Origin of the sequence: Halococcus salsus (assembly GCF_009900715.1) — an archaeon.
Lineage (GTDB): Archaea > Halobacteriota > Halobacteria > Halobacteriales > Halococcaceae > Halococcus > Halococcus salsus.
Genome location: NZ_JAAAJC010000001.1, coordinates 583,888 through 803,235 on the forward strand (window position 1 = coordinate 583,888; position 219,348 = coordinate 803,235).

Sequence of the window (219,348 nt, forward strand, 5' to 3'; positions counted from 1 at the left end):
CACGAACACGCCGACCGGGGCGACCTCCATCACCGTCTCGTAGCGTTCGAGCTCGTGTTCGCGCTCCCTGTGCTCGGTGACGTCGGTCAGGACCGACTGGACGGCGGGCTCGCCCTCGTAGGTGATGGGCGTGCTCGCCACTACCGCGTGTCGCGTCTCGCCGTCGAACCCGACGAAGCGCTGTTCGATGGGCTCTCGGGGTTCGCTCTCACGACTCCCCGCCCAGCGCTCCCGGAGCGTGGCCTCGTCCTCGGGGTGGACTAGGTCGAGCGTCGACAGGCCGTGAACCGCCTCGGGGCCGTCCGCGCCGATGAACGACGCGGCCGCCTCGTTGGCGTAGACGATGCTGTCGTCGAGGGAGGTGATGACGACGCCGGCGGGCGAGGACTCGACGAGGTGCTGGTAGCGCTCCTCGGAGCGTTCGAGCTGTCGCTCCGCATGGCGTGCCTCGATCGCGTTCTCGATCCGGTTCGCGAGCACCTCGTACTGCTCGGTGCCGGTCTCCTTCTGGAGGTAGTCGGTGACGCCGAGTGAGATGGCTTCACTCGCGACCTCTTCGCTCCCCTTGCCGGTGAACAGGATGAACGGGGTTCCGGGATCGCGCTCGGCGACCGCCTCGAACAGCGCGAGCCCGTCCATTCCGGGCATATTGTAGTCGCTGACGATACAGTCGACGTCCAGATCCTCCAACAGGTCGAGCGCCGCGTCCGGGTCCGTCGCGGTCGTGACCGTCACGTCGTCGCTCGCCCGTTCGACGAACGCCGCTGCCGTCTCGACCATCCCCGGGTCGTCGTCCACGAGGAGGACCGTTGCCATCTCTCTCATAACTGAATCCCTGCGGTCGTCCCTTCGGACGATCGGCGGGGTAATATAAATGCCCCCACTCGACGGTCGAAACTCCCGTTCGGGCGAGGTCGTGCCCGATCCGGCTCGTCTCATGATCCCGCCGAGGGCCGACGAGGACGCGCTCTCGCTGGAGGCAACTGACGAGACGAAGACGGCACCGACCGGACGACAACGGATGGCTTAGGAAGCGCGAGTCGGAACGGTGAACAGAGTAAATGAGAGTCACGCGGATCCTTCGGTCCTCGCCCGTCGTCGTCGTGATATTCGCGAGCACGCTCGTCGCGGTGATGGGCGTCTCCCTCATCAGCCCCGTACTCCCGGCCGTACAGGAGGCGTGGGGTATCTCGGAGGGCCAGGCCAGCCTGCTGCTGTCGGCGTTCACGCTCCCGGGGATCTTCCTCACCGTTCCGATCGGGGTCGTCGCCGACCGGATCGGTCGGAAACCCGTCCTGATCCCGGCGCTCGCCGTCTTCGGCCTCTGTGGTGGGGCGATCGTCCTCGTCCCCGATTTCACGCTGGTTCTCGTGCTTCGGGGCATCCAGGGCGCGGCCAGCAGCGCGATCATGATGGTCACGATCACGCTCCTGGGCGACCTCTTCACCGGCGAGGAGCGGCGTGTCCTGATCGGGACCAACGCCGCGATCCTCGCGATCGGTGCCGCCGGCTACCCGCTTCTCGGCGGTGCGCTCGCGACGATCGCCTGGTCGGTTCCGTTCGCCTGCTTCCTCCTCGCGCTCGTCATCATCATTCCCGGGATCACGGTGCTTCAGGAGCCGGACCGAAGCGAGAGCGACGCCGAACCGAGCGTGTACGCCTTCCTCACGGGGCCGACCCCGCTACGACCGTTCGCGGTCCTCTACACGGCGATATTCGGGATCTTCGTCGTTCTCTACGGGGCACAGCTCACGTTGCTACCCTTCCTGCTCGATAACAGCTACCAGCTCTCGTCGGCCGGTATCGGTCTCCTCCTCGGGCTGCCGGCGCTCGCGATGGGAGCCACCGCGACACAGAGCGGTCGGATCCTCCGCACGTTCACGAGCTTTCAATCGATCGCGCTCGGCTTCGTGAGCTACGGGGTCGGGCTCGCCGTCGTCGCCCGCGCCCAGTCGCTCTCCACCGTCGCTGGCGCGCTCCTCCTGTTCGGGTTCGGGCAGGGGCTCGCGGAGCCGATCACGGACACCGCGCTGAACGAGTTGGCCCCGGACGACTTCCGTGGCAGCATCATGAGCGTGCGAACGAGCGTGCTCCGACTCGGGACGACGGTCGGGCCACCGCTGAGCGTCGCCGCCACCGGCGTCGTGGGCTACCGAGGAACGCTGTTCCTCTCCGGTATCGCTGCGTTCCTCATCGGTGCGGTTTGGTTCACGGTCAGAACGATCCCCCGAAGCGACGAGCACTGACCGTCGGCTGTCGAGGTGGGTCCCGCGTTCGACGGCGGTTGGTAACTGGGTGGGCTACGGTATCGCTTCGATCAGTACTGGTCGTCGAACTGCTCCGCCATCTCCACGTCCTGCTCGGTGACACCGCCCTCCTCGTGGCTCGTCAGCTGCACTTCCACCTCGTCGAATCGGATCGTCATCTCCGGGTGGTGGACCTCCTCGTCGGCGAGCTCGGCGACGTCGTTCGCGAAGGCGACGCCGTCGAGGTACTCCTCGAACTCGTAGGTCCGAACGATCGCCTCGCCGTCCCGGCTCCATCCGTCGGGCGCACGGTCGTCGATCTCGTCGTCCGAGAGGGTCTCGGCCATGTCACCACAACCGGGGACCAGGTGAATAAGGGTTTGCCAGGCTCGTTCAAGCAACACCGTCCCACGGACGTCGTCGAAGCCATCGGTCCACCCGAACGAAGCGACCTCTCGAGGAGCGCCCGACAAACGGTCTCTAGCCGACTACTGCGCGTCGGTTGTTCCCCAGGACGTCGTACGAAGATACTCCTCTGGCTATCCTCGCTACGTCGTGTCCATGAAACCCGATGGGTGCTCCGTTGGTACGTCGGGGGTGAGGGCCATCCAGTGAGCACTATCAAACACCTGAGCAACACTGCGGGGAGTATAGGGGACCGCATCGTCTCTTCGCCGACGGAGTACGTTCCGACCGTAATCTATACCCACTTCGGGACGCCATCCGTCCCCTACCGACGCCATCAGACGCGAACCACCGCCCGAAATACGGCCTGTGATAGAACACCAACCCTATGACGACCCCATATCACCCCGACGACCTCGCCGACAGGGACGATTTCGAAGCCCACCTCCAACACCTCGTCGCCGTGGCGCGCGACAACGACATCCCGATCGAGGGTGCGTATCACGTCCGTTCGTCCGAGCCCGAGGAACCGGACTATCAAGTCGAGATCAGCGAGATAGCCCCGGGGAACACGTAGAACGAGCTCCTCGGTCGATCGGTAACTCGTGCGAGGCGCGTCGAGACGGCGACGGGCTCACTCCTCGGAGGTGGTCTCGCGAACCAGCGTATCGATCTCGCTGCGCATTCGCTCGGAGTACTCCCGGTCCGAGATGCCACGCTGGTTCGCCAACTCCACCAGCGAGGTCTCCCGTGGCACTTTGAAGTACCCCTCGCGGACCGCGGTGTGCAGGAGGTCTCGGTGGGTGCTCGACGCTTCCGATTCCCCTTCGTCGCTTGAGGCCATTGGTCTTCTCACGTCGAAGTTGGTCGGAAGCGCCAAAGGTATTGCGATAATCACAGTTTGAATGCCGGAATATTCGCACAAACGAAGTTTTTTGCTGTGATTATCGCAGCGTCAAAATGATCCCGACGAACCGCTCGGCTCGGCGTCGGTCTCGTCGTCGTACTCGAAGTGGCTCCACGGGCGCGTGTAGTGGTTCGCGATTATCTCCGAGGTCACGAGCTCGATGCCGGTGGTGGCGAGGTCGTTGGTGATCGTGGTGAGGTCGTGGGTGTCGACGGCGACGGCCTCGACGTAGAGGTTCTGTGCGCTGGTGAGCATCTCGCGAACGTCGACGACGCCCCTGGTCGAAAGCGCCTCCCGCGCGAGTCGTTCGCGTCGGTCGGCCGGCGCGGTGCAGATGAACAGGACGTGGAGCGGGAACGCCGCTCGCTCGTAATCGACTTTCGGGTAGTACGATTCGATGACTCCCGTGTCCTCGAGCGCGTCGAGCCGGTTGCGTACCGTACTCGACGAGACCTCGACCTCGGCGGCGATCTCCGCGATCGTGGTGTTGCGGGCGTCGCGCTGGAGCGCGAACAGGATCCCGCGGTCCACGTCGTCAAGCGTCTCCGAATCCATGGAATGAGTAGGCTCCTTCCGCAAATAAATAGTGCCGGCGACCACCGAGGTCCGGCGCGACCGACGGTGCAACGTTGTCCGTGAACGCGACACTCGTCGTGAACACGGCAGAGCGGAGCCCGCCGACGGAATCGGTGGTGCTCTCACGGAGCCCAACGTCCCCGGTGTCCCGAGCGAGGACGACCGCGACCGACCTCCACTATAAAAAGGCGGGGTTCACTGCACACGAAACTTGAAACGGGGCTTGGGATAAGTCACGGATCGTCATGGCGTCGTCAGACGAACCCACCGAGGTGCCGACGGACTACGAGATCGCCCAGCAGGTCGAGACGCGGCCCATCACCGAGGTCGTCGAGCCGGTCGGGCTCACGGCGGAGGACCTCGAGCTCTACGGCGACGAGACCGCGAAGCTCACCTTCGACGCCATCGAGCGGCTCCGGACCTCGGACCGCGAGGACGGCGACGTGATCCTCGTGACCGGGATGACGCCGACGCCGATGGGCGAGGGAAAGACCGTCATGACCGTCGGCCTGACGCAGGCGTTCAACCACCTCGGCGAGAACGCGCTCGCGGCGGTCCGCGAACCCTCGCTCGGCCCGGTCTTCGGTGTCAAGGGCGGGGCAGCGGGCGGCGGCTACTCGCAGGTGCTCCCGATGGAGGACATCAACCTCCACTTCACCGGCGACCTCCACGCGCTCACCTCGGCGCACAACCTGGTCGCCACGATGCTCGACAACCACATCAAACAGGGCAACGACCTCGACATCGACGTCAACCGGGTCCAGTGGCCCCGGGCGGTCGACATGAACGACCGCGCGCTTCGCGAGACGGTCATCGGGCTCGGCGGCGAGGGGACGGGCATCCCCCGCGAGGACCGCTTCATCCTGACGGCCGCCTCCGAGATGATGGCCGTACTGTGTCTCGCCGACGACCTCACCGACCTCAAGGAACGCGTCGGGCGTATCATCGTCGCGTACGACGAGGACGGCGATCCCGTCACCGCCGACGACATCGAGGCCACGGGTGCGGTCACGATCCTCCTGAAGGACGCCCTCAAACCGAACGTCGTCCAGACCATCGAGGGGACGCCGGCGTTCGTCCACGGCGGCCCGTTCGCCAACATCGCCCACGGAACCAACTCGTTGATCGCCGACGAGGCGGCTCGAAAGCTCTCGGACTACCTCATCACCGAGGCGGGGTTCGGTTCGGACCTGGGGGCCGAGAAGTTCATGAACGTCGTCTGTCGGCTCGGGGGGATGGAGCCCGCGGCGGTCACGCTCGTCGCCTCCGTCCGCGCGCTGAAGTACCACGGCAAGGACATGTGGCCGGCCGACCTCGACGCGCTCGACGAGGCGGACGTCGAGGCGGTGCGTGGGGGGTTCGAGAACCTCGACGCCCACGTCCGCAACCTCCAGGGGTTCGGCGTTCCGGTCGTCGTGGCGCTGAATCGGTTCCCCGGCGACACGTCGGAAGAAGTCGAGGCGGTGCTCGAGCACTGCCGGGAGGACTTAGGGATCGAGGCGGCCGAGTCGACGGTGTTCGAGGAGGGCGGCGCGGGTGGTGCGGACCTCGCCGAGAAGCTCATGACCGCCATCGAGACCGACGAGGGGACGTTCGAGTTCCTCTACGACGAGACGGCCCCGATCGAGGCGAAGATCGAGACGATCGCCACCGAGATCTACGGTGCGGACTCGGTCTCGATCGGGAGCGACGCCCGCAACGACATTGAACGCATGAACGATCTCGGTTTCGGGGACCTCCCGGTCGTGATGTCGAAGACCTTCCACTCGCTCAGCGACGACGCCTCGAAGAAGGGTGCGCCGACGGGCTGGGACCTCGAAATTCAGGAGGTCTACCCGTCCGCCGGGGCGGGCTTCCTGGTCGCGCTCACCAGCGACGTGCTCACGCTACCGGGGCTGCCCGCCGACCCCGCCGCCGCCAACATGGACATCGACGACGACGGAACCGTCTCGGGGCTGTTCTGACGGGACCGGCCTCGGAGCCTGTTCTGTGACTGCTCAGTCTGACTCCTCGTCCACCTGTCGGTCGTGGACGACCGTCACCGGGGAGACCGACCGGCGCATGACCGTCTCGGAGACGCTCCCGCGCAGGATCCGCGCCAGTCCGGACCGGCCGTGACTCCCCATGACGATGTGGTCGATCCCGTTTCGCTCGGAGTAGCTCACGATCGAGCGCGCCGGGTCACCGAACTCGATGACCGTGCCGAGGGTGAGGCCACGTGCGTCGGCCTTTCCCTGTGCCTGTGAGAACCGTTCCCTGATGCGCGCTTTCGTCGGCTCGTACCACTCCTCGCTGTACCCCGGCATCCCCGCCCTGCCGACCGGGGAGTGATAGCCGGTCTCCTCCGGTCTGGTGTCGAACGGGTCGATGACCGTGAGCAGCGTGATAGTGACGTCAGGCAGTGTGAGTGCGTGGACGAGCGCGGCCTCGGCTTGTGGGGACCCGTCCATCGGGACGAGGACCTTTTCGGTGGTGGACATGTGACATCAGTGACTCCGTCGTGCGCCCGTGACCGACTCCTCGGGAGTCGTCACGGGTCGACCACTCCGTACGGTTCGTTCACGTCCCACATGCTTAACGACTGAGCAGGAGTACGCAGGCAGCCTCGGTGGAAAACGACCTAGGCGGGGACGACCCGGACGGGGGTTCAGCGCTGTCTCCTGGGGTCGGACCCCGAGCGGTCCGTGTAGGGGGTTTCCCAGGATTCGAGCGCGGTCGAAAGCTCAAGGTTTATGCGCGGGTATCGCGTGCGTTCGCCTCGAAACTACCCGGCCCCGGCGACCGACGGCGTGGGTCGGGATGGTGGTGGCGGCTCGTTTCTGTTCGGCTCTCGAATCAAACCCAGACGATACCATGAACCTGATAGAAAACACGCCGTTGGAGGGGTTCTTCGACGAGTACGGCCTCGGGTTCGTGATGGTCGCGAGCTACTTCGGGTCGGGGTCGGTCTTCATCGCGAGTTCGGCCGGGGTCCAGTACGGCTACGCGCTGCTCTGGGCGGTGGTTGCGGCGGTCGTGCTCGGGTTCATCGCCCAGTACATCAGCGCACGGTGTGGGATCTTCGGGAAGCCGCTGATGACGTTCGTCCACGACCGGCTCGGAGCCCCGACCGCCACCGCCATCGCGGTCGTGCTCTCGCTTGGCTGTGTCGCGGGGGGGCTCGAACTCACGGCCGCCGTCGGGAAGGGCATCTCGGTGCTCCTCGGTGGCGCGGGCTACTCCGTCGGCTGGATGCCGCTCGCGGTGCTGTGTGCCGTCGTCGCCGTCGTGGTCGGGATCCTCGGCTACGACGCGGTCGAGAAGGTGATGGTCGCGCTGATGTTCGGGCTCCTGATCGCCTACGTGGTCGTCGCCGGCGGGAGCTCGCCGTCCGTCGCCGGAATGGTGGGCGGAATGGTTCCCCGGATCCCCGAACTCGGCGCGCTCGCACTCATCGCCGGGATCCTCGGGACCACCGCGCTCTGGCCCAACTTCTTCCTCGAATCCATCCTGGTTCGGGAGAAGGGCTGGACCGACGAGGCGGCGCTGCCGGCGATGCGCCGCGACCTCGGGATGGGCTACGCCATCGGTGGGGTCGTTACGGTCGCGATCGTCGTCGCGACGGCGGCCGTGCTTCGACCCGCCGGGATCACCGAGATCACGACCTACATCACGCCCGGACGCGCGCTCGCCGACATCCTGGGCGAGTGGGCGCTCGTCCTGTTCCTCGTCGGCTCGATCGTCGCGGCGTTCAACAGCATCGTCCCCATCATGTGGACGCCCGCCTACATCATTCCGCAGGCCACCGGGCGCGAGATCGACGACACCGACCGGGTCTTCCGGGCGATCTACGCGGTCGGGACCGCCGTCACCGGTCTCTCGCCGCTCGTCTCGATACTCTTCGGGTTGAGCGTCGTCGACATGATCCTCCTCTTTCCCGCCGTCAACGCGGTCGTCGGGCTCCCGATCACGACGGTCTGCCTCCTCTGGGCGGCGAACAGCTCGACGTTGCTTGACGAGTACGTCAACGGCTGGATACTGAACACCGTCGGAGCGATACTCGTCGTTCTCTCGGTCGTGCTCGCGGTCTCCTCGGCCCAAAGCGTCGTCGGTGCCATCACCGGCGGTGGCCTGTAACTTCCCGGAAATCGTCCGTTGGGAGGGAGCCGCCAAAGCGACCAAGCACCCCCTCGAAGCCACCATGCCAGAGCAAGGCACACACGTATTCCGATACGCCGCCTCACTCGGTCATGGGGCCACAGTACCAGGGATGTCCGTTCTGTGACCGTGTCTTCGAGATCGGGTCGACCGACGTCCGACCGATGAAGCGGCACATCCGTCTCGCACACGCCGACCCGGAGACCGATCACACCCGGGACGACCGGCTCCCCTCGAAGCGGCCGTCGTTCGGCCGCGTCTGAGTAGCGGCCGGACGAGGCGGAGCCTCGATGGGGTAGTGCTCGTTCTTCGCCGTGACAGACGGCTGGTGAGAGGAATCCACGGACGGCACACGCCGGGCACAGGGCTATGCCGTCGAGCGGGTAACCGAGTGGCGATGGCGACGCCGGCCGACCGCTGTGGCTACGAACAGCCCGTGATAACACGGGAGAACGTCGGTGCGGTGTGTTGCTGGCGGCCGGTGTGGACGGGCCGCGAGCATTGTATCTGGCACGCCGACGAGGACGAGAAACCCCGCGCGGCGTTCGAAGCCCACCCCGCCGAGCACGGTGAGCGACTCGACGGGGCCGTCCTCCGCGGGGCCTTCCTCACCGGTGCCGACTGGTTCGTCGGCGGGACGCTCATCGGTGCCGACCTCTCGGGAGCGATCCTCAGAAACACGGATTTCACCGGGACGGACGTCCGCCGAGCGAACTTCCGGAACGCCGACGCACGCGGCGCGGTCTTCGACGGGGCGAACGTCGAGGACGCCGAGTTCGTCCACACGGAGGTGCAGGGGGCGAGCTTCGAGGACGCGCTGTTCGACCGGGCGGTCTTCCGGGAGGCCCACGTCGACCGGAACACCCGCTTCGGCGACCGGGTCGCCTACGACGACGGGCTCGAAGCGGTCGAGGGGGAGGCGCTGGTGGTGACCGCGGAGGCGGGGATCTGGACGTACAAGGAACTCCAGCGGCTCTTCGGCGAGAACGCGCTCCCCGAGGTCGAACGGCGGTACTACCTCCGCGAGAAGGACCTCAGACGCCGCGTCGCCTGGCTGAGCGGCCACTACGGCCGAGCGGTGCGTCTGGAGGCGGCCCGCTGGGTGACACACTACGGAACCAGCCCCTCACGGGTGGTCGTCACTTCCCTCGTCCTCATCGTGGCCTGCGCGCTCCTCTATCCCTTCACCGACGGGATCCGGGAACCGGCCACCGGGACGGTGATCGCCTACGGTCCGGCCGACCCGATCGGCATGACCCTCGGGGAGCTGTTCGCGACGCTGTTCACGAGCCTCTACTTCAGCGTGATCACGTTCGGAACGCTCGGTTACGGGGACATCCAGCCGGTCGGTACCGCGGCCCGCGCGCTCGCGAGCGTGGAGTCACTGCTCGGTGCACTGCTGCTCGCGCTGCTCGTCTACGTGCTCACGCGCACGCTCTGAGTGCCGGCTCGTGCTGTGGTGTGTCGAGACCCAGTTCGTCGAGATCGCGTTCGCTCACCGGCGCTCCCGTCGGGGGTCGCGAGTCACACAGCTATTTGAACGCCCGCCGTCGAATCGAGAGCCATGCGTCTACAGGACTACTGGGGTATCGGGCCGAAGACAGCCACCCAGCTCACCGACCAGCTCGGGGTCGAACGGGCGGTTCGAGCGATCGAGTCGGTCGACATCGCCACCCTCACCGACGCCGGTCTTCCGCGCGGTCGGGCGACCCGCATCCTCCGTCACGCACACGGCGAACAGGGGATGGCGATCCTCGCCACCTCGGACACACGGACCGTCTACAAGGACCTCCTCGAACGGGCCGAAGCGTACGCCGTGACCGCGGCCGCCAGCGACCGCATTCGCGTTCTCACGCCGCTGACCTCCCGCGAGGCCATGACCGAGCGCCTCGACGACGTCACCCTCGCGGCCGAGACGTGGCGCGAGCACGACGAGCCAACCCGCGAGGCGATCCTCGACGTCTTCGAGCGCTTCGACGGGATGGGCGGCGGCGACCGTGCCGCGGTCGAGACCGTCCTCGACCTCCAGGAGCTCGGCGTCGACGGCGGGACGTTCGCCTCGGTCGGGTCGATCGACGCCGAGACGCTCGACGACGCTCGCGAAGCGCTCGGTGCCCTCGACACCACGGGCGGCGACCCCACCGTCCGTGAGGGTGTCGACGACGACCTCGACAGGTCGCGCCGCTATCTCGAAGCGGCCGAGGAGCTCGAATCACGTGGTATCGACGTCGTCGAGGCGATCCAGTCCGAGGGGGTCCGGTCGAGCGAGGCCTTCCGCGAGGCGTTCGTCAGCTACGTCGCCGACGAGACGCCGATCCCGGCGACGCGGGTCAGGGAGGCGACCCCCACCGAAGCGGCCGACGCGACGGACTTCATCACGCAGGGGCTCCGGGAACTCCTCGCGAGCTTCCGGACGGCGGTCGAGACCCGCGAGCGGGAGGTACGGAGCGAACTGGAGGGCAGGCTCGAACGCAGCCGGTCGGCGATCGAGGCGGCCGCCACCGCGGTGAACGAGACCGCCTTCCAGGTCTCGCTCGCCCGCTTCGTCCACGCCTACGACCTCACACGACCCACGTTCGTGGAGTCGGGCTGCGTCGCGGTCGAGGACGCCCGCAACCTGTCGCTGGTGGCGTCGATGGGCGATGCCGCCCAGCCCGTCACGTACGCGGTCGGCGACCACGGCTGTGCGCCCGCGGTCCCGGACGAGGACGTGGCGGTGCTGACCGGGGCGAACAGCGGTGGCAAGACCACGCTGCTCGAAACCCTGTGTCAGGTCGTGGTGCTCGCGCACATAGGACTGCCCGTCCCCGCCGCGGCGGCGGAAGTGAGCCGGGTCGACGCGGTCGTCTTCCACCGTCGGCACGCGAGCTTCAACGCGGGGGTGCTCGAATCGACGCTCAAGACGGTCGTGCCCCCGCTCACCGAGCGCACACGAACACTGATGCTCGTCGACGAGTTCGAGGCGATCACCGAACCGGGTAGCGCCGCCGACCTCCTGTACGGGCTGGTCCGGCTCGCGGTCGACGCGGGCGCGGTCGGCGTCTACGTGACCCACCTCGCCGACGACCTCGAACCGCTGCCCGACCGGGCGCGGATCGACGGGATCTCCGCCCGCGGGTTGCGCGAGGACCTCACGCTGGACGTCGACTACCAGCCACAGTTCGGCACCGTGGGTCGGTCGACGCCGGAGTTCATCGTCTCGCGACTGGTCGCGAACGCGACCGACCGAAGCGAGCGCGCGGGGTTCGAGGCCCTCGCGGCCGCCGTCGGCGAGGAAGCCGTCCAGCGGACGTTGATCGACGCGGACTGGTCGTCCTGAGTGCGCCCCGAACCGGCCCCCTCAGGCGACGTTACGTTCGTCCCGCAAGCCGTCGTCCGTCTCGAAGCGTCGGGAGCGAAGCGGGTCGATGTCCACGAGCGAAGCCTTGCCGTCGCAGGCGATCTCGGCGACGATCCGGCCCGTCGCGGGGGCGTGCTGGAACCCGTGGCCCGAGAAACCGGCGGCGACGACGAAGCCTGGGACCACCTCCTCGACGACCGGGTGGTGGTCGGGGGTCACGGCGTACAGCCCCGCCCAGCCACGTTTCACCCGGGTTCGGTCGCCGAAGTAGTCGGTCCACTCGCTCGCCCGTTCGAGCGCGCGCAGCGTCCAGTCGAGCCCAGGCTCCTCGTCGTAGTCGTCGGGGTTCTGGACGGGGTCCGCCCCGCCGAAGTGGCCACCGACGAGCGCGTCTCCCGCCCGTTCCGGGCGAAAGTAGAGTCCGGTGTCGAGGTCGATCACCAGCGGCGCGTCCTCCGGCACGGGGAGTTCGGGTTCCACCACGAGCACCCGTCTCCGTCTCGGCACGATCGGGAGGTCGACGTCAACCATCGCGGCGAGCCGACCGGCCCACGCACCGGCGGCGTCGACGACCGCATCGGCGGGGATCCGTTCGTCGGGCGTCTCGACGGCACGGACCGCACCGTTCCCGTCGAGCAGTACGTCCGTGACCGGCGTCCGCGTCCGGAGCTCGACGTTTCGCCTGTCGAGAGCCTGCACGTATCCCTGTGTCGCGAGGTTCGGGTCGGCGAACCCGTCGAGCGGCGAGTACGCGGCGGCGACGAACGGTTCATCGTGGATCCCCGCCGCGAGGTCCGTTGCTTGGGCCGGGTCCAGATACCGGCTCTCCCCACCGCGCTCGTTCTGTAACGAGACGTCCTCACGCAGGTTGGCCGCCGTGGACGCCTCCCGTGCGAGGAGGAGGTAGCCGGTTCGGCGGTGGCCGATGTCCACCCCGAAGGTCCCCTCGAAGTCGGCCCAGACGTCGAGGCTCGCGAGCGAGAGGTCCACGTTCACGCGGGTCGAGAACTGTGTGCGGATGCCGCCCGCCGCGCGCTGGGTGCTCTCGCCACCGAGACGGCCCTGCTCACAGAGCGTCACCCGGACCCCGCGTTCGGCCAGGGAGTACGCACACGAGAGACCGACGATGCCGCCACCGACGACGACTACGTGCATCCGACCATCCCGTCTCGATTTCGTGGAGAGTCGGCGTTTCGAGCCGCTCGGTCCCGCCGGATCACTCCGAGATCAGCTCCAGCCGCTCGATCTCCGATTCGGACCAGTCGTAGAACGACTTGTCCGTCTCACGGAGCGTCTCGACACAGTCGTTGTATCGGCTTCGCGCCTCCGGAGCGAACTCGTCGTCGGGATGGTCGTGTATCCACTCCCGGAGCTCCGCGAGCGCACGCGGCGAGTACGTATCGATCCGACCCTGTGCGTTCAGGAGCTCCAGCTTCCGGTCCTCGTCGCGAAGGGAGCGAACGAGCGCCCACACCGCGGTCCCCCAGAGCACGACGACCGACGCGATCATGACGACCCACGCGCTCAGTGCGAGCGCCACGTCAGTCCGCCTCCATCGCCGTCTCGCCGGTCGTCCCCCGACGTAGCAGCCCCATCACGAGAACGGACCCGAGGAGGATGCCCCCCATGAGGACGATCCCACCGACCGTCTGGACCAGCGAACTCCCGATGTTCGTCACGAGGTAGTAGACCATGATGAACACCATCACGACTGGGATTACGTACTTGATGACCGGGCCCCACCACTTGCCGATATAGACGTCGGCGTTGTGGTTCAAGGCGATCACCCGGATCCGCTCCGGGCCGATCTTCCAGCCGACCGTGAGGACGAGCACCAGCGTGGCGATCGGCAGTCCCCAGTTTCCGAACATGAAGTCCATCGTGCCGAGGAACTCGCTCGAGTACGCGCTCGGGAGACCGACGAGCCAGATGACGACGGAGACGGCGAGAACCGACCCACGGCGGCTCAGCCGCGTCTCCTCCGAGACGGTCGTGACGGCGACCTCGGTGATCGCGATCCCCGTCGAGAGGGCGGCGAACAGAAAGCCCACGAAGAACAGGATCGCCCACATCGCGCCACCGGCCATCCGCGGGAAGACGCTCGCGAGCGAGACGAACGTGAGCTGCGAGCCGGCCGAGGGGTTGATGCCGAACGCGAATATCACCGGGAACGTCGCAAAGACCGCGAGCAACCCGATGCTCGTGTTGCCGATGGCGGTGAAGATCCCGCCGCCGAGCGGGACGTCGTCGTTCTCGGAGAGGTAGCTCCCGAGCGTGAGCGCGATCCCCCACCCCAGCCCCGTCGAGAACAGCGCCTGTCCGAGCGCGGCGATCCACGTCGATCCCCGGGTGAGGTAGTCCCAGTCCGGCGTGAAAACGAACTCGAGACCGCCCATCGCCCCCGGCAACGTCAGCGCCTTGATGGAGATCGCCACCAGCGCGAGCACAAGAAACGGCATCGTCCACTTGACGACGCGTTCGATCCCGCGGCGGATACCGAACAGCAACACGACGGCGGTGAGCGCGACCGCGAGCGTCTCGGTGCCAATCGTCATCACCGGCGACCCGGAGAACGCGTCCCAGAACGCACCGGAGTCGAACCCAGGCTCCGAGAACCGAAGGAGGAGCGCGTTGGCGGCGTAGTAGATCGTCCAGCCGATGGTCGAGGCGTAGTAGGACATGAGCGCGACGATGACCACCACGATACCCAGCCCGAGTCCCTCGGCACGGCCGCTACCGTAGACCGACTTGAACGCCCCGATGACGCCACGGTTGGTGTACGAACCGAGCACCGTCTCCGCCATCAGTCCCGGCACGGCGATCAGAAAAAGCAGGAGGATGTACGCGACCAGGAACGCGCCGCCGCCGTTTTGTCCGGTCGTGTAGGGCATCCGCCAGATGTTGCCGGCCCCGACCATCGCCCCGAGCATCGCCATCAGGAAGCCGAACCGGCTCCCCCACTCCTCGCGAACGGTCCGCGCCTCAGCGCCGCTTGGCATCGTGTATCACAGACGAGGCAACACTGATAGATATAAATACGTTGCCCTGGGCAAGAATCGCGCTGGCTTCGCGATCCCGATTACCCCGCTGGGACCCCCGTCGGTCCTGCCGAAACGGCACGTCGGACCGACGGGTGGCCGACCAGCGTTCGAGTCGTCGAGGGACGAGCGGGGCGTCTGGTTCGGATACTTACGAAGCGAACGTGGATCCGGGTGGTCCGGCCGTCGGACGAGTTCGTCGACCCGTTTACTCCATCCGGTCCGGTTCGTCGGTGGGGTCCGTTCCGTCGGTGGGTTCCGTCGCACCGGCGGATTCCGTCCCGTCGGCGGGTTCCGGTTCGTCGGTCGCCGACTGGGCGGTCCCGGTGACCTCCGCGAACGCGACGTTGTCGCGGGCGTTCTGGATCTCGACCTCGACCTCGTCGCCAGGACGGGCCCCGGGGACGATGACGACGTATCCCCGCTCGACCTTCGCGATGCCGTCGCCCTGGTCACCGACCGACTCGATCGTCAGCGTGCGCGTCTCGCCGCTCTCGACCGGTGGCGACCGGGCGTCGTCGTTCGTGCGACCGGCACCCGACTCGGACCGGACCCGGCTCCCCTCGTCGGTCGACCCCGTCGGGAGAACCGCGACGCGGTAGGTCTCCTCGGGGACGATCGAGCCGTTCTCGACTTCGTTTTGCGGTATCTCGATCCGATACGTGTCGCCGTCCGCCTCGATAGACCCACTAAAGAGACACTCCAACCGGTCCGAAATCTCGACCATAGGTAGCTCGGTGCTCGTTCTGCAAGGCTATTGAACCTTCTCATTCGACCGGTCTCCCCGCTGGCAAGCTCTACCGATCGAGGATCGGGTCCTCGAGCGCGCTCACTTCGGCCATGATGTCGGCGATGTTCGCCTCGCTGACGTCGTTCTCGCGGAGCGCCCGTTCGAGGTAGGTACCGACCGCCTCGAAGTCCGCCTCGCTGATGTCCAGGTGGCGGTGTGCGTCCCGCATCTCGCCACCGGTGTACGTGACGGGACCGCCGGCCACCGCACTGATGAACTGGACTTGGTGGGCACGCAGCTCGGCCATGTCCATTCCCTCGAAGAACCCGACGAGTCGGTCGTCGGCCAGCACCCGGTCGTAGAAGTCCTCGACGACCGCCTCGACCGCCGCTTTCCCACCGATCTCCTCGTAGACTGAATCGGTCATCAACGGGGACCCTAACGGCCCGTCCCGGGTATCGGTTCGCCCGAACGCGATCGGGTCTTTTTCCGTCGGGACCGTGACCGTGGTGCTCGACCTACGACGCCGTGAGGAGCTGGTCGAGGAGTTTCTCCTGGGCGATCGCCAAGTGTTCGCTGAAGGTCGCCACCGAGATGTCGAGCGAGTCGGCGACGTCCGCGGCCGTCGTCCGCTTCGGGTGGTCGAAGTACCCCATCTCGTGGGCCGCTCGCAGCACCTCGTACTGGCGGTCGGTGAACGCGGCCCGGTTTATCGGCACGAACGCGTCGCCCCCGTCGGGTAGCGCCTGCGTGAGACGCCGTACACGAACGTTTCGGGCGCACGAACGGACGTCCTCGACGACCGAGCGGACCGTCGGGAGACCGGGCGCGAGGAACGACAGCGTGAGCGTCCCGGCGTCCGCACGGATCTCCCGCGCGGGGCAGCCGTGGTCGGAGAGCGTCCCGCACGGGCAGTCCCCGTCCTCGTTCCGGAAGCGATAGATCGACTTCTCCTCGTCGCCGGCTATTCGTTCCGCGCGTTCGTCCGCCGGCGAGGACTCGGTGGTCCGGAGCGTCAGCTCACCGATCCGGCCATCGCCGGTGCCGGTGGACCGCCCGTCGGTCGTGATCGATTCGACCTCGAAATCGGTGCTCAGCAGGGCTGCGGGACAGCGGTCGATCCCCATCACCGAGATCTCGACGTGGACGGCGGACTCCATATTGGACGGTCGTGGATCGAGCTATAAGCGTTCCACGAACGGCTCGCACGATTGAGGTGGATTGGGACTCTCGCTCGACGTCGAACGCCACGAGACACCCACATCATCGACCACACGTATCGCCAACAAACATACAACGGGACGGGCGGTAGCCCGCGCTGTGGACCGAACGAACCCAGACCCCGATGGCGATTCCGGCTGCACCGAGGCGAAGCGAGCCTCGCAGCAGCGAAAGTCGGTTCTCATCTGCCCCGGGTGTGGGCGCGAAGCGCTCGCGACGGGTGACTGGGACCGGGAGCCCACGGACCAGGAGGATCGGGTCGACCTCGTCTGTCCCGACTGCCGGACGCACCTCGCGACCCGGGGCAGCGATCCGGAGACGGAACACGGACGGGGAACCCCCGCTCCGATGCTGCCGGGCACGACGTTTCCGCAGCTGGCCGTCTCGACCGGCTTGCACGTCACCGCGGTGCAGCTCGACCTCTGGACACGGTTCTGGACGCCGTCCACCGCTCGGCACGGCAGGGGTCGTTCGTAGGCCGACCGTGTCGCGGCGTCGTGCGGGTCGGATGCGCGTTCGATGGTCGATCGAATAGGTCTCGACCGACTCGTCACGTCGTCGGAGCTATCGCGCGGTGACGAGCACCGTCACGTAGCGAAAAACCTCGTTCGGTTTCCGGAACTCTCAGTGCGCGTGGTCACTCCCGACGACGGGACGTCCGTCGAGAGCCGTCTTCGCTATACTGGAGAGTACGTTCTCGACGATACGGGGTTTCTCGCCAAGTAGAAAGGGGACCCGTCGCGTGGCATCACCTGCAACTTCCCCGTCCGACTCGATACACGTCGTCGGCAAATAGCTACTGGCCGTTCTTCGGCCACACGAACGATTTCCCCGCGGATAGCGATCGCTGCTCCGCTTTCCGTATTTTTCCTCCCAACCGAGGAACGGAGTGGCGCGTGAGACGGTCCCACCGCGTTGCCGTGCAGACCATCGGACCCTCCCCCGTAATCGCTGCTGTCCACCGAACGAAGCCAACGGAGCGCCCTCGAAAGGGCTCGGAGCAGCTCTCGAGTCGATCCGGGTCGAGGGTTCCGTTTCGTCGAACCGTGGTCGGGTTTTTCTCGCTCCTCTCGGGGGTGAGAACTCACACAAGGCTTATATCGATCTGGACTAAACGTTCATTCAGGCCAGAAGAGGGCCGTTGCGTGGCATCACTCCGTGACCTCCCTCCCGCTGGTCCACCCTCCCACTTTCGACGAAGACGAATCCCGATAGCCTTCCTCATATCCTTGGATGTTCCGACCCAGTGGGTGTCGTCGCGGGAGGACGTCCGCAAGTAGGGCCGGGAAACGGGATCCGTTGCGTGGCATCGCCCGTCTCACCCGTCGCCCAATCCACCGCTCGGCCTCATGCAGAAGGGCTACCTATACGCGCTTCCGCTGCCGAAGTGGTTATGAATCCGCTCCATCGTGTGTCGAGCAAACTCTATTGGCGGTCGGGCGACGGACTGCGGCGGCTCTCCCAGCGCGGTGTGAAGCCGTTTCTAGAACTGGTGGTTCACGAGGAGGCTACGGCGTGGTCGCTCTTCGAGATGCCGATCAGCCGGCGGCTGTGGCTCTGGCGGCACGGGTTCATCAGCCAAGCCGACGTGCTGTACGACGTCGACGAGCGGACCTACCACCGCTACCTCTCGAGCTATCAACGCGAACTCACCCGGCCGATCAACGGCCAGTGGCGGACCTCCCTCCAGAACAAACTGCTCTTTCACCGGCTCCTCCAACCGTTCGACGCCCACCGCTCGACGGTCCACGGTCACCTCCATCGCGGACAGTTCACCGCCGTGGACGCTCTGGACGACGGTTCGAGCGACGAGGCGAAGAACGCGAACGACCGCACCACCGACTCGGTATCGCGGGTCAAGGAGTACCTGACCTCGGAGAACCGACTCGTCCTGAAACCGATCTACGGGGTGAGCGGCAACCGCGTCCTCATCTGTTCGCTGACCGACGGGGACTACTTCGTCAACGGAGCGGAACGGTCCGAGCGGGAGTTCGAGGAACTGGTGGCCTCGCTCGACGGCTATCTCGTTTGTGAGTTCGTCGAACAGGCCGACTACGCGGACGACCTCTTCCCGGACGCCTCGAACACGATCCGCGTGCTCACGATGTGGGACCCCGACACCGACGAACCGTTCATCGCCGACGCGGTCCACCGGATCGGGACGGAGCGGTCCGCCCCCCGCGACAACTGGTCGCGCGGGGGGCTCTCGGCGGCGATCGACCGCTCGACGGGACGACTGGGGGAGGGGGTTCAGTACCCATACGATGGCTCCCTCGAGTGGCACTCGACCCACCCGGAGACGGGGAACGCGATAGCCGGGCAGGAGGTCCCCGGCTGGGAGGCGGTGAAGGAGAAGATGACGGCGCTGGCGGGACGGTTCCCCCAGATCCCCTACGTGGGGTGGGACATCGTCGTGACCGACCCCGGCGAGTTCACCGTGATCGAGGGCAACACGTGCAGCGGGGTCCGCGTGTTTCAGGTTCATCGTCCGCTGCTCGACGACCCGCGGGTACGGCGTTTCTACGAGCACCACGACGTCATTTGAGCCTCACCGGAGGAGCCGTCTGAGCAGGTCGTAGACACCGCTGAGTACTAGTACCGTCGCGACCAGCACGAGCAGGTTCAGGGGTGAACCGGTCCCGATGGGTGTCACCGTCACCGAAAGCGGGTAGACCGCGACGAGGTAGACCCCGAGCGCGACCACCGCCAGGATCACCCCTTCGACGAGCGCCCGGACCCGATCGCTCGCGAACACCCGGCCGAGGGTCGACGACCGCGTTTGAATCGCGTTCGTTCGCCGCTCGGGCGGGATGGTCACGCCGCGACGACCTCCCGACCGGGACCGAACCGTCTCGGGGTGGAGTCGACCCACAGCACGGTGTCGACCCCGATGCGCGGGAGGGGGCGCGAACGAGCGGGGGACATACCGCTCTCTTCCGTGGCCTGCCCAACAGTCTTTACGGTTCCGGTGACGACCCGCCGTGCCGTTCCTACCGGAGTGCTTTTTCCGACACCGTTGGTAGCGAACCCATGGAGAAAGCAGTCGTTCAACAGCGGCTCGCCGACAGCGGGGTCGTCGCGGTCCTCCGTTCGATCCCCGAGGACGTCATCGTCGAGGTAGCGAACGCGATCCACGAGGGCGGGGTGACGGCGCTCGAAGTCACGGCGGACGCCGACCGCCCCGCCGAGATGATCGCCGCCATCGACGAGGACCTCGAGGGGACGGACGCGATCGTCGGGGCTGGCACCGTCATGGACGCCGAAACCGCCAACGAGGTCATCGACGCGGGCGCGGAGTTCGTGCTCGCACCCAACTTCGAACCAGAAGTGGTCGCGGCCTGCAACGAAGCCGACGTCGTTTGCGTTCCGGGGATCATGACGCCGACGGAGGCCGTCGACGCGATGAACGCCGGCGCGGACGTCCTGAAGGTGTTCCCGGCGGCGACGGTCGGGCCGGGTCACATCAGCGCGCTCCGGGGCCCGCTGGGCGACATCCCGCTGATGCCCACGGGCGGGGTCTCGGCGGAGAACGCTGGCGCGTTCTTCGAGGCCGGTGCCATGTCGGTGGGTGCCGGGTCGGCGCTCGTCAACTACGAGGCCATCGAGAACGGCGACATGGACGGCGTTCGAGAGCAGGCAGCGGAGTTCGTCCGTGCCGTCGAGACCGCCCGGTCGGGCTGAGCTCGGCACCGACGAAACCCATCGAGGCGGCCGGAGAACCCGGTCTCAGTCCCAGTCGAGGTTCGCGATCGCGTCGTCGATGTCGAACGCCTCGGTGGTCTCGCTTCCCGCCTCGGTTCGGTCGACACCCTCCTGTTCTTCGTCGATCTTGACCTCCGGTCCTTCCTCCTCGGTGAACTCCGAGTGGACGCCCCAGGGCATTCTATCGCCTCCTGACGGGTCGCTCGGGTTTCCGATCCGATGCGGCACCACGGTAGACCGTTCCGTTCGTAACTCTCATCGTTCGGGCGGTTCACTACGCCCGTGGAACGATTATACCTGTCGGGAGGACCGATCGTGATGGGCCACCACCCGAAAGACGGCTGTAGACTCGGACCACACCGCCCTCCCGTCGTCGTGACCGGCTCTCACGTCCGCCGAAACGGCGGCTACTCCACCGCCATCTCGACGGTGCCCTCGACGTACCGGTTGACCGATTTGTTCCCGTCCGGGAGCGTCGACGACGACCGCTCGACGGACCGTTCGACGATCGTCCCGCCGGCACCGACCGCGACGTCGTGGGTCTTCCCGCGGGCGACGCCCTTGAGTTTGGCTTTGACCGGCGTCCGCAGCCGGTTCCACTGGCCGGCGGAGCGGCGCTCGTAGACCTTGCCGCCGCTTCCCGCGGCGAGCCCCTTCGCCCCGTCGCGGTCGAGGGCCCGGATCGCCTGCCGACCGTCGTCGATGACGTGTGGCGTCCACCGGAAGCCGTCGTAGCGGTAGACGATCCCGTTGCCGGCGGCGACGTTCACGTCCTTCGGCCCGACGCTGGCGATGTCGAAGAACCCCTCGCCCGCGAAGTCGATCCCGATGCGCTTCCAGTTCGTGCCGCCGTCGGTGGTTTCGGCGACGAACTGACTGGTCGAGCAGACGTGTCCCGCCGTCCGACCGTGGAAGTCGATGGCCGGGATCGTCGACCCGCCACCGGGTTTGGTGACCTTCTCGTACTTGATCGCGCCGTTCTTCCGGCGAGTACCGACGAGGAGCTCGCCCGAGCCGTTGACGAAGAAGAGCCGTTCGTCGGTGTCGGCTTTCCCGACCACCGAACAGCCCTCCCAGGTGCTGGTCTTGCCCTTCGGCGCGGAGTAGTTCGTGAGGGTCTCCGTGACGACGTTGTACTCGCCGATGACGCCCGACCCGCCGACGAACCAGATCGCCTTGCCGTCGCTGGTCACGTCGATGGCTCGCAACGGCCGGCTTCGCGCCTGCGGGCCGTAGTCGACGACCGTCTGCCAGCCGCTCTTCCGGCGCGCGAGCACGTCACCACCCGCCCCGACCGCGAACGGTCCCTCGACGGTATCGACCACCCCGTACAACGTCTTCGTCGTCGGCGAGTCGACCCTCGTCCAGAGGGTATCCGACGACCGCTTCGATGCGACCCCGACCGTCGGGACGCCGACCGCGGCGACCGCCGCCGCGCCGCCCGTTTGCAGGAAGTTCCGTCGTGTCAGTGACATCCGTTTTTCACCACACCTCCGGTTCGGAGCCACCACCCTTTAGTTGACAACAAACTGCCATAAAATATCGTATTCGAACGAACCGTTTCGCCTGGGTATCAGTCGGTCCCACGATAGGCCAGCACCGCGGCCCAGAGCGCCCCACCGGCGAGCACCATCGACGTCCCCGAGAGGAACTGTATCGTGGTGAGTTTCCAGAGGACCGAGTCGTGACCGCCTCCACTCTCGGATCGCTGGGTATCGGTGGTGTGAGCGGTGTGTGCGGTGGTCGTCGTTTCACCCGATCCGGGAGAGCGTGTCTCGGAGGTCGTATCCACCGTCGAACACGGCGTTGTTCCGGTTGCGGTCGCCGGGGCTCCGGCCGCGGTCGCCGAGGCGGTCGTGTCGGTACCCGTGGTGAGGTTCGCGGTCGTGGTGTGCTGGCAGCCGTGTGCCGCCGCGGGGGCGACGAGCCCCATCGTGAGTACCGCGAGACACAGCGCGCCCAGTCCGAGTCGTCGAACGAGTGGTCTGAAACCCATACCGTCGACCACCGCTCGCTCGCCATATATTCGGGACACGCTCCGGATCGACTGAGTGATTTTCTACTGTGTTCGACGGACGGATGTCGTTCGACGGATGAGACTGCACGACCGCGAGAACCACGACCGGTCGGGTCGAGCGGGACGTATGTACGTCCGTCCCGCGACCGCCGCCGACCGCGCCGCGCTCCCCGCCCTCCACACCGCCAGCGTCCGCGCGTTCGGGCCCGAGTACTACGACGCCGACGCGGCTCGACGGTGGGCGAAACCCGGAGGCCGGTCACCCGCGGACTACGAACCCGACACCGACGACGAGCACGTCGTCGTCGCGGTTCGCGACGGAGCGGTCGCGGGTTTCGGCCATCTCGTCCCCGCCGTGGGCGAGGTCCACGCGGTCTACGTCCATCCCGATCACGCGCGCCACGGCGTCGGGAGCGCGCTGCTCGCCGAACTCGAAGGCTACGCGCGGGGCCGCGGTCTCGACCGCCTCTCGCTCCAGTCGTCGCTCAACGCGGTCGGGTTCTACGAGCGTGCCGGTTACGAGCGCGTCGGCGAGGGCGAGAGCCCCGGCGGGCTGGCCGTCGTCGGGATGGAGAAACCCCTCTGATCAGGCCCGTGGGTCGCGGTCGGGACCCGGATACTCGCCGCCGACGGCGGTCGGATGGAGGGTTTCGGGGTCGAAGAGCTGGGCGAATCCCCTAGGGTGTTTGACGCTCACGTCGACGTACGGGCGGAGTTCGGCCCCGGTTCTCGCGGTCCGGAGCCCGTCGTCGAACGTGAGGAGGTGGGCCGCGTCGCCCGCCGCGGCCGACGCGAGCGCCGGGTGGTCGCCCGCCGACTGTTCGACGCGAACCCGCAGCTCGTCGATCCGCTCGCGCCACGCGTCGGCGAGGCCGTCGTCCGCGAGAGTCGCGACGACGGCCGCCGCGTCCGCGAGGAGGGCGTCGCTCGCGACCAGCGAGACCCACGAGTGGGCGCGCACGAGGTCGAGCGCCTCGCGGGCCGCGCCGCCGCAGAGCAGGTCCGCCGCGAGCACGTCGGCGTCGGCCACGACTCGCGCGGGATCGGGTCGGTCAGTCATCGCGACGCGTCGCGAGCGCCTCGCTGACTGCCTCGGGCGTCACGTCGTACTCGGCTGCGCGCTCGAACAGCGCTTTCCAGCTCATACCCCCGACCGTGGCCGCCGAAACAAACGGATTGCGTTCGACTCAGACCGTCGCGATCGACCCACCGCCGCGACCGTCCAGCGGTCGGCGCACGAGCCGCGACCGCGGGAACGAGTAGCGCCGGTCGCTGCCGGGATAGGTCACCTCGACCACCGGTTCGCCGGGGTCGTAGGCGCGGTTCGTCGGATGTGCCGCAACGGTCGTGTCGAGGTTCCGGATCTCGACCTCGTCCGCTCGACGGTCGACCACGCCCGCGACGACGAGGTAGTCGCCGGTCTCGCGGTCGCGGACGCGCTCGCCGGGGCGGTACGTACAGAACTCACACAGCGGCAGTCGGATGGTCTCGGGAACGAACGTCGTCCGACCGCACGCGAGACAGTCGGTGGCGCGCGAGCCGGGTGGTGGGACCCGCCCCTGCGTGACCTCGATGGCGACCCGCCGAAGGTGTTTACAGCGCGCGCCGCGGCGGACGTGGTCGGGGCACGAACACCGGCCGTGGGGGAGGTCGACGACGTGGTTCGCGTCGGCCTCGGTCTCGACGACGTACTGACCGCCGCCGAGCGGTGACACCGCCATGCGTTCGGTCCACGCTCGGGCGGCGCGGGCGGGGAGGGCCCCGAGGTCGGGGGCGAGCGATTCGATTCGTGACGCGGGTGTGTTTCTGGTGTGCGTCATGGGTTTTCTCAGGCAGCAACGTCTCTCGGACGTGTTCTGCCGTCAGTGGAAAGAGGGGCTGGAACGGCCTAAACCCGTCGGCGGGGTTCGAAGCGCTTTTCTCAGGGCCGACGGAATCACCGGTCATGGAACGGGAGACGCTGGTCGAGGCCGTGGTTTCCATCGTCGCCGTGGCGATGTTCCTCGTCGTGATCGTCGTCGTCGGCGTTCTCTTCGAGGGGGCGAACCACCAGCTCGTCGGCCTCGGCCCGTTCGCGCTGATCGGCAGCGTCGCCTTCTTCATCGTGGCGATGTCGATCGCGGGCTACTTCCTCGCCGGCCAGTAGCAGCTTCAGGCCTCGGCTTCGCCCTCGTCGTCGGTTTCTCCGTTCGCCTCACGCCAGTCGGTGAGCTCCTCCTCGTCGGCGTCGTCGAGCGCCTTCTCGTAGTAGGCCAGCGGGTGCGAGATGGTCTCACACCGCTCGTCCTTGTTGATACAGTCGCCGTAGGACTGCATCGTGGCACACGACGGGGGTGAGTACTCCGTGGGTCCGGTCTCGCCACGGATGTGGTCGGTCTGGTACCGTGTGATGTCCTCCGCGAAACCCGGGTTCACGGTGTAGAGGTCGACGATCTCGTCGGTGGTCATCCCGATCGAGGCGAGGAAGGCGGTGATCGCGAAGCGCGAGTGGTGAGCGAGGTGGTCGCCCTTCTGGACCCCGTCGAGTAGCGCCTTCATGCACGGCGGGAAGCGCTCGGGCACCACGGTGTCGATGTCGCGGGTGAGGTCGAGGTCGGCGAGCGTCTCGCGGAGGTCGGCCACGGGGCCGTCGAGCGCGTCGCCGACGGCGGTCGGAACGGAGAGGGGGAGCCCGTCGGCGACGCGGCGCTCGACCGCCTTCCGGAGGAGGTCGTCGCGTTCGGCGGTCGAGACCGGCACCATCCCGTCGGCGAGCGCGCGGTTGACCAGCCGCCAGCCCTCGCCACGCATGTCGGCCGCGAGCGGGAGGTACGCGCCGACCTCGACGAGGTGGTCGTCGAGGTCGGTCTCGGCGGGGTGGATGTGGCGCGCGAGGTCGAACTCCACGAGGAGGTCGTCGGCCGTGAGCGGCTGTTCGCGTGCGCTCTTGAGCTTCGAGCCCTCGGCGGCGGTGAAGCGCTCGTGGGCGGCGCTGGCCTCGCTCCGTGCGTAGCGCCGTGTCAGGATGTGTTCGTCGACGAGCGAGACCAGGACGCGGGCCAGCGGGTACGAGAGGAGTTCGGTGCGGACGTCGCGATGGGGCTCGCCGATGTCGCCCTCGGTGAGCGCGCGCTCGACGCGCTCGGTCGCGCGCGCGACCACCCGCTCCTCGTCGGCGAGCGCACGGAGGTCGGGGTCGAGCTCCGCGACGGCCTCGCGTGCTCCGTCGAGGAACGGGTAGGTGGCGTGGCGGCGCTCCATTCGCGGGTCGTACTCCAGCGAGGCGAATAAGTGCGATGGTCGGACGAGACCGGAAGACACAGGTAGCGAATGGGAATACCCGCTATCGAATGCGGATCGCATCCCACGCGTGGCGCTACGCCACGCCGGCGCTCGTCCTCGCGCCGGTCGCGTGGCCCCTCTCGCCCCTCGCGGCGCTGGCGGCACTGGCGGCCGGCGCGCTCGCGCTCGTCTTCCACCGCGACCCCGAGCGCGTGGTCCCTGACTCCGGGGTCGTCGCCCCTGCCGACGGCCGCGTCTCGGTGGTTCGACGCGAGGGCGACCGCCTGCGCGTCGGGGTCTACATGAACGTGCTGGACGTCCACGTCAACCGCGCGCCGCTCGCGGGTCGCGTCGAGTCGGTGACCCACTCGCCGGGCGCGAACCGGCCGGCGTTCTCGAAGGACTCGGACCGAAACGAGAAGGTGCGGATCGACTGCGGGGCGTTCACGGTGGTGCAGATCGCGGGCGCGTTCGCCCGCCGGATCCACCCCGACGTGGCGGCGGGCGACGAGATCGCTCGGGGCCAGCGGATCGGGCACATCAGTTTCGGGAGCCGCGTCGACGTGATCCTGCCTCCACACGTCGAGGTCGAGGACCTCGCGGTCGAGAAGGGCGAGACGGTGCGTGCCGGTGAAACGGTGTTCGTCGAAGACGGAGCTCTCGACCCCTGACGGCTGACTATTCGCTTCCGACTCAGGGGGTCGGTTCGACGGTCGGGCCACTCCCGAGGAGGTTCTCGGGGTCGTACTCCGCCGCCATCGACGCGAGGCGGTCGTAGTTGTCGCCGTAGATCATCCGGGCGCGTTCGCCCTCCGCGACGAAGCCGGGGAAGCCGGCGTAGAAGCCCTCGATGGTTGCCGAACTCGCCCAGAGGTGGTCCCAGATCTCGCGGGCCCACGACTCGCACGCCTCGTCGTTCTCGGGGTCGTCCCAGCCCCCTTCGACGCTCAGGAGGAACTCGGCGTTCCGGTGGGGGTAGGCGGTCGCGTCGGGGGCGACCTCGCTGACCGCCCCGCCGAGGTGCCAGATCCCGAGTTCGCACTCGTTCGTGGGTGCCGCGAGCAGCGCGTCGACCATGGCGTCGAGGTCGTCGTCGGCGAGTTCCGTGGCGTACGCCGAGTGCCACGAGTAGCGTCGCGCGTCCGGGAACAGCAGGCGTGCGACCTCGTGGACGCCCGCGAGCGGCTGTGGGCCGCTCATGTCCATCAGCGGCTCGCCGAAGTCCTGGAAGGACGCCATGACCTGCTCGCCCTCCTCGACCGGGCCGGCGTAGACGCCATAGACCATCACCACGGGCGCGCCGATGGCCTCCGGCGGCACCATCGGGATCGGCGGGATCCGCATCAGCACGACCAGCGTGGTCAGTTCGGCGGGTGCCTCGGCGGCGTGGGTCCGGTAGGCCCGGAGGACGTCGCCCGCGCGCTCGATCGGGAAGATGAGCTGAGCGATCGCCACTTCGGGACCGACCTCGTGGAGCTCGAGTTCGAAGCTCGTGACAACGCCCACGGTCGCGCCGCCACCGCGGACCGCCCAGAACAGGTCGGGGTTCTCGTCCGCGCTCGCGGTCAGTACCGCTCCATCGGTGGTCACGAGTTCGACCGACCGGAGGTTGTCGATCCCGAGGCCGAACTTCCGGCGAAGCCAGCCGATACCGCCCGCGAGCGTCGAACCCGCGATACCGGTCTGCGCCGCCGACCCGACGACCGGCGAGAGGCCGTGCTCCTGGGCGGGGCCGAGTACGTCGGCGACGCGCGCGCCGGGACCGACCCGCGCGGTACGGCGCTCCGGGTCGATCGTGACGTCGGTCATCCCGCTCATGTCGACCACGAGCCCGTCGTCGACGAGCGCCGACCCGGTGACGTGGTGGCCGCCGCCGAGCACCGACAGCGGGAGGTCGTGGTCACGGGCGGCCGCTATCGCCGTCGCCACATCGTCGGTCGAGGTGACACGAACGAAGACAGCGGGATGGCGGTCGACCGCCCCGTTCCAGAGTTGACGGGCCTTCTCGTAGCCCGCGTCGTCGGCCGTGATGACGTCGCCCGAGACGGCCGCTCGGAGGTCGGTTACGATCGATTCGTCGAGGATAGTCGCTGTCGTGCTCATTGTCGTTCACCCCATTCGAGGTCACAACCCTAGTGGTCACGAACGAGCATAAAGATGTAGCTCAGAAGATACTTCTTCTACGACTAATCGGTTCGTAGCGAAAACGGGCGTTACTCGGGGCTCCGGCCGAACGTGTCGAGCCGGGCGGCGAGCGCCTGGGCGACCCCGGAGAGCCGCGCGCCGCCCCAGACCGCGACCACCGCCGCGCCGACGGTGTCGAAGACGAGGTCGAGCATGGTGTCCTCGAGGCCGTACTGGGTGAGGATGCTCCCCGAGCCGAACGCTCCCGAGAGCCCACTGACGGCGAACTCGATCACCTCCCAGAGCACGCCGAAGGCGAGCACGAACAGGAAGATGAAGACCACCATGAATCCCTGCGGGAAGTGAACGTCGTCGCTGTGGACGTCGAGCGCCCGCACGGTGGCGTAGCCCGCCGCGGCGACCACCGACGCCGAGAGCGCGTGGGTGAGGTGGTCGTACCACCAGAAGGACTGATAGGGCGAGAGCGCGGTCCCCGGCAACCCCACCGAGCCGAAGGCGTGGAGGAACACCGCGCTCGTTATCCAGAGCGTGAGCCCCGCGTCCATCGGCAGCCCGAGGTCCCGCTGGAGGAGGCTGGGAAGCCGCGTCACCCCGATCGCGAGGAGGGTGTTGACGATCACCTTCGTGTTGCCTTCGAGGAGCCCCACCAGAAACATCCCGGCCAGACCGACCTCCATCGCGCGGGTGACCTGGCGCTGACGGCGTGTCGAGACCCCGAAGCGGTCACGAAGCCTCATCGTTTCGCCCCCGGAAACCGACTCGTGTGGACCCGCCGGCGGACGTACCCCTCGAAGACTATCCCGGCCCCGACGCCCGCGATGGTCGAGGCCACGAACTCCCACATCAACGCGGTTTCGGTCGTGAGAAAGCCCGTGCCCAAGTAGAGGTCGGCGAGCCAGCGAGTGAGCGCCCACACGCCCGCGGTCGCCATCGTGGTGAGGACGACGAACACCACCGCGAAGCGGTAGCTCATCTCGATCGCGGTGAACAGGTGGAGTTCGACCGCGATGATCAGCGCGAGCGCCGCGACCGAGACGTAGGTCGCGACGTTGCCGACGATCCCGGGGACGACCGCCCACGCGAGCGTCGGGAAGGCGGCGACGGCCAGGATCTCCCACGGTACCATCGCCCGACGGTTCCGAAAGGAGATGGGCGGGAGCACCGCGACCGCGACGATGCCCGCCGCGAACACCGCGCCGAGCACCTTCCCGCGGACCGTCGCTCCCGCTGCAACCGCGACGACGGCGACCACCACCGCCCACGCGAGCCACGCGTTCGCTCGTTCGCTCTCGATGACCCGACCGAGGTCCGCCCGCGACATGGTCGGGGTTCATCGCCCGGGGATAAAGCGTCTCCCATCGGTCACGTCACGAGGTAGCCGACGGCGTAGGCGATCGAGGCCAGCGTCACCGCCGCCAGCCCGGTCACGACGGCGGCGAGCCGCCCGTCGTCGTTCCGACCGAGCCTCGTCGGCTCCCGGTTCGAGATCGCGGGCAGGCGGCTCGCGAGCGGTGCGGGGCCGACGACGCCGACTGCGAGCACGCTGAACACGAACGTGTGAGCGGAGTCGATCGTCGGGGCGGGAACGGCGAGCACCGCGGCGGCGTACGCGAAGCCGAGCGCCGCCCGGCCGTGGACGGCCCGCCGCACCGAGCGCCGCGTGAGCCAGCAGTAGACCGAGACCGCGAGCCAGAGCGTTGCGACTTCGACCCAGAACGCGCCCAGCAGATTCAGGGTCGGGTCGGCGGTGAACCCGACCCGGTGGGCCACGAGCGTGACGTCGAACGGGTAGAGCATCGCCGGCGGCTCGCCGGTGAGGAGGTCACCGAAGGGGTGGCTGAGGAGCCCGACGAGCGCGGCGACGGTCAGCGCCCGCGGCGCGAGCCCGCCGTAGCGCATCGTGGCCTCGGTGACCACGAGCCCTGCGAGCGCGAACACACCCATCACGAACCCGCCGAGCGCCCCGCTCACCAGGGTCGCCACCGCGACCAGCCCGGCGAGAACGGTCACGGAGACGGCGTGCTCGCTGCGTGCTCGGTCGGCCGACAACCCGCCCGCGCGGCTCCAGCACCAGACCGCGAACGCCGCCACGCATCCCACGACCAGCGAGTGGGTGACGGCGCGGTGGACGAGCGTGCTCGCCGACCAGAAGCCCTCGGCCGCTCCCATCAGCCCGCCCGAACTCCCGAGGATCCCTACCGGTGCGTAGAGGATGTCGACGTCGGGTACCGTGGCGAACACACCGGCCGCCGCACCGAGGGCGAGCGCCCGGTCTCGTGAACAGCCGAACAGCCGCGCGCCGCCCGCGACGAGGGCGAACGCGAGGGCCGCGTGACCGACGAACATAGTTCTCCGGACGGGGTTCGGGGAGATAAATCACGCGTGCGATACGTTCGACCGGCTCACGCGTGAGCCGAGGCTCTCGACGAACCGGATCGTGGGCGGGCGACCCTCGTCAGGCGGCGAGGCTCGGGCCGAACGAGGGGTGGAGTACCTCGTAGTCCCCACCGTTGTCGACCCCGATCACCGCCCAGTCGTAGTCGGGGGTCGCATCGAGGAGGCGTTCACGGAGGGCGGCGGCGCTCTCCTTCCACGCGACGAAACACCGGAGGTTGCCGGAGTCCGGTAGCGCCGTCGAGTCGTCGGCGGCGGTCACGTGGACGACGCGCCACTTGCGTTCGGCCCGTAGGCCGTCGTCGTCCTCCGAGACGGTGTAGCCGAGGTCGGCGAAGATCGATCTGGCCTCCTCGGACGGGGTCGTGGTAACAGTCCCCATGAGCCAGCACTACGATAGCGGTCGTGATAAGTGTTCGCGTGGGGTGGGATTTGGGCGGTCACTCGTGGGCGGCGTCCCACTCGTCGGGTTTCTTGATGTTGGCACAGCCGTTGCACTTGATCCGCCCCATCGCGTCCATCGCGTTGTCGAAACTGGCGCAGTTGCTACAGAAGTAGCCCCACCGGCTCTCGCCGGCTTCGTCGGCGTACGCGGCGAAGAACGGTCCCTTCGACCCCCGCTCGGCCTCCGTGCGGTCGACGTAGAGGGTCCGCCCGCCGGCGGTCGTCGTCGCGTCCATGTCCCGATCCGGGCCCCGACGTTCAAGTGACTGCTGGGTTCGCTCGTTCGCGGGATAGAAAGATTGAGGCCACCAGCCCCACTGGGTTCGGGGAATGAGTCTGGTCGTCGTGCCGGTTCGGTATCCGTTGAGCGAACACTCCCGCCGAACGCTCCGGACCGCGATCGACGTCGCCGAGGAGCGCGACGCCAACCTCAGCGTGCTCCACATCGACCTCTATCAGGCGAGCCAACGGGTCACCCAGGCCGAGCTGAAGCGCGCGGTCGAACGCGAGTTCGGTCGGCTCCCGAACGCACGCTACGCGGTTCGGACGGGGTTCCTCGTCGAGGAGACCATCCTCGACGAAGTCGCCACCGAAGGGGCCGACGTCGTGGTGATCGGCCGAAAGCAGACCAGCCGGTGGCGGCGGATGATACGGCGGGTCACCGACGAACCCGACGTCGCTCGATTCCTCCGGAACCAGCTCGACTGCGACGTCGTCACCGCCCCGCGAAAGGAGTGATCGGTCGTGGACGCATCGGCCGTGGACGAGCTACTGTAGCCCGCCGGGACCACCGGGGTCGCCAGGGCTACGTCCCCCATCGCGGAACCGCGGCTCGTCGTCCTCGTCGAACACCACGTGGGTGTGCGGGTAGGGGAACTCCACGCCCGCCCCGCCGAACGCCTCCCAGACGTTCTCCTGCACCCCCGAGCGCACTGTCAGGAGTTTGTACGGCTCCTTCACCCAGTAGCGGAGGGTCAACAACACGCCGTTGTCGGCGAACTCGTTGATGTAGCACGTCGGCGCGGCGGGATAGCGTGCGCTCCCGATCCGGATGTCCGGGCCGCCGCGGATCACGCTGTCGACGTCGCGGGCCGAGCGCTCGATCAGGTCGCGCGCCACGTCGAGGTCGCCCTCGTAGGTCACGAGGATGTCGAGCGAGAGCCTGGTCCGTGGGTCCTCGGCCGAGTAGTTGATCACGTCGCGCTCGCGGATCGTGCCGTTCGGGATCACGAGGAAGGTGTTGTCGAGCGTGAAGATCTTGGTGTACTGGAAGGTGATGTCCTCGACGAACCCCCTCGTCCCCCCGTCGGTGTCGACGATCTCGATCATGTCGCCGATCTCGTAGGACTGGTCGGTGAGGACGAACAGCCCGCTGACGAACCCACCGAGGATCGGCGAGATCACGACCGCGACCGCGGCCGTGAGCACCGTCACCGAGAGGAAGATGTTGTCGAGCCCCACGCCGAGGAAGCCCGCCGCGATCAGGAGCGCGAAGAACATCACGACGGCGCGTATCGTCCGTAGGACCGCTCGACTCACGCTCGGTCGACGGAACCGACGGGCGACACGGCGACCGAGGAGTTCGACGAGCCGCTTCGAGCCGTACCACGCGAGGACGAGCACGACGACCGCGAGCACCAACTGGATAGTCCACGGGGGAACCCAGCCCGGCAGCAACTCCTGGACGAAGTCGACGGTCTGCTCGGAACCCTGCTGGAGGCTGCTCGAGTTGTTCTCCTCGGTGGCGTTCGTGACCGCCGTCGGGAGGCCCGTCTGCAGCACCGCTGACAGTACCCAGCTCATCACGACTCCCGCCTCCATACCCTCGGCAACCTGTCGTAGCGAAAAAAGGTTGCGAACCCACCTTTCGGGCCCCACCTTTTGCTGCGCTCGCCTTCGGCTCGCTGGCAAAATGTGGATCAAAAGCGCTGCGCGCTCCCGTTGGTCGCCCTCGCGCCCGCTCACTCACTTCGTTCGTTCGCGGTAGGACCACTGACACCTCCGCAACCGCACGGCACCGCAGAAGCCCTCGCACTCCCTTCGGTCGTGCTCGCCCTTCATCCTCCAGGCCCGCACCGCTCCCGCAACGGCACCGTGCCATCGCACCGCGGCCCGTTCGCTTCGCGCCAAGAACCATCTATCACTGCCCACCGTGACGAGTGCTGACGTGCTACGCTCCGGCAAAACGGTCGCGGAAAGTCGGGTTTTTGCGTCTCCAACGGCGACCGAGAGCCAGTGACAGAAACGGGAGGAGGATCCCTGAAACTCTTCAAAAACAGGGAATTCGTTGCATTGGCAAGCACCGCGTTCGCGCGGAGCCAGGCCTACTCCACCATCCTGATCGCGCTCGCGCTCTATGCGGACCTCTTCCAGACCTCGGGCACCGTCGAGGGGCTGTTCGGGACGGCGTTCGCGCTGATCCAGCTCATCGTCGTCCTCCCGCTCGGGCGGCTGGTCGACACCCACAACGCCAAACACTTCCTGCTGGCCGGGCTCGGGGTCAACGTCCTCGCGTTCGTCGGGTTCGCGCTCGTCGGCAACGCGACCGACGTGATCCTCGTCCGGATCCTCCAGGGAGCGGGTGCGAGCCTCCTCTGGATCACCGGCTCGGCGGTGGTCGGCGAACTCAGCCCCGACGCCGAGCGCGGCCGGTGGCTCGGGACCTACAACCAGGTCGCGGCGTTCTCGAGCCTCGCGGGCGACGTCGTCGGTGGCTTGCTCCTGTTCACCTACGGCTTCACGCTCACCTACGCGGTGCTCTCGGTGGTCACGATCCTCGCGACCCTCACCGTCTTCGCCTACCTCCGGGACAATCCCGGTGGGAAAACCGACCCCGAGGAAGCCACCGGGACCGAAACCCTCCGGACCCTCCTCGACCGGACCGCGGTCCGCGCGCTCGTGGTCTTTCGCCTGGGATTCGGCTTCGGGAAGATGGCCGTCATCACTTTTCTGCCGATCTACGCCCACACCGAGTTCGGGATGAACCCGCTGTTCGTCGCGGCGATCCTCGCCGGCGGCAAACTCACCAAGACCCTCTTTCAGGGTGTCGTCGGCGGCTACACCGACCGCGTCGGGCACAAACACCACTTCGTCGTGGCGGGCGCGCTGGTCTACGCGGTCGGCACCGCGATGATCCCCTTCGCGGGGAGCGCGGCCAGCGTCCTCCCCGGCCTCTCGTTCGCGGTGTTCGGTGAATCGGTCCGGCTCGCGCCGGCCTTCTTCGTGCTGTTCGCCGCCTACGCCGTGATCGGCGTGGCCGACAGCCTCCGGCTCCCGGCGAGCATGGCGCTGTTCGTCGAGGAGGGCGAGCACTTCGGTGCGGTCGCCGCAAGCCTCTCGCTCCGCTCGGTCGCCTGGAAGGTCGGCGAGGTGATCGGCCCGTTCACCGTCGGCGTGCTCTGGGACGCCACCTCGGTGTTCGTCGCCTTCTTCGTCGCCGCCGGCCTCATCGTCGTCGCCACCGGCGTCTTCGTCGCGCTCTACAGCGTCGACCCGACACCCGCGCGGAGTCCAGTGCCCAGCGACTGAGACGGTCCCCACCCGGGGCACGGCTGGTCGACGACTTACCTACCGGCTCCCGTCGACACCGCCGTTCACGTCGATACCCGTACGTTTAAAACGGCTGACTGACCAAATAGTCAACGTGACTCCCGAACTCATGAAACCGTTCCTTGAGACCGACCGGCCGCCCGAACGTGGGGTGGTCGGATGAGATTGTTCGATACCGACCGACGAGTGCTCACCCTCGCGTTCGCGCGGATGGCGGACTCGATCGGGAACTCGTTTCTGATCATCGTTCTGCCGCTCTACATCGGGAGCGGCGTCGTCACCGGTCAGACGTTCGGCCTGGGCGTCGCGCTGGTCACGGGGATCATCCTCTCGGCGTTCGGCTTCTTCAGCACCGCCCTCCAGCCGATCGCGGGCTACCTCTCCGACCGCACCGGCAGCCGCCGGATCTTCATCGTCATCGGGCTGTTGATCCTCACGGTCGCGAACTTCGTCTACTCGCTCGCCGACAGCTACGCGCTGATGCTCGTGATCCGCGGGCTCCAGGGTATCGGTGTCGCGATCACGATCCCGTCGACGGTCGCGCTGGTCAACGAGGTCACCACGGACGACTCGCGCGGCGGCGACATGGGCATTTTCAACACCTTCCGGTTCGTGGGCTTCGCCGCCGGACCGATCCTCGCCGGAAGCGTCGTCAACGGCGGCCCCTACCGGGTCGTCGGCCTCGCGATGACGGGCTTCGAGGCCGCCTTCTACATCGCGGCCCTCGGCTCGCTGATCGGCGCGGTGCTCATCATGCTGTTCGTCGAGGACCCACATCCCGACGAACAGGACGCGGAGGCGGGCAGTGACCTCGGATTCGCGGTCTTCGACCACGACCACGACACCCTGATCGACCCCGTCTTCGCGCTCGGGCTCGCGCTCCTCACCGTGGCGATCGGCATCGCGCTGATCGAACCGCTCCAGACGGACATCAACAACCACCTCGACCAGGGCGCACAGCTGTTCAGCATCGAGTTCTCCGCGTTCATCGTAGCGCAGGTGTTCCTCCAGACGCCGATCGGCACCGCGAGCGACCGCTACGGCCGCCGACCGTTCATCCTCGGCGGACTGATCGTGCTCGTGCCGGCGATGCTCGCCCAGGGCCTCGTGACGACCCCGATCGGGATGATCGCCACGCGACTCGTCCAGGGCGCGGCGGCCGCGACCGCCTTCGCGCCCGGCTTCGCGCTCGCCGGTGACATCGCCCAGGGCGGGAACTCCGGGACGACCTTCTCGGTGCTGACGATGGCCTTCACGCTCGGGACCGCCATCGGCCCGCTGCTCGCGGGCTACCTCATCAGCTTCGGCTACGTCGTCCCGTTCGCCTTCGGAGCCGTCCTCTCGGCGCTCGGCGCGCTCCTCGTCTACTCACAGGTCGAGGAGACCCACGCGACCACCGCCGGAACCCCGGGCGGCGGGCAACCGACGAGCCAGGACTGAGCCCGGTCAGAACAGGTCTTCTGCGACGAGCCGGTCGACCGCTTCCCGAAGCCGTTCCTCGCTGTTCGCGTACGAGAACCGCGCGTAGCCCGGCGTCCCGAACGCGCTGCCGGGCACCGTGGCGACGTGGGCGTCGTCGATCGCGGCCTCGCACCACGCGGAGTCGTCTTCGTCTACTGGCACCATCATGTAGAACGCCCCTTCGGGGGCCGACACCTCGACCCCGTGGTCGGCGAGCAGATCCACGAGGAGGTCGCGGCGCTCCTCGAAGGCCTCGGCCATCTCCACAACTGCATCGTCGGTGTTCGTGATGGCCTCGACCCCGGCGCGCTGGGTGAAGTTCGCGGCCGAGGAGACCGAGTGCGACTGGACCTTGCTCGCCTGGGAGATCAGGTTCTCGGGCGCGGCGAGGTAGCCGAGCCGCCAGCCGGTCATCGAGTAGGCCTTCGAGAAACCGTTGATCGTCACTGTACGGCTCGCCATCCCATCGAGGCTTCCGAGGCTCACCGGGTCGACACCGTAGGTGATCTCCTTGTAGATCTCGTCGGAGATCACGGTGATGTCGTGTTCGACCGCGAGGTCGCGGACGCCGCGGAGCGCCTCGTCCGAGAACACTGCGCCCGAGGGGTTCGACGGCGAGTTCACGACGAGCAGCTCCGTTTCGTCCGAGACCGTCTCGGCGAGTTCGGGGAGCGCGGGTTCGAGCTGGAAGTCGTGGGCCGCGAGGTCGACCCGCGAGAGCGACCCGCCGGCGAGCTTCACCATCGCCTCGTAGGAGACCCACGCGGGGTCGAGCAGGCAGACCTCGTCCTCGTCGTCGATGAGGCTCTGGAAGGTCTCGAAGAGCGCCTGCTTGCCACCCGGCGTGACGATGACGTCGTCGGCCGTGTAGTCGAGCCCATCACCCTGGAGCTTCTCGGCGATCGCCTCGCGGAGTTCGGGCACGCCGTTCGTGGGTGCGTAGCCCGTGTAGCCCGCGTCCATCGCGTCCTTTCCGGCCTCGACGACGTTTTCGGGGGTGGGGAAGTCGGGCTCGCCGACGCTGAGGTCGACCACGTCGACCCCGTCGGCTTCGAGTTCGCTCGCGGCGTCGCTGATCGCGAGGGTGGCGCTCGGCTCGACGCGCTCGACCCGGTCGGCGAAGTTCATGCTCATGCCAGGGCCTCCAGTTGGTCGAGCGCGCTGTCGACGGCTTCGGCACCCTTGCCGGTCCGCTCGCGCGCCTCCGCCATGCTCATGTCGGGCCCCAGGATCCCGAGCGAGACGGGGGTGTCGCGGTCGAGACTCACGTCCATCAGTGCTTGCGCGGCCGTTCGGACGATCACGTCGTCGTGGTCGGTGTCGCCCGAGACCACCGGTCCGAGCACACAGACGGCCTCGATGGCGTCCTTCCGGGCGAGGCGGTCGGCGGCGAGCGGGGTATCGTACGCACCCGGTACCGGTATCGTCTCTTCGATCTCGGCCCCGCGGTCGTCGGCGGCCCCGCGTGCGCTCCGTTCCATCTCCGCGGCGAGTTCGTCGTAGAACTGCGCGATAACCAATCCCAAACTGGGCATACTCGCCGGGTCGCGAGCGCCCCTCAAAGACCTACCGCTCCAGTCCCACGCGGCGTGAAGTTGCTGAGACCGGGACACGAGATCGTTTCAAACCGAAACAAGCAGAACGATTGCCTGTTATTTACTTGTATGCCAACCGTTCGGACGAACGGGATTCGGACGTACTACGAGGACTCTGGTGACGGCCCGCCGGTCGTGTTTCTCCACGGTGCGATGAGCGACCATCGAATCTGGGCTGAACGGATGCAACCGCTCGCTACCGACTATCGGATCGTTGTCTACGACCTCAGAGGCCACGGCCGCACCGGCGGCTCCGAACGTAACTCTTACTCGATCGATCTGTATGCCGAGGACCTTCACGCGCTCGTCGAAGCTCTGAATCTCGATCGACCGGCGGTCTGTGGTCTCTCGCTGGGCGGGATGATCGCACAGGCGTATGCGGCCAACTATCCGAACGAGATCAGTGCGTTGTGTACGTTCGGGACACGCACGCCGACCATTCTGTCGCGCGGGGAGTGGGTCGAGCGCCGAGGGATCCCGAAACTCGCGGATGCGCTCTCCCCTTTCCTCGACCCGGATCGCCTCTGGAACGTACTGGATATGTACTACGAACGGCGATACGGAGAGGAGGCGATCGGCGACCTCGAAGCGGCGGAACGACTCCAGCGAAGCCACGCTGCGGAATTCCCCGAAGTACATGAAGAGGAGTTGGCGAAGATCGACGACGTGCTCGCGTCGTATCCGTCGGTCTCCCTCGACCACTCGTCGATCACCGTTCCGTCGTTGCTCATGTACGGGGAACGAGAGACGGAGAGCGCTATCCGTCACGCCGGATACATGGCAACCGAGATTCCCGACGCCGAGACCCGTGGGATACCGAACGCCGGCCACAACTCACACGTCGACAATCCAGAGTTCATCATCGAGTCACTTCGTGAGTTCTTCGCGACGGCTGTCGAGTGACGGCCGGCGACCCCAAACGAAACACTCCTATTCCATCCCCGAGGTCCAACGGGCATGGCATCGACCGACGGCACCGCCTCCCGTCAGCGTGCCGGCCGCGGCCGTCGGGTCGTCTTCGCCGTCGTCGCCATCGCCCTCCTCGGGCTCCTCGCCCGACTCGCCTTCCTCGGCGACCGCACCGCCCACTGGGACGAGGCTCGCGTCGCCTACTGGACGCTCCACTACCTCGATACTGGGTTGTTCGAGTACCAGCCTATCATCCACGGGCCGTTCCTCCAGCAGGTCAATCGAGCCGTGTTCGCGGTGCTCGGCCCGAACGACTTCACGATGCGGCTGGTCGTCGCGCTCCTCGGCGCTGGCCTCCCGCTCGTCGCGCTCTGCTTTCGCGAGCGCCTCTCGGGTGTCGAAACCGTCGCGCTCGCCGGCTTCCTCGCGTTCGACCCGCTCGTGCTCTACTACTCGCGGTTCATGCGGAGCGACCTCCCGCTCGCGGCCTTCGCGCTCCTCGCGCTCGGCTGCTTCGTCCGCGCGCTCGACACCCGAAAACCGCGCTCCCTCCACGCCGGCGTGCTCGCGTTCGCGCTCGCAGTCACCACGAAGGAATACGTCCTCGTCTACGTCGTGACGTGGCTCGGCGCGCTCGTACTCCTCGCCGACCATCGACTGTTCGGTTGCGGTCTCCCGACCGACTGGCGGGGGCGGCTCCGCGTGCGCATCCGATCGGCCCGACCGGCGCTCCGACGCTGGCTCCCCCACCTCCTCGCGAGCTTCGTGGCGTTCCTCGTCGTCGTGGTCTACTTCTACGCCCCGCGGACCGGCCCGAACGGCGGTCCGGGGTTCGACGACCTCTTCGCCGATCCGACGGTGCTGCCGGCGGTGGTCGGCGAGGCGACCATCGGGTCGTGGCAGGCCTTCGTCTCGCTCTGGGTCGGCGGCGGCCACCAAGACCACGCCTACCTCCCGTTCCTCGGGAGCGCCGCCGAGACCCTCTTCGTCGGTTCGGGCGCGCTGGCGGTGCTCTCGGTGGTCGGCTTCCTCGTCGACCGCTACGCGGACGACGGCCCGCGCGACCTCGTCGCCTTCTGTTTCTACTGGGGGTTTGTCAGCGTGCTCGGCTATCCCATCATCGCCGACATCGCCGCGCCCTGGACGGTCCTCCACGCCGTGGTCCCGCTCGCGGTGCCGGCGGCGGTCGGGGTGGGCGCGCTCTACCGCCGGGGTTACACGGCGCTCGCCAGCGAGAACCGCCCCGCCGTCGCCGCGGTCGCAGTCATGGGATTGCTCGTCGTGGGTCAGGTCGGGTTCGTCGCCACCACGGACGTCTACCTCGACGACCAGTCCGACGCCAACCCCCTCGTGCAGTACGCCCAGCCCGCGAGCGACCTCCATCCCGCACTCCACGAGATGGAGTCGGTGAGCGCCGCGAATTCGGGGACCGACCTCCTGCTCTACGGCGACTTCCTCGTGGCCAACACCACTGGCACCCGCGAGCCCGGCTGTTCGGAGTGGTTCGACGTCCTCCCGCTGCCGTGGTACTTCGAGGCCGAGGACGTACGCGTCGCGTGCGCCCGGAACGACTCGGCGTTCGAGTCGGCGATGAACCGGAGCCATCCGCCGGTCGTGGTGAGCCTCAGTTCGGATGCCGACTCGCTCGAACCCCGGCTCGCCGGCTACGAGGCCTATCCCGAGGTCATCCGGACGCAGGACACCAGCCGGACCAACATCACGGTCTTCGTCGAGGGGGCCGCAGCGAACGCGAGCGATACGCCTTAATCCCGTGCGTCGAAACCCGGAGCCATGAAACTCAGCACCCCCGGTCCGGTGGTCGGCGTCGTCGGCGGCGGGCAGCTCGGTCGGATGCTCGGCGAGGCCGCCGGCCCGCTCGGCGTCGAACTGGTCGCGAGCGACCCGACGCCCGACCCGCCCGCGAGCCCCGTGGTGAGCGAGACCGTCGAGGGGGACTTCGACGACGCCGAGACCATCGACGAACTCGCCGAACGCGCCGACGTCCTGACCTACGAGATCGAACTCGCCGACCCCGACAAACTCGAACGTGCGAGCGAGAAACACGGCGTTCCCGTCCATCCCGCCCCCGAAACCCTCCGGACGATCCAGGACAAACTCGTCCAGAAGCGTCGCCTCGGTGAGGCTGGGATCCCGGTCCCCGAGTTCCGCGCGGTCGAGAGCGCCGACGACCTCCGCGAGGCCCTCGACGACCTCGGCTACCCGGGGATGCTCAAGGCCCGCGAGGGAGGCTACGACGGCCGTGGGAACGTCCCCGTCGACTCGCCCGACGACGTCGACGAGGCGTTCGAAGCGATCGACGGCCCGGCGATGATAGAGGAACACGTTCCGTTCGACCGGGAACTCTCGGTGATCGGGGTTCGGGGTGCCGACGAGCACCGGGTGTTCACCCCGGGTGAGAACGTTCACGAAGAAGAGATCCTGCGTGAGACGGTGATCCCGGCACGGGTCTCCGACGAGGTTCGTGAACGCGCGAAAGCCGTCGCACGCGACGTCCTCGACTTTTTGGATGGACGTGGCGTGTTCGGCATCGAACTCTTCGAGACAAACGGGGAGATCTCGGTCAACGAGATCGCGCCCCGGCCCCACAACTCCGGGCACTGGACCATCGAGGGCGCGCGGACCTCCCAGTTCGAACAGCACATTCGGGCCGTGCTCGGCTGGCCGCTCGGCGCGACCGACACCCGCGAGACGACGGTCATGAAGAACTTCTTGGGGGACGTCGACGAGCCGAAACCCGCCGAACTCGACGGGATCGAGGCCATCCTCGAAGACGCCGCCGCGAACGTCCACTGGTACGGCAAACGCGAGGCGCGCCCGCTCCGGAAGATGGGCCACGTCACGCTGACCGACGGCGAGCGCTCGCCCGACGACCTGCTCGCGCACGCTCGCGACCTCGTGGACGCGACGACGTTTCACTGAGTCGGGCGAGGGTTAATCCCGCACCGCGGCGAGTGGGCCGTATGACCTCACGGGACGTGAACCTCGACGAGATCGAACGTCGGCGCGACCGCCTCGTCGAGCGGTTCGGCGACGCACCCGTGGTCGAGCGTCACGACACGCCGGCACCCGACGTCTTCGAGGAGTGGATCGAGCTCTCCGAGACCGGGTATCTTGGCAGTGCGTACGCCCTCGTCAGGCGACCGCCCGAGAAGCTTCCCTCGCTCACGGAGTCGATGGCGGTGGATGGGGAGGAGCGCGAGCGCGTGCTGTTGATACTCGGTCGTGGCGGCTCGAAATGGGGCGTTCCGGGTGGCGGCCAGGAGGACGAGGAGACGATGGCGGAGACCGTACTGCGGGAAGTCGAAGAAGAGGTCGGTATCGACATCGCCCTCACCGGGATCGGCCATATGCGTCACGAGATCGCCACCTGTGAGGGCTACGACGAGCGCCTCCACGTCCTCCGGGTGTTCTTTCGGGCCGACTACGTTGACGGGTCGATCACGATCCAGCCCGGCGAGCTGAACGGGGCGGTGTGGTTCGCCGACCCGCCGGAACCGGAACGGCTGTCGTCCTCGACGCAACGACTGCTCGACGGCTGGCGAACGGCGTAGCGCACCGCCGACCGTCGCGCGACCGCAACGGCGAAGACCCGCCGACCGCATCCCCTCGCATGGCCGACGACATCGACGCGCTGATCGAGGAGCTGTACGAGGAAGCCGACGAGAACCGACCCGAGGCAGAGACGCCCGACGTGGGGATAATCATGGGCTCCGATTCCGACCTCGACACGATGGCCGGGGCGTACGAAGCGCTCTTCGACCTCGGATTCTCCGAGGTGACTGTGGACGGAACTCCCGAAAACCGATTCACCTTCGAGAGTTACGTCGTCTCCGCCCATCGAACTCCTGAACTGATGTACGCCTACGCCGAGACCGCCGCCGACCGTGGGCTCTCGGTCATCATCGCGGGCGCGGGCGGGAAGTCCGCCGATCTCCCGAACATGACCGCCTCGATCGCGTTCCCGGTGTCCGTGATCGGGGTGCCAGTGCAAGAGAAGTCCGTGGATTCGGTGATCGGGATGCCGACCGGCGCGCCCATCGTCGCGGTCGACGCCGGAAAGTCCTACAACGCGGGTCTCTCGGCGGTCCAGGTCCTCGCGAGCGAACACGACGAGCTCGCGGAGCGGCTCGTCGAGTACCACGACGACCTCGTGAGCGGGGTCGCGGACGTCTCGCGGGCGCTCCACGACCGGGGGATCGAGGGCTTCCGCGAGCGCGACGGATAGCCGGTCGAACGTGGGATGCGACCGGGTTTCGGGCCGACGTCGGTGGGAAAGAATCAATCCTTATATGAGTGGGTTCCCAAGCCCGAACACGAGACAGACCACATGAATCAATGGATAGCCGTCGGGGCGCTGGCGCTGGTCGCGATCGTCATCCCGCTGTCGTTCATCGTGATATCGAGCCTGTTGCGACCCAGCGTTCCCGAACAAGGAAAGACCGCGGTCTACGAGTCGGGCGAGGTCCCGACCGGCGACACCCGGATCCGGTTCAACATCCAGTACTACATGGTCGCGTTGCTGTTCCTCGTCTTCGACATCGAGACGGTCCTGATCTTCCCCTGGACCGTCATCTACCGCGACGCGGTCGCGGAGTTCGGGCTGGCCTCGACGCTCGGCCCGATGCTGGTGTTCATCGCGGTGCTCGTGCTCGGGCTCGCGTGGGCGTGGCGCAACGGCGCGGTCGAGTGGGTCCGTAACGAGCAGCCGAACACCCAACGGACACGACAATGAGTAGCGACAACCAGACCACGACGCCGGACGTACAGACGACCCAGGAGGCGCGGATGGGTGGCGGCACCGACAACCGATTCAACTCCAAACTCCGCGAGACGTTCGGTGCCTCGCCGTTCATCCTCACGAAGTTCGACTCGTTCATGAACTGGGTGCGTGGCTCCTCGATGTTCATGCTCCAGTTCGGTATCGCCTGCTGTTCGATCGAGATGATGCACACCTACGCGGTGAAACACGACCTCGACCGGTTCGGCTCGGGGGTCCCGCGGGCCTCGCCGCGCCAGGCCGACGTCATCATCGTTCCGGGGACCATCGTCTCGAAGTTCGCCCCGCGGATGAAGCGGGTCTACGACCAGATGCCCGAACCCAAGTTCGTGGTTTCGATGGGCTCGTGTACGATCTCGGGTGGCCCGTTCCAGCAGGGCTACAACGTCGTCAAGGGCGCAGAACAGGTCGTTCCCGTCGACATCCACGTCCCCGGCTGCCCGCCGCGCCCGGAGGCGCTGGTCTACGGTGTCGCCAAGCTCCAGGAACGCATCACGAACGGCGAGTCCGCGCCGGTGACGGTGAAGCCCTACGAGCTCGAACGGTTCGGCGACCTCGAACGCGACGAGCTCATCCAGAAGCTCGCCGACGACATCGACGAGGACACCCTCGTCATGCGGTACAACTGGACTGATTCGCCATGAGTTTGGAACGACCCGAACGGTCGAGCCACGTCGGCGCGACCGAGGACGGCCTCGACTACGACGCGCTCGCGGAGCTCCTCGGCGACACGGTCGTGAGTCGCGAGAGCCACCTGAACGCGGAGGCGTTCGTGATCCGGCCCGACGAGGTCCAGAACGCGCTGTTCGCGCTTCGCGACGAGGCGGGCTTCGATCACCTCTCGAACGTCACGGCTCAGGAGTACGCCGACCGCTACGAGAGCATCTACCACCTGAAGAAGTTCGCCGACCCCACCCAGGAGGTCTCGGTGGTGGTACCCGCGGCGAAGGACGACCCCGTGAGTCAGACCGCAGTGCCGGTCTACGCGGGCGCGGACTGGCACGAGCGCGAGGCCTACGACCTCGTCGGGATCCGCTACGAGGGCCACCCCGACCTCCGACGGATCCTGCTGCCCGAGACCTGGCAGGGGCACCCATTGGGGCTCGACTACGACCAGGACGAACCCCAGGTCGTCACCCTCGAATCCCACGCCAACCCGCTCGAAGAGGACCACCGCGAGGACGGTGCGGACACGATGTTCCTCAACATCGGGCCCCACCACCCCGCGACCCACGGCGTACTCCACGTCGAGACGGTGCTCTCGGGCGAGCAGGTCGCCCACATCGAGCCGGACATCGGCTACCTCCACCGCTGTGAGGAGCAGATGTGCCAGACGAAAACCTACCGCCACCAGATCATGCCCTACCCCGACCGGTGGGACTACGTCTCCGCCGGGCTCCTCAACGAGTGGGCCTACGCGCGAACCGCCGAGGACCTCGCCGGACTGGAGGTCCCGGAGTACGCCCAGGTCATCCGGACGATGGGTGCGGAGCTCTGTCGGACCGCGGCCCACCTCCTCGCGCTCGCGACGTTCGCGCTCGACGTCTACGGCGAGTTCACCGCGACGTTCATGTACGCCTTCCGCGACCGCGAGATCGTCGAGGGGATCCTCGAAGACCTCACGGGGCAGCGCCTGATGTTCAACTACTTCCGGCTCGGCGGGGTCGCGTGGGACCTCCCGGAGCCCCGCGAGGAGTTCTTCGAGAAGATCCGGGACTTCCTCGACGGGATGCCCGCGAAGCTCGACGAGTACCACGACCTCATCACCTCGAACGAGCTGTTCCAGCTCCGGTGTGTCGACACCGGGGTGCTCGACACCGAGACCGCGAAACAGTACGGCGCGACGGGGCCGGTGGGCCGCGCCTCGGGTGTTGACTACGACGTCCGGCGCGACGATCCATACGGGTACTACCCCGAACTCGACTGGGACGTCATCACCGCGACCGAGGGCGACAACTACGCCCGCGTGCTCTGCCGGATGCAGGAGGTCGAACAGTCGGCGCGGATCATCGGACAGTGTGTCAACCTCCTCGAGGACTGGCCCGAGGACGACCGCGAGGTTCAGTCGAACGTGCCGCGAACCCTCCGGCCCGACGAGGACACCGAGATCTACCGTGCGGTCGAGGGCGCGAAGGGCGAACTCGGGATCTACATTCGGGCCGACGGTACCGACAAACCCGCCCGGTTCAAGATCCGAAGCCCGTGCTTTTCGAACCTCCAGACCCTGCCCGCGATGGCCGAGGGCGGGTACGTCCCCGACCTGATCGCGGCGCTGGCGAGCATCGACATCGTGCTCGGCGAGGTCGATAGATGAGGTCCGGCGTCCTCCTCCAGCAGAGCAACGCGACCAACGCCACGAACGCGACGAACGCCTCCGCGGGCGCGAGCGGCGGCACGACGTTTCCCGAGCTCCTGAGTCAGACTCTGGGATTCGGTCCCAACCCCGACCCGGGTCTCCAGTTCCTCTTCGGGCTGGTGGGCGCGGCGCTGATCTCGGTGCTCTTCCTCTCGGTCGTCGCGGTCGCGGGGATCTGGGGCAAACGAAAGATCACGGCGGCGTTCACCGACCGTATCGCGGTCAACCGGATCGGGCCGTTCGGCCTCCTGATCGTGGTCGCCGACGCGGTCCGACTCCTCTCGAAGGAGGTCATCATCCCCGACGGTGCCGACCGGCCGGGCTTCGACATCGGGCCGATGCTCGTGCCGTTCTCGGCGATCCTCGGCTTCGCGGTGATCCCGCTCGGCACCAACCTCCAACTCGCCGACCCCGAGACGGGCTTCGTCTTCGTCTTCGCGGCCTCGTCGCTCGCCTCGCTCGGTCTCCTGCTCTCGGGCTACTCCTCGAACAACAAGTACTCGCTTCTCGGCGGGCTCCGCGCGCTCGCCCAGAACCTCGCCTACGAGATCCCGCTCGTGGTGACGGCGGCCTCGGTGGTGCTGTTCGCCGGCACCCTCCAGATGAGCGAGGTCGTCGCCGTCCAGGCCGAACCGCTGTTCACGGTCGCCGGGGTCTCGATCCCGTCGTGGTTCGCGTTCGTGAACCCGTTCGCGTTCGTGCTGTTCATGATCTCGAACCTCGCCGAAGTCGGCCGGAACCCCTTCGACACGCCCGAAGCGCCGGGCGAGCTCGTCGCGGGGTTCATGACGGAGTACTCGGGCGCGTACTTCGTCCTGCTCTATCTCGGGGAGTTCCTCCACATCTTCCTCGGCGGGGCCATCGTGGCCACGCTGTTCCTCGGTGGACCCGCCGGGCCGGTGCTGCCGGGGATCGTCTGGATGCTCATCAAGATCCTCGCGGTCTACCTGTTCACCCAGTGGATGCGCTCGGCCATCCCCCGGATCCGGATCGACCAGCTGATCCAGATCGGCTGGAAGGGCCTGCTCGTGATGAGTTTCGCCAACCTCGTGCTCACGGCCGTTATCGTGGGACTGATCGCGTAACTACAACCAATGATAGGAATCCTCAAATCGATGGCGACGACGATGAAACACGCGCTCGACGGCGAGACCTTCACCGTCGAATACCCGGACGTCCCGCCCGAGGTCAGCCCACGATTCCGCGGGATCCACAAGTTCAGCCAGGAGCGCTGTATCTGGTGTCGCCAGTGCGAGAAGGTCTGTCCGAACGACACGATCCAGATCGTCCAGGACGACCAGCGAAACGGCGAGCAGTACAACCTCCACATCGGTCAGTGCATCTACTGCCGCCTCTGTGAGGAGGTCTGCCCCGTCGACGCGATCATCCTGACCCAGAACTTCGAGTTCACCGGGGACACCAAGGACGACCTCGCGCTCAACAAGGAACAGTTGAAGAACGTACCGTGGTACAAGGATATCGACCCGCTCGAATCACGCGAACCCGATCGTGGCGTCTGGATCGGTGACGGCGAAGGCGAAGTCGATTACCAGTAATCATACGTCGCGCGGTGCGAGGTCGACCGAAGCGAGGGCGGTCTTTTTCATCCACGTTTTTGCCGTGAGTGGTTTCGAAGCGAGCAAACGCGAGCGAGAAATCCCGAACGGGAAAAAGGTGGGGTCACGAGGACATCGACCCGCTCGAATCACGCGAACCCGATCGTGGCGTCTGGATCGGTGACGGTGAAGGCGAAGTCGATTACCAGTAACTCGTTCGACGAATCCGATCCGGGACCGGCTAAATTTCCGTCCGGAGAACCTCTCAACCCAACGGAGATAGAGTTATATACATCCCGTATGAGTCTGGACACAGATACCGATGAGTGGATCCGAAACGGACGACCCGACGGAGGACACCGAGTCGGCGACGGAGGAGGAACTCGCGGAGTTCGTCAAGCAGTCGTCGACCCGAACGGCGGTGCTCACCCAGCTCGTCAGCGGCCCGGCCACGCCCGGCGAGATCGCCGAGGACCGCTCGGTGACCATCGACGGGAACACGGCGAGCACGAGCAGCACGAGCAGCACGAGCGCCGAATCGGCGGCCGAACAGCTCCAGGAGAAGGGACTGGTCGAACTCCTCGAAACGGACGAGCTCCGGGTGTTCAGCCTCACGGCGCTCGGCGAGAGCGTGCTGTTCTCGCTCAACCAGCAGGACGAGGTCTGAAGAGGCTCAGTTCTCGGGGCCGGTCTCGTAGTCGCCGCCGTACCGGATGAAGAAGTACGCGAGCCCCAGCGTCGAGAGCATGAGGCTCATCGCGGCGATCCCGAGGTTCTTCGCGCTGTTCGGGACCGTCAGCCCGGGGCCGCCACCGCCGCTCGACCCGCCACCCTCCTGGACGATGACGGTGCCGACCATGCCGACCTCCTCGTGGGGTGCACAGTGATAGGGGAACTCGCCGGCTTCGGGGAAGGTGTGGCTGAAGGTGATGTCGTCGCCGTCCTCGGGGTCACCGGAGTCGAAGGCCCCGTCGTCGGCGACGACGTTGTGCGCGCCACCCTGACCGGTCCACTCCCAGGTCACGGTGGTTCCGGGTGCGATGGTGAGCTCCTCGGGGTCGAACGAGAGTCCCGAACCCGAACCCACTGCCACCGTCTCCCCGCCGCCCGAGCTGTTCCCCTCCTGTGCCGCGGCCGTGCCGGTCGCGCCGGCGACGGCCGCCGTCCCTCCGGCGGCCCGGAGGAACCCGCGTCGGCTCACCGGCGCATCGGCGTCGGTCGCATCCATACCCCGGATCCGTGTCGATCCATACTGAACATTACGGTGTCATCGGCCGGTCCGTCGACCGTTCGGGTCGTCCCGCGAGCGCGTTCGATGGGGAGGGACGTATTCCATGCATTCGCAAGCCACGAAGCCACCATCCAGGAAGACAACGAACCTATAACCGATGCGACTGAATGGGGACGTAGGGAGACGAACGGGAGTGGCCAAACTACATGGGTAACGACGACCGCGAAACCGACGGGGGTATCGTGTCGTCGGTCGGCGACCTCGTCGTGGTGTCGAACCGCCAGCCGTACACCCACAGCTACGAGGCGACCGACGACGGACGCGAGATAACGGTGAGCCGGCCCGCCGGCGGGCTGACCGCGGGGCTCGACCCGGTGATGCAGGAGACCGACGGGACCTGGATCGCCTGGGGCGACGGGGAAGCCGACGCCGACGTCACCGACGAGAACGACGAAGTCCGAATGCCGCCGGAGAGCGAGGCCTACACGCTCAGACGCCTCTGGCTCACCGACGAGGAGGTCGAGGGCTACTACTACGGCTACTCGAACCGCGTGCTCTGGCCGCTGTGCCACGGCGGCACGATGAAGGCCGAGTACGTCGAGCGCTACTGGCAGCGCTACCAGCAGGTCAACCGGACGTTCGCCGACGCCACCATCGAGGCCGCGAGCGAGGATTCGCTGGTCTGGTTTCAGGACTATCACTTCACGCTCGCGCCCCGACAGGTCCGCGAGGCGGTCCCCGACTCCACGTTCCTGATGCACTTCTGGCACATAACGTGGCCCGGTTGGGACACCTTCCGGTCGTGTCCGAACCAGGAGGCGCTGCTCACCGGGCTGCTCGGCAACGACCTGCTCGGGTTCCACGTCGAGCGTTACTGCAAGAACTTCCTCGACTGCGTGGACGAGGCCCTGGAGGACGCGTTCATCGACTACGACGGCAACCGCGTCAACTACGACGGCCACACGACCACGGTTCGCGCGTTCCCGATGGGCATCGACGCCGACTCGATCCGCGAACACAGCGAGTCGGCCGACGAGGCGTTCTGGAACGAGTTCAAGACCGACCACGGTATCGAGCCCGACACCAGGGTCGTCGTGGGCGTCGACCGGCTGGACTACACCAAGGGCATCGTCGAGCGCCTCGACGCGTTCGAACGGCTGCTCGAAACCCGACCCGAGTGGCGCGGGGAGGTGTGTTACGTCCAGAAGGCCAACGAGAGCCGGTCGCTGATCCCCGACTATCAGGACCTCCAGACCGAGGTGCAGGAGTCGATCGAGCGGGTCAACGACCGGTTCGGGACCGACGACTGGCAGCCCGTGGTCTACATCAACGAGTTCATCGCCCAGGACGAGCTCTGTGGGCTCTATCGCTACGCCGACGTGATGCTCGTGAGCGCGGTGCGCGACGGCATGAACCTCGTCTCGAAGGAGTACGTCGCCGCACAGGTCGACGACGACGGCGTGCTCGTGCTCTCGGACCAGGCGGGTGCCTACGAGGAACTCGGCGAGTGGGCGCTGACGATCAACCCCTACGACACCGACGCGTTCGCCGAGACGATCGAGACCGCGCTGACGATGGACCCCGACGACCGCGAGGACCGCATGGCGGCGCTTCGCGAGCAGGTCGAGTCCCAGGACCTCTTCGCGTGGATGGACGACATCTTCGCGACGGCGAACGAACTCAGGGAGAAGAAGATCGCCAGTGACGGGTGAGCGCTCCGACGGGTCGGGTTCCGACCCGACTCCGAGCGGCGACGTCGACCCCGACCTCCGATCGGCGATGGCCACACGACTCCGCGACGCCGACGGCCTCCTCTTCTGTACCGACTTCGACGGCACGCTCGCGGGTATCGAGACCGACCCCGACGCACCGGCGATCGGTACCGCGAACCGCGAGGCGCTCGAAACCCTTCGCGACCACCCCGGGGTCCACGTCGCGGTGATCAGCGGGCGCGAACTCGCCGACCTCCGCGAGCGCGTCGGGATCGCGGGCGTCGACTACGCCGGCAACCACGGCCTCGAACTCTACCAGGGCGAGGAGGCCTCGGTCCATCCCGAGGCCGCCGAACGCGAACGCGAGCTCGAACGCATCGTCGACATGGTCGAGGACGACCTCGCGGGCACCGACTGCTTCGTCGAGAACAAGACCGTGAGCGCGACGATCCACTATCGGAGCGACCCCGAGCGCGAGGCCGAGGTCCACGACGCGGTCGAGAGCGCCGTCGAGCAGGTCGCGCCCGACGGGTTCGAGGTCTCGACCGGCAAGGAGATAATCGAACTCACGCCCGCCGTGGCGTGGGACAAGGGGAAGGTGGTCTCGCAGCTGATGGAGGACTACCCCGACTCGCTCGCGGTCTACATCGGCGACGACACGACCGACGAGGCCGCCTTCCGGGCGCTCTCGGACGAGGACATCAGCGTCCACGTCGGCGACGACGAGACCGCGGCGGCCTACCGGCTCGCCGACCCCGAGGGGGTCACCGCGTTCATCGAGTGGGTGGTCGAAGAAGGCCTCGACGAACTCGACGGTCACGCCGACTGACCGACCAGGGGTCGACCGCGCCGGGCGCAGGCTTATGCCCTCGGCGACTCAAATAATGGATATGGGACTCATCAGCCACCTCACCTCGAAACGGTCCGGACAGCTCAGCGCGCTCTCGATGCTCGTCGAGGCAGCCATCGCCCTCTACCGGGGCAAGAAGGACGTCGCGGCGCTCTACCTCGGCGCGGCCGTGCTCGCGTACCGGTCAAGCGTTATCGGCGCTGTCGCCGAGATACTGATCCGTGCCTATCAGCGGCTTCGATAAACGGGAAAACGCGCGGCTTCGCGGTCGGTCGACTTACGCGCCGGCTTCGTCGAGCGCGGACTCGATCTCCTCGCGCTGGGTCACGCCGATGAACCGTTCGACGACACCGTCGTCGTTCTCGACGACGAGGGTGGGGATCGAGCGAACCTGGTACTCGTTGGCGGTCTCCTGGTCCTCGTCGACGTCGATCTTCTCGAACTCCACGCTCCCGTCCCGGTCGGCCTCGATCTCCTCGAGGATCGGGTCCTGAGTCTTGCAGGGGCCGCACCAGTCGGCGTAGAAATCCTTCAGTGTGACGCTCATTGTTCACCTCTGGTTACGTCACCACCACTGATAAGCGTTGTTCACCGGCCACCGGCCGACGAAAGGCTTAGGACTCTCCCGGCTCCAGCGGAGGTATGAGCAGCGGCCAGAACTCCGGCGGGCTGATGTCGAGCGCGGGACTCGTGCGGTACTTCGACGCCGAGGACCAGAACGCGATCCGGATCAGTCCGGAGTCGGTCGTGGCCTTCGGGGTCGCGTTCGGGTTGTTCGTGATGGCGCTGACGGTCATGCTGTAACCGGACGTTCTTTTTCGTCCATCGCCTCCGTCCGCTATGAGCCTCACCGCCGGCGTGATAGCCGTTCAGGGTGATTTCCGCGAACACGCGAGCGCCATCGAGCACGCGGCCCGCGCCCACGACGAGCGCGCGGAGCCGATCGAGGTCCGCACCTCGGGGACGGTTCCCGACTGCGACCTCCTCCTCCTCCCGGGTGGGGAGTCGACGGCGATCTCGGCTCACCTCCAGCGCGAGGGTCTCGCCGCGGAGATACGCGAGCACGTCGCGGCTGGCAAACCCCTGCTCGCGACGTGTGCCGGTCTCATCGTGGCGTGTACCGACGCCGGCGACGACCGCGTGGACTGTCTGGACCTCGTCGACGCGACGGTCGCGCGGAACGCCTTCGGCCGCCAGCGCGACAGCTTCGAGACCCGACTCGACGTCGAGGGCCTCGACGAGCCGTTCCCCGCCGTGTTCATCCGTGCGCCGCAGGTCGCGAGCGTGGGCGAGTGCGAGGTGCTCGCGACGTTCGACGGCCATCCGGTCGCGGTGCGTGACGGTCCCGTCATCGGCACCGCGGTCCACCCCGAACTCACCGACGACGCGCGGATCCACGGGCTGGCGTTCTTCGAGTCCCCCGAGTGACCTCGCCGGTGACAGCCTTTTGCGCATCGGCGTCGTCGGTGGGGTATGAACGCCCACATCGACGCGGTGCGGGTCGCAGGGACGCCGTCCGGGCCGGTGCCGGTGGTGTTGTTGGCCCCCGACGGCGAACCCGACCTCCTGCCGATATTCATCGGGTTCGACGAGGCCGCCGCGATCGCCCGCGGGCTCGACGCGGTCGACATCGGCCGGCCGCTGACCCACGACCTCCTGCTCGACGTGGTCGAGGAGCTCGGCGGCCGGGTCGACAAGGTGGTGGTCGATTCGCTCGAAAGTCAGGGCGAGGGCGGTACCTACACCGCGGACCTCCATCTCGACACACCGCGGGGCACCACGGTGGTCGACGCCCGGCCGAGCGACTCGCTCGCGCTCGCGGCCCGGACGGGGGCCGACATCGAGATCGACCCCGGCGTGTACGACGAGGGCCGTCGCGAGCGCGCGACGTTCGACGACCTCGACGACATCCGGGAGGTCGCGGACCTGTGAGCGACGGCTCCGCCCGGCAGACCGACCCGGTGCTCGACGACCTCGTGGCGGTCATCGAGGACCGGAAAGAGACCCTCCCCGAGGGGTCCTACACCGCCTCGCTGTTCACCCACGAGAAGGGCGAGAACAGGGTGCTCGAAAAGCTGGGCGAGGAGGCCACGGAGGTGATCCTCGCGGCGAAGGACGACGACCACGAGGAGCTGGTCGCCGAGAGCGCGGACCTGGTCTATCATCTCCTCGTGACGCTCTCGATGAACGACGTGAGCCTCGACGAACTCAGGGCCGAACTCGAAACCCGGCGGTAGGCGAAGTAGAACTGTTATCGCGGGACGAAGCGGTGGCGGACGACCTCGCTGTCGTCGTCCCATTCGAACTCGTCGTGGACGGCGTCGAGGCGCTCGCGGTAGGCGTCGAGGTCCGCCGAACCCTCCGCCCGCGCGTCCTCGTCGGTGAGGTCGCCGAGTTTTCGGGCTTCGACGTCGAGCACCTCGAACATCTCGCCGCCGACCTCGAAGGTGTCGCCCTCCTCGGCGTACTGGTGGCCGCGGTGGAGCTGGGTGACGGTGCCGTCGGCGACGAGGCGTTCGAGGTGTTCGTTCGGGAGGAGGTCGCCGGGCTGTATCTGGGCCATTTCCCTACCTACGCGTCCGAAAAGCAAAAGAGAGCGGATTCCCGTCGGGTTCGAGACTCATTCAGAGCGCCCCGCCGACCGCGCCCGCGAGCGCGCTTTCGACGCCCGAGATCACCGCGATCAGCACGCCGACGGTGACGATCCCGAGGCCGAGCACCCCACCGATCGGCCCGATGGCGAACCCGAGCGCGCCGACCGCGATCCCGAGCACGACCGCGAGGACGATGCCGCCGATCGACCCGCCGAGCAGGCCGTGCCACGCGCCGTTGAGGAAGCCACCGCCGGCGACGTAGCCCGCGACGAACCCGGAGACGAGGCCCGCGAGGAACGGCCCGATACCGATCGGTGCGCCGATAATGCCGAGGACGACGTGGAGAACGAACCCGATCCCGACCGCCCGCCAGTTGGTCATAGCCGTGAGTAGTCGGCGGGATGGTATATTCATATCGACTGCGGGTCTCCGGGGCGAGGGCTCGCGTGCACCGACGAACGCGCTTTTACGTATCCCTGCTGTACGGGCCGCATGATTTTCGAAGACCTCCCCACCACGCCGACCGCGGAGGAACTCATCGACCGGGCGTTCTCGCGGGCGGCGCGGGCCGGACGGGCGCAGTCGGGCACTGACGGCCAGCAGTCGATGCTCCAGACCGCGGCGAACGTCCTCTCGGACAACCTCGAACACGTCGTGACGAGCTGGCCGGACTTCGACACCGTCGACCCGTTCTACTACGAACTCGCCGACGCGCTCGTCGAGGTCGACGAGCTCAGAAAGAGCCTCTCGGAGGTCCGCTGGGCCAGCCAGAAGACCGCCGAACTCAAGAGCGAGTACCAGGGTCGGCTCCGCGGCGACGTCGAGACGGCGCGCAAACTCAGAAAGCAGGCGTTCGCGCGGCTCGCGGACGTGGTCGAGGAGGTCGAACCCGACCTTGAACGGCTCGGAGCAGCCCGCGACGAGCTCCGAACCCTCCCCGACATCCGCCCCGACGAACCGACGATCGTGGTCGCGGGCTTCCCGAACGTCGGGAAGTCCACCTTCGTCAACCACGTCACGAACGCCCGCGGCGAGGTCGCCTCCTACCCGTTCACGACAACCCGGATCGGCGTCGGCCACCTCTCGCGCGAGCGCATCCGATACCAGCTGGTCGACACCCCCGGACTGCTCGACCGCGACGACGGCACCCGCAACGAGGTCGAACTCCAGGCCGAGAGCGCGCTGGCCCACGTCGCCGACTGCGTGCTGGTGTTCGTCGACGCGAGCGAGGCCTGTGGCTTCCCGCTTCCCCAGCAGCTCGCGCTCCGCGACCGCGTCGAGGACCGCTTCTCGGTGCCCGTGCTCACCGTCTGTACGAAGGCCGACCGCTCGGACGACCTCGACGCCGACCATTATCTGAGCGTCGAGCAAGACGAGGGGATCGAGGAACTGGTCGACGCGGCGGTCGAGGCGGTCGGCTACGAACCCGAACTCCCCTACTGACCGCGGGACTTTCCTTCTCGAAGCCGAACCCGAGGTATGCACTTCGACCAGCGCACCCAGCGCGCGCTCCGCGAGGCCGGGCTCTCGACCGACGAGATCCGCGAGGCCTCGAAGCGCGTCGTCGAGGCCACCGAGGACGATGCCGAGCGATTGGAAACCTTCTTCGCCGACCTCGAAACGGTCTACTCGGACATGGATCAGGCCCACAGCGCCGAGGCGTTCCCCGAACACGAGGTCGAGTACCTCGATCTCTTCACCCACGCCAACGACATCCGGGGCTACCTCCGGTTCTCGACGTGGGGCGTTCCGGTCGAGGGCGGGCGCGTGCTCTCGGAGGACCTGGTCGAGCTCTCGCTCGGCGACACGGTCAACAGTCGAATTCAGTTCGCCGCCTCGCGCGAGGCATTGCAGTGAGTCGGGCCGACGGCGGACGCGACGCGGACCGCCAGTGGGTCCGGATCGAGGAGGAAGTCCCGAGATGGGGACTGGTGAGTCGGCCGTTGACCACCGTCCGGGAACGCGAGTTGGTCGTCGATTCCGAAGGCGACGACGAGGGTTCGGGGACGGCGGACGACCCACTCGCGACGATCCAGGCGGCGTTCAACCGCCTCCCGGTCTTCGTCCAGCACGACGTCACGATCCGCGTTCGGCCGGGAACCTACACGGACGAGGCTCCGGCGATTCACACCGGGCCGCTCGTTCAGAAGGCCCAGTCCACGCTCCGTCTCGTGGGCGACCCGGACGACCCCGAACGCGTCGCGGTCGGGTCGGGGATAAACTCGACCTTCTGGGGAAAACAGTCCCACTACTCGATCCAGGGGCTCGCCTTCGACGGCCTCTCGCAGTTCGCCGGGCCGGTCGACCTCCGGGACTGCGTTTTCCACGGCAACGGCGACGCCGCGATCTCGGGGAAGAACGGCCACGTCTTCGCCAAACGGTGTCGGCTCGGCTCGCCCGACGACCGCTACGCCATTTGGAGCACGCTGATGGAAACATATGGGTTGGTGAACTGTCACCTCGCCGCGAACGAGGCCGCGATACGTGCCAACGGCCCCGGAACCCATCGGCTCTCGGGGAGCTGTTCGGTCGACGCGCCGACCGCGTTCGACGCCGACTCGGGGTCGCTCATCGTCCACGGTGAGAACCTCTACGTCGGCGGGCGACGCTACACACCGGGTTGAGGTGGGTCGGTCGTTACCGGCCGTAGTCCGCGTCGCCCGTGCCGCCGGTGAGCGCGCTGGCGAGCGCGCCCTCGACCACCACGTCGTCGCCGAGCGAGGTGAGTCGGATCTCGGGGACGTTGGTCATCACGAGCTCGTCGAGGCGCTCGCGCATCGGGTCGACGACCTCGGCCTCGTTGTTGAGCGCGACCGCGCCGCCGACCGAGACCACGAGCGGCGCGTAGGCGTGGACGATGTCCGCCATCCCCAGCGCGTTCCAGTCCGCGAGCCGGTCGATGACGTGACTCGCGAACGCGTCGTCGTCGTTCTCGAAGACGTCCACCGCGGTGAACCCCTCGTCCTCGATCGGGAGGGCGGTCTCGGGCCGGCCCTCGTCGTCCCAGAGCAGGCGGGCGTACTCGGGGATGTTGCTGCCCGCGCAGTAGGCCTCCCAGTGGCCCTCCTTCCCGCAGCCGCAGTCCATTCGACCGGTTGGATCGACGGTCATGTGACCCGCCTCGCCGGCGTTGCCGTCCCAGCCGCCGAGGATGTTCCCGTCGACCGCGACGCCCGCACCGATCCCCGAGGAGATCGTGAGGTAGACCATGTCGTCGGGGTTGCGCTCGGCGTGGTAGCGCTCGCCGATGACGCCCGCGGCGACGTCCTTGTGGAGGTAGACCTCGTCGGTGTCGAGGAGGTTCGAGACGGGGCCGCGGAGCGGGACTTCCCCCACGGGAATGTTGGTGGGCTCGACGAGTCCCTCGGTGAGGTCTAGGCGGCCCGCGGCGGCGATACCGACCGCCTCGACGGCCGTGGGGTCGACCCCCGCCGCCGCCGTCGCTTCACGGAGGCTTTCGAGGATCGCTTCGGTGACCGCGAGCCCGTTGGGGCCGCGCGGGGCTTCGCGTCTGTCGGACCCGTCGATGTTCCCGTCCGCATCGGCGACGACCACCCGGAGGTTCGTCCCGCCGAGGTCGACGCCGGCGTAGTTCGCCATAGCTCGATCGTGGCGGCCGGCGACTTAGTTCATCACGGTTCGTCGGCGGGGGTGGCATGTGTTTCGCGTTCGACGGGACGGCCGCGTTCGGGTCACGTATAGCGCTCGGGTGCCGAATGGGGACATGATCGAGCCAGACCTCTCGGGGCGGACGGCGCTGGTGACCGGCAGCGCGAAGGGCGTCGGGCGCGAACTGTTGTTGTCACTGGCCGAACGCGGCGCGTCGGTCGCGGTCCACTACAACACCAGCCCGGACGCGGCCGAGGAGGTGGCGAGCGCGGCGCGCGAGCACGACGTCGAGGCGGTAACGGTGCAGGGCGACGTCACCGACCCCAGCGCCGTCGGCGAGCTGTTCTCGGCGGTCGAGGCCGACCTCGGGAGTGTCGAGATCCTCGTCAACAACGTGGGGGCGTTCGCGCCGACGCACTGGGAGGAGATCGACTTCGAGACCTGGAACCTCGTGCTCGAAACCAACCTCAACGGGACGTACCTCTGCTCGAAACGCGCCCTCCCTGGGATGCGCGAGAACGACTGGGGCCGGATCGTAAACGTGGGCTACGCGAGCGCCGACAGACTCCTCGTCGCGCCGAAGAACTTCCCGTACTTCGTCGCCAAGGCAGGTGTCATAATGTTCACCCGGATGCTCGCCGCCGACACTCAGGACACCGAGATCACCGTGAACGCCATCTCGCCGTACGTGGTCGAGAACTCGGACGTGTTCCCCGAGGACCTGCCGCGGGGCCGCGCGGCATCGTTCGAGGATATGTCCCAGGCGATGTTGGTCTTCCTCGAAGAGGGCAGCGACTACCTGAGCGGGCAGAACCTCGCGGTCGACGGTGGCTGGCGACCCGAACGGATCTGAGCGGGGCGGCGGCCGCCGCTGGCGGTTGCGGCGCGGTCGCGGTGCGGTCGCCGCGGCCCGCGGTGGCGGTTGCGGTTCCTGGTGTCTCGGCGAGCGGGAGCGAGCCGAGGCTCAGGAGAGCGGTGCTCTCCTGGTGGATGAAGGGCGAGCGCCGAAGGCGCGAGGGCTTCGGCGGTGCTGTGCGGTTTGCGGTTGCGGAGGCGGAGTGTGTAGTGGTCGTACCGCGAACGAGCGCGGAGCGCGAGTGAGCGGCCCTTTTTAGTCCACCGGAAGACGCTTCGCGTCTTCCGAGCCGTTCGTTCGCCTTCGGCTCACGAAGACAGGTTTTTGCGAGGAGCGGTAGCCGACCGTAGGGAGGCTACCCGACGAGGAAAAAAGTGGAAGTCTGGGTTTTTAGAACGCGTCGCCTTCGACCGAGATGTCGGCGTGGAGCTCCTCCTTGAGGGCGGAGTGGACGTGGCAGATCTCCTCGCCGGTCTCGACGAGCGTGTCCTCGTCGCCGCTGATGTCGGCCTCGACGCGCATGTCGAACCGGATCGCGGTGAGGTCGTCGTCGTCATCGAGGTCGGCCTCGGCGTCGATCTCGACCTTTCCGAGGTCGTCGTAGTCGTTCTGCTGGGCACCGACGCGGAAGGCCGGAATGTAGCACGAGGCGTAGTCGGCCACGAGCGTCTGGTTCGGCTCCGGGCCCTCCTCTTCGGTCGCGTCGATGGTGAGTTCGAACTCGCCGAGGCGGCTGGTGGTCGAGAACCCTTCTTCGGACGTACTGTTGACGGTGATGTCTGCCATTGCGCTCGCGGGTTGGACTGCCGGCGACGTAAGCCTGTCCCACTCGTCTGCGTGGCGGCCGCGGTCCCACGGTGGACCCGGTCGAGGGTCGGAACGGTCGAGCGCGGGTCAGTCGAGGGTGAACGAGCCGTCGTCGTCGAGGACGTGGACCTCGCTGTCGGCGGCGCGTTCGTCGACCGCGTCGGCGAACTCCTGGGGGTCGGCTTCGAGCGGCGGCATCGTGTCGTAGTGCATCGGGAAGACGTGCGGCGCGTCGAGCCAGTCGGCGGCGATCGAGGCCTGCCAGATCCCCATCGTGAAGTGGTCGCCCATCGGGAGCGCGACCGCGTCGGGCTGGAGGAACGGCGCGATGACGTCGCGCATCTCGGGCATCAAGCCCGTGTCGCCGGCGTGATAGAACGAGGTGCCGGTGCCGTCGGGACCGGGCTGCTCGTCGCTCACGAGGACGCCGGTCGGCATCCCGAGTTCGTACTCGTAGCCCATGTCGATGCCGCTGGTGTGGTCGGCGCGGTGCATCGTGACGTAGGCGTCGTCGCACTCGACGGTCCCGCCGATGTTCATCCCGATCGTCTCGGCGACCCCGAATTCCGCCTCGACGTAGGCCGCGAGCTCGGGGGTGGCGACCACGGTCGCGTCGGCGAACTCGCCGACGTCGGCGATGTGGTCGGCGTGGCCGTGGGTGAGTACGACGTAGTCGGGCTCTTCGATGTCCGCCGGCTCCTTCGAGGTGTGCGGGTTGTCGAAGAACGGGTCGATCAGGAGGCTGGTGTCGCCGACCTCAACGTACCACGTCGAGTGGCCGTGCCAGGTGAGTTCCATTGCAGTCCCCGATACTCGCGCGGCACACTTAGTTGTGCGGCGGGTGTGTGAACAATTCACGCGGTGGATTCCGGCGACCCGTCAGGGGTCGTCCCGGCGGTTCCCGTCGGGACTGGCCTTGCGGCGCTCCGCTTCGAGCCCGCGGATCTGCCGGAGGTAGTAGAGCACACCGACGAGGGCGACGACTACGAGCACCGCCAGCCCGCCCGCGAAGATGTAGAGGTCGCGCTGGAGATAGTACCGGACGGCCACGCTATCGCTCTCGACGTTCTCCCAGTGGATACGGACGTGGCCCGAGGCGGTGCGCTCGGTCTCGTAGTCGCCCGGGTCGACCCGCGCGAGCGGTTCGTAGTCGACCCGCATTCCCTTCGGGATCGTGACCTCGTAGCTCCCGGGGACGAACGTCTCGGTCACGAACTGCTTGCCCTGGGTCGAGGACTTGAACGCGACCCGGCCGTCGCGCGCCGGGAGGTCGATCACCGTTCGCTCCTGTTCGTTGGTCGCGTTGAGTTTCGGCGAGGCCGCCGTCACCACGCTGCCGTTGGGGTACTGAAACTTGAGCGCCGAGATGGCGAGCGGTCGGTCGCGCTGGAGGCTGTCGCGACGCTGGACCACGAATTCCGAGCGGTTATCGACGCGGTAGACCGCCTCGTAGCTCCCGCCGGTGATGTTGATCGAGGCGTTGACGTCCGTGTCCCAGTCGTAGCTCTCGTTCTGGGTGAGCGCGTCCTGATTCGCGGGGCTCGGCCCGAACGCGGACGTACAGCCGGCGAGCGCGACGAACGCGAGGAACAGGACGAATCCGAGCGCTCGCGTTCGGTTCATTCGACGACACAGAGGAGTTCGGCGGGGAGATAGCCCCCGATGCTCGCGAGCAATCCCGGTGGGTCGGTGCCCTCGGCACAGATGATGCTCTGTTCGAGCAGCCCGAGCCGCTCGACGGTGATGATGTCCTGGGCGTGGCCCGCCCGGTTCACCGTCGCGCGGGTTTCCCCACGTGTCGCGCTGTTGACGTTGACCCGACCGGCCCCCCGCGACCACTCGTAGAGCCGGTCGCGCTCGGCGTCGGCCAATCGGTTGGGGTCGCCGTAGACGAACTGCATCGGGAGATGCTGGACCAGCCCGTAGCGCGTCCGGACCTGGTCGGGCGTCCCGGGGCCCAGGCCGAGTTGGTCGCTCGGAATTCGAATCTCCTCGCCCGCGTCGAGCACCAGTCCCTCGTCGTCCCAGCGTTCGAGGGTGCCGGTGTAGACCTCGCCCGCCTCGAACTCGGGGGTGATCGCGCCCCACTCCTCGCGGAGGACGTTCCGGGCGATGGTCTCGTCCTCGCCCGACACCGTGACGCTCGGGAAGTCGTCGTGGCGGAGCCCGACCTCGTACTCGACCGCGAGGTCGCCGACGGCGTTCTCGACCAGCGACCGGAGGCCGTCCAGCGCCCGCTCGCGGGCGTCGCCCTCGACGTAACACTTGGTGGCGAGAACGACCATCAGGCGGGGACGTTGAGTTCGGACCGGAGCCGATCGATGCGGGTGTCCATCCCCTCGATGAGCTGGTCGTTGTCGAGCGATTCGAGTTCGGAGCCACACTGGGGGCACTCGAAGCCGAACTCCATGGCCTCCTCGAACTCGAAGCGGATCGAGTCGGTCTGACAGAGGAAGAACTCGTGGGTCCGCTCGTACTCCCGGCGCTCTTCGAGCGCGTCGAGCAGCCGCTCCATCTCGTCCCGGAGGTTCTCGGGGATCGAGTCGTACTCGAACGTCCAGAGGTAGGTCAGCCAGCCCGAGTCCTCGTCGCGGAGCCGGCGGTAGCTCGCGAGGTCGTTCTCGTAGAGGATGAACAGCGCGCGCCGGACGTCGTTGAGTTCGAGGTCGAGATCCTCGGCGAGCTCCTCGTCGGTGACTTCGCCGTCGGGCGGGGCGGCCGCGACGGGCATCCCCCGCGGACCGACGAGCTCGTGGAGATAGGTCTGCACTACCGGATCAGAAAGGAGGTCCTCGAACGCCATTTGGCCCTATTCGGGTACGGGGGCGGGTAAACCCATCGTTCACTCCCCGTCGTTACCGGGGCTCTCGACACGCTTGCCGCGGGCCTTCGGCACCACTCGGCGCTCGGCGTCCGTCCACTCGCGGTCGAGTTCGCGCCCCTCGAAGAGCCGGTCGAGGAACACCGCGAGCGAGGCCACCTCCGAGTGGGGCTGGTTGGTGACGGCGACGTTGTAGTCGGCGGCCTCGTAGACGTCGAAGGAGACCTTCTCGGCACCCACGACGACGAGCAGCGGCCGATCGCGGTGGGCGCTTCGGATCTCGGCTTCGACCTCCTCCACCGGGAGGCCGTACATCGTGAGGTGGACGACGGGACCCGGGAACTCCTGCAGTAACGGGCGGTAGGCGTCGGTGACCTCGACCTCGAACGGGCCGCCGAAGCGCTCGGTGATGTCGGCGACGGTCTCCCCTGGGCCGGCGGCCTCGCCAGCGAAGACCACCCGGTCGGCACCCAGCGCCCGGGCGGTGAGCCCCACGTGCGAACTCATCCGCTCGTCGCGACCCGGCCGGTGGCCGAGCCGGAGTACGTGGACTTCGGGTTCGCCCTGCATCTCACTGCGCGGCGTCGATCGCCGAACTGATCGCGTCGACGGTCGGGTCCACCGCCGTTCCGTTGACGAACACCGCCGGCGTCCCTTCGATACCCTTCTGCATGCCCTGCTGTTTATCGTTCGTGATGGTCCGCTCGAACCGCCGGTTCGTCGCGGCGCTCCTGATCCGGTCCGCGCCCAGTCCGGTCTCCTCGCCGAGCGACGCGTAGAACTCCGGACCCAACGAACTCTGATTCGCGAACAGCTGGTCGAGGTAGGTCCAAAAGGCTTGGTCGCCGGCGAGCGCTTGGGCGGCCCGGGCGGCGTTCGCGGCCGTGTAGGAGGCGGGGTCGTCGACCGGGATGGGGAAGTCGTGGTGCTCGTAGCGGATGTCGTTCGAGTCGATGTAGTCGCTCTGTATCTCCGGCACGACGTTCTGCACGTACTCCTGACAGTGCGGACAGGCGAAGTCCTCGTAGGCCGCCACGGTCACGCCGGCGTTCGGGTCGCCCTTGACGGGCGCGTCGAGCGGCTGGTTAACCGAGAGACCGCCGCTCGCGTTGTAGTTGGGGAGGTCCGAATCCGCGCTCGCCGAGCCGCCACCCAGGCCGAGACAGCCGGCGAGGGACGTGAGGGCGACCCCGCTCGCGCCGAGCAGCATCCGGCGGCGGGTCGACGTCGATCTGTCCCCCGTTCGGTCCGCCGGCCCGCGGTTCTGGTCCATTGGTTGACCATTACGCCCCGGCGCGCATAAATCCCGCGACCCGCGGCGGATCCGGACCGCAGGGACCGCAAGAGCCATACTCCACGACTCGGCATTCGGGACATGAACCTCACCGACAAACGCGTGCTCATCACGGGCGGGGCGGGTCTCGTCGGTTCCCACCTCGCGGGCCACCTCCTCGACGACAACGAGGTCGTGGTGGCCGACGACTGCTCGAAGGGCGACCGCGAGCGGGTCCCCGACGGGGCCGAGTTCGTCGAGGCCGACATGACCAGCGAGGACGACGTCGCGGCGGCCGTCACCGAGGACCTCGACTGCGTCTTCCACTTCGCGGCCTACACCGACACCAACTACGCGGACCCGCGCCAGCTCTTCGAGGAGAACGGCGCGATGACCTACAACGTCCTCGAACGCATGGACGAGGTCGGCGTCTCGAACATCGCCTTCACCTCCTCTTCGACTGTGTACGGCGAAGCCCCGATGCCGACCCCCGAGGACCACGCACCGCTCGAACCCATCTCGATCTACGGTGCGAGCAAGCTCGCCGACGAGGGCCTGCTCTCGACCTACGCTCACTCCTACGGCTTCACCGTCTGGCTCTATCGCTTCGCGAACATCGTCGGCCCGAACCAGCGCGGCAATGTGGTCCCCGACTTCATCGAAAAGCTCGACGAGAACCCCGACGAACTGGAGATCCTCGGTGACGGCAGACAGGAGAAGTCCTACCTCCACGTCTCGGACTGTGTCGAGGCGGTCTGTCACGTCGTCGAGAGTACCGAAGAACCGATGAACACCTACAACCTCGGGACCGAGACCACGACCTCGGTAACCCGAATCGCGGACATCGTGGCCGACGAGATGGGGGTCGACCCCGAGTACTCCTACACCGGCGGCGACCGCGGCTGGACCGGCGACGTCCCGAAGATGCGGCTCGCGGTCGAGAAGCTCACCGACCTCGGCTACGAACCCGAGCTGTCGAGCGACGAGGCGGTTCGGCGCGGCGCGCGCGAGCTCATCGACGAGATCTGTTAAACCGAGAATTCGGTTCGCGCTTCACACTCCCGATCGTCGGCTTCGAGGGTCGCCACCGCGGTGTAGCTACCCGGCTCCGGTGGCGACCACTCGCCGTCGTAGGTCACCGACTCGCCGGGCGCGAGCTCTTCGGACTGGAGCATCTGGGCGAACATCTTCCCCTCCGACCACCGCCAGCGCTCCTCCTCACCGTCGAGCACGACGAAATCGGCGGTCCGAGCGCTCCGGAACGAGAGCGTCACGGGTTCGTCCCCGTCGTTCTCGACGGTGAAGGCGAACGAGACCCGGTCGGGGTTCGTCCGGAGGTCGAGGCTCCCGGTAAGTGACATGCGCGGACATCGGCGCGCGCTTGCAAAAACGTCGGGGACCGTCGTGGTGGCCCCGCCGAACCTATTCGGCCGTGAAGACCGGCGCGACCTCGTCGTTGGCTTCGAGCACGCCGTCGAGGACCACCCGGTCGCCGATCCCGACCTCACCGGTGAGCCGGCCGGTGACCCGCGCGCCGTCGAGCTGGACGATTCCTACTTGGTAGGGAGCGTCGAACCCCACAGGGGAGACCTCGACCGTGGTCTCGGTGTAGACCTCGCCCGCGGTCGGGAGTTCGGTCATCTCCACGTCCCGACTCCCGCACTCGTTGCAGACCGCGAACGGCGTGCCGTAGACCGTCCCGCAGTCCGGACACCGGACCCCGAGGAGGTCGCCGTCGCGGAGCGCGTCGACCCACTCGGCGTGGCTCAGGCTCATTCGCGGGCCTCCATCACCGTGACGACGGTGGTCGCGGCGTCGCCACCCAGGTTGTGCGCGACGGCGCGTTCGGCCCCGTCGATCTGGCGCTCGCCGGCGTTGTTCCTGAGGTGCTCGGTGAGTTCGACGATCTGGCCCGTCCCGGTCGCGCCGATGGGGTGGCCTTTCGCCTTCAGCCCGCCCGATGGGTTGATCGGCCGGTCACCGTCGATCGCTGTGCGACCCTCGGCGGCGGCGGGCCCGCCCTCGCCGTCCTCGAAGAAGCCGATGGCCTCGCTCGCCATCACCTCGGCCCCCGTGAAGCAGTCGTGGACCTCCGCGAAGTCCATCTCGTCGGCGCTCGTCTCGGCCTGCTCGTAGGCCTGGCTCGCCGCGTCGCGGGCGGCCTGTGTGGCCTGGACGACGGGTTTGGCGCTCAGTGGGACGATGTCGGTCGCGTGGCCGACGCCACCGACGTCGACAGGGTTGTCGAACGAGTCCGCGTTCTCGTCGCTGGTGACGACGACGGCGCTCGCGCCGTCCGAGAACGGACAGCAGTCCATCAGCCGGAACGGGTCGGCGACCACGGGGGAGTCGAGGACGTCCTCCACAGTGATCTCCTTCCCGAAGTGGGCGTTCGGGTTCCGGGTGCCGTTGGCGTGGTTCTTGACCGCGACGTGGGCGAGCTGCTCCTCGGTGGTGCCGTACTCGTGCATGTGGCGCTTGGTGTGGAGCGCGAACACGCCGGGGAACGTGAGTCCTGTCGGCTGTTCGTAGTAGCGGTCCGACGCGGAGGCGAAGATCCGTGTCATCTCGCCGGTGCCGAGACCCGTCTCGGGGGTGCAGCGCTCGACGCCCCCAACCAGAACGGTGTCGTGAACCCCCGCCTCGACCGCCTCGACGGCGTTCTTGAACGCGTTCGAGGAGGTCGCACACGCGTCCTCGAAACGCTGGCAGGGGATCCCCGCGAGCCCGATCTGGGCGGCCACCGCGGGCGCGAGGTGGGTGTCGTTCTCGGTCTGGCCGCCCATCGCGTTGCCGAAGTAGAGGGCGTCGATGTCGTCGGGGCCGACGCCGGCGTCGTCGTACGCACCGAGCGCCGCCGTCGCGAACAGTTCCGTGAGGGTGCGCTCGTGGACGCCGAACGTCGTCATGTCCGCGCCGACGACGCTTGCTCGTGTCATCGACGTTTATCAAGGGTCGGAGACACAAAGACCTGCCGGACCGCCCGAGAACCGTGTCAGTGGGCCGCGTAGCCGCCGTCGACGACGTGGACTTCTCCCGTCGTGTACGAGGCCGCGTCGCCCGCGAGGTAGACCGCCGCGCCGGCGATCTCCTCGGGGTCGGCGAAGCGATCCTGGGGAATATCGCGGAGGAGGTCCTCGTAGATCGACTCGTTTTCGCGTACACCCGCGGTGAACTCGGTCTCGACGTAGCCCGGCGCGAGCGCGTTGACCCGGATCTCGGGGGCCCACTCGACCGCGAGGGTTCGGGTCATCCCGACCATCGCGTGCTTCGAGGCGACGTAGGGTGTCTGGTAGGGCAGGCCGACGACCCCGCCGACGCTCGCGACGTTGACCACCGCCCCGCTCCCGTCGCGCTCGCCGACCCGCCGCCCGAACGCCGCCGCACACCGGAACGCGCCGGTGAGGTTCACCGAGAGGATGTGTTCCCAGGTGTCGATGTCGAGATCCCGTGCGTCGCCGAAGAAGGGGTTGGTGCCGGCGTCGTTCACCAACACGTCGACCGGACCGAGCGCGTCCTCGGCCGCGTCGAACGCCGCCCTCACCTCCTCCTCGACGGTGACGTCCGCCGGACAGGCTATCGCTTCTCCGCCTGCGGATTCGATCCGCTCGACAGTCGCGTCGAGGTCGTCATCCGACCGCGCCAGCGCCGCCACGCTCGCGCCCGCCGCCGCCAGCTCGACCGCTATCGCCTCGCCGATACCGCGGCTGGCTCCCGTCACGAGCGCCACGCGGCCGTCGAGCGAGAAGCGGTCGAGCCCTGGTTCACTCATGCAGCCACCACGCGAGCCGGCGGCATAAATTCGGGCCGTCCGGCGGCCACGGTGGTATTATGTCCACACCACCCGATCACGACCCATGTCGTTTCAGTTACCCGACCTCTCCGGCCGGACGGCGTTCGTGACGGGGACCACGCGCGGCATCGGCAAGCGGATCGCGCTCACGCTGGCCGAGGCGGGCTGTAACGTGGTCTCGACCGGGAAGACCGTCGACGATTCGGACAGCGATCTGGAGGGCACCATCCACGACACCGCCGCGGCGTGCGAGGAGCGCGGTGTCGAGTCACACGCCATCCAGTTGAACCTCCGCAACCCGGACGAAATCGAGGCCGCCGCCAAGGAGGCCATCGAGGTCTTCGACGAGGTCGATGTCGTGATCAACAACGCGAGCGCGATCCAGCTCGCGAACGTCGCGGACCTCCCGGCCAACCGCTTCGACCTCCTGAACGAGGTCAACGTTCGAGGAACGTATCTCACGATTCGGGCATTCTTGCCTCACCTCAAGGAGCACGGCGGCCACGTCCTCACCAATTCGCCCCCAGTCACGATGGACCGCGCGCCGGGGAAGGCGGCCTACGCCTGGTCGAAGCTCGGCATGACCTTCGTGACGCTCTCGGTCGCGGCCGAACTCCAGGGGACTGACGTGGCCGCCAACTGCTTCTGGCCCGTGACGATAATCGACACCCGGGCCTCGCGCTACTTCGGGATGGGGACCGAGGACGACTGGCGAACGCCCGCCATCGCCGCCGACGCGGCGTGTGCACTCCTCGACCGCGATACCGACTTCTCGGGCCACGCGTGCTACGACGAGGCGGTCCTCCGCGAAGCCGGCATCGCCGACTTTTCACCCTATAACGTCACCGACGGCGACCCGCAGCCGCTCTCGGCCCAGCTGTTCGACCCGGACTACGAACGACCCTGACGGTCGGCGTCGGGCGATAGGGATTCATCCCTGGGCCGCCTACGGGTCGCATGAATCGAGCACGACTCGGGCTGGTCGGTGCGGCGGCGGTCGGCGGCGGGCTCGCGCTCTGGAGCGCCTTCGGACTCCTCCGGTCCCGGTCGGCCGAGCAGGTCGAGTACACCGTCGAGCGGACCATCGACGACCGGACCGAGGTCCGGCGGTATCCCGAACTCGTCCGGGCCGAGACCACGGGCTCGTCGGGCCGCGAGGCGTTCCTCAGGCTCTTCGACTACATCCAGGGGGCCAACGAGTCCGGGTCGGACGTCCCGATGACCGCACCGGTCCGCACCGACGACGCGGGCGAGACGGTGTCGATGACCGCCCCCGTCCGAATCGACGATGACGACGAGGATGGCGTCCGGATGGCCTTCTACCTCCCCGCCGAGTACACCCCGAACACCGCGCCGCGACCGGCCCACTCGGCGGTCTCGCTCGTCGTCGAACCTCCGCGGTCGGTGGCGGCGCGGCGCTTCTCGTGGTGGGCGTTCGACTGGCGAACGCGCCGGCAGGAGTCGAAACTCCTCGATAGCCTCGCCGAGACCGACCTGACGCCCGTCGGCGAGCCGTTCAGCTTCGGATACGACGACCCGAGCGTTCCGCCGTTCCTCCGAACGAACGAGGTCGCGGTCGAAGTCGAGTGGTGAACATCGGGGCGTGAGTGGCGACTTGCTCTTGCTGGTCTGTTGTCACCGATATTCAAACAGCGTCAGTAGGTCTCCTACCCGTTCAAGCGACCCGCCAAACATCCCGGCTTGAATCGGACCCCACTCTTCGCCTTCATCCTCAACAGTATCGATGATCTCGGGAGAAGTATAGCGGTAGCCTGGGATCATTCTTGCACTGCCATACAACCTCTCGCTCTGATCTGCCCACAATAGTTCGGATAGCTCATAAAATTCATTGAACTTCTCCCTGTAACTCTGTTCATTTGGGAAAAGCTCGGGCAAGACATCAAAGAGTGTGTCTTCCATTCGGTTTCTAAGCCGGTTATTGCGTCCGCTCAATCGGTCGCTAACAGCTAGTGGGTGAACTTCAGTCATCAGCGGAACCTCAACGGATCTAACAGAATCTTCATTCACACCAGTCGTGACTTCATAGATGAGAGGCCAATTCTCAGATTCTACTGCCGCTACGCCGAGAGCGTATATCAACAATGTCGTGGGATACTTTGCAAGGTCTTCCCACAGGCTGTTCCAGGGGCCGCTGCGGGGAGGCATTGCGGTCGTGAGCTGCTTTGTGGATCGTTGGATAGACTGTGTAGCACTATTTTCGACTTCTGGCTGCCAGTAAGCGCAAGTACTAAAGATGGAAGCTAACGGTTTGATTGCTTCCTCATATGCTGCAAGGCGCTCTTCAACCTCGTTGATACCTTCTTTCGAGAGATTGAATCGATTGGCAGTGATGATCTCTTGAAGATTGTTCGTCTCGTCACGGATGAGATCAGACAGATCGATTTTGTGTTCAGGTCGTGTCAAATATCGTTTGGCACGTTCACGAGCAACTTGCTTTGATAGCGGGGCTCCAGAGTCAGCGTTTTCTAGCGCGTGGACTCGTTCTTTCAGGTCGTAGAAGAATTCATCTGCGCCATCAATCGAGATCATAGAGCCGTTCCGATGTTTGACTAGTTCTTCGGCATTAGTTGACGGACTACTATATGATGCCCAATACATCGAATAGCGACGATTTTCTGCCGACAGAATCAACTCACGCAACGCGGAATCCCAGCTGCCTGACCATCCACATACAACCAGGCCGTACTCGTCAAGAACTTGCTTGATCAAACGCTCTATCGGAGGATCATAGCTCTCCAGTTCATCAGCAGTGTTCTTCAAAATGCTTGCTTTGTAGTCGCCATTGACCTTTAGAACCACTGCATCTTCATGAGCCAGGGGTGCTGCACCCTTTGCATCACCTGGTTTGGAAATTACAGTTGGAGTCACACCTAGGTCTTGAAGAGCAGTCTCAAGCAGCCTATCGAAGTTTGTAGTAATAACAACGTCTATATACTCATTCTTCATCAGCCAAGCGATATTTTGATGTGACTTTGATGGTGTTTTGATTCCCCTCTCGCGCTCTTCATCAGTCGGCTCGAAATAGGACTGCAAGAGTGCTTGGCGATCTTCTTTTGAGGGCGCTAGCTCTTCGAGAAGGTCATTGTACTTTGGTTCGCTGCCGTACTCTTCTCTGTACCATTCGATAGGGTCAGGTTCCGGTTCCTCACCCTCAGCTTTCGCGACTTTCCCAACTAGATCGGAGATGACCTCCCAACCGGTTGGAACCGCCGCTTCTCTAGATATTCCAGATCCAACCAGCAAAGCGTAAACGCCGGGATTATTTCGAACTGAAAACGTCAGCCCCATCCGGTTATCCACCATGTAATCTCACTGACTCAGTGTAGGTGCAATAGAGCAAAGTAAGTACTGCCAACCGTCGTAGATAGTGTCCAACCGGGAGCCCTAGCCAAGACGACAACTATCGTCGCCCGCTGCCCGACTCCCGCCCTCTTTTGAAGGGAAGTATCCGACCCAAGGTAGCTTGACTAGCACCCGCGTGCTATTGCAGGTAGTTCGGGTCCTCGGCGTCACAGCGCTCCTCGTGCTGTCTGGCCTCCTCTTCGTCGTCGAACATCAGGCCGCAGTGTTCGCATTCGTGCCACGCCACCCCGTCGCGCACGGTCTCGACCACCATAGGGGGTGGCTCGGCGGTGCACGAGTATGAGTGTTGCTCCGGCGTGGACCGGCCCGGTAGTGGGAACGCTGAAGGCGGTCGCTCCCCGTCGTTCGGGTATATGTCGGATGGGGACGCCGCCGGCGTCGAACTCAGGGTCGAGGGGGCACAGAAACGCGACGCGGGCCGTGGGGTCGCGCGCCTTCCGGAGCCCGCTCGCCGGGCGCTCTCGGTGCTGAGCGGCGATACGGTCGTAGTTCGGGGGCAGAGCGCCACCGTCGCGAAGGTCTGGCCCGCGAGCGGCGACCTCTCGGGCGAGTCGGTCCGGATCGACGCCGACACCCGTCGGAACGCCGGGGTGAACGTCGGCGACACGGTGAGGGTGTCGCCGATCGCGGTGGCCGACGCCGACCGAGTCACGATCGACGTCCCCGGACGGCTGGACTCGAGCGCGGACCTCTCGGCGCTGGTGAAGCGTGCGCTGCTCGACCGGCCGATACAGGCGGGCGAGCAGCTCCGGATCGAGCGACTCGGGACCGAACCGCTCGGGATCGAGTCCACTACGCCCGACGGCACCGTGCGCGTCACCGGGGACACCACGGTAGCGCTCCGCGGGCGGGCCGAATCGTCCACGAGCGCTGGGGGGTCCGACGCGACGACGACGGCGGACACGACCGCCACCGCGGACGCCGCTGACGCGACCCCGCGGGTGACCTACGAGGACATCGGCGGGCTCGACGACGAACTCGACCAGATCCGGGAGATGATCGAACTCCCGCTCTCCGAACCCGAACTCTTCCACGAACTCGGTATCGACCCGCCGTCGGGGGTGTTGCTCTACGGCCCGCCCGGGACGGGCAAGACCCTCATCGCGCGGGCCGTCGCGGGCGAGGTCGACGCCTACTTCACCACGATCTCCGGGCCCGAAGTCGTCTCGAAGTACAAGGGCGAGTCGGAGGAGAAGCTCCGCGAGGCGTTCGAGACCGCGGAGGCGAACGCACCGTCAGTGGTCTTCATCGACGAGATCGACTCCATCGCGGGAGCGCGTGGCGACGACGCCGACATGGAGACGCGGGTGGTGGCCCAGCTCCTCACGTTGATGGACGGGTTGGAGGACCGCGGGCAGGTCGTCGTGATCGGCGCGACCAACCGGGTCGACGCCATCGACCCCGCACTCCGGCGGGGCGGTCGGTTCGACCGCGAGATCGAGGTCGGCGTGCCCGGCGCGGAGGGCCGGGAGGAGATCCTCGAGGTTCACACCCGCTCGATGCCGCTGGCCGACGACGTCTCGCTCTCCCGGCTTGCGGCCCGGACCCACGGCTTCGTCGGTGCGGACCTCGATTCCCTCTCGGTTGAGGCCGCGATGGCCGCGCTCCGGCGACGCGAGGAGGGCGTCCCGCTGGAGGTCACCCGAGCGGACTTCGACACCGCGATGGCGGCCGTCGACCCCTCCGCGATGCGCGAGTACGTCGCCGAGACGCCGAACACGACTTTCGAGGACGTGGGTGGGCTCGACGGGGCGAAGGCCACCCTCACCGAGGCCGTCGAGTGGCCCCTCTCCTACGAGGCACTGTTCGAGGCCACAGCGACGGATCCACCCGCAGGGGTGCTGCTCTACGGCCCGCCCGGGACCGGGAAGACCCTGCTCGCGCGGGCGCTCGCCGGCGAGAGCGACGTGAACTTCATCTCGGTGGCGGGGCCCGAACTCCTCGGACGCTACGTCGGCCAGTCGGAGGAGGCCATCAGGGACGTCTTCGCCCGTGCCCGCCAGGCCGCCCCCGCGATCGTCTTCTTCGACGAGATCGACGCCATCGCGGGTGGGCGCGGCGAGACCCACGAGGTCACCGAGCGCGTGGTCTCCCAGCTCCTCACGGAGATCGACGGCCTCGCCGAGAACCCGAACCTGATGGTGCTCGCCGCCACCAACCGCAGGGACGCCATCGACCCGGCCCTCCTTCGTCCGGGGCGGATCGAATCCCACGTCGAGGTGCCGGCCCCCGACGAGGCCGCCCGCCGGGCGATCCTCGATGTCCACACCCAGGGCAAACCCCTCGGCGACGTCGACCTCGACGCGCTGGCCGCGGACTCCGTGGGCTACTCCGGCGCGGACATCGAGGCGCTCTGCCGGACCGCGTCGATGGCCGCGATCCGCGAGGTCGCGAGCGAGTACGACCCCGAGGAAGCCACCGCCCACGCCGACGAGATCCTGATCACCGACGAGCACTTCGCCGCCGCCCGCGAGTCGGTGATGCCGACGTTCGAGTAGCGGGAGTCGAACGCACGAACGGCCGTCTCACGACAGCCGATCTCGAACCCGGCCGACCGACCGCCCCACCCGTCGCCGGATCCGATGGCGCTGGTAGACCCCCTCGCCGAGCGCCCAGACGAGCGCGACGAGGAGCCCGACCCCGAGAACCGAGAAGGCCCAGGTCGGAAGCCAGACGGGTTTGAGCCACGGCGCGACGTGTTTCCAGCGCGTCGCGAGCTCGGTGAGTTCGGCGGACACCGGCGTCACGCCGGCCACCCCGCCGACGACGGCCGGCACGGACGGAAGGTCGTTTCCGGGGTGGCTCCCGCCGTGGAGCGTGGCGTTGCCGGTCGCGTTCTGGTCCGTCATCGTCGGCCCGCCGGCCTCGTCGCCTTGGGCCACGCGCTCGGCGTCGTAGGTCGCCCACGGCGCGTGCATCTCCCAGACGACTTGGCCCGAGGGTGTGACCTCGATCACCCGGTTGTTCATCGAGTCGACGACGAGGGTGTTCCCATTGGAAAGCCGGTCGGCGTCGCGCGGCCAGTTGAGGTCGCCCGTGAGCGTCCAGGTCCGCTCCCAGGTGCCGTTGCCCGCCGGGCCGCCGGTCCGTTCGTACTCCACGATCCGGTCGTTCTCGGAGTCGGCCACGAGGATCGTGGGTGTACCGTTCTCGCTCTCGAGGTAGGTGGGGTTGTGCTGTTCGTAGAGGACCGAGTGGTCGCCGTCCGCCCCGAGCCGCATCTCGATCTCCTTCGTCGAGCGGTTGACCGCGATCACCTGGTCCATGTTCCGGACCGAGACCAGGAACTCGCCGTCCCGGATCTCGTCGACGTCGTTGACGTGGGTCCAGTCCTTCGCGTCGATCCCCGGGCCGGCCCCGTCCGGGTAGTGGTTCGCGAACCGCCAGCGCCAGGTCACGTTCTCGGTGGTCCGGTTGTAGACGAAGACGCTGTCGTTGCTGGTCTCGCCGGTGTCGTAGTTGATGCCCGCGACGAGGAGCTCGTCGCCGTTGATCAGGTCGATGTCGTGGACGTCGGGGCTGTCGAACCGCTCGGTCCAGACCCGTTCTTCGGTCTTCGGGTCGAACTCGTAGACGACCGTCTCGTTCTCGACCGGGTTCACGACGAGCAGGTTGCCGTTCGGGAGCGGGTCGACGTCGTAGAACCAGTTCGTGGTGTTCTCGGTCCCGTTGTAGATCCAGCTCACCGCCCCGGATCGGTCGACCGAGACGAGTTGCGCCGGGCGGTTCGACAGCGAGATACCCTGGGTGTGCCAGCCCTGGCTCGATATCACCGTCTCGCTCTCCGGGGTGACGTTCGTGACGCCGGCCCGCAGCGTCGGCTCGTCGTACGTGAGCGTCGCCACGCCGCTGAACGCGACCAGCACGACGAGGACCGCCGACAGCAGCCCCCTGACGAGCCAACGACGTGGTGGAAGGCCGGCCATGCAGACCACTGTCGGGATCGCCGCATAGCCGTTACGGATGCCGACGGGTCGTTTCACCGCCGCTCCTGCCGAAAACAGTCGTCGGATGCGTGTGGTCGCCCGCGGCGCTCCTCCGGTGGGAGATCAATCCCAGAAGGACTGGGTCCGGGCGTACTGGCGCTCTTGGGAGAGGATGTCTCGATAGAAGTCGTCGCTCCTACTGGAAGCAGTAGTTGCTTGCGCGCGGTCGCCTACGGCGACCCCACGGTGGGGCTCAATCCCAGAAGGATTGGGTCCGCGCGTACTGGCGCTCTTGGGAGAGGATATCCCGGTAGAAGTCGTCCTCGTTCTCGCGGAGTTTGGCGATGATCCGCGCGGCGTTGTGGGGGCCGACCCCACGGGCGGCGAGCGCGATGACGGCCTGTTTGCCGTGACTCTGGACCAGGGTCGCGGCCTGGTAGGCTCGCTGGGTCTGCTTCTCCTGCTCGTCGTCCTTCTCGTCGGCCTTGACCGCCGCGACGACCTCCTCGGCCCACGGGTTGAGCGCCGCGATACGGGTCGAGCCACAGAACGGACACTCCGGTTGGTCGGGGATCCGCCGCACCTCCTGGGTTCGGTCCCACTCCTGACAGTGGAGACAGAACAGTAACATTCGGTCCTCCTGGATCCGCTCCCGCACGGTGTCGATAACGCTCGCGTCGGCGTTCTCGGGTGCGAGCAGTTCCCGGCCCGACGACCGACCGTCGATCCCAACGGGGGTGTGTTCGGTGTGGAGCACGACCTCGATCTCCCCGTCTCGGACCCCCGAGAGCACCGTGCCCGTCGTCTCGATCGCGAGGTCCTCGTGGAAGATCTCGCGGACGGCCTCGTCGTACACAGGTGTGTCTTCGAGCGCCGTGAGGAGGCGGTCCCGGCCGAACCGGCCATCTCCCCGCCAGGACTGGAGCGCGCCGAACGTCGCCGCGACCTGGGCGAGCTTGAACTTCAGCGCGTCCGAGTTCTTGAGGCTGAGTTCGATGATCCCCGCGACGTGTTCGGGCTCGGTCTCCCGGAGCACGCCCTCGATATCGGGGCCCGAGATCCCGCGCGGGACGTCGAGTTCGATCCGATAGGGGTCGATCTCCAACCCCACCGACGAGCCCGTCTGCTGGCCCAGCAGCGCCGAGAGCACCCGCCCGAGGGTCTGGTTGGTGGTGTGGCCGAAACAGGCGTTCACGACGATGCTTCGGGGCTCGTACTCCACGACCACCCGCTCGTCGGTCGGCATCGGGCTCCCCGACTCGACCTGCTTTTCGAGCGGGTCGAGCGCCTCGCCCGCGGTGTACTCGTCGGTGGGATACCGGTCGGCGAGGTCGGCCGCCACTGCCGACCGGGACTCGCCCGACGCGAACGCCTCGCCGACCCAGCCGCGGATCTCGCCGACCTCGCCCGCGACGGGTTTCGGGACCGGAATCTCGCTGCCGGTCCAGGAGGGGACCTCGCCCGTCGGGTCCTCGATCGGGCTGACCTTCACCTCGCTCTCCTCGTCGTCGACCTCCGCGATCCGCCACATCTCCCCCCGCTGGATGAACGTCTCGCCGGGCCCCGCGAAGTTGACCACGAACCGCTCGTCGAGGCTCCCGATCGCCCGACCCGAAGCCACGTCGGAGACGGTGTAGGTCTCCTCGTCGGGGATCATCGAGAGGTTGGCGTAGAAGTACTGCCACGTGCCGCCCGACTTCTCCAACCTGTCCAGATCCTCGTCGAGCCAGAGGACCCGATTGCCCGAGAGTTCGCGTACCACGTCTCGAAAGTCGTCCTCCGTGAGGTCGCGGAACGGGTAGGCCCGCGTGACGAGGTCGTAGGCCTTCCTGGCGCTGATCTCGCCGAAGTCCATCACGAGCCCTGCGATCTGGTTCGCCACCGTGTCGAGACTGCCGTGATGAATCTCGGCGGGTTCGACCAGCCCCTCGTGGGCCCGCCGACAGATCGCGAGGGCTTCGAGCGTGTCGTCGGGCCGGGTCGTGAGGACTGTGCCCGAGGAGAGCTTGTCCGAGCGATGACCCGCCCGTCCGACCCGCTGGAGCAGGCGGGCGACCTCGCGCGGGCTCTGGTACTGGATCACGTGGTCGACCCGCCCCACGTCGATCCCGAGCTCCATCGAGGAGGTGCAGAGCAGGCCATCGAGTTCGCCGGCCTTGAACGCGTCCTCGACTTCGATCCTCGCCTCCTTCGAGAGCGAGCCGTGGTGGACTCCGATGGGGAGATCGAGCGCGTTACACCGTGAGCCGAGGGCCTCGGCGGTCTGTCGGGTGTTGACGAATATCAGGGTGGACGCGTTTTCGCTCACCAGGTCCCGGATCGCCCGGACGTGACTCGCGAGGTCGGGGTCGCTCGCGAGCTTTCCCGCGAGGGTCTCGTCCTCCGCGGTGACCCGTGGCTCGCGAACCCGGACGTCGAGTCGGCTCCCGACGTCGACTTCCATGATCGCACAACCCCGACCGCCGGTGAGGAACTTCCCGACCTCGCCGGGGTCGCCGACGGTCGCCGAGAGCCCGACCCGCTGGAACGGCCCCGAGAGCTCGCGGAGGCGTTCGAGCCCGATCGTGAGCTGCGCCCCGCGTTTCGACGCCGCGAGCTCGTGAACCTCGTCGATCACGACGTGCGAGACGTCGGAGAGCGCCTTCCGGAGCTTCTCGCCCGTCAGCATCGCCTGGAGTGTCTCGGGTGTGGTCACCAGCACGTCCGGCGGGTCGTTGGCCTGCTGCTGGCGGTGATACTGGGTGGTGTCGCCGTGTCGGACGTCGATCTCGAGTTCTAACTGGTCGCCCCACCAGTCGAGCCGGTCGCGCATGTCGCGGTTGAGCGCGCGGAGCGGGGTGATGTAGAGCGCGCCGATCCCGAAGCGCTCCTCGCCGGCGAGCGCGTCGAACACCGGCAGCATCGCGGTCTCGGTCTTTCCAGTCCCCGTAGGTGCGATCACCAGCCCGTCCTTCCCGTCGGCGAGCGGCGGGATGGCGGCGCGCTGTGGCTCCGTCGGGGTCTCGAACCCCCGTTCGGAGAGCGCCGCCCGGACCCGGGATCCGAGGTGTGTGAAGGCCGCAGAACCGCCGGCGGCCTCGCTCTCTGCCATTGAATCCCTTACGAACGCGACCCGATTAAGAACTCCGCTTACACCTGCCGGTAGGCTCCGAGCCGCGTGCCGTCGAGCAGATACGCCTCGCCGTCCGCCAGCCCGTCGGGCAGGAACGGCGCGAGGAACGCCTGGTGCTCGACGTTGACCCACGTCCCGCCCGAGAGGTCGTTGAACGCCGGGAACACGACCAGTTCGCCGGTGATATCGAGCTTCTCGTCGTAATGCTCCGCGAAGGGGGCGGGGTCGAGCGGCCCGCGGAGCCACACCCGCTCGGCTCGCGTCCCGCCCACGTCGTCTTCGAGTCGTACTGCAGGATGTTCGTGGCCGACACAGACCACGTCGGCTTCGAGAACGCGCCGTGCCGGCCAGGTGTGGCCGTGCGCGAATCCCACGTCCCCAACCCGGATTCCGCCCGTGGGCGTCACCGCGATCTCACCGTCGGTTCCGCCAGTGACCGACTCGATCTCGCCGTCGTGGTTGCCCTTCACCACGGTGACCGCCACCCGATCCGCGAGCGCCGCGAACAGGGCTTCGAGCTCGTCGCGCTCCGGTCCTCGGGAGTCGCCGATGGCGTGGGCGAGGTCGCCGAGGAAGACCACCCGCTCCACCGCACGGGAATCGACTATCCCGAGGAGGTGTTCACGGCGCTCCCGCGCTTGGTTCGGGAGCGAGACGCCCTCCCACCGGAGCGCGGCTTCGAGCCCTGCGTGGTAATCGGCCACGCAAAGCACGCGCTCGCCGCCGGCGCGGACGACCGCCGCCGGTTCGCCGGGCACCGGCTCGATTCGGCTAGAGCGTTCGTCGGCCCGCCCCATCAGATGGGTTTGAGGGTGTCGTCGTCGGGCTCGTAGCACTCGCCGCTCATCAGCGCGCTCTGGATCCCGTCGTCGGCCTCGGCGGCCGTGAGACCGTACTCCTCGACCACCCGGTCGACGACCGCCGCCCGGTCCGCACCGCTACCGTCGTCGAGTTCCTGCATCACCGTCACTACGGCCTCCTCGGGGTCGGCATCCACGACGTCGGTGTCGCCCTCGGTATCGTCGCCGGTGTCCGGTGCGTCCGTCTCGTCGCTCGTTTCGTCGCGATCGTCGGACGGCTCGGCTTCGACGGGGGTCTCGGGTTCCGATTCCACCGCCGGTCCGGGCTCGGTTCCCTCGTCCTCGGCCCCAGATCCCGCCGCGGCATCGACTTCGGTCACGTCGTCGGGGTCCTCGTCGGCCGGTTCGTTCGTCTCGGGCGTCGGGGTGTCGATGTCCGCTTCCCCTGGCCCGCCGACGTCGGCGGCGGTCTCGAACTCGGTGCCGAACTCGTTCTCGACCTGCTCGCGAACCTCGTCGTCGAGTTCGAACTCCTCCGGATTGTCGAGGTCCGCCCCGACCGCGGGTTCCCCGGACGAGTCGGTCCCCGCATCGGTCTCACCGGCGTCGACGGAATCGGTCGGACCGTCTCCCCCGTCGTCCGGTGTCGACTCCTCGAACGCGGGCTCGCCCTCCGAATCGGCCGTCCCGGCAGTCGGCTCCGGTTCGTCGACTGCTTCCCCGTCGGAGTCGGCTTCGACTTCCGACGTCGAATCGTCGGTCGGTTCGGTGTCGGGTGCCGATCCGGTTTCGATGACCGGCTCGTCATCGTCGGTCGTCGTTACCTCACTGTCATCGACTTCCTCGTCCGGCTCCGTATCGACTTCGTCCCCAGTCGTCACCCCGTCCTCGACGGGTTCCACGTCCGGCTCCGCACCGTCCTCGCCGGTCGTCGTCGCCTCGGTGTCGGCTTCCGCTTCAGGTCCCGAATCGTCTCCGACGGCCGTCGACGTCGACGAATCGATGGAGGCGGTCTCGTCGGTGGAAACCGATTCGCCGGTCCCCGTCGCCGTCGCTCGGTCGGTCGACCCCTCGACACCACCCGTTCCGGGTGGCACGTTCAGCGGCGCGACCTCCTCGCGCTCGCCGGCGACGACGCCCGCCGCGTCGCGCGCCATCGTCTCGACGGCGTCGAGATACTCGGTCGTCGTCCCGTAGTGGGCGATCGCCCGCGGTATCCCAGCGGCGAGCCCGACCTCGACGTCCTCGTCTTCGAGCGCCGCCCGGAGGTCGTCGTCGCGCTCGGCGCGTGAGAGCGCCTCGCGCATCGTCGCGACGCGTTCGGCGGTTCGTTCGGCGGTGTCGACGACGAACCGGTCCCGGGTCTCGGCGTCGACCTCGCTCAGCGTCTCGGGCCGTACGGAGGTGAACACCCGGTCGGAGTCCTCGGGCTGGAAGGTTCGTGCCTTCCCCGTGACGGCGACGAACGCGGGCGGGGTCGCGCTCTCGAGGAAGGAGAGCGCCTCGGGTTGGTACTGCCCGGCGTAGACCACGAACGCACCTGTGGGGTCGACGACCCGCGCGCGGAGCTGGGTGTCGTTGACGGCCTCGATCTCGGTGAGGACGCCGACGGCGAACAGCCGGTTGACCCGCGCGCCGGTCGGCGTCACCACGTAGTTCGGCGCGCGTTCCTCGTCGCTCTCGGCGTAGGAGAGACTCGCGTCGTCGAACTCCGCCGCGAACAGCCGGTAGGCGGTCTCGCGGTCGGGACGGACCGTCGAACTCATTCGCCCACCTGCCCGACCGCCGCGGTGTCACTCGCTTCACCGACACCGCCGGCGAGCAGCGTCCGGGCACGGTCGACCGGGTCGTCCTCGCTCGGCCCGAACTCGGTCGCGTCGAGGTTCGCGCCGTAGTCGTCGATCGAGAGGGTTCCCCGCACCCGGAACGCCTTGCCGACCACCGACTCGCGGATCGAATCGGCCACGACCTCCTGGTCCATCGCCTCGCGTGCGGCCTCGCGGGCGTCGTCGATGTCGCCGCCGTACACAGTACTGGTGAGATCGGTCCCGAGCACCGCGGTCACCGAGGCCGTCCCGTCGTCGACGATCGCCTTTATCCTGAGGTCGTCCTCCGCATCGACGTCGCCGTGGGCGCGACACTGGCCGCGCTGGACCACTCGACCACACTCGGGACACCGCTGGATCAGGCCGGACCCGTCGCGGACCGCGAGCAGGTTCCCCTTGATCTCGACGTCGAACATCCCGCCCGACCCGACCGCCTCGCGGATCGAGACCGTGGTCACGTCCTCCCCGCTCTCGACCTCGTGGTCGAGCGGCGTCACCGTCGAGAACTCGGAGACGTTCACCGAGGGCACCCCGCGGAACTCCCGGACGTAGGCGTTCTCGATCCCGACCGAACTGTCCGTCTCGATCTCGGGATGGGGGTCCCAGTCGGTAAACGGCAGTCGACCGGACTCGTCGGCGAGCACGCCGCTCAGGATCTCGGTCTCGCCGTCGCGGCCGTCGATGGTCTTGGTCTCGACCTCCACGACGCGGACGTCGAGCGAGACCCCTCGATCGCCCGGTGCGAGCTCGGCGAGCTCGGTGTCGCCGCCGACCTCGTAGGGTACGTCGACGGTGTCGACGAACGAGACGGAGGTCTCGGAGCCGAGGTTGAGTTCGGGGTTGCCCTCCCACTCGCGGACGCCGGCACCGACCGCCTCGATCGAGTCGCCCGGCGAGAGGTCGAAGTCATCCCACGCGGTGTAGGAGATCGTCCCCGACTCGTCGGCGACCTCGCCCTCGAAGATCACCAGGTCGTCGCCCTGGTACCGGATCGAGCGCTTGCCGACGGTGAGGACCCGGGCGCGAACCGTCACCGCCGAGTCGCTCGTCGCTATCTCGGCGATCTCCTTGCCGGTGGGTTCCCCGGTAGAACTGGTCTCGCCGTACTTCCGGCGGAGGCTGGCCTTCGCCTCCTCGACCGGGACGCTGTACTCTACGAGGTTCTGCAGGTCCGCTTTGACCTCCTCTTTGTCAACACCGAGGTCGGAGGCGAGATCCTCGGCATGGTCGTCGAGCGTCATCACGCCTTCTTCGACCGGCGCGAACTAAAGGGTTCTCCGCACGTCAGCCGTCGAGTGCGGTCTGGGCGTGCGTGTGGTGGAAGAACCGAACCAGCGGGTCGCCCGACTCGTCGGCGAACGGCTCGAAACAGACCCGCCGGTAGCGCTCGTTGTCGAGGAGGTTCACCAGCAGTCCCGAATCGTGTGTCGAGACCGACTCGTAGACGGCCCCGCAGACCGGACACGCCGGGTCGGCGTCGTCGGCTGCCATGTGACCGCTCCGACCCGGTCGCGTATGGCTGTTCGGCTCGTCGGACCGGACCAGTCACCCGGACCGTTCGCCGATGACGTGGATCGCTTCCGGAGGTAGCGAGAGCCGGACTCGGTCGCCGGTCGAACGGCCGAGCCCGTCGTAGACCGGCGGCGACAGCCTGACCCGAACCACGTCGGTGGTCCCACCTTCGGGCGCGACGGTCAGGAGGTGTTGGTCCCCCTCGAAGACGTGGCTCGTGACGGTGCCGGCGACGACGTTCTCCGCGCCAGCCCCGTCGGCGATCCCGACGTACTCGGGTCGGATACAGAAGTCGACGGTCGTCCCGACCGCGTGGTCCGTGCTCGGTGTCCGGATCGCCTGGCCGGCCCAGTCGAGCACGGTCTTCGCGCCCGTGTCGACCACGTCGGCGCGAAACAGGTTGGTGCTCCCGGTGAACGAGGCCACGAACGGCGTCGCGGGCCGGGCGAACACCGCTTCGGGGCTGTCGACCTGGTGGATCCGGCCGTTCTCGACGACGGCGAGGCGGTCGCCGAGCGCCGTCGCCTCGCGCTGGTCGTGGGTGACGTAGAGCACCGGGATCGAGAGCGACGAGAGGAGGGGGCGGAGCTCGCGGCGGAGCCGGCGTTTGATCGGCGCGTCGAGGTTGGCGAGCGGTTCGTCACACAGGAGGACGTCGGGGTCGGCGGCGAGCGAGCGCGCGAGCGCGACCCGCTGTCGTTCACCGCCCGAGAGCGTGTCCGCGGGCTGGTCGAGTACGTCCTCGATCTCGAGGGTGTCGGCGAGCTCGGCCACTCGGTCGGGCGAATCCGCCGCGTACGCGACGTTCTCGCGCGCGGTCAGGTGGGGAAAGAGCGCGCCGTCCTGAAAGACCAGCACCGTGCCGCGGTCCTCGGGCGGACGGCCGGTGAGCTCCACACCGTCGAGGCTGACCCGACCGGCGTCCGGCGTGACGACCCCCGCGACGACCGAGAGCAGCGTCGTCTTGCCACAGCCCGATGGTCCGAGCACCGCGAGCACTTCGTTCCCGACGTCGAGGTCGACCGGTCCGAGTTCGAACTCGGGGTACGACTTCGCCACGCCGTCGAGCACCAGGCTCATTCCCACGGGTTGGCGGCGAGGGTGTTGAGCAGCGCGAGCGCGAGCGCGGAGAGGACGACGAGCACGACGGCGACGGGGTACGCGCCGTCGAGGCCGAGCGCGTTGAACGAGGTCCAGATGCTCACGGGCAGCGTCGTCGGGTAGTACGAGACCATCATGGTCGCGCCGAACTCGCCCATCGCGCGAGCGAACGTCAACGTCATCCCGGCGAGGATGCCAGGCGCGGCGAGCGGCAACGTCACCCGGAGCGCGGTGGTCCACCGACCTTTCCCGAGCGAGCGCGAGGCGTGTTCGAGTTCCCGTGGGACGGCCTCGAACGCCGCCTTCGCCGTCACCACCACGAACGGCGACGCCACGAACGTCTGGGCGAGCACCACCCCGAGGAACGAACGGTAGGGCTGGAAGCCGGCCGCCGTCGCGGCCCCCCCGAGCGCGGTGTTCGGTCCGAAAACGCTCAAGAGCACGATCCCGCCGACGGTCGGCGGCAGAACGAGCGGGAGAACGACCACGCCGAGCACGGCGGTCGTCCAGTGCCCTTCAGCACGGGCGAGCCAGTAGGCCAGCGGGAGACCGAACGCCGTCGCGACGACCGTCGTGACCCCCGCCGAGAGCAGCGTGGTTCGCGCGGCACCGACCAGCTCCCGTTCGCCGAGACGGGCTACGAGCCCGGTAGGCGACACCGAGAGGAACAGCGAGACGACCGGCACGAGATAGAACAGACAGAGGAGGCCGCCGAGCGCCAGCGCGACCGCGAGCCAGTCCGGTCGGCCGGCCCCGGAGCGCTCACTCCGCGAGCGTGCTGGGTGGGTCGCCATGGGTCTCCGGATAGTTCGGCGGGACCTCGAAACCGTACTCCTCGAGGTAGTTCCCGGTGGTCAGCGTCTCGAACACTGCCCTCGTCGTCGGGGTCACGTTTCTGACGGTTGCACCGTACCCGATCAGCCCGCCCCGCGTCGTCTTGCCGCTCGGCGACGTGTACGACACCGTGGCGTACCAGTCGTCCTCGTACTTCGGACTCCCGAGGTCGATCCGATCGGGAAGGTCGATGTAGTCGTAGTCGCGCTCGACCGCCATGTTCCGGTAGGCGACCGCGGCGTCGATGTTCCCCGACTCGAACTGGGAGATCAATCCCGTTTCGGGGTAGATCTGGTCGCGTTTCGGGATCCGCTCCCTGAGGTTCTCCGCGTCGTCGTAGTACCGCGAGGCGAGTTCGAGGGTGAAGAGCGCCCGGTAGCCGAGCGGGTCTTGTGTGGGATCGGTCCGCCCGAGGGTCACGTCCTCGTCGAGCAGGACGTCGTACCAGTTCTCCGCGCCCGCTTCCCCGAGGCGCTCGCCCGCCTCGGTGTTCGGGTTGTAGGCGATCACGACCGCGTTGCTCGCGAACACCGAGTACCACGAGGGGTGGAGCGGCCCGTCGAACAGCGCCGTATCGGCCAGCGCCACGATGTCGGGGTCGCGCTGGCCCTCGCTCACCAGCCGCGCGACGGTCGAGGAGCCGTGGGATTCGACCCGGAGGTCGGTCCCGACTGCCTCTGAGAGCCCCTCGCCGAAGGCGAGTTCGAGGCTCCCGGCCGAGAGCACCGACACCGGCCTGGACCCCGACCCGCCCGTCGCACTCGTCGCGTTCGAGCCGCTCCCGGAGACGCTCGAACACCCGGCGAGCGCGACGCCGACCCCGGCCGCGCCCGCGAGGAACGCACGACGCGACCGCGACGGGCGTTGTTTCGGCATGGACATATCGAACACGCGGAGATCGGTGATAAGGGTTTTGCTCGGGTCGGTCGAAGCCGGTGTATGACCACCCACGCCGGCTTCGACGCGCGGATCCAGCGCTCGGGCGTGGCGTTCACCGCTCGGGACGCGGCGTTGCTCGACGCCATCGACGACCACGCCTCGCTCAACGCCGCCGCGAGCGCGCTCGGGCGGTCGTACTCGCGCTCGCAGCGCCGGGTGGTCGAACTCGAGGACGCCTTCGGCTCGCTGGTCGAGCGCCAGCGCGGGGGTTCGGGTGGCGGCGGGAGCCGGCTCACCGACACCGCCCGCGATCTCCTCGCCGAGTTCGAACGGCTCGAAGTCGAGTTCACCGGTGTCGCGGAGGCCGAGGAGACGGTGCTTCCGGGAACGGTGGTCGAGCGCGACGGCGAACTCGCCACCGTCGAGACGGCGGCGGGCCCGGTGCGAGCCATCGTGCCCGTGAACGCCGTCGCGGTCCGGGTCGTGATCCGCGCGGACGCCGTCACGCTCCATCCCCCGGAGAGCCTCCCCGAGGGCGACACCAGCGCCCGCAACCGCTTCGCGGGGCGCGTCACGGAGGTCGAACCCGGCGAGACCCTCGCGCGCGTCGCGCTCGACGTCGGTGCCGGGGGCCCGCTCGCCGTGCTCGTCACGACGACCAGCGTCGACACCCTCGACCTCGGCCCGGGCACCGAGGTCGTCGCCTCCTTCAAGGCCACCGCGACGCGGGCGTTTCCCGACGGCCACGCCGACACTGAAAACCCGTAGACTGATTCTCGTCGAACTCTCGCCGGGCAGGAGAACTCGTCAGAAGGGTAATGAGAATCGGGGCCCTACACGACGGGTATGTCAGGAACGATAACCGAGAAGATCGTCGAAGCCCACCTCGTCGAGGGCGAGACCGAACCCGGCGAGGAGATCGCCATCGAGATCGACCAGACGCTGACTCAGGACGCGACGGGGACGATGGTGATGCTCGAACTCGAATCCATGGAGGTCGACGAGGTTCGGACGGAGCTCTCGGCGCAGTACGTCGACCACAACCTCATCCAGGAGGACAACAAGAACCCCGACGACCACCTCTTCCTCAAGAGTGCGTGCCAGAAGTGGGGCGTCTGGTACTCGCCCGCGGGCAACGGGGTCTCCCATCCCGTCCACCAGGAGCGCTTCGGGATCCCGGGCAAGACACTGCTGGGGTCGGACTCACACACCCCGGCGGCGGGCGCGATGGGGATGCTCGCCATCGGCTCCGGCGGACTGGACATCGCGATGGCGATGGCGGGCGAACCCTATCACGTCGAGATGCCCGAAGTCTGGGGCGTCGAGCTGGAGGGCGAACTCCCGGACTGGTGTAGCGCGAAGGACGTCATCCTCGAATTGCTGCGCCGCCACGACGTCGACGGCGGCGTCGGACGCGTGATCGAGTACTACGGGCCGGGGCTCGACTCGCTCACCGCGATGGATAGGCACGTGATCGCCAACATGGGGACCGAACTCGGTGCGACGTCCACCGTGTTCCCCGCCGACGAGGCCGTCCGGAGCTTCCTCGCCCAACAGGAACGCGAGGAGGACTTCTCGGAACTCCTCGCCGACGACGACGCGGAGTACCACGTCACCGAGCACATCGACCTCTCGGCGATCGAACCCATGATCGCGAAGCCGTCGAGCCCGGGCAACGTCGTGCCCGTCACCGAGGTCGCCGGCGAGAACCTCTACCAGGGCTACATCGGGTCGAGCGCGAACCCCGGCCTCCGCGACTTCGCCGTCCCGGCGATGATCGCCGAGAACCACCGGGTGCCGCCCGAGGTGAGTTTCGACGTCAACCCGACCTCGCGCCAGATGCTCCAGAACCTCACCGCCGAGGGCTATCTCACGATGCTCTACGCGAGCGGCGCGCGGGTCCACCAGGCGGGCTGCAACGGCTGTATCGGGATGGGACAGGCCCCCGCGAGCGGACGCAACAGCCTCAGAACGGTGCCCCGGAACTTCCCGGGTCGAACGGGCACCCGCGAGGACAGCGTGTTCCTTTGTAGCCCCGAGACCGCCGTGGCGAGCGCGCTCGCCGGCGAGATCACCGACCCGCGGACGCTCGAAGACACCCACGACATGAGCTACCCCGAGTGGGAGGAGCCCGAGGCGATCATCGTCGACGATTCGGCGCTGAGTCCGCCGCCCGAGAACCCCGGTGGCGAGCTCGAAAAGGGCCCCAACGTGAAGTCGCTCCCCGAGTTCGAGACGGTTCCCGACGCCATCTCCGGCCCGGTGCTGATGAAGGTCGGCGACGACATCTCGACCGACGAGATCATGCCCGCGGGGTCGGCGGTCCTGCCCTACCGCTCGAACATCCCGAAGATCAGCGAGTGGGTCTTCGACCAGGTCGAGCAGGGTTTCTATCAGCGCGCGGAGGAGGCGGGCGCGCCGTGGCTGGTCGTGGGCGGGTCGAACTACGGCCAGGGGAGTTCGCGTGAACACGCCGCGCTCGCACCCTATCACCTCGGAATGCGCGCCGCGCTCGCGGTGAGTTACGCGCGGATCCACTGGCAGAACCTCGTGAACTTCGGGATCGTCCCGCTCGAGTTCGTCGACCGCGACGATTACGAAGCCATCGAACAGGGCGACGAACTCGAACTCCCCGCCATCCGCGAGGAGTTGCGAAACGGGACCGAGGTCACGGTGCGAAACGGTACCCAGAACACCGAGTTCACGGCCGAGCACAGCCTGAGCCCGCGCCAGGTCGACGTCGTCCTGCAGGGTGGGCTCATCGAGGCGTACAAGAACTGAGGGTCGACGTCGGCTCCTTCCGACCCACCCTCGCCGGCGGCCGACCACGCGAACCGTCATGGATCGCTATCCAAAGCGCCCGTCGTATCGCGACGAAGCGCCATCGTCTTGCCATCGCTCCGATGGGATACAGTCGTCCATCGCACGGACGACCTGCACAATCCATGGTAGACCAGGAACTCGTCGACCGGATCGAAGACTCGCTCGAACAGGACCAGGACGCCCTCGAAGCGGACCTCCCCGGGATCCTCTCGGAGATGGAGGGCCGGACCGACGACCTCGTTCGCGAACATCCGCAGGTGTTGGCCGACGTCCTCTCGCGGATGGCGGCGATGGACGTCGCCTCGTTCGTCCCCGAGAACCCCGAGACCGCCGACCAGTTCCAGGAACTCCTCTGGTCGGGGGTGCGGGTGATGGTCGAGCGGAACCCCGAGGTCAAAGAGCAGATCACCGAGGACATCACCACGAACTTCGCGGCCGACGACTGCCCGATGGAGGGCCACCTCCGGGTCGACGAGGACGCCAACACCGTCACCGGCGGGTCGGGCCAACTCGACGACGCCGACCTCACGATCACCGGGCCGGCGGACGTGCTCGTGGGGCTCGTCACCGGTGACGTCGACCCGATGAAGGGGCTCATGCGCAGGCAGTTCGAACTCGACGGGTCCATGTCGACGGCGACGAAGCTCGTCCCGGTCATGGACGCGCTCTCGAACCAACTCCCCGACTGAGGCGTCCGCTCGACCCGAAGTACGGAAGTACGGCCCCGTCCGACCTCGGCCATGAACGTTACCGCCGTCCCCGACGTCCCCGAGATCCGTGCGGGCGACGACCTCGCGGGGATGGTCGCCGACCGCGTCGACCTCGACCCCGACGACATCGTCTGTGTCGCGAGCACGATCGTCTCGAAGGCCGAGGGCCGGGCCTACGACCTCGACGACTTCCCAGCCGGGCCGCGGGCGACCGAGATCGCGAACCGGCTCGGCGACCTCGCGGGCGAGGAGAAGGACCCACGGTTCGCGCAGGCCGTCCTCGAAGAGAGTACGGAGCTCCTGATGGACGCGCCCTTCCTCCTGACCGAGACCCGGTTCGGCCACGTCTGCGTCAACGCCGGGATCGACCGTTCGAACGTCCCCGACAACGACATCCTCCTGCTCCCGAAGCATCCGAGCCGGACCGCCCGAGAACTCGCCGACGCGCTCGGCGTTCCAGTGATACTCACGGACACCTGTGGCCGGCCGTTCCGGTTCGGTCAGCGCGGCGTGGCCATCGGCTGGGCAGGGATGGACGCGAGCCTCGACTGGCGCGGTGCGCACGACCGCGACGGCCGCGAGATGGGTGTGACTGTAGAATCCGTGGTCGACGAACTCGCGGCGGCGACGAACCTCGTCGCGGGCGAGGGGGCGGGCGGGACACCCGTCTCGGTGGTTCGTGACCTCTCGCTCGACGAGGTCGGCACGAGCGACAACCTCTTTCGCGACGTCGAGGGCGACTTCGTCAGGCAGGCCCTCCGGGAGTGGTCGTATGCGGGGGATTGAGCTCACGCCCGAACACCCCACGGAACGCCTCGTCGACCTCGGCGAGACCGCCGCCGAGGCGGGCTTCGATACGGTCTTCGCGAGCCACCACTACAACAACCGTGACCCGTTCGCCGCCCTGACTCTCCTAGCCGACCGCACGGACGAGATTCGGCTGGGGCCGGGGATCACGAACCCCTACGAGACCCACCCCGTGACGCTCGCCTCGCGGGTCGCGACCCTCGACGAACTCGCCGACGGGCGGGCGGTGTTCGGGGTCGGTCCGGGCGACCCCTCGACCCTCCGGAACCTGGGGCTGGGCGAGCAGCGCGGGCTCCGGTCGGTGCTCGAATCCTTCGAAGTCGCCCGCGACCTCTGGGACGGCGAGCGCGTCGACCACGAGGGAACGTTCACCGCACGCGACGCGGGGTTGAATTACGAGGCGAACCGGATCCCGGTCTACGTCGGGGCCGAGGGCCCCGAGATGTGTCGGATGGCCGCGAAACACGCCGACGGACTCCTCTTCAACGGATCCCACCCCGACGACCTCGCGTGGGCTCGCGAGCGTGTCGAGGAGGGGTTCGAAGAACGCGTCGTCGGGGACGAGTTCGACCTCGCGGCCTACGCCAGCGTGAGCGTCGCCGAGGACGAGGAGGCAGCGCGCGAGGCCGCCCGCCCGCCGGTAGCGTTCATCGCCGCCGGCGCGCCGCAGCCGGTTCTCGACCGCCACGACATCGACGCCGACCGCGCGGCCGCTATCGGGGAGTCGATCTCGGCAGGGGACTTCTCGAAAGCGTTCGACCGGGTGAGCGAGACGATGATCGAGGCGTTCTGTATCGCCGGAGAGCCGGCGACGGTGGAATCACGGGTTCGAGCGGTCATGAACCACGCCGATAGCCTCGTGGTGAGCGCGCCGCTGGGGCCGGATCTCGAAACGGCGATCCGGCTTACTGGCGACCTGTGCGACCGGTGTTCGGTGACGTGAGGCCGGCGGTGAGCCCGCCAAGCGCGAGGTAGCCGAACAGCCCGAAGGCGACCGCGAACAGCACGACCCCGGTGAGGATGGGGATGATCGAGAGCGGGCTGGCGAGGGCGGCCTCGACCATGAGTCGAACGAGGTCGACGACGTTGCCGAGGAGGACGACGACGATGTTTGCCATACCACGGCTACGAAAGCGGGCTATTTGTGTTTGTTCGTCCGGGGCTCACTCCGTCCAGATGAGGCCCTCGAACGACGCCCGCATCACGACGTCGCGCCCTCGATGACAGACCACCGAACACGAGACGTCGTGGCGGTCGTCGTGTCCCTCCACGGCGTCGACGGTGACCTCACAGGTGACCGACTCGCCGGTGCGGACGGGCGCGAGGAAGTCGAACTCCATCGACCGCGCGAGCACGCCGAGGTCGCCGCCGATCTTGGTGGGGAGCGTCGCGGTGAGGAGCCCTTGTACCACGAGCCGGCCCTCCTCGTCGGGTTCGGTGTGGATCGCCTGCTGGTCGCCCGAGACCTCGCCGAAGCGCTCGACGTCCTCGCGGGTGAAGGTGCGTTCGAAGGTGTGGACGTCGCCCACCTCGGGGATCGTCGTGCTCGGCATGGCGCTTCTACACGGAGGGCCCGGAATACGTTATCGGGGCTACTCCCATCGGAAGAGCCGCGCCGACAGCCCGCCGCCGGCGACCAGCACGCAGACGAGCACCGCCACCGATCCCACCGGCCAGCCCCGACCGGACCAGAGCGCCTGCATCACCCGCACGACGTGGGTCATCGGGAGCACCTCGGCGACGGCATGGAGCCAGTCGGGGAGCGCCGAGAGCGGCATCACCGCACCCGAGACGAACAGCATCGGCATGTAGAGTACCTGGCCGACCACGCTGGCGACCCGTGGCGTTGGCGAGAGGCTGGCGACCAGATAGCCGAAGGCGATGAACGAGAGCGCGCTCAGGGAGAAACCCGCGAACACGGCCATCCAGCTGCCCGAAAACCGGACGTCGTAGACCACCAGCCCGCCGACCACCAAAAGGAGCACCCCGAGCAGCGCGACCACGAAGTAGGTCGTGACCTCGGTGGCGACCCACCGCCACGCGGGCATCGGGCTGGCTTTGAACCGCCGCAGCACACCTTGTTCGCGGTCGCTGGCGGTCGAAACGGGGATCGTGGTGAGTGCGATCGAACCGAGCACGACTCCCACGAGCGCGGGCACGAGTTGGTCGATCCCGTAGGAGTAGGCATCGGCTGCACCGCCCCCCGCCCCACCTGCTGCACCGCCCGCTCCGGCGTCGAAGACGGTTCCGATGAGCAGGAGAAACAACAGAGGAAAGGCGAGCGTGAAGAACAGCGTCGTCGGTTCGCGCGCGAGGCGTTTGGCGTGGGCCTCGACGAGCTTTCGATAGCTCCGGGGGTTCATCTCCCGCGCGCCTCCTCTACCCGGCCCGTGCGCTCCATGAACACGTCGGCGAGATCCGGTTGGAGCGTTCGGAGGTTTCGCAACGGTGTCGCCTGCCCTTCGAGCTCGAGCACCACCGACGAGACGAGGTCGTCGGCAGCCCCGAACGCCCGGACCACGCCATCGTCGCGCTCGACCCGTTCGACCGCGGCGAGGCCACGAACCCCATCGAGATCGAGGTCGGGATGGTCGTCGAACACCACACCACGACCCGTATCGAGCTCCGCGAGCAGGTTTCGTGGGGTGTCGAGCGCGACGAGGTCGCCGTCGTCGAGGATCGCTACCCGGTCACAGAGGGTTTCGGCTTCGGCCATGTAGTGCGTGACCAGCACGACGGTCGTCCCCGCCTCACGGATGCGTTCGACCAGTGCCCACGCCGCCTCGCGGGCCTCGGGGTCGAGGCCGGAGGTGGGTTCGTCGAGGAAGACCACTTCGGGGTCGTTGAGGAGCGCGAGCGCGATGAACAGGCGCTGTTTCTGCCCGCCCGAGAGCGCCTCGAACCGGCTGTGGCGCTCATCGTCGATCCCCCACGTTTCGAGCAGGGGTTCGTAGGCCACCGGCTCGTCGTAGAACGTCGAAAACAGGTCGAGGAGTTCGAGCACCGTGAGCCGGGCGGGGAGTTCGGCGGCCTGGAGCTGCATCCCGATCCGTTGGGCGAGCGCGGTACGCTCCCGACGGGGGTCGAGTCCCAGGACGCGCACCTCGCCCTCGAACGGACCGAGCCCCATCACCGATTCGACGGTCGTGGTCTTCCCCGACCCGTTCGGCCCGACGACGCCGAAGATCTCGCCCTCCCGGACCGCGAAGCTCACGTCGTCGACCGCGAGCACATCGCCGTAGCGTTTGGTGAGCCCCTCGACGGTGATCACCGCGTTCGACTCGTCGTGGACCGAGGGTTCCGACATCGAGCCTCCTGTGCGGTCCGTCACAGCCGGCTCACTTCAAAGGTCGACATCGATCGATCCGGTGGGCATCACCGCACCGATTTTTCGATCGACGATGCCTCTTTCATCCGTTCGCTGCCCGGACCCATGTTCCGATTCTGCCACGACCGATGGTCGAAATCCGTACGGGCTGTCGGTTGGACCGAGCTGTTATGCCGTCGCCCACCGTTCCCCGGCGTATGTCCTGGGAGACTATCGACCTCGAATGGGACGGCGACGTGGCGACCATCACCGTCGACCGGCCGGACCGGCTGAACGCGATGAACGTCGAGACCCTCGAGGCGCTGGAGGAAGCGCTCTCGGAGGCCCGCGACGCCCGCGCGCTGGTGCTCACCGGCGCGGGCGAGAAGGCGTTCGTCGCGGGGGCGGACATCGGCTACATGGCGGATCTCTCGGTGTCGGAAGCCCAGGCCTACGCGGAGCTCGGCCACCGCGTCACCGACGCCATCGAGACCTTCCCCGCGCCCGTCATCGCGGCGATCAACGGCTACGCCTTCGGCGGGGGCTGCGAACTCGCGCTCGCCGCCGACCTCCGGGTGGCGAGCGAGCGCGCGATGCTCGGCCAGACCGAGATCGACCTCGGGATCGTCCCCGGCTGGGGTGGCACGCAACGTCTCTCGCGACTGGTCGGCGACGAGCTCGCCCGCCGACTGGTCTTCTTCGGCGAGCGCCTCGACGCCCAGGACGCCCACCAGTTCGGCCTCGTCGGCGAGCTCGTCGCCCACGACGAACTCGACTCCCACGTCGCCGAGATGGCCGCGGAGCTCGCCGCCAAACCCAAGTACGCCCTGCAGGCCGCGAAGGAGTCGCTGAATCAGGTCCACGAGTCCGACCAGTCGGACGGGCTGACCTACGAGCGCCGCCTCTGGAGCGGGCTGTTCGGTACTGCCGACCAGCACGAAGGCATGACCGCCTTCGTCGAGGACCGCGAACCCGATTTCGAGTGACCGGCGATACTCTTCATACGACTGTAGCGGCATCGAACGGTGGATACGGACCGCAGCACTACTCGGGGAGGTCCACCACCGAAAGGGACTCGACATCCTCGCTCGCCGCCGCTTCGCGTACGGCCTCATCCTCTGTGACAAGCGTCAAATCGTGGCTATCGGCAACGGTGATATAGCTCGCGTCGTAGAACGTACACCCTGTCCGTCGAGCGGTTTGCATCACCGAGAGCAGCGTCGCCCCCGTTGCTTTCTCGACCGACACGTCGCGGTCGAGCCGCCCGAGAATGCTGATGGCGGTTTCGAGTTCGGTCGTCGTCAGTTCGTCCCTGACGAACGCGATCTTCCAGAGCGCGTTCGAGGATTCGTAGATCGTCAGATCTAGGATGTGCTGGTCGAACACGGCCTCGACACCGACGTCCACGCCGTCGGCCCCGATGAGAACGTCCACCAGCGAACTCGCATCGAAGAGCTTTCCCACCACGTCAGTTGTCCCGTCGCGTCTCACGGACCGCCTCGGTCACCGTCTCGGAATCGACCCGGCCGCCGACGCTCTCGCGGAGCGTCGTGGCGTCGCGCTGGAGGGCTTCGCGCCGCTGCTCGGTGAGTGCATCCTCGATCGCTTCACGGATCACCTCGCTCACGTTGATCTCCTCGCGGTCGATCGCGGCCTTCATCTCGTCCGGGATCTTCGCCGAGACGGTCTTCGTCATACTACAAGATAATACGGTAGCGTCTTACTTAACTATTGTAGCTTTCTGGAGTTCGTCCTACGCCGTGCAACGCTCACCGTCGAGGCGCGGCGCGCGAACCCGGGGCTTAAATCCGACCAGCTTCATACCGCGGGCATGGAATTCTGCGACGAGTGCGGTTCGATGATGAAGACAGAGGGCGACGAGTGGGTCTGTGGGAGCTGTGGGTTCACCAAGCTCCGAAACGCCGAAACCGAGGCCGCGATGACAACGACACAAGGTCAAGAGGAAACCGAGGTCATCGACGTCAGCGACGTCGACGACCGGGGATTGCCGACCACCGAGGTCCACTGCGACGAGTGTGGCAACGACGAGGCGTATTGGTACATGCAACAGATCCGCTCGGCCGACGAGTCCGAGACGCGCTTTTTCGTCTGTACCAACTGCGAACACCGCTGGCGCGAGGACGATCATTAAGGCCCACCTTTTGCTGCGCTCGCCTTCGGCTCGCTGGCAAAATGTGGATCAAAAGCGCGTCGGGTTCCCTCCGGTCACCCTCGCGCCCGCTCACTCGGCCTCCGGCCTCGCTCGCGGTGGGATCACTAACGACTCCGCAACCGCACAGCACAGCACAGCACCGCAGAAGCCCTCGCGCCTGCGGCGCTCGCCCTTCATCCACCAGGAAACCACACCACACCACCCCGCAACCGCACCGCCGCGGCCGCCGGCCGCACCGCAACCGCCGCACCGCGGCGGCCTACCAGCCCTCGAAATCCGGTTCCTCACGACCCATGAACGACTCCGCGCCCTCGCGGTGGTCGTGGGTCTCGAACACCGCGGCCTGCGCGGCCGCCTCGTTCTCCATCGCCTGATCCAGCGTGCTTTCGAACCCCTGCCCGACCAGCCGTTTCGACGTCTTCAGGGCGACCGTCGGTCCCGTCGCGATCTCCTCGACGAACTCCGCGGCGCGCTCGTCGAACTCGCTCTCGGGGTAGACGTGGTTGAACAACCCCAGCGACTCCGCGCGGTCGGCCTCGACGAGCTCGCCGGTCAAAACCAGCTCCTTCGCGGTGTTCTCACCCACGATCCGCGGCAGGAAGTACGAGGTGCCCGAATCCACCGCCAGTCCCACCTGTCGGAAGCCGAAACTGATCTTCGACTCCTCGCTCGCGAGTTGGACGTCGCAGGCCACCGCGAGGTTCGCGCCCGCGCCGAACGCCACACCGTCGATCTTCGCCACCGTGGGCAGCGAGAAGCGCGCGACCCGCGTGATCGCCCGGCTGGTGTCCTGCACGATCCGCTCGACCGCCTCCGCGAGCGGCACGTCGCCCGCGAGCCGCTCGGCCATCGCGTTGACGTCCCCGCCCGCCGAGAACGCCCCGCCCGCACCCGTGACCACGAGACATCGCGCGTCGCTCCCTTCCACCTCGTCGAGCGCGTCGAGGATCCCCCGCGAGACTTCGTGCGTGAGCGCGTTGCGCACGTCCGGTCGGTTCACCGTCAGCGTCGCCACACCGTCCTCGACGTCGAGCAGGACCGCGTCCTCGTCGCTCACTGTGCCGCCCCCGTCCCCTGCTCGCGCTCACGGAGTTCGAACTTTTGGACCTTCCCGGTCGTCGTCCGCGGGAGCTCCTCGACGAACTCGACCTCGCGGGGATGCTTGTACGCCGCGAGGCTGTCGAGGCAGTACTCCTTGATCTCCTCCTCGGTCACGTCCGAATCGGGTCGCGGTACAACGAACGCCTTCACCGTCTCTCCGCGCCGCTCGTCCGGGATCCCCACGACGGCGGCGTCGGCCACGTCGGGGTGTTCGAACAGCAACTCCTCGATCTCGCGGGGATAGACGTTGTACCCGCCGGTGACGATCATGTGTTTCTCCCTATCCACGATGTAGAAGAAATCGTCCTCGTCCCAGTAGCCCACGTCGCCGGTGTGGAACCACCGTTTCCCACCTTCCTCGGTGAAGACCGCCTCGTTCGCCTCGGGCCGGTCGTGATAGCCCTTCATTACGTTCGGGCCGCTGACGACGAGTTCGCCGGTTATCTCGTCGAGGTCGGTCTCGCCCTCGTCGACCGGGCCGCGGTCGACCTTGCGGACCGGCTCGAACTCCCGGTCGACGATCTTCGCTTTCACGCCCGGTAGGGTCTGCCCGATCGACCCCGGCCGCCGCGCGTCGGGGCTGTTGAAGTGGGTCACCGGCGAGGTCTCGGTGAGGCCGTAGCCCTCGTAGAGTTCGATCCCGAACTCCTCCTCGAACCGCCGGAGCACCTCCATCGGGAGGCTGCTCCCGCCCGCGTTGACGAACCGGAGCGACGAGCAGTCGAACTCGTCGAGGTTCGGCTGGTTCACGACGTCGTTGTACATCGCCGGCACGCCCTGCATGATGGTGATGTCCTCGGACTCGATGAGCGAGAGCGCCTGCTGGGCGTCCCACGACGGCAGCGGGTAGTAGGCGGCCCCCGAGAACAGCGAGGTGTTCATCGTCACCGTCATGCCATAGATGTGAAAGAGCGGGAGCACCCCGAGCGAGCGGTCGTCGGGCTTGGTGCCGCCGGGCAGGAGGTCGGTCGCCATCCGCGCGTTCGAGGCGAGGTTGTCGTGGGTCAACAGCACCCCCTTCGGCTGGCCCGTGGTCCCCGAGGTGTAGGGCTGACACGCCACGTCGTCGTCCGCACGGTCGACCACTTCGGGAGCCTCGTCGACGAGGAACGCCTCGAACGACGTCGCACCGTCGGCCTCGCCGAGGCTCACGACCGTCTCGACCTCGGTCTCCTCGCGGACTTCCTCGACCACCGGGACGAGGTCCGCGAGCGTGACGACGAGTTTCGCGCCGCTGTCGTCGAGCAGGTGACCGATCTCCCGAGATTTGTACTGCGGGTTCATGGGGACCACGACCGCCCCCGCCCGGAGCGCGCCGTGGAAGCTCACCACGAACTGCGGGAGGTTCGGGAGGTAGACCCCGACGCGGTCGCCGGGTTCGATCCCGACCTCGGCGAGCCCCGCCGCGAACTGCCCGACCTGCGCCCAGAACTCCCGGTAGCTCAGGTCCCGCCCGTCGTAGTGGATCGCGGTCGCGTCCGGGTGCGCCGTCGCCGCGGACTCGACGTTGGTCACGAGATTCGTCATGGATTCCCATGAAGGAACGCGTGCCGTCGGTTAAAACGTTCCCCTCACGCGAAACAGTGGTCGGTGCTTTCCGACCTCTGATTACCGATCGTAATCGGTCGGGGTTTCGCGTCCGGGTCAGTCGCCGAGGGAGACCTCGCGGATACCGTCGCGACCCGCCTGCTGTTCTCGAGAGCGACCGGCACGAGCCTCGACCTAGGTTCGTCGCGTAGGGGGCGCTTCGGTCGAGGTCGGGGGTGCCACGACCCGATGACTTAGGAAACCCGACGCCGTACCCCGCTCATGCGACTCCACTGGCACCGCCGTGACCTCCGGGTGGCGGACAACCGTGCGCTCGCGGCGGCCGCCGAAAGCGAGGTCCTCCCGGTGTTCGTCTTCGACCCGACCGTCCTCGACCACGCGGGTCCGGCTCGGGTCGCGTTCCTCCTCGACTCGCTCGGCGCGCTCCGCGAGGACTACCGCAAGCGTGGCGGCGACCTCGTCGTTGCACGGGGCGACCCGGCCGAGGAGCTCCCGCGGCTCGCCGACGAGCACGGGGCCGAGGCGGTGTTCTGGAACCACGATTACACGGGGCTCGCCCGCGAGCGCGACCAGCGGGTCGCGAACGCGCTCGACGACGCCGCCATCGACCACGAGGCGTTCCACGACGCAGTCCACCACGAGCCCGGGGCCATCACGACCAACGACGGCGACCCGTATGCAGTGTTCTCCTACTTCGGGAAGAAGTGGCTCGACCGCGAGAAGGAGTCGTCGTATCCCGCGCCGGACGGGGACGCCCTCCGGGCCGTCGACGGCGATAGCGACGACCTCCCGACGCTCGACGACTTGGGGTTCGACGAACCCGACGCGAGCCTCCCGGAAGCCGGGACCGAGGCGGCGCGGGACCGACTGGATTCGTTCTGCGAGGCGGCGATCGGGGAGTACGAGACCGAGCGCGAGTACCCCGCCCGCGCGGGCACCTCGCGGCTCTCCCAGGACCTGAAGTACGGGACCATCGGGATCCGGGAGGTCTCCGAACGGGTCGCCGAGGCCGCCGAGCAGGCCGACAGCGACGACGCGCGCGAGTCGATCGAGACCTACCGCGAGGAGCTCGCGTGGCGGGAGTTCTACACCCAGGTGCTCCAGTACAACCCGGAGGTCGTCACGGAGAACTACAGCTCCTACGAGAACCCGATCGAGTGGCGCGAGAGCGACGACGACCTCGACGCGTGGAAGGCGGGCGAGACGGGTTATCCCATCGTGGACGCCGGCATGCGCCAGTTACGCGAGGAGGCGTACATGCACAACCGCGTGCGGATGATCGTCGCCGCCTTCCTCACGAAGGACCTGATGCTCGACTGGCGCGCGGGCTACGACCACTTCCGGGAGCTGCTCGTCGACCACGACACCGCCAACGACAACGGCGGCTGGCAGTGGGCAGCCTCCACCGGGACCGACGCCCAGCCCTACTTCCGGGTGTTCAACCCGATGACCCAGGGCGAGCGCTACGACCCCGACGCCGAGTACATCAAAAAACATGTCCCGGAACTCGACGATGTGGACCCCGACGACATCCACTCGTGGCACGAGCTCGGCGAGGACGAGCGTGGGGAGCTAGCTCCCGACTATCCCGACCCGATCTGTGACCACAGCGAGCGCCGCGAGGAAGCTATCGCGATGTTCGAACGCGCACGCGGCGATGACGAGTGAACTGTTCGGGACGACATCCCGAATACCACGAACGGGTAGCTTCGCTCCATGATCCCGAACTTCACGGAGATGCGCGTTCCCGAATCCCGACGCAACCGAGTGACCGCACAGCACCGCCCCGAACCGCCCCGCGACAGCCACGAGCCTCCCCAACCGATTCACTTCACTCGCTTCGCTCGTTTCGTTCATCCCTCGCACAATGTCCGCGGACGGCACTCGCGTCGCTCGTGCCGACCGCGAGCGCGCGCCACGGCGGGTGGTCAGGATCGACGATCCGTCGCCATGTGGAACGCTATCAATGCTGTATCAAGCTTTAACAGTCATCGCGGCGTTGTATGACGTGGAGGAAATACAATGCCTGAACACTCTCATCCGGAGCTGCCACCGCTCCCCTACGACTACGACGCGCTCGAACCCCACATCTCCGAACAGGTGCTCGAATGGCATCACGACACCCACCATCAGGGCTACGTGAACGGCCTCGAGAGCGCCGAGGAGACCCTCGCGGAGAACCGCGAGTCCGGCGACCACTCCTCGACGGGTGGTGCGCTCAACAACGTGACCCACAACGGCTCGGGGCACTATCTCCACACGATGTTCTGGGAGAACATGAGCCCGAACGGCGGCGGCGAACCCGACGGTGACCTCGCCGACCGCATCGCGGAGGACTTCGGTTCCTACGAGGGCTGGAAGGGCGAGTTCGAGGCCGCCGCGTCCGCGGCCTCGGGCTGGGCGCTGCTGGTCTACGACCCGGTGGCCGAGCAGCTCCGCAACGTGGCCGTCGACAAGCACGACGACGGTGCACTCTGGGGCTCCCATCCGGTACTCGCGCTCGACGTCTGGGAACACTCGTACTACTACGACTACGGTCCCGACCGCGGCAGCTTCATCGACGCCTTCTTCGAGGTCGTCGACTGGGACGCCGCCGCCGACAACTACGCGAAGACCGTCTCGAACCACGAGTAATCCCCGAACCCACGCATTTTTCGCGCGCTCGACCCGATAGCGCCGCGGCCGTTTCGGCGAGTCGTTACTCCTTGTAACCCTTCCGGAAGCTCCGGAACTCCGTCCGGTGGGACTCCTCGTCCGAGAGCAGCGTCACCGCGAGGTCCTCGGTCACGGGGTCGTCGGCCTCGCGCGCGGCCGAGATGAGGTCCCGATAGGTGTCGATCGCCGCCTCCTCGTACTCGATCACGCCGTCGATCACTGACAGCACGTCCGCGGTGTCCTCGGGCGGCTGGAGGTTCTCCTGGTGGGGTTCGAACTCGAAGGAGGCCGGCGGCTGGGCGTCGAGCTCCTTCAGTCGCTCGCCGATGCGCTCGGCGTGGAGGAGCTCCTCCTCGGTCGCGTCGGTCCGGAGGCTCGCCTTGACCTCCTCGGCGGCGACGCCGTCGAGCACCGTCGCGTTCGTGAGGTAGTTCATCACCGTCTCTATCTCGTCGTTGTACGCCGTCCGGAGCAGGTCGATCACGTCGTCGCTCGTCATACGCGGGGCGCTACTCCACCCATCGTCTTAGCGATGTGGGTCGGCGCAGTTCTCCCGGTCCCTCACTCCACCCGAGCGGCGCGTGGCACCGCGAGTCGCCACCCGACCGCCCCGACCAGCGCGAACCAGTAGGCGTTGAGCGACCCGTGGAGCGAGACCATCGTTCCGATCGGGATCCGTAGACCGAACCCGGCGAACGTCGAGACCCCGTAGCCGAGCGCGAGCACCATCGAGACCGGGAGCGCGAGCGCGGAGACCGAGACCAGCACCCGCTGCGCCGGCGGCCGACCGGGCGCAACCCGGAGGACGATGTACCCCCCGAGGGCTCCCACGGCGACGGTGAAGCCGCCGACGGCGAGGACTTCGACGACGGGCGAAAAGGAGATCCCGACCGCGATGAACGCCGGACCGAGGAGGACGACCGCCGCCAGGCTCCGAAACCCCGGCCCCAACCCCACGCGGTCGCCGAGCGCCCGGCCCGCGAGCCCGGTCAACACCGGAAGCATGAACCCCGCGAAGTGGAAGTGGATCGCCGTCAGGAAGACGATCACCGGGTCGAACCAGAGGGTGATCCCGAGGTGGTGGAGCACGAGCGCTCCCGCACCGACGATGGCGTAGGCGAACCCCGCGTCGATCAGGGTCTCCGAGAGCGGCCACAGCCCCCGATCCCGAACCCGTGTGATAGCGGTGACCCCGAGCGCCCCCGTCACCGCGACCCACGGCACCGCGGCGAGCGCCGGCCCAAGTCCACCCGAGGGCAGGAGGAACGACGCGAGCACCAGTAGTCCGGCGACCGGCTGGCCGAGCACGGCGGCGGTGTACCACCGACGCGCGGCCCCCTCGAAGGCCGGCGTGGCTGCCATCCCCATCCCGAGCGGGACGACCACGAGCACCGCGAGCGAGACCGCCCGCTGGATCGCGTCGAGGTCCGCGACCGCCACCGCCAGCACCCACGCCGTCCCGCCGACGACCGCGCTCACGTCGGTGCGTCCGAACTCGCTCGGCAGCCACCCCACCGACGACCGCTCGGTCCCGACGTCGGTCATCCCGGCGGCAGGCGGTCGAGCCCGCTGGTCGGCCGCAGGTCGTCGGTGACCGTCGAAGCGGGTTCGCTCTCCTGGGTGAACGTCCCGCGATAGCTCAGGATGTGGCCCGCGAGCGGGTTCTCGATGGTCGCGTCGACGTGATAACGTTCGCCGGTCTCGTCGTAGCGGTCGCGGACCTCGACGCTCGCGGCGAGCGGGTCGGGAATCCGGCGGTACCGGCCACCCAGCCGGAGCCACTGGGCACCCGACTCGACGACGAGCACGCCCGCCTCCACGCGCGGCTGGAGTTCGCTCACGAGATGCCCGCCGGTACCGAGGAAGTCGAACAACCGGTCCCGCTCGCTGTCCCAGACGGTGAGGGAGTCGAACCGTCGGCGCTCGTCCCCGAACTCGAACTCACGGACCGTCGCGAGCGCCTCGTGTCCCCCTTCCCGAAAGCCCGCGGTTCGAACCGTGAACGGAACGTCGTGGCCCGCCTCGGGGAAGAGGAGGTTCAGCGCCGTCATCGGGTAGAGCGCGGGGAGCACGTGGGTCCCGCGCGTGATGTCCATCCGACCGCGCCCGAGCCCGATCGTATCGTCGTCGGCGTCGACCGCGTACCGCTCCCGAACCTTCGGATGGAGGTCGTCGGCCGCCGCGCCGAGCGCGTGTTCGTACACCCCGGTCATCGTCGTCGCTCCGTTGGCCTGTTCGTCCGCCCGCGAAGCCAGTCCCGATCCCCGAGGAAACCTCTCATATTCGGGATCGGTTCGTGCTGGACAAAAACGTTCGTGCGGTCCGGTCGCGGTCGTCGAGGCCGACGGCGCAAGGGTGATACCGCCGACGGTCCACCCTTCGAACAATGAGTAGGGCGGCGCGTGTCGTGGTCGTAGTCTGTCTCATCGCTTCGACCGGGTGTGTGGGGTTCTCCGGGGACTCGTTGCCGAGACCAATCGCGGGCTTCGCCGGGGACCCCGACAACCCCTACCCGAGCGAGAACCTCACCGTGGCGGTCGAGGCCAACGCCACCGACCGCGACTTCGCGCCGCTCGTCCGCGAAGCGCTCGATTACTGGGAGGCCAACGACGAACGCTACCTCAACTACACGGTGAACGCCACGGTCGTCCCGAACGCGACCGACCCCGACATCCGGGTCTCGTTCGCCCCCGCGCTCTCGACGTGTGGCGACGTCAGCCACGCCGCCGGCTGTGCACCGCTGATAACCAACCCGACCCAGACCGCCGACACGGTCGAGATCAGTGCGCTCGACAACCTCTCCGACGATTCGACCGTCCACGTCGTCGAACACGAACTCGGCCACGCCTTCGGGCTCGGCCACGACGACGACCCACAGTCCGTGATGGCATCCCGCACGACCCTCCGGGCGCTCCCCCAGCCGAACGCGACCGACCGGGCGCTGGCGTGGGACGACCCCACGCTCGCGGTCTACCTCGTGAACACGACGCCGGCGACCCGCGAGCAGATCCGCCACGCGCTCGCGTACTACGACCGCGGCGCGGACGGGACGGTCCCCGAGAACGTCTCCTTCCGTTCGACCCGAAACCTCAGCGAAGCCGACGTCGTGATACGCTTCGCGTCGGACGCGGCGTGTGTCTCCCGACAGGAGTCGTGCGGCTCGGTCTTCGGGACGGACTCCGACGGCGACGGCGCGCTCGAACGCTACGAGCGGGTCGACATCACCCTCACCGACCTCGAGACCGACGTCGTCGGGTGGCACGTCGCCCGGTGGCTGGGGCTCGGCTTCGGTGTCGAGAACGAGTCCGCCTACCCGCCGGCGCTCGCGGTCACGACCACCCACGACCACCGGGCGGGCGAGTGGTGGCGATAGCTACACCGAGTCCCACTCGCGCCGCCGTACCGAGTAGCCACCACACTCCGGACAGACCTGCCAGCGCTCGTCGAAGCCCGCTTCACAGTTCCGACAGACGTACTCCGTCTCGTCAGCGTCGTTCGCCGCCCCGATCCGGCCTCTGAGACGTTCGAGATAGCTCATTCGCGACCACTCCCGATCGGGCTTCGGCCAGAAACACTAAATACTTTGTCGGGGTCGCACCGCGAGTCCGTCCACCGAATCGCTACTCGAATCCGTCCTCCCACTCGAAGACACCGTCGCGCTGGACCACGCTTCCGTCGATCTCGAGACGTGATCCCTCGCTCATGTCGGTGATCAGGTCGATGTGGACCGCGCTCTCGTTGCCCGCCTCATCATCGGGGAGACAGGCGTCGTAGGCCCGACCGAGCGCGAGATGCACCGTGCCGGCCATCTTCTCGTCGAACAGGATGCTGTCGGTCGGGCGGTCGATACCGCGATTCATCCCGATCCCCAACTCGCCGAGCCGTCGGGATCCCTCGTCGGTGTCGAGTATCTCGCCGACGACCTCGGCGTTCTGGCCCGCGTCGAAGTCGACGACCACACCGTCCTCGAACCGGAGCCAGACGTCGCGCACCTGTCTTCCCCGGAGGGTCATCGGGACGTCGAAGGTGACCTCGCCCTCGGTAGCGTGGGGCGCGGTGAACACCTCGCCGCTCGGGAGGTTGTGTGAGTCGTCGGCGACCGACGCCGTGGAGTTCACTGCGGTTCGGTTCTCGACCGACATCGTGAGGTCGGTCCCGTCGGAGACGATCCGGACTTCGTTCCCCTCGTCGAGGCGGTCCTTCATCCCGGCCATCTCCTCGGCGAGCGACTCCCAGTCCCGGAGCACGGCGTCGTAGACGAACTCCTGGTACTCTTCGTAGCTCATGCCGGCCTGCTGGGCGAGCGATCGGGTGGGGTGCACGGTCGAGACCCAGTCGGTGTCCAGCCGTGCCTCGCGGATCCCGGTGGTGGCCTTCGAGGCGGCGTCGAGCCGGTCGCCGGGCACGTCGGCCATCGCGCTGGTGTTCCGCCCGCCGCCGAGCGAGAGGACGGCGTCCGCGTTCTCGTAGAGCGCGAGTTCGTGGTCGGGGTCCGCGTCGAACGCCTCGTCGTGGCCGTCGAGATAGGCCCGACTCGTCTCCGCGGAGCCGTAGACAGTCACGAGGTTCGCACCGCGCTCGCCCAGCGCGCGGGCCACCGCGACCGCGAGGTCGTGTGCACCCTCGGCAACGCTCACGACGACGTCGTCGCCCGCCTCGATCCGCGCGCTCCAGTCGACCAACACCCTCGCGTGATCCTCGATCCGGTCGTCCATGCACGGTTCTCACTCGCCGCGAACAAAACCCCGACTATCGGACCACGATCCCCGTCCCCTCGTTCCATCACCCACGCCAGTCGCTGACGCGCTTCGTCTCGTCGACCTCGACGTGCTTCTTGTTCGTCTTCCGGATCCACGCCGCGAACTTCTCCATCTCCGCCGACTCCTTGAGCGCCGTCACGGTGTTGAAGCGGTGTTTGAGCTCGTGGTTGGTGAACACCGCGTGGATCTGGCGGTGACAGGGTCCACAGACGGGAACGATAGGACTCTCCTTCCGGTTCTTCGGGATCAGGTGGTGTCTCGTGGTCTCGACCTCGCGCTCGCAGATCACGCACTCGTCCATACCAACGTTCGTCGTCGCTCCCTCATCGCTCCTCGGGCGGGAGCAACCGATTCCGGGACCGGACCGTTTCGACCGCCCTCAGTCGAGGAAGTCGGGGGTCGTCCGTTTCTCGTCGCGCTCGGCTTCGAGGTGTGCGCGGAAGTCCTCTATCGAGACACCGTCCTGCTCGCGCTCCTCGCGGTCGCGGACCGAGACCGTCCCGGCCTCCTCCTCGGTGCCCCCGACGATGAGCATGTAGGGGAGCCGGTCGTCGTGGCCCGCCCGGATCTTCCGGCCGACCGTCCACGACCGGGTCTCGACCGAGGTTCGGAAGCCATCGAGTTCGTCGGCGACCGACTCGGCGTACTCGATGTTGTCGTCGCTCACAGGGAGGATCCGGACCTGTTCGGGCGCGAGCCAGAGCGGGAAGTTGCCGTTGAAGTGCTCGATGAGCACCATGAAGAAGCGCCCGTAGCTGCCGTAGAGCGCGCGGTGGATCATCACCGGTCGGTGGGTTTCGTTGTCCTCGCCGGTGTACTGCAGGTCGAGCCGCTCGGGCATATTGAAGTCCAGCTGGACGGTGGGGCCGTCCCAGACCCGCCCGAGCGCGTCGCCGAACGAGAAGTCGATCTTCGGGCCGTAGAACGCACCGTCGCCCTCCTCGACCTCGTAGTCGTAGCCCCCCTCGTCGAGGACGTCCCTGAGCTGAGATTCGGCCTGGTTCCAGAGCTCGTCACTGCCGACGGACTTCTCCGGGCGCGTCGCCAGCGCGAGTTCGGCGTCGAGGTCCACGACCTCCATCACCTCGAAGATGGTCTCCATGATCGTCTCTATCTCGGCGGCGATCTGGTCCGGACGAACGAACAGGTGGCCGTCGTCGATGGTGAACGACCAGGTTCGCGAGAGCCCCGAGAGCTCGCCGCGTTGCTCCTTCCGGTAGACGGTGCCGTCCTCGAAGTACCGAACCGGGAGGTCGCGGTAGCTCCACGATTGATCCTCGAAGATCATCGCGTGACCGGGACAGTTCATCGGCTTCAGACCGTACTCCTCGTCGTCGACGTCGAGGAGGAACATGTCGTCGACGTAGTTGTCGTAGTGGCCCGACTGCTTCCAGAGTTCGGTCCGGAAGAGGTGTGGGGTCTCGACCGGCTCGTAGCCCGCATCGAGGTTGAGCGAGCGCGCGTACTCGGAGAGCGAATCCAGGACCCGCTTCCCGTTCGGGTGGTAGAGCGGCAGACCGGGTCCCGCGGTCTCGGAGATCGAGAAGAGATCCATCTCCCGACCGATCTTCCGGTGGTCGCGTTCGGCGGCCTCCGCACGCCGTTCGAGGTAGTCGTCGAGTTCGCCCTCGGACTCGAAGGCCGTACCGTAGACCCTGGTCAGCGTCTCGTTGTCCTCGTCGCCACGCCAGTAGGCCGCCGAGATCTCGAGCAGCGCGAACCCGCCGATCTCGCCCGTCGAGTCGACGTGCGGACCGCGACAGAGGTCGTAGAAGTCACCCTGTTCGTAGACGCTCACTGGGTCCTCGCCCGCGACCTCCGTATCGAGGATCTCGCGTTTGAACGGGTTGTCGTCGTAGGCGTCGAAGGCCTCCTCGCGCGACCACTCGGTTCGTTCGATCGCGAGGTCCGCCTCGATGATCGACTCGGCCTCGTCCTCGATCGCCTCCAAGTCCTCTTCGTCGAGGTCGACGTTCGCGATGTCGTAGTAGAACCCCTCGTCGGTCCACGGGCCGATGGTGAGTTTCGCCTCGGGGTAGAGTCGAGTGAGCGCCTGGGCGAAGACGTGGGCCGCGGAGTGCCTGAGCACGTCGAGGTACTCGTCGGACTGGTCGGTCACGATCTCGATCTCGACGTCCGACAGGAGTGGCTGGGCCTTGTCGACCAGATCTCCATCGACGACGCCCGCCACGGTGTCCCGACCGAGCCCGGGGCCGATCTCGTAGGCCACGTCCTCGACCGTCGAGCCCCGCTCGACGTCCAGTTCGGAACCGTCCGGCAGCGTCACGACGACATCGCTCATGGGCCGAATAGGTCCCACGCGCGGCATAAGCCTGTTGAGACGGTCGTCGGTCAGACCGCGCGCCCCGCGACCCGGAGGAGCTGTGCCGCACGGTCGGCCTTCGCGAGGAACACCTCCCGAAGCGTCGGCGGGGCCTCCACCCGCGACCCCGCGATCACCGACTCGGGGAGCCAGAGGGTGTCGCGCGGCACCCCGTCGTCGCCGTGGACCGCGAAGTGGCTGGTCTCGAGTTTCATCACCAGCGGGAGGTCGGTCCGCTCGACCCCCTCCTCGGTCGTGTAGAGTTCGCGGTTGAGCCGTTCGTGGGTGGTGCGCTGGATGAACGCACCCGACCCCTCGTCCGGGGTCGGTTCGATGGAGAGCCGGCCGACGTAGTAGGCGCGCGAGAACCGTTCGAACATGCTATGGTGATACATGCCACACACCGGTACTAAACGTTTCGGCCGGGCCGACCGAGCGGGTTGAGAGCCGACGCGAACGGCCAGCGAGTTTTTATCCCGGCCTCGTCAACCGGGTGGCAGTGAACACGAACGCCGCGGTCGTCGTCGCCCTCCTCGTACTGGCTGGTGGGGTCGTGGGCATGACCTCACAGGCGCAGCCGACCGGGACCACCACCCAGCGCGACGTCGACGGGGGGACATTCGACGACGTCTCGACGTTCATGCAGCGCGGCGTCGTCGCGACCAACGGCTCCGTCGACGCCGGGATGTGGCTCGCGGCGTTCGAGACGGCCAACAACCTCTCCCGGAAGCAGACGCTCGTCCAGCACCGTGCCGCGACCCTCGACGAACGGCTCGACCGACTCGAAACCCGGGCCGAGCGGTTTCCGCCCGAGAACGCGACGTCGCTCGCCCTCCGGAGCCACCGGGTTCGGCTGGTCGCCGAACGCGAGGCGCTCCGGAACGCGGTGAGCGAGGCCAAGACCACCGCGGCGAGCGAGGGCGTGAACGCGACGACGTTCGACGACCTCGACGGCCGGATCGAGAACCTGACGATACCGGCCCCCGGTTCGAACGCCAGCGCCGCCACCGACACCACCAGCGCGAACGTCACCGCCCCGAACGGTTCGGCCGCGACCGCCGACGACGTCCGGTTCGCGGGGGTCACCCACCGGTCGGGAACGACCTACAGCGGTCCGTAGGGACCGACGGCCGGTCTCGGGGTGCGTCCCGTGGCACCGGCGAGGTTTTACGCTCTGAGCACTAACGAAAGGTGAATGGATTCCGCGGCGCTGCTCGATCTCCTGGGGAACGAAAACCGTCGGCGCATCCTCAGACTCCTCGCCCAACGGCCCTGCTACGTCACCGAGATCAGCGACGCGCTCGGGGTGAGTCCGAAGGCGGTGATCGGCCACCTCCGAAAGCTCGACGAGGCCGGGCTGGTCGAGAGCCGGGTCGACGACGGCCGTCGGAAGTACTTCCGGATCTCCCGAAACCTCCGGCTCGAAGTCACGGTCTCACCTTACGGGTTCGGTGCGAAGAGCGCCTATCCGGCGAGTTCGAGCCTCGACATCGCGTCGTGTCGGTACGTCTCGATCGACGTCGCGACGGACGACACCAGCGACCTCGCCGACCTCGCCGCCGACCTCCACCGCTTCGAGGAACTGGAGGACGAGCTCTCGCTCGCCCAGCGGTGGGTCCAGGGTCGGCTCGCCACGCTCCACGACGCGCTCACCGACGAGGTCGAGGCCGGACTCGCCGTCGACGACCGTTCCGGCACCGCGGACCACGGCGACGCGCGCTTCTGTGCCGAGCTGCTCGCCGGGATCGAGGCGGGCGCGCGCACCGCCGATAAACTCGCCGAACGGCTCGGGGTGCCCCTCCCGGTGGTCGAGGACGCGCTCGACCTGCTGATGACCCACGGGCTCGCGAGCCGCGAGAACGGCCGCTGGACGGTCGAGTAACCGACTTCGTCGAACGGTGACGGGCAGACACGCCTACAGGTCGCGCGTGAGCCCGTCGCGGAGGTCCCGACCGAAGTAGTGGCCGAGCACCCCACAGACCAGCCCGATGACCGCGAACCCGGCGATGAAGACCGGCCCGCTGCCGTCGACGAACGCGAGGTAGATGTGGTTCTGGAGCGCGCTCCCGCCCGCGACCAGCCCCGCCGCGAGGCCGGCCTCGGCGTAGTATCGACGGCTGCCGATCGCCCCGAGAACGAACGTCGCGAGGAACAACCCGAGGAACGCGAGCGGGCCCCCGATGAGCGGGATGAACCCGCCGAGACCGCTCCCGACCGCCGTGAGCACGAGCGCGACGACGAAGGCCTTGAGCGAGAACACGCCGTCCATCCGCCGGCGGAGCGTCGACCCGCTCCCCGAACGGGTCGCGTCGGCTTCCGTCGTGGTCGGTCCGGCGGTCGTCGCCTCGGTGGTCGTCGCTCCGGCGCGGTCGCTCGACCCGCGACGCCGGGACTCGTCGCCCTCCCCGGTGATGTCGTCGACCTCGGCGAGGAGGTCGTCGACGTCGCGAGTCTTGGTCTTCGTCCCCTCGCCGCCACCGTCAGCCATACTCCGACTCGGGGCCCGAACGGCATGGGTTTTTCCCCATGCGTCGGGAACGGGTTTCGCCCGTCGAGCGCGACCCGGTCGGTTAGCTGCTGAAGTCGGTGCAGACCGGGATCCCCAGCGTATTGAAGTCGGTCATCGCCGCGAGCTCGTCGGGGACGCCGTGGATGTCGACGGTCTTCTCGACCAGCGCCGCGGGGTCGAGCTTACTGGATTCGATCATGTCGAGCATCTCGCTGTAGCGCGACGGCTGGAGCCCGAGCGAGCCGTGGAAGTCGATCTCCTTCGCGACGAAGTCGTCGGTCGGCAACGGGATCATCCCCGCCTCGTCGGACGTAGTCAGCCCGATCTGGACGTGTGTGCCACCCTTTCGGAGGCTGTTGACCGCGTTCCGACACGTCGTCTCGATCCCGAGCGCGTCGGCCGAGACGTCCGCGCCGCCGTCGGTGATGGCCCGGACCTCGCCCGCGGCGTCGTCGACCTCGCTGGCGTTGACGGTGGCGACCGCGCCGAGCTCCTCGGCCTTCTCGAGCTTCTCGTCCATGAGATCCACCGCGACCACGTTGCCGCCGAGCGCGTTCGCGATGTGGACGGCCGAGAGACCGATGCCGCCACAGCCGTGGATCACGACGTCGTCGCCGGCGTGGACGGGTCCGCGGTGGGCCATCGCGTGGAACGAGGTCATGAACCGGCAGCCACAGCCCGCAGCGGTCTCGGCGTCGATGGTGTCCGGGAGCGCCACGGCGTTGATGTCGGCGTGTGGGATGTGGACCTCCTCGGCGAACGCTCCGGGGGCCTCGTTCATGAACCCGAGACCGACGTGGTTGTCACAGATGTTCTCGCGCCCGTTCCGACATCGGTCGCAGATGCCACACGCGAAGTTGAACGGGATGGCGACCGCCTGACCCTCCTCGACGGTCTCGACGTCCTCGCCGACGGCGACGATGCGGCCGGTCGGTTCGTGACCGAGGACGTGCGGCGGGTCGGGACGGTAGCCGAACCAGTCCCAGTCGCCCTGCCAGCAGTGCCAGTCCGAACGGCACACGCCGCAGCCGACGACCTCGGCCACGGCTCCGTCGGGTTCCGGTTCGGGACGATCCACGTCCTGGACGGTCAACGGCTCCTGAAACTCCTCCAGTACGACTGCCTGCATGGCATTCACAAACAACGCCGGCCGTTGCAATCAGTTTAACTTATTATTTATTATATTTAGAATAAGTAATTTTCTGCCAGTCAGGGCTTTCGGGGGCAGTACAGGAGATACGAACTGTCGCCCATCCCATCGATTCGCCGTTTCAAGGGCCAATCCACGATTCCGGGTGCGTCCGCGACCCGTTCGAGTGAGCAACCAGCACGAACCAAACCGCTAAACGGCTTACGGGCGAACGCCACTGCATGTCACCCCGACTCGAAACGACGATCGAGATCGGGGGTCGTCGGGTGAAAAACCGACTGTACCGCGCGCCGCTGCTCGAATGTGCCGGCGACGGTCCCGAGGCGGTCGACCGGCTCATCGGTCAGCTCGAACCCGCGGCGGCCGCCGGTGCGGGCTTGCTGTTCCAGGGTGCGATGCCCGTTCACCGCGAAACCGGCCACGTCGCGCCGAACATGATGAGTCTCGCCGCCCCGCGACCCGACCTCGAACGGCTTACGGACGCGATCCACGACCACGGCGCGCGGATATTCGCCCAGATCGACCACGGCGGCCTTCGTTCGCTCGAAGCCTGGCATCACGCCTACGGCGAGGCTCGTCCCGGGGTTCGACAGCTCGCGGTCTCCGAACCGCCACGCCTCCTGCGACTCGCCGCGCGCGCCGGGTTTCTCGACCTCGACTACGAGGTCCTCTCGACGGAGGGGGTTCACGACCTCGCCGCCGATTTCGGCCGCTCGGCCGCCCACGCCATCGACGCGGGCTACGACGGGGTCCATCTCGCCGGGGCGAACATGGGCATCATCCAGCAGTTCCTCTCGCCCTACTACAACCGCCGAACCGACGCGTTCGGCGGCTCGTTCGAGAGTCGACAGCACTTCCTCGAACTCGTTCACGAGGAGATCCGGGACCGGGTCGGCGACGTTCCCGTGCTGACCAAACTCCCGTCGGAAGCCGCCGCCCCGCCGTTCGTCCGGCCGCGGCTCTCGACGGCCGACGGGGTCGAGATCGCGCGCCGACTCGAAGCCATCGGGTTCGACGGCCTCGTCCCGGTTCGGGCCTCCACGTTTTGGGACATGAGCATCGTCCGCGGCGAGTACCCCGACCGCGGCTGGGAGGGTTCAGCCTTCCGCGAGGGCTATGCGGCAGCGTTCGGAAGCGAGTGGCGGGCGCGGGCGGTCGCGCTCGCGAACCGTCTCCAGGCCCGCGAGTACGACCGCGAAGCCGGTTGGAACGCCGACTTCTGCCGGCGCGTGCGCGACGCCGTCTCGATCCCCGTCTTGTGCGAGGGCGGCCTCCGTCGGCGCTCGACGATGGACGACCTGCTCGGCGACGACTGCGACATGGTCGGGGTCGGCCGGCCGTTCTACGCCGAACCGCGGCTCCCCGCGCGATTGCTCGACACCGATGAGAGGGACACCGATCTCTCGAACGACCCGCGCGCCGTCTGTGAGAGCTGTAACAACTGTACCATCCCGCAGGCGACCGGCGCACCGGGGGTCTGTCGGACCCCGTCGGTGCTCCGAAAGCGTGGCGAGTTCGAGAGAGCAGGGGCCTACGACCGCGCCGAAACCCGATAGCGGACCCCGACCTCATTGGTGCTGAGTTCGTCCTTGCGTCGCTTCGCCTCCTTTCGGGTCTCGAACGGCCCCTCGACCACGTCGTCGCCAACGGTGACGTAGTATTCGGTCATTCCTACCTATCGGATGGGGGTGCTCAAATCACCTTTGAACCCCGACGAACGCGTCTCGAACGGATGGGTTGAAGTCCGGCGACTCGATAGGTGGGATATGAACCCGGGCGACCGCGTCCGACTCACGCGCGAGGGCCGAACCCACGAGGGCGTCCTCCTCCCCTCCTCGACCGACGAGCACGTCGTCCTCAAGCTCGACGGCGGCTACAACGTCGGCATCGAGCGGGCAGGAAGCGAGACCGAGGTCGTCGAGGCCGACGTCTACGACATCGCGAGCGCCGACGAGGACGACGCCTCGGAAGTGGAGTTCGACGAGGACCTTCCGACCGTGGCGCTGATCTCGACCGGCGGCACCATCGCCTCCACCGTCGACTACCGAACCGGCGCGGTGACCGCCCAGTTCGACGCCGAGGACGTGCTCCGGGCGGTGCCGGAGCTCGCGGGGCGGGCGAACTACCGGGGGAGAGTTGTGGCGAACATCCTCTCCGAGAACATGACCCCGGATATCTGGCAGGACCTCGCACACGCGGTCCACGAGGAGATCGAAGCGGGTGCGGACGGCGTCGTGGTGATGCACGGCACCGACACGATGCAGTTCTCGGCCTCGGCGCTCGCGTTCATGCTCGACACCCCCGTTCCGGTGGTGTTCACCGGCAGTCAGCGCTCGGCCGACCGGCCCTCCTCCGACAACGTGATGAACGCGGTCTGTGCCGTCGAGGCAGCCAAATCCGACTGTGCGGAAATCATGGTCTGTATGCACGCGACGGACTCGGACGACCGGTGTGCGCTCCACCGCGGAACCCGGGTCAGGAAGAATCACACCTCACGCCGCGACGCCTTCGAGACGGTAGGTGCGCGTCCGCTCGGCTGGGTCGACTACGACGCCGAGGAGGTGACTTTCCGCCGGGAGTACCACGAGCGTGATGCGACGGACCTCGCCATCGCGCCCGACCTCGAAACCGACGTCGAGTTAGTGAAGTTCACCCCCGGCACGAGCGAGGCGGTGCTCGACGCGGTCGCGGGGAGCGCCGGCCTCGTCGTCGAGGGGACGGGGCTCGGTCACGTCCACACAGACTGGATCCCACGGATCCGGGAACTGATCGAGGACGGGACGACCGTCGCGATGACGAGCCAGTGTCTCGGGGGCCGAGTCTGTGACCGGGTCTACGACACCGGGCGCGACCTGCTCGATGCGGGGGTCATCGAGACCGAGGACACCCTGCCGGGGACCGCGAAGGTCAAACTGATGTGGGCGCTCGCGAACACCGACGACCCCGAGGAGACGATGCGAACCCCGGTGGCCGGCGAGTGTTCCGAGCGCTCGGTCCCGCTCGAAAACGCCCCCGAGGGACGGCCGTGAGCGCCGGGGTCCACCTCCGCGAGGCGGAACCGGACGACTACGACGACGTCGTGGCCTTCACCAGTGAGACCTGGGCCGATCGCGAGACGAGCGACTACCTCCCCGACGTCTATCACGACTGGATCGCGGGCGACCCCGACCGAAAGCGGACCCTGGTCGCCGACGCGGGCGACGACATCGCCGGGCTCTGCCAGGTCGTGTTCCTCTCCGACCACGAGGCGTGGGCCCAGGGGATGCGCGTCAACCCCGCCTACCGCGGGGAGGGAATCGGGGTTCGACTCAACGACGCGCTGTTCACGTGGGCGCGCGAGCAGGGCGCGACCGTCTGTCGGAACATGGTCTTCTCGTGGAACGTCGCGGGGCTCGGTATCTCGCGCGCCGCGGGCTACGACCCCCGAACCGAGTTCCGGTGGGCGCGACCCGAACCCGACACGGTGGACGACACCGACGACCACGAGATCGTCTCGGACCCCGACGCGGCCTGGAGCTTCTGGCAGCGCTCGACGGCACGGCGCGACCTCGCGGACCTCACCCTCGCGATGGACGAATCCTGGGCCGTCTCGGAACTCACCCGCGAGACGCTCCACCGCGCCGCCGAGGAGACGCGGGCCTTCGCGGTCAAGCGGCCCGACGAGGGAACCCGGGCGATGGCGTATCGGACACGCGACTTCGAGTACGGTGACGGCGACGAGGCCGAACGCGTCGCGGAGTACGGCGTCGGTGCGTGGGCCGACCTCGACGCGGCGCGGGCGCTCTTCGGTGCCATCGGAGCCGACGCCGCCGACCTCGGTGCGGACCGGACCCGGGTGCTGATCCCCGAGACCGTCACGGCGGTCTCGGACGTCGCCGCGCTCCGCATCGGCGTGAGCGAGGAGCCGGACTTCGTGCTCGAAGCCGACCTCACCTGAGCAGTTTTCGCCCCGCTTTTCCGTTCAATGTCCCCGTCCGGTAGGATGATGTAGTCAGCATTCGCGACGAGTGCTATGCCCGACCGAACGGATGCACGCTCCCGACACGTACTGGTCGCTGCAGTCGGCGTCAACGTTGTGGTCTTGCTCTACAGCATCCTCATCGCCAACCAACTGTTCGTCGGATTCGGACTCCTCGGATTTCTCGTCTTCCTGTACGTGCTTCATCTCGCGTATCGACTCGTCCGGGCACACGAACGGATCGCGGACGCGCTCGAAATGCGACGAAACGAGCCGATGAACGAACGCTGACACCTCACCGCCCCCGCCACCTGCGCGAGGCTCAGTCGAGCACCACGAGCACGTCGCCCATGTCGACCGATTCGCCTTCCGTCGCGGCGACCTCGACGACGGTGCCGCCGCGCGAGGCCACCACGTCGTTCTCCATCTTCATGGCTTCGAGCACGCAGAGCACGTCGCCGGAGGAGACCTCGTCGCCCTCCTCGACGTTGACGTCGAGAATGGTGCCCTGCATCTCTGCGGTGACCTGTTCACCCTCCGCCGTACTAGTACTACTCTCGTCGCTCCCACCGTCGCTCGGCCCGGCCGAACCGAGTTGCTGGGTGTCCCCGGAGCCGTTCGCGGCCTGGATCGGCGGTGCGCCGCGCTCTTCGAGATTGACCTCGAAGCGCTTGCCGTTGACCTCGACCACGAAGTCCCGTTCGGTGACCTCCTCGTCCTCGCCGCCCTCGGTCCCGCCCGTCGGACCCCACTTCTCCTGGGCCTCCTCGATTTCCTCGGGATCGAGCTCCTCGTCGAGGTAGTTCGTTGTGTGTGTCCCTGCCGAGAAGGCGTCGTCGTCGAGCATCAGACGGTGGAACGGGATGACAGTAGTGACGCCCTCGATCTCGAACTCGGCGAGCGCACGCTTGCTCCGCGCGAGGCACTCCTCGCGGTCCGCGCCCCACACGATCAGCTTCGCGAACATCGAGTCGTAGTCCCCGACGACCTCGTCGCCCTGCTTGTGGGCGTCGTCGAGGCGGACCCCGATCCCACCGGGCGGGTCGTAGGTTTCGAGCGTCCCCGTCCCGGGTGCGAACTCGTTCGCGGCGTTCTCGGCGTTGATCCGGAACTCCATCGCGTGGCCGTCGAGTTCCACCTCGTCCTGGGCGAACGGGAGTTCCTCGCCGTCGGCCACCCGGATCTGCTGTTTCACGATGTCGATGCCCGTGAGCTCCTCGGAGACGGTGTGTTCGACCTGAATCCGAGTATTGACTTCGAGGAAGTAGAAGTCGCTGTCCGCACCGAGGAGTCCGTCCCCGTTGCGGTCGGTGTCCTCGACGAGGAACTCGAAGGTGCCGGCGTTGTAGTAGTCGGCGGCGTCGGCACCGTCGCGGGCGGACTCCTGGATCTCCGTCCGGAGGTCGTCCGTGAGCGCGGGGCTCGGGCCCTCCTCGATGACCTTCTGGTGGCGTCGCTGGAGCGAGCAGTCACGTTCCCCGATGTGGCGGACGTTGCCGTGGTGGTCGGCGATGATCTGGACCTCGATGTGGCGCGGGGCTTCGAGGAATCGCTCGACGAAGACCGAGTCGTTGTCGAAGTAGGCCTCACCTTCGCGCTGGGCGCTCTCGAACTTGTCCTCGATCTCCGATTCCTCCTCGACGACCTTCATCCCGCGCCCGCCACCGCCACCCTCGGCCTTGATGGCCACGGGGTAGCCCGCCTCCTCGGCGAACTTCCGGATCTCGTCGGCGGACTCGACCGGGTCGTCGGTGCCAGGTACTGTGGGCACGCCGGCGGCGCTCATCTCCTTTCGCGCGCTGGTCTTCTCGCCGAGGAGTTCCATCGAGTCGCTCGACGGGCCGATCCAGGTCATCTCGCTGTCCTCGACGAGCGCGGCGAAGCGCGCGTTCTCGGCGAGGAAGCCGTAGCCCGGGTGGACGGCGTCCGCGCCGGCCTTCTCGCCCGCCTCGACGATGGCGTCCCCATTCAGATAGGAGTCGGCAGCGCGCGCTGGACCGACGTTGTAGGCCTCGTCGGCGTACCGGACGTGGCCCGAATTCTTGTCCGCCTCGGAATAGACCGCCACTGTGCCGATCCCGAGTTCTTCGCACGCACGCATCACGCGCACGGCGATCTCCCCTCGGTTGGCGACGAGAACCTTCTCGAACATTCGTTCGCATGATAGACCGACTCCGCGCTTAAAACTATACACTCTGTGTCGGGAGTTGTGTCGGCGGGCGAACTGTTCATCACCCTCTGTATGCTCTTCCCAGGGTGGAATTATGAATCATCCTCGACATACTTGAGAAAATCTTGAGCCAGATGTATACAGAACGATGCATCATTGATTGCCCGCTCACCGTCCTCTATTTCGAATATTATCGAAGGGTCAGTATCTAATTCTGGAGCACCATATTTTGCCTTTTCATAGAAAATGCTCCAAAGTTGGGTGAGGAATATAGCACGCACAATGTCGTCTCGCCTTCCATAATCTGATGGGATAGTGTGGTAAAATGCTTGAGTTTTACCAGATTCATAATTGATACCATGACTATAGTCAAAATCACACCCTATGGCCTTGAACATACATTTTACAGATAACTCAACACACATCTGACAGTCAATTAGGATATTCTGAATATGTCCTTCAATGTCGGTTACTTTCTGCTGTCGTGGAAGCAGTACTGTAGTCCATTTTTCCTGGGTTGGCAACATTGTTAGCGTCACCACCGGTAACGATCTCGTTCTTTTCTTCGCTATATAGCGCAATCACCTCTTCTTCTTCTACTTCAGAGATGCGTTCTCGCATAAAATTGAGTCGGCGAACTGCCTCATTCAGTTGAAGTCTTGCATACTCTCGATCGTCGGGTCGGTCAACCATACGCCATGTAACTGATTCCTGACGACTTGAATCTTGTAGAGATATACATAATATTTCTGTAATAGTGCCATCACTCACGAGTTCCCGTTAATCGATAGGTTGTACTCAACGATCTCACGAGACACCTCCAAGACGAACTCGAAACTGCCGACACGGAATGACCTGAAGCTATCAACGAGATCCACCGGACGCTGCGCGAGAAGCGGTCGATAGCCGACATTTCTGAATAATCCCGTTCCTCGCCGAGCGTCGTGGGACCAGGACCACTCAGTCGTCGCCGAGGAGGCGGCGCGCGGCGACCGCCGCGAGACCGGCCACCCCGGCGACCACACCGAATCCGGGACCGTTCGTACTGGTGGTCTCGCCACCGGTCTCGGCCCCGGAGGCGTTCGCGTCGGCGGCCGACCCGGACCCGCTCGCCGTGCCGGTTTCGGTCGCCGCGCTCGTCGCGCCGGTCGACGTGGCGGCCCGGGTCGTCCCGGCACTCGTCGTCGTTGCGCCGGCGTTCGTCCCGGTCGCTTCGACGGCCGTCGAAGCGCTCCCGTTCGTGCCGCCGACGGTCGTGTTGGCTGCGGACGCGTTCGCGCTCGCTTGATTCGCCGACTCCGGGGGAACGATCCGGTGTACGGCACCCGTCTCGCCCTCGGCGGGTTCAGCGGTGGTGAGGACGTAGAGCCGGTTCGCGTTGTCCCGGCCGAGCGTGAGGATGCTACCGGGGAGACGGTGCGAATCGGTGTTCTCGATCCGGAGTTCCCGGAGCGGCCACTGTCCCTCCTCGGTCGGCGTCGCGGCCATCAACCGGCCGGTCGGACCGCTGTCGGCCCCGGGAAGCCGGTAGTCGCCGAGGACGAACGCGCCCTGGATCGCCGGGATCGCGTCGTTCGTGTAGAGGTAGCCGCCGACCGCCGCGACCCCGATGCTGTCGTCGTTCACGGAGTGGGGGTACTCGATCACGGGGTCGACGAGCGGTTCGCCGCCGCGAACCGAGTCCGGGGTGTGAGTGGGACAGGAGTCCGGCGGGTCCCGGCTCTCCTCCGGTCCGGGTTCGAAACAACCGGTCCCCTCGCGAACGTTCCAGCCGTAGTTGTTGCCCTTCTGGACGTGGTTGACCTCCTCGTAGAGCGACTGGCCGACGTCGGCGGCGTAGAGCTCGCCGTTCGAGAAGCCCATCCGCCACGGGTTGCGGAAACCCCACGCGAAGTGTTCGTTGAGGCCTTCCTGCCCTACCAGCGGGTTGTCCTCGGGGATGCCGTAGGCTTGCTCACCCTCCTGCGTGTCGACGTCGATCCGGAGAATGCTCCCGAGGAGGTTTTCGGTCACGTCCTGGCCGTTGCCGGAGACGTCCGGTCCCTCGCCACCGTCAAAGCGCTCGTACCAGTCCGCGACGTGGCCGAGGCCGACGTCGAACCCGCCGCCGCCGTCGCCCATCCCCACGTAGAGGTAGCCGTCGTCCGGGCCGAACGCGATCGCCCCCGAGTTGTGGGTGTCGTACGGCGAGGGGATCTCCATGACCGTCCGCTCGGAGTCGGCGTCCGCGGTGAGGCCGTCGTCGTTGGCGGTGAACTCGGAGAGGACCTCCGTGTGGTCGAACTCCTCGGGCGTGCCCTCGCGGCGCGGCGCGCTGTAGCGCAGGTAGAACTTCCGGTTCTCCCCGTAGTTCGGGTGGAGCGCCATCCCGAGCAGCCCCATCTCGCCGCTGATCTCCGCGAGCCGGTCGCCGACGTCGACGAACGGCTCGTCGCGCAGACCGCCACCGTCGTAGACGTAGACCTGGCCGAGCCGGTCGGTGATGTAGTAGCGGCCGTCGCGGTTCGTGGGCACCTCGAAATCCAACGGGGCTGTCGGCCCGCCGTCGACGATGGTCTCGATCCGAACAGTGGGCCCCTCGGAGACCACCGAGGCGGCGGTCGCCTCCTCGTCCTCCGAGTCGGTGGCGGAGGCCTGCGTGCTCGACCCGCCCCCGACCTCGATCGTCCCGCGCATCGAGGTGATGTGTGGTTCACAGACGTATTCAGCCATCTCCTCGCTCGCGGTGAACTCGACCGTCTGTGTTGCACCCTCCTCGCTCACGATGTCGGTCCGTTGCAGCACGTTCCCGTCGGCGTCGAGCAGCGCGACGTTGTGTCCCTGCCCATCGAGGTTCTCCCAGACCAGCCGGTACTCGACCCCGGGATCGAGCGAGAGAGTCGGGTTGGTCTCGCCCGCGATCGAGTCGGGCGCGCGTCCCTGCCAGCCGTCGATCTCACCGCCCAACCGGATCGTCTCCTGCGACTGGGCGCTCACCCTACCGAGGCTCGCCGCTCCCGCGACCCCGGCGGCCGCGATGGTGGTCCGCAGGAACTGTCGTCGCGACGATCCCTCATCCGACCTTCGTCGTTTGGATAACATGGCTGAACGGAGTTCGATACGGTTGCGGGCCACCGACCGCCCTCCCACACCGGATCGCTTGTTTCGGATCGGCTGTCGAAACGGGTTAATTCCGACGATGTTCGGACGACGACCGCCTCAGAATCGGTCCGACCGTCCGGCAGCCGCCCAGCCGTCGAGCGGTGCGGACTTCGGCACGCGAACCTGCCGACCCTGGAGCGCCGCGACCCGCCCCGCGAACGCCCACCGCTTGCCGTCCCAGGTCTCCTTCGCCTCGCTCCTGGCGGCCGCCGCGCGCTCCTGGTCGCCGAGGTGGGTCCCGAGCGCGGCCGCGATGGCGGCGGCTTCCTCACTGCTGGCGTCGTCGGGGATCGCTCGCGCGAGGGCCTCGGCCAGTGAGTCCCTCTCCATCAGAGTGGGATGTTGCCGTGTTTCCGGTCGGGGCCCGACGTGCGCTTGCTCGACAGCATTTCGAGGTCCTCGATCAGGATCGAACGGGTCGCCTTGGGTTCGATGACGTCGTCGACGAAGCCACGCTCGGCGGCGATGTAGGGGTTCGCGAAGGTATCGCGGTACTCGTCGATGAGTTCGTCGCGGCGGGCCTCGACGTCGTCGGCCTCCTCCAACTCGTCGTCGTAGAGGATGTTCACCGCGCCCTGGGGCCCCATCACGGCGATCTCGGCCCCCGGCCACGCGTAGTTGACGTCGGCCTCGATGTGTTTCGAGGCCATCACGTCGTAGGCCCCGCCGTAGGCTTTCCTCGTGATCGTGGTGAGGAGGGGAACCGTGGCTTCGGAGTAGGCGTAGAGGAGCTTCGCGCCGTGTTTGATGATCCCGCCCTTTTCCTGCTCGGTGCCGGGCATGAACCCCGGCACGTCGACGAAGGTTAGGATAGGAATGTTGAACGCGTCACAGAAGCGGACGAACCGCGAACCCTTGAGCGAGGCGTCGATGTCGAGGGTGCCCGCGTTGACGCGAGGCTGGTTCGCCACGACGCCCACTGCGCGGCCGTCGAGCCGTGCGAACGCCGTCACGAGATTGCGGGCGTAGGAGTCCGCGACCTCGAACAGCGAGCCCTCGTCCACGATCCGGTCGACCACCGCGGTCATGTCGTAGGGTTTGCGCGGCGCGTCGGGGACGAGATCCGAGAGGTCGTCGTCGGCCCGTTCGGGGTCGTCCCACGGATCGACTCTCGGAGGGTCCTCGACGTTGTTCTGCGGGAGGTAGGAGAGGAGTCGCCGGATGTCGTCGAGCGCCTGCTCCTCGTCGGTCTCCGAGAAGTGCGCGACACCGCTGTCCTCGGTGTGGGCCGAGGCACCACCGAGTTCCTCGAAGGAGACCTCCTCACCGGTGACGGTCTCGATGACCTCCGGGCCGGTGATGAACATGTGGCTGGTGTCCTCGACCATGAAGATGAAGTCCGTGATGGCGGGCGAGTAGACCGCCCCGCCCGCACACGGGCCCATGATCGCGGAGATCTGCGGCACGACACCGGAGGCCTGCTGGTTTCGGTGGAAGACCTCCGCGTAGCCCGCCAGCGAGTCGATCCCCTCTTGGATCCGTGCGCCCGCCGAGTCGTTGAGCCCGATGATCGGCGCACCGACCTCCATCGCCTCGTCCATCACCTTACAGACCTTCTCGGCGAACACCTCTCCCAGAGAACCACCGAACACCGTGAAGTCGTGGGCGAAGACGAAGACCGTCCGACCGTCGACGTCGCCGTAGCCCGTGACCACCCCGTCGCCCGGCAGCTTGTGCTCGTCCATGTCGAAGTTGGTCGAGCGATGCGTGCGGAGCTGGTCGAACTCGTGGAAGGTATCGTCGTCGAGGAAGTACTCGATCCGCTCGCGAGCGGTCTTCTTCCCCCGGTCGTGCTGGGCCTCGATACGCTCCTCGCCGCCACCCAGTGCCGCCGCCCGTTTTCGCTCCCGGAGCTCCTCGATGGGGCTCCTGTCGTCCGAATCGTCGCTCATCGCCACACCCCGTCGGACCTAGCCATACTCCATCATCGATTCGGGGTGGAAAAGGGATTGCGATACCCCGGACGAGGCTGCCGTCGGCCACAGGTAGTAATAGGTCGGGGTCGAACGGGGCCCCATGAGCGACGACCTCCCCCCGATACTCGACGTCCGAGACGCGCTCGACGAGATCGAAACCAGCGCCGACGCCGACGTCGGCGACGACCTCGAGGCGATCCGGGCGCGGCTCGACGAACTCGACGACCGTGGCCGCGCGGACGACCAGTCGGTGGTCGACGACATCGACGGGCTCGTGCTCGGGCTCCGGGAATCGCTCGACGGCGAAGCCGACCGCCGGGCGGAGGGCGTCCAGAACCGCCTCCGAACCTACCGGGACGCGCTCCACGACGCCTCGACCACCCTCTCGTTGTCGGGAGCCGAACTCCGCGACGGGTCGGGGGATCGCGCTGGCGTCGTGGACCACGCGGGCGAAACCGTGGACCTGGTCGGCACGCTCGTCAACGGGGGCGACGCACGTGCGGCGGTCGTCTCGCTCGCCTTTCACGACAACGACGGCGCTCCGGTTCGGAAGGTCGAGAGCCACGAAGTGGGGCTCGACTCGGACGAACGCCGCGACGTCGGTCTCACCGTCTACGTCCCCGAGAACGCGGCGTACTACGCCACGACGGCGCTCGACGCCGACGACCCGCGGGCGACGAGCGATACCGACGCGCCCGACGGGAACGAGTAGGCCGGACCGCCTACCGAAGCGGCCCGGGGATGATGAAGTAGTCGCCCGCCTCCGGCGTGAGGAAGAGGTCCCGGAAGTTGAGGAGGAGCACGACGACGACGACGGCGAGGATCACCGTTCTGAGACCCCAGAGCCACACCGTCGCGAGCGAATCGGCGCTCGAACCCGTTCGGAACTCCGCGACGGCGTCCTTGCCGAGCACCCAACCGACGAAGACCACGACGCCGAGCACGGTGACCGGGAGCAACAGCGAGACGCCGACGCCGTCGAACCAGCTCAGCCACGCGGTGTCCCACGCCGAGGGGATCCCGAGAACGAAGGCCACACCGCCGAGCGTCGCCGCCGTTCGCCCGCGCAGGAATCCGTAGTTGTCGACGAGGAACGCCACGGCGGCTTCGAGCAGACTGATCGACGACGAGAGCGCCGCGATCAACACCACGCCGAAGAAGACGATGCCGACGACCCGGCCGACGATGCCCCCGCCGGGGAGGTTCGCCATCGCGGTCGGGATCGAGACGAACACCGCGCCGGGCCCGCTCGTGCTGGCCGAGACGCCCTGGGCGAACAACAGCGGCAACACCACGAGTCCCGCGATCACGCCGATGGCGGTGTTCGCGATACCGATGGTGAGGCCGTCGGCGAGGAGGCTGTCGTCCTCGCCGAGGTAGGAGGCGTAGGTTATCATCACGCTGAACCCGACCGAGAGCGAGAAGAACGCCTGGCCGAACGCCGCCGGCAGCACCGTCCCGGCGTTCGAGACGATGGCGTTCAGGTCGGGCTCCAGGAAGAAGGCGTAGCCCTCGCCCGCGCCGGGGAGGGTCGCCGCGAAGATAGCGAGGCCCACCAGTAGGACCACGATCGCCGGCACCATCACCTTGGTCGCGAGCTCGATGCCGTCCTCGATCCCGAGCGCGACGACCCCGACCGTGATCGCCATGAAGACCACGTGGGTGATGACCGACGACGACCCCACGGAGATCGCCCCGAAGTAGCCTTCGGGCGCGGCGAGCGCGGCCCCGGTGATCGAACCGCCGATGTATCGGATCACCCAGCCACCGATCACGCTGTAGTACGAGAGCGTCCAGAAGGAGGCGAGGATACCGAGCGCGCCGACCACCCACCACGCGGGGTGGTTGAGTTTCTTGAACGCGCCGATCGCGCTGGTGTTCGCGCGCCGGCCGATCACGAACTCGCCGAGCAGTACCGGGATCCCGATCAACAGTACCGCGAAGAGGTAGACGACGAGGAACGCCGCCCCCCCGTTCGCCGAGGTTTGGAACGGAAACCGCCAGATGTTGCCCAGTCCGACCGCGCTCCCAACCGCCGCGAGGATGAACCCCGCCCGGGTCGTCCAGGTCTCACGTGTTGCCATGGATGCCGGGTTCCAAACCCGTGAACAAAAGCGTTCGTGAAACGATCGCGTGGTTCGGCCTCGTCAGTGCGCGTGTTCGCCCCGTCGAATCAGGGAACCAACACGAGCTTGCCGAAGAAGCTGTCCTCGAGCACCGCGCGCTGGGCCTCGTCCGCCTCGTCGAGGTCGTACTCCCGCGCCACGTCGACCGTCAGCTCGCCCCCGTCCATGAGGTAGGCCAGCCGCCGAAGCGCGACCCGGAGGTCCGGCGTGTTGAACATCGACATGAACTGGTAGGAGACGTCCTTGCTCCGGGCGACGCCGTCGTGCTCGAACCCCACCTGTGGATCGTTCTCGCCGATCCCGACCACTCGCGCGCCGGTCGCCGCGACCTCCGCGTCGAACTGGAGGTAGTCGTCGAGCCGGTGGTCGAGAATTACGTCTACTCCCTCGGTCGCGCCGGCGCGGTCGGTCGCGGCCCCGCGCACCGCATCCGCGAGGTCTTCGCGCGAGTAGTCCAGCACGACGTCCGCCCCGAGGTCGGCCAGTCGGTCGTGGTAGTCGGGGCTGGCGGTCGTGACGACGTGCGCACCCGCCGCGGCGGCGACCTGGATAGCGACGTGGCCCACCCCGCCGCTGCCGCCGTGGATCAGACAGGTCTCGCCGGGTTCGAGGCCCGCGTGGTCGACCAGCGCGCGCCACGCGGTGGCCGCGACGACCCCCGCCGCGCCCGCCTCGGTCGCGTCCACCCCGTCGGGGAGCCCCACGAGATACTCGACCGGTACCGTCGCGTACTCCGCGTAGCTTCCCTGGTGACTCCGGCCGACCCCGGTGCCGTAGACCCGGTCGCCGTCCTCGAACTCCTCGACACCTTCCCCGACGGCGACCACCTCGCCCGCGAAGTCGATCCCGGGCGTCATCGGGAGGGTGAACGGCTCGTACGACCCCTCCCGGAAGTAGGTGTCGACGGGGTTCACGCCCGCCGCGTGGACCTCGACCAGGACCTCCTCGTTCGCCGGCTCGGGTCGGTCGACCTCGTCGACCCGGAGCACGTCGGGACCACCGTGGTCGTGAAAGCGGACTGCGCGCATGGCTCCCAATGGATGGCGGACGGGGAAAAGCCATCGGCGTCGGGGCGGGTCCGTCAGCGCTTTCCGGGGCGGGGGGCTACCGGTGTCGATGCGGTTGATCGCCCACCGTGCGTTCGCCAGCAGCTACCCCGAGAACACGCTCGTCGCGATAGAGCGAGCGGTTCCCGACGCCGACATGATCGAACTCGACGTTCGACGGTGTGGCTCGGGCGAGCTCGTGGTGGTCCACGACGAAGTCGTCGACCGGATCTCCGAGGGTGTGGGCCGTGTCGACGAGCTCTCCAGCGCCGACCTCTCGGCCCTCGACGTGTTCGAGACGGGTACGGGCGTGCCGACGCTCGACGAGGCCGCCGCGGCGATCCCCGCCGACACCGGGATCGTGCTCGAACTCAAGGAACGCGGGATCGCCGACGACGCGGTGGCCGCCGCCTCGACGGTCGAAAACGAGGTCATCGTCTCGTCGTTCGACGCGGCGGCGCTCGACCAGCTCACCGTCGACGACCCCACCGTGGAACTCGGCTACCTCCTCGGGTTGAACCCCGACCGCGACTTCGAGGAGGCGCTCGACCTCGATTGCGCCTACCTCCATCCCCACTGGGGTCACCTGGTCCTGACGGACGCCGTCGACCGCGCCCACGAGGCCGACATGAAGGTCAACGTCTGGACGATCGACACCGCGTTCGTCGCCAGCCTTCTCGAACGAAAGGGGATCGACGGCGTGATCGCCGACTCGCCCGACGTGCGGTGACGCTCCCGCCGGGAACGTCGGCGCGCCGACGACAGCGAAAGTGGCGGTTTTATGCGGGCCGCGCCCGGTCGTCCTAGCGATGCGACTGCACGAGTATCAGGCAAAGGAGGTGTTCGCCGAGGCCGGGATGCCGATCCCGGACTCCGAACTCGCCGAAACCACCGACGAGGTCGTCGAGGCGGCCGGATCGGTCGGCTACCCGGTCGCGGTGAAAGCACAGGTCCACGTCGGCGGCCGCGGGAAGGCCGGCGGGATCGAGCTCGTCGAGAACGACGAGGAGGCCCGCGAGGCCGCGGAGTCGATCCTCGGGATGGACCTCAAGGGCTACACCGTCGACCGCGTGCTGGTCGAGGCCGCCGTCGACTTCGTCAACGAGCTCTACGTGGGCGTGACGATGGACCGTGGCGAGGGCAAGCCCGTCGCGATGGTCTCCTCCGAGGGTGGTGTCGAGATCGAGACCGTCGCGGAGGAAACTCCCGAGGCCATCGCGCGCGAGCACGTCGACCCCGCCTTCGGGATGCATCCCTACCAGGCGCGCCGTGCGGTCTTCGACGCCGGTGTCGACCAGGAGGTCGCGACCGACGTCGCGAGCGTCCTCACCACGCTCTATCAGCTCTGGGACGACCGTGACGGGTCGGACGTCGAGGTCAACCCGCTGATGATCACCAGCGACGACGAGGTCGTGGCGGCCGACGCCGTCATGAACATCGACGACGACGCGCTCTTCCGCCAGCCCGACCTCGCCGAGATCGAGGAGTCCGCCTACGAGAACGACCTCGAAGCCAAGGCCGGCGAGTACGGCTTCGACTACGTCCGCCTCGACGGGAACGTGGGCATCATCGGCAACGGCGCGGGCCTCGTGATGACCACCCTCGACCTCGTGGATTACTACGGTGGCGAACCCGCCAACTTCCTCGACGTGGGTGGCGGCGCGAAGGCCGAGCGGATCGCCAACGCGCTCGACATGGTCTTCTCCGACGACAACGTCGAGAGCGTCGTCTTCAACATCTTCGGCGGCATTACCCGCGGCGACGAAGTCGCGAAGGGGATCAACAACGCGCTCGAACAGTTCGACGAGATCCCGAAACCCGTCGTGGTGCGGCTCGCCGGAACCAACTCGGAGGAAGGTATGGAGATCCTGAACGCAGACCTCGTCCAGGTCGAAGAGACCCTCGAAGGAGCCGTGCAACGTGCCGTCGAGAACGCTGACAGCGCCTCCGTCACGGAGGGGTCGCGATGAGCGTGCTCGTCGACGACGACACGCGCGTCGTCGTGCAGGGCATCACGGGCGGCGAGGGCAAGTTCCACACCGGCCAGATGCAGGACTACGGCACCAACGTCGTCGCGGGTGCGGTGCCCGGACGCGGCGGTGAGGAGGTCGAGGGTGTCCCCGTCTACGACACCGTCGACGAGGCCGTCGAGGCCGAGAACGCCGACGCCTCCGTCATCTTCGTGCCGCCGGCGTTCGCCGCCGACGCGGTCTTCGAGTCCCTCGACTCGGACCTCGACCTCGCCGTGGCGATCACCGAGGGCATCCCGACCCAGGACATGGCGAAGGTCAACAAGCGCCTCTCGGAGGTCGACACCCACCTCATCGGGCCGAACTGTCCCGGTATCATCACTCCTGGCGAGGCCAAACTCGGCATCCTGCCGGGCGATATCTTCTCGTCGGGCAACGTCGGCTTCATCTCGCGCTCGGGCACCCTGACCTACCAGGTCGTCGACAGCCTCACCGATAGAGGATTGGGCCAGTCGACCGCGATCGGTATCGGTGGCGACCCGATCATCGGGACGGGCTTCACGGACGCGCTCGAACTCTTCGAGGAGGACCCGGACACCGACGCGATCGTGATGTGCGGCGAGATCGGTGGTGAGGACGAGGAGCAGGCCGCCGCGTACATCGACAGCGAGATGAGCACCCCCGTCGCGGGCTTCATCGCCGGGCGGACCGCCCCGCCGGGCAAGCGGATGGGCCACGCGGGTGCCATCGTCTCCGGCTCCGGAACTGGTACTGCGGAGAGCAAGATCGACGCGCTCAACGACGCCGGCGTTCCCGTTGGCGACACCCCCGAGGAAGTCGCCGAGAACGTCGAAGACCTGCTGTAGGTCGTCGAAGACGAGGTCGATTTTTCGCGGACGAAGCGTGTTTTCGAGAACGAAGTCGTCGTATCTCCGTCTCCGTTCGACGTTAGCTGTCGCCGAGGAACGGTCGGCGCTATGGCCGCCGTCGTCCGAGCAGCGCCGCACTGAGCAGCGCGATGGCCGCCCCGACGACCCCAAATCCGGGTCCGTTGCTCGACGTCGTCTCGCCGCCAGCGGTCGCGTTTTCGGACCCGCTGGTTCCGGCCGCGGTCGCACCGCCGGACTCCGCGCCGGTCGTCGCTTCATCCGATGTCGTTTCGCTCGACGTGGCCGCACTGACGGCGGTGTCGTCGGTCGCCGCAGCCGTCCCGCCGCTCGTGGCCGCCGTGCTTGCCGTCTCATTGGACGTCATCGACGTGCCCGTCGTGGTGTTCTTGACGGTCGTGAGGTTCGCCTGCTGCATCGCCTCGGGGTGGAGCGTGCTCGCGACCGTCACCAGCGGGGCCACGAGCCGCGGGCCCGGCTGGCTGATGTAGTTCGCGTTCACAGTAACCGTCTGATTCCGCTGCACGGCGGCCGTGCTGGCGTAGGGTTCACCCGAGGGAATCGTCGACGGCGTCGACGTGACGATCCACTGCGGGTTGCGCTCGGCGATCGTCTCGTTGCTGATCTGCTGGTACCCCTCGATGCCGGCGTTCGCCGCGATGTTGGTACCGCCCGCGGTCTCGACCACGTCGTTGATGAAGGTGTTGTTGCCGACCGCGAACCCGCCGGACTGCGGGTAGAGCACGCGCGGGCTCTCCTCGTCCTCGACAGCTTCCTCGACCGCGGTCACCGTCTCCTGGGTTTCGTTAACCGTTTCGGCGGCCTCCGAGCACGAGCCGACGAGCCGACCCGTCGTGTTCACGTCGTCGTAGACGTCCTCGATCGAGGTCGCCTCGGTGGATTTGTAGACCGTCAGCCCAGCACCGCGGAGGGTCTCGACCGTCTCGTTCGGGATGATGTTCGCCGCGATCACGAGGTCCGCGTCGGTGCCAACGACCCGCTCGGTGGCGACGGTGTAGCCGTCGGCCTGATAGACATCAGTTCGGTTCTGCGACCCGTTGAGATACGACGTCGTCGGGCCTTGTGGCATCCCGACGACCTTCTCGCTCGCGCCGATCGACCACATTATCTGGGCGGTGCTCGCGCCGATCGCCACCACGCTCTCGGGTTCGCCGTCTATCGTGACGTTGGTTCCCGTCGCGTCGGTCGCCGAGACCGGGAACGAGCAGGTCTCGGTCGCCGTCTGTGCCGGTGCGGGGCCGAGCGCGGCGTTCGGTCCCGTCGATACCGCCGCGACCGGCGCGATGCCGGCCATCGTCACTGCGAGGACGAGCAGCGCCCCCACCATCGTGCGTCTCATGTCCTCGGAACGTGCGGCGGTACTCAATAAATATTTATCTAACCCAATCCGAGTTGGTCTCGTGGCAGAGACGTCCACGACGCGCGACGAGCCGACCGCCATCCGTCCGGCTCGTGTCGGGAGCCGTGCGGTCGCGTGGTCGGTCGGACTCGTGGTCGCGCTCGTCGCCGTCGTCATCGCGAGCGCGGCGCTCGGTCCGGTGGGGATCGAGTATCCAGTCGTCGCGATGATACTTCTCGACGCCCTCCCCCGGCTCTCGTTTTCGGTCCCCGACACCGCCGCGACGATCGTCCTGCGGATCCGGCTCCCGCGGATCGCGCTCGCCGCGATCGTCGGCTTCGCGCTCGGAGCCGCCGGCACCGTGATGCAGGGCTTCTTCCGCAACCCGATGGCCGACCCCTCGATCATCGGGGTCTCGACCGGGGCGGCGACGGGCGCGGTGGCGTGGATCGTGGTTCCGTTCGTGATCCCGTTCGGGCTCGGCCTCCAGGGCGCGGCGTTCGCGGGCGCGCTGATCGCGGCCTTCGGGGTCTACCTCATCGCCACCGAAGGTGGGAGAACGCCGGTCGCCACCCTCCTGCTCGCGGGCGTCGCGGTCCAGACCTTTCTGGGGGCCGTCATCTCCTACCTCCTCATCAACTCGGGCGAGAGCCTCGAACGCGTGACCTACTGGCTGATGGGCCACCTCCACAACGCCTCGTGGGGCGATGTAACGACGACGCTCCCGCTCGCCCTCGTCGTCTTTCTCGGTCTCCTCGCCTACGCCCGCGACCTCAACGTCCTCCTCCTCGGGGAGAACGAAGCTCACTCGCTCGGGATCGAGGTCGAGCGCAGCAAACGTATCCTCCTCGCGCTGTCGAGCGTGCTCACCGCCGCCGCGGTCGCCGTCTCGGGCGTGATCGGCTTCGTTGGGCTGATCGTCCCCCACGTGATGCGCCTCCTCGTGGGACCGGATCATCGGATCCTGCTCCCGACCAGCGCGCTCGCGGGTAGCGTCTTCCTCGTCGCCGCCGACACGCTCGCGCGCTCGGGGCCCGCCGAACTCCCGGTCGGGATCGTGACGGCGGCGGTCGGCGCGCCCTTCTTCCTCTACTTGCTGCGTCGTCGGGAGGTGCGCGCGCTGTGATCGAGGTCCGCGACCTGGGGGTGTCCTACGGGGCGGTGGACGCGCTCTCGGGGGTCGACCTCTCCGTCGAACCCGGCGAGGCCGTCGGCCTCGTCGGCCCGAACGGTGCGGGCAAGACCACGCTGCTGGGCGCGGTCAACGGGCTTGTCACCCCCACGACCGGCACCGTCGCGGTCGGCGGCGACGACGTCACCGAACTGTCGGCGCGCGCGCTCGCCCGCCGGGTGGCGACGGTGCCCCAGCAGACCGACCTCTCCTTTTCGTTTCCGGTTCGCGAGGTCGTGGCGATGGGTCGAACGCCCTACCGGTCGCGGTTCGAGCGCGTCACGGACGAGGACCGCGACCACACCCGGCGCGCGATGGAACGCACCGACGTCGCACGCTTCGCCGACCGCCGGATCGACGAGGTCAGCGGCGGCGAGCGCCAGCGGGTGGTGTTCGCGCGGGCGCTGTGCCAGAATCCGGACGGACTGTTGCTCGACGAACCCACCGCGAGCCTCGACATCAACCATCAGGTGCGCCTGCTCTCGCTCCTTCGGGCGTTCGTCGCCGAGGGTCGGGCGGCGCTGTGTGCGATCCACGACCTCTCGCTCGCCGCCCGGTTCTGTGACCGGCTGGTGTTGCTTGCGGGCGGGACGGTGCTCGCCAGCGGGAGCCCCGAAGCCGTGCTGACGGAATCGAACGTCGAGCGCGCGTTCGACACTCGCGTCGCGGTGACGCGTCACCCCGTCACGGGAACCCCCGACGTCACGGCGCTCGCCGGGACGGAGGGCCGACGGCTCGACGCGCTCACCGTGGACGACCGCTAGATTCGACGAGGACGCTACACCGACAGTTGCTCGTCGGCGGCCGGTGGGTCGGTCGTGGACCCGGCGACGTTGCTGAGGCAGGTGGTCACGAGGGCGTTGACGCGTTTCGGGTCGGGGACGTCCCGGAGCGCGAGGTTGACCCCGCCGGTGCCCGCGGTGTAGACCGCGATGTCGCCGTAGGACAGCAGCCGTTCGACCGTCGACTGGTCGAAGGTGGTGTTCTGCACCCGGTCGAACCGGACCTGCGTGACCGTCCGCGAGAACAGACCCGTCTTCTCGTAGACCGCTTTGGTGGTGAAGACGTACCGCGTACTCCAGCGGGTGAGGTATGCCCAGGAGCCGATGCAGAGCCCGATCGGAACCGAAACGAGCGGGAGCCACGACGGGCCGGGGAGCGACCCGAGCCGCGAGAGCCAGACCCCGGCGATACAGAGCACGAAGCCGACCGCGACCGCGGGGAGGGCGGGATAGGTGCTCGGGGTGCCGGCCCAGAGCACGCGCTCGTCGCCCGTGAGGTGCACCCACTCGACCGACCCCGCCGCCGAACTCATGTCGCTCCTGTAGGCGCGGCATCGTCTTACCGGTTTTGAACCCGAGCGGGACCGGTGGGTCGTCGACGACCGACGGGGATCGGTTACGTTCGTGATGGTTGCCGCCGCGAGTACGATGATTTTTATTCTCCACCGCCGAGGCTCAGGTATCGTGAGTGATCAGCCCGGTTCTCGGGGGAGCAGGAGTAGGGAGTGCCAACCACCGGGCTCCGGTGGCGGAACCGGATCCGACGACGTGACCGACCGAAGCGGTGTGCCCGCGGGCGCGACGGTGGCGGGACCCGACGCCGACGAGCGCTCGGTCTCGATCATCATCCCGACGTACAACGAACGCGAGAACATCGAACAGGTCGTCGAGCGGTGTCGGGACGCGCTCGCCGAGTATCGGTTCGAGATCGTCGTGATCGACGACGACTCGCCCGACGGGACCTGGCGGTTCGTCGAGGACGAGTACGAGGGGATGGAGGCAGTGCGGGTGGTCCGCCGAACGGAGGATTCGGGGCTCGCGACCGCGGTCTCGCGGGGGTTCGACGAGGCGACCTACGAGCTGTGTGCGGTGATCGACGCCGACCTCCAGCACCCGCCCGAGAAGCTCCCAGAACTCATCGCGGCGTTCGACTCCGGGGCCGACATCGTGATCGGGAGCCGCCACGTCCCCGGCGGCGGCGTCGAGAACTGGTCGCGGTTCCGGCGGCTCGTCAGCCGCGGCGCGATGACGATCGCGAAGCTCGCGCTGCCACCGACGCGCGGTATCTCGGACCCGATGAGCGGCTTCTTCGCGGTCCGACGCGAGATCCTCACCGGGGTCTCGCTCGCGCCGACCGGCTACAAGATCCTACTCGAGATCCTGTTGAAGTGTGACTACGACCGCGTCGTCGAGGTGCCGTACGTCTTCACCGAGCGCGAACGCGGCGAGTCGAAGCTCTCGGCCGGCGAGTACCTCGGGTTCCTCGAACACGTCTACGACCTCCGGCGGGGCGGCTACGCTGGCCGGAACCCACACGCCGCCGTCTCGGCCGACCGAAACCAGCACTGACTCGGTCGGGATCCCCGAGGCGAACCAATAACCCTAAGCCGGGCAACCTGTATTTCCCGGTACCGAAATGCCCTCCCTCTCGCGCCAACGTCTCGGGGTGGCCCTGGTCCTCGTCGCCGTCGTCGCCGTCGTGGGTTCGCTCGCGGTGAGCGCCGCCACCGGGCCGTCGACCGCCTCGAACGCCGACACCAACGATAGCGCCGACCGCGGCAAAACCGTCGTCGGGATGCAGGCCGCCGGCCGCGTCTCGATGTTCGACTCGAACGGCAGTCGACTCTGGACCTTCGGCACCCCCGACACCGACTACTTCGACGTCACGGTGCTCGACAACGGCTCGGTGCTCACGGGCTACATCACCGAAGGCGAACAGGAGTGCGGCCAGTACGAAGCCCCGTGTGCGCGGACGGGCTTCCAGATAATCGACCCCGGCCCCGACGCCAACCCCGACCCGCAGGTCACGAGCGAGTGGTCGTTCCCCGTTCCCGAGATGCTCAACAACGAGGTCCACGACGTCGAGCCGCTCCCCTCCGGCGAGTTCGTCATGACCGACATGGCGAACGAGCGGATCTTCACCGTCGCGCCGAACGGCACGACGACGTGGCAGTGGAACGCGAGCGAGCGCTACGACGCACCCGACGACCCCGTCAGCACCGACTGGCTCCACATCAACGACGTCGACCGGATCGGCGAGGGTCGGTTCCTGGTGTCGGTCCGGAACGCCAACCAGCTCCTGATCGTCCAGCGCGGTGAGGGCGTCGTCGACGTCATCAACGAGGACACCGGCGACACGGACGACGCGATCTGCAAGGAGAACAACGGTCTCCGCGACTTCAGCAACGACTCCAACGGCGACGTGCTCTGTGGCGACTCCGAGGTCATGAACCACCAGCACAACCCGCAGTACCTCGGACCGGACGCGATCCTGGTGGCCGACTCCGACAACAACCGGATCGTCGAACTCCACAACGAGAGCGGGAACTGGGAAGTCGCCTGGGGCGTCGACTCCTCGAACGACGTGGCCTACAGCTGGCCGCGCGACGCCGACCGCCTCCCGAACGGCAACACCCTGGTCACGGACTCACGACGGGACCGTGTCGTCGAGGTGGCCCCGAACGGCACCACCGTCTGGTCCACCGATACCGGGACGTGGCCGTACGAGGCCGAACGGCTCCCCTATCAGGAGATGGCCAACGACAGCGACCTCCCGCGGATGAACGCCAGCGGCGACGCCCCGGTCGTCGACGGGGGGAGCAGCATCCCGTACGTCGATGAGGCCTACGCCGGGCTCTCGTACGTGGTCTCGCTCCCGGTCTGGTTCGCCGCGTGGCACATCGCGGTCATCGTCGTCGGCCTGCTGCTCGCCATCGTCGGCCTCGGGCTGGTCTGGAGCGGGCGACGAGCGGCCTAAGTCGAACATTCCGCACTTTCGATACGAAACCACGAGTGAGTGACATCGATCGAACCACCTACCCCGCTAGCGTGACAATGACCGATACATGTCATCCGTCGATACGGACGAGAGACCCACGTCCATCACCGGTCTCGTTTCGGCCGCCGCTATCGGTTCGATGGTCTCCCTCCTGGCCGGCAGGGCGAGCGACGAGCAGTTCGAGACCGTCTCTCTCGGAATCCCCTTCACAGTCCTTCCGTTCACGTTGAGCTTCGTCCACGGGTCCCGTGGAGGAGGTTTCCGATCGGCGTTACTCATCGGGGCTACACCGGGCGTTACGTGCCTCGCCGTTCTCCTTTATCAGAGTGGCCGGGAGATGGAGAGCCAAGGCGACCTGACGTTCGCTGGCGGGGTCGCTCTCTTCGCTGCTTTCGGCGTCGTCGGGCTGGGGGCCGGGATCGTCGGTCAGTTGCTGGGGATGGTCGTCTCGCGTGTGACCTGATTCGATCGTCGACGAATGATTCGTCCCCATCGCAGTCGAAACCGGCTCGTACTCGTCGAAAACGCGGATACGGGTGGTATCTTCTACGCCGGGCACATGCAGGCCGGGTCATCATTACTGCGCCACCCCACCGTCCGGTATGGCAAGTGGAACGTATCCGACGAACGAGGACGGCTCGCCGGTGTGTGCCAGACCGACCCCCGACGGGGTCTGTCTTCACGAGGTCTCGGTTCCCGGCGCGCCGTGTGTCGACCACCGGGGCCACAGTCCGGTCGAAGCAGCGGCGGTCGTCTGGCGACCGCGCGACCCCGAGTGGAGCCTGTAGCGCCCCCGATTACTCCATGTAGCCGAGGTTCCGAAGCCGTTCCTGGACGTCGTCGTCGCGCTCGACACCGCCGGTGTCGGCGACGTCGATGCTGTCGAGCCGCTCGTCGAGCGCCGCCTGAAGATCGGCCCACTCCTCGCCGTCGGGGTCGGTGATGGGCGATTCCTCGCCGGGGTCGGCGTCGAGGTCGAAGCCCTCGATCCCGTCGGCGGTATAGATCAGCTTCCGCGCTGGAGTCCTGACGCCGACCTGGAGCTCGTCGGGGTCGAGCCGACCCGGCTGGGTCGGCGACGACGCGACCTCCGAGACCGCGTGCTCCGTGTCGATATCGTCGCCCTCGACCGCCGGCCGGAGCGACCGGCCCTGGTAGGAATCCGGGGCCTCGACGCCGGCGTAATCGAGGATCGTCGGTGCGATGTCGACGTGACGGACCTGGTCCTCGACGACCTCGGTGCTCGCGCCGCCGGGCGGGCGGACGAGGAACGGGACGTGGACGAGTTCGTCGTAGAGGGCGGGCTCGTGACCGACCTGGCCGTGTTCGAACAGCGCCTCGCCGTGGTCGGCGGTGACGATCACGAGGGTGTCGTCGTCGACGGCTCGGAGGAGCTTGCCCACCTTCTCGTCGGCGTGGCGGACCGACGCGGCGTAGAGCCCACGGATGACCTCGCGCTCGCGTTCGGAGAACGACTCGGGGTCGTGTTGAGCGCGGGTGACGAGCTGGGAGGGCGTGGTGTCGGTCTCGGGGACGCCGACGGCCTCGCGGTGGTGTTTCGGCGGGGTGTAGGGCGCGTGGGGTTCGAGGAGGTGCGTCCAGACGAAGGCCTCGTCGCGGGCGTCTTCGAGCGCCTCGCGTGCGACCTCGATCTCGGCGGCGTCGCCCGTCACCATCCGCAGTGGGCCCTGCACGTAGCGGTAGGCCGACTGGACCGCGCGGTACACGGGACTATCGAGCGAGAAGTTCTCGAGGAGGAACTGTCGACCCCGCTCCAACCCCGGGAGCCCGAACTCCCCCACATCACGATAGTCGTCGTAGCCTCGGCCGTAGCCGTATTTCTCGCCGAGCCACGGGTTGGCGTGTGCGCCGACGCAGTGCCAACCGTTTCGCGAGAGCGCCTCGCTGACCAGGGTTCGCTCGCTGCTCAGCTCCTCGTAGCCACCGTAGTCGAGCGGGAGCGCCGACGTGAACACCGCCGGGAAGGCGTAGGGCGTCGCCGGGCCGTGGCTCACGGCCTCGGAGAACACGGTGCCCTGTTCCGCGAGGCGGTCGAGGTTCGGGGTGTGTTCGCCGACCGATCCCGGCATGAACGAGGCGTGGTCGGCACGCCACGCGTCGATGGTGAGCAGCAGCGTCTTCATTGTCCGATCCGCTCGCTCGTGGGTGAACTGTTTTACTATTCGGTGGCGTCCCCCGACGGTCGAGATGGGTCTCCACACGCCGGGATAGACGTGTGATCACACACCGAACGCACGATGGGGGTCCAACGGCAGGATCGCCCGAAACCGTCGTTTTCGTTGGTCTGACCGCCCGAGGTTCCGATAGGCAATACTTAATTGGCTCCGGTCTGTTCTTTCGCGCAATGATTTCGTCCTCCGCCGAGCGCCCTCTTCGTTCCACTGGACCACGACGACGAACGGAATCCCGCGAAACCCGTCGCCCGTTCTGAGATGTCCGGCACACGCGTCGTTCTGTGTCCGCACCTCTCGGTCGAACACTACCGCGGCGGCGAGAAGTGGGTCTGCTCGCTCGCCAACCGCCTCAACGCCGACGGCGTCGACGTCTCGGTTCGCGCCCTCCCCTACGCACCCGGTGGCGAGCGCCGCGTCGCGGTGCGCGACGTGCTCGACCCCGACATCCCCTATCGCGAGGCCTGGCACCACGACCTCTCGGCGTTCGACACCGCGTACATCTTCTACAACCCCCTCTCCGAACTCTTCTTCTCCGGCGGCGGCACCCGGATAGCGGGCGTCCACTCCTGGGTGTTCGTCTCGCGGAAGCTCTACGAGGCCCACTACGGCACGGTGCCCACGGCGGTCAAACTCCTCTATCGGACCGTCGGCAAACACGACCTCTCGCGGTTCGACGTCGTCCACTCCGTGACCCCGGCCTACGACTCCCCGCACCCCAACACGGTCCACATCCCGAACTTCGTCGACACCGACCGGTTCTCGCCCGACAACGCACCGCTCGACGACGAGTTCACCGTCCTCACGACCGCCGCCCACATTCGCGAGAAAGGCTGGGACACGATACAGGACGTGGCCGAACGCCTCCCGTCGAACGTCCGAGTGGTGACGACCGGCGAGGGAGCGGGGGAGGTCGAAGGGCTCGGCTTCCTCGACGAGGACGAACTCGCCGCGGCCTACGCCCGCGCACACGTCGTCCTCCACCCCGCCCGGGTCGACACCGACAGCATGGTGATCAACGAGGCCTGCGCCTCCGGCACCCCCGTGGTGACGACCCCGCTCTCGACCCACGTCAGGGAGAACGAGGCGGTGCTCCAGGCCGAAACCCCGCGCGGGATGGCCCACGCGATCGCCCTCCTGCACAGCGAGTGGGCACACGACGACGGCTACGCCGAGCGGTGTGACCGCGCCCGCGCGGAGGGCGAGTCCCACGCCATCGAAGCGGTCTACCCCAAACTCAAGGACCTGCTGCTCTCACCACCGACCCGCGAACGTGGCGGTGACCGAACGGAGGTCCACGCGTGAGCGTGCTCGACGAGGTCCGCGAGCGTTCGCTGTTCGACCCACAGAACAAACGGCTCGTGATGTATCTCGGCGTCGGAGCCGTTGGCATGGTGATAAATCAGGCTATCACCATCGGCTTGCCCAGGTTCGGGATCGCCCCGGTGCTCGCGGGACTCATCGCACGTATCGTGAGTACGCTCTCGAACTACGTGATGAACGACAGCGTGACGTGGCGCGGTCGCGGGGCGGCGGGCTTCGGTCAGTGGTGCTGGCGCGGCGTGAAGTACGTCGCGACCCGGCTCGTCGGGATCGCCATCGGGACGGCTGGGTTGTTCGTCTTCTATGAGATCTTCGGTATCCCGCTGTTCTGGGCGAACCTCCTCTCGATGGCGCTCGGCCTGCTCTGGGGCTTCGGTGCGAGCGAGAAGTGGGTCTGGAGTACGGAGGACTCCTCCTGGTCGTTCGACACCGTGAAGCAGTACTTCGGCGAGGACAAACGTGAGTAGGCTCTCGGAATCGATCGGCCGCGAGACGGGCGAACGGTCGTTCACCGACCGCGTGACCGACGCGCTGCCGGCCCGCAACGACCCGACGTGGCTGGTCGTCCTGCTCGCGCTAGCGCTGTTCGTCGGCTTCTCGATCTACACCTCGCTCCAGCACTTCCGCTTCGCCACCACGGGGGCCGACCTCGGGGCCTACACCCACATGTTCAGTTCGACGCTCAACGGCGAGGGCTGGCTCGACAACGGCAAGTACCGCGTCGAACTCCTCTCGTCGTCGTACTGGGGCGCGCACTTCTCGCTGACGCTGCTCGCCTTCATCCCGCTGTTCGCGCTGGTGCCCTCGGTCTACACCCTCCTGGTCGTGAAGTGCTTCGTGCTCGCCGCGAGCGTCGTGGTGCTCTGGGTGCTGGCCCGCGACCGGCTCGGTGCCCGTCTCGGCGGGGTCGTGACGCTCTCGTACGCGTTCAACCCGTTCCTCTGGTCGGCGTGGTCGTTCGACTTCCAGGAGCAGATCCTGATCCCACCCCTCCTCTTCGCGGCCTACTACTGCTATCGGAAGGACCGAACCGTCGCCTTCCTCGTCCTCTTCCTGCTGGTACTGTTCACCAACGAGTTCGTGATCTTCCCCGCGATCGGCTTCACCGCAGGGCTCGCGGTCGCGGCGCTCCTCGCGGGTCGGGCACGCGAGAAGGCCCCGGCCATCGTCGGCGCGGTGGTCGCCCTCGGGGTGGCGCGGTTCGTCTCCAGCACCGTGATCGAACACTTCAGTCGGGCGAGCGGGCTCCCGGTCTACGTGATCGCTGAACCCCTCCAGGCGTACGTCCAGGGCGCGACGCGGGTGTCGATCCTCGACCTCCTCGGCGTCGTGCTCACGAACCCCACCGTTCTGATCGATTCGGCGACGTTCGCGGTCGAGGACAAACTCCTCTTCTTCGCGGCGTTCATGCTCCCCGTCCTCTTCCTCGCGCTGTTCGACGAACTCTCGCTGTTCGCGCTCGGTCCGTACCTCGGCTTCGCCTGGATCTTCACCGGCGCGTCGAAGGCGGTCTACTTCGAGTTCGGTGCCCACTACCCGCTCTACCTCCTGCCGTTCGTCTACATCGGAGTCATCCACCTCCTCGCGCGGCTCTCGACCCGGTTCGGGGGGGTCTCGATACCGTCGCGGGCGGCGTTCTCGGGGGTCGCCACCGGCGTGTTGGTGCTCTGTCTCGTCGCGGGCATCGCCTCCGGCGGCGGTCACTTCAGCGCCCCGCCGCCGGCCGACGAGGACCACGATGCCGTCCTCCAGACCGCCATCGACTCGATACCGGCGGACGCGACGCTGCTCGCCCAAAACGACATCTACCCTCACGTGGCCACCCGTCCCAACGCGACCTTCATCGTGAGCCAGCCGACGTTCGAGGCCTACGAACAGCGATACGGGCCGGTCTCGCCGGAGTACGTCCTGGTCGATACGAACCTCAACCCGGACGCGTCCTGGGGGCGAACCGTCCAGCGGAGCTTCGGCGAGCGACTCGGCGACGAGTACGGACTGCTTCGCTACCAGGACGGCGTCCAAGTCTACCAGCGTGGCTACGAGGGGCGGACCTACGGGGTGACACAGCGTGACCCGAGCCCGCGGGTCTACGACGCGAGCGAGTTCGCGAGCGAATCCGCGACCGAGGCCGGGACCGAGGAGAACGCCACCCTCGTGAGCGAGGAGGGCTCCTCGGGCGATTACATCTGGTTCGGTCCCTACGACACCCTCGCGCCGGGCGAGTACACCGCGACCTTCCGGGTCAACGTCTCCGGCGACGGCGACGACCCCGTACTGCTGACGCAGGTCGCCGGCGGCGAGGACCACGCGGAGATCGCGAACACCACGGTCGCTCCCGGCGACGGCTGGCAGAACGTCTCGGTGCCGTTCCGCCTGACCGAAAGCACCTCGGAGCTCGAGTACCGCGGGGTCAGACGGGGCGAGGGTCGGGTCGTGTTGGACCGGGTGGAGATATCCTACCCGGAAACCGCAAACACCACGGAGGGTGGGGCGTGATGGAGGAGCAGGCATGAGCACCGCCGACCGCGTCAGGACCGCCGTCGACCGCCGGGTTCCCGAGCGGGGGGACCCGGCGTGGTACGTCCTCGGGTTCGCCCTCCTGCTCTTCGTCGGGTTCTCGGTCTACATGTCGCTGCTCTACCGGAGCTACTGGCTCACAGGCGCTGACTTCGGGACCTACGTCCACATGTTCGCACAGACGGTCGGGGGGAACGGGTTCCTCGAACAGGGCAAGTACACCGCCCGCGGGCCCGAGAGTTCCTACTGGGGCGGCCACTTCACCGCCACCCTGCTCGGGTTCCTCCCGCTGTACGCCCTCGTGGAGTCCCCGTACACCCTCATCGTCTCGAAGGCGTTCGTGCTCGCGGCCAGCGTTCCGATGTGCTGGAAGCTCGCGCGCGACCAGCTCGATAGCACGTGGATCGCGGGGCTGGTGACCGCCTCCTACGCCCTCAACCCCTTCTTCTGGAACGCGTGGCTCTTCGACTTCCAGGAACAGATCCTCCTGCCGATCCTCCTGTTCGCCGGCTACTACGCCTACACCAAGCGCCGGTACGTCACGTTCGTGGTCTTCCTCACGCTGGTGTTGTTCACCAACGAGTTCACCGCGATCCTCGTCGGCGGTTTCCTGGTGGCGCTCGCGGTCATCGCCTACCGCGGGAACCGCCTCCGACAGGAGGCACCCATGCTCGGTGTCAGCGCCGTCATCCTCGTCGTCTCCCGGATCATCGCGGGCTGGGCGATAGGGGTCTACACTGACTCCTCGGGTCTGCCGACCGACGTCGTCTCGCCGGCGTTCCAGGCCTATATCACGGGCTCGCGGGTCACGATCGGCAACCTCGTCGGCATCCTGTTCGCCAATCCCTCCCTCTTCGTCGACGCCGTCGCGATCGACCTCTTCGACAAGGTGGTCTTCCTGGTCCTCCTGCTCCTGCCGGTGTTGTTCCTCGCCGTGGCCGACGAGGTCACGGTGCTCTCGTTGGTTCCCTTCCTCGGGTTCGCGTGGGTCTTCGCCGGGCGCGACGTCTACTACACCTTCGGCGCACACTATCCCTTCTACCTCCTGCCGTTCGTCTACATCGGGGCCATCAGAGTGCTCTCGCGGGTCGACCTCTCGCGACGGCCCGAGTTCGACACCGACGCGTGGTGGAACACGACCCGTGGGATGCTCTCCGGGCTGTTCGCGGTGATCCTCGTCGTGAACCTCGCCGTCGGGGTGGCGATGGGGGCCGAGAAGGACGCCGTCCCGCGCGGCGGCGACGACGTCGAGACGATCAACGAGGCGATCGAGGTGGTCCCGGAGAACGCCTCGCTGATCACCCAGAACGACATCTTCCCGCACGTCGCCACCCGCGACAACGTCACCTTCACCGCGAACCGCACGCTCTACTATCGGTACCAACGCGAGAACCCCCCGCCGCAGCCAGAGTACATCCTGATGGACACCGACCTCGAAACCCAGGGCATCGAGTGGTCACAGCCGTTGCGAACGATCTTCGAGGGCCAGCTGGGTGACGAGTACGGTCTCTACGCCTACGACGACGACGTCTGGGTGTTCAAGCAGGGCTACACCGGCACGACCCGCGGTATCGGCGGCGACTACGGGTTCGACCCCAAAACCTACGAGCTCTCGGACATCATCCGAAACGAGGCGATCATCATCGACGGCCAGCTCGTCGGCACCGGCGGCCAGGACGGGACCTACTACTGGTACGGTCCGGGGGCGATGCTCCCGCCCGGCGACTACACCGCGACCTTCCAGGTCAACGCCACGAGCACCGGCGACCAGCCCGTCGCCACCCTCGAAGCCGCGACCGGAGCGACCCCCCGGCCGATCGCGACCGAGAACGTGACGAGCACCGACGGCCTCACGAACGTCACCGTCGACTTCTCGCTCGACAGCGTCGAACCGAACGTGGAACTCCGGGCGAAGCGGGCCGGTGGCACGGGCCGGCTCGCCTTCGAGAACGTCACCGTCTCCGCCCGGAACGACACCCCGAACGCGTCCGCGACGCGCGGGTAGTTCGACCCGGACGACGGCGGGGCGATGAGGAAACACATTTTCCGCTTCGCCGCCTCCTGTTGGTATGTTCGATGACGCGCGGGCGTACCTCCGCGCCGCGCTTTCGCGGTCCCGGCGGTTCGAGCGCCGGGAGGTCCACGATTTCCGCCGGTGGATCGAGAGCTCCAGAAACCTGATCCACCTCTCCGTCCTGTTGTTCGTGCCGCTCTTAGTTGGCCTCGTGACGCTGATCTCGAACGTCGCCGACCTCTCCTTCCTCCTCTTTCCGCCGCTGGCCGCCGGCGCGTATCTCCTGTTCGCCCACCCCGAGGAGCGCTACGCCGCCCCCTGGCGGTTCGTCTCGGGGTTGACCACCGGGGCGGCGTGTGGGTGGATCGCGGTCGCGACCCTCTCGGAGTTCTACTACAGCGCCGCGGCGGCCCAGCACATCCACGCCAGCGGTGCGGCGCTCGCGATGTTCCTGACCGGGGCGGCGACGTGGGCGTTCGACATCGAGGAGCCGGCGGCGTTCTCGACCGCGCTCCTCGCGGTCGTCGAACGGGCCTCGGGGTTCACCTACGTCGTCTCCATTGCGGTGTCGAGCATGATCGTCGCGGGCGTGTTCCTCGTCTGGCACCGCCACGTCTACTCCCACCGGGCCCGCTACCTCTACCAGTCGACGAAGGGCGACGACCACGTCCTCGTGCCGATGCGTGGCGACCACGCCGACGCCACCGCGATGTTCGGCGGTCGCCTCGCCGCCGCCCACGACGCCGGCAAGGTGGTGCTGTTCGACCTCGTCGACCCCGACGAGACCGGGGCGAGTGCCGCGGAACCGGACGCCGACGGACGAACCGTCGCCACCGACGGTGGGACGAACCCCGACGCACCGGCGTCGACGAAACCCCACGCCGGCCGGCTCGAACGGTGTGCGGACGCCGTCGAGACCACCGTCGGGGTGCCGTGCGAGGTCGTCGTCGCCCAGCGCGGCTCCGAACCATCCGCCAAGACCACGCTCAGGACCGCACGCGAGTCGAACTGCGACCTGGTCGTCACCCCCTACGAGGAGGGTGACGGGGGGCTGTCGTCGTTCGTGACCTCGCTGTTTCGAACCGATATGGACGTGGTGGTCCACCGGTCGATCGACGGACGGACCGAGTGGGGGCGGATCCTGGTGTCGGTCCGGCGGGCCAGCGACGTCGCCCGAAGTATGCTCGATTTCGCGTGCCGGCTCGCGAGCTCGTCGGGACGGATCGGGGTCTGTCACTGTATCTCGACGGCCGCCGAGCGCCGCGACGCCGAGAGCATGCTCGCCGACCTCGTCGAGACCTTCTCGACCCGCATCGAGACCCGGGTGGCACACGGCCCTGCCGAGGACTTCCTCGCGGCCGCCTCGTCCCACACCGACCTCGTGATGCTCGGGGCCAGCACCGACCGGAGCACCGTCTCGCGGTTGCTCGCGCCGGCGACGTTCGAACGGCTCCACGACATCGAGTGTGACGTGGCGATCGTCGACCGTCGGTACCGACCGCTCGACCACAACTGACATCCTTCTCGCAAAAGGCGGGGACCAAGGGGCGTGGTCCGCTGCGTGGCATCTCGGAGAGTGCGTCGAACCCTCCATCCCGTTGTTCAGCACCCTGGTATAAACACTTTCGTGTCATGGCAGAACGCTATACGGTTTCGCTGTACGTCGCGTTCGGACCGTTTTCGGCGGCGCTCGCGGTCTTCTACCGAGCAAAATTGTGCGATACCGACGGGAAATCGGGGTGGTTCCGAACCCGATTCAGACCTGTATCTCGTTCTCGCAGTGCGTACAGGGGATTCGGTCCGCAGCACCGGAGTCGTCGTATTCGGTCTCGTTCCCACATTCGTCGCAGGTCACGGTTGCCATGTCCACTCGTTCCGTGTCGTGGTCACATAGCCCTTCTACCGGCTTGTGCAAACTGGTCGATGTGTGGTTTCCGACGAGAAACGGTGAGAAGCCGGTGGGGGGATTTGAACCCTCGGCCTAATCCTTACGAAGGATTCGCTCTAGCCAGTCTGAGCTACACCGGCGCGTTTCAACTTCGACTCACCACGGCTATAATCGTTGCGAATCCGACCGACGATCCGGCCCCGCGACTCACGCCCGGAGCCGGATGTCGAGGCAGACGTTCTGTTCGTGGGGGGCGTACGACCGGACCGTTCGCCGGGTTTCGACGGTGACCTCGTAACCCTCGGCGGCCGCGCGGATGGCGCGCTCGCCGGGTCCGAACGGGTCATCTTCGTGCTGGATGTCGTAGTAGTGGATCGTACAGTCGTCGCTCGCGAGCGCGACCGCGGTGTCGAGGAACGCGTCGGCGGAGTGCGGGAGGTTCATCATGATCCGGTCGGCGCGAGTGTCGTCGCCGGCGACCTCCCGAACGTCCCCCTCGATGGCCGTCACGCGCTCCGTGACGTCGTTTCGTCGGGCGTTCTCCCGGAGATACTCGACCGCGACGGGGTTCAGGTCGATACCGACGACGTCCGCGCCCTGCTTCGCGGCGGGGATCGCGAACGGGCCCACGCCGGCGAACATGTCGACGACCCGCTCGTCGGCGTCGACCTGCTGGGTCACGCGGTGGCGCTCGGTGGCGAGGCGCGGCGAGAAGTAGACCTCGGCGATGTCGAGGGCGAACGAACAGCCGTACTCGCGGTGGACGGTCGTCGTTCCGTCGCCGGCGAGCACCGCCCAGTCCCGGGTCCGGAACTCGCCGGTGACCTTCGAGGCGCGGTTCGCGACCGTCGCGACCGGGAGCGAGGAGTCCATCACCGCGGTCGCGATCCGCCTCGCGCGTTCGATGTCGTCCTCGTGGAGCAGGACGATCTCCCCGAGGCGTTCGTAGCTCGGTTCGAAGCCAAGCAGGTCCGCGGGCATGACTTGGGTCTCGCGGGTGGGCACGTCGTGGGTGACGACCGCGTACTCGTCCGCGACCGCGGTCGCGTCCGTCACCGGGAGGTAGATCCGGCCGTCGGCGACGGTGATCTCGTGGTCGTGGTCGAGGAGTCCGCGGTCGTCGAGGCGTTCGCGGGTCTCCTCGCCCGCCTCGCGTGCGACCCGGACACACGGTACCTCCATACGCCGGAACTCGACCGCGGGTGGGCCTAAGCGTGGCGCTTCGTCGCCGAAAGCGTCATCCTCGGTTCTCGCCTCTCGGTCCCCATGAGGGAGCCCGAACCACCGGCGAACACCACCCGCGAGCGGCCACACCACCCGCGAACGGCCACACACCGAATCCAGCTACGGGATCCCCGAAGGCGAGGACGGGCTCCTCCCGTGGGAGTTCGTCGCGACACGGCTCCGAGAACACCGAACCGTCTGGCTCTCGACGACCCGCCCGGACGGCACCCCACACGCCAGACCCGTCTAGGGCGTGTTCGTCGACGGGACGTTCTACTGCGGCGGTGGCGAGCGGACGCGGTGGGTGCGGAACCTCGCCACGAACCCTGCGGCCGTCGTCCACGGCGAGAGCGGCGACGAGGTCGTCATCGTCGAGGGCACCGCCAACCGGATCGACGACGGGACCGGCAACCCAGGTCTCGTCGACCGACTGAACGCCGCCTATCGGGAGAAATACGGATCGAACACGGCACGCCCTTCTTCGCCATCCGTCCCGAGCGCGTGCTGGCGTGGCACGACTACCCGGACGACGCGACCCGATGGACGTTCGCGTAACCGGGTTTCTTAATCCGTCCGCCTCCCGAGTCGGGTCATGCTCACCTTCGTCGGCCTCGGACTCTACGACGAGCGCTCGATAACCATCGAGGGCCGCGACGCGCTCCACGACGCGGACCGGGCGTTCGTCGAGCGCTACACCTCGACCCTCGGCGGGGCCAGCGTCGCCGACCTCGAAGCCTACCACGATGTTGAGATCGAGACCCGGGACCGCGCGGGCGTCGAACGCGACCCGACGGCGATTCTCGACGCGGCCGAGACCGAGGACGTCGTCTTCCTCGTCGTCGGCGACCCGATGGTCTCGACCACGCACGTCGACCTCCGGCTCCGCGCCCACGACCGCGGTATCGAGACGCGAATCGTCCACGGCACGACCGCCCAGACCGCCGCGAGCTCGCTCACGGGTCTCCAGAACTACCGCTTCGGCAAGGCTACAACCGTGCCGTTCGCCTACGGCGACCGCCCGATCCCCGAGAGCGTCGTCGACACGATCGACGACAACCGCGACCGGGGGCTCCACACCCTCTGCTATCTCGATATCAAGGCCGCGGAGGACCGCTATCTGACCGCGAGCGCCGCCGCCGACCGCCTCGCGCCCGCCCTCGAGGACGCCATCGGGGTGGTCGTCGCACGGGCCGGGAGCCCGGAGCCACAGGTCGCCGCCGACACGCTCGCCCGACTCGCCGACCGCGAGTTCGGCGACCCGCTCCACCTCCTCGTGATTCCGGGGGTCCTCCACGACCTCGAACGCGAGGCGTTGTCGGCGCTCGCGAACGCGCCCGACCGGCTCTTCGCCGACGGCTCGTAACGGTCGGTCCGACCGGAGCGATCGTCCAGTATCGACCGGTACAGACCGTGAGGCGAACCCGAACCTTCAAATTCGCCGAGCGGCCCCGGTGGTTGTATGAGCGTCCTCCTCCGGCTGGCATCGCTGCTCGCGTTGCTGGTGGCGGGGGCGGGCCTCCGGATGGGCGGCGTGCTTGACGACCGGCGTGCCGACTGGCTCAACGACGCCGCCTACTACGTCGCGCTCCCGGCGCTGATCTTCGTCTCGACCTACTCCCGCTCGGTGAGCGAGATCCTCTCGCCCGCGCTGGTGGTCGGGGTGTTCGTCGTCTTCTTCGGGACCGTGGCGGTCGCGTTCGTCGTCCACCGTCGCCACGACGCGAGCGCCAGACGGAGCGTCGCGACGGTGCAGTCCTACCACTCGAACCTCGGCTATCTCGGCGTCCCGCTGGTCGCCGCGACGTTCAACGACCACGTCACCGCCGCCGCGAGCGCGATCCTCGGGATGGTCTCGCTGGTGCAGATCCCGCTGACGGTGTTCGTCCTCTCGTCGATCAACGGGGCCGACACCACGCTTCGGCACGAGGTCCGTCGGATCCTCACCACGCCAGTGCTGATCGCGCTGGTCGCCGGTCTCGGCGTCGGCTCGCTCGGGATCCCGGTTCCCGGTACGGTCGCCGGCGGGCTCGACCTCCTCGGCCAGTTCGCGCTCCCGCTGGCGTTGCTGTGTGTCGGCTCGTCGCTCGAGATCGACCTTCCGGCGGTGGACGTCGGCGCGGTCGCCGGGGTCGTCGGCCTCAAGATACTCCTGATGCCGGCGCTCGCGTGGGCGGTCTTCTCGACCCTCCACGCCGACACCGCGACGTTCACCGCCGGCGTCGTGATGTTCGCGACCCCTACGGCGGTCTCGACGTTCGTCTTCGCCAACGAGCTCGGCGGCGACGAGGCGTTCGCCTCGCTCAACGTCTTCCTCACCACGCTGATCTCCATGGGGTCGCTGTTCGTCTTCCTCACCGTGCTCGGGTGAAATAGCCAGATCTGTCAGCTCGTGTTCGTTCGTGGACCTGTCACGCTATCGCGTCCCGCAGTAGTTTTATTACTGACACTCGAATCGGTCATAGTACGTCATCCGCCCGGCGCTGCGCCGGGCACGAGGTGACACCGACCGACGATGACCCGCATTCCACACGACTGGTGTGCTTTCGACGGCACACCCACGTCCGGCACGCCCTCGGATACCTGCCGGAACGGCAATCGCGGTTCCCCGGTGACGGGACGCGGTGGAATGCGGGCTGACTCGGTCACGGTCCACCTCGCGCAGTTCGTCCCCACCCGGTCCGCGTAGGCCACCCGGTTTCGAACCCACGCGGCCGGTTTCTCTCGCCATCGACCGGCGAGCGAAGCCTCGAAGTGTCGGGGAGGACTGCGGCGTTCTCGCCTGCTTCCTGTCGTGACTGGGTCCCGGACCGGAGCCGCGCGGCCGTTCGGGCCGACTGTCCGATGACGGATCGGTCCCGCCCTCGACGGAGACGGTTCCTCGACGGCGGGACGAACGCACCGCCCCGCTCGATCCGGGATCGACCCCCTGCCTCGATGTCGGGGGAGGGCTCGGTCCCTCACCAGCCCGCGACCACGAACCGGCGACGACTCGCTGCCGGTTCGCGACGGCGCAGTGGTCCCGTGAGAGGCATCGCTGTGTCGTCCGAGGGTCGCGGGCGGGTCGAGCGGGGCCGCACGAACGACGCACCCGACGGAGAATCCATGCAACGAACCGACGACTCGACGCTCGAATCGAACGCGACGAACGACTGGCGCGTGGGCGCTGCCCGGCGAGCCACGGCAGCCGAGCGCCACACGAGAGCGCTGGCAGTCGTGGTCCTCACGGCCGGCCTCGGCTGGCTGGCGACGGTCGCGCTCACCGCTCCCGGCGTGGCCGCGCTGCTCGCCGCGTTCGCGTGCCTGCTGACCCTGCCGGTCGTGCTGCCCTACGTGGTCGTGCGCGCGGTCACGGCGGTCCTGCGGTATCGGGAGGGTCGGTGAGCGGCGCACCCGGCGCTCCGCCCACTACCGGGTCGAATACGGCTACTTCGGGTCAGCCGAGCTGTCCGCGGAGGTCGTACTCGGTGCCGGTGGCCATGAAGAGCACGTCCTCTATCACTACCATCACCTCGGGGAGCTCTCGGACCACGATCCAGGTGATGGCGACCAGCGCGACCACCGAGAGGCTCTGGGCGAGCACGCGGTCCGCGACGAAGTACGAGACCTTGTAGGGGTCGTCGGTGCCGAAGACCGTCATCACGAGGTTCGGGAAGACGTCGAACTTCTGGAGGCCGAACCCGAGCCCGATGAAGACGTTTCGGACGAGGTTCAGCCCGTAGATCACGGGGATCGAGACTGCGAGCGCGCGGAGCTTGCGCGAGAGCGGGGCGTCGGCCGCCGCGATCAGCCCCGCGAAGATCGCCATGCTGCCGATCCCGGTACACGCGATCAGGATGGTGTAGGTGATGGTGTGGCCGTCGGTGACGAACCAGAAGGTGCTGTGGTAGTCGGGGTGACCGCCGCTCGGGACCATCGTGCCCGGAACCACCGTGGGGTCGGCCCCCAGCAGCCCCATCAGGAAGGCGGTCTGGGCGGTGACGGTCTCGATCAGGAACTCCGTCAGGACCGGGATCGACTCGAACGGGAAGAAGACGACCCCCATCGCGGCGACCGCCCGCGAGAGCACGAACAGCGAATCACGGCCGCGGGCGAGCAACAGCCCCGCGTAGAGGCTCGCCGGCACCGCGACCAGCGTTCCGATCCCCTCGATGATGCTCTTCTGGACGAACGCGAAGTGATGGAACACCGAGAACCAGAACGCGGCGAAGACCACCCACCCCGCGACCGTGACGGGTCGTGCGAACCGGCTGTCGCGCCACGCGAGGAGCGCGCCGGCGACGAAGGTCAGAACCGACAGCCACGCGAGCGCGTCGGCGAACCGACCCACCCACGCGAGCGCCGAAAGCACCGCGTCGATCATTCACCGGTGGTAGGTCGATGCGGGCAATAGGTGTTGTCGTTTTCGCCACCACGACCATCCCCTCGCGCCGGCGTCATTCCTGCCGCTCCAACTCGTCTCAGCGCACGCGCCACGCGACCAGGCCCGCGACCAGCACCGCGAGAACGGCGACTACCGGGCCGAGACCGGGGCCGGTCTCGTCCGTCGTCCCGGCTCCCATCGTCGTCCCCTCTTTGTCGCCGCCAGCCGTCGTAGCCACAAGCGTCCCCGTCGCGTTCGGGGCGGTCGACGCGTTCGCGCCTGTGTCCGCGCGCTGGGTGGTCTCCACGACGGTCGCCCGCGCGCTCGCCGCCACCGGGGTTCCGTCGACGGTGTACGGGCGGTCCTGGGTCCCGTTCGCGCTCGCGAAGTCGTAGACCTGGTTCTCGTTCGAGTCGGTGTGGACCACCGCGCGTACCCGAGCGTCGTCGTCGAGCGGTTGGTCGAGCTGGACGGTCACGTTCCGGCTGGTGCCGTTCTCGAGGTAGCTCGACACCCCGACGAGCCGTTCGGCGGTGCCGTTCGAGGCGTTGACGACCACGAAGCCGCCGGCGGGCAGCGTCACGCTGTCGAGGCGGATCGTCTCGCCGCCGGTGGTCTGGTCGGCGAGCGACACCGCGGCGGTTCCGCCGGCGCTGTCGGTCGACTGGCTCGCCCGGACGATCGTGCTCGTACTATCGCTGGTGTTGAGCGGCCCGGTGGCCTCGACCATCACCGGCGTTCTGGCCCCGACCTGCGAGAGGTTGAACGTCGCGGCGAAGCTCCCGTTGGGCTTCACCCGTGTGGTGTTGGTCTTGACGAACGAGTCGGAGGCGTTCCGCTGGAGGCGGACCGTCACCTCGCTGCCGGGGGCGACGCTCGTCGTTCCCCGCACCGTCTGATTGGTGTCGGCCGAGAGCGAGAGCGCCCCCAACCCGAGTTCGGCCCCGACCACGGTGACGTTCGCTGAGACGGTTCGGTCGTCGCCCGCGAAGCCCTCGCTGCCGTTGAGCGTGAGCGCGGTTTCGAACTCGTCGCCCGCGGCGAGGCTCCCGTTCTCGAAGACCGCCGTGGTGGTGTTGACGTTGACGTAGAGCACGTCGTTCCCACCGTCGGGGATCACCCGTATCGAGTCGTTTTCGAGGCTCCGTGCCAGGTCGAGGCGTTTGGGCGGTCGGTTGGTCTCGGGGTTGGTCTGCACCATCGAGAAGTCGAGCGTCCCGGTCTCGACGAGCGTCGAGAAATTCGAGGCCGCGAGCACACCGTAGACCCCGGAGACGCGGAACTGGTTCACCGCGACGTCGCCGTTCGCGACCGAGTCGGTCGTCGTGACCCGGCCGGCGTTGACCGCGGTGGCCACGTCGCGCGCGGTGGTGATGTTGTCGAAGCTCGCCGCCGGCGCGGTCCACGTCGCGAGGTCGCCGTCCGTCCGACCCATGAGCTCGAGCGACGCGGTGTCGGTCTCGCGACCGTCGACCGCGACCGAGAGGTTGTACGTGCTGACTTCGAGCGGGGCGTCGAGCGGTTCAGTGGTGCGGTTCGTCTCGGTCACGGTGTCGTTGCCGGCGCGGTAGACCTCGCTCTCGTTTTCCCCCGTCCCCGCGAGATAGGTGTTCATGCGCAGCGTGACCTGCCCGTCGCCGTCGGTGTCGTTGACCGTGACGTTGGTCGCGTAGTTGACCGCCCCGCTCCCGACCGTGACGGTCGCGCTCGTCGTCCCTGCGAGGGTCACCGGGATCGCGGCGATATCGCCGCGGTGCTCGGCGACGGTCGAGCGGTTGAAGGTCGCGGTTTCGGTCGCGTTACCGGCGTTCTGTGCGCTCGTCGGGAGGGCCATCACGCCGGCGACCGTCGCGAGAACGACCAGCGCGACGAGCGCCGCGCCGATCCGACGGCGTCGTGGGCTCGTCACGGTCGGTCCGCACGGTGACCGTCGGCGGTTCCGCGATTCGCGGCTCCCGGCTGCAGCGGCTGCTGGTCCGTGGACTGGCGATCGGGGGGCAGTCGTGGCATCATTCGTCGGCGTCTGCCTCGAAGGAACTACCCATCTGGTAAGTGCTTTGTGGTGGGGGGAGCCGGCTCCCAAAACAGCGGACGGCGAAGCGACGGGTCAGCGCGGCTCGGCGACCACGGCGAGGTGGTCGGCGTGGAACGGGTCGAGCCGTTTCGTCTCGAGGACCCGATACTCGTTCCGGAGGTGGTCGAGCGCGTCCTCGAAGACCGCCTCGGGGTCGCGGACGGTGTCCTCGCTTCGGGCCTTGACCACCGCGGCCAGCCGGCCGTCGTCGGCGAGGAACCGGCGGTTCGCACACGCGACGCGCGCCTGCCCCCGGGTTGCCACGTCCTGAACGAGTACGTCGAGGTCGGCCTCGACGACGTGACCGTAGCTCGCGGGTTTTCGCGCGTCCTTCAGGAGCGGGACCAGGGCATCGCGTGTCCCGGCCACGTCGACGAGGTCGCGCATCGGGCGGGCGGCGAACTCGACCGCGTAGACCACCCGCGCGACGTCGGCGACGTGGCTCGCGGTGGTGCCGTTCGCCGCGCCGAGGTAGAGTACCCGGTCGCCGTTCTGGAGTCCGGGCTCCATCCCGCGTTCGTACATCGCGCCGAGTTTCGAGCGCCGGGCGTCCCACGCGCGCCAGCCCTCGGCGGTCGGTTCGCCGTACACCGGTTCGCCACGGGTCGCGAGGCGCTCCTCGCCGTCGAATTCTCGATACTCGATCCCTTCAGGCAGATCCATCGGTAGCCTCCGTATTGCTTCTGATCTGGGCGATCCGGTCGGCCAGTTCGTCGTCGAGTGCGGGCCGGCGGTCGCCGGCGTAGTGGTCGATCCGGGCGGCGATCGTGAGCTTCCCGGCGAGCGCCCGCGCCGCCGACCCGCGTTTCTCGGGCCGGGTCCCGCGGACGGACTCGTGGACGTAGATCACGCCGTGTTTCGGCGAGGGGGCGGTCCCCCGAAGGTGGGCGAACAGGGCCTCCTCCGCACCGAGGAGCTGGACGGTGCTGCTCGACGTCCTCGCCAGCGATTTCAGCCCGCCGGCGAGCGAGAGGAGGCGGGCCGCGAGCGTCGGTCCCGCGAGCGCCGTGAGGTTCGGGGCGACCGCCGGGAGGGCCCGTTCGAGGAACGTTTCGAGCGCGGCGCGTTCGTCGTCGAGCGCGACCGCGCGACCCGCGAGCGACCGGACCCGTTCGCCCGTGGGGTCGTCGGCGTCCTCGTGGGCGAGTTCGCGGCAGAACTCGACCCCGGTTCCCGCGTCGTCCGAGCGGCTCCCCGCCCACTCGGCGACGCGTTCGGCGAGTTCGTTCGCCATCCGTTCGGTGTCGTCCATCGCGCGAATCGCGTGGATGACCTGGCGGTCGTCGGCGCGCTCGCGTTCGGTCGCGGCCGTCCGGGCCGCCTCGGTCGCCGTGTCGTGGAGCGTCGCGTAGTAGTCGTCCTCGTCGGCGACGAAGCCGTCCTCGACCGCCAGTGCGGGCCAGTCGGCCGGTTCGTCCGCGCTCCCGTCGCGGATGCGGTCGCGGGTCGCCGGGTCGTCGGGCGCGAGCCCCGCGAACCATCCCTCTGTCATGGGATGGGTTGCGAACTCGCGCGCAAAAGCCGTCCGGTTCCCCCGATGGGCCGTGGGCCGTCCAATTCAGGGCGAATTTGGGTGTATTTGTGGCATACTTTCATGTACTGATCCGGCGGATGATAGCCGTGCGGCGACGCACGTGACTCAAATGACAGACGAAAACACCGTACGTGAGGAGTCCGACGGACCGCTCGATTTCTTCGAGACGATGACCGAGAAGCTGGGTTCGCGCCGAAAGTTCATGGGCGACGCCGCGAAGGTCGGCGTCGGTGCCGTCGCGCTCTCGGCCGTGGGGGCCGGGACCGCGAGCGCTTTCCACGAGTCCAGCGACGTCGACATCCTGAACTACGCGCTGACGCTCGAACACCTCGAAGCCACCTACTACGCTGAGTTCCTCGAAGAGCACTCCGAGAGCGACGTCGAGGGCTCGGCGGTGGCCCAGTACTTCGCCCGCCCCACCCTCCGGTACTCGCTCTACCAGCAGATCGAGGACGTCGCGGACCACGAGGCCCAGCACGTCGACGCGCTGAGCCAGACCATCTCCGACCTCGGCGGCACGCCCGTCGAGGCTGCGGAGTACACCTTCCCCTACGACTCGATGGAGGAGTTCGTTGCCCTCTCGGACCGCATCGAGGCGGTCGGCGTCTCGGCCTACGCGGGTGCCGCGCCGTACATCGAGAACGACGACGTGCTCGCGGCGGCGCTCTCGATCCACAGCGTGGAGGCCAACCACTCGACGTTCTTCAACGTCCTCAACCTCCAGCGCGCCGCGCCGAACGCGTTCAACCCGGCCCGCGACAAGGACCAGGTGCTCGGCATCGTCACGCCGCTCATCGACTCGTAGAACCGTTCACCCACCGATTTTTTGGTCGTTACACCCGCCAGCAGTGCCGTCGCCGTCACGGCTCCGGTCCGCGCGGTTTCGACAGGATTTAACCCGCGGGTACACACGTCCCGGTATGAGTCAGAGCGATGCCGACGGTACGCCCGCGCGGACCTGTGTCTCGTGTGGGACCAACATCTCCGGGACCAACGCCGCGAAGTTCCCGTGTCCCGACTGTGGCCACCAGATCTACCGCGACGCCAACTGCCGCAAGCAGAGTACCCTCTACGAATGCCCGCGGTGTGGCTTCACGGGGCCGTAAAATGGGGAAAGTCGCCGCGAAACTCAAGGTGATGCCCGAAAGTCCCGACGTCGACCTCGACGACCTCCAGGACGAGCTCGAGGAGAGCCTGCCGGAGGGCGCGAAGATCAACGGTTTCGAACGCGACGACGTCGCCTTCGGGCTGGTCGCGCTGCTCCCCACCGTCATCGTCCCCGACGACGCGGGCGGGACGGAGTCCGTCGAGGAGGCCTTCGCCGCCCTCGACCGTGTCGAGAGCGTCGCGGTCGAGAACGTCGGCCGGATCTGAGCGACGGGAGAACGCACGTTTTATGGCCGCCGACGCATAACCCGGTTCTACCATGCCCAACTCCAAGGGACCCCTCAAGAAGACCCGGAACAAGCTCTCGAACGACCCGCGCGACCGCGGCACCTCGCCGCCCCAGCGCGCCATCGAGGACTTCGACGAGGGCGAGCGCGTCCACCTTCGTCTCGACCCCAGCGTTCCCGACGGTCGGTTCCACCCCCGATTCAACGGCCACACCGGCGAGGTGCTCGGTCGACAGGGTCGGGCCTACCGGGTTCGGATCAACGACGGCGGCAAGGACAAGACCCTGATCGCGATCCCCGCCCACCTCCGCCGCCAGGAATGACGATATTCAAGCGGAAACTCGACGAGGAGTACCTCACGCTCGCCGAGACCAAGGAGCTCCTCGCCGACATCGAGGCCGAACGCGCCGCCGACCCCGACCGAGAGCTGCGCTACGAGCTCCACCGCGCGATCGAGCACGTCAACCGGTTCTCCGAGCTCACGGTCGAGGAGTCCCAGGAGTTCGTCGACGAACTCGACGACTTCGAGAAGATCGACGAGCCCACGGCGTACAAGATCGCGAACCTCAAACCCGCCAACCGCGACGAGCTCCGCGCGGTGTTCGCCCAGGAGCGCTACTCCCTCTCGGGCGACGAGCTCGACGAGGTGCTCGACGTCGTCGCTCGGTACGCCTGAGCCGGCGCGAATTTAAGTGCGTCCTCGGCGTACGGGAGCGGCATGAGCGACGCCAAACAGAGCGGTGATACGGACGACCGCCGTGTCGTCGTGCTCGACCTCCTCCCGAACGGCCGCGCCGACGACGACCGCCCGCCCAATCGGAAGTCCCCGATCGCCTACTGTCTCCGTGAGACCGATTTCTCGCTCGTCGAACTCACGCTCGCCGGCGAGACCGACATCGGTTTCAGCGACCGGGTTCGCCCCGACCACGAGGGCGTCGAGCGCTTCCGGACCGTGACCTTCGAGGACGTCTCGAGCGCCGCGCGCTCGGAACTCGAGTACGCCGTCGAGGACCTCATCGACCGCGAGGAGACCCGGTTCGTCGACTTCTACAACGACGCCCAGCCGATCAGCCTCCGGCTCCACCAGCTCAACCTCCTCCCGGGGATCGGCAAGAAGCTCCGAAACTCGATCCTCGACGAACGGAAACGAACCCCGTTCGAGAGCTTCGACGACCTCGAAGAGCGTGTCGCGGGCCTCCACCGCCCGAAGGAGATCCTCGTCGAACGGATCCTCGAAGAGCTCCGGGACGAGGACCTGAAATATCGGATCTTCGTGGGGCGCGAACCGGTCGAGGAGTGACGTCACGCGGCGTTCGACACCGAGCCGTGCGTTTCGATATCCACGACGAGCGCATCCCGAACCGGTGCCAAGAGGGCCGCTAACCCGTCGACCGTCGACCCCGCTTTCGGCTCCCAGTCGTCGACCAGCACGAGGTCGAACGGACGGAGCACCGCCGCGGCATCCACGTCTCGGTACTCCGCGACCGCGAAGACCGTCGCGGCCTCCATCTCGACGGCGAGCACGCCTTCGTCGCGGTAGTGTTCGATCTCGGGGACCGTCTCGCGGAAGATCGCGTCGGTGGTCCACGACGAACCGGTTCGGTGGTCGACGTCGGTGTCGTCGAACGTGTCCGCCAGCACGCTCACGAGTCGTTCGCTCGCGTCGGCGTACCGCTCCGACGGGAGATAGTGGTGTGAAACGCCGTCGTCACGGATCGCGCGGTCACAGACGACCGTTTCACCCGGTGCGACGTTTCCGCCCAGACCACCGCAGCCACCGAGGACACAGAACCGCTCGGTTCCGAGCTCGATGAGGTGTTCCATGGCGATGGCCGTCACCGGTCCGCCGATCCCGAAGCCGCCGAGAACGCCGACCCGGCCGTCGGTTCCCGATAGCGAATGAAGTCGACCGGCACCCGGGTATTCGACCTCGGCTTCGGTGTGTGCTTCGACGACGTGGTCGAAGAACGGTGGCTGATAACAGAGGACGACCGCTTGCGGTACGTCGCTGGCGGCAACGTCCTTCGACTCGTGGAAGGCGCTCGGCGTGAGATACGCCGATGCACCGTGTTTGTCGGGATAGTTCGGAACCGGCATGTCCCGTTTCGATGGTCGGGCGGTATCAGTGTTGGCCGCCGAGACCACGCGCACGACCGAGAGCGGGAGGTTTTACATCTGGCGGGCAACAAACCCACTCAATGACCGAACCCGAGGGTTCGCGAGCCCGGCGCGACCCCGACGCGTTGCTGGCGCGGGCGGGCGTTCGCGGCGACCGGAACCAGGACCAGCACTTTCTCGTCGACGACCGGGTGCTCGACCGGCTCCCCGAGTACGCAACCGAGTTCGACACGACCCACGTCCTCGAGGTCGGGGCGGGCACCGGTGGGCTGACCGACCGACTGCTCGCCGACGCCGAGCACGTGACCGCCGTCGAGCGGGACGTCCGCCTCGTCGAGTTCCTCCGCGAGGAGTTCGCGGGGGCGGTCGACGCCGGGCGGCTCGACGTGGTCGCCGGCGACGCGCTCGACGTCGACCTGCCCGAGTTCTCCGTCTCGGTCTCGAACCTCCCCTACGGGAGTTCAAGCGAGCTCTTGTTCCGCCTCCTGCCGCGAGAGCGCCCGCTGGTGGTGATGGTGCAGGCGGAGTTCGCCGAGCGGATGGTCGCCGAGCCGGGAACCTCGGAATACGGCCGGCTGTCGGTGACGGCGGGTCACTACGCCGACGCCGAGATCGTCGAGCGCGTCCCGCGCGAGGCGTTCTCGCCCCCGCCCGCCGTCGAGAGCGCGGTGGTACGGACCACGCCACGCGAACCCGACTACGAGGTCCCCGAGGACGCCTTCTTCGCGTTCGTCCGCGGGGTGTTCACCCAGCGTCGGAAGACGATGCGCAACGCGATCCGCAACACCACCCACATCACCGGTATCGACGACGCGGCGGCCGTCGTCGCGGCCGCGGACGACGACCTGCTCGGGAGCCGCGCGGGCGAGCTCCGTCCCCACGAGTTCGCCGCGCTCACGACCCTCGCGATCGAGGACGGAGGGCTCACGGTGTGACGGCTCGCGGTCCGCGCCGTCCACACCGTCCGCACCGCCCGCGTTCCGGCCACCCCACTCGAACGCCGTCGTTCGGTCCGTGGCTGAAGACCCCTTCAAACGTTCGAACCTGGCAGTTTCAAGCAACGACCCGAAGGACCCCGATACCCTACCACGCCCCATGGCGATCATCGAGGACATCCGGGAGAGCCTCTCCCCGGCGTCCACCGACGACGAGACGACGCGGTACCGGTGTGTCGACTGTCTCACGGAGTTCGACGAGCAAAAGCGGATCTGTCCGAAGTGTGGCGGTGCCGAGTTCGACCGGCTGTAGCGGGTCGGGACGAGCGGGGGCGTTCCCCGCCGACCGATGGCCCGCGACGGCGACGCTCTCGACCGTGCGGTCCGGGGGTGATCGCCGGTGATCCTCGCGACCGGCTTCGTCAGGTGGCTCCAGACGACGTACTTCTCCTCGGTAGGCGCACGTGTGCTCGGGACCCTCGGGGCGTTGGTACTGCTCGGGGTCGTGGTCTACCTCGTCGACCGTGCGGGGCGGCCGTTCAAGAACCGCTACAGCTCCCGGCTCACCGAGGCCTCCCAGGCGGGTTTCGTCGCGGTCTGGGTGGTCGCCACCGTCTACTTGCTCACCGTGATCTGGCGGCGGGCCGACGGGGCCGCCCACCTCATCACCAGGGCGTTGAGCATCAAACCCTGGACGGGGATCCGGATCCTCCTCATCATCTCGGTGGCCGTGATCGCGTACCTCTTGGTCCGACTGCTGAACCGCTCGATCGACCGTCTCTCGGAGGAACACGGTGCGATCACCGACCATCAGAGCGAGGTGGCCTACCACGTCGCCGACGTGGGTGTGTTCGTGCTCGCGGGCTTCATCTCGCTCGCGGTCTGGGGCGTCAGCCTCGGCAACCTCTTCCTCAGCGCGGGCGTTCTGGGGGCGGTCGTGGGGCTCGCGGGCCGGGAGACCATCGGCGCGGTCACCGCGGGCTTCGTCCTGCTCTTCTCGCGGCCGTTCCACGTCGGCGACTGGATCGAGGTCGAAGACCACGAGGGCGTCGTGCGCGACGTCACCATCGTCAACACCAAACTCCGGACGTTCGACGACGAGCACGTCCTGATCCCCAACGACGAGATCACCTCCAATCCGCTGGTGAACCGTTCGGAGAACGACCGCCTCCGGATCGACCTCGAAGTCGGTGTCGACTACGAGACCGACCTCGACCGGGCGATGGAGGTCGCCCAGGAGGCGATGACCGACGTCGAGGCGGTGCGGGAGATACCGACCCCGCGCGTCATCTCGAAACGGTTCGCGGAGTCGGGGGTCGTCCTCGAACTCCGGTGGTGGATCGGCGACCCGAGCGCCCAGCGGCTCTGGAAAGCGAAGACCGCCGTCATCACCGACGTGAAAGCCGCCTTCGACCGCGAGGGGATCTCGATCCCCTACCCGCAGCGCACCCTCAGCGCGCGCGAGGAGGCCACCTTCGAGGTCGACGAGATGGCCCCGGAGGCGGCTCCGAGGTCGGATACGGCCGCCGACGGGGGCGAGTGATGGGGCTCGACGCCCGCCGCGAACGCGACCGGGTCTATCAGCCGGCGGAGGATTCCGACCTCCTCGCGACCGCCGCGCGCGAGGCCGCGTCGTCGACCGACCGCGTGCTCGACGTCGGGACGGGGTCGGGCTACGTCGCCCACGAGGTGGCCGAGACCGGGGCCCGGGCCATCGGCGTCGACCGGAACCCCCACGCCTGTCGGGAGGCCCGCGACCACGGTATCGAGGCCGTCCGCGGCGACCTCACCGCACCGTTCGCGCCCGACTCGTTCGACCTCGTGACGTTCAACCCGCCGTATCTCCCGACCGACCCCGACGACGAGGCCGACGACTGGATGGGGGTCGCCCTCTCGGGTGGCGAGACGGGTCGGGCCGTGATCGAACCGTTCCTCGCCGACGTCGGTCGGGTGCTCGCCCCGTCCGGCCGCGTTCTCCTCCTCGTGAGCAGCCTCTCCGATATCGACGTGGTTCGCGAGCGCGCGGCGAGCGCGGGCTTCGAGGCGACGGCCGTCGCCGAGAACTCGTTCCCCTTCGAGACGCTCGTGATACTCCGACTCGACCCGACGTGATAACTCGGGTGCATAAAACAGAGTAGAAAATATTAAAGACCCGCATCACGTCGGGTCGGCAATGACGGAACTCGTTGCGACGACACCGGGTGTCCTTCCGCTGCCGGACTGGGCGAAGGACCGATTGGGGAGTCTGAAGGGCCACCAGAAGGAGGACCTCGTCGACGGCGACGAGGGCGCGGAAATAACCGACGTCTACGACGAGGCGCGCGCGGCGGTCGCCGACTGGCAGACCACCGCGGGGCTCCACAGGGTTGGGGAGGGCCAGCTCCGCTGGGACGACATGCTCGCCCACCCGCTCTGCGTTCACGACGCGGTCGAGACCCGTGGGATCGTGCGCTACTACGACAACAACAATTTTTATAGGGAGCCGGTGGTCTCGGGTGAACTCACCTTCGACGGCGACCTCGCCGACGACCTCGACGCGTTCGTCGAGATGGAGAACGCGCCTGAATCCGTCCAGGCCGTGGTCCCAGGACCGTACTCCCTCGCCGACCTCGCGACCGACGAGTTCTACGGCGACGAGGCGGCCTTCCTCGACGCCATCGCGAACTTCCTCGCGGGCGAGGTTCGGGCGTTCCCCGAGGTCGAGACGGTGTTCGTGCTCGAACCCTCGCTGGTGACCGCCCCACCGGACGACGACCTCGCCGAGCGCGCGAGCGAGGCGCTCGATTCGGTGGCCGACGCGACCAGCGCCGACGTGGTGGTCCAGACCTACTGGGGCGCGCTGACCGAGAAGGTCCACGCTCATGTCCTCGACGCCGACGTCGACGCGGTCGGCTACGACTTCGTGACCAACCACGAGGACAATTTGTACAATATCAACGAGTACGGCACGAAGGACGACATCGCCCTCGGACTCGTCGACGGCCAGAACACGCTGGTCGAGGACCCCGAGAAGGTGGCCGAACGGATCGCGTGGGTCGAGTCGAACGTGCCGGCCGCCGACTTCGAGACGACCTACCTCACCACCAACACCGAGCTGTTCTACCTCCCAGTGAACCGAACCAAAGCCAAGTTCGAGGCGCTTGCCGAAGGGGCCGCGCTCGCGGAGGCCGACGCATGAGCGACAACCGCGAGCAGTTCCGACCCGCCGACCACCCGAACGAGCACTTCATCCTCACCACCGTGGTGGGGAGCTACCCGAAACCCAAGTGGCTCGACCGGGTGCGCGAACAGTACGAGGACCCCGACGGGCCCTTCGACGACGACAACTGGGCCGAAGCCGCCGACGACGCCGCCCGGGTCATCACCGACGAGCACGAGCGCGCGGGGCTCGACGTGGTTGTCGACGGCGAGATGCGGCGAAACGAGATGGTGGAGTTCTTCGCCGAGCGGATCGAGGGCTACGAATTCAATGGACCAGTGAAGGTCTGGGGCCACAACTACTTCGACAAACCCTCCGTGACGGACACGGTCGCCTACGACGAGCCCTGGCTGGTCTCGGAGTTCGAGTTCACGGACGAGGCGACCGAACGGCCCGTCAAGGTGCCGATCACGGGACCCTACACCCTCGCGAGCTGGAGCTTCAACGAGGCTTACGACGACGACCGCGACCTCGCGCTCGCGCTCGCGGACCTCGTGAACGAGGAGATACAAAAGCTGGTCGAACAGGGTGCGCGCTACATCCAGATCGACGAGCCCGCGCTCGCCACCACGCCCGACGACCACGCCATCGTCGGCGAGGCGCTCGACCGGATCGTCGCCGACCTCCCCGAGGACGTCCGGATCGGCCTCCACGTCTGTTACGGGGACTACTCCCGGATCTACCCCGAGATCCTCGACTTCCCGATCGACGAGTTCGACGTCGAGCTCGCCAACGGCGACTACGAACAGCTCGATGTCTTCACGGAGCCCGAGTTCACGATCGACCTCGCGCTCGGCGTGACCGACGCCCACGTCGCGGCGGTCGAATCCGTCCCGGAGATCAAGGAGAACATCAAGAAGGGACTCGAACTCGTCCCGCCCGAACGCCTCACCGTCAGCCCCGACTGCGGGCTGAAGCTCCTGCCGCGCGAGGTGGCCTACGGCAAGACCGCGAACATGGTCCAGGCCGCCCGCGAGGTCGAACGCGAACTCGACGCCGGCGAGATCGAGGTCGGTACCTCGGCGGCCGCCGACGACTGACCGTCGGGGGCGTCTCTGGAACCGATGGATTCGCGGGCCGAGAACACCGCCGGCTACTTCCTCACCGCCGCGGACCCCCGCTGGTTCCTCGACCACTCCATCGAGGACGGACTCGACGCGTCGTCCGCGGTCGATGTGCCCGACGGAACCGCTGCCGAACGTTTGATCCGCGCGGTTCGTCGAACGAACAAGGCTCCGGAGCGGTGCAGAAAGTTTATTACGGGGTCTCGAAAACGGATACGATGGAGCCCGACCGGCTCCGAACCGACGGGACGACCCGTTCGCTGGCATCACCCACCCCAGTCCGTCCCCCTCCCCGCTTTTGCGACCGTCGTCCCACGAGCCGCGCCTCGCGGTCTGCCTGGGGGCGAGGAATTATGCGCCCGCCCCCGGACGGGTGAGTATGCGAGTCCTGGTGACCGGCGCGACGGGGTTCATCGGCGGCCGGCTGCTCCCGGCCCTCCGCGCCGCCGGCCACGACTGCGTCGTGCTCACCCGGAACGCCGAACGCTACGATGGCCCCGACGGAGTCGACGTCGTCGAGGGCGACCTCCTCGAACCCGGAAGCTTCGACACTGCTCTAGAGAACTGTACGGCGGCCTACTACCTCGTCCACTCGATGGAGTCGCCGGACTTCGAGGCACGCGACCGGCGTGCAGCCCGGAACTTCGCGCGGGCGGCGAGCGCGGCGGACGTCTCGCGTGTGATATACCTCGGCGGGCTCGGTGAAACGAGCGAGGGGCTCTCTCCCCACCTGCAGTCGCGCCGCTCGCTCGAAGGCGTGCTGCGGGACGGCGATTACGACCTCACGGTGCTCCGGGCGGCGGTCGTTCTCGGTGCGGGCGGTGCGAGTTTCGAACTCCTCCGCCAGTTCGTCGAACGCCTCCCGCAGTTCGCCGTCCTGCCGCTCCCGGCGGCGGTGACGACGACCTGTCAGCCGATCGCGATCGACGACGCCGTGGCGTCGCTCGCGGGCGTGCTCGACGCCCCGGAGACCCGTGGGGAGACCTACGATATCGGCGGCCCGGAGGTACTGACCTACGAGGAACTCCTCCTGCGTGTCGCCCGCGCCACCGGCCGAACGGTGCTGACGGTGCCCGTCTCGTGGCTCCCGCGGTCGACCGCGACCTACTGTCTCGACCGGCTGACGGGTATTCCCACGGTCATGATCGCCTCGCTGATCGAGGGGCTCGACAACACCGTCGTGGTTCGGGATCCGTGCCCCCGCGACCTGGTGCCGGTCGAGCGGACCCCGGTGACCGTGGCGATCCGCCGGGCGCTCGCCGAGTGATCACTCCATCGTGGCGTCGAGCACCGCTCGGCGCTCCGCGATGGTTTCGGCGGTCATCGAGAGACGCTCGCCGTCCGTGTGAACGTCGAGCCGCCCGGTGTCGGTGCTCCGCCCGATCGCGTCGACGGGCGCGACCCCGTCGAACGCCGCTCTGACCCTCTCCGGGTCGTCGGTCTCGACGACGGCGCGGCCCGGTCGTTCGCCGAACAGTGCGGCGGCGGGGTTCTCACAGCCGTCGAGGTCGACCTCCGCCCCCGCTTCGGCCGTGACCATCTCCGCGAGCGTCACCGCGAGGCCACCGTGGCTCACGTCGTGAACTGCGGTCGTCGTCTCCTCGTTCGCCACCCGCGCGAGCGCCGTGACGAACGCTTGGGGATCGTCGGGAAGGCTCGGGAAGCGGTCGGACCCGCCGAACCGCGCGAGGTACTCGGACCCGCCGAGGCCCGGGTCGTCGTCGAGCCCGCCACCGACCAGGAGGAGGTCGCCGGCCCCGCGGAGGGCGGTCGGCGGGGCTTCGTAGCCCTCGCGAACGCCGACCATCGCGAGCGTCGGCGTCGGCGGGATCGGACCCGTGGTGGAGTCGTTGTAGAGCGAGACGTTACCGCCGACGACGGGGACATCCAGGTCGGCACACATTCCCGCGAGGCCGTCGACGATGGCCGAGAACCCGCCGTAGGTTCCGGGGTTCTCGGGGTTGCCGCCGTTGAGACAGTCGACCGCGGCGAGCGGTGTCGCACCCTTCGCGGCGAGGTTGGTGGCGTTTTCGAGCGCGACCGCGCGCGCCCCGACCTCCGGGTTCGCGGCGGTCCAGTTCGGTTCCGCGCCCGCCGAGAGCGCGAGACCGACCCCCGTTCCCTCCTCACTGGTTTCGTGGATCGCGAGCACTGCGCTGTCGTCGCCCGGTCCGCGCGCCGTCCGGAGGCCGACTTCGTGGTCGTACTGGCGGTAGACCCACTCCCGGCTCGCGGTGTTCGGGCTCCCCACTACTTCCCCGAACGCGGTTTCGAGGTCGGGGTTCGGTAGGTCGCGGTCGGGTTCGGCGGGCGATTCGGCCGGCAGGTCGTAGGCCGGCGCGCCGTCGGCGAGGAACTCGGCGGGGGCGTCGACCACGGCGTCGCCGTCGAACGAGCAGGTGTAGTTCCCTTCGACGACCTCCCCGATGACCGAACAGCCCAGGTCGAACTGCTCGGCGACTTCCCTCACTCGCTCGACGTTTTCGGGAGTCACCTCGTAGCACATCCGTTCCTGGCTCTCAGCGAGCAGGATCTCGACCGCGTTCATCCCTGGCTCGCGCTGGTGGACGGCTTCGAGGTCGATGTCGGCCCCGAGGTCGCCCTTCGCGACCAGCTCGGCGGAGGCCCCGCCGAGCCCCGCCGCGCCGAGGTCGCGGGCGGACTCGACCAACCGCTCGTCGATCAACTGCTCGTTCGCCTCGATCAGGAGCTTCTCGGTGTAGGGGTCGCCCACCTGCACCGCCGGCCGTTCCTCGGTTTCGGCGTCCTCGGCGAGGTCCTCGCTCGCGAAGCTCGCCCCGCCGAGCCCGTCGCGACCGGTCGCGTTGCCGACCAGCACGAGCGCGTTCCCGGGCCGCTGCGCCTCGGCGGTGACGAGCCGCTCGGTGTCGAGCAGGCCAACACACGCCACGTTGACCAGCGGGTTGCCCTCGTAGCCCGGGTGGAACGCGAGGCTCCCGCCCACCGTCGGCACGCCGATTGCGTTGCCGTAGTCGGCGATCCCCTCGACCACGCCGTCGAGGAGGTAGCGGGTGTGCTCGCGGTCGAAGGGTCCGAAGTAGAGCGAGTCCGTGAGCGCGATCGGGTAGGCCCCCATCGAGAGGGTGTCGCGAACGATACCGCCCACGCCCGTCGCCGCGCCGTCGTAGGGGTCGACGAACGAGGGGTGGTTGTGGCTCTCGATGCCGAGGGTGATCGCGAGGTCGCTCGCATCGTCGTCGGTGGGCAACCCGACCACGGCGGCGTCGTCGCCGGGGCCGACCACGACCTGCTCGCCCTCGCTCTCGAAGTTCGTGAGGAGCGGCCGCGAGGAGCGGTAGGCGCAGTGCTCGCTCCAGAGGTTCTCGAACAGCACGCTCTCGGTGGGGGTCGGCTCGCGACCGAGCCGCTCGGTTATCCGGCGGCGGTCGTCGTCGGCGAGGGGCATGGGCGAGATTTCGGGAGTCCGAGTATAGCGCTTTTGATAGTCGAGAAACGAAGGGAGACCGACTGCGTGATTTCGTCCGTCTATTCAGCATCGTGCGCTTGTTTTGCTTCGAGTGCTGATTCGGTATCCGATTCCCGTTTTGCTCCGAGTGCCGATTCGGTATCCGATTCCCGTTTTGCTCCGAATGCCGATTCGTCGATTACAATTCCCGATCCAAGTGAGAACCGCAGACCGCCCCGCGACGGCCACATACCTCCCCAGCCGACTGCGCTCCTCAGTCGCTCGGCTCACGGCTCACTTCGTTCGCCGTTCACGCGTGGTGGTGTTCACTTCGTTCACACCACCCCTTGCTCCCTGCGGTGCTCATCCCTCGCACAATGTCCGCAGCCGTGGGTTCACCTCCGTTCACCCACGACTGCGAGCGCGCGCCACCGCGGCCCGGTTTGTGTGGGCTCGCGAGATACACGGTGAGTGTTACTCCGTCGCGTCGCGGTACTCCGCTTGCGAGATGGTGTATCGGTACTCGTCGCTGACCTCGTCGCCGTGGGGGAGCCAGTTTCGGAGCAGTCCCTCACAGCGCCCGCCGTGGGCCTCGACGTACTTCTCGATGGCGCGGCGCGACTGGTCGTTGTCCGCGTGGTGGCTCACCGAAACCAGTTCGAGGTCCAGGCGCTCGAAGGCAAGCTCCATCAGCGCGCCGGCGCGCTCGCCCGAGTAGCCACGGCCCCAGAACCGCTTCCGGAGCCAGGTTCCGAGGTTGCCGGTTCGGCGGTCCCAGTCGATGTGGAGCGCGGCGTTGCCGGCGTACTCGCCAGCGCCGGGTTCGCCGTCCCGCGGTCGGACGACGTAGCCCGCCGCCTCGCCCTCCTCCCAGCGTTCCTCCACGCCGTCGATGTACTCCTTCGATTCGAGGAGCGTCTGGTGGGGCTCCCAGGGCATGTAGCGGGTGACCTCGTCCATCGCCTCCGGACCGTCGGCGTCCGAACAGATGTCGTAAAACTCGAAGACGTCGAGGGTCTCGTGACACAGCCGTTCGAGGATCAACCTGTCCGTCTCGATGCGCTCGGGGAACATATCCGACTCTCCGGGCGGGCTCACAAAAGCGTTCGCCGCCGCTCGCCGGAAAACCACCCCGCGGCGACGGGTCCGCAAGCCTTTGGACCGTTCACGACCAGGGAGGGGCATGGACGCCGCGCTCGGACCGCCGGCCGCGATGGCCGACCACGGCGACGACCTCACGCCGATGATGACCCAGTACGTCGAGCTGTGCGAGCGCTACGACGACGCTCTGGTGCTCTTTCAGATGGGGGACTTCTACGAGGCCTTCTGTGACGCGGCGGAAGTGGTCTCGCGCGAACTCGAAGTCGCGCTGACCCAGCGCGAGGACAGCACCGGCACCTACCCGATGGCCGGGGTCCCGGTCAGAAGCGCGGCCTCGTCGGTCGAAACCCTGCTCGATGCGGGTTATCGCGTCGCGATCGCCGAGCAGGTCGAGGACGCGGAGGAGGCCACGGGAGTCGTCGATCGGGCGGTCACGCGGGTCGTGACCCCCGGAACGGTGGTCGAGGACGAACTCCTCGCCCCCGGTTCCGCGAACTACGTCGCGTGTCTCGCGAGCGAGACCGAGGACGGCGAGGGTGCGTACGCCGTCGCGGTCGTCGACGTCTCCACGGGGGAGTTCCGGGTCACGAGCGCCGACTCGCGCGAGGGGGTCCGGGACGAACTCGATCGGTTCGCCCCCAAGGAGGCCCTGCTCGCGTCCGAGTTCGACGGGGAGTTCGACCTCGACTGCATGGTGACGCCCCACGACCCGGACGCGTTCGCGGTCGAGACCGCCCGCGAGCGGCTCGAAAGCGTGGTCTCACGGCCCGAGGCCGTCGTCGAGAACGACGCCGAGCTCCGTGCCGCGGGGGCGCTGCTCGCCTACGCCGCCCACACCCAGACCACCGACGGCGCGCTCGACCACGTCACCCGACTCACTCGGGACGACCCACGGGACCGCCTCGAACTCGACGCCACCGCGCTCCGGAGCCTCGGGGTCTTCGAGAACCCGTCCGGGAGCGACGACCACACCCTCGTCGACGTGCTCGACGAGACCTCGTGTGCGCTCGGCCGCCGAACGCTCGTCCGGTGGCTCCGACGACCGCTCCAGGACCGCGCCGAGATCGAAGCTCGTCTCGACGCCGTCGCGGAGTTGACGCACGCGTCGCTGGTTCGTGAGGAGCTCCGCGACCTGCTCCGGGACGTCTACGACATCGAACGCCTCGTCGGGACGGTCTCGCGCCGGCGGGCGAACGCCCGCGACCTCCGCGCGCTGAAAGCCACCCTCGACGTCGTCCCGGCGATCCGCGAGACCCTCTCCGAGGCCGATTCGACGCTGCTCGCCGACTCGCGGGCCGACCTCGACGGGCTCGACGACGTCCGAGGGTTGATCGGCCGGGCGATCCGCGAGGAACCGCCGACCGAGATCACAGAGGGCGGTGTCATCGCGCGGGGGTTCGACGACGACCTCGACGAGCTCCGGACGAACGCGCGCGAGGGCCGCGAGTGGGTCGAGGGCCTGGAGGAGCGCGAACGCGAGCGGACCGGGATCGACTCGCTCTCGGTGGGTCACAACGAGGTCCACGGCTTCTACATCGAGGTCACGAACCCGAACCTCGACGCGGTGCCCGAGGAGTACACCCGGCGGCAGACGTTGAAGAACTCAGAACGGTTCTACACCCCCGAACTCAAGCGCCGCGAGGACGAGATCCTGGGGGCCTCCGAGCGCGCCGACGCCCGCGAACACCGCCTCTTTCGCGAGGTTCGCGAGGAGGTCGCAAGTGAGACCGAACGCCTCCAGGCGCTCGCCGACACCCTCGCCGCGCTCGACACCCTCGCGACGTTGGCCCACGTCGCGGTCGAGAACCGATACACCAGACCCGAACTCGGCCACGACGGGGTCGCGATCCGGGACGGTCGCCACCCGGTGGTCGAGCGCGGAACCGAGTTCGTCCCGAACGACGTCGACCTCCGCGAGGAGCGGTTCGCGGTCATCACCGGGCCGAACATGTCCGGGAAGTCGACCTACATGCGTCAGGTCGCGCTGATCCAGCTGCTCGCCCAGGTCGGGAGTTTCGTGCCGGCGAGCGAGGCGAACCTCCCGGTCGTGGACCGGATCTTCACCCGTATCGGGGCCTCCGACGACATCGCGGGCGGTGAGTCCACCTTCATGCGCGAGATGACCGAACTCACCGCGGTGCTCCACGACGCGACGCGCGACTCGCTCGTCCTCCTCGACGAGGTGGGACGGGGCACCTCGACCACCGACGGCGAGGCCATCGCCCGCGCGGTCACGGAGTTCATCCACGACGAGGTCGGCGCGACCACGCTGTTCGCGACCCACTACCACGACCTCGCGCGGCTCGGCGACGAACTCGACGGGGTGCGAACCCTCCACTTCGCCGTCGAGGGCGACCCCGACGCGGGAGACGGGACGGGGTCGGAGGGCGTGACCTTCCTCCACACGGTGGCCGAGGGGAGCGCGTCGGCCTCCTACGGGATCGAGGTCGCGCGGCTGGCGGGGGTCCCCGAGTCGGTCGTCGAGCGTTCGCGCGACCTCGTCGCCCGCGGAACTGGGAGTTCCGAACCGACGACCGACGAGACGAACGAGCCAGGTGAGGAACAGCACTCGGTCGAGGACGGGACCGAAGCGGGCGACGAAGCCGCTATACCGCCGGAGACCGTAGCCGAGCTACGCGAGCTTCGGGTGGCCGAACTGACACCGGTGGAGGCGCTCGTCCGGCTCGACGCGCTCAAACGACGATTCGATGACCAGGATAACTGAACTCGACACCGAGACGGTCGAACGCATCGCGGCCGGCGAGGTCGTCACCCGGCCCGCGAGCGTCGTGGTCGAACTCGTCGAGAACGCGCTCGACGCGGGGGCCGAGTCGGTCGAGATAACCATCGAGAACGCGGGGCTCGACCTGATCCGCGTGGCCGACGACGGGCACGGCATGGCCCGCGAGGACGCGGCGCTTTCGGTCGAGCGCCACACCACGAGCAAGATCAGCGGGGTGGCGGACGTCGAACGGATCTCGACCCTCGGCTTCCGGGGCGAGGCGCTCCCGAGCATCGCCCACGCCGCGCGGCTCGAACTCACGACCAAGCACGAGGAGAGCGGCGTCGCCGGCACCCGAGTGGTGGTCGACGGTGACGAGAAGCGCGTGACGGCGGCGGGGCGAGCGGTGGGGACCACGGTCTCCGTGCGAGACCTGTTCGAGCGGATCCCCGCCCGGCGGAAGTCGCTGGCCCAGCCCAAACGGGAGTTCGCGCGGGTCAGCGAGGCGGTCACGGGCTACGCGCTGACCCACCCCGCGGTGCGGTTCTCGCTGACCCACGACGGCCGAAGCGTGGTCTCGACGCCGGGGTCAGGGAGCTACACCGACGCCGTCCTCGGTGTCTACGGTCGCGAGACCGCCAGCGAGAGCACGACCGTCGAACACCGCACGGACGGGGTCGCGGTGCGTGGGCTCCTCGTCTATCCGTCGATAACCCGGGCGAACCCCACCCACGTGACCACCGCGGTCAACGGCCGCACGCTCCGGGACGGCACGATTAGGGGCGCGATCCGGGAGGGCTATGGCAGCCTGCTCCCCGACGGCCGACATCCGGTCGCCGTCGTCGACGTCTCGCTCCCCCCGGAGGAGGTCAACGCCAACGTCCACCCCGCGAAGGAGGCGGTCGCGTTTCACGACCCGGACGCGGTCGCGAGCGCCGTCGAGCGGGCGGTTTCGGAGGCGCTCTCGACCGAGGACCTCTCGCGGACCGCCGACCTCGCCCTCGACCTCGACGCCGCGGTGGACGACGTCGGGGAGTCGGCGTTCGAGTCCATCGCGGTGATCGGCCAGTTCCGCGAGCTCTACTTGCTCTGTGAGGCCGACGACGACCTCCTCGTGGTCGACCAGCACGCCGCCCACGAGCGGATCAACTACGAACGCCTCCGGGCGGCGGTCGGCGATGGCGGTTCGGACGACGAAACGGGTCAGCCGGGCGTCGAGTCCGCCGATATCGAACCGCGACGGCTCCCGCTCACGGCGAGCGAGGCGGCGCTCGCCGAAACACACAGGGACGACCTCGCCGCGGTCGGCTTCCGGTTCGAGACCGATGGGGCGTCACTGCGGGTCACGGGCGTGCCAGCGCCCCTCGGTCGGGTCGCGAGCCCCGAGGCGCTCCGCGACGCGCTCGACGCGCTCGCCGCGGGTGAGGAGCCCACCGACCCGCGCGACGAGCTACTGAAGGCGTTCGCGTGTCACCCCTCGCTCACGGCCGGCGACGCGCTGACGACCGAGGAGGCGACCCAGCTCGTGCGGCGGCTCGGGGCGTGCGAGCAGGCCTTCGCGTGCCCCCACGGCCGGCCGACCGTGCTCCGGATCGACGAGGCGGCGTTCGCGCGCGGGTTCGAGCGGCCGAACACCCGATTCTGACGAGGGTTTATCCGCGATCCGGCGACGAACGCTCCCATGGCGACCTCTCTGCCGACCGGCATCGACGTGCTCGACCAACGGCTCGGGGGCGGCGTCCCGCCGGGCAGCGTCGTCGCGCTGTGTGCGCCGCCGGCGAGCCAAGCCGAGCTCCTGCTCGCCGAGTTCATGGGCCCGCGCGAGACGTTGTATCTCGCCCTCGACCGGACGGAGCGCGCGGTCACGGACGGTCTCCGTCGAACCACGACCGAGACGGGCGACCCGGACGTTCGGGCCGTTCCCGACGAGAATCGGGTCGACCACGTGCTCGAACGTCTCGGGGACCGTCCCCGGGATTCGACGGTGATCGTCGACCACCACACCGTGATCGAGACCGAGGAACCCGACTGCGTCTCCGAGTTCGTGACCCGACTCCGTCGCCATCTCACGGAAACCGGGGGCGTCGCGGTGCTCTACTGCCTCGACGGCGACCCGGTCCCGGAGCGCCGGGCGACCACCCTCCACAGTGCCGACGTGGTCTTCCGGCTCACCGTCGACGTCGTGGGAGCGACGGTCGACACCCGGCTCGCGGTGCCGAAGGTCCGTGGCGGTCGCGCGCTCACCGAGACCCTCAAACTCCAGCTCACCGACCGGGTCACGGTGGACACGAGCCGCGACATCGCGTAGCGGACGACCCGGCGGGTAGTAGCCCCGGTAGCAATCGGCGGAGCGCTTATGATCTAATCATTCGACCTGGACTCGATGGCTGCGACGGAGGGCTTCGGGCTTCGTCGGCTTGGCGTCCAGGTCGCGCTCGTCGGGCTCGTGCTCGTCGTGGTACTCACCGGCTTCGGGAACCCGTCGTTCGCCGCCGTCGCGCCGCTCCTCGTTCTCGGTGGCCTCGTCTCCACCGGCGGGTGGGGCTATCGCTGGGACGAAACGACGAGTTCGTGAGAAGGTCGTCGGGCGTTACTCGCTCGCGTCGGCCTCGTCGAGCTCCTCGGTGACGTCGTCGAGGTCGACGTCCGCGTCCGCGAGCTCCTCCTCGATGGCTTCCATGTCGGCCTCGCCACCACCGCCGCCCATGCCGCCCATCATCCCACCCATGCCGCCCATCATGCCGCCCGAGCCGTCGATGACCTCCTCGACGACCACGCGGTCGAGGTCGAGCCGGTCGATGAGGTCGCCCAGGATCTGCTGTTTGCCCATCATCCACTGCTGGTCGAACTGGAGCTGGGGCGACTGCTCGATGTAGAGGGTCTCCTTTTCCACCGTCTCCGTCTCGAACTCGGGTTCGCTCTCCTCGTCGTCGTCCTCGGACTCGACGAGCTGCTCCTCCTCGACCTCGTCGGTCTCGATCCGCATGTCGAGGTCGGCGTCGAAGTACATCGAGAGCATCCCCTTGGCCTGCTCGACGCGGTCCTCGACCACGTCGAGCACCTCGTAGTCGTACTCGACGTCCGAGCCCGCGAGCGGGTGGTTGAAGTCGACCCGCGCCCGCCCGCCGATGATGGTCTCGACGTGGCCGTGCTGGCCGTCGATGTCGACGTGGCCGCCCGGATAGCGGTCGTCCTCGGGGATGCGGTCGGCGCTCACAGTTCTGACCTCACCCTCGTCGTACTCGCCGAAGGCCTCGACCGCCGGCACCGTGACCGTCCCCGAGTCGCCGGGTTCGCCGCCGATGAAGTCCTCCTCGACGGCGTCGAAGAGGTGGCCCGCCCCGACCGCGATGACGCGGGGCTCGAAGCTCTCCTGCTGGTCGGCGACGCCCTCCTCCTCGGCGACCTCCTCGTCGGTGGTGTCGACCAGCTGGTCGTTCTCGACGGTGCGTGCGGTGTAGGAGAGTCGAACGAAATCGCCCTCCTGGATTCCCGTGGCTTCGGTTTCGTCGGCGGCCGCCGATTCCTCGGTCTCGGTGGCGTCGGCGTCCGTCTCGGCCTCGTCGTCGGTCATACCCCCATCAAGTCCCGTTCGACGTTTAAGAACAACGCTTCGCTCCCGCCCCCGCGAACCGCCCCCGATCACGCGTCCGCATCGGCGTAGAGCGTGGTTTCGAGGTACTCTTCGAGCAGCCCGTGGGCGGTTTCGAGTACCGCCTCGTCGCCGAGCACCACCCAGCGGGTCCGTGCGCCGTCGATGATGGTGAGCAGCATCGTCGCGGTGCGCTCGGGGTCGACGGGAGCGAAGACGCCCCGCTCGATGCCGTCCTCGATCATCGCCTCGAACAGGTCGAGGACGTAGACGTCGTTCGTCCGGAACTGTTCGCGGTAGACCTCGTTGTGGGCGGCCTGGGAGCGGAGTTCGAGCATCGCGGTCTGGAACGCCTCGTGGTCGTCCGGACCGTAGACCAGCGCGTCGATCGTCTCCCGGAGCCGTTCGGCGGGGTCGTCGTTCTCGGTCACGGCCACCTGCGTCTCGAACCGCGCGATGAGGTAGCCCAGAAACGACGACAGCAGGTCCTCCTTCGAGTCGTAGTGATAGAAGATCAACGACTTGCTCTTCTCGAACTCGTCGGCGATCGACTGGACGGTGAGGTCCACCGCGCCGTGACGACACAACGCGCGGTAGGTCGCCCGCATGATCGCCTCGTGTTCGGTTCCCGTCTCGTCCTCCGCACCGTCGGCCGATCCCGCTTCGTCGGTCGTATCCCCCATTTCGATCACTGACTACGTGGTTAGTTGCGGGTTTATACCTTGTGCTCGACGCTCTGCTCGGACCGGTCTCGACGGACGACGCCACGCGACCGAGCCCGTCGGACGGTTGGTTTTTGTAGCGTCCCGACCTCGACCGTCCATGGCCGACACCACCACCGCGAGCGAGTCCCTCTCGAACGAGGCGGCCGCCGAGCGGCTCGAAGCCCTCGCGAGCGAACTCCGGCAGGAGGACGGCGGGATCCAGGTCGAGGTGGGCAACAAGTCCGTCTCGCTCGCCCCCTCGGGCGACATCGACTACGACATCGAGGTCGCCGAGCGCGAACCGATGCTCGGCAGCAAGCACGAATCGGTCACCATCGAGCTCGAGTGGACGACCGACGAGTGAGCCCGTACGGCCACCGCTAACCGTCGATGTACGAAGTCGAACTCAAAGTCCGCACCGCCCACGACCCGGTTCGCGAACGGCTCGCCTCGCTCGATGCGGAGCCGCTCGGCACGGTCCGCCAGGTCGACACCTACTACGACGCCCCGGACCGCTCGTTCGCCGAGACCGACGAGGCCCTCCGCATCAGAACCGAGTCGACCGACGACGACGAGCGGACTCGGGTGACCTACAAGGGACCGCTGGTCGAGGCGGCCTCGAAGACCCGGATCGAGCACGAGACGGGGGTCGGTGACCGCGAAGCGATGGCGGGCGTGTTCGACGGGCTCGGTTTCTCGCCCGCGGCCACGGTCGAGAAGGACCGCGATCGGTTCTCGTGTGGGGAGTACACCGTCGCGCTCGATACCATCCGCGGGCTCGGCGAGTTCGTGGAGGTCGAACGCGAGGTCGCGGACGAGTCGGCCGTCGCGGACGCCCGTGACGGCGCGCGCGAGCTCCTCACCGACCTCGATTGCGACCCCGACACCCAGATCCGGACCTCGTATCTCGGGCTCCTCCTCGATGCCGACGCCGACTCGCCACCCACCGAGGATAACTGAGCGTAATTTATCGGCCGCCGAAGGTTTCCGCAAGTTATAGGCGGGCGGCTGTCGAAGGACGACCATGACCCAGCGAAACGTCAGTATCGAGGGACTCGACCGGCCGGCGGCGGAGGAGACCGCCGTCGAGATCGTCGAACGAAAGGGGATCGGCCACCCCGACTCGCTGTGTGACGGGATCGCCGAGAGCGTCTCACAGGCGCTCGCCTCGGCCTACCTCGACCGCGTCGGGCGGGTGCTCCACTACAACACCGACGAGACCCAGCTCGTCGCCGGCACCGCCGCGCCCGCCTTCGGCGGCGGCGAGGTGGTCGAACCCATCTACATCCTCGTCGTCGGCCGGGCGACCTCAGAGTTCGAGGGGACCACGATCCCCACCGAGCCCATCGCACTCGAAGCCGCCCGCGAGTACCTCGAAACCCACGTCCCCGAACTCGAGGTCGGCACCGACGTCGTGGTCGACGCCAAACTCGGCGAGGGCAGCGGCGACCTCCGCGGCGTGTTCGACGAATCGGGGGTGCCGATGGCGAACGACACCAGCTACGGCGTGGGCCACGCACCGCTCTCGGAGACCGAGACCATCGTCCACACCGTCGAGAACAGGCTCAACGGCGAGTACGCCGCCGACCATCCCTATCTGGGTCCCGACATCAAGGTGATGGGCAAGCGCGAGGGTGAGACGATCGACGTCACGGTGGCGGCGGCGATGATCGACACCTACCTCACCGACGTCGACGCCTACGCGAGCGCGGTGACCGACGTCCGGGAGTACGTCACCGGGATCGCCGAGGAACACACCGACCGCGAGGTCACCGTCCACGTCAACACCGCCGACGACTACGAGACGGACTCGATCTACCTCACGACCACGGGCACGAGCGCCGAACAGGGCGACGACGGCTCCGTGGGGCGGGGCAACCGCGCGAACGGGCTGATCACGCCCAACCGCTCGATGTCGATGGAGGCCACCTCCGGGAAGAACCCCGTCAACCACATCGGGAAGATCTACAACCTCCTCTCGACCGACATCGCCGAGAACGTCGTCGAGGAGGTCGACGGCATCGCGGAACTCCGGATCAAACTCCTCTCGCAGATCGGCCGGCCGATCGACCAGCCCCACGTCGCCGACGTCCGGGTCGCCACCGAGGCGGGCGTCGCGCTCGGCGACGTCGAGAACGAGATCGACCGGATCGTCGACCGCGAACTCGCCGACGTCACCGGGCTGACCGAACGGGTGATCGACGGCGAGATAGCCACGTTCTGACCCGCGTCACTCCCGTTCGTCGAGCACCCCGGCCGCGCCGGGGATCAGGGCGTCCTCGACGAGGGCCGCGGTCGCGCGACGGAGTCGTTCGGAGAGCGCCTGGTGGGAGATCTCGAGTCGGTCGGCGAGTTCGCTCAGGCTGGTCTCGCGCGGGATCGCGAAGTAGCCGGCATCGAGGGCGGCGTCGAGCGCCTCGAACTGGGCCTCGGTGAGCCCGTAGCGACCCACCGGTTTCCCCTGCATCTGTCGGATAGCCTTCACGTCGAAGGTCAAGCCGTTCTCCTCGACGAAGTCGTTGGTCATCGTGAGCGACTCCTGGTCGGGATAGAGCACCCGGAGATGCCATCGGCCGTTCTTGCCGAGGGCGTCCATCACCGTCGCGGCGGAGTTGGTGATCATCTGGAGGACGACCTCGACCTCGGAGACCCACTGCATCCGGTAGAGCTGTTCGTTCTCGAACGTCGAGAGCAGGGAGATGTCGCGGGTGCTCGGGTCGGCTTCCAGCGCCTCGCCGACCGCGTCGGCCTCCGCCCCGCGAACCCACACCAGCGGCATGACCGCGTCGTCGCCGCTCTGGACCACCCGTTCGATCTCGAACTCGACGTCCGGCAGCGACCGCAGCGCCTCGTAGAGCGCGAACTCCTCGGCGGGTATCTCCCCCCTGACGACCTGTGCGTTGCTCATACTCGGGGTTTCTACTCGATACTGATAAACTCGCCTCACCGGTCCGAAAACTCCCTCGCTTGCCGGGCGACCGCGAACCCCCGTCCGGCGGTCCGGAACGGTGGTGCTTTGAGCCGTCGCCGTCGAGGGCGTGCGTGCAGATCGTCGGCTACGCGTCGCTCGACCCCGCGCTGTTCGTCGCCGAGGCGGGGTCGGTGGAGCGGATGGACCTCGCCCCCGGCACAGAGCTCGCCTACACCCTCGGCGAGCGCCACTGTGCGGGAACGACGACCGACGACGGGACTCATCACCCCTGCGAGCGCCCGCGTGCGCCCTACTGCGAACTCCACACCACGCCGTGGTCGGTGGCGAACAACGCCGACTCCGAGGAGGAGCACGCGGTCTACCTCGCGGGTTTCACCCCGCGGACGTTCAAGGTGGGCGTCACGCGCTCGTGGCGGCTCGACACCCGTCTCCGCGAACAGGGTGCCGACCGGGCCGCTCACGTTCTCACTACGTCCGACGGCCGAGCGGCACGTGACCGCGAGACACAGATATCGACGGAGTACGGGGTTACCGAGCGGGTTCGCGTGGCGACCAAGATCCGAGGACTCGCCGAGCCGTTCGACGAGGCGGCGTGGGAGGCGCTGCTCGATCCCTTCGAGGTCCACGAGACGTTCGCGTTCGAGTACGGCCTCGAACTCGGGGAGCGACCGGTGGCCGAAACCCTCCTCTGTGGCACTGTTGTGGGAATGAAGGGCCGCGTTCTGCTTCTGTCCTACCGGGGAACCACCTACGCCGTCGACTGTCGGGACCTCGTGGGCTACGACCTCGAATCGGGCGCGCCCGACCGCGACCTCCAGGCGAGCCTCGGCGGGTTCGGCTGAGGACGGGGAAGTACCGAACGCTTTTCCGGCGGGCCAGCCAACCCGGGCGCATGGCAGACGACGAACCCGAACCCACCGACGAGTCGAGTTCCGAACCCGAGATCAACGAGAGCGAGGGCGAGGAGAAGTCCTTCCGCGAGCGCGTCGAGGAGATCCGCGAGGAGCGCGAGGCCGAAGCGGAGGGCGACGGCGAGAGCCGCGAGGAACGCATGGAGGAGCTGATGGGTGGCGGCGGTCCCGGTGGCGGCATGGGCGGCGGTGGCAACCCGTTCGCGCAGATGATGGGCGGGATGATGGGCGGCGGTCCCGGCGGCGGCATGGGCGGCCCCGGCGGCATGGGCGGCGGCCCGCCCGGTGCCGGTCCCGGCGGTCCGGGTGGCGAGAGCGACGCGGGCAACGAGGAGATGGTTCGCGAGCTTCGACAGCTCCGCGACGAGGTTCACGACGTCCGACGCACGCTCGACCGCATCGCCGACGCGCTCGAAGAGTAGCTCCTTACTCCGGGAAGCCGGTCCCGAGTTCGATCGATTCGTCCTCCGCACAGCGACCGACGAGTTTCGCGGGGTTGCCGACCGCGGTGCAGTTCGGCGGCACGGATTCGAGGACGACGGACCCCGCACCGACGCTCGCGTTCTCGCCGATGACGATCGGACCCAGTAGGGTGGCGTTCGCGCCGATCGTCGCGCCGTCTTCGAGCGTCGGATGGCGCTTTTCGTCCGCCAGCGAGTCACCGCCGAGCGTGACGCCCTGATAGAGCATCACGTCGTCGCCGATGTCGGTCGTCTCGCCGACCACCACGCCCGCGCCGTGGTCGATGAAACACCGCCGGCCGATGTCGGCCCCGGGGTGGATCTCGACCCCGGTGAGGAACCGGGCGAGGTGCGATATCAGCCGTGCGGTGAGGTGGAAGTCCCGCTCCCACGCGGCGTGGCCGAGACGGTGGGCCCAGAGCGCGTGAAGCCCCGGATACGCGAGCACGACTTCGAGGGCCGACTTCGCCGCCGGGTCCTTCGCCAGCGCCGTCTCGATGTCCTCTCGGATCCGTTTTCCCAGACCGATCATGGGGAACATCCGTGACGAGTGAGCATAAACCATGCGTCCACCGAAACCCGGTGCCCCGAGCGCGTCGAGGCTTCGTCACTCCCGCGGGGACTGCTCGAACAGCCACTCGAACCACTGGAGTTTGAAGTCCCGGCGTTCGCTCTCGTCGAGCGAACTGTTCTGGGTGTGGCCGTAGTTCAACAACGCGACCAGGATGACGCCGCCGACGGTGTTGCCGAGGGTGATGGGGAGCGTCACGCCGAGCAGCGCGGTGGCGAAACCAACGGAACTCCCGAACGCGACGTAGAAGGCCTCACAGGTCGCGATGATACAGTGAAAGAGGCCGTTCGCGGGGATCAACGCCATGATGAACACCACGAGAACCACGCGGGCGGTCGACTCCCGGACGGCGTGGGTGACCCAGACCATCCCCGCGACCAGCCAGCCCGCGATGAGTCCCTTGAAGAACAGCCCGAACCACGGCGTGTCGAGCGCGTGATGGCCGATCTCGGTCGCGGCGCGCGCGGCTTCCGGCGTGAATATCGGCGTCTCGGCGAGGAGGAACCCGCCCGCTATCGCGCCGAGGAGGTTCGCGACGAGGACGATCCCCCAGACGCGGAGTAAGAGTGGGACGCTCGCGATCCGCGTCAGGACGAGCGTGACGGGGGTCAGGGTGTTCTCGGTGAACAGCTGATAGCCGCCAATCACGATGAAGACGAACCCGATGGGATAGAGCAGGTAGCTCAGGACCTCGCCCGCCGGGCCGGGTATCGTCGCGACCACGGTGGCGCGAGTCAGAAAGGAGAGCACGATCGAGAGGCCGGCAGCGAGCCCGCTCAGGAACAGTTGGCGGTCGCTACAGCTGAACTCGTAGGAGGCGGTCGCCACCACCCGCTCGAACACCTCGTCGCCCGAGAAGCGGTCACGGATCGCCTCGCCCGCGGCCGGCGCGCCGCTCCGGGACCGATCGAGGAACTCCCGTATCCGACGGCGACGATCGAGCCCCTTCGAGTCGTTCGATTCGTCGACCGGGCTCGGCGAGTCGGCGCTCATTCGACGGGCTCCGAGACCGGGTGGCGTCGTACGTGATACATCCTAATTCGGCCGGAGGTGCGATTCGCGTCGAAATATAGGCAACGGCATCGGTTCGTCCCCCGTGTCACAACAGTAATGCGGACGCGACGTGAGGAACGGTTATGGACTTCAGCCTCTCGGCCGAGCAACGACAGATCCAGGGGATGGTCACCGAGTTCGTCGACGAGGAGGTCGTGCCTCGCGCCGCCGAGATCGACCACGACGACGAGTTCCCGGCCGACCTCGTTCGCGAGATGGGCGAACTCGGTCTGATGGGGATGCCCTTCCCCGAGGAGTACGGCGGTGCAGGGCTCGACTACCACTCCTACGCGCTCGGCCTCGCCGAGATCGCGCGCGGCTCGGGTGGGTTGGGGACCGTGGTGGCCGCCCACATCAGTCTCGCGGGCAACATGCTCTACGAGTTCGGAACGGAGGACCAAAAAGAGGAGTTCCTGACCCCGCTGGCCGAGGGCCGCGACATCGGGGCGTTCGCGCTCTCGGAGGCCGGCGCGGGCAGCGACGTGCCGGCGATGACGACCACGGCCCGAAAGGAGGGCGACGAGTACGTGGTCGACGGCGGCAAGCTCTGGATCTCGAACGGCTCGGTGGCCGACACCGTCACCCTGTTCGCCAAGACCGACCCCGACGCCGGCAACAAGGGCATCTCCTCGTTCGTCGTGCGGCCCGAGGAGGACGAGGGCTTCCACGTCGAGGGGACGGAGGACAAACTCGGCGACAAGGGCTGTCCGACCGCGGAACTCCGGTTCTCGGAGATGCGGATCCCCGAGGACCGACGGCTCGGCGAGGAGGGTCGGGGGTTCGTCCACGCGCTCAAGACCCTCAACGGGGGGCGGATCACCATCGCCGCCCGCGGGGTCGGGATCGCCCAGGCCGCACTCGATGCGGCGCTCGACTACGCCCAGGACCGCGAGCAGTTCGACCAGCCCATCTCGGAGTTTCAGACCATTCAGCACAAACTCGCCGACATGGACACCAAGGTTTCTGCCGCCCGCCTCCTGATGCACCAGGCGGCGGACCTGAAGATGCGCGGTGAGGACTTCCGGAAGGAGGCCGCCCAGGCGAAGCTCTACGCCAGCGAGGTGAGCCGTGAGGTCGCGAACGAGGGCGTCCAGATCCACGGCGGCTACGGCTACACGAAGGACTTTCCCGCCGAGCGCTTCTACCGCGACGCCAAGCTCAACGAGATCTACGAGGGGACCAGCGAAGTCCTCAGAAACACCATCGCGGGCAACCTGCTCGATTGAGAACCGATAGCTTCGATTAGCCGGCGAGCGAAGCGGGAGTATGACCCCCGAGGCGGAAGCCAGCGCCGACGGCATCACCGCGCGCTACACCGAGACCGACGGCGAGCGCGTGCTCGAATTCTCGCGCGACGGCGCGACCGCGGCGGTCGCCCAGAACGTCGACGGCTACGCCATGCTCAAGGTCCGGCCCACGGCGGACGGTGACGAACTCGAACGCTACTACGGCTTCGACATGGCGCTCGACCACGCCGCCGAGTTGCTCGGCGTCTCGCCGCACGACCTCCCGGTGCCCGACGCCGCCGCCGACATGGGGATGTGACTGGATGGACGACGACACCCGAGTATCTCGTTCGAACCCGGCTACGGAGCGGCATCGATGACGGGGAACGAAGGCGGTGTTTCGGTCGAGCGCAGTGGATTCGAGGCGTACGAGACCGGCATCGAGACGCTCCTCGGGGAGTACCATCGGTCGGTCGCGGACGGCCATCGTGACTACCTCGCTCGCCACGCGCCCGAGTACGAGTTCTCCCCGGCCGCGTACGTTCGGGACGAGACCGAGACGGATCTCGCGTATCTCGGTGCGAACGACGACCGGCGACCGCTGGTGGTCGCGGTGGACGGCGACGACGTCGTCGGCTGTGTCTACCTGTACGAGCTCACCGACGACGAGGCCGAGATAAAGCGGCTCTACGTTCGCGAGGCGTATCGCGGCCGTGGAGTGGGCCGCCGACTCCTCGAACGGCTGATCGAGGTCGCCGAGAACGAAGGCTATCGCTCGCTCCGTCTCGACACCGCCCCGTACATGGAGGGCGCACAACACCTCTACCGGCAGTTGGGTTTCGACACCTACGAAGGCGGGGCGTCGGTCACCGACGTTCCCGACCCGCTCCTCGATGACCTCGTCTTCATGCGCCGCCGTCTCGACGGGCGATAGCGCTCGGAACGAGAGCCGTCCAAGTCGATTCAGAGCGCGAGGAAGACTAGGTAGGGAACCGCGAACAGCACGACCGTCAGGAGGAGCAGGATGACACCGTAAGCGGCCAGGGTTCCAGCGGCCGTGAGCCACGACGGATGGTCGAATCGGCCGGGGAGGCTCGTGCTCATGGCTGATGCAGTGCGCGTCGGGGCTTAAACGCTCGTGCTCGCGACACCGTTCGTGGCGCGACCGTCGACCCGGTCCCCGAAGCGCCACGGCTTTCCCGCGGCCGGCCGAAGGAACGTCGATGTTAGTCGTTCACGCGAGCTTTCCGGTCGACCCGGCCCACCGAGACGACGCGCTCGAACTCCTCCCCGACCTCGTTGAGGGGTCGCGGGCCGAGGACGGCGTGATCGAGTATCGGGCGACGACGGACGTCACCGACCCCAATATCATCCGCTTCTTCGAGCGCTACGAGGACGAGGAGGCGTTCGCGGCCCACGGCCAGTCCGACCACTTCGGGACCTTCGAGGACGCGGTCGGCGAGTATCTCGCCGGCGAACCCGAGGTCGTTCAGTTCGAGGTCGACTCCGTCACCGAACGCTGAGGGCGACGGGGTTTCAGGCGGTTATTTCGGCGATGCGGCGGGGTTCGCCCGAGAGGGTCGGGTCGGGCTCGACGATCTTGAGCACCTCGTGGTCGGTGACCTCGGGATAGGTCTTGCCGATGGCCTCTTCGATCAGCGCGCGTTCGAGCCGGAACTCGGTACCCTCATAGACCACGTCCACACCCTGTTCGTCGAACGAGAGGAGGGTCATATCCATCGTAGCGCGGTTGACGAATAAAAACGACTCGCGTTCGCGTCGGAGACTGGATTTATTAGGGATGGCCCCCGATTCTGCCGTGTGTCGTTCCGCTCGGACCCCCTCTCCGAACTCGTCGTCCCCGATGGGACCACGGTCGAGGAACACGATATCGTGACCGATGCCGACGTGATCGTCGGAACACAGAGCACGATAGCGCTCGGCGTCCGGGCCCGGAACGTCGTCGCGGGCGAGCGCGTCACGTTCGACGGGGACATCGAGGCGAGCGGCGACTGCCGGCTCGATATGTGGTGTGAAGTCAACGGCAACGTGCTCGTTGGCGCGGACGCCTACATCGGCGAGCGCGTCGAGATCGGTGGCCAGCTCGTCGTCGCGGGCGACCTCGACATCGGCGACGACGTCACCATCGAGGAGGGGTTCGACGCCAACGGCTGGATCGTCATCCGCAACCCCGTGCCGACGCTGGTCTTCCTCTTCACCTACCTCACCCACCTCCTCCGACGCGGCGAGGAGGAGCTCGCCGACGACGTACTCTCGGAGGTGTTCGAGGGCCACGACGACCAGCCGCTCGTCGTCCCGAAGAACGCGACGCTCGGCGACGACGCCTGGCGGGTCTCGACGCCCGCCCGGGTCGGCGACGACTGTCGGCTCCACGGCAACCTCCGCGCCGAGACCATTTCGGTCGGTGCGAACGACGAGATATTCGGGAGCCTCCGAGCGCGCGAGTCGATCACCCTCGATGAGGGCACCGTCGTCCACGGCGACGTCACGACCAGCGACGGCGCGGTCGAGGTCGCGGCGGGGGCCCACATCCGCGGCGACATCGCGTGCGAACGGCTCCGCCTCCACGAGGGCGCGGTGGTCGAGGGGCAGATGCGCGCCCGCGGCGAGATGACGGTCGTCCGGGCCCAGCGCGGGGTCGACACCGCGGCGTCGGATACCGAAACCGAGACGGTGACGAGCGCCGACGACGTCGACGGAACGGTCGAGTCGGACGACGAGCGAACCGAACCCGACGGATCGAAAGGCAGTTTCACGCCGCCGAAATAGTCGGCCCATGCTCTCGCTCGCGCTCGCCGGCAAGCCGAACGCCGGCAAATCTACGTTCTTCGCGGCGGCGACGATGGCCGACGTCGACGTCGCCAACTATCCCTTCACGACCATCGACCCGAACCGTGGGGTCTCCCACGTTCGCACCGACTGCCCCTGTCTCGCTCGCGAGGAGCGCTGTGGCGACGAACACTGTCACGACGGTACGCGTTACGTCCCCATCGAACTCCTCGACGTCGCGGGTCTCGTACCGGGGGCCCACGAAGGCCGCGGGCTGGGCAACCAGTTCCTCGACGAACTCACGAACGCCGACGTGATCCTGAACGTCGTGGATTCGTCGGGGGGGACCAACGCCGAGGGCGAACCCGTCGAGGTGGGCGATCACGACCCCACGGAGGACGTCGACTTCATCACCGAGGAGATCGAGCAGTGGCTCGCCGGTATCGTCGAGCGGAACTGGGAGACCATCGCCCGCGGGTCGCGCGCGCCGAACTTCTCGATCGACGAGGCGATCCGGGAGATGCTCTCGGGGCTCGGCGTCGGCGAGGCGGCCATCACCGCGACCCTCCGCGAGCTCGACTATCCCACGGACCCGCGCGAGTGGACCGACGACCACAGGACCGCCCTCGCCCGCCAGGTCCGCGAGCGAACCAAGCCCCTCGTCGTGGTGGCGAACAAGGCCGACATCGCACCCGCAGGCGCGCTCGACGCGCTCCGCGAGGCCGCGGGCGAGGCGATCCCGGCGACTGCGGAGGGCGAGCTCGCACTCCGGCGCGGCGCGGAGGCGGGAGCGATCGACTACCACCCCGGCGACCCCGACTTCTCCATCATTGGCGACCTCACCGACGGCCAGCGCGCAGGCCTCGACCAGGTCCGCGAACTCATGGCCGACCACGGTGGCACCGGGATCCAGACGGCGTTGAACACCGCCGTCTACGACCTGCTCGATCACATCACTGTGTACCCCGTCCAGAACGAGACGAAGTGGACCGACGGCCAGGGCAACGTCCTGCCCGACGCGTTTCTGGTTCCCCGGGGTTCGACCCCGCGCGACCTGGCCTACGCAGTCCACTCGGACATCGGGGATGGCTACCTTCACGCCGTGGACGCGCGCTCGAACCGGCGGGTGGGCGAAGACCACGAGCTCTCGGAGGGCGACGTGGTGAAGATCGTGAGCACGGCGACCTGATGGAACCGTCTCGGATTTCTACCGAGAAGCTACAACCGAGCCAGCTGTTTCTCAGCGCTAGGAAACTCCGTGAGGCGAGGGAATGGTTCGATTTCGACGCGCCGCATTACGAACCGGTCTCCGTTATCCAGCTTGAGGACGAGGTGGTACTCATCGACGGTCACACTCGGGTGTATCTCGCTTTCCACGCCGGTGCGGAGGAGGTGCTAGCCCACGATGTGACGGCTGGGAACCATCCGGTAGTGCTGTACGCCGACTGTGTCATGTGGTGCAAACGGAAGGGGATCACCTCGATCGCGGACCTTGACGGTCGGATAGTGACTCACGAGACCTACGAACGGAGGTGGATCGATCGGTGTCGCCGCGTGGCCGCCGTGCTCGGTAACTAGCCGCGCTTAGTGATCTGCCTACCGAGATCCATCGGGCTGGTTGGAGTTCCCTTATTTCTCGATCTGCAGAGGATTTACGACGACTCGCCCGGTGCAAACGAGAACCGCAAGCCACGAGCCTCCCCAGCCGATTCCTTCGCTCGTTCACTCCGTTCACTCGCTCGGTCATCCCTCGCGCGAGTCGCGCGTCTCCGACGCGCTCCCGCGCGCCGACCGCACCCGTTCCGATCAGATCCACGAGAACGGCTCGATCAGGACTGCGAGGAAGAGCAGTCCGAGGAACAGATACGACCCCCGCATCAGGACCTCCGTCGCGCGTCGGGAGTCGAGCCGTCGGGTGGTGAGCGCCACGCCGGCGAAGGCGACGACGGCGAGCCCGGTGCTCGGCGGGAAGACCCCGAGGAACGCGCCGGCGAGGGTTCCGAGAAGCGCGAGGGCCAACAGGAGGTAGGCGCTCCGGCGGGCGCGGGCCCGTCCGAGGACGACCGCGACGGTCCGTTTGTCGATCGAGCGGTCGTAGTCGTAGTCCTTCGCGTCGTCGATGACCTTGATCCCCGAGAGCAACACGAGGAAGACGGCGGCGAAACCGAGGACCGGAACCGAGAACCCGACGGCTTGGACGTAGTAGCCACCGAGGATGGCGAGCGTGATCCCGAGGGGGTAGCCCATCGTGGCGCTCACGGGGTGCATGTCGAGCTGTGGCGCGTGGAGGTAGGCGACCAGCCACGTCGGGAGGGTGACGAGCGCCGCGCCGAGTCCGGCGGTCAGCCAGAGCCAGCTACAGCACGCCGCGAAGCCGAGGGTGGCACAGACGAGCCCGAGGCGACAGCCACCGGCCGTGAGCGGGTGGTCGTCGTCCTCCCCGCGAACGTAGAAGTCGACGTAGCCGTCCTTGACGTGGGCGGTGTAGACGGCGAAGAACATCGCCGCCACGTGGACGGCCGCCGCTGTTGGCACGGTCGCCGGCGCGAGCACCGCACCGAAGACCGAGGCCGCGAGCGGCGGCAGCATGAACACCGGGTGGACCTGTGAGGCGAGCGCGGAGAGCGCCGCCCCGGTCCCCGAATCGTGGCGTGCGACGGCCATGCTCCTCGTTCGGTTGCCAGTCACATAGATGTGCGGCTACCGATGGCGGTCACGTGACCGTCCGGAAGCCGAACGGGAACGGTTCAGTTCGGCGAGAACCGGCGGCGGTCGTGGATCGTGAGCTCGATGTCGACGGCGTGGCCGGTTCGCGTCTCGATCCGCTCGGCGAGTGCCTGCGGCAGGCCGGGATACGACTCGCCGGTGGGCCGGCTCACGACCACGGCGACCTCGCGTCGGTCGTCGGACAGGCTCGTGAGTATCACCTGTGTCCGGACGGTTTCGAGGTCGACGGCCGCGTAGGCCGGCTGATCGAGGGTCGTCTCCACGGCGTCGTTGATATCCCGGTCGAACGAGACCTGGCCCGCCATCACGGTTCCCGAGACGGCGAACACGGCCAGTAGCACCCCGAGCGCCACCAGAGCCGGTGCGAGCCGTCGGAGCCCGCTCCGGGTGCCGTTGCCGGTCCACGGCCGGTAGCCGAGGTAGACGAGCGCGAGCACGCCCGCGAGGTTGACCGCGACGGTGTTCACGACTAAGAGCGCGAGCGCACCGAGCGCCACCGCCGGGAGTCCCCACGCGACCCCGATACCCACCGCCGCCGCGGCCGGGATCAGGGCTGCAGCGATCATCACGCCCACGAGCGCCTCCGAGAGCCCGGTCGAGAGCCCGAACGCGCCAGCCGCGCCGGCACAGACCGCCACCGCGAGCGCCAACAGTCCCGGCGACGTTCGCTGGCTCACCTGGGCCACCGCCGAGACGTCGAGGGTCGCCGGAACCACCCCGCCGGCCTTCAGCGCGAACGCCAGCACCGTCCCCGCGAGGACCGCCGCTGTCAGGCCACCAGCGAGCGACTTGAGTCCCAAACCGATGAGCTTGCGGTCGTTGAGGACGATCCCGACGCTGCTCATCATCGCTGATCCGACCTGTGGAGCGATCACCATCGCACCGACGACGATCGCGGCGGAGTTGAGGAGGAGTCCCGCGGCCGCCACCACCGCGCTGAACAGCGTCATGGCGTAGTAGGTCAGCGGGTTCCGGTGCATGTCCAGCGCCTTCGCCCGGATCTCCTCGTGGGCGACGCTGTCGTCCTCCTCGACGCCCGCGACGAACCGGTTCTCCAGTTCGTTGTAGTGGGTGGTCTTCGCGGTCTCGGCGGTGGCGATCACGGTGTAGTTCGTGTCGTCGAGCCCGGCCTCGCGGAGCTCGCCGAGAACGTACTCGACGGCCTGTGTCGGCAGCGGGAACTCGACCAGCGTCGAAGCGTCGCGCTCGCTCGCGTCCTCGGTCACCACCCGATCGATGTTCTCGGTCCGGAGAACGTCGAGAACGGTTTCGCGCTGTCCATCGGGCACGACGAGCTTGATGAGCCGCACGAGATGGCCTGCACACGCAGGTGTCTTACGGCTGTGGATCGACGCCTCGCGAACGAACCTTTCGCTCGGTACGCCGCGCGCCGAAACGACCGTCGGTGGGTGACGGCTCAGTCGCCGGGCGACGCCGACTCGTAATCGACGTATCTGAGCTCGACCGTGACCGGCCGGTCGGTAGCCGCGCTGATGCGCTCTTGAAGGGTTTCCGCGAGCCCCGGGTACGCCGTGCCGGTCGTTCGGTCGAGCGTCACCGTGGCCGTCACCTCGCCGCCGAACACGTCGCCCGCGTCGTAGCTCGTCGAGACGTCGGTGAGGTCCAACCCGTCGTAGGCCGGGCCGTCGATCGCGGTCTGGACCTCCTGGTTGACCGAACCCTCGAAGCTCACGTAGCTCGCCGTCGCGGCGCTCACGACGACGATGCTGGCGACGAACGCGAGCACGACGAGGGCGTACGCGCCCGTCCGGAGCGAGACGGAGAGGTTCTCGCGGACGCTCTCGACGACCGACTCGCGGTAGCCGAGCGCGACGAGCGCGACGTAGGCGCTGACGTTGATGAAGACGACGTTCATGAAGAGCAGTACGAACGCACCCGCCACCACGAGCGGCTGCCCCCAGACGGTACCGATGCCCGCCGTCCCCGCCGAGGGAACGATCGCCGCCGCGACCGCGACGCCCGCGATCGAGACCGGGAGGTCGGTCGCGAGCGCGAGCGCACCCGCCGCGCCCGCCGCGAGCGCGACGACCACCGCGAGCAGGCTCGGGGTGAGGAACGCCGACACCTGGTCGACGCTGGTGATCGCGAGCGACGCGGGGACGAAGAAGGTCCGACGGAGCACGAAGCTCATCGCCACCGCGCCGACGTAGGCGACCACCAGACCCAGCACTTGGGAGACGACGCTCTCGACAACCATCTCGCGGTCGTCGATCACCGCGCCCACGGCGGCCGAGAGCGACGAGCCCGCGAACGGCGCGACCACCATCGCGCCGACGATCACGATCGCGGAATCGAGGAGGAGGCCCGCGACCGCGACGACCGCGCTCAGTGCCGCGAACGCGATGTAGGTCGGGCGGTCCGGCTGGAGGTCGGCCGCGCGCTCGCGGATCTCCGAATAGGAGACCCCCGAATCGCCCTTCGGCCCCGCGACGAACCGGTCCGCGAGGTCGTCGACATCCTGGGTCGTCGACCCCCGCGTCTCGACCTCGGTGACGACGGTGTGAGCGTCCTCGGGTAGCCCCGCGTCGTAGAGCAGGTCGAGGACCGGTTCGACCCCACCGCCGGGCACCGGGACGTCGAGCATCACCGCACCGCGACCGCTCACCTCCTCGGTGAGGTGATAATCGATGTCCTCGTCGGTCAGCGCGGTCGTGACCGCCGACCGCGACTCGCCCGGCACTCGGGTCCGTATCTGTCGCACGCTCTGGGGTCGAAAGCGACCGAGATGAAGGTTCTGGTCGGTCCACGAAACGCACCGAATCGGTTCGGGGCGCGTGGCCGGTCAGTCCGACGACTCGGCGTCGCTGCCCATGATGGCGTTCGATCGGAGGTCGTCCTCGATGTCCTCGAGCGAACGACCCATCGTCTCGGGCACGCGGAGGTAGATGTAGACGAAGCCGAGCACCCCGAAGACCCCGAGGGCCCAGAACGAGACCGTCTGGCCGAAGCGCTCGATCAGCGAGAGGAAGGTGAGCGAGACGATGAGGTTCGCCGACCAGTTGAAGAAGGTCGTGATCCCCTCGGCGGTCCCGCGGACGCGGAGCGGGAAGATCTCGGAGGTCAGCAGCCAGAACACCGGTCCGAGGCCGAGCGCGAAGAAGGCGACGTAGAGGATCATGCTGCCGAGCGTGAAGTAGCCCACGACGCCCGAGAGACCGGGGAGGTAGAAGCCGAGGCCGAGCGCGCCGAGCATCACCGTCATACCGCCGACGCTGACGAGCAGGAGGGGCCGCCGGCCGATCCGGTCGGCGTAGTAGACCGCGACGATCGTGAGCGCGACGTTGACGATACCGATGCCGATCGTCCCGAACAGCGACGCGGCCGAGCCGAGACCGATGTTCTGGAGGATCGTCGGGGCGTAGTAGAGCACGGTGTTGATCCCGGTGACCTGCTGGAGCACCGCGAGCGCGACCCCGACGGTGAGCGCGGGCCGGATCCACGGTTCGAGGACGTCCCGCCAGCTCCCCTGGGACTCGCGCTCGCTGATCTCCTCCATCCGTTCGATCTCGCTCTCGAAGTCCGCCTCGTTCCGGATACGCGAGAGCACGTCACGGGCTTCGTCGTGCCGGTCGTGTTCGACCAGCCACCGCGGGCTCTCGGGCAGGAAGAACATCGTGACCCCGAGGATCACCGCGGGCACCGCGGCGAACCCGAGCATCCAGCGCCACCCGATGACCCCGAGCAGCGACGGCGCGAAGATCGCGTTCACGATGTACGCCACGAGGATCCCGACCACGATCATCAGCTGCTGGAGGAAGCCGAGCGTGCCCCGGATGTCCTCGGGCGCGGTCTCGGAGATGTAGAGCGGCCCGATCAGCGACGCGATCCCGACCGCGACGCCGAGCACGATCCGCCAGCCGATCAGCCACTCGACCGACGGCGAGGCCGCGAGCCCGAGCGCCGCGACGAAGAAGATCACCGCGCCGACGAGCGTCATCCGACGGCGACCGAGCCGGTCGGCCAACCGTCCGCCGGTCGCCGCACCGATCATCGCGCCGACGAGGACGCTCACGGTGACCACCTCCTGGAGGAACGTCGAGAGCGTGAACGATTCCTGGATGTAGGGCAGGGCCCCCGCTATCACGCCGGTGTCGAACCCGAACAGCAGGCCATTGAGCGCACCGACGAACGCCATGACGTAGACGAACCGGGGGTGCTCCCGGTCGGCGTTCGCCAGCCTGTCGAGGAAACTCATCGTCCACCGCCGGCCGCACGGCGACCGTGCGTTCGTCGTTTCGCCACAAAACACCGACCGTCGCCGATACTGACTACGGGAGGTCTCTCCACACACTGCCTAACCGGTTCGTCAATGTGTAGGTTGCGCTCTCTTCAAAACGATCGATAATTCGGTTCGATCACCGCTTCGAGAACACGAGCGCCCGTTGGCTGTCGGTAGGCCCGGCGTTCAGCGGACCGCCGCCGCGGCGTCGCCCATGACATCGACCGCTTCCTTGATCTCCTCGACGTCCGTCGCGTAGGAGATCCGGGCGTAGCCCGCGCCGCGCTCGCCGAACGCGTCGCCGGGAACCACGACCACGTCGCGCGCGAGGCACTCGTCGACCCAGCCCTCGGGGACCTTCGGCATCGCGTAGAACGCGCCCTCGGGGGTCGGGGTTTCGAGGCCGGCGTCGGCGAGCCCATCCAGCAAAACGTCGCGGCGCTCCTCGAAGGCGTCGACCATCTCGTGGACGCGGTCCTGGGGGCCCGAGATGGCGGCCTCGGCGGCGTACTGCGCCGGCGCGGAGGCACAGGCCTGGACGTACTGGTGGACCCGGAGCATCCGGTCGGCGCGGCGCTCGGAGGCCGCGACCCAGCCCAGCCGCCAGCCGGTCATCGAGTAGGTCTTCGAGCAGGCGTTCACGACGACCACGTTGTCCGTCTCGGCGAACTCCATCGGGCTGTGGTGTTCGCCCTCGAAGACGATGTGCTCGTAGACCTCGTCGGAGATACAGAGCACGTCGTGTTCGTCGGCGATGCGGGCGAACTCGCGCATGTCCTCCTCGGATTGGACGGCACCGGTGGGGTTCGCGGGCGAGCAGACCACGAAGGCTGCGGTGTCGTCGGTGATGGCCGCCTCGACCGCTTCGGGACTCATCGTGAGGTCCTCACGGAGGCCGACGGGGTTCGGGACGCCACCCGCGAGGTGGGTCAGTGCGGCGTAGGAGACGAAACCGGGGTCGGGGATGATGACCTCCTCGCCGGCGCTGACGTGGGCTTCGATGGCGAGGTGGAGCGCCTCGCTCCCGCCCGCGGTCGCGATGACGTTCTCGGCTGGGACGTCGATCCCGTTGTCGCGGTCGTGTTTGTCGGCGATCGCCTCCCGGAGCGGTCGGACGCCGGGGTTCGATGTGTAGCCGTCGGCGGCTCCCGATTCGATGGCCGCGATGGCGGCCTCGCGGGCGTTCTCGGGTGCGGGGAAGTCTGGCTGGCCGAGGCCGAGGTTGATGGCGTCGCCGCCCGCCGCCTCGAACACCTCGCGAATGCCGCTGATGGCGATCCGTTCGACGCGGTCGGAGAAGTCGGTCATGGTTCTACAGGACGGCCGCGCGGCGATAACTGTTGATGTTCGTCGTCACTCCAGGTCGTCGCGGAGCGCGTCGACGTGGGCTTCGAGGACCGCGAGCGCGTCGTCGGGGTCGGTGTAGCCGTTCTCGTAGTCCGCGAACACGGCGTCGGCCTTGTCGAGGAACGTCTCGACGGCTTCGGTGTCTGCCATATCGCCCCCAGCCCCTGCCGACGGTTATACTCGGTGTCTCGGATAGCGGCCGCTGTGCGGCCGGTGCGGCCGCGGTTGCGGTGCGGGCCTGGTGTCTCGGCGAGCGGGAGCGAGCCGAGGCTCAGGGGAGCGGTGCTCTCCTGGTGGATGAAGGGCGAGCGCCCGGCTCACGGGTCGTTCCTCCCCGTTCGCATCGAGGTGCGTCGCTTCGCTCGCACCTCGCACCCGAGGGCTTCGGCGGTGTGGTTGCGGTTGCTGTGCGAAGCGGTCGCGGAACGTGATAGCGTCCACACGAGCGAAGCGAGTGTGGTTCACCGCGAGTGACCGAAGGGAGCGAGCGGCAGTTTTTAGTCCAGGTTTTTGCAGGGGGTTCGACGGAGCGCCGGAGGCGCGACGGAGGACCCCCTGTAAAAAAGTGGGTCCGAAAGCTCTAATCGGGTCCCGTCCGAGGATGGCGCATGGCCGACGACGAGGCGGACGAGGAAGAAGAAAACGAGCCGGTCGTCGAGCTCGGCGAGGGAAACGCCGTCGAGGGTGCACCGCTCGCGCGGGTCGCCGCGCGGCTCACGTGGGGTATCTCCCGGTCGGACCTCGAACGCCGAGTGGGCGACATCGAGATCCGAACCCCGGACGGCCCCCGAACGGTGAGCGACGCCCTGAGCGACGTCGACATCACCTACTTCGAGCGCCGCCAGGAGTTCGAAGCCAGCGTGCGCGAGGCGGTCGGAACCGGGCCCGTGCCGACGGCGGACGACGACTCGTAGGGTACCGACCCCAGCCAGCAGCTGCGCGGGCAGAGCCGTCGTCCGTTCGTTTGAGAAGACGACCGTTGAATCCCCAGCGGGATCCGTTCGTTGACTACCTTCCTTTAGCCGACCAGCAGCTGTAGCACGGTGGCTCCCTGCGCACCGTAGCTGAACGCGAGGTAGGCGATCCCGAAGAGCGTGGCGTTGTAGGCCCCGTGGATGAGTATCGGGACGAGGAGGTTGTTCGTGCGTTCGTAGGTCGCGCCGAAGACGAGTGCGGGGACGAACAGAACCGCGACGGTGACCATGAGCGCCCGCACGGACCCGCTCAGTGCGAGGATGTGGACCGGTGCGAAGCTCGCGCTCGAAAGCACGACCGACCCGACCGGGCCGAACGATTCGCGGAGGCGTCCCTGGACGGCACCGCGGAACAGCAGTTCCTCGCCGGGCGCGATCAGGAGGAAGGCGAGCGGGATGAGCCACAGCAGGGTTCCCGGGTCTTGGAGGGCGGCCTGGTCGGTCCGTTCGGCCATCGGCGCGCCGACCGCGACGGCGGCGAACAACAGCGTGAAGACCAACAGGAGGACGAGGAAGTAGCCACCGACGGTCCAGGCCATATCGCGGAGCGTCGGCGTTCTGGTTCGAACGAACGAACCGAACCGGACGCCCCGAAGCCGGAGGTACGCGAGCGTGGTGAGTGGGAAGGCGATACCTTGGAGGACGACCAGTCCGAGGACGGTCTCGGCGGTCAACGAGAGTCGTACGCCGAGGGCGGGGAGCCCCAACAGAACGGCGAGGCTGAGTATCCCCCCGAGGATGAATCCGGCGACGATGACCAACACGGCGACCACGATCGCCCGGAGGCGGCCCAGCAGTCCGGCTGTCGTTACCATGACGGCAGTCGGTCGCGGGGGGTCAAAAATCCGGGTATCGTCTCACGCGAACGCGTCGAGTCGGGACTGGACGCCGGCCACCATCGTCGACTTCCGGCGGAGCCGCCCGAGCGAGACCGGGAGCTGTGGTTCGAGGTCGCGGAGCGCGTTGCCGAACGACTCCGCTTCGCCGCCCTCGGCGTCGAAGGCGTTGCGAACCGTCTCGCGGACCTGCCAGACGCCGGTCGGGCCCCAGTAGTCCGGCGTGACGTGCCGGAGGACGAGCACCGAGGCCTGGCGACCGCGTTCCTTGAGGTGTTCGAGCACGCCCAGTCGAGCCGCATAGTACGCACCTGCGGTCTCGGCCACGTAGCCCGTCCGGCCGTCGTAGCCCTCGCGGTCGGCGGCGATCCACATTCCCCGATCCGGGTCGGGGTTCCAGACGCTGCCCGGGGCTTTGAGCTCGACGAGCTCGAACTCCCAGTCGCCGGGCGCGAGCAGGACCCAGAACTTGTTCCCGAGGTACTCGTTGTAGTAGACCTCCGTCTTGTCGACCGCCGTGGCGTTGTGGACCCCGCCCCGGAGGAACTTCCCGACCGTATCGTCGACCGCGGTGATCGACCACCGGGTGGGAACGAGCCGGCGGGTCTCGGTCTCGCCGAGCGCGCCCGCCGAGAGGATGGTGTTGATGTCGTAGACGTCGTAGCCCCGATTGTAGAGGTAGTTCATCGCGCCCTCGGCGCGCCAGTCGTCGTCTTCGAGCGTCTTCTTCACCGGGCGCGGAACGTGTGGGTTCTCGGTGAGGGTCGCGCTCGTGGCGTGGGCGCGCGGGCCGGTCGGCGAGGAGACGTCCGCCTCGGAGATCGAGAAGTCCACGTCGAGCGGGCCGTCGAGACCGACCTCGATGTCGACCGGTCTGTCGGCGATGGCGACCTCGCGCTGGGTGCCGAGGAAGCCGTTCCAGGCGTCGGCGACGTTGCCGACGTCGGTCTTCCGGGAGGTGTTGACCAATCCCGTCCGGTGCTGGAAGACGTCCTCGATCGAGAAACCCTGGTCGTACCACTGGCCGCTGGTCTCGAAGTCCGCGGCGCGCTCCTCGTGGCCGACGGGCGAGAGCAGCCCGGTCGAGACGTTGGGGTAGGACGACCGACCGACGAAGATGGAGGGCGAGGTGCTTCCGAGAAGTGCGTCACCCGAAACGCGTTTGTTGAACTCGTACTCGACGTCGTCGAGGTAGTCGGTGATGGCGTAGGACTTCTCCTTCACCAGTTCGCGACGCTCGGCGGCCTCGTCGCGTTCGATCTCCTCGAAGTACTCGTCGAGTCGCATCGTGAGAAGGGAGGGGGCGAGCGGCTTTGAACGCTTGGGTGGAGGGTGCCGGCCGACAAGATCGCCCGAGGGCGACGCGTACTGCTACGTTTCCTGCTCGCGCAGGGCGGCACCGATGCCCGCGCCGATAGCAGCGAACACGGCCGTGATGAGGGCGGCGACTGCGGCGCTTTCGACGGAGGATCCGAACCACGAGAACAATACGACGCCACCGACGAGCGCCCCGAAAGCGCCGCCGAGCGCGCTCTTCAGTCCGGTCCGAACCGCCGTTCTGTTGTGGGGCATGGGTTCGTTTCGTCGAGCGAGCGACCGAATCCGATGAGTCGTCTTAGTTTTGGATTGAACCCTCGTGAATTTGAACCCTTGGGCCGGCGCGCGCTCGTCGCCCGTGTGCGAACGATAGTGAGCACCGGGCGCGAACCGGCGTGCGAGGGATGAGCACCGTGGTTCGAGAGAGCTTCGCTCTCTCGTCATCACGAAACGGCGAAGCCGTTTCGAACGACAGAGAGGGAGCGGAGTCGTTCGAGACGGCGAAGCCGTCTCGTGATGACGAAAGACGCTTCGCGTCTTTCGAACCACGAGCGATCGAGGAGCGCAATCGGCTGGGGAGGCTCGTGGCCGTGGCGGAGCGGTTGGCGGTGTGTAGCGGTTGCGGGAGTGGTTAGTAGTTGTACCGCGAGCGAGCCGACGGTGAGCGAGCGGCCCTTTTTAGTCCAGGTTTTTGCGCGGGGGTTGAGCGCGAGCGGAGCGAGCGCGATGCCCCCGTGGAAAAAAGTGGGTGGTTAGCTGTGGATGCCCATCGCCTCGATCTGCTCTTGGTACCGGTTCCGGATGGTGACCTCGGTCACCTGCGCGACGTCGGCGACCTCGCGCTGGGTCTTCTTCTCGTTGCAGAGCAGCGAGGCGGCGTAGATGGCGGCGGCGGCGTACCCAGTGGGAGATTTCCCCGAGAGCAGGCCCTTCTCGGCGGTGGTCTCGATGATGTCGTTGGCCTTCGATTGGACCTCCTCCGAGAGGGTGAGTTCCGAGCAGAAACGGGGGACGTACTTCTTGGGATCGACGGGTCGCATCTCGAGCGCGAGCTCCTGGGAGACGTAGCGATACGTCCGACCGATCTCCTTGCGTTCGACACGGGAGACCTCGGAGATCTCTTCGAGCGAGCGCGGGATGCCCTCCTTCCGGCAGGCGGCGTAGAGCGCCGAGGTGGCGACGCCCTCGATCGAGCGCCCGCGGATGAGGTCCTCGGCGAGCGAGCGGCGGTAGATCACCGAGGCGACCTCGCGAACGGAGCGGGGAACCCCGAGCGCGGACGCCATCCGGTCGATCTCCGAGAGGGCGAACTGGAGGTTACGTTCGCCGGCGTCCTTCGTCCGGATCCGTTCCTGCCACTTCCGGAGGCGGTGCATCTGGGAGCGCTTTTTCGAGGAGATCGAACGACCGTAGGCGTCCTTGTCCTTCCAGTCGATGGTCGTCGTCAGCCCCTTGTCGTGCATCGTCTGGGTTGTCGGCGCACCCACACGGCTCTTCTGCTGGCGTTCGGCGTGGTTGAACGCCCGCCATTCCGGACCGGGGTCGATGTTCTCCTCTTCGACAACGAGTCCACAGTCCTCACAGATGAGCTCGCCCCGGTCCGCGCTCTTGACCAGGTTCTCGGACTCACACTCCGGACACCCCCGCACGCCCTCTCGTTCGTCGTCTTCGGTTTCGGTCTCGGCCTGCCGCTCCCGCTGACGAGTGGACCGTGTCATTGCACTTTTATAGTAGTATCGTGGCAGTTTATAAATCTTGTGCGGGTTCGCGTTCGGCCCGCTTTTCCCGCGCTGTCCGGCGGCTTTGCCGGTGTTCGCCGACCGAACGTCGTCGTTTGGTCCGGACCGACGTCCGGTGACCGACCGGAATCGCTTTGGCCGCGCTGGCTCGACTCGGGGTGATGCCCGTGATGGAGTGCGACACCGAGCACGCCCGCGAGCGCCTCGAAACCGCCGGGATCGCCGTCGAGCCGGGGAACACCGACCACGAACGCTGGCGAGCCACCCACGAGGGGGCGACCGCGGTGGCCTACGAGGGAAAGCTCGTGATCCAGGGCGCGAACCCGGCGAAGCTCGAAGCGATCGTTCGCGAGGCCGGCGGCCGCGCCCACTGTTACTTCGACGGCGCGTCGCGCGGCAACCCCGGTCCCGCGGCGGTCGGCTGGGTGATCGTCGACAGCTCGGGGATCGTCACCGAAGGCAGCGAACGGATCGGCGAGACCACCAACAATCGTGCCGAGTACGAGGCCCTGCTGCGCGTGCTCGAACTCGCCCGGAAGTACGGCTTCTCGACCGTCGACGTCCGTGGTGACTCCCAGCTCGTCGTCGAGCAGGTCCGGGGGGCCTGGGACACCAACGACCCCGGGCTCCGCGAGCGCCGCGTTCGGGCGCGCGAACTCCTCGACGGGTTCGACGAGTGGTCGATCGAACACGTCCCGCGCGAGGTCAACGAACGCGCCGACCGGCTGGCGAACGAGGCCTTCGATGGTTGAGCTCCCGACCGAGGTCGCCGACGAGGCCGAACGGCTCACCCGGCTCGCACGGACGGCGACCGACCCCGACGAGCGCGCCGCCCGCCGCGAGCGCCGCGACGACCGCCTCGCCGAGCACGGGTTCACCGCACGGGTCCGCGAGGACTCCGACGGCGACGTCCTAGTCTGCTATCCGAGCGAGTGGATCGTGGACGGGGAGGTTCGGACCGACCGGATCGAGGAGACGGACCGGGCGGTCGAACGCCGGCTCTCGGGGACCGAACAGGGCGGGGACTGGGAAGCGCTCGCGACGCACAACAACCGCATCGCCGAGCGCGTCGCCGACGCCCACGGCCCGGTCCACGGCGCGAACGCACGCGTCTTCGCGGATTTCATGAGCAACCACCGCGCCCGCCGGGTCGGGACGGCGACCGAGGCCGACCGGACGGAGTTCCGAACCGAGTACTTCGTCCGGAACGCCTGGCCCACCGACGACCAGCGGGCGGCGGTCGAGACCTCGCTGTCGCTGGTCGCGGACGTGGCTACCGCGCTCGAAAACGATGAGTGACCCCGAAGCGGGGTCCGATTACTGGGTCTCGACGAGGTCGCGCACCGTCTCCGCACGGTCGTCGTCGGTGACGAACTTCGAGAGGGTCCACTCGAGCTTGTCGGTCACGGCGTCGTAGCCCTCGTCGGTCAGTTCGTACTGGTTGGTTCGTTTGTCGAGCTCGCTCTTTTCGACCAGCCCGAGCTCGACGAGGTCGTCGAGGTTGGGGTAGAGCCGCCCGTGGTTGACCTCCGAGTCGTAGTAGGACTCGAGCTCGCGTTTGATCGCCAGCCCGTACATCGCGTCGTCCGACAGTATCGCGAGGATGTTCTGTTGGAACGCCGTGAGGTCGCGGGCGACGCTTCGGTCCGTTACCGTTCGTGTCTCTGACATCGGGCCGACAGATGTCATCTAACTATTTAATACTTCCTAACTATATCGGAAAACGGGGAGATCCGACCGGGAACCGAAGCCGTCGCCGGCTCACGAACGCGATACCGTGGAGCAGACGTCCGGATAGAAAATACTTTTTGGCTGCCTTCCGGAGGGGGGGACGATGGTGAACCTCTGGACGGACCTCGAAACCGGCCCGGACGCGCCCGAGACGATCCACGCCGTCGTGGAGTGTCTCAAGGGCGAGCGCAACAAGTACGAGTACGACAAGGATATCCCCGGGATGGTGCTCGATCGGGTGCTCCACTCGAACGTCCACTACCCACACGACTACGGTTTCATCCCGCAGTGTTACTACGACGACGGCGACCCGTTCGACGTGCTCGTGCTGGTCGAGGACGCGACCTTCCCCGGCTGCGTCATCGAGGTCCGCCCCGTCGCGCTGATGGGGATGGACGACGACGGCGAGCAGGACGACAAGGTCATCGCGGTCCCGGTCGAGGACCCCCGGTTCGACCACATCGAGGACCTGGAGGACATCCCCCAGCAGCAACTCGACGAGATCGAGGAGTTCTTCGAGACCTACAAGAACCTCGAAGCGGGCAAGGAGGTCGAGACCCTCGGCTGGGAGGACAAGCAGGCGGCCCACGACGCGATCGAGCACGCCCAGGAGCTCTACGAGGAGCAGTTCGGGTAGTCCTCGGAACGCTTCTTTTTCGAGCCTCACGCACCGAAAACGACGACCGAAAACGAACCATCTTTGTGTCCCTCCGGAGTTAGGCCTCCATGGGACTGTTCGACCGGATCCGCGGCGACGACGACGCCCCACGGGTCGCTTTCTTCGGCATCGACGGCGTTCCGTACAGCCTGATCGAGGACAACCCGGACGTCTTCGAGAACCTCACCGCGATCGCGAACGAGGGGAGCTCGAACGCGATCGAGTCGATCGTGCCGCCCGAGTCCAGCGCGTGCTGGCCCTCGCTCACGACCGGCGTGAACCCGGGCGAGACGGGCGTCTACGGTTTCCAGGACCGCGAGGTCGGCTCGTACGAGACCTACGTCCCGATGGGACGCGACGTCCAGGCGGACCGCGTCTGGGACCGCGTCGAGGACGCCGGTCGCGACGCCACCGTCATGAACGTCCCCGTGACCTTCCCGCCCCAGCGCGACGTCCAGCGGATGGTCTCGGGCTTCCTCTCGCCGGGCGTCGACGAGGCCGCCTACCCCGACGAGATGCGCAACACCCTCAACAACACCGGCTACCGGATCGACAACAACGCCAAACTCGGTCACGACGACGACAAGACCGAGTTCATCGAGGACGCCCACGACGTGCTCGACGGGCGCTTCGAGGGCTTCAGCCACTACATCGAACAGGACGACTGGGACCTGTTCTTCGGCGTCTTCATGACCACCGACCGCGTCAACCACTTCCTGTTCAAGGACTACGAGCAGGACGGCGAGTACAAGGAGGAGTTCCTCGACTTCTACAAGAAGGTCGACGACTACCTGGGTCGGCTCCGCGAGATGCTCCCCGAGGACGTCACGATGGTCGTGGCCTCCGACCACGGCTTCACCACCCTCAACCACGAGGTCCACTTCAACGCGTGGCTCGAACAGGAGGGCTGGCTCTCCTACGAGGACGACGACCACGACAGCCTCGCCGACATCTCCGAAGAGGCCGAGGCCTACGCCTTCATCCCCGGTCGCTTCTACATCAACCTCGAAGGTCGTGAGCCCCGGGGTGGTGTCCCCGAGGACCAGTACGAGGAGAAACGCGCCGAGCTCAAGGCGGAACTCGAAGCGCTCGAAGGGCCCGACGGGGAGAAGGTCTGTGAGCGCGTCGTCGAGAAGGAGGAGGCCTTCCGCGGCGACCACGACGACATCGCGCCGGACTTGGTGGCGATCCCGAGCCACGGCTTCGACCTCAAGGCCGGCTTCTCCGGGCACGACTCGGTCTTCGCCACCGGCCCGCGAAACGGGATGCACAGCTTCGACAACACCTCGCTGTTCGTCGACGAACCCGGCGTCTCGATCGGCGACGACACCAACCTCTTCGACATCGCGCCGACGCTGCTCGACTACATGGACGTCGACTACGACCGCGGCGAGTTCGACGGCGCGAGCCTCCGATAAGGTCGCGGTCGGCGTACCACTCGTTCCCGGACAAACGTCCTGTGGGACACAGCTCGACGTTACCGTGCTTTCGCCGAGCGTGTTCGAGCCGAGCTACCGAGACTGGGTCTGACACCGACTACGGCATCAACGAGTTAGCGTCGAGCGTGGCTCAGGCCAACCACTCGTCGGGTTTGGTGTCGTAGTCGACGTCGGTGGCGGCGACGTCCTCGACGGCCTCCCAGGGGACGTCCTCGACGGAGAAGTCCATCCCGTCGTAGCGGATCAGCTTGCCGCGCTCGGTCGGCTCCGGTTCGCGCTGGCGGCGTTTGGCGACCTCGAGGTCGTGGTCGTCGAGCTCCTTCACGATGGTCTTGAGGTTCACCGGTCGCCCCCAGAGGTCGAACACCCGTTCGACGGTCTGGCGCGCCTGTTCGAGGTCGAGCATCACACCGTTGTAGTGGTGAGCCAACAGGAGCTCGTTGCGGTTGTTGTAGTTGCCGTCGTGCACGGTGACGGTCGGTTTCCCGAAGTTGGTGAACTGGAGCAGGAGCTTCTTCTTCACGTCCTCGTAGTCGGTCGAGGTCGCCCGGTAGTCGCCCGTGGTCCGGGTGAACTCGTAGGTGAAGTAGTCGTTGTCGTCGACGAACTCCTGGGTGAGGAACTCGTCGAGGAACGTCACGTCGTTGTGGCTCTCGCGGATCTCGAACAGTCGGTCCCAGCCCGCGGCGTACTCGACGTCCGCGAGCGCCTCGTCGACGCTCGCGTAGCGCGAGTCGTCGAAGAGGTAGCGCGAGACCCGTTCGAGTTCCTCCCGGCTCGTCCGCGCGAGGAAGCCCCGGTTCTGGGGTTTGACCAGCGAGTAGTGGCGCTCGGCCATCCCCCGGTAGGTGAACAGCTTCCACGGGTAGCGCTCGACGTCTATCCCACCGGATCTCGCCTCCGCGAGCGCTTCGCCGTCGACCCGCGGGTCGGCGGGGTCGAGCGCGTCGAGGCAGTCGGGGTCGACCGCCGCGACCATCGGGTCGGGTTCGAGGCCGTCCTGAACCGCCGCGAAATCGACGACGTCGTGGAAGTTCCGCCAGGTTATCCCCTCGACCCGCAGCAGGCGTTCACAGACCTCGCGGCGATTGACAGTGTTCTCGATGTACTCCCAGAGCTCCTTGCCGAGCTTGTAGGGGTTGAGCCCCGGTGAGGCGAGCACCCGCGCCTGGTGGTCGGCGTAGCTCAGGAATTCATCAGTTCCGGCGAAGGCCTCCTCGCCCATCATCATCGACTCCCAGTAGGCCGCCCAGCCCTCGTTCATCACCTTCGTCATCCGCTGGGCCGCGAAGTAGTAGGCCTCGCGCCGGAGGAGTTCGAGCACGTCGCGCTGCCAGTCGGTCATCTCGACGGCCTTCCCCGACTCCTCGTCGTAGGCCATCCCGTGCCGCCAGAAGAACGCTAACAGGTCCGCCTCGGGTTCGGGCGGTATCGTGGCCGACTCCTCCTCGGCGCGCTGGGCGTCGAGCCACTCGTCGTCGAAGACCTCCTCGACCACCGTCGATTCGAGGTCGAGCTCCGCGAGCTGGTCGGCGATGTCGTCGATCTCGATGTCGGCGGGTTCGTCGGCGCTCGCGCTCGCGAACGCCCGGTGGCGGTCGATGTTGGTGTCGAGACACTGGATGGTGTCGATCCAGCGCTCGACGGCCTCGCGTTCGATCTCGGGGTCGGCCATGTAGCCGGCGATGGTGTCGGCGTGGCGCGCCAGCATCGCCGCGGCGTTCGGGGTCCGTCCCCCGCTGAACAGCCCGAACCACTGGTTGTGGGCGAAGAAGTCGGCGTGGGCCTCGACGTGGGTGATCACGGCTTTCTGGTCCGCGAGGGAGTTCGACTCCTGGAGGAAGGCGTGGGCGGGGTCGTCATTGTTGACGATCTCGAAGGCCTTCCCACCCAGAAACTGGTTCTGCTTTCGCTGGCGGTCGTACTTCATCCCCCAGCGCCAGTGTGGGTAGCGCGTCTGGAAGCCGTCGTAGGCGATGAGTTCGTTCATCTCGTCGTAGTCGACGATCCAGTAGTTGACGGCGTAGGGCCGGAGCCCGAGCTTTCGGGCGAGGTTCGCGGCCTCCGCGACCGGCTCTTCGAGCGATTCGGCGATCCGCCGGGCGGTGATGCGGTCGGTGTTACTCATCGTTCTCGTCCTCGGTGTTCAGGATCGTCTCGATCGCGGCCACCACGTCGTCCGCGCCGTTGACGTAGGCCACCGCGACGTTCCCGGCGTCGCCGAAGTGGCGTTCGACCTCCTCGGCGTGGGTGGCGTTGATCGCGTTGCCCGACGGCTGGGTCTCGACGTAAGCGTGGAGGTTCGCCGGGATCCCCTCCATCAGCGGGATCACGCGTTCCTCGGTGTCGTTGCTCGAGTTCTCCGAGTCACCCGCGGCGAAGACGTACCGGTTCCAGTCGCTCCAGGGGTACTCCTCGTCGAGCACCCTCCCCGCGAGCTCGTAGGCCGAGGAGATCTTGGTGCCGCCGCCGGAGCGGATGCCGAAGAACTCCTCGCGTTCGACCCGCCAGGCCTCGGCGTCGTGGGCGATGTAGACGAACTCCGCGCGGTCGTACTTGCCCGTGAGATACCAATCGAGCGGGGTGAAGGTCCGCTCGACGAGCTCGCGTTTGCGCTCGCGCATCGAGCCCGAGACGTCGCGGATGTTCACCACGACGACGTTCCGCTCCTGCTCTTCGACCACCTCGGGGTAGCGGTAGCGCTCGTCCTCCCGGCGGAACGGGACGTGGTCGATGCCCTCGCTCCGGATCCGGGCGGCGGTCTTAGTCTCCTCGACGTTCGCCTCCATCTCGTCGATGCTCGCCCACCGCGAGCGCTCGGCGGCCCCGAGCTTGCTGTACTCGTCGTTGAGCCACGCGTGACTCACCGGGAGGTGTCGCTCCCGCGCCCACCGGAAGACCCCCTCCGGGCCCATCCCGTCGACCCGGAGCGCCTCGCGAACGTAGTCGCGGTCGAAGTCCATCGCGAGCTTGCGCTTCAGCCCCTGTTTGAACATCCGCTCGAAGTCGAGGGTGCTGTTCGGACCCGTCCGGCTCACGTCGGTGTAGTCGCCCTCGGTCTCCTCGACCACGCGCTTGCCCTTGGGTTCGAGGTCGAGCCCGAGGCGCTCGTCGAGCTCCTGGGCGAACTCCTCGGGGTCCATCTCGTAGTACTCGTGGTCGCCGCCGTCCTCGCCGGGGTCGCCGTCCTCGTCGCCCGGCTGGGGTTCCCCTACCGGTTGGCCCGGCTGTGGGGTGTCGCCGTCGCCCTGGCCGACCCCGCCCGCGTCGCGCTGGTCGTACTCGAAGCCGGGGAGGTCGATGATCTTGACCGGGACCCGCACCGAGTCCGGGCGGCTCCCGCCGAGGTCCCCGTACTGGATGAACTCCGCGAGGTCCTGGCGGCGCTCCTCGCCGACCTCGCGATACCTATCGAGGTCGTCCCTCAGTCCCATCGGTAGCTCACCTGGCCCATGACGTGCCGGCTCGTGAGTTCGGCCGACGCCTCGGTGTAGCCGAACTCCGCGACCATCGTCGTGATGGTCTCGTCCTTGAGGCTCGCGGTCTCGGTCCCCAGTGGTGGGTCCTGCCACTGCCGCGGGTCGAAGTCCTCGTAGGTCCGCCGGACGTCCGACCAGTCGTAGCTCCCGAGTACGGCATCTATCACGGGGATCTCGGTGAGCGCGACGTCGCTGGCCCGGAACTCGTCGTCGCGGCTGTGCCAGGCGTGTCTGTTCATCGCGGTGATGATCTTCTCGGTGCGGAACTCCCGGACCGCGGGCGAGGGGTGGTTGCCGTCGTAGCTCTCGGCCCCGAACCGACCCAAGTGCTCGGTCTCGAAGACCTTCATCACCAGCGGGTCCGGCCCGACGACCTCGCCGCGGTCGTTCTCCACGGCGTCGTCGGTGGCCCACGCGTAGACGTGCTCGACGTACTCGGCGACGGTGGCCTCGTCGACCTGTTTGTCGTACATCATCGCGCCGAGCACGTCGGCTTCCTGGCGGTCAAACACCTGGTTCTTCACCGCCACCACCCGGCCCTCGAACTCGCCGCGTTCGGTGGTCGAGAAGACGGGGGCCGTCGCGAGCCCCTCGGCCATCGCGTCGAGCACGTCCTGTGGCATCACGACGTTCTCGACGGGCAGGTCGGGATGCTGGCGGTCGCGGTCGGCGTAGAGCAGGTCCGCGATCGTGTCCCGGGTGAAGGTCACGGGGATCCCGCTGTCCCCGTCGGTGCTCCCGTCGGGGAACGAGAACGCCTCACGCTCGACCCGTTCGTCGCCCCGCTGCAGATAGCCCTGGTCGAACAGCAGCGCCTTGTCCACGAGGTCGAGGCCGCCGGGGAGGGCTTCGGCGTCCAGCCGGGTGACGACGCTGTAGAGCGCCGCCGCCGCCACCGTGTGGGGTGCGAGTTCGATCTCGGTCGCGGTCCCCCCGGAGCCCTCGCCGACCGACATCGTCACCGCCTCGCGGATCGTCTCGTCGAGCTCCGGTTCGTCGAAGTCCCAGACCGCCGTCTCGTTCGTGAGTTCGCGTCGGATGAGTTCGGCTTCGAGCGAGACGTTGGTGAGGTAGTCGAACTCCCGCCTGTCGAGCCGGCGCTTCAGCGCCTTCAGCGGGTCGCCCGCGTTGCGCTCGGCGTGCTGGTTCAACTGGGCTTCGAGGTCGGGGTTCGAGATGATCACTAACTGTGTATCGATGTCCATCCCGATCCCCTTGTCCAACTTCACCGACCCCTCGTCCGGCACGTTCAGCAGTTTCCGGAGGAGGTCGGCGTGCTGGGCGGCGTCCTCGACGATCGTGAGCAGGCCGTTGCCCTGGCTCAACACCCCGTCGTAGGAGAACGCCTGCGGGTTCTTTCGACCCCTGGAATCGAGCTCGCGCACCATCCCCGCCATCCACGAACCGACGAGCCGTTCCTTCGGGCTGCCGTCGTCCTCGGAGTGGAGCACGCCGATGCCCTGACCGACGTCCACCACGTAGTTCTTCACCCGGAGGTGGCGGCGGTCGGTCACGGCCGAGAACAGGTCACGGACCCCTTCGCGGCGGTACTGCTCTTCGAGGTAGTCGTAGGCCTCCCGGCAGAACGGGTCGAGACGGCCCTCGGCCACGATCGGGATGTGGTCGTCGAGCCGTTCGTTGAGCGCCGCGACGACCTCCGCGCGAACCGCCGCCGGGAACACCGTGAGGGGGCTCGACTGCACGGGGCTCTGGTACCAGTCGTCCTCGTCGTCGCGGTACTCGTTGCCGTAGGTCAGCCCGCCACCGCCGCCGACGCCCGCGACGTTCCACTCCACGGTGTACCGCCGCCCTGCGTCGGTCTTCGAGAACTCCCGGAGGCCGTTGATCAGACACCGCTTGAGTTCGGACTTGCCCGTGGCCGTGGGGCCCGCGAGCCAGATTATCTTCTCGTCCTTGCCGCGCCGGGCCGCGATCGACCGGAGGTCGTCGACGAACGCGTTGAGCACTTGGGTGTTCCCGAGGATCGCGTGTTCGCCGTCGTTGTGCGGGTCGTCGAAGAAGCGGTAGCGCTCGCGCTCCTCGCCCTCCTCGATCACGGTTCGGGTGCCCATCGACTCGATCGCGGTCACGAGGTACTTCGAGGCGTGGGCGGCGATCGCGGGGTCGGCGAGCGCCGCGTCGACGTACGCCGCGAGGCTCATCGGCTCCTCGTAGGTCGCCCGGAGCGCCCGGTCGGCGGCCCCGACGAACGTCTCGCCCGCCGGCTGGCGGTCGCTCATCAGCCCTCCATCTCTGCTTTTGCGACCTCGGCCCCGGCGAACTCGAGCACCTCCTTCGCGCCACCCTCGGAGTAGCCCTGTTCGCGGAGGGCGTCGATCCACGCGCTCCGCTCGTCGTCGTCCAGCTCGCCCGACGACACCAGCGCGGAGAAGTTGATGTTGTGTTTCTTGTCCTCCCAGAGCTTGCGTTCGAGCGCGCGGCGGAGGCGGTCGTTGTCCTGGGGATTGAACGTATCGCCCTCGCGCGCCCGCCGCGAGACCCAGTTCGAGACCTCCTGGCGGAAGTCGTCCTTTCGATCCTCTGGGAGGTCGAGTTTCTCCTCGACGGAACGAAGGAACGTCTCGTCGGGACCCTGTTCGCGCCCGGTGAGTTCGTCCTCCACGGTGTCGTCGTCGATGTAGGCCATGACGTGGTCCATGTACTTCTCGCCCTGGCGCTGGATCTCGTCGAGGTCGTAGGCCAGCGCGTGCCGGACGTCCTCGATCGCGCGTTCGCGGTACTCCTCGCGAACGAGTTCGAGGTAGCGGTAGTAGGTCTCGAAGAGGTCCTCGGCGATCGAGCCGTGGTTCTCGAGGTTCCCCTCCAAGTGGTTGAACGTCGTCAGCGCCGAGAGGAACTCTCTACTACGATGCATCGAGTCCATGATGGCCTCGGCGATCTCGTCGCCGATGAACCGCGGCGAGACCCCCTCCATCCCCTCGCCGATCTCGGCGGTCCCCGCGGCCTCCTCCCGGAGCTTCTTGACGTCGATGTCCTCCGATTCGTCGATCTCGCCGTTGTAGGCCTTCGCCTTCTGGAGGACGTCGATCGTTCCCGAGTCGGGTTCCTCGATCCGGGTGAGGACGCCGAACAGCCCCGCCATTTCGAGGGTGTGAGGCTCGACGTGGACGTCGGGCACGTCGGCGTTCTGGAGCATCTTGCGGTAGATGTTGGCCTCCTCCTCGTACTGGAGCACGTAGGGGAAGTCGATCCGCTTCGTGCGGTCGTTGAACGCCTCCATCTTCTCGTCGCCCTTCTTCTCCTTGTACTCGGGCATGTTGGTCCGCCCCACGATCACCTGGTCGATATCCATCCGGGGGTTGTTCTTCGGCTTGATGGTCATCTCCTGGGTCGCGTGGAGGAAGTCGTAGAGGAACTCCCGCTGGAGTTTCAGGAGCTCCTCGCCCGAGAAGATACCACGGTTCGCGTTACAGAACGCCCCCGAGTAATCGAAGGCGCGGGGGTCCGATTCGCCGTAGACGGCGATCTTGGAGTAGTTGACGTCGCCGGTGAGCTCGGTCTCGTCCTGGTTCTTCTTGTCCTTCGGCTCGAAGGTCTCGACCGCCTGCCGTTTGTTCTCGTCGGCGGTCAGACGGATGATCTCGATGTGGTTCTCGAGCACCTGCTGGAGGTCGTCGTCGTAGTAGGCCAACAACCTATCCATGTAGAACTCGCTGGCGGGGTCGAGCGCCTGCTCGTTCTCGATCGTGTAGGGTGCGTCGAGCCGTTCGTTCAGCTCCGCTATCACCCGGTTTCGCTGGTCGAGCGGTAGGAGTACTAACGGATCCTGGTTCATCGGGCTCCGGACCACGTCGTCGGCGGGGTCCTGGTCGGCGATCACGTCACACAGGTTGGTCCACCGGAAGGTGTACATCCGGCCCTCCTCGCGGAGGGTGTAATCCTCGAAGTAGCGCCGGACCTGCCGGTCGAAGTCGGATTTCCCCGACCCGACGGGGCCGAGCAGGAGCTTGATCCGGCGTTCGGGACCCAGTCCGCGGGCCCCGGATTTCGCCTTGTTGACGAACTCGTGGATCGACTCGTGGATCTCGCGACCGAAGAAGGTGTTCTCGCCCCCACTCAACGGGTCCTCGGTGGCGAGGTGGTACTCGACGATCCCGGTGTCCTCGTCGTACTCGGTGCCGTAGAAATCGAACATGTCCGCGACGCGCTGGTGGGCGTTGCGCGCGATACGCGGTTCGTCGCGGACCGCGTCGAGATACCACTGGAAGGTCTGGGTCGTCCGGAGGTCGGTCGGTATCGATGCCCGGTACTCCTCACTGAGTGCTTCGAGCGTGTTTGTTTCGCCTGACATTGTTTTATCGGTTCGATCGGGGGATCGGTCGACGCCCACCGGTCGCTTCCGAGGGCGGCCGATCTACTGTTGTGTGCGTACACGTGTCATTCAGCACGGCCGGCGATGCACTCCGTGACTGGTTTCGGGGACCACCGTGGAGCGCCTCGGGACGGCGTAGCATGGTAGAGGAACCCACCAATACTACTAAAAGGGAGTGGTTTGAGACATATAACTGTTTTCCCAAATCGGGGTCGAACGGCTTTCCTCCGCGAGAACGCGCCGAAAATTCAGGGAGCGGTGCACCCACGACCGGGAACGACTTGCCGGGCCGGCACCGAACGACGGCATGGGCGACTTCGAGACGCTTCCCGAGGACTGGGTTGTCTGGAACGAGGCCGACGACCGGTGCGTGCTGGTCTATCGGCCCGACGTGTTCGACACGAACGCGTTCGACGCGGCGTGCCTCCCGACGATCTACCTCACGCGCGGTCGGCGGTCGCGCCGTCCGGGTCGCCAGCGCGCCCCCGGTACCGCGAACACGTGGTACGTCACGCTCTTCCTCGAACCCGAGGTCGAACGCGAGGCCGAGACCTACGACACCCGCCCCGAGGCCGTGGCGGGTACGGTGGCGCTCGCCGAGCGCTTCGCTGTCGGCGAGGTCGACTATCGCGACCTCTATCAGGTCCCGCGCGAGGCGTACCTCGAAAAGCTCGACGAACTCACCGGCGGTGGGTAGCGCTCGGGTACCGTCGTGTGGAGCCCCATTCTCGATCGAGAGGACGAGTGACGGCGACACTAGGTGCAGATACGGGCCGTTTGAACCGTCTCGTTGCTGCTCTCTATATAAGTCAGATAGAATCGCCGATGCTGCCGAATTCAAGCCCTATGCGGACGAAGTGCGTCGGTGTTCTGGAGGAGCCATACTGCGAGCACTGCGAGCGGGAGCGAGCCGACCACGCCGGTCATCGCGGGACCGAGAAGTCGACTCGGGTCGTTTCGTGCGAGGAGCAACACGATCCCGGCGTTTGCGTTGATCGCGGCGTGACCGATGACGGCTGGCCAGACGCTTCCGCCCCGTAGCGTCACCCACCCTAGGAACACGCCGGCGATGACGGTGAAGTAGACCATCGCGAGGGTTCCGAGCACCGGTGTTTCCGGATAGTTGTATCCCATCATGATTATTGGCCAGTGCCAGACGCCCCAGATCACACCCGAAAGTACGACGGCCCGACGACCGCCGAGCGGAAGGAGTTTTGGCAGGAGATACGCCCGTCAACCGAACTCCTCGCCGAACGTGGCTACGCAGTTGACCGCCGTGTTCACCGTGAGGGCGGCCACTGCGGAAACAAAAACGAGTTCCTGCGGGCCAAGCCCACCTGTCTGGCCAGCATTCACTCCGAGAGTCTCACTCAGAGCGCTCGCCGTCACGCCGAGAAATCGCGGGAACACCGCGAAAAAGAGCGCGGCCCCGAGATACACCAGCACGGGTGGGACAATCCACGCACCGACCAACCACTTCCAGTTGCGCCGCGCTCGTGGACGGAGATGCAGGTTTTCTCGCCCCTCACCAGTGACCGCTCGCGTGAGGACGTTGGCGATCGCTGGCGCAAACATATAGACTGTCGCGACGAGCACATACCACAGTCGTACTCCGGGGAATACTTCGGGACTTCTGGCACCGATCCCACCGGTCGCGTAGATCACGATAGCGACCGCCCACGAGAGCCCGAATGTGAACAGCACGAACAGCCCCACACGATGCCACTCTACGTCGGCGTTTCGAAGCGTCTCCGTCGAAAACGCGTTCCGGTCCGATTGTTCTGTCTTCGCTGTTGTCATGACGATCCGTAGTTGATCCACGACACCACATATAACTACGGTATGGAAGATATTTTATTTTAGCTGCCGTTGTCGATTGATTGAGTGACGGTAGCGAGTCGCTCCGCCAAGCCGTATTCTTATTCGGACCCGGCACATACCGCCGGTATGTCACAGATCACCCTCATCGGCACCCGTCTCGCGGAACCCGGAACGGAGTTCGTCTATCGCGGCGAGGCCAGCGCGTGCGAGGGCTGTCCCTATCGCGAGCAGTGTCTCAACCTCTCGACGGGGACGAAGTACCGCGTCACGAGCGTGCGCGAGAACGCCCAGACCCTCGAATGCGGTGTGCACGACACCGGCGTGCGCGCGGTCGAGGTCGAACCCGCCTCCGTGATGGCGAACGTCTCGCCCAAGAGCGCCTACGCCGGGAGCAAGGCCCACCTCGAAGGACCGTGCCCGCACACCGGCTGTCCGAGCCACCCGTACTGCGAACCCGCGGGGGCGGAGTTCGAGACCGAGTACCGCATTCAGGAGGTCATCGGCGACCCGCCCCACGACTACTGTCACCTCGACCGCGAGCTCACGCTGGTGGAGTTCGCCCCACCCACGGGGTGAGCCGCCGACCGTCGTGACTCAGTCGGCGTTGGTCGACTGGCCGGGGCTCGATTCGACGTTCCCGCCGAGCTTTCCCACCAGCTCCGCGGCGTAGCCGAACTCGTTCTCGTAGCCATAGGGCGACATCAACACGGGGTAGAAGGGTTCGTTCGCGACGAGCTCCTCGCCGTCGATGCTGGCGTAGGTCTCGCCCGCCGCGACCCGCTCGAAGTTGGTTGCCGGTACCCCGTAGTCGTCGGCGGCCTCCTTCGGGACCAACCGCGTGAGCCGATAGAGCGGGAGTTCGCGCGGCGGCGAGCGCTCTCCCTCGAGCGCCCCCACGGCGGTGAGGAACTCCTCGGTGAGCGTGATGGCGTTCTCGGCGGCCTGTTCGGAGCCCTGATAGCCGCACTCGACTTCGAGGACCTCGGCGTGTCTGATGAGCCGACCGTCGATGAAGTCGCTGGCGTCGACCACCGCGTCGAGCGAGAGCGACGGACAGACGGACTTCGCGAACGTCGCGTTCTCGTCGATCACCGCGAACGGTTCGGTGTAGGACTGCGTCGAGTGCATCGAGAGGCTGACACAGCCCTTGAGTTCGGTCAGGAGCTCCGCCGCGAGGCGCTTCTCGTGGGCGTCGCTGTCGGGGTCGCCCGGGAAGACCCGGTTGAGGTCGGCATCGAGGTAGCGGGTCCCCGCCGCGAGCGCCTCCTCGTTCGCGACGATACACTTGACCGGTCGTTTCACCTCGGGGGCGGCTTCGAGGAGGTGTTCGACCGCGCGGACGCCGCATGGTTCGTCGCCGTGGATCCCGCCGACGACGGCGATCTCGGGCTCGCCGTCGCCCAGCTGCTCGATTCGCATCTACCTGCTCTACTCGGCCCACCTTATTGAGTGACGCGATACGGATACGAACCACCGACCGAGGCGAGTGATCGCAACGTTTTACCCGGATCCCGGTCGACTCGACACTGCGTGCGAGGGTAGCCAAGTCTGGAAACGGCGGCGGATTCAAGCTCCGCTCCTGTAGAGGTCCACGGGTTCAAATCCTGTCCCTCGCACTGCGCGCCATCCGGCGCGAAAGTGCGGGCAAGATGGAGCGTCTTGCCCTCGCAACATTGTCAAATCACGGAGAGACACGATAGCGGAGCGGCGGATTCGAGCTCCGCTCCTGTAGAGTCTCCGCGAGCGAAGCGAGCGGAGGCAGGGAAGTCGCAGTCCGCGAACGAAGTGAGCGGAACCGTCTTCTCGTGGTCCACGGGTTCAAATCCTGTCCCTCGCACTGCGTGCCGGCTGGCACCTGCGCCACCCGGTGCAAAAGTGCGGGCAAGATGGAGCGTCTTGCCCTCGCAAACTCCACATCGAGCCGGAGCGGCGCGACCGGCCCGAAACCCGAGCGCGTGGCGGGGATTCGACGGACTAAAGACGCGGCGTTCGTGAGCTACGGACGTTCATGGCCGCCATCGCTGACCGAACGGATCCCGTCAGAACGTGGCTCGCGGCGGCGGTCGTCGGCGTGGTGGCCATCGCGGGCGCGTCGGTCGCGTTCCCGAAAGCCGTCTACACGAACTTCGTCTGGCGGTACTTCTGGGGTCCCATCGACGCCGACGCCCACAACGCGGTCTGTGCGATCCGGGCGAACGGGATGGTCGAGCGGCTCGGGACCGCGGACGCCTGCCAGGTCGCGGTCAGTCGGGGGTTCACCGTCGCCGAACCCGGCTACACCTTCGTCTCGGAGGCCGGCTACGCGCTCGTCCTCCTGTTCATGCTCGCCGGGGTGCTCCTGCTCGTGCGCCGGCTCGGCATCGGCACCGACCGACGGGTCGTGTTCGCGCTGATCCCGTTCGTCCTCTTCGGCGGCGCGCTCCGAACCGTCGAGGACGCCGCCGACGTCGTGCCCGCGAGCGTGGCCACCGGGATCGACTACCCCGCCAGCGCCCTGATCATCAGCCCGGTGATCTACGTCACCGTCTTCCTCGTCACCCTCGTCGCGCTGCTCGTCAGTCTCTGGCTCGCGCGCCGCGGCATCGTCGGGCGGTACGAGGACGCGCTCGCGGGCTTCGGGACCCTCGCGCTCGCGGTCACCGTCGGCTATCTCGGCTACCTCGCGGCGACGACCGAGTACCTGGGCTTCTACCCCCAGATGCTGGTCGCGACCATCGGGATCGCCTCGGCCATCGCCGTTGGGGTCTACCTCGCCATCGACCGCCTCGCGCCCGCGCTCAACGCCGGCACGGGCACCATCGGCCTCGCGATCCTCTGGGCCCAGGGCATCGACGGCGTCGCGAACGTCATCGCCTCCGACTGGTGGAACGCCATCGGCCTCCCGTTCGAGTACACCGCGAAACACCCCGTGAACGAACTCATCGTGGGCTTCACCGAACTCGTCGTTCCCCACTCCGTCATCCTGGTCATCGGCGACTCCTGGCCGTTCCTCGTCGTGAAGATCGCACTCTCGGTCGGCGTGATCTGGCTGTTCGAGGAGTCCATCTTCGAGGACAGCCCGCGCTACGCCTACCTCCTGATGCTCGCCATCATCGTCGTCGGGCTCGGACCCGGGACGAGAGATATGCTCCGGGCGACCTTTGGGATCTAGAACCCACCTTTTGCTGTCGTTCGGAAGGCGCTTTGCGCCTTCCGTGATGACGAGACGGCTTCGCCGTCTCGAACCACGGTCGCTCGCTTCGCTCGCTCCCTGGCAAAATGTGGATCAAAAGCCTGCGTCACCCCCTCCGCTTCGCTCCGGGGGCTCCTTGGCCCGCTCGCTCACTTCGTTCGCTCGTGGTGCAACCACTAATCACTGCCACAACCGCACAGCACCGCCGAAGCCCTCGGGCCTACGGCCCTCGCCCTTCATCCGCCAGGAGAGCACCACAACCGCCCCGCGGCCGCGCCGCCAGCGCCGCCGCGCCGCGACCGCTGACCGCACCGCAGCCGGCGCACGGCCGAGTGCTACGGATACGGGTGGAACGCCCGGTCGAGGTCCGCTTCGAATCCCAACGCCGCGGGAACCTCGCGGGCCCGCTCGCCGAAGTACGGCTCGTCGGTGAACAGCGGCTGGGCGTCCGGCACCAGCACCCGCACCGCCTCGAAGCCGAGCGATTCGACGTCCCTCGGGGTGAGCCGTGCGGCGTAGGCGTCGAGGCCCGCGTCTTCGATCCGGTCGAGCAGCAGTGTGAGTTCGTCCTCCCCTTCGGGCACCGTCTCGGGACCGGCGCTCGCCGCCGGGATCCGACCGTCGACGTCGAAGAAGGCCGCCGCCTCACCGGGTTCGGCGGCATAGCGCCCGACCGCACCCCCCGCCGCATCGGCCTCCTCGGGCCCCATCGCGCGAAGCTCCATCCAGTTCTGGAGCGCCTCCGCGAGCGCCGCCCCCGCCGCCGCCTCGGGGTCGAAGTCCGCCGCCGACCCGACCGCGAGCTGGGGCCACTCGCCACGTCCAACCCCGACCGCCACCACCGGCACGTCGACGTCCTGGGTGATCAGCGCCGCGCGCACCGTCAGGTCCTCTGAGCGCGCCCGTTGGGCCAGGGTCGTGAACGGCTCGGCGTCGACGGCCAACCCGAGCGGCTCGAACGACGAGTACCACGACATCATCGCGGCGTCGCGCTCGATCACCTCGTAGAGCCCCGAGCACAGCGCCTCCGCACCCGAACTCCCGAGCCCCAGACCCGTGGTGATCGACGGGCCGTGACGGCGTTCGGGCGGCGGGAAGGTCACGAACTCCGCCGGTAGTTGAACAGGATCACCGGTCGTGAGGTGCTCGCCCTCGACCCACGGGACCGAGTCGTCGGGATCGGCGTCGATCCCCTCGGGGAGGACGAACGACGACGGCGACACCGAGTTCTCCACCGCCTCGGGTGCGCCCCGAACGAACAACGAGTCCCGGTAGACCCCGGCGCTGTAGCGTTCGAGCGCCTCGCCGAGCGCCTTCATCAGCGCCTCGTCCCAGCCGACCGCGACCCCGGCGGCCTCGCTCGCTGCGCTCGCCTCGCTGAAGCCTGCCGTCTCGCCGGCCCGCGCGAGGTAGTACGGCGCGGGGAACGACGCGACCTCGCCGACCTCGCGGACGATCCCCGTCCGCCGGTCGAGCGCCTGCTCGGCACGCCCGAGTGTTGCATCGAGGTCGCGCTTCTCGTGGTCGCGACGGAGCGTCGTCCGTCGATCGTCGTCGGGCTCGCACTCGCAGTTCGGCACCGCCAGCAGCCGACGTTCGGCGTGAGGGACCTCGATCACTCCGCCGAGCACCGTCGACTCCTCACCCTCGACGAGCCGGCGCGCCTCGTAGCCCGCCCGCGCGCCCGCGAGCCACGCGGTCGCGTCGTCGACCTCGTCGGGGTCGCCCGCCGTCTCCTCGATGTTCGCCTCGACGCGGGTACACAGACAGGTATAGCAGGCCGTACCGGGGGCGAAGCCGGAGACCGCGGCCGTACACACCCCGCGACCGGCGAGCCCACCCAGCTCGACCGCGAGCCACGGGGTTTCGTTCGCCAGCGCGACCGCGTTCGCCTCGCTGAAGGCCGCCGCGCCCGCGGTGTCCGCGACCACGGCGAGGTCGACCCCGTCGATGTCGCTCGCCTCGGTTTCCTCGACAGTCGCCGCGTCGCCGAGCGCCGCCCGGACCGCGTCCGTCGCGGGGCCCGACCCGACGATTCCGACGTTCATACCCGGGCCACACGCCCCGTCGCAAAAGGTCCCGCTATTCGCACCCGGTCACTCCCCGAGGCTTTCGAGGAGTTCGGGGTCGGTGCCGAACTTCAGGACGTTCGTCACCACCGAGTTCCGGATGTTCGAGACCACGCCGCCGTGGGCCTTGTAGAACTCGTGGATCCACCGGGATTCGGCCTCGCGGCTCGGGAACATCATCACCGTCTTCCACTGGTACTCGCCGTCCGAGAGGAAGTAGAACAGCGTGTTCGGCGAGTCGCGGATGTACTCCATCGCGGGCCGCCAGCCCTCGGCGAACCGCTCGCCGTTGAACTTGAACTCGAACAGCCCGAAGATGAAGAACTCCTCGTTCGGGATGATCGCCTCACGGAAGACGCCCGCCTCGCGCATCCGGCGGATCGACTCGCTCACGGTGACGTGTGAGACGTCGATGTCGTACTTCTCGGCGAGCACGCCGGTGAGCTGGCGCGAGGAGACCTGCGGGTCCCGGGCGAGCTCGCGCAGGATCGTGACGTCGCGCTCGGAGAACTCCCATTCCGGGGTGTCGTCGCTCATCGATTACCTATCGAGGAACTCCCGGAGCGCCGTCATATAGCCATCGGTCCGGTCCTCCATCACCCAGTGGTAGCCCTCGTCGAGCGCGGTCACCTCCCCACCCGTGTCGTCGGCGAGCCGCTCGGCGTACGCCACCGACTGAAGGACGTCGTCCGCGCCCCAGAGACAGAACACGTCCGCCGAGATCTCCCCATACTCGATCTCGGTCGTGTGGTTGGTGTTGGTCGCCACCGCACACCGTGCGAGCGAGGTCCGTCCTTCTTCTGAGAGCCACGGGGCGAGCATCCCCTCGACGAACTCGGGGTCCGCCTCGCCGTAGGTTCCCTGCGAGAACACCGAGCCGACGTGGTCTTCGAGCTCGTCGAACGCCATCTCGGTCGTCTTCGGCAATCCGAGATTCGAGATGAACTCGACCGGCCAAGAGTCGTAACAGACCGCGTTCGAGACGACGAGTTCGTCCACCCTATCGGGATGGTGGGCGGCGTACCGGAGCGCGACCCCGCCGCCGATGTCGTGGGCGACCAGTGAGACCCTGTCGAGACCGAGGGCGGAGAGTAGTTCGTCGAGCATCGCCTCCTGGGCCCGTATCGACCGGTCGAACCCGTCGGCCATCGCGGAGTTGCCGTACCCCAGGAGATCGGGGACGACCACCCGACGATCCTCCGCGACCGCGGGCGCGACGTTACGCCAGAGGAACGACCAGGTCGGGATCCCGTGGAGGAAGACGACCGGCGGGTCGTCGGCGGCACCCGATTCCGGGCCGTCGTCCCGGTAGGCCACCGAGAGGTCGTGGCCGTCGACGGTCACGGTCGTCGTCTCCTGTTCGGCCGCCCAGTCCTCGTGGTTCATAGTATCCGGTCGGCGATGATGTTCTTCTGGATCTCGGAGGTCCCCTCGTAGATCTTGGTGATCCGGGCGTCGCGGTAGTAGCGTTCGGCGGGGTGGTCGGAGACGTAGCCCGCGCCGCCGAAGACCTGGAGCGCCTCGTCGGCGACGTCGACGGCGTGCTCGCTCGCGAAGAGCTTGGCCATGCTCGCGAAACGGACCGCCTCGTCCGACCCGTCGCCGACCGCGCTCGCGGCGCGGTAGGTCAGCGACCGCGCGGCCTCGACGTCCGTCGCCATCTCGGCGAGCTTGTGCTGGATGGCCTGAAATTCACTGATCGGTTGGTCGAACTGCTCGCGCTCGGTCGCGTACTCACGAGCGGCGTCGAGCGCGCCCTGCCCCGCACCGACCGCCTGCGCCGCCACGCTGGTGCGCCCGGAGGCGAAGAACTCCATCAGCTGGTAGAAGCCCTCGTCGACCTCGCCGATGACGTTCGCCTCCGGGACCCGAACCCCTTCGAGGCGGACCTCCGCGAGGTCAGAGGCCCGGATCCCGAGCTTGTTGGTGATCTTCTCGGGGGTGAAGCCGTCCGTCTCGGTGGGGACGAGGAACGCCGTGATCCCCCGATGGCCCGCGCCGGGGTCGGTCTTCGCCATCACCACGGCGACGTCGGCCACCGAGCCGTTCGTGATCCACATCTTGTTGCCGTCGATGACCCACTCGTCGCCCTCCTTCTCGGCGGTGGTCTCCATCCCCGCGACGTTCGAGCCGTGGGCCGGCTCGGAGATCGCGCTCGCGGAGGCCGAGTCACCCCCCGCGATCCGCGGGAGCCACTCCTCCTTCATCCACTCGTCGCCGTACTCGATGATCATGTCGCTCCCGAAGCCCGCCGAGCCCACTGCACTCCCGATGCCGGGGTCGGCGCGCCAGAGCTCCTCGGTGACGAGGGTGGTCGAGAGCTTGTCCATCCCGGCTCCCCCGTACTCCTCGGGGATGTTCGGCGCGACGAAGTCGTACTTCGCGGCCTCGCGCCGGAGCTCCTCGGGGTACTCGCCGGACTCGTCGTGTTCGCGCGCGACGGGGACGATCTCCTCCTCGGCGAACTCCCGGACCGCCTTCCGGATCGCCTCGTGCTCGCCCGATAGCTGGAACGCCATGCGTGGCGATAGGCTTCCAGCGAAAAGTATCTTCCTGCCGTAGATGAACGACGGTAACTCGAGGCCGGGAAAACGTCCGCGATCGACTGATCTGTACAGAACGATTATGAACGTAGGGCGTGAAGGCCACACATCATGCGAGCAGCTGTCCTCGAAGACTACGGCGAACCGCTCGACATCCGTGACGTAGACGCGCCGGATCCGGGACCGGAGGGGGCGGTGGTGGAACTCGAAGCCTGTGGCATCTGCCGAAGCGACTGGCACGGCTGGCAGGGCGACTGGGACTGGCTCGGTATCCAGCCCCAGCCAGGGCAGATCCTCGGTCACGAACCCGCGGGCCGGGTGGTCGCGGTCGGCGACGACGTCGAGAACGTCGCCGAGGGCGATTCAGTCACCGTCCCGTTCAACCTCGGCGACGGGACCTGCCCGCAGTGTCGCACCGGCCACGGCAACGTCTGCGAGAACGTTCGACCACTGGGATTCGTCGAGTCCGTCCCGGGTGCGTTCGCCGAACAGCTCCGGGTGCCCGTCGCGGACCAGAACGCCGTCTCGCTCCCCGACGGCGTCTCACCGGTCGACATGGCGGGGCTCGGCTGCCGGTTCATGACCTCGTTCCACGCGCTCGCCCACCGGGCCGACGTCGGCGGCGGCGACTGGGTCGCGGTCCACGGCTGTGGCGGCGTCGGGCTCTCGGCGGTCCACATCGCGAGCGCGCTCGGCGGCAACGTGGTCGCGGTCGACCTCGAGGACGGCAAACTCGACAAGGCCAACGAACTCGGCGCGAGCGAGACGGTGAACGCGAGCGAGGTCGAGGACGTCCCGGGCGAGGTCAAGGCCATCACGAACGGCGGCGCGGCGGTCTCGGTCGACGCGCTCGGGATCGCGACCACCTGCCGGAACTCCGTGATGAGCCTCGCGACCCACGGCCAGCACATCCAGGTCGGACTCTCGACCCAGGACGAGGGTGGCGAGGTTTCGCTCCCGACGGACCTGATGGTGATGCAGGAGATCGAGTTCATCGGCTCGCTCGGAATGCCGCCGACGGACTACGACGAGATCTTCCGGATGGTCGGCGACGGCAAACTCGACCCGAGTGCGGTGGTCTCCGAGACCGTGACGCTCGACGACGTCTCCGACCGGCTGGCGGCGATGAGCGACTTCGGAACGATGGGCATCCCGGTCATCGACAGTTTCTGAGGACCCCTGTGGCACCGAGCCACACCGGCGATCCGGTCGCGGAGGGCGATGACTCATCTCCACCGGGAACCGACTCCCGCTATGAGTGACCGTGACGGAACGCTGGACCCGCCGACCAAACGCCTCGACGCCGGCGGCTGGGAACGCACGGAAACAACCACCGAGACGCTGTTCAGCCTGCCGACGATGCAGGTCACCGGTGAGACGATGCTCTACGAGGACACCGACCTCCGGAGTCGGGTCCGAGCGGCGACCGACGGTGACCTCGACCTCCCGTGGCGGTTCTTCTTCGCCACCCGACTCGCCTTCCGACCGCCGCTCGCGCCCGGTATCGGTCCCGCAGCCATCCTGCCGACGGTCACGACCGAGGCACGGCGCACGTTCGCTGGCGACCTCCGGAAGCGCGGATTTCGAAACGTGGACCGTGGCCGAACCCAACGAGCCCGGGCGCGGTCGGGCGAGCGCCTCCGGCTCACGAAGTACACCGCGCGCTACGCGGTCGCGTGGGGTGACGGATTCGACGTCGACATCGAGGGCTGGCTCGGGGTCTGGGTTCGAAAGGGGACCTTTCGCCTCGCCGGTGGCGCGTATCCGACACGGGGCTTCGCGGAACTGCTCACGGCAGTCGGGGAAGACGCCCCCAGCGACCCGCGCGAGTACCGCGGTGACCTCCTCGACCTGATAAGAGCGGTCGAGTAGCGCTACGCCCGCGCGAAAACGAGATAGCCGGTGTGGCCGACGCCGGCGGTCGAGGGGCGCGTGCCGCGCTCGCCGATATCCATCTCACGCTGGATCGTCTCGTAGGTTTCGGGGTCGAGCCCCACCTCGCGCGCCGTCTCGACGGTCTCGCGAACGCTCTCGATGAACGGCGAGTAGACCGCCAGGAATCCCCCGGGAACCAGCAGGTCGGGCGCGTGTTCGACGATCGCCGGTGCGTCGCCGGTGTCGAGCGTCACGAGGTCGAACTCCGAGTGTGTATCGAGGTCGTCGAGCCCGTCGCCGGTTCTGACCTCGACGGTGCCGTACTCGTTTTCGCGCCCGTCGACACCCGCGAGTGCCATGTTCTCGCGCGCGACCTCGGCGAACTCGGGGTCGCGCTCGTAGCTCACGACCGAGGCCCCCGTGCGCCCGAGACAGGCCGCGAGCACGCCGGTACCGGTGCCGATATCGAGCACTCGGTCGCTCGCTGAAACGCCGGTGTGGCCCATCAGCAGGCCGATATCCCGAGGGAGCATCGGCGCGCCGGTGCGCTCGAAGTGCTCGAAGAGGTCGGGCCCCCGGAGTCCACGCACCCGAAACTCGGTTCCGAGGTGGGTCTCGACGGTG

Annotated in this window: 238 protein-coding genes, 2 tRNA genes and 2 pseudogenes (2 of these 242 cut by a window edge); 119 read left to right on the plus strand and 123 right to left on the minus strand. The window is 67.6% G+C overall.

The features are described from left to right. A protein-coding gene (locus tag GT355_RS03050) for a PAS domain S-box protein (RefSeq protein ID WP_205250425.1) crosses the window boundary here: on the minus strand, positions 1–816 show its 5' end (the start). Its footprint begins 2,238 nt before the window's first position; only the first 816 of its 3,054 coding nucleotides appear in the window; it begins with the start codon at positions 814–816; the stop codon falls past the left edge of the window. Positions 817–874: 58 nt separating this feature from the next. On the opposite strand from GT355_RS03050, the gene GT355_RS03055 reads away from it, so the two are divergent. Together GT355_RS03055 and GT355_RS03060 are read left to right on the plus strand one after the other, a co-directional pair. Beyond that, positions 875–1,030 carry a hypothetical protein gene (locus GT355_RS03055; RefSeq protein WP_160133274.1) on the plus strand — a complete coding sequence of 52 codons (156 nt, stop codon included), beginning with the start codon at positions 875–877 and terminating at the stop codon, positions 1,028–1,030. A 31-nt stretch (positions 1,031–1,061) separates the two neighbouring features. After that, on the plus strand, positions 1,062–2,246 hold the full coding sequence (locus GT355_RS03060) for an MFS transporter (protein WP_160133275.1): 1,185 nt from the start codon (positions 1,062–1,064) through the stop codon (positions 2,244–2,246). 71 nt (positions 2,247–2,317) lie between these two features. Here GT355_RS03060 and GT355_RS03065 read toward each other — a convergent pair whose 3' ends face one another. Next, complete coding sequence (locus GT355_RS03065; RefSeq protein ID WP_120069512.1) at positions 2,318–2,593, minus strand: 4a-hydroxytetrahydrobiopterin dehydratase; 276 nt, start codon at positions 2,591–2,593, stop codon at positions 2,318–2,320. Positions 2,594–3,039: 446 nt separating this feature from the next. Between GT355_RS03065 and GT355_RS03070 the strand changes: the two genes are divergently transcribed. Then, on the plus strand, positions 3,040–3,228 hold the full coding sequence (locus GT355_RS03070; protein ID WP_120069515.1) for a hypothetical protein: 189 nt from the start codon (positions 3,040–3,042) through the stop codon (positions 3,226–3,228). A gap of 57 nt (positions 3,229–3,285) precedes the next feature. Here GT355_RS03070 and GT355_RS03075 read toward each other — a convergent pair whose 3' ends face one another. Next, complete coding sequence (locus GT355_RS03075; RefSeq protein ID WP_160133276.1) at positions 3,286–3,495, minus strand: helix-turn-helix domain-containing protein; 210 nt, start codon at positions 3,493–3,495, stop codon at positions 3,286–3,288. Between the two features lie 111 nt (positions 3,496–3,606). Beyond that, a complete protein-coding gene (locus GT355_RS03080; protein WP_160133277.1) occupies positions 3,607–4,113 on the minus strand; it encodes an Lrp/AsnC family transcriptional regulator in 507 nt (168 codons plus the stop codon). A 266-nt stretch (positions 4,114–4,379) separates the two neighbouring features. Between GT355_RS03080 and GT355_RS03085 the strand changes: the two genes are divergently transcribed. Further along, positions 4,380–6,098, plus strand: a complete 1,719-nt coding sequence (locus tag GT355_RS03085) for a formate--tetrahydrofolate ligase (protein ID WP_160133278.1) — start codon at positions 4,380–4,382, stop codon at positions 6,096–6,098. Between the two features lie 33 nt (positions 6,099–6,131). Here GT355_RS03085 and GT355_RS03090 read toward each other — a convergent pair whose 3' ends face one another. Next, positions 6,132–6,614 (minus strand): universal stress protein, encoded by a 483-nt coding sequence (locus GT355_RS03090; RefSeq protein WP_120069526.1) that lies wholly within the window; start codon positions 6,612–6,614, stop codon positions 6,132–6,134. A 373-nt stretch (positions 6,615–6,987) separates the two neighbouring features. Between GT355_RS03090 and GT355_RS03095 the strand changes: the two genes are divergently transcribed. The 4 genes from GT355_RS03095 (at position 6,988) to GT355_RS03110 (ending at position 11,590) form a co-directional block, all read left to right on the plus strand. Continuing rightward, positions 6,988–8,250 (plus strand): NRAMP family divalent metal transporter, encoded by a 1,263-nt coding sequence (locus GT355_RS03095; protein WP_160133279.1) that lies wholly within the window; start codon positions 6,988–6,990, stop codon positions 8,248–8,250. Positions 8,251–8,363: 113 nt separating this feature from the next. Further along, positions 8,364–8,534, plus strand: coding sequence for a hypothetical protein (locus GT355_RS03100; RefSeq protein WP_160133280.1), 171 nt, complete (start codon positions 8,364–8,366; stop codon positions 8,532–8,534). A 134-nt stretch (positions 8,535–8,668) separates the two neighbouring features. After that, positions 8,669–9,712, plus strand: a complete 1,044-nt coding sequence (locus GT355_RS03105; RefSeq protein WP_160133281.1) for a pentapeptide repeat-containing protein — start codon at positions 8,669–8,671, stop codon at positions 9,710–9,712. 123 nt (positions 9,713–9,835) lie between these two features. Continuing rightward, a complete protein-coding gene (locus tag GT355_RS03110; protein ID WP_160133282.1) occupies positions 9,836–11,590 on the plus strand; it encodes a MutS-related protein in 1,755 nt (584 codons plus the stop codon). A gap of 21 nt (positions 11,591–11,611) precedes the next feature. Here the strand turns inward: GT355_RS03110 and GT355_RS03115 are convergent, their stop codons facing one another. The 6 genes from GT355_RS03115 to GT355_RS03140 form a co-directional block, all read right to left on the minus strand. Continuing rightward, entirely contained in the window at positions 11,612–12,766 is a 1,155-nt protein-coding gene (locus GT355_RS03115; RefSeq protein WP_160133283.1) for an NAD(P)/FAD-dependent oxidoreductase, read from the minus strand. Positions 12,767–12,827: 61 nt separating this feature from the next. Beyond that, complete coding sequence (locus tag GT355_RS03120) at positions 12,828–13,151, minus strand: DUF8026 family protein (protein ID WP_160133284.1); 324 nt, start codon at positions 13,149–13,151, stop codon at positions 12,828–12,830. Between the two features lies 1 nt (position 13,152). After that, entirely contained in the window at positions 13,153–14,610 is a 1,458-nt protein-coding gene (locus tag GT355_RS03125; protein WP_160133285.1) for a sodium-dependent transporter, read from the minus strand. A gap of 247 nt (positions 14,611–14,857) precedes the next feature. Then, positions 14,858–15,376, minus strand: a complete 519-nt coding sequence (locus tag GT355_RS03130) for a TRAM domain-containing protein (RefSeq protein WP_160133286.1) — start codon at positions 15,374–15,376, stop codon at positions 14,858–14,860. Between the two features lie 70 nt (positions 15,377–15,446). Beyond that, a complete protein-coding gene (locus tag GT355_RS03135; RefSeq protein ID WP_160133287.1) occupies positions 15,447–15,806 on the minus strand; it encodes a group I truncated hemoglobin in 360 nt (119 codons plus the stop codon). A 91-nt stretch (positions 15,807–15,897) separates the two neighbouring features. Then, complete coding sequence (locus GT355_RS03140; protein ID WP_160133288.1) at positions 15,898–16,539, minus strand: helix-turn-helix domain-containing protein; 642 nt, start codon at positions 16,537–16,539, stop codon at positions 15,898–15,900. A 160-nt stretch (positions 16,540–16,699) separates the two neighbouring features. On the opposite strand from GT355_RS03140, the gene GT355_RS03145 reads away from it, so the two are divergent. Next, positions 16,700–17,077 carry a DUF8106 domain-containing protein gene (locus tag GT355_RS03145; protein WP_160133289.1) on the plus strand — a complete coding sequence of 126 codons (378 nt, stop codon included), beginning with the start codon at positions 16,700–16,702 and terminating at the stop codon, positions 17,075–17,077. 916 nt (positions 17,078–17,993) lie between these two features. After that, positions 17,994–19,145 carry a sugar-transfer associated ATP-grasp domain-containing protein gene (locus GT355_RS03150; RefSeq protein WP_160133290.1) on the plus strand — a complete coding sequence of 384 codons (1,152 nt, stop codon included), beginning with the start codon at positions 17,994–17,996 and terminating at the stop codon, positions 19,143–19,145. A 3-nt stretch (positions 19,146–19,148) separates the two neighbouring features. Here GT355_RS03150 and GT355_RS03155 read toward each other — a convergent pair whose 3' ends face one another. Further along, positions 19,149–19,418, minus strand: coding sequence for a hypothetical protein (locus GT355_RS03155; RefSeq protein WP_160133291.1), 270 nt, complete (start codon positions 19,416–19,418; stop codon positions 19,149–19,151). A gap of 212 nt (positions 19,419–19,630) precedes the next feature. Here GT355_RS03155 and GT355_RS03160 point away from each other — a divergent pair, with 212 nt between their 5' ends. Further along, on the plus strand, positions 19,631–20,281 hold the full coding sequence (locus GT355_RS03160; protein WP_160133292.1) for a bifunctional 4-hydroxy-2-oxoglutarate aldolase/2-dehydro-3-deoxy-phosphogluconate aldolase: 651 nt from the start codon (positions 19,631–19,633) through the stop codon (positions 20,279–20,281). A 45-nt stretch (positions 20,282–20,326) separates the two neighbouring features. Here GT355_RS03160 and GT355_RS03165 read toward each other — a convergent pair whose 3' ends face one another. The 3 genes from GT355_RS03165 to GT355_RS03175 form a co-directional block, all read right to left on the minus strand. Continuing rightward, positions 20,327–20,482, minus strand: a complete 156-nt coding sequence (locus tag GT355_RS03165) for a hypothetical protein (RefSeq protein WP_160133293.1) — start codon at positions 20,480–20,482, stop codon at positions 20,327–20,329. A gap of 227 nt (positions 20,483–20,709) precedes the next feature. Further along, a complete protein-coding gene (locus GT355_RS03170) occupies positions 20,710–21,777 on the minus strand; it encodes a sialidase family protein (RefSeq protein WP_160133294.1) in 1,068 nt (355 codons plus the stop codon). Between the two features lie 98 nt (positions 21,778–21,875). Beyond that, positions 21,876–22,298 (minus strand): hypothetical protein, encoded by a 423-nt coding sequence (locus GT355_RS03175; RefSeq protein ID WP_160133295.1) that lies wholly within the window; start codon positions 22,296–22,298, stop codon positions 21,876–21,878. Positions 22,299–22,446: 148 nt separating this feature from the next. On the opposite strand from GT355_RS03175, the gene GT355_RS03180 reads away from it, so the two are divergent. Further along, complete coding sequence (locus tag GT355_RS03180) at positions 22,447–22,905, plus strand: GNAT family N-acetyltransferase (RefSeq protein ID WP_160133296.1); 459 nt, start codon at positions 22,447–22,449, stop codon at positions 22,903–22,905. Here the strand turns inward: GT355_RS03180 and GT355_RS03185 are convergent, their stop codons facing one another. Both GT355_RS03185 and GT355_RS03190 read right to left on the minus strand, forming a co-directional pair. Continuing rightward, entirely contained in the window at positions 22,906–23,379 is a 474-nt protein-coding gene (locus tag GT355_RS03185; protein ID WP_160133297.1) for a DUF7384 family protein, read from the minus strand. It lies immediately after the preceding gene. A 127-nt stretch (positions 23,380–23,506) separates the two neighbouring features. Continuing rightward, the gene (locus GT355_RS03190; RefSeq protein WP_160133298.1) at positions 23,507–24,139 is read right to left on the minus strand and encodes an SWIM zinc finger family protein; all 633 of its coding nucleotides are present in this window, start codon (positions 24,137–24,139) and stop codon (positions 23,507–23,509) included. A 125-nt stretch (positions 24,140–24,264) separates the two neighbouring features. On the opposite strand from GT355_RS03190, the gene GT355_RS03195 reads away from it, so the two are divergent. Further along, a complete protein-coding gene (locus GT355_RS03195; protein ID WP_120069605.1) occupies positions 24,265–24,465 on the plus strand; it encodes a DUF7472 family protein in 201 nt (66 codons plus the stop codon). 5 nt (positions 24,466–24,470) lie between these two features. Here GT355_RS03195 and priL read toward each other — a convergent pair whose 3' ends face one another. Further along, positions 24,471–25,559 (minus strand): DNA primase regulatory subunit PriL, encoded by a 1,089-nt coding sequence (priL, locus tag GT355_RS03200; RefSeq protein WP_160133299.1) that lies wholly within the window; start codon positions 25,557–25,559, stop codon positions 24,471–24,473. Positions 25,560–25,648: 89 nt separating this feature from the next. On the opposite strand from priL, the gene GT355_RS03205 reads away from it, so the two are divergent. After that, on the plus strand, positions 25,649–26,251 hold the full coding sequence (locus GT355_RS03205; protein ID WP_160133300.1) for a protein sorting system archaetidylserine decarboxylase: 603 nt from the start codon (positions 25,649–25,651) through the stop codon (positions 26,249–26,251). Between the two features lie 22 nt (positions 26,252–26,273). Here GT355_RS03205 and GT355_RS03210 read toward each other — a convergent pair whose 3' ends face one another. From GT355_RS03210 to GT355_RS03235, 6 genes are all read right to left on the minus strand, one after another. Next, positions 26,274–27,683, minus strand: coding sequence for an FAD-binding oxidoreductase (locus GT355_RS03210; RefSeq protein ID WP_160133301.1), 1,410 nt, complete (start codon positions 27,681–27,683; stop codon positions 26,274–26,276). 110 nt (positions 27,684–27,793) lie between these two features. Next, a complete protein-coding gene (locus GT355_RS03215; RefSeq protein ID WP_120069612.1) occupies positions 27,794–28,462 on the minus strand; it encodes a DUF2238 domain-containing protein in 669 nt (222 codons plus the stop codon). Continuing rightward, entirely contained in the window at positions 28,459–29,046 is a 588-nt protein-coding gene (locus GT355_RS03220) for a hypothetical protein (RefSeq protein WP_160133302.1), read from the minus strand. Before GT355_RS03220 ends, GT355_RS03215 begins: the two co-directional genes overlap by 4 nt. Before the next feature lie 41 nt (positions 29,047–29,087). Then, entirely contained in the window at positions 29,088–30,071 is a 984-nt protein-coding gene (locus tag GT355_RS03225) for a metal-dependent hydrolase (protein WP_160133303.1), read from the minus strand. Positions 30,072–30,180: 109 nt separating this feature from the next. Continuing rightward, entirely contained in the window at positions 30,181–30,501 is a 321-nt protein-coding gene (locus GT355_RS03230) for a DUF7116 family protein (protein WP_120069620.1), read from the minus strand. Positions 30,502–30,559: 58 nt separating this feature from the next. Beyond that, positions 30,560–30,799 carry a DUF5816 domain-containing protein gene (locus GT355_RS03235; protein WP_160133304.1) on the minus strand — a complete coding sequence of 80 codons (240 nt, stop codon included), beginning with the start codon at positions 30,797–30,799 and terminating at the stop codon, positions 30,560–30,562. A gap of 94 nt (positions 30,800–30,893) precedes the next feature. Between GT355_RS03235 and GT355_RS03240 the strand changes: the two genes are divergently transcribed. After that, positions 30,894–31,301 (plus strand): universal stress protein, encoded by a 408-nt coding sequence (locus GT355_RS03240; RefSeq protein ID WP_120069626.1) that lies wholly within the window; start codon positions 30,894–30,896, stop codon positions 31,299–31,301. Positions 31,302–31,331: 30 nt separating this feature from the next. Here GT355_RS03240 and GT355_RS03245 read toward each other — a convergent pair whose 3' ends face one another. Next, positions 31,332–32,384, minus strand: a complete 1,053-nt coding sequence (locus GT355_RS03245) for a mechanosensitive ion channel family protein (protein WP_160133305.1) — start codon at positions 32,382–32,384, stop codon at positions 31,332–31,334. Between the two features lie 414 nt (positions 32,385–32,798). On the opposite strand from GT355_RS03245, the gene GT355_RS03250 reads away from it, so the two are divergent. Then, positions 32,799–34,091, plus strand: a complete 1,293-nt coding sequence (locus tag GT355_RS03250; RefSeq protein ID WP_160133306.1) for an MFS transporter — start codon at positions 32,799–32,801, stop codon at positions 34,089–34,091. Between the two features lie 180 nt (positions 34,092–34,271). Then, positions 34,272–35,552: an MFS transporter gene (locus GT355_RS03255; RefSeq protein ID WP_160133307.1), complete on the plus strand. Its 1,281-nt coding sequence runs from the start codon at positions 34,272–34,274 to the stop codon at positions 35,550–35,552. A 6-nt stretch (positions 35,553–35,558) separates the two neighbouring features. On the opposite strand, the gene GT355_RS03260 is transcribed toward GT355_RS03255, so the two are convergent. Both GT355_RS03260 and ribH read right to left on the minus strand, forming a co-directional pair. Further along, positions 35,559–36,707 carry a pyridoxal phosphate-dependent aminotransferase gene (locus GT355_RS03260; RefSeq protein WP_160133308.1) on the minus strand — a complete coding sequence of 383 codons (1,149 nt, stop codon included), beginning with the start codon at positions 36,705–36,707 and terminating at the stop codon, positions 35,559–35,561. Then, positions 36,704–37,108 carry a 6,7-dimethyl-8-ribityllumazine synthase gene (gene ribH, locus GT355_RS03265; RefSeq protein ID WP_160133309.1) on the minus strand — a complete coding sequence of 135 codons (405 nt, stop codon included), beginning with the start codon at positions 37,106–37,108 and terminating at the stop codon, positions 36,704–36,706. The genes GT355_RS03260 and ribH overlap by 4 nt, the downstream gene beginning before the upstream one ends. Before the next feature lie 129 nt (positions 37,109–37,237). On the opposite strand from ribH, the gene GT355_RS03270 reads away from it, so the two are divergent. The 12 genes and pseudogenes from GT355_RS03270 to GT355_RS03325 all read left to right on the plus strand — a co-directional run bounded on the left by GT355_RS03270 (position 37,238) and on the right by GT355_RS03325 (position 47,454). After that, complete coding sequence (locus GT355_RS03270; protein ID WP_160133310.1) at positions 37,238–38,071, plus strand: alpha/beta fold hydrolase; 834 nt, start codon at positions 37,238–37,240, stop codon at positions 38,069–38,071. 54 nt (positions 38,072–38,125) lie between these two features. Further along, complete coding sequence (locus GT355_RS03275; RefSeq protein ID WP_160133311.1) at positions 38,126–39,844, plus strand: flippase activity-associated protein Agl23; 1,719 nt, start codon at positions 38,126–38,128, stop codon at positions 39,842–39,844. A 24-nt stretch (positions 39,845–39,868) separates the two neighbouring features. Further along, positions 39,869–41,017 (plus strand): 5-(carboxyamino)imidazole ribonucleotide synthase, encoded by a 1,149-nt coding sequence (locus GT355_RS03280; protein WP_160133312.1) that lies wholly within the window; start codon positions 39,869–39,871, stop codon positions 41,015–41,017. Positions 41,018–41,058: 41 nt separating this feature from the next. Continuing rightward, entirely contained in the window at positions 41,059–41,649 is a 591-nt protein-coding gene (locus tag GT355_RS03285) for an NUDIX hydrolase (protein ID WP_160133313.1), read from the plus strand. Positions 41,650–41,708: 59 nt separating this feature from the next. Then, a complete protein-coding gene (gene purE, locus GT355_RS03290; RefSeq protein ID WP_160133314.1) occupies positions 41,709–42,323 on the plus strand; it encodes a 5-(carboxyamino)imidazole ribonucleotide mutase in 615 nt (204 codons plus the stop codon). 102 nt (positions 42,324–42,425) lie between these two features. Continuing rightward, positions 42,426–42,830 carry an NADH-quinone oxidoreductase subunit A gene (locus GT355_RS03295; protein WP_120069654.1) on the plus strand — a complete coding sequence of 135 codons (405 nt, stop codon included), beginning with the start codon at positions 42,426–42,428 and terminating at the stop codon, positions 42,828–42,830. Beyond that, positions 42,827–43,519 (plus strand): NADH-quinone oxidoreductase subunit B, encoded by a 693-nt coding sequence (locus tag GT355_RS03300; protein ID WP_160133315.1) that lies wholly within the window; start codon positions 42,827–42,829, stop codon positions 43,517–43,519. The genes GT355_RS03295 and GT355_RS03300 overlap by 4 nt, the downstream gene beginning before the upstream one ends. After that, the gene (locus GT355_RS03305) at positions 43,516–45,189 is read left to right on the plus strand and encodes an NADH-quinone oxidoreductase subunit D (protein ID WP_160133316.1); all 1,674 of its coding nucleotides are present in this window, start codon (positions 43,516–43,518) and stop codon (positions 45,187–45,189) included. Before GT355_RS03300 ends, GT355_RS03305 begins: the two co-directional genes overlap by 4 nt. Continuing rightward, positions 45,186–46,316, plus strand: coding sequence for a complex I subunit 1/NuoH family protein (locus tag GT355_RS03310; RefSeq protein WP_160133317.1), 1,131 nt, complete (start codon positions 45,186–45,188; stop codon positions 46,314–46,316). The genes GT355_RS03305 and GT355_RS03310 overlap by 4 nt, the downstream gene beginning before the upstream one ends. A gap of 9 nt (positions 46,317–46,325) precedes the next feature. Further along, positions 46,326–46,787, plus strand: a complete 462-nt coding sequence (locus GT355_RS03315; RefSeq protein WP_120069666.1) for a NuoI/complex I 23 kDa subunit family protein — start codon at positions 46,326–46,328, stop codon at positions 46,785–46,787. 125 nt (positions 46,788–46,912) lie between these two features. Beyond that, positions 46,913–46,999: pseudogene (locus tag GT355_RS03320) on the plus strand (NuoI/complex I 23 kDa subunit family protein); the annotation flags it as partial. A gap of 110 nt (positions 47,000–47,109) precedes the next feature. After that, on the plus strand, positions 47,110–47,454 hold the full coding sequence (locus GT355_RS03325) for a hypothetical protein (RefSeq protein ID WP_160133318.1): 345 nt from the start codon (positions 47,110–47,112) through the stop codon (positions 47,452–47,454). A gap of 6 nt (positions 47,455–47,460) precedes the next feature. Here the strand turns inward: GT355_RS03325 and GT355_RS03330 are convergent, their stop codons facing one another. Beyond that, positions 47,461–48,015, minus strand: a complete 555-nt coding sequence (locus GT355_RS03330; protein WP_120069672.1) for a plastocyanin/azurin family copper-binding protein — start codon at positions 48,013–48,015, stop codon at positions 47,461–47,463. A gap of 209 nt (positions 48,016–48,224) precedes the next feature. Between GT355_RS03330 and GT355_RS03335 the strand changes: the two genes are divergently transcribed. The 3 genes from GT355_RS03335 (at position 48,225) to GT355_RS03345 (ending at position 50,824) form a co-directional block, all read left to right on the plus strand. Continuing rightward, on the plus strand, positions 48,225–49,730 hold the full coding sequence (locus GT355_RS03335; protein ID WP_120069676.1) for an alpha,alpha-trehalose-phosphate synthase (UDP-forming): 1,506 nt from the start codon (positions 48,225–48,227) through the stop codon (positions 49,728–49,730). Then, positions 49,720–50,559, plus strand: coding sequence for a trehalose-phosphatase (gene otsB / locus GT355_RS03340; RefSeq protein WP_160133319.1), 840 nt, complete (start codon positions 49,720–49,722; stop codon positions 50,557–50,559). Before GT355_RS03335 ends, otsB begins: the two co-directional genes overlap by 11 nt. 61 nt (positions 50,560–50,620) lie before the next feature. Beyond that, on the plus strand, positions 50,621–50,824 hold the full coding sequence (locus tag GT355_RS03345) for a hypothetical protein (protein WP_160133320.1): 204 nt from the start codon (positions 50,621–50,623) through the stop codon (positions 50,822–50,824). A gap of 33 nt (positions 50,825–50,857) precedes the next feature. On the opposite strand, the gene trxA is transcribed toward GT355_RS03345, so the two are convergent. Next, positions 50,858–51,127, minus strand: a complete 270-nt coding sequence (gene trxA / locus GT355_RS03350) for a thioredoxin (protein WP_160133321.1) — start codon at positions 51,125–51,127, stop codon at positions 50,858–50,860. A 95-nt stretch (positions 51,128–51,222) separates the two neighbouring features. On the opposite strand from trxA, the gene GT355_RS03355 reads away from it, so the two are divergent. Genes GT355_RS03355 through hisE form a run of 4 tightly spaced genes read left to right on the plus strand, consistent with a single transcriptional unit; the run spans position 51,223 to position 52,817 of the window. After that, positions 51,223–51,384: a preprotein translocase subunit Sec61beta gene (locus tag GT355_RS03355; protein ID WP_120069686.1), complete on the plus strand. Its 162-nt coding sequence runs from the start codon at positions 51,223–51,225 to the stop codon at positions 51,382–51,384. Positions 51,385–51,420: 36 nt separating this feature from the next. Next, positions 51,421–52,008 carry a pyridoxal 5'-phosphate synthase glutaminase subunit PdxT gene (gene pdxT / locus GT355_RS03360; RefSeq protein ID WP_160133322.1) on the plus strand — a complete coding sequence of 196 codons (588 nt, stop codon included), beginning with the start codon at positions 51,421–51,423 and terminating at the stop codon, positions 52,006–52,008. 45 nt (positions 52,009–52,053) lie between these two features. Further along, positions 52,054–52,512, plus strand: a complete 459-nt coding sequence (locus GT355_RS03365) for a bifunctional nuclease family protein (protein ID WP_160133323.1) — start codon at positions 52,054–52,056, stop codon at positions 52,510–52,512. After that, the gene (gene hisE, locus GT355_RS03370) at positions 52,509–52,817 is read left to right on the plus strand and encodes a phosphoribosyl-ATP diphosphatase (RefSeq protein ID WP_160133324.1); all 309 of its coding nucleotides are present in this window, start codon (positions 52,509–52,511) and stop codon (positions 52,815–52,817) included. The genes GT355_RS03365 and hisE overlap by 4 nt, the downstream gene beginning before the upstream one ends. Positions 52,818–52,831: 14 nt before the next feature. Here the strand turns inward: hisE and GT355_RS03375 are convergent, their stop codons facing one another. Both GT355_RS03375 and GT355_RS03380 read right to left on the minus strand, forming a co-directional pair. After that, positions 52,832–53,143 (minus strand): ASCH domain-containing protein, encoded by a 312-nt coding sequence (locus GT355_RS03375; RefSeq protein WP_160133325.1) that lies wholly within the window; start codon positions 53,141–53,143, stop codon positions 52,832–52,834. A gap of 61 nt (positions 53,144–53,204) precedes the next feature. Further along, the gene (locus GT355_RS03380; protein ID WP_160133326.1) at positions 53,205–53,555 is read right to left on the minus strand and encodes a DUF5518 domain-containing protein; all 351 of its coding nucleotides are present in this window, start codon (positions 53,553–53,555) and stop codon (positions 53,205–53,207) included. Between the two features lie 111 nt (positions 53,556–53,666). Between GT355_RS03380 and GT355_RS03385 the strand changes: the two genes are divergently transcribed. From GT355_RS03385 to GT355_RS03395, 3 genes are read left to right on the plus strand one after another with little or no spacing between them, the layout of a single operon-like run. After that, positions 53,667–54,617, plus strand: coding sequence for an NOG1 family protein (locus tag GT355_RS03385; RefSeq protein ID WP_160133327.1), 951 nt, complete (start codon positions 53,667–53,669; stop codon positions 54,615–54,617). Between the two features lie 36 nt (positions 54,618–54,653). Beyond that, on the plus strand, positions 54,654–55,031 hold the full coding sequence (locus GT355_RS03390; RefSeq protein WP_160133328.1) for a DUF7532 family protein: 378 nt from the start codon (positions 54,654–54,656) through the stop codon (positions 55,029–55,031). Then, positions 55,028–55,798, plus strand: a complete 771-nt coding sequence (locus tag GT355_RS03395) for a hypothetical protein (protein WP_160133329.1) — start codon at positions 55,028–55,030, stop codon at positions 55,796–55,798. The genes GT355_RS03390 and GT355_RS03395 overlap by 4 nt, the downstream gene beginning before the upstream one ends. 13 nt (positions 55,799–55,811) lie before the next feature. Here GT355_RS03395 and GT355_RS03400 read toward each other — a convergent pair whose 3' ends face one another. Continuing rightward, positions 55,812–56,774 (minus strand): ROK family protein, encoded by a 963-nt coding sequence (locus GT355_RS03400; RefSeq protein WP_160133330.1) that lies wholly within the window; start codon positions 56,772–56,774, stop codon positions 55,812–55,814. Between the two features lie 124 nt (positions 56,775–56,898). Here GT355_RS03400 and GT355_RS03405 point away from each other — a divergent pair, with 124 nt between their 5' ends. Beyond that, positions 56,899–57,636, plus strand: coding sequence for an SDR family NAD(P)-dependent oxidoreductase (locus tag GT355_RS03405; RefSeq protein WP_160133331.1), 738 nt, complete (start codon positions 56,899–56,901; stop codon positions 57,634–57,636). A 393-nt stretch (positions 57,637–58,029) separates the two neighbouring features. On the opposite strand, the gene GT355_RS03410 is transcribed toward GT355_RS03405, so the two are convergent. The 7 genes from GT355_RS03410 to GT355_RS03440 all read right to left on the minus strand — a co-directional run bounded on the left by GT355_RS03410 (position 58,030) and on the right by GT355_RS03440 (position 62,540). Beyond that, complete coding sequence (locus tag GT355_RS03410; protein ID WP_160133332.1) at positions 58,030–58,425, minus strand: OsmC family protein; 396 nt, start codon at positions 58,423–58,425, stop codon at positions 58,030–58,032. A gap of 108 nt (positions 58,426–58,533) precedes the next feature. Then, positions 58,534–59,244 carry a metal-dependent hydrolase gene (locus tag GT355_RS03415; protein ID WP_120069718.1) on the minus strand — a complete coding sequence of 237 codons (711 nt, stop codon included), beginning with the start codon at positions 59,242–59,244 and terminating at the stop codon, positions 58,534–58,536. Positions 59,245–59,325: 81 nt separating this feature from the next. Further along, positions 59,326–60,069: a DUF5803 family protein gene (locus GT355_RS03420; RefSeq protein WP_160133333.1), complete on the minus strand. Its 744-nt coding sequence runs from the start codon at positions 60,067–60,069 to the stop codon at positions 59,326–59,328. Then, the gene (locus GT355_RS03425; protein WP_160133334.1) at positions 60,066–60,731 is read right to left on the minus strand and encodes a DUF2110 family protein; all 666 of its coding nucleotides are present in this window, start codon (positions 60,729–60,731) and stop codon (positions 60,066–60,068) included. The genes GT355_RS03420 and GT355_RS03425 overlap by 4 nt, the downstream gene beginning before the upstream one ends. Continuing rightward, positions 60,731–61,249: a transcription factor gene (locus GT355_RS03430; protein WP_120069724.1), complete on the minus strand. Its 519-nt coding sequence runs from the start codon at positions 61,247–61,249 to the stop codon at positions 60,731–60,733. Before GT355_RS03430 ends, GT355_RS03425 begins: the two co-directional genes overlap by 1 nt. 39 nt (positions 61,250–61,288) lie before the next feature. Further along, a complete protein-coding gene (locus tag GT355_RS03435) occupies positions 61,289–61,837 on the minus strand; it encodes a tRNA (cytidine(56)-2'-O)-methyltransferase (RefSeq protein WP_160133335.1) in 549 nt (182 codons plus the stop codon). A 1-nt stretch (position 61,838) separates the two neighbouring features. Further along, positions 61,839–62,540: a DsbA family protein gene (locus GT355_RS03440; protein WP_338036185.1), complete on the minus strand. Its 702-nt coding sequence runs from the start codon at positions 62,538–62,540 to the stop codon at positions 61,839–61,841. Positions 62,541–62,642: 102 nt separating this feature from the next. Here GT355_RS03440 and GT355_RS03445 point away from each other — a divergent pair, with 102 nt between their 5' ends. After that, a complete protein-coding gene (locus GT355_RS03445) occupies positions 62,643–63,572 on the plus strand; it encodes an NAD-dependent epimerase/dehydratase family protein (RefSeq protein ID WP_160133336.1) in 930 nt (309 codons plus the stop codon). Here the strand turns inward: GT355_RS03445 and GT355_RS03450 are convergent. From GT355_RS03450 to GT355_RS03465, 4 genes are all read right to left on the minus strand, one after another. Continuing rightward, positions 63,569–63,901 carry a BsuPI-related putative proteinase inhibitor gene (locus GT355_RS03450; protein WP_160133337.1) on the minus strand — a complete coding sequence of 111 codons (333 nt, stop codon included), beginning with the start codon at positions 63,899–63,901 and terminating at the stop codon, positions 63,569–63,571. The genes GT355_RS03445 and GT355_RS03450 overlap by 4 nt on opposite strands. A 61-nt stretch (positions 63,902–63,962) precedes the next feature. Then, a complete protein-coding gene (locus GT355_RS03455; RefSeq protein ID WP_160133338.1) occupies positions 63,963–64,316 on the minus strand; it encodes a Zn-ribbon domain-containing OB-fold protein in 354 nt (117 codons plus the stop codon). Beyond that, positions 64,313–65,479, minus strand: a complete 1,167-nt coding sequence (locus GT355_RS03460) for a thiolase domain-containing protein (protein WP_160133339.1) — start codon at positions 65,477–65,479, stop codon at positions 64,313–64,315. Before GT355_RS03460 ends, GT355_RS03455 begins: the two co-directional genes overlap by 4 nt. Before the next feature lie 56 nt (positions 65,480–65,535). Next, on the minus strand, positions 65,536–66,312 hold the full coding sequence (locus GT355_RS03465; protein WP_160133340.1) for an SDR family NAD(P)-dependent oxidoreductase: 777 nt from the start codon (positions 66,310–66,312) through the stop codon (positions 65,536–65,538). A gap of 85 nt (positions 66,313–66,397) precedes the next feature. Between GT355_RS03465 and GT355_RS03470 the strand changes: the two genes are divergently transcribed. Beyond that, complete coding sequence (locus GT355_RS03470; protein WP_160133341.1) at positions 66,398–67,240, plus strand: SDR family oxidoreductase; 843 nt, start codon at positions 66,398–66,400, stop codon at positions 67,238–67,240. Between the two features lie 50 nt (positions 67,241–67,290). Then, positions 67,291–67,926 (plus strand): SOUL family heme-binding protein, encoded by a 636-nt coding sequence (locus tag GT355_RS03475; protein WP_160133342.1) that lies wholly within the window; start codon positions 67,291–67,293, stop codon positions 67,924–67,926. 42 nt (positions 67,927–67,968) lie between these two features. Here the strand turns inward: GT355_RS03475 and GT355_RS03480 are convergent, their stop codons facing one another. Both GT355_RS03480 and GT355_RS18450 read right to left on the minus strand, forming a co-directional pair. Then, positions 67,969–69,642: an SIR2 family protein gene (locus GT355_RS03480; RefSeq protein WP_160133343.1), complete on the minus strand. Its 1,674-nt coding sequence runs from the start codon at positions 69,640–69,642 to the stop codon at positions 67,969–67,971. A gap of 193 nt (positions 69,643–69,835) precedes the next feature. Next, the gene (locus tag GT355_RS18450) at positions 69,836–69,970 is read right to left on the minus strand and encodes a DUF7128 family protein (RefSeq protein ID WP_275690146.1); all 135 of its coding nucleotides are present in this window, start codon (positions 69,968–69,970) and stop codon (positions 69,836–69,838) included. 100 nt (positions 69,971–70,070) lie between these two features. On the opposite strand from GT355_RS18450, the gene GT355_RS03485 reads away from it, so the two are divergent. After that, positions 70,071–72,215, plus strand: a complete 2,145-nt coding sequence (locus GT355_RS03485) for an AAA family ATPase (protein ID WP_160133344.1) — start codon at positions 70,071–70,073, stop codon at positions 72,213–72,215. Between the two features lie 27 nt (positions 72,216–72,242). Here GT355_RS03485 and GT355_RS03490 read toward each other — a convergent pair whose 3' ends face one another. The 9 genes from GT355_RS03490 to GT355_RS03530 form a co-directional block, all read right to left on the minus strand. Beyond that, on the minus strand, positions 72,243–73,643 hold the full coding sequence (locus GT355_RS03490; RefSeq protein WP_160133345.1) for an aryl-sulfate sulfotransferase: 1,401 nt from the start codon (positions 73,641–73,643) through the stop codon (positions 72,243–72,245). 253 nt (positions 73,644–73,896) lie between these two features. Further along, positions 73,897–76,734 carry a DEAD/DEAH box helicase gene (locus tag GT355_RS03495; protein WP_160133346.1) on the minus strand — a complete coding sequence of 946 codons (2,838 nt, stop codon included), beginning with the start codon at positions 76,732–76,734 and terminating at the stop codon, positions 73,897–73,899. Between the two features lie 38 nt (positions 76,735–76,772). Beyond that, positions 76,773–77,552 carry a metallophosphoesterase gene (locus GT355_RS03500; protein ID WP_160133347.1) on the minus strand — a complete coding sequence of 260 codons (780 nt, stop codon included), beginning with the start codon at positions 77,550–77,552 and terminating at the stop codon, positions 76,773–76,775. Then, a complete protein-coding gene (locus tag GT355_RS03505; protein WP_160133348.1) occupies positions 77,552–79,321 on the minus strand; it encodes a hypothetical protein in 1,770 nt (589 codons plus the stop codon). The genes GT355_RS03500 and GT355_RS03505 overlap by 1 nt, the downstream gene beginning before the upstream one ends. Next, positions 79,318–80,622 carry a Single-stranded DNA binding protein gene (locus tag GT355_RS03510; RefSeq protein WP_160133349.1) on the minus strand — a complete coding sequence of 435 codons (1,305 nt, stop codon included), beginning with the start codon at positions 80,620–80,622 and terminating at the stop codon, positions 79,318–79,320. Before GT355_RS03510 ends, GT355_RS03505 begins: the two co-directional genes overlap by 4 nt. A 43-nt stretch (positions 80,623–80,665) precedes the next feature. Beyond that, the gene (locus tag GT355_RS03515; RefSeq protein ID WP_160133350.1) at positions 80,666–80,872 is read right to left on the minus strand and encodes a DUF8145 family protein; all 207 of its coding nucleotides are present in this window, start codon (positions 80,870–80,872) and stop codon (positions 80,666–80,668) included. A 54-nt stretch (positions 80,873–80,926) separates the two neighbouring features. Continuing rightward, positions 80,927–81,973 carry an ABC transporter ATP-binding protein gene (locus GT355_RS03520; RefSeq protein ID WP_160133351.1) on the minus strand — a complete coding sequence of 349 codons (1,047 nt, stop codon included), beginning with the start codon at positions 81,971–81,973 and terminating at the stop codon, positions 80,927–80,929. Continuing rightward, entirely contained in the window at positions 81,970–82,788 is an 819-nt protein-coding gene (locus GT355_RS03525; protein WP_160133352.1) for an ABC transporter permease, read from the minus strand. The genes GT355_RS03520 and GT355_RS03525 overlap by 4 nt, the downstream gene beginning before the upstream one ends. Then, positions 82,757–83,704 carry an extracellular solute-binding protein gene (locus GT355_RS03530; RefSeq protein ID WP_160133353.1) on the minus strand — a complete coding sequence of 316 codons (948 nt, stop codon included), beginning with the start codon at positions 83,702–83,704 and terminating at the stop codon, positions 82,757–82,759. The genes GT355_RS03525 and GT355_RS03530 overlap by 32 nt, the downstream gene beginning before the upstream one ends. A 63-nt stretch (positions 83,705–83,767) precedes the next feature. On the opposite strand from GT355_RS03530, the gene GT355_RS03535 reads away from it, so the two are divergent. The 5 genes from GT355_RS03535 (at position 83,768) to GT355_RS03555 (ending at position 88,990) form a co-directional block, all read left to right on the plus strand. Further along, the gene (locus tag GT355_RS03535; RefSeq protein ID WP_160133354.1) at positions 83,768–84,475 is read left to right on the plus strand and encodes a TOBE domain-containing protein; all 708 of its coding nucleotides are present in this window, start codon (positions 83,768–83,770) and stop codon (positions 84,473–84,475) included. Positions 84,476–84,553: 78 nt separating this feature from the next. After that, positions 84,554–86,488, plus strand: coding sequence for an aconitate hydratase (locus GT355_RS03540; protein ID WP_160133355.1), 1,935 nt, complete (start codon positions 84,554–84,556; stop codon positions 86,486–86,488). Between the two features lie 164 nt (positions 86,489–86,652). Then, on the plus strand, positions 86,653–87,219 hold the full coding sequence (locus tag GT355_RS03545; protein ID WP_160133356.1) for an SCP2 sterol-binding domain-containing protein: 567 nt from the start codon (positions 86,653–86,655) through the stop codon (positions 87,217–87,219). 51 nt (positions 87,220–87,270) lie between these two features. Next, positions 87,271–88,026, plus strand: coding sequence for a coenzyme F420-0:L-glutamate ligase (locus tag GT355_RS03550; protein WP_160133357.1), 756 nt, complete (start codon positions 87,271–87,273; stop codon positions 88,024–88,026). Beyond that, positions 88,013–88,990: a 5,10-methylenetetrahydromethanopterin reductase gene (locus GT355_RS03555; RefSeq protein WP_160133358.1), complete on the plus strand. Its 978-nt coding sequence runs from the start codon at positions 88,013–88,015 to the stop codon at positions 88,988–88,990. The genes GT355_RS03550 and GT355_RS03555 overlap by 14 nt, the downstream gene beginning before the upstream one ends. On the opposite strand, the gene GT355_RS03560 is transcribed toward GT355_RS03555, so the two are convergent. From GT355_RS03560 to GT355_RS03575, 4 genes are read right to left on the minus strand one after another with little or no spacing between them, the layout of a single operon-like run. After that, positions 88,953–89,165 carry a DUF8024 family protein gene (locus tag GT355_RS03560; protein ID WP_120075179.1) on the minus strand — a complete coding sequence of 71 codons (213 nt, stop codon included), beginning with the start codon at positions 89,163–89,165 and terminating at the stop codon, positions 88,953–88,955. The two genes, GT355_RS03555 and GT355_RS03560, sit on opposite strands and share 38 nt — an antisense overlap. A gap of 45 nt (positions 89,166–89,210) precedes the next feature. Beyond that, entirely contained in the window at positions 89,211–89,600 is a 390-nt protein-coding gene (locus GT355_RS03565; protein ID WP_160133359.1) for a MaoC/PaaZ C-terminal domain-containing protein, read from the minus strand. Between the two features lie 39 nt (positions 89,601–89,639). Further along, positions 89,640–90,410, minus strand: coding sequence for an ABC transporter permease (locus tag GT355_RS03570; protein ID WP_160133360.1), 771 nt, complete (start codon positions 90,408–90,410; stop codon positions 89,640–89,642). Then, positions 90,407–91,354, minus strand: coding sequence for an ABC transporter ATP-binding protein (locus GT355_RS03575; protein ID WP_160133361.1), 948 nt, complete (start codon positions 91,352–91,354; stop codon positions 90,407–90,409). Before GT355_RS03575 ends, GT355_RS03570 begins: the two co-directional genes overlap by 4 nt. Positions 91,355–91,572: 218 nt before the next feature. Here GT355_RS03575 and GT355_RS03580 point away from each other — a divergent pair, with 218 nt between their 5' ends. After that, positions 91,573–92,340, plus strand: a complete 768-nt coding sequence (locus GT355_RS03580; protein ID WP_120073663.1) for an enoyl-CoA hydratase/isomerase family protein — start codon at positions 91,573–91,575, stop codon at positions 92,338–92,340. Positions 92,341–92,398: 58 nt separating this feature from the next. On the opposite strand, the gene GT355_RS03585 is transcribed toward GT355_RS03580, so the two are convergent. Together GT355_RS03585 and GT355_RS03590 are read right to left on the minus strand one after the other, a co-directional pair. Beyond that, complete coding sequence (locus GT355_RS03585; protein WP_240145699.1) at positions 92,399–92,845, minus strand: type II toxin-antitoxin system VapC family toxin; 447 nt, start codon at positions 92,843–92,845, stop codon at positions 92,399–92,401. Next, entirely contained in the window at positions 92,823–93,050 is a 228-nt protein-coding gene (locus GT355_RS03590; RefSeq protein ID WP_160133362.1) for a ribbon-helix-helix protein, CopG family, read from the minus strand. Before GT355_RS03590 ends, GT355_RS03585 begins: the two co-directional genes overlap by 23 nt. Positions 93,051–93,185: 135 nt before the next feature. On the opposite strand from GT355_RS03590, the gene GT355_RS03595 reads away from it, so the two are divergent. Next, positions 93,186–93,506, plus strand: a complete 321-nt coding sequence (locus GT355_RS03595) for a transcription factor S (RefSeq protein ID WP_160133363.1) — start codon at positions 93,186–93,188, stop codon at positions 93,504–93,506. A 280-nt stretch (positions 93,507–93,786) separates the two neighbouring features. On the opposite strand, the gene GT355_RS03600 is transcribed toward GT355_RS03595, so the two are convergent. Beyond that, entirely contained in the window at positions 93,787–94,584 is a 798-nt protein-coding gene (locus tag GT355_RS03600; protein ID WP_160133364.1) for an enoyl-CoA hydratase/isomerase family protein, read from the minus strand. Next, a complete protein-coding gene (locus tag GT355_RS03605; protein ID WP_160133365.1) occupies positions 94,581–96,155 on the minus strand; it encodes a long-chain-fatty-acid--CoA ligase in 1,575 nt (524 codons plus the stop codon). Before GT355_RS03605 ends, GT355_RS03600 begins: the two co-directional genes overlap by 4 nt. A 282-nt stretch (positions 96,156–96,437) precedes the next feature. Between GT355_RS03605 and GT355_RS03610 the strand changes: the two genes are divergently transcribed. Together GT355_RS03610 and sod are read left to right on the plus strand one after the other, a co-directional pair. Continuing rightward, positions 96,438–97,844 carry a cryptochrome/photolyase family protein gene (locus GT355_RS03610; protein ID WP_160133366.1) on the plus strand — a complete coding sequence of 469 codons (1,407 nt, stop codon included), beginning with the start codon at positions 96,438–96,440 and terminating at the stop codon, positions 97,842–97,844. Between the two features lie 354 nt (positions 97,845–98,198). Continuing rightward, positions 98,199–98,810 (plus strand): superoxide dismutase, encoded by a 612-nt coding sequence (gene sod, locus GT355_RS03615; protein ID WP_120073585.1) that lies wholly within the window; start codon positions 98,199–98,201, stop codon positions 98,808–98,810. A 64-nt stretch (positions 98,811–98,874) separates the two neighbouring features. Here the strand turns inward: sod and GT355_RS03620 are convergent, their stop codons facing one another. The 3 genes from GT355_RS03620 to GT355_RS03630 form a co-directional block, all read right to left on the minus strand. Continuing rightward, entirely contained in the window at positions 98,875–99,330 is a 456-nt protein-coding gene (locus GT355_RS03620; RefSeq protein WP_160133367.1) for a ferritin-like domain-containing protein, read from the minus strand. 62 nt (positions 99,331–99,392) lie between these two features. Continuing rightward, on the minus strand, positions 99,393–100,376 hold the full coding sequence (locus GT355_RS03625; RefSeq protein ID WP_160133368.1) for a YndJ family protein: 984 nt from the start codon (positions 100,374–100,376) through the stop codon (positions 99,393–99,395). Then, positions 100,373–101,044 carry a DUF4166 domain-containing protein gene (locus GT355_RS03630; protein ID WP_192927952.1) on the minus strand — a complete coding sequence of 224 codons (672 nt, stop codon included), beginning with the start codon at positions 101,042–101,044 and terminating at the stop codon, positions 100,373–100,375. The genes GT355_RS03625 and GT355_RS03630 overlap by 4 nt, the downstream gene beginning before the upstream one ends. Positions 101,045–101,217: 173 nt before the next feature. Between GT355_RS03630 and GT355_RS03635 the strand changes: the two genes are divergently transcribed. Further along, entirely contained in the window at positions 101,218–102,204 is a 987-nt protein-coding gene (locus GT355_RS03635) for a M57 family metalloprotease (RefSeq protein WP_160133370.1), read from the plus strand. On the opposite strand, the gene GT355_RS17930 is transcribed toward GT355_RS03635, so the two are convergent. From GT355_RS17930 to GT355_RS03655, 5 genes are all read right to left on the minus strand, one after another. Further along, positions 102,205–102,369 carry an FmdB family zinc ribbon protein gene (locus GT355_RS17930; RefSeq protein ID WP_192927953.1) on the minus strand — a complete coding sequence of 55 codons (165 nt, stop codon included), beginning with the start codon at positions 102,367–102,369 and terminating at the stop codon, positions 102,205–102,207. It abuts the gene before it with no gap. An 82-nt stretch (positions 102,370–102,451) separates the two neighbouring features. Beyond that, the gene (locus GT355_RS03640; protein WP_160133371.1) at positions 102,452–103,546 is read right to left on the minus strand and encodes an aminopeptidase; all 1,095 of its coding nucleotides are present in this window, start codon (positions 103,544–103,546) and stop codon (positions 102,452–102,454) included. A 67-nt stretch (positions 103,547–103,613) separates the two neighbouring features. After that, on the minus strand, positions 103,614–103,892 hold the full coding sequence (locus GT355_RS03645) for a hypothetical protein (RefSeq protein ID WP_160133372.1): 279 nt from the start codon (positions 103,890–103,892) through the stop codon (positions 103,614–103,616). Positions 103,893–103,970: 78 nt separating this feature from the next. Beyond that, positions 103,971–105,893 (minus strand): threonine--tRNA ligase, encoded by a 1,923-nt coding sequence (gene thrS / locus GT355_RS03650; RefSeq protein WP_160133373.1) that lies wholly within the window; start codon positions 105,891–105,893, stop codon positions 103,971–103,973. 50 nt (positions 105,894–105,943) lie between these two features. Continuing rightward, complete coding sequence (locus tag GT355_RS03655) at positions 105,944–106,294, minus strand: DUF5802 family protein (protein WP_120073599.1); 351 nt, start codon at positions 106,292–106,294, stop codon at positions 105,944–105,946. Positions 106,295–106,413: 119 nt separating this feature from the next. On the opposite strand from GT355_RS03655, the gene GT355_RS03660 reads away from it, so the two are divergent. Beyond that, positions 106,414–107,034, plus strand: coding sequence for a transposase (locus GT355_RS03660; protein WP_240145700.1), 621 nt, complete (start codon positions 106,414–106,416; stop codon positions 107,032–107,034). Between the two features lie 75 nt (positions 107,035–107,109). Next, the gene (locus GT355_RS03665) at positions 107,110–107,796 is read left to right on the plus strand and encodes an ArsR/SmtB family transcription factor (protein WP_160133375.1); all 687 of its coding nucleotides are present in this window, start codon (positions 107,110–107,112) and stop codon (positions 107,794–107,796) included. A 33-nt stretch (positions 107,797–107,829) separates the two neighbouring features. On the opposite strand, the gene GT355_RS03670 is transcribed toward GT355_RS03665, so the two are convergent. Together GT355_RS03670 and GT355_RS03675 are read right to left on the minus strand one after the other, a co-directional pair. Beyond that, positions 107,830–108,402: a hypothetical protein gene (locus GT355_RS03670; protein WP_160133376.1), complete on the minus strand. Its 573-nt coding sequence runs from the start codon at positions 108,400–108,402 to the stop codon at positions 107,830–107,832. A gap of 82 nt (positions 108,403–108,484) precedes the next feature. Then, positions 108,485–109,552, minus strand: coding sequence for a zinc-dependent alcohol dehydrogenase family protein (locus tag GT355_RS03675; protein ID WP_160133377.1), 1,068 nt, complete (start codon positions 109,550–109,552; stop codon positions 108,485–108,487). 242 nt (positions 109,553–109,794) lie between these two features. Here GT355_RS03675 and GT355_RS03680 point away from each other — a divergent pair, with 242 nt between their 5' ends. Beyond that, a complete protein-coding gene (locus GT355_RS03680) occupies positions 109,795–111,129 on the plus strand; it encodes an oxidoreductase (protein WP_160133378.1) in 1,335 nt (444 codons plus the stop codon). Here the strand turns inward: GT355_RS03680 and GT355_RS17935 are convergent. Next, positions 111,105–111,242 (minus strand): dsRNA-binding motif domain-containing protein, encoded by a 138-nt coding sequence (locus tag GT355_RS17935; RefSeq protein WP_007692799.1) that lies wholly within the window; start codon positions 111,240–111,242, stop codon positions 111,105–111,107. The genes GT355_RS03680 and GT355_RS17935 overlap by 25 nt on opposite strands. A 97-nt stretch (positions 111,243–111,339) precedes the next feature. Between GT355_RS17935 and gatD the strand changes: the two genes are divergently transcribed. The 3 genes from gatD to GT355_RS03695 all read left to right on the plus strand — a co-directional run bounded on the left by gatD (position 111,340) and on the right by GT355_RS03695 (position 113,822). Beyond that, the gene (gene gatD, locus GT355_RS03685) at positions 111,340–112,602 is read left to right on the plus strand and encodes a Glu-tRNA(Gln) amidotransferase subunit GatD (protein ID WP_160133379.1); all 1,263 of its coding nucleotides are present in this window, start codon (positions 111,340–111,342) and stop codon (positions 112,600–112,602) included. Continuing rightward, the gene (locus GT355_RS03690) at positions 112,599–113,510 is read left to right on the plus strand and encodes a GNAT family N-acetyltransferase (RefSeq protein ID WP_160133380.1); all 912 of its coding nucleotides are present in this window, start codon (positions 112,599–112,601) and stop codon (positions 113,508–113,510) included. Before gatD ends, GT355_RS03690 begins: the two co-directional genes overlap by 4 nt. Before the next feature lie 75 nt (positions 113,511–113,585). Next, positions 113,586–113,822, plus strand: a complete 237-nt coding sequence (locus GT355_RS03695; protein ID WP_160133381.1) for a DUF8066 domain-containing protein — start codon at positions 113,586–113,588, stop codon at positions 113,820–113,822. Between the two features lie 31 nt (positions 113,823–113,853). Here GT355_RS03695 and GT355_RS03700 read toward each other — a convergent pair whose 3' ends face one another. The 6 genes from GT355_RS03700 to GT355_RS03725 form a co-directional block, all read right to left on the minus strand. After that, positions 113,854–115,683, minus strand: coding sequence for an acetyl-CoA carboxylase biotin carboxylase subunit (locus GT355_RS03700; protein ID WP_160133382.1), 1,830 nt, complete (start codon positions 115,681–115,683; stop codon positions 113,854–113,856). Between the two features lie 110 nt (positions 115,684–115,793). Next, a complete protein-coding gene (locus GT355_RS03705; RefSeq protein WP_160133383.1) occupies positions 115,794–116,099 on the minus strand; it encodes a hypothetical protein in 306 nt (101 codons plus the stop codon). A 61-nt stretch (positions 116,100–116,160) separates the two neighbouring features. Next, positions 116,161–116,394 (minus strand): hypothetical protein, encoded by a 234-nt coding sequence (locus GT355_RS03710; RefSeq protein WP_160133384.1) that lies wholly within the window; start codon positions 116,392–116,394, stop codon positions 116,161–116,163. Between the two features lie 267 nt (positions 116,395–116,661). Further along, entirely contained in the window at positions 116,662–118,782 is a 2,121-nt protein-coding gene (locus GT355_RS03715; protein ID WP_160133385.1) for a PQQ-dependent sugar dehydrogenase, read from the minus strand. A 117-nt stretch (positions 118,783–118,899) separates the two neighbouring features. Further along, positions 118,900–119,172 (minus strand): DUF8022 family protein, encoded by a 273-nt coding sequence (locus GT355_RS03720; RefSeq protein WP_160133386.1) that lies wholly within the window; start codon positions 119,170–119,172, stop codon positions 118,900–118,902. Continuing rightward, positions 119,172–120,734, minus strand: a complete 1,563-nt coding sequence (locus GT355_RS03725) for an acyl-CoA carboxylase subunit beta (RefSeq protein WP_160133387.1) — start codon at positions 120,732–120,734, stop codon at positions 119,172–119,174. Before GT355_RS03725 ends, GT355_RS03720 begins: the two co-directional genes overlap by 1 nt. Positions 120,735–120,858: 124 nt before the next feature. On the opposite strand from GT355_RS03725, the gene GT355_RS03730 reads away from it, so the two are divergent. Beyond that, complete coding sequence (locus GT355_RS03730) at positions 120,859–121,470, plus strand: DUF7553 family protein (RefSeq protein WP_160133388.1); 612 nt, start codon at positions 120,859–120,861, stop codon at positions 121,468–121,470. Positions 121,471–121,480: 10 nt separating this feature from the next. Here the strand turns inward: GT355_RS03730 and GT355_RS03735 are convergent, their stop codons facing one another. After that, positions 121,481–122,842: a sodium-dependent transporter gene (locus GT355_RS03735; protein ID WP_160133389.1), complete on the minus strand. Its 1,362-nt coding sequence runs from the start codon at positions 122,840–122,842 to the stop codon at positions 121,481–121,483. 89 nt (positions 122,843–122,931) lie between these two features. Then, positions 122,932–123,912: an NADPH:quinone reductase gene (locus tag GT355_RS03740; protein WP_160133390.1), complete on the minus strand. Its 981-nt coding sequence runs from the start codon at positions 123,910–123,912 to the stop codon at positions 122,932–122,934. An 88-nt stretch (positions 123,913–124,000) separates the two neighbouring features. Between GT355_RS03740 and GT355_RS03745 the strand changes: the two genes are divergently transcribed. The 3 genes from GT355_RS03745 to sucD all read left to right on the plus strand — a co-directional run bounded on the left by GT355_RS03745 (position 124,001) and on the right by sucD (position 126,766). After that, complete coding sequence (locus GT355_RS03745) at positions 124,001–124,660, plus strand: glycerophosphodiester phosphodiesterase (protein WP_160133391.1); 660 nt, start codon at positions 124,001–124,003, stop codon at positions 124,658–124,660. A 79-nt stretch (positions 124,661–124,739) separates the two neighbouring features. Beyond that, a complete protein-coding gene (sucC, locus tag GT355_RS03750) occupies positions 124,740–125,900 on the plus strand; it encodes an ADP-forming succinate--CoA ligase subunit beta (protein ID WP_160133392.1) in 1,161 nt (386 codons plus the stop codon). After that, a complete protein-coding gene (gene sucD / locus GT355_RS03755) occupies positions 125,897–126,766 on the plus strand; it encodes a succinate--CoA ligase subunit alpha (RefSeq protein WP_160133393.1) in 870 nt (289 codons plus the stop codon). The genes sucC and sucD overlap by 4 nt, the downstream gene beginning before the upstream one ends. 109 nt (positions 126,767–126,875) lie before the next feature. On the opposite strand, the gene GT355_RS03760 is transcribed toward sucD, so the two are convergent. Continuing rightward, complete coding sequence (locus GT355_RS03760) at positions 126,876–128,147, minus strand: PGF-CTERM-anchored ABC transporter substrate-binding protein (protein ID WP_240145701.1); 1,272 nt, start codon at positions 128,145–128,147, stop codon at positions 126,876–126,878. A 61-nt stretch (positions 128,148–128,208) separates the two neighbouring features. On the opposite strand from GT355_RS03760, the gene btuC reads away from it, so the two are divergent. Both btuC and GT355_RS03770 read left to right on the plus strand, forming a co-directional pair. Beyond that, positions 128,209–129,273, plus strand: coding sequence for a vitamin B12 ABC transporter permease BtuC (gene btuC, locus GT355_RS03765; protein WP_160133394.1), 1,065 nt, complete (start codon positions 128,209–128,211; stop codon positions 129,271–129,273). Then, on the plus strand, positions 129,270–130,082 hold the full coding sequence (locus GT355_RS03770) for a heme ABC transporter ATP-binding protein (RefSeq protein ID WP_160133395.1): 813 nt from the start codon (positions 129,270–129,272) through the stop codon (positions 130,080–130,082). The genes btuC and GT355_RS03770 overlap by 4 nt, the downstream gene beginning before the upstream one ends. A gap of 14 nt (positions 130,083–130,096) precedes the next feature. On the opposite strand, the gene GT355_RS03775 is transcribed toward GT355_RS03770, so the two are convergent. Further along, positions 130,097–130,633, minus strand: coding sequence for a PH domain-containing protein (locus GT355_RS03775; RefSeq protein ID WP_160133396.1), 537 nt, complete (start codon positions 130,631–130,633; stop codon positions 130,097–130,099). A gap of 235 nt (positions 130,634–130,868) precedes the next feature. On the opposite strand from GT355_RS03775, the gene GT355_RS03780 reads away from it, so the two are divergent. From GT355_RS03780 to GT355_RS03795, 4 genes are all read left to right on the plus strand, one after another. Next, the gene (locus tag GT355_RS03780) at positions 130,869–131,669 is read left to right on the plus strand and encodes a polyprenol monophosphomannose synthase (protein ID WP_240145702.1); all 801 of its coding nucleotides are present in this window, start codon (positions 130,869–130,871) and stop codon (positions 131,667–131,669) included. Positions 131,670–131,736: 67 nt separating this feature from the next. Beyond that, entirely contained in the window at positions 131,737–133,077 is a 1,341-nt protein-coding gene (locus GT355_RS03785) for an arylsulfotransferase family protein (RefSeq protein WP_160133397.1), read from the plus strand. An 88-nt stretch (positions 133,078–133,165) separates the two neighbouring features. Further along, entirely contained in the window at positions 133,166–133,561 is a 396-nt protein-coding gene (locus tag GT355_RS03790; protein WP_160133398.1) for a hypothetical protein, read from the plus strand. A 139-nt stretch (positions 133,562–133,700) separates the two neighbouring features. After that, the gene (locus GT355_RS03795) at positions 133,701–133,886 is read left to right on the plus strand and encodes a hypothetical protein (protein WP_120073644.1); all 186 of its coding nucleotides are present in this window, start codon (positions 133,701–133,703) and stop codon (positions 133,884–133,886) included. A gap of 9 nt (positions 133,887–133,895) precedes the next feature. Here the strand turns inward: GT355_RS03795 and GT355_RS03800 are convergent, their stop codons facing one another. Continuing rightward, positions 133,896–135,242, minus strand: coding sequence for a sulfatase family protein (locus tag GT355_RS03800; protein ID WP_160133399.1), 1,347 nt, complete (start codon positions 135,240–135,242; stop codon positions 133,896–133,898). Between the two features lie 309 nt (positions 135,243–135,551). Between GT355_RS03800 and GT355_RS03805 the strand changes: the two genes are divergently transcribed. From GT355_RS03805 to GT355_RS03825, 5 genes are all read left to right on the plus strand, one after another. After that, a complete protein-coding gene (locus GT355_RS03805; RefSeq protein ID WP_160133400.1) occupies positions 135,552–136,595 on the plus strand; it encodes a glycosyltransferase family 4 protein in 1,044 nt (347 codons plus the stop codon). Further along, on the plus strand, positions 136,592–137,080 hold the full coding sequence (locus GT355_RS03810) for a GtrA family protein (protein ID WP_120073650.1): 489 nt from the start codon (positions 136,592–136,594) through the stop codon (positions 137,078–137,080). The genes GT355_RS03805 and GT355_RS03810 overlap by 4 nt, the downstream gene beginning before the upstream one ends. Continuing rightward, entirely contained in the window at positions 137,073–139,109 is a 2,037-nt protein-coding gene (locus tag GT355_RS03815) for a DUF2079 domain-containing protein (protein ID WP_160133401.1), read from the plus strand. The genes GT355_RS03810 and GT355_RS03815 overlap by 8 nt, the downstream gene beginning before the upstream one ends. A gap of 13 nt (positions 139,110–139,122) precedes the next feature. Further along, positions 139,123–141,135: a DUF2079 domain-containing protein gene (locus tag GT355_RS03820; RefSeq protein ID WP_160133402.1), complete on the plus strand. Its 2,013-nt coding sequence runs from the start codon at positions 139,123–139,125 to the stop codon at positions 141,133–141,135. Between the two features lie 64 nt (positions 141,136–141,199). Further along, a complete protein-coding gene (locus tag GT355_RS03825; protein ID WP_160133403.1) occupies positions 141,200–142,660 on the plus strand; it encodes an HPP family protein in 1,461 nt (486 codons plus the stop codon). Between the two features lie 437 nt (positions 142,661–143,097). Here the strand turns inward: GT355_RS03825 and GT355_RS03830 are convergent. Both GT355_RS03830 and GT355_RS03835 read right to left on the minus strand, forming a co-directional pair. Next, positions 143,098–143,172, minus strand: a tRNA-Thr gene (locus GT355_RS03830). Positions 143,173–143,239: 67 nt separating this feature from the next. Beyond that, complete coding sequence (locus GT355_RS03835) at positions 143,240–144,214, minus strand: class I SAM-dependent methyltransferase (protein WP_160133404.1); 975 nt, start codon at positions 144,212–144,214, stop codon at positions 143,240–143,242. 169 nt (positions 144,215–144,383) lie between these two features. Between GT355_RS03835 and GT355_RS03840 the strand changes: the two are divergent. The 4 genes and pseudogenes from GT355_RS03840 to GT355_RS03855 all read left to right on the plus strand — a co-directional run bounded on the left by GT355_RS03840 (position 144,384) and on the right by GT355_RS03855 (position 147,637). Further along, positions 144,384–144,811 (plus strand): annotated as a pseudogene (locus GT355_RS03840) (pyridoxamine 5'-phosphate oxidase family protein). A gap of 37 nt (positions 144,812–144,848) precedes the next feature. After that, positions 144,849–145,619, plus strand: coding sequence for a diphthine synthase (dph5, locus tag GT355_RS03845; RefSeq protein ID WP_160133405.1), 771 nt, complete (start codon positions 144,849–144,851; stop codon positions 145,617–145,619). 96 nt (positions 145,620–145,715) lie between these two features. After that, a complete protein-coding gene (locus GT355_RS03850) occupies positions 145,716–146,624 on the plus strand; it encodes an AEC family transporter (protein ID WP_160133406.1) in 909 nt (302 codons plus the stop codon). A gap of 734 nt (positions 146,625–147,358) precedes the next feature. Beyond that, complete coding sequence (locus GT355_RS03855; RefSeq protein ID WP_160133407.1) at positions 147,359–147,637, plus strand: hypothetical protein; 279 nt, start codon at positions 147,359–147,361, stop codon at positions 147,635–147,637. A 52-nt stretch (positions 147,638–147,689) separates the two neighbouring features. On the opposite strand, the gene artA is transcribed toward GT355_RS03855, so the two are convergent. The 4 genes from artA to GT355_RS03875 form a co-directional block, all read right to left on the minus strand. Then, positions 147,690–148,616, minus strand: a complete 927-nt coding sequence (gene artA, locus GT355_RS03860) for an archaeosortase A (protein WP_120070228.1) — start codon at positions 148,614–148,616, stop codon at positions 147,690–147,692. Positions 148,617–148,713: 97 nt separating this feature from the next. Continuing rightward, positions 148,714–150,525, minus strand: a complete 1,812-nt coding sequence (locus tag GT355_RS03865) for a DUF7282 domain-containing protein (protein ID WP_240145704.1) — start codon at positions 150,523–150,525, stop codon at positions 148,714–148,716. 198 nt (positions 150,526–150,723) lie between these two features. Beyond that, positions 150,724–151,353 carry a fibrillarin-like rRNA/tRNA 2'-O-methyltransferase gene (locus GT355_RS03870; protein ID WP_160133408.1) on the minus strand — a complete coding sequence of 210 codons (630 nt, stop codon included), beginning with the start codon at positions 151,351–151,353 and terminating at the stop codon, positions 150,724–150,726. Further along, positions 151,340–152,182, minus strand: coding sequence for an NOP5/NOP56 family protein (locus GT355_RS03875; RefSeq protein WP_160133409.1), 843 nt, complete (start codon positions 152,180–152,182; stop codon positions 151,340–151,342). The genes GT355_RS03870 and GT355_RS03875 overlap by 14 nt, the downstream gene beginning before the upstream one ends. Before the next feature lie 151 nt (positions 152,183–152,333). On the opposite strand from GT355_RS03875, the gene GT355_RS03880 reads away from it, so the two are divergent. The 6 genes from GT355_RS03880 to GT355_RS03905 all read left to right on the plus strand — a co-directional run bounded on the left by GT355_RS03880 (position 152,334) and on the right by GT355_RS03905 (position 154,918). Continuing rightward, the gene (locus GT355_RS03880) at positions 152,334–153,029 is read left to right on the plus strand and encodes a ferritin-like domain-containing protein (protein ID WP_160133410.1); all 696 of its coding nucleotides are present in this window, start codon (positions 152,334–152,336) and stop codon (positions 153,027–153,029) included. Between the two features lie 115 nt (positions 153,030–153,144). Then, entirely contained in the window at positions 153,145–153,330 is a 186-nt protein-coding gene (locus GT355_RS03885) for an HVO_2753 family zinc finger protein (RefSeq protein WP_120070240.1), read from the plus strand. A gap of 1 nt (position 153,331) precedes the next feature. Further along, positions 153,332–153,598, plus strand: coding sequence for an elongation factor 1-beta (locus GT355_RS03890; protein ID WP_120070243.1), 267 nt, complete (start codon positions 153,332–153,334; stop codon positions 153,596–153,598). A gap of 52 nt (positions 153,599–153,650) precedes the next feature. Continuing rightward, positions 153,651–153,941, plus strand: coding sequence for a 50S ribosomal protein L21e (locus GT355_RS03895; protein ID WP_120070246.1), 291 nt, complete (start codon positions 153,651–153,653; stop codon positions 153,939–153,941). Next, the gene (locus GT355_RS03900; RefSeq protein ID WP_160133411.1) at positions 153,938–154,294 is read left to right on the plus strand and encodes an RNA polymerase Rpb4 family protein; all 357 of its coding nucleotides are present in this window, start codon (positions 153,938–153,940) and stop codon (positions 154,292–154,294) included. Before GT355_RS03895 ends, GT355_RS03900 begins: the two co-directional genes overlap by 4 nt. A gap of 42 nt (positions 154,295–154,336) precedes the next feature. Then, positions 154,337–154,918, plus strand: a complete 582-nt coding sequence (locus GT355_RS03905; protein WP_160133412.1) for a DUF655 domain-containing protein — start codon at positions 154,337–154,339, stop codon at positions 154,916–154,918. Between the two features lie 2 nt (positions 154,919–154,920). Here the strand turns inward: GT355_RS03905 and GT355_RS03910 are convergent, their stop codons facing one another. Continuing rightward, positions 154,921–155,715: a phosphorylase family protein gene (locus GT355_RS03910; protein ID WP_160133413.1), complete on the minus strand. Its 795-nt coding sequence runs from the start codon at positions 155,713–155,715 to the stop codon at positions 154,921–154,923. 101 nt (positions 155,716–155,816) lie between these two features. Here GT355_RS03910 and GT355_RS03915 point away from each other — a divergent pair, with 101 nt between their 5' ends. The 7 genes from GT355_RS03915 (at position 155,817) to GT355_RS03940 (ending at position 162,201) form a co-directional block, all read left to right on the plus strand. After that, on the plus strand, positions 155,817–156,671 hold the full coding sequence (locus tag GT355_RS03915) for a 16S ribosomal RNA methyltransferase A (RefSeq protein ID WP_160133414.1): 855 nt from the start codon (positions 155,817–155,819) through the stop codon (positions 156,669–156,671). Positions 156,672–156,831: 160 nt separating this feature from the next. Next, positions 156,832–156,984, plus strand: coding sequence for a hypothetical protein (locus GT355_RS17940; RefSeq protein ID WP_192927954.1), 153 nt, complete (start codon positions 156,832–156,834; stop codon positions 156,982–156,984). An 87-nt stretch (positions 156,985–157,071) separates the two neighbouring features. After that, complete coding sequence (locus GT355_RS03920; RefSeq protein WP_160133415.1) at positions 157,072–158,214, plus strand: mechanosensitive ion channel family protein; 1,143 nt, start codon at positions 157,072–157,074, stop codon at positions 158,212–158,214. Next, positions 158,214–158,783: a HemK2/MTQ2 family protein methyltransferase gene (locus GT355_RS03925; protein ID WP_160133416.1), complete on the plus strand. Its 570-nt coding sequence runs from the start codon at positions 158,214–158,216 to the stop codon at positions 158,781–158,783. The genes GT355_RS03920 and GT355_RS03925 overlap by 1 nt, the downstream gene beginning before the upstream one ends. Before the next feature lie 61 nt (positions 158,784–158,844). Then, positions 158,845–159,849 carry a 5-methyltetrahydropteroyltriglutamate--homocysteine methyltransferase gene (locus GT355_RS03930; protein WP_160133417.1) on the plus strand — a complete coding sequence of 335 codons (1,005 nt, stop codon included), beginning with the start codon at positions 158,845–158,847 and terminating at the stop codon, positions 159,847–159,849. After that, positions 159,846–160,910: a methionine synthase gene (locus GT355_RS03935; protein WP_160133418.1), complete on the plus strand. Its 1,065-nt coding sequence runs from the start codon at positions 159,846–159,848 to the stop codon at positions 160,908–160,910. Before GT355_RS03930 ends, GT355_RS03935 begins: the two co-directional genes overlap by 4 nt. Positions 160,911–161,313: 403 nt before the next feature. Then, on the plus strand, positions 161,314–162,201 hold the full coding sequence (locus tag GT355_RS03940) for an NAD(P)H-binding protein (RefSeq protein ID WP_160133419.1): 888 nt from the start codon (positions 161,314–161,316) through the stop codon (positions 162,199–162,201). Here GT355_RS03940 and purL read toward each other — a convergent pair whose 3' ends face one another. Further along, a complete protein-coding gene (gene purL / locus GT355_RS03945) occupies positions 162,202–164,361 on the minus strand; it encodes a phosphoribosylformylglycinamidine synthase subunit PurL (protein ID WP_160133420.1) in 2,160 nt (719 codons plus the stop codon). It lies immediately after the preceding gene. Positions 164,362–164,835: 474 nt separating this feature from the next. Then, positions 164,836–165,435, minus strand: coding sequence for a GNAT family N-acetyltransferase (locus GT355_RS03950; protein ID WP_160133421.1), 600 nt, complete (start codon positions 165,433–165,435; stop codon positions 164,836–164,838). A 109-nt stretch (positions 165,436–165,544) separates the two neighbouring features. Between GT355_RS03950 and mutS the strand changes: the two genes are divergently transcribed. The 4 genes from mutS to GT355_RS03970 all read left to right on the plus strand — a co-directional run bounded on the left by mutS (position 165,545) and on the right by GT355_RS03970 (position 170,759). Next, complete coding sequence (mutS, locus tag GT355_RS03955) at positions 165,545–168,187, plus strand: DNA mismatch repair protein MutS (protein ID WP_160133422.1); 2,643 nt, start codon at positions 165,545–165,547, stop codon at positions 168,185–168,187. Beyond that, a complete protein-coding gene (gene mutL / locus GT355_RS03960) occupies positions 168,171–169,829 on the plus strand; it encodes a DNA mismatch repair endonuclease MutL (protein ID WP_160133423.1) in 1,659 nt (552 codons plus the stop codon). Before mutS ends, mutL begins: the two co-directional genes overlap by 17 nt. Positions 169,830–169,865: 36 nt before the next feature. Continuing rightward, a complete protein-coding gene (locus GT355_RS03965; RefSeq protein ID WP_160133424.1) occupies positions 169,866–170,492 on the plus strand; it encodes an RAD55 family ATPase in 627 nt (208 codons plus the stop codon). 75 nt (positions 170,493–170,567) lie between these two features. After that, the gene (locus tag GT355_RS03970; RefSeq protein WP_160133425.1) at positions 170,568–170,759 is read left to right on the plus strand and encodes a hypothetical protein; all 192 of its coding nucleotides are present in this window, start codon (positions 170,568–170,570) and stop codon (positions 170,757–170,759) included. 15 nt (positions 170,760–170,774) lie between these two features. Here the strand turns inward: GT355_RS03970 and GT355_RS03975 are convergent, their stop codons facing one another. Both GT355_RS03975 and GT355_RS03980 read right to left on the minus strand, forming a co-directional pair. Next, entirely contained in the window at positions 170,775–171,758 is a 984-nt protein-coding gene (locus GT355_RS03975; protein WP_160133426.1) for an FKBP-type peptidyl-prolyl cis-trans isomerase, read from the minus strand. A 68-nt stretch (positions 171,759–171,826) separates the two neighbouring features. Next, entirely contained in the window at positions 171,827–172,459 is a 633-nt protein-coding gene (locus GT355_RS03980; RefSeq protein ID WP_160133427.1) for a TetR/AcrR family transcriptional regulator, read from the minus strand. Positions 172,460–172,598: 139 nt separating this feature from the next. Between GT355_RS03980 and GT355_RS03985 the strand changes: the two genes are divergently transcribed. The 3 genes from GT355_RS03985 to GT355_RS03995 all read left to right on the plus strand — a co-directional run bounded on the left by GT355_RS03985 (position 172,599) and on the right by GT355_RS03995 (position 174,704). Continuing rightward, positions 172,599–172,844, plus strand: a complete 246-nt coding sequence (locus GT355_RS03985) for an amphi-Trp domain-containing protein (protein ID WP_160133428.1) — start codon at positions 172,599–172,601, stop codon at positions 172,842–172,844. Positions 172,845–172,870: 26 nt separating this feature from the next. Next, on the plus strand, positions 172,871–173,440 hold the full coding sequence (gene cyaB, locus GT355_RS03990) for a class IV adenylate cyclase (protein ID WP_160133429.1): 570 nt from the start codon (positions 172,871–172,873) through the stop codon (positions 173,438–173,440). A gap of 64 nt (positions 173,441–173,504) precedes the next feature. Beyond that, positions 173,505–174,704: a methionine adenosyltransferase gene (locus GT355_RS03995; RefSeq protein ID WP_160133430.1), complete on the plus strand. Its 1,200-nt coding sequence runs from the start codon at positions 173,505–173,507 to the stop codon at positions 174,702–174,704. A gap of 6 nt (positions 174,705–174,710) precedes the next feature. Here GT355_RS03995 and GT355_RS04000 read toward each other — a convergent pair whose 3' ends face one another. Beyond that, entirely contained in the window at positions 174,711–175,388 is a 678-nt protein-coding gene (locus tag GT355_RS04000) for a helix-turn-helix domain-containing protein (protein ID WP_160133431.1), read from the minus strand. A 134-nt stretch (positions 175,389–175,522) separates the two neighbouring features. On the opposite strand from GT355_RS04000, the gene GT355_RS04005 reads away from it, so the two are divergent. Together GT355_RS04005 and GT355_RS04010 are read left to right on the plus strand one after the other, a co-directional pair. Next, entirely contained in the window at positions 175,523–176,254 is a 732-nt protein-coding gene (locus GT355_RS04005) for a DUF2797 domain-containing protein (RefSeq protein WP_160133432.1), read from the plus strand. A 50-nt stretch (positions 176,255–176,304) separates the two neighbouring features. Further along, positions 176,305–176,745 (plus strand): hypothetical protein, encoded by a 441-nt coding sequence (locus GT355_RS04010; protein WP_160133433.1) that lies wholly within the window; start codon positions 176,305–176,307, stop codon positions 176,743–176,745. Between the two features lie 4 nt (positions 176,746–176,749). On the opposite strand, the gene epsC is transcribed toward GT355_RS04010, so the two are convergent. Both epsC and GT355_RS04020 read right to left on the minus strand, forming a co-directional pair. Then, a complete protein-coding gene (gene epsC, locus GT355_RS04015; RefSeq protein ID WP_160133434.1) occupies positions 176,750–177,316 on the minus strand; it encodes a serine O-acetyltransferase EpsC in 567 nt (188 codons plus the stop codon). A 75-nt stretch (positions 177,317–177,391) separates the two neighbouring features. After that, positions 177,392–178,348 carry a formate/nitrite transporter family protein gene (locus GT355_RS04020; RefSeq protein ID WP_160133435.1) on the minus strand — a complete coding sequence of 319 codons (957 nt, stop codon included), beginning with the start codon at positions 178,346–178,348 and terminating at the stop codon, positions 177,392–177,394. A gap of 143 nt (positions 178,349–178,491) precedes the next feature. Here GT355_RS04020 and GT355_RS04025 point away from each other — a divergent pair, with 143 nt between their 5' ends. From GT355_RS04025 to GT355_RS04035, 3 genes are read left to right on the plus strand one after another with little or no spacing between them, the layout of a single operon-like run. Continuing rightward, a complete protein-coding gene (locus tag GT355_RS04025; RefSeq protein WP_160133436.1) occupies positions 178,492–179,634 on the plus strand; it encodes an acyl-CoA dehydrogenase family protein in 1,143 nt (380 codons plus the stop codon). 40 nt (positions 179,635–179,674) lie between these two features. Further along, complete coding sequence (locus GT355_RS04030; RefSeq protein WP_120070303.1) at positions 179,675–179,953, plus strand: DUF7111 family protein; 279 nt, start codon at positions 179,675–179,677, stop codon at positions 179,951–179,953. A gap of 57 nt (positions 179,954–180,010) precedes the next feature. Then, a complete protein-coding gene (locus tag GT355_RS04035; protein ID WP_160133437.1) occupies positions 180,011–180,568 on the plus strand; it encodes a GNAT family N-acetyltransferase in 558 nt (185 codons plus the stop codon). A 29-nt stretch (positions 180,569–180,597) separates the two neighbouring features. Here the strand turns inward: GT355_RS04035 and GT355_RS17945 are convergent, their stop codons facing one another. Then, the gene (locus tag GT355_RS17945) at positions 180,598–180,738 is read right to left on the minus strand and encodes a hypothetical protein (protein WP_192927955.1); all 141 of its coding nucleotides are present in this window, start codon (positions 180,736–180,738) and stop codon (positions 180,598–180,600) included. Positions 180,739–180,857: 119 nt separating this feature from the next. On the opposite strand from GT355_RS17945, the gene GT355_RS04040 reads away from it, so the two are divergent. After that, positions 180,858–181,157 (plus strand): putative quinol monooxygenase, encoded by a 300-nt coding sequence (locus GT355_RS04040; protein ID WP_160133438.1) that lies wholly within the window; start codon positions 180,858–180,860, stop codon positions 181,155–181,157. Positions 181,158–181,170: 13 nt separating this feature from the next. Here GT355_RS04040 and GT355_RS04045 read toward each other — a convergent pair whose 3' ends face one another. Further along, on the minus strand, positions 181,171–181,368 hold the full coding sequence (locus GT355_RS04045; RefSeq protein ID WP_120070310.1) for a DUF5800 family protein: 198 nt from the start codon (positions 181,366–181,368) through the stop codon (positions 181,171–181,173). Between the two features lie 87 nt (positions 181,369–181,455). Here GT355_RS04045 and GT355_RS04050 point away from each other — a divergent pair, with 87 nt between their 5' ends. The 3 genes from GT355_RS04050 to GT355_RS04060 are packed head-to-tail and all read left to right on the plus strand — an operon-like array spanning position 181,456 to position 184,002. Continuing rightward, positions 181,456–182,424 (plus strand): polymer-forming cytoskeletal protein, encoded by a 969-nt coding sequence (locus tag GT355_RS04050; RefSeq protein ID WP_160133439.1) that lies wholly within the window; start codon positions 181,456–181,458, stop codon positions 182,422–182,424. A 7-nt stretch (positions 182,425–182,431) separates the two neighbouring features. Next, the gene (locus GT355_RS04055) at positions 182,432–183,613 is read left to right on the plus strand and encodes a redox-regulated ATPase YchF (protein ID WP_160133440.1); all 1,182 of its coding nucleotides are present in this window, start codon (positions 182,432–182,434) and stop codon (positions 183,611–183,613) included. Then, complete coding sequence (locus GT355_RS04060) at positions 183,613–184,002, plus strand: histone acetyltransferase (RefSeq protein WP_160133441.1); 390 nt, start codon at positions 183,613–183,615, stop codon at positions 184,000–184,002. Before GT355_RS04055 ends, GT355_RS04060 begins: the two co-directional genes overlap by 1 nt. Before the next feature lie 228 nt (positions 184,003–184,230). On the opposite strand, the gene GT355_RS04065 is transcribed toward GT355_RS04060, so the two are convergent. The 6 genes from GT355_RS04065 to GT355_RS17950 all read right to left on the minus strand — a co-directional run bounded on the left by GT355_RS04065 (position 184,231) and on the right by GT355_RS17950 (position 190,888). Continuing rightward, entirely contained in the window at positions 184,231–185,088 is an 858-nt protein-coding gene (locus GT355_RS04065; protein WP_160133442.1) for a UbiA family prenyltransferase, read from the minus strand. An 83-nt stretch (positions 185,089–185,171) separates the two neighbouring features. Then, positions 185,172–186,461 (minus strand): TIGR00341 family protein, encoded by a 1,290-nt coding sequence (locus tag GT355_RS04070; RefSeq protein ID WP_160133443.1) that lies wholly within the window; start codon positions 186,459–186,461, stop codon positions 185,172–185,174. Positions 186,462–186,568: 107 nt separating this feature from the next. Next, the gene (locus tag GT355_RS04075; protein ID WP_160133444.1) at positions 186,569–187,873 is read right to left on the minus strand and encodes a DUF389 domain-containing protein; all 1,305 of its coding nucleotides are present in this window, start codon (positions 187,871–187,873) and stop codon (positions 186,569–186,571) included. Positions 187,874–187,954: 81 nt separating this feature from the next. Continuing rightward, positions 187,955–189,367, minus strand: coding sequence for a sugar porter family MFS transporter (locus GT355_RS04080; protein ID WP_160133445.1), 1,413 nt, complete (start codon positions 189,365–189,367; stop codon positions 187,955–187,957). Positions 189,368–189,577: 210 nt separating this feature from the next. Next, positions 189,578–190,699, minus strand: a complete 1,122-nt coding sequence (locus tag GT355_RS04085; RefSeq protein ID WP_160133446.1) for a pyridoxal phosphate-dependent aminotransferase — start codon at positions 190,697–190,699, stop codon at positions 189,578–189,580. Positions 190,700–190,744: 45 nt separating this feature from the next. Next, on the minus strand, positions 190,745–190,888 hold the full coding sequence (locus tag GT355_RS17950; protein ID WP_192927956.1) for a hypothetical protein: 144 nt from the start codon (positions 190,886–190,888) through the stop codon (positions 190,745–190,747). A gap of 458 nt (positions 190,889–191,346) precedes the next feature. On the opposite strand from GT355_RS17950, the gene GT355_RS04090 reads away from it, so the two are divergent. Then, the gene (locus tag GT355_RS04090; RefSeq protein WP_160133447.1) at positions 191,347–191,652 is read left to right on the plus strand and encodes a DUF5789 family protein; all 306 of its coding nucleotides are present in this window, start codon (positions 191,347–191,349) and stop codon (positions 191,650–191,652) included. Positions 191,653–191,756: 104 nt separating this feature from the next. Here GT355_RS04090 and GT355_RS04095 read toward each other — a convergent pair whose 3' ends face one another. The 4 genes from GT355_RS04095 to GT355_RS04110 form a co-directional block, all read right to left on the minus strand. Continuing rightward, the gene (locus GT355_RS04095) at positions 191,757–192,527 is read right to left on the minus strand and encodes a CPBP family intramembrane glutamic endopeptidase (RefSeq protein WP_233553906.1); all 771 of its coding nucleotides are present in this window, start codon (positions 192,525–192,527) and stop codon (positions 191,757–191,759) included. Between the two features lie 42 nt (positions 192,528–192,569). Next, positions 192,570–193,835, minus strand: a complete 1,266-nt coding sequence (nreA, locus tag GT355_RS04100; RefSeq protein ID WP_160133448.1) for a DNA repair protein NreA — start codon at positions 193,833–193,835, stop codon at positions 192,570–192,572. A gap of 84 nt (positions 193,836–193,919) precedes the next feature. After that, positions 193,920–194,120 (minus strand): hypothetical protein, encoded by a 201-nt coding sequence (locus GT355_RS04105; RefSeq protein WP_160133449.1) that lies wholly within the window; start codon positions 194,118–194,120, stop codon positions 193,920–193,922. A gap of 497 nt (positions 194,121–194,617) precedes the next feature. After that, positions 194,618–195,583: a transcription initiation factor IIB gene (locus GT355_RS04110; protein WP_120070337.1), complete on the minus strand. Its 966-nt coding sequence runs from the start codon at positions 195,581–195,583 to the stop codon at positions 194,618–194,620. Between the two features lie 182 nt (positions 195,584–195,765). Here GT355_RS04110 and rnhA point away from each other — a divergent pair, with 182 nt between their 5' ends. Continuing rightward, positions 195,766–196,356, plus strand: coding sequence for a ribonuclease HI (gene rnhA / locus GT355_RS04115; RefSeq protein ID WP_160133450.1), 591 nt, complete (start codon positions 195,766–195,768; stop codon positions 196,354–196,356). Then, complete coding sequence (locus tag GT355_RS04120; RefSeq protein ID WP_160133451.1) at positions 196,349–196,903, plus strand: DUF7108 family protein; 555 nt, start codon at positions 196,349–196,351, stop codon at positions 196,901–196,903. The genes rnhA and GT355_RS04120 overlap by 8 nt, the downstream gene beginning before the upstream one ends. 18 nt (positions 196,904–196,921) lie before the next feature. On the opposite strand, the gene GT355_RS04125 is transcribed toward GT355_RS04120, so the two are convergent. Then, positions 196,922–197,275 carry a PadR family transcriptional regulator gene (locus GT355_RS04125; RefSeq protein WP_160133452.1) on the minus strand — a complete coding sequence of 118 codons (354 nt, stop codon included), beginning with the start codon at positions 197,273–197,275 and terminating at the stop codon, positions 196,922–196,924. Between the two features lie 163 nt (positions 197,276–197,438). Here GT355_RS04125 and GT355_RS04130 point away from each other — a divergent pair, with 163 nt between their 5' ends. Both GT355_RS04130 and GT355_RS04135 read left to right on the plus strand, forming a co-directional pair. After that, positions 197,439–197,972 (plus strand): inorganic diphosphatase, encoded by a 534-nt coding sequence (locus tag GT355_RS04130; protein ID WP_160133453.1) that lies wholly within the window; start codon positions 197,439–197,441, stop codon positions 197,970–197,972. A gap of 89 nt (positions 197,973–198,061) precedes the next feature. After that, positions 198,062–199,411, plus strand: coding sequence for an alkaline phosphatase family protein (locus tag GT355_RS04135; RefSeq protein ID WP_160133454.1), 1,350 nt, complete (start codon positions 198,062–198,064; stop codon positions 199,409–199,411). A gap of 151 nt (positions 199,412–199,562) precedes the next feature. Here GT355_RS04135 and GT355_RS04140 read toward each other — a convergent pair whose 3' ends face one another. From GT355_RS04140 to GT355_RS04155, 4 genes are read right to left on the minus strand one after another with little or no spacing between them, the layout of a single operon-like run. Beyond that, positions 199,563–201,560: a SpoVR family protein gene (locus GT355_RS04140; protein WP_160133455.1), complete on the minus strand. Its 1,998-nt coding sequence runs from the start codon at positions 201,558–201,560 to the stop codon at positions 199,563–199,565. Further along, on the minus strand, positions 201,553–202,866 hold the full coding sequence (locus GT355_RS04145; protein ID WP_160133456.1) for a YeaH/YhbH family protein: 1,314 nt from the start codon (positions 202,864–202,866) through the stop codon (positions 201,553–201,555). Before GT355_RS04145 ends, GT355_RS04140 begins: the two co-directional genes overlap by 8 nt. Continuing rightward, a complete protein-coding gene (locus tag GT355_RS04150; protein ID WP_160133457.1) occupies positions 202,857–205,151 on the minus strand; it encodes a PrkA family serine protein kinase in 2,295 nt (764 codons plus the stop codon). Before GT355_RS04150 ends, GT355_RS04145 begins: the two co-directional genes overlap by 10 nt. Further along, on the minus strand, positions 205,151–207,223 hold the full coding sequence (locus tag GT355_RS04155) for a PrkA family serine protein kinase (protein ID WP_120070360.1): 2,073 nt from the start codon (positions 207,221–207,223) through the stop codon (positions 205,151–205,153). The genes GT355_RS04150 and GT355_RS04155 overlap by 1 nt, the downstream gene beginning before the upstream one ends. A gap of 328 nt (positions 207,224–207,551) precedes the next feature. On the opposite strand from GT355_RS04155, the gene GT355_RS04160 reads away from it, so the two are divergent. Beyond that, entirely contained in the window at positions 207,552–207,941 is a 390-nt protein-coding gene (locus GT355_RS04160; RefSeq protein WP_160133458.1) for a DUF5820 family protein, read from the plus strand. A gap of 140 nt (positions 207,942–208,081) precedes the next feature. On the opposite strand, the gene GT355_RS18125 is transcribed toward GT355_RS04160, so the two are convergent. Together GT355_RS18125 and GT355_RS18130 are read right to left on the minus strand one after the other, a co-directional pair. Then, positions 208,082–208,465 (minus strand): CPBP family intramembrane glutamic endopeptidase, encoded by a 384-nt coding sequence (locus GT355_RS18125; protein ID WP_205250431.1) that lies wholly within the window; start codon positions 208,463–208,465, stop codon positions 208,082–208,084. Between the two features lie 12 nt (positions 208,466–208,477). Further along, positions 208,478–209,044 (minus strand): hypothetical protein, encoded by a 567-nt coding sequence (locus GT355_RS18130; protein WP_205250426.1) that lies wholly within the window; start codon positions 209,042–209,044, stop codon positions 208,478–208,480. Positions 209,045–209,191: 147 nt separating this feature from the next. Between GT355_RS18130 and GT355_RS04170 the strand changes: the two genes are divergently transcribed. After that, positions 209,192–209,641, plus strand: a complete 450-nt coding sequence (locus tag GT355_RS04170) for a UPF0179 family protein (RefSeq protein WP_160133459.1) — start codon at positions 209,192–209,194, stop codon at positions 209,639–209,641. 18 nt (positions 209,642–209,659) lie between these two features. Here the strand turns inward: GT355_RS04170 and GT355_RS04175 are convergent, their stop codons facing one another. Next, a complete protein-coding gene (locus GT355_RS04175) occupies positions 209,660–210,484 on the minus strand; it encodes a M14 family metallopeptidase (protein ID WP_160133460.1) in 825 nt (274 codons plus the stop codon). A gap of 113 nt (positions 210,485–210,597) precedes the next feature. Between GT355_RS04175 and GT355_RS04180 the strand changes: the two genes are divergently transcribed. Beyond that, a tRNA-Leu gene (locus tag GT355_RS04180) sits at positions 210,598–210,681 on the plus strand. 392 nt (positions 210,682–211,073) lie between these two features. Further along, complete coding sequence (locus GT355_RS04185) at positions 211,074–212,216, plus strand: DUF63 family protein (RefSeq protein WP_160133461.1); 1,143 nt, start codon at positions 211,074–211,076, stop codon at positions 212,214–212,216. Between the two features lie 356 nt (positions 212,217–212,572). Here the strand turns inward: GT355_RS04185 and GT355_RS04190 are convergent, their stop codons facing one another. From GT355_RS04190 to GT355_RS04205, 4 genes are read right to left on the minus strand one after another with little or no spacing between them, the layout of a single operon-like run. Beyond that, on the minus strand, positions 212,573–214,285 hold the full coding sequence (locus GT355_RS04190; RefSeq protein ID WP_160133462.1) for a YcaO-like family protein: 1,713 nt from the start codon (positions 214,283–214,285) through the stop codon (positions 212,573–212,575). Positions 214,286–214,333: 48 nt separating this feature from the next. After that, complete coding sequence (locus GT355_RS04195) at positions 214,334–214,843, minus strand: Lrp/AsnC family transcriptional regulator (protein ID WP_120070375.1); 510 nt, start codon at positions 214,841–214,843, stop codon at positions 214,334–214,336. A gap of 3 nt (positions 214,844–214,846) precedes the next feature. Beyond that, positions 214,847–215,692, minus strand: coding sequence for an alpha/beta fold hydrolase (locus GT355_RS04200; RefSeq protein ID WP_160133463.1), 846 nt, complete (start codon positions 215,690–215,692; stop codon positions 214,847–214,849). After that, positions 215,689–216,825, minus strand: coding sequence for an acyl-CoA dehydrogenase family protein (locus GT355_RS04205; RefSeq protein WP_160133464.1), 1,137 nt, complete (start codon positions 216,823–216,825; stop codon positions 215,689–215,691). Before GT355_RS04205 ends, GT355_RS04200 begins: the two co-directional genes overlap by 4 nt. Before the next feature lie 135 nt (positions 216,826–216,960). Between GT355_RS04205 and GT355_RS04210 the strand changes: the two genes are divergently transcribed. Together GT355_RS04210 and GT355_RS04215 are read left to right on the plus strand one after the other, a co-directional pair. Then, the gene (locus GT355_RS04210; RefSeq protein WP_160133465.1) at positions 216,961–218,022 is read left to right on the plus strand and encodes a zinc-dependent alcohol dehydrogenase family protein; all 1,062 of its coding nucleotides are present in this window, start codon (positions 216,961–216,963) and stop codon (positions 218,020–218,022) included. A gap of 81 nt (positions 218,023–218,103) precedes the next feature. Then, complete coding sequence (locus GT355_RS04215) at positions 218,104–218,721, plus strand: DUF6517 family protein (RefSeq protein ID WP_160133466.1); 618 nt, start codon at positions 218,104–218,106, stop codon at positions 218,719–218,721. Positions 218,722–218,723: 2 nt separating this feature from the next. Here GT355_RS04215 and GT355_RS04220 read toward each other — a convergent pair whose 3' ends face one another. Beyond that, positions 218,724–219,348 carry the 3' portion of a methyltransferase domain-containing protein gene (locus tag GT355_RS04220; protein WP_160133467.1) on the minus strand. It continues 113 nt past the right edge of the window, so 625 of the gene's 738 nt are visible here — the last part of the coding sequence; its start codon lies off the right edge, out of view — the gene reads right to left on this strand; it ends in the stop codon at positions 218,724–218,726.

Coding starts and splice junctions, on each gene's coding strand:
- GT355_RS03055 (WP_160133274.1), top strand. CDS start 875: ATGCCCCCACTCGACGGTCGAAACTCCCGTTCGGGCGAGGTCGTGCCC.
- GT355_RS03060 (WP_160133275.1), top strand. CDS start 1,062: ATGAGAGTCACGCGGATCCTTCGGTCCTCGCCCGTCGTCGTCGTGATA.
- GT355_RS03065 (WP_120069512.1), bottom strand. CDS start 2,593: ATGGCCGAGACCCTCTCGGACGACGAGATCGACGACCGTGCGCCCGAC.
- GT355_RS03070 (WP_120069515.1), top strand. CDS start 3,040: ATGACGACCCCATATCACCCCGACGACCTCGCCGACAGGGACGATTTC.
- GT355_RS03075 (WP_160133276.1), bottom strand. CDS start 3,495: ATGGCCTCAAGCGACGAAGGGGAATCGGAAGCGTCGAGCACCCACCGA.
- GT355_RS03080 (WP_160133277.1), bottom strand. CDS start 4,113: ATGGATTCGGAGACGCTTGACGACGTGGACCGCGGGATCCTGTTCGCG.
- GT355_RS03085 (WP_160133278.1), top strand. CDS start 4,380: ATGGCGTCGTCAGACGAACCCACCGAGGTGCCGACGGACTACGAGATC.
- GT355_RS03090 (WP_120069526.1), bottom strand. CDS start 6,614: ATGTCCACCACCGAAAAGGTCCTCGTCCCGATGGACGGGTCCCCACAA.
- GT355_RS03095 (WP_160133279.1), top strand. CDS start 6,988: ATGAACCTGATAGAAAACACGCCGTTGGAGGGGTTCTTCGACGAGTAC.
- GT355_RS03100 (WP_160133280.1), top strand. CDS start 8,364: ATGGGGCCACAGTACCAGGGATGTCCGTTCTGTGACCGTGTCTTCGAG.
- GT355_RS03105 (WP_160133281.1), top strand. CDS start 8,669: ATGGCGACGCCGGCCGACCGCTGTGGCTACGAACAGCCCGTGATAACA.
- GT355_RS03110 (WP_160133282.1), top strand. CDS start 9,836: ATGCGTCTACAGGACTACTGGGGTATCGGGCCGAAGACAGCCACCCAG.
- GT355_RS03115 (WP_160133283.1), bottom strand. CDS start 12,766: ATGCACGTAGTCGTCGTCGGTGGCGGCATCGTCGGTCTCTCGTGTGCG.
- GT355_RS03125 (WP_160133285.1), bottom strand. CDS start 14,610: ATGCCAAGCGGCGCTGAGGCGCGGACCGTTCGCGAGGAGTGGGGGAGC.
- GT355_RS03130 (WP_160133286.1), bottom strand. CDS start 15,376: ATGGTCGAGATTTCGGACCGGTTGGAGTGTCTCTTTAGTGGGTCTATC.
- GT355_RS03135 (WP_160133287.1), bottom strand. CDS start 15,806: ATGACCGATTCAGTCTACGAGGAGATCGGTGGGAAAGCGGCGGTCGAG.
- GT355_RS03140 (WP_160133288.1), bottom strand. CDS start 16,539: ATGGAGTCCGCCGTCCACGTCGAGATCTCGGTGATGGGGATCGACCGC.
- GT355_RS03150 (WP_160133290.1), top strand. CDS start 17,994: ATGAATCCGCTCCATCGTGTGTCGAGCAAACTCTATTGGCGGTCGGGC.
- GT355_RS03160 (WP_160133292.1), top strand. CDS start 19,631: ATGGAGAAAGCAGTCGTTCAACAGCGGCTCGCCGACAGCGGGGTCGTC.
- GT355_RS03165 (WP_160133293.1), bottom strand. CDS start 20,482: ATGCCCTGGGGCGTCCACTCGGAGTTCACCGAGGAGGAAGGACCGGAG.
- GT355_RS03170 (WP_160133294.1), bottom strand. CDS start 21,777: ATGTCACTGACACGACGGAACTTCCTGCAAACGGGCGGCGCGGCGGCG.
- GT355_RS03175 (WP_160133295.1), bottom strand. CDS start 22,298: ATGGGTTTCAGACCACTCGTTCGACGACTCGGACTGGGCGCGCTGTGT.
- GT355_RS03180 (WP_160133296.1), top strand. CDS start 22,447: ATGTACGTCCGTCCCGCGACCGCCGCCGACCGCGCCGCGCTCCCCGCC.
- GT355_RS03185 (WP_160133297.1), bottom strand. CDS start 23,379: ATGACTGACCGACCCGATCCCGCGCGAGTCGTGGCCGACGCCGACGTG.
- GT355_RS03190 (WP_160133298.1), bottom strand. CDS start 24,139: ATGACGCACACCAGAAACACACCCGCGTCACGAATCGAATCGCTCGCC.
- GT355_RS03195 (WP_120069605.1), top strand. CDS start 24,265: ATGGAACGGGAGACGCTGGTCGAGGCCGTGGTTTCCATCGTCGCCGTG.
- priL (WP_160133299.1), bottom strand. CDS start 25,559: ATGGAGCGCCGCCACGCCACCTACCCGTTCCTCGACGGAGCACGCGAG.
- GT355_RS03205 (WP_160133300.1), top strand. CDS start 25,649: ATGCGGATCGCATCCCACGCGTGGCGCTACGCCACGCCGGCGCTCGTC.
- GT355_RS03210 (WP_160133301.1), bottom strand. CDS start 27,683: ATGAGCACGACAGCGACTATCCTCGACGAATCGATCGTAACCGACCTC.
- GT355_RS03215 (WP_120069612.1), bottom strand. CDS start 28,462: ATGAGGCTTCGTGACCGCTTCGGGGTCTCGACACGCCGTCAGCGCCAG.
- GT355_RS03220 (WP_160133302.1), bottom strand. CDS start 29,046: ATGTCGCGGGCGGACCTCGGTCGGGTCATCGAGAGCGAACGAGCGAAC.
- GT355_RS03225 (WP_160133303.1), bottom strand. CDS start 30,071: ATGTTCGTCGGTCACGCGGCCCTCGCGTTCGCCCTCGTCGCGGGCGGC.
- GT355_RS03230 (WP_120069620.1), bottom strand. CDS start 30,501: ATGGGGACTGTTACCACGACCCCGTCCGAGGAGGCCAGATCGATCTTC.
- GT355_RS03235 (WP_160133304.1), bottom strand. CDS start 30,799: ATGGACGCGACGACGACCGCCGGCGGGCGGACCCTCTACGTCGACCGC.
- GT355_RS03240 (WP_120069626.1), top strand. CDS start 30,894: ATGAGTCTGGTCGTCGTGCCGGTTCGGTATCCGTTGAGCGAACACTCC.
- GT355_RS03245 (WP_160133305.1), bottom strand. CDS start 32,384: ATGGAGGCGGGAGTCGTGATGAGCTGGGTACTGTCAGCGGTGCTGCAG.
- GT355_RS03255 (WP_160133307.1), top strand. CDS start 34,272: ATGAGATTGTTCGATACCGACCGACGAGTGCTCACCCTCGCGTTCGCG.
- GT355_RS03260 (WP_160133308.1), bottom strand. CDS start 36,707: ATGAGCATGAACTTCGCCGACCGGGTCGAGCGCGTCGAGCCGAGCGCC.
- ribH (WP_160133309.1), bottom strand. CDS start 37,108: ATGCCCAGTTTGGGATTGGTTATCGCGCAGTTCTACGACGAACTCGCC.
- GT355_RS03270 (WP_160133310.1), top strand. CDS start 37,238: ATGCCAACCGTTCGGACGAACGGGATTCGGACGTACTACGAGGACTCT.
- GT355_RS03275 (WP_160133311.1), top strand. CDS start 38,126: ATGGCATCGACCGACGGCACCGCCTCCCGTCAGCGTGCCGGCCGCGGC.
- GT355_RS03280 (WP_160133312.1), top strand. CDS start 39,869: ATGAAACTCAGCACCCCCGGTCCGGTGGTCGGCGTCGTCGGCGGCGGG.
- GT355_RS03285 (WP_160133313.1), top strand. CDS start 41,059: ATGACCTCACGGGACGTGAACCTCGACGAGATCGAACGTCGGCGCGAC.
- purE (WP_160133314.1), top strand. CDS start 41,709: ATGGCCGACGACATCGACGCGCTGATCGAGGAGCTGTACGAGGAAGCC.
- GT355_RS03295 (WP_120069654.1), top strand. CDS start 42,426: ATGAATCAATGGATAGCCGTCGGGGCGCTGGCGCTGGTCGCGATCGTC.
- GT355_RS03300 (WP_160133315.1), top strand. CDS start 42,827: ATGAGTAGCGACAACCAGACCACGACGCCGGACGTACAGACGACCCAG.
- GT355_RS03305 (WP_160133316.1), top strand. CDS start 43,516: ATGAGTTTGGAACGACCCGAACGGTCGAGCCACGTCGGCGCGACCGAG.
- GT355_RS03310 (WP_160133317.1), top strand. CDS start 45,186: ATGAGGTCCGGCGTCCTCCTCCAGCAGAGCAACGCGACCAACGCCACG.
- GT355_RS03315 (WP_120069666.1), top strand. CDS start 46,326: ATGATAGGAATCCTCAAATCGATGGCGACGACGATGAAACACGCGCTC.
- GT355_RS03325 (WP_160133318.1), top strand. CDS start 47,110: ATGAGTGGATCCGAAACGGACGACCCGACGGAGGACACCGAGTCGGCG.
- GT355_RS03330 (WP_120069672.1), bottom strand. CDS start 48,015: ATGGATGCGACCGACGCCGATGCGCCGGTGAGCCGACGCGGGTTCCTC.
- GT355_RS03335 (WP_120069676.1), top strand. CDS start 48,225: ATGGGTAACGACGACCGCGAAACCGACGGGGGTATCGTGTCGTCGGTC.
- GT355_RS03345 (WP_160133320.1), top strand. CDS start 50,621: ATGGGACTCATCAGCCACCTCACCTCGAAACGGTCCGGACAGCTCAGC.
- trxA (WP_160133321.1), bottom strand. CDS start 51,127: ATGAGCGTCACACTGAAGGATTTCTACGCCGACTGGTGCGGCCCCTGC.
- GT355_RS03355 (WP_120069686.1), top strand. CDS start 51,223: ATGAGCAGCGGCCAGAACTCCGGCGGGCTGATGTCGAGCGCGGGACTC.
- pdxT (WP_160133322.1), top strand. CDS start 51,421: ATGAGCCTCACCGCCGGCGTGATAGCCGTTCAGGGTGATTTCCGCGAA.
- GT355_RS03365 (WP_160133323.1), top strand. CDS start 52,054: ATGAACGCCCACATCGACGCGGTGCGGGTCGCAGGGACGCCGTCCGGG.
- GT355_RS03375 (WP_160133325.1), bottom strand. CDS start 53,143: ATGGCCCAGATACAGCCCGGCGACCTCCTCCCGAACGAACACCTCGAA.
- GT355_RS03380 (WP_160133326.1), bottom strand. CDS start 53,555: ATGACCAACTGGCGGGCGGTCGGGATCGGGTTCGTTCTCCACGTCGTC.
- GT355_RS03385 (WP_160133327.1), top strand. CDS start 53,667: ATGATTTTCGAAGACCTCCCCACCACGCCGACCGCGGAGGAACTCATC.
- GT355_RS03390 (WP_160133328.1), top strand. CDS start 54,654: ATGCACTTCGACCAGCGCACCCAGCGCGCGCTCCGCGAGGCCGGGCTC.
- GT355_RS03400 (WP_160133330.1), bottom strand. CDS start 56,774: ATGGCGAACTACGCCGGCGTCGACCTCGGCGGGACGAACCTCCGGGTG.
- GT355_RS03405 (WP_160133331.1), top strand. CDS start 56,899: ATGATCGAGCCAGACCTCTCGGGGCGGACGGCGCTGGTGACCGGCAGC.
- GT355_RS03410 (WP_160133332.1), bottom strand. CDS start 58,425: ATGGCAGACATCACCGTCAACAGTACGTCCGAAGAAGGGTTCTCGACC.
- GT355_RS03415 (WP_120069718.1), bottom strand. CDS start 59,244: ATGGAACTCACCTGGCACGGCCACTCGACGTGGTACGTTGAGGTCGGC.
- GT355_RS03420 (WP_160133333.1), bottom strand. CDS start 60,069: ATGAACCGAACGCGAGCGCTCGGATTCGTCCTGTTCCTCGCGTTCGTC.
- GT355_RS03425 (WP_160133334.1), bottom strand. CDS start 60,731: ATGGTCGTTCTCGCCACCAAGTGTTACGTCGAGGGCGACGCCCGCGAG.
- GT355_RS03430 (WP_120069724.1), bottom strand. CDS start 61,249: ATGGCGTTCGAGGACCTCCTTTCTGATCCGGTAGTGCAGACCTATCTC.
- GT355_RS03435 (WP_160133335.1), bottom strand. CDS start 61,837: ATGCAGGGCGAACCCGAAGTCCACGTACTCCGGCTCGGCCACCGGCCG.
- GT355_RS03440 (WP_338036185.1), bottom strand. CDS start 62,540: ATGGACCAGAACCGCGGGCCGGCGGACCGAACGGGGGACAGATCGACG.
- GT355_RS03445 (WP_160133336.1), top strand. CDS start 62,643: ATGAACCTCACCGACAAACGCGTGCTCATCACGGGCGGGGCGGGTCTC.
- GT355_RS03450 (WP_160133337.1), bottom strand. CDS start 63,901: ATGTCACTTACCGGGAGCCTCGACCTCCGGACGAACCCCGACCGGGTC.
- GT355_RS03455 (WP_160133338.1), bottom strand. CDS start 64,316: ATGAGCCTGAGCCACGCCGAGTGGGTCGACGCGCTCCGCGACGGCGAC.
- GT355_RS03460 (WP_160133339.1), bottom strand. CDS start 65,479: ATGACACGAGCAAGCGTCGTCGGCGCGGACATGACGACGTTCGGCGTC.
- GT355_RS03465 (WP_160133340.1), bottom strand. CDS start 66,312: ATGAGTGAACCAGGGCTCGACCGCTTCTCGCTCGACGGCCGCGTGGCG.
- GT355_RS03470 (WP_160133341.1), top strand. CDS start 66,398: ATGTCGTTTCAGTTACCCGACCTCTCCGGCCGGACGGCGTTCGTGACG.
- GT355_RS03475 (WP_160133342.1), top strand. CDS start 67,291: ATGAATCGAGCACGACTCGGGCTGGTCGGTGCGGCGGCGGTCGGCGGC.
- GT355_RS03480 (WP_160133343.1), bottom strand. CDS start 69,642: ATGGGGCTGACGTTTTCAGTTCGAAATAATCCCGGCGTTTACGCTTTG.
- GT355_RS18450 (WP_275690146.1), bottom strand. CDS start 69,970: ATGGTGGTCGAGACCGTGCGCGACGGGGTGGCGTGGCACGAATGCGAA.
- GT355_RS03485 (WP_160133344.1), top strand. CDS start 70,071: ATGTCGGATGGGGACGCCGCCGGCGTCGAACTCAGGGTCGAGGGGGCA.
- GT355_RS03490 (WP_160133345.1), bottom strand. CDS start 73,643: ATGGCCGGCCTTCCACCACGTCGTTGGCTCGTCAGGGGGCTGCTGTCG.
- GT355_RS03495 (WP_160133346.1), bottom strand. CDS start 76,734: ATGGCAGAGAGCGAGGCCGCCGGCGGTTCTGCGGCCTTCACACACCTC.
- GT355_RS03500 (WP_160133347.1), bottom strand. CDS start 77,552: ATGGGGCGGGCCGACGAACGCTCTAGCCGAATCGAGCCGGTGCCCGGC.
- GT355_RS03505 (WP_160133348.1), bottom strand. CDS start 79,321: ATGAGTTCGACGGTCCGTCCCGACCGCGAGACCGCCTACCGGCTGTTC.
- GT355_RS03510 (WP_160133349.1), bottom strand. CDS start 80,622: ATGACGCTCGACGACCATGCCGAGGATCTCGCCTCCGACCTCGGTGTT.
- GT355_RS03515 (WP_160133350.1), bottom strand. CDS start 80,872: ATGGCAGCCGACGACGCCGACCCGGCGTGTCCGGTCTGCGGGGCCGTC.
- GT355_RS03520 (WP_160133351.1), bottom strand. CDS start 81,973: ATGAGCCTGGTGCTCGACGGCGTGGCGAAGTCGTACCCCGAGTTCGAA.
- GT355_RS03525 (WP_160133352.1), bottom strand. CDS start 82,788: ATGGCGACCCACCCAGCACGCTCGCGGAGTGAGCGCTCCGGGGCCGGC.
- GT355_RS03530 (WP_160133353.1), bottom strand. CDS start 83,704: ATGCCGAAACAACGCCCGTCGCGGTCGCGTCGTGCGTTCCTCGCGGGC.
- GT355_RS03535 (WP_160133354.1), top strand. CDS start 83,768: ATGACCACCCACGCCGGCTTCGACGCGCGGATCCAGCGCTCGGGCGTG.
- GT355_RS03540 (WP_160133355.1), top strand. CDS start 84,554: ATGTCAGGAACGATAACCGAGAAGATCGTCGAAGCCCACCTCGTCGAG.
- GT355_RS03545 (WP_160133356.1), top strand. CDS start 86,653: ATGGTAGACCAGGAACTCGTCGACCGGATCGAAGACTCGCTCGAACAG.
- GT355_RS03550 (WP_160133357.1), top strand. CDS start 87,271: ATGAACGTTACCGCCGTCCCCGACGTCCCCGAGATCCGTGCGGGCGAC.
- GT355_RS03555 (WP_160133358.1), top strand. CDS start 88,013: ATGCGGGGGATTGAGCTCACGCCCGAACACCCCACGGAACGCCTCGTC.
- GT355_RS03560 (WP_120075179.1), bottom strand. CDS start 89,165: ATGGCAAACATCGTCGTCGTCCTCCTCGGCAACGTCGTCGACCTCGTT.
- GT355_RS03565 (WP_160133359.1), bottom strand. CDS start 89,600: ATGCCGAGCACGACGATCCCCGAGGTGGGCGACGTCCACACCTTCGAA.
- GT355_RS03570 (WP_160133360.1), bottom strand. CDS start 90,410: ATGAACCCCCGGAGCTATCGAAAGCTCGTCGAGGCCCACGCCAAACGC.
- GT355_RS03575 (WP_160133361.1), bottom strand. CDS start 91,354: ATGTCGGAACCCTCGGTCCACGACGAGTCGAACGCGGTGATCACCGTC.
- GT355_RS03580 (WP_120073663.1), top strand. CDS start 91,573: ATGTCCTGGGAGACTATCGACCTCGAATGGGACGGCGACGTGGCGACC.
- GT355_RS03590 (WP_160133362.1), bottom strand. CDS start 93,050: ATGACGAAGACCGTCTCGGCGAAGATCCCGGACGAGATGAAGGCCGCG.
- GT355_RS03595 (WP_160133363.1), top strand. CDS start 93,186: ATGGAATTCTGCGACGAGTGCGGTTCGATGATGAAGACAGAGGGCGAC.
- GT355_RS03605 (WP_160133365.1), bottom strand. CDS start 96,155: ATGACGAATCTCGTGACCAACGTCGAGTCCGCGGCGACGGCGCACCCG.
- GT355_RS03610 (WP_160133366.1), top strand. CDS start 96,438: ATGCGACTCCACTGGCACCGCCGTGACCTCCGGGTGGCGGACAACCGT.
- sod (WP_120073585.1), top strand. CDS start 98,199: ATGCCTGAACACTCTCATCCGGAGCTGCCACCGCTCCCCTACGACTAC.
- GT355_RS03620 (WP_160133367.1), bottom strand. CDS start 99,330: ATGACGAGCGACGACGTGATCGACCTGCTCCGGACGGCGTACAACGAC.
- GT355_RS03625 (WP_160133368.1), bottom strand. CDS start 100,376: ATGACCGACGTCGGGACCGAGCGGTCGTCGGTGGGGTGGCTGCCGAGC.
- GT355_RS03630 (WP_192927952.1), bottom strand. CDS start 101,044: ATGACCGGGGTGTACGAACACGCGCTCGGCGCGGCGGCCGACGACCTC.
- GT355_RS03635 (WP_160133370.1), top strand. CDS start 101,218: ATGAGTAGGGCGGCGCGTGTCGTGGTCGTAGTCTGTCTCATCGCTTCG.
- GT355_RS17930 (WP_192927953.1), bottom strand. CDS start 102,369: ATGAGCTATCTCGAACGTCTCAGAGGCCGGATCGGGGCGGCGAACGAC.
- GT355_RS03640 (WP_160133371.1), bottom strand. CDS start 103,546: ATGGACGACCGGATCGAGGATCACGCGAGGGTGTTGGTCGACTGGAGC.
- GT355_RS03645 (WP_160133372.1), bottom strand. CDS start 103,892: ATGGACGAGTGCGTGATCTGCGAGCGCGAGGTCGAGACCACGAGACAC.
- thrS (WP_160133373.1), bottom strand. CDS start 105,893: ATGAGCGATGTCGTCGTGACGCTGCCGGACGGTTCCGAACTGGACGTC.
- GT355_RS03655 (WP_120073599.1), bottom strand. CDS start 106,294: ATGTTCGAACGGTTCTCGCGCGCCTACTACGTCGGCCGGCTCTCCATC.
- GT355_RS03665 (WP_160133375.1), top strand. CDS start 107,110: ATGGATTCCGCGGCGCTGCTCGATCTCCTGGGGAACGAAAACCGTCGG.
- GT355_RS03670 (WP_160133376.1), bottom strand. CDS start 108,402: ATGGCTGACGGTGGCGGCGAGGGGACGAAGACCAAGACTCGCGACGTC.
- GT355_RS03675 (WP_160133377.1), bottom strand. CDS start 109,552: ATGCAGGCAGTCGTACTGGAGGAGTTTCAGGAGCCGTTGACCGTCCAG.
- GT355_RS03680 (WP_160133378.1), top strand. CDS start 109,795: ATGTCACCCCGACTCGAAACGACGATCGAGATCGGGGGTCGTCGGGTG.
- GT355_RS17935 (WP_007692799.1), bottom strand. CDS start 111,242: ATGACCGAATACTACGTCACCGTTGGCGACGACGTGGTCGAGGGGCCG.
- gatD (WP_160133379.1), top strand. CDS start 111,340: ATGAACCCGGGCGACCGCGTCCGACTCACGCGCGAGGGCCGAACCCAC.
- GT355_RS03695 (WP_160133381.1), top strand. CDS start 113,586: ATGCCCGACCGAACGGATGCACGCTCCCGACACGTACTGGTCGCTGCA.
- GT355_RS03700 (WP_160133382.1), bottom strand. CDS start 115,683: ATGTTCGAGAAGGTTCTCGTCGCCAACCGAGGGGAGATCGCCGTGCGC.
- GT355_RS03705 (WP_160133383.1), bottom strand. CDS start 116,099: ATGTTCAAGGCCATAGGGTGTGATTTTGACTATAGTCATGGTATCAAT.
- GT355_RS03710 (WP_160133384.1), bottom strand. CDS start 116,394: ATGGTTGACCGACCCGACGATCGAGAGTATGCAAGACTTCAACTGAAT.
- GT355_RS03715 (WP_160133385.1), bottom strand. CDS start 118,782: ATGTTATCCAAACGACGAAGGTCGGATGAGGGATCGTCGCGACGACAG.
- GT355_RS03720 (WP_160133386.1), bottom strand. CDS start 119,172: ATGGAGAGGGACTCACTGGCCGAGGCCCTCGCGCGAGCGATCCCCGAC.
- GT355_RS03725 (WP_160133387.1), bottom strand. CDS start 120,734: ATGAGCGACGATTCGGACGACAGGAGCCCCATCGAGGAGCTCCGGGAG.
- GT355_RS03730 (WP_160133388.1), top strand. CDS start 120,859: ATGAGCGACGACCTCCCCCCGATACTCGACGTCCGAGACGCGCTCGAC.
- GT355_RS03735 (WP_160133389.1), bottom strand. CDS start 122,842: ATGGCAACACGTGAGACCTGGACGACCCGGGCGGGGTTCATCCTCGCG.
- GT355_RS03740 (WP_160133390.1), bottom strand. CDS start 123,912: ATGCGCGCAGTCCGCTTTCACGACCACGGTGGTCCCGACGTGCTCCGG.
- GT355_RS03745 (WP_160133391.1), top strand. CDS start 124,001: ATGCGGTTGATCGCCCACCGTGCGTTCGCCAGCAGCTACCCCGAGAAC.
- sucC (WP_160133392.1), top strand. CDS start 124,740: ATGCGACTGCACGAGTATCAGGCAAAGGAGGTGTTCGCCGAGGCCGGG.
- sucD (WP_160133393.1), top strand. CDS start 125,897: ATGAGCGTGCTCGTCGACGACGACACGCGCGTCGTCGTGCAGGGCATC.
- GT355_RS03760 (WP_240145701.1), bottom strand. CDS start 128,147: ATGAGACGCACGATGGTGGGGGCGCTGCTCGTCCTCGCAGTGACGATG.
- GT355_RS03775 (WP_160133396.1), bottom strand. CDS start 130,633: ATGAGTTCGGCGGCGGGGTCGGTCGAGTGGGTGCACCTCACGGGCGAC.
- GT355_RS03785 (WP_160133397.1), top strand. CDS start 131,737: ATGCCCTCCCTCTCGCGCCAACGTCTCGGGGTGGCCCTGGTCCTCGTC.
- GT355_RS03790 (WP_160133398.1), top strand. CDS start 133,166: ATGTCATCCGTCGATACGGACGAGAGACCCACGTCCATCACCGGTCTC.
- GT355_RS03795 (WP_120073644.1), top strand. CDS start 133,701: ATGGCAAGTGGAACGTATCCGACGAACGAGGACGGCTCGCCGGTGTGT.
- GT355_RS03800 (WP_160133399.1), bottom strand. CDS start 135,242: ATGAAGACGCTGCTGCTCACCATCGACGCGTGGCGTGCCGACCACGCC.
- GT355_RS03805 (WP_160133400.1), top strand. CDS start 135,552: ATGTCCGGCACACGCGTCGTTCTGTGTCCGCACCTCTCGGTCGAACAC.
- GT355_RS03820 (WP_160133402.1), top strand. CDS start 139,123: ATGAGCACCGCCGACCGCGTCAGGACCGCCGTCGACCGCCGGGTTCCC.
- GT355_RS03825 (WP_160133403.1), top strand. CDS start 141,200: ATGTTCGATGACGCGCGGGCGTACCTCCGCGCCGCGCTTTCGCGGTCC.
- GT355_RS03835 (WP_160133404.1), bottom strand. CDS start 144,214: ATGGAGGTACCGTGTGTCCGGGTCGCACGCGAGGCGGGCGAGGAGACC.
- dph5 (WP_160133405.1), top strand. CDS start 144,849: ATGCTCACCTTCGTCGGCCTCGGACTCTACGACGAGCGCTCGATAACC.
- GT355_RS03850 (WP_160133406.1), top strand. CDS start 145,716: ATGAGCGTCCTCCTCCGGCTGGCATCGCTGCTCGCGTTGCTGGTGGCG.
- GT355_RS03855 (WP_160133407.1), top strand. CDS start 147,359: ATGCAACGAACCGACGACTCGACGCTCGAATCGAACGCGACGAACGAC.
- artA (WP_120070228.1), bottom strand. CDS start 148,616: ATGATCGACGCGGTGCTTTCGGCGCTCGCGTGGGTGGGTCGGTTCGCC.
- GT355_RS03870 (WP_160133408.1), bottom strand. CDS start 151,353: ATGGATCTGCCTGAAGGGATCGAGTATCGAGAATTCGACGGCGAGGAG.
- GT355_RS03875 (WP_160133409.1), bottom strand. CDS start 152,182: ATGACAGAGGGATGGTTCGCGGGGCTCGCGCCCGACGACCCGGCGACC.
- GT355_RS03880 (WP_160133410.1), top strand. CDS start 152,334: ATGACAGACGAAAACACCGTACGTGAGGAGTCCGACGGACCGCTCGAT.
- GT355_RS03885 (WP_120070240.1), top strand. CDS start 153,145: ATGAGTCAGAGCGATGCCGACGGTACGCCCGCGCGGACCTGTGTCTCG.
- GT355_RS03890 (WP_120070243.1), top strand. CDS start 153,332: ATGGGGAAAGTCGCCGCGAAACTCAAGGTGATGCCCGAAAGTCCCGAC.
- GT355_RS03895 (WP_120070246.1), top strand. CDS start 153,651: ATGCCCAACTCCAAGGGACCCCTCAAGAAGACCCGGAACAAGCTCTCG.
- GT355_RS03900 (WP_160133411.1), top strand. CDS start 153,938: ATGACGATATTCAAGCGGAAACTCGACGAGGAGTACCTCACGCTCGCC.
- GT355_RS03905 (WP_160133412.1), top strand. CDS start 154,337: ATGAGCGACGCCAAACAGAGCGGTGATACGGACGACCGCCGTGTCGTC.
- GT355_RS03910 (WP_160133413.1), bottom strand. CDS start 155,715: ATGCCGGTTCCGAACTATCCCGACAAACACGGTGCATCGGCGTATCTC.
- GT355_RS03915 (WP_160133414.1), top strand. CDS start 155,817: ATGACCGAACCCGAGGGTTCGCGAGCCCGGCGCGACCCCGACGCGTTG.
- GT355_RS17940 (WP_192927954.1), top strand. CDS start 156,832: ATGGCGATCATCGAGGACATCCGGGAGAGCCTCTCCCCGGCGTCCACC.
- GT355_RS03925 (WP_160133416.1), top strand. CDS start 158,214: ATGGGGCTCGACGCCCGCCGCGAACGCGACCGGGTCTATCAGCCGGCG.
- GT355_RS03930 (WP_160133417.1), top strand. CDS start 158,845: ATGACGGAACTCGTTGCGACGACACCGGGTGTCCTTCCGCTGCCGGAC.
- GT355_RS03935 (WP_160133418.1), top strand. CDS start 159,846: ATGAGCGACAACCGCGAGCAGTTCCGACCCGCCGACCACCCGAACGAG.
- GT355_RS03940 (WP_160133419.1), top strand. CDS start 161,314: ATGCGAGTCCTGGTGACCGGCGCGACGGGGTTCATCGGCGGCCGGCTG.
- purL (WP_160133420.1), bottom strand. CDS start 164,361: ATGCCCCTCGCCGACGACGACCGCCGCCGGATAACCGAGCGGCTCGGT.
- GT355_RS03950 (WP_160133421.1), bottom strand. CDS start 165,435: ATGTTCCCCGAGCGCATCGAGACGGACAGGTTGATCCTCGAACGGCTG.
- mutS (WP_160133422.1), top strand. CDS start 165,545: ATGGACGCCGCGCTCGGACCGCCGGCCGCGATGGCCGACCACGGCGAC.
- mutL (WP_160133423.1), top strand. CDS start 168,171: ATGACCAGGATAACTGAACTCGACACCGAGACGGTCGAACGCATCGCG.
- GT355_RS03965 (WP_160133424.1), top strand. CDS start 169,866: ATGGCGACCTCTCTGCCGACCGGCATCGACGTGCTCGACCAACGGCTC.
- GT355_RS03970 (WP_160133425.1), top strand. CDS start 170,568: ATGGCTGCGACGGAGGGCTTCGGGCTTCGTCGGCTTGGCGTCCAGGTC.
- GT355_RS03975 (WP_160133426.1), bottom strand. CDS start 171,758: ATGACCGACGACGAGGCCGAGACGGACGCCGACGCCACCGAGACCGAG.
- GT355_RS03980 (WP_160133427.1), bottom strand. CDS start 172,459: ATGGGGGATACGACCGACGAAGCGGGATCGGCCGACGGTGCGGAGGAC.
- GT355_RS03985 (WP_160133428.1), top strand. CDS start 172,599: ATGGCCGACACCACCACCGCGAGCGAGTCCCTCTCGAACGAGGCGGCC.
- cyaB (WP_160133429.1), top strand. CDS start 172,871: ATGTACGAAGTCGAACTCAAAGTCCGCACCGCCCACGACCCGGTTCGC.
- GT355_RS03995 (WP_160133430.1), top strand. CDS start 173,505: ATGACCCAGCGAAACGTCAGTATCGAGGGACTCGACCGGCCGGCGGCG.
- GT355_RS04000 (WP_160133431.1), bottom strand. CDS start 175,388: ATGAGCAACGCACAGGTCGTCAGGGGGGAGATACCCGCCGAGGAGTTC.
- GT355_RS04010 (WP_160133433.1), top strand. CDS start 176,305: ATGGCAGACGACGAACCCGAACCCACCGACGAGTCGAGTTCCGAACCC.
- epsC (WP_160133434.1), bottom strand. CDS start 177,316: ATGATCGGTCTGGGAAAACGGATCCGAGAGGACATCGAGACGGCGCTG.
- GT355_RS04020 (WP_160133435.1), bottom strand. CDS start 178,348: ATGAGCGCCGACTCGCCGAGCCCGGTCGACGAATCGAACGACTCGAAG.
- GT355_RS04025 (WP_160133436.1), top strand. CDS start 178,492: ATGGACTTCAGCCTCTCGGCCGAGCAACGACAGATCCAGGGGATGGTC.
- GT355_RS04030 (WP_120070303.1), top strand. CDS start 179,675: ATGACCCCCGAGGCGGAAGCCAGCGCCGACGGCATCACCGCGCGCTAC.
- GT355_RS04035 (WP_160133437.1), top strand. CDS start 180,011: ATGACGGGGAACGAAGGCGGTGTTTCGGTCGAGCGCAGTGGATTCGAG.
- GT355_RS17945 (WP_192927955.1), bottom strand. CDS start 180,738: ATGAGCACGAGCCTCCCCGGCCGATTCGACCATCCGTCGTGGCTCACG.
- GT355_RS04040 (WP_160133438.1), top strand. CDS start 180,858: ATGTTAGTCGTTCACGCGAGCTTTCCGGTCGACCCGGCCCACCGAGAC.
- GT355_RS04045 (WP_120070310.1), bottom strand. CDS start 181,368: ATGACCCTCCTCTCGTTCGACGAACAGGGTGTGGACGTGGTCTATGAG.
- GT355_RS04055 (WP_160133440.1), top strand. CDS start 182,432: ATGCTCTCGCTCGCGCTCGCCGGCAAGCCGAACGCCGGCAAATCTACG.
- GT355_RS04060 (WP_160133441.1), top strand. CDS start 183,613: ATGGAACCGTCTCGGATTTCTACCGAGAAGCTACAACCGAGCCAGCTG.
- GT355_RS04065 (WP_160133442.1), bottom strand. CDS start 185,088: ATGGCCGTCGCACGCCACGATTCGGGGACCGGGGCGGCGCTCTCCGCG.
- GT355_RS04080 (WP_160133445.1), bottom strand. CDS start 189,367: ATGAGTTTCCTCGACAGGCTGGCGAACGCCGACCGGGAGCACCCCCGG.
- GT355_RS04085 (WP_160133446.1), bottom strand. CDS start 190,699: ATGACCGACTTCTCCGACCGCGTCGAACGGATCGCCATCAGCGGCATT.
- GT355_RS17950 (WP_192927956.1), bottom strand. CDS start 190,888: ATGGCAGACACCGAAGCCGTCGAGACGTTCCTCGACAAGGCCGACGCC.
- GT355_RS04090 (WP_160133447.1), top strand. CDS start 191,347: ATGGCCGACGACGAGGCGGACGAGGAAGAAGAAAACGAGCCGGTCGTC.
- GT355_RS04095 (WP_233553906.1), bottom strand. CDS start 192,527: ATGGTAACGACAGCCGGACTGCTGGGCCGCCTCCGGGCGATCGTGGTC.
- nreA (WP_160133448.1), bottom strand. CDS start 193,835: ATGCGACTCGACGAGTACTTCGAGGAGATCGAACGCGACGAGGCCGCC.
- GT355_RS04105 (WP_160133449.1), bottom strand. CDS start 194,120: ATGCCCCACAACAGAACGGCGGTTCGGACCGGACTGAAGAGCGCGCTC.
- GT355_RS04110 (WP_120070337.1), bottom strand. CDS start 195,583: ATGACACGGTCCACTCGTCAGCGGGAGCGGCAGGCCGAGACCGAAACC.
- rnhA (WP_160133450.1), top strand. CDS start 195,766: ATGCCCGTGATGGAGTGCGACACCGAGCACGCCCGCGAGCGCCTCGAA.
- GT355_RS04120 (WP_160133451.1), top strand. CDS start 196,349: ATGGTTGAGCTCCCGACCGAGGTCGCCGACGAGGCCGAACGGCTCACC.
- GT355_RS04125 (WP_160133452.1), bottom strand. CDS start 197,275: ATGTCAGAGACACGAACGGTAACGGACCGAAGCGTCGCCCGCGACCTC.
- GT355_RS04130 (WP_160133453.1), top strand. CDS start 197,439: ATGGTGAACCTCTGGACGGACCTCGAAACCGGCCCGGACGCGCCCGAG.
- GT355_RS04135 (WP_160133454.1), top strand. CDS start 198,062: ATGGGACTGTTCGACCGGATCCGCGGCGACGACGACGCCCCACGGGTC.
- GT355_RS04140 (WP_160133455.1), bottom strand. CDS start 201,560: ATGAGTAACACCGACCGCATCACCGCCCGGCGGATCGCCGAATCGCTC.
- GT355_RS04145 (WP_160133456.1), bottom strand. CDS start 202,866: ATGGGACTGAGGGACGACCTCGATAGGTATCGCGAGGTCGGCGAGGAG.
- GT355_RS04150 (WP_160133457.1), bottom strand. CDS start 205,151: ATGAGCGACCGCCAGCCGGCGGGCGAGACGTTCGTCGGGGCCGCCGAC.
- GT355_RS04155 (WP_120070360.1), bottom strand. CDS start 207,223: ATGTCAGGCGAAACAAACACGCTCGAAGCACTCAGTGAGGAGTACCGG.
- GT355_RS04160 (WP_160133458.1), top strand. CDS start 207,552: ATGGGCGACTTCGAGACGCTTCCCGAGGACTGGGTTGTCTGGAACGAG.
- GT355_RS18130 (WP_205250426.1), bottom strand. CDS start 209,044: ATGACAACAGCGAAGACAGAACAATCGGACCGGAACGCGTTTTCGACG.
- GT355_RS04170 (WP_160133459.1), top strand. CDS start 209,192: ATGTCACAGATCACCCTCATCGGCACCCGTCTCGCGGAACCCGGAACG.
- GT355_RS04175 (WP_160133460.1), bottom strand. CDS start 210,484: ATGCGAATCGAGCAGCTGGGCGACGGCGAGCCCGAGATCGCCGTCGTC.
- GT355_RS04185 (WP_160133461.1), top strand. CDS start 211,074: ATGGCCGCCATCGCTGACCGAACGGATCCCGTCAGAACGTGGCTCGCG.
- GT355_RS04190 (WP_160133462.1), bottom strand. CDS start 214,285: ATGAACGTCGGAATCGTCGGGTCGGGCCCCGCGACGGACGCGGTCCGG.
- GT355_RS04195 (WP_120070375.1), bottom strand. CDS start 214,843: ATGAGCGACGACACCCCGGAATGGGAGTTCTCCGAGCGCGACGTCACG.
- GT355_RS04200 (WP_160133463.1), bottom strand. CDS start 215,692: ATGAACCACGAGGACTGGGCGGCCGAACAGGAGACGACGACCGTGACC.
- GT355_RS04205 (WP_160133464.1), bottom strand. CDS start 216,825: ATGGCGTTCCAGCTATCGGGCGAGCACGAGGCGATCCGGAAGGCGGTC.
- GT355_RS04210 (WP_160133465.1), top strand. CDS start 216,961: ATGCGAGCAGCTGTCCTCGAAGACTACGGCGAACCGCTCGACATCCGT.
- GT355_RS04215 (WP_160133466.1), top strand. CDS start 218,104: ATGAGTGACCGTGACGGAACGCTGGACCCGCCGACCAAACGCCTCGAC.